Annotated in this window: 218 protein-coding genes, 4 tRNA genes, 1 other RNA gene and 1 pseudogene (2 of these 224 running past the window's edge); 131 read left to right on the plus strand and 93 right to left on the minus strand. The window is 57.5% G+C overall.

All coding sequences use genetic code 11. The annotated features are described in order from the left end of the window. Nucleotides 1-13: the final stretch of a diguanylate cyclase gene (locus MWU51_RS04820; RefSeq protein ID WP_247035194.1), read on the plus strand. Its footprint begins 995 nt before the window's first position; 13 of the gene's 1,008 nt are visible here — the last part of the coding sequence; its start codon lies beyond the left edge, outside the window; it ends in the stop codon at nt 11-13. A 231-nt stretch (nt 14-244) separates the two neighbouring features. On the opposite strand, the gene MWU51_RS04825 is transcribed toward MWU51_RS04820, so the two are convergent. Then, on the minus strand, nt 245-1,126 hold the full coding sequence (locus MWU51_RS04825; protein ID WP_247035208.1) for a cytochrome c: 882 nt from the start codon (nt 1,124-1,126) through the stop codon (nt 245-247). Between the two features lie 24 nt (nt 1,127-1,150). Then, nucleotides 1,151-1,630 carry a cytochrome c gene (locus tag MWU51_RS04830; protein WP_247035209.1) on the minus strand — a complete coding sequence of 160 codons (480 nt, stop codon included), beginning with the start codon at nt 1,628-1,630 and terminating at the stop codon, nt 1,151-1,153. A 103-nt stretch (nt 1,631-1,733) separates the two neighbouring features. On the opposite strand from MWU51_RS04830, the gene MWU51_RS04835 reads away from it, so the two are divergent. After that, entirely contained in the window at nt 1,734-2,591 is an 858-nt protein-coding gene (locus MWU51_RS04835) for a LysR family transcriptional regulator (RefSeq protein WP_247035210.1), read from the plus strand. Between the two features lie 241 nt (nt 2,592-2,832). Here MWU51_RS04835 and MWU51_RS04840 read toward each other — a convergent pair. The 7 genes from MWU51_RS04840 to MWU51_RS04870 all read right to left on the minus strand — a co-directional run bounded on the left by MWU51_RS04840 (nt 2,833) and on the right by MWU51_RS04870 (nt 8,794). Continuing rightward, nucleotides 2,833-2,907: transfer RNA gene (locus MWU51_RS04840), tRNA-Glu, on the minus strand. Nucleotides 2,908-2,998: 91 nt separating this feature from the next. Beyond that, nucleotides 2,999-4,747 (minus strand): single-stranded-DNA-specific exonuclease RecJ, encoded by a 1,749-nt coding sequence (gene recJ, locus MWU51_RS04845; RefSeq protein WP_247035211.1) that lies wholly within the window; start codon nt 4,745-4,747, stop codon nt 2,999-3,001. Further along, complete coding sequence (locus MWU51_RS04850) at nt 4,744-5,295, minus strand: cysteine hydrolase family protein (protein WP_247035213.1); 552 nt, start codon at nt 5,293-5,295, stop codon at nt 4,744-4,746. Before MWU51_RS04850 ends, recJ begins: the two co-directional genes overlap by 4 nt. Nucleotide 5,296: 1 nt before the next feature. Then, nucleotides 5,297-6,268 (minus strand): class II fructose-bisphosphatase, encoded by a 972-nt coding sequence (gene glpX, locus MWU51_RS04855; RefSeq protein ID WP_247035215.1) that lies wholly within the window; start codon nt 6,266-6,268, stop codon nt 5,297-5,299. Nucleotides 6,269-6,354: 86 nt separating this feature from the next. After that, nucleotides 6,355-7,083 (minus strand): ceramidase domain-containing protein, encoded by a 729-nt coding sequence (locus MWU51_RS04860; RefSeq protein ID WP_247035217.1) that lies wholly within the window; start codon nt 7,081-7,083, stop codon nt 6,355-6,357. A gap of 8 nt (nt 7,084-7,091) precedes the next feature. Then, nucleotides 7,092-8,378 (minus strand): homoserine dehydrogenase, encoded by a 1,287-nt coding sequence (locus MWU51_RS04865; protein ID WP_247038712.1) that lies wholly within the window; start codon nt 8,376-8,378, stop codon nt 7,092-7,094. 128 nt (nt 8,379-8,506) lie between these two features. Further along, on the minus strand, nt 8,507-8,794 hold the full coding sequence (locus MWU51_RS04870; protein ID WP_247035219.1) for a hypothetical protein: 288 nt from the start codon (nt 8,792-8,794) through the stop codon (nt 8,507-8,509). Between the two features lie 121 nt (nt 8,795-8,915). Between MWU51_RS04870 and MWU51_RS04875 the strand changes: the two genes are divergently transcribed. The 3 genes from MWU51_RS04875 (at nt 8,916) to rpoD (ending at nt 13,709) form a co-directional block, all read left to right on the plus strand. Next, nucleotides 8,916-9,503 carry a TetR/AcrR family transcriptional regulator gene (locus tag MWU51_RS04875; protein ID WP_247035221.1) on the plus strand — a complete coding sequence of 196 codons (588 nt, stop codon included), beginning with the start codon at nt 8,916-8,918 and terminating at the stop codon, nt 9,501-9,503. A 51-nt stretch (nt 9,504-9,554) separates the two neighbouring features. Further along, nucleotides 9,555-11,534 carry a DNA primase gene (dnaG, locus tag MWU51_RS04880; RefSeq protein ID WP_247035224.1) on the plus strand — a complete coding sequence of 660 codons (1,980 nt, stop codon included), beginning with the start codon at nt 9,555-9,557 and terminating at the stop codon, nt 11,532-11,534. Between the two features lie 180 nt (nt 11,535-11,714). Then, nucleotides 11,715-13,709, plus strand: a complete 1,995-nt coding sequence (gene rpoD / locus MWU51_RS04885; protein ID WP_247035226.1) for an RNA polymerase sigma factor RpoD — start codon at nt 11,715-11,717, stop codon at nt 13,707-13,709. Nucleotides 13,710-13,744: 35 nt separating this feature from the next. On the opposite strand, the gene MWU51_RS04890 is transcribed toward rpoD, so the two are convergent. Then, nucleotides 13,745-14,197 carry a hypothetical protein gene (locus MWU51_RS04890; protein WP_247035227.1) on the minus strand — a complete coding sequence of 151 codons (453 nt, stop codon included), beginning with the start codon at nt 14,195-14,197 and terminating at the stop codon, nt 13,745-13,747. A gap of 550 nt (nt 14,198-14,747) precedes the next feature. On the opposite strand from MWU51_RS04890, the gene MWU51_RS04895 reads away from it, so the two are divergent. The 3 genes from MWU51_RS04895 (at nt 14,748) to MWU51_RS04905 (ending at nt 16,077) form a co-directional block, all read left to right on the plus strand. After that, a complete protein-coding gene (locus MWU51_RS04895) occupies nt 14,748-14,939 on the plus strand; it encodes a hypothetical protein (RefSeq protein WP_247035228.1) in 192 nt (63 codons plus the stop codon). 159 nt (nt 14,940-15,098) lie between these two features. Further along, nucleotides 15,099-15,521, plus strand: a complete 423-nt coding sequence (locus MWU51_RS04900; RefSeq protein ID WP_247035229.1) for a secondary thiamine-phosphate synthase enzyme YjbQ — start codon at nt 15,099-15,101, stop codon at nt 15,519-15,521. Nucleotides 15,522-15,648: 127 nt separating this feature from the next. Further along, entirely contained in the window at nt 15,649-16,077 is a 429-nt protein-coding gene (locus MWU51_RS04905) for a c-type cytochrome (RefSeq protein WP_247035230.1), read from the plus strand. Nucleotides 16,078-16,152: 75 nt separating this feature from the next. Here MWU51_RS04905 and MWU51_RS04910 read toward each other — a convergent pair whose 3' ends face one another. Beyond that, nucleotides 16,153-16,356: a dodecin family protein gene (locus MWU51_RS04910; protein ID WP_247035231.1), complete on the minus strand. Its 204-nt coding sequence runs from the start codon at nt 16,354-16,356 to the stop codon at nt 16,153-16,155. Nucleotides 16,357-16,575: 219 nt separating this feature from the next. Here MWU51_RS04910 and nrdR point away from each other — a divergent pair, with 219 nt between their 5' ends. Continuing rightward, nucleotides 16,576-17,046 carry a transcriptional regulator NrdR gene (nrdR, locus tag MWU51_RS04915; protein WP_091429505.1) on the plus strand — a complete coding sequence of 157 codons (471 nt, stop codon included), beginning with the start codon at nt 16,576-16,578 and terminating at the stop codon, nt 17,044-17,046. After that, nucleotides 17,043-18,143 (plus strand): bifunctional diaminohydroxyphosphoribosylaminopyrimidine deaminase/5-amino-6-(5-phosphoribosylamino)uracil reductase RibD, encoded by a 1,101-nt coding sequence (ribD, locus tag MWU51_RS04920; protein ID WP_247035232.1) that lies wholly within the window; start codon nt 17,043-17,045, stop codon nt 18,141-18,143. Before nrdR ends, ribD begins: the two co-directional genes overlap by 4 nt. Here the strand turns inward: ribD and MWU51_RS04925 are convergent. The 3 genes from MWU51_RS04925 to MWU51_RS04935 form a co-directional block, all read right to left on the minus strand. Then, entirely contained in the window at nt 18,128-20,188 is a 2,061-nt protein-coding gene (locus tag MWU51_RS04925) for a capsular polysaccharide biosynthesis protein (protein ID WP_247035234.1), read from the minus strand. The genes ribD and MWU51_RS04925 overlap by 16 nt on opposite strands. A gap of 13 nt (nt 20,189-20,201) precedes the next feature. Continuing rightward, on the minus strand, nt 20,202-21,350 hold the full coding sequence (locus MWU51_RS04930) for a polysaccharide biosynthesis/export family protein (RefSeq protein ID WP_247035236.1): 1,149 nt from the start codon (nt 21,348-21,350) through the stop codon (nt 20,202-20,204). Nucleotides 21,351-21,443: 93 nt separating this feature from the next. Continuing rightward, complete coding sequence (locus MWU51_RS04935) at nt 21,444-22,730, minus strand: capsule biosynthesis protein CapA (RefSeq protein WP_247035237.1); 1,287 nt, start codon at nt 22,728-22,730, stop codon at nt 21,444-21,446. 234 nt (nt 22,731-22,964) lie between these two features. Here MWU51_RS04935 and MWU51_RS04940 point away from each other — a divergent pair, with 234 nt between their 5' ends. From MWU51_RS04940 to MWU51_RS04975, 8 genes are all read left to right on the plus strand, one after another. After that, nucleotides 22,965-23,552, plus strand: a complete 588-nt coding sequence (locus MWU51_RS04940) for a riboflavin synthase (RefSeq protein ID WP_247035239.1) — start codon at nt 22,965-22,967, stop codon at nt 23,550-23,552. A 77-nt stretch (nt 23,553-23,629) separates the two neighbouring features. Next, nucleotides 23,630-24,595 (plus strand): MBL fold metallo-hydrolase, encoded by a 966-nt coding sequence (locus MWU51_RS04945; protein ID WP_247035241.1) that lies wholly within the window; start codon nt 23,630-23,632, stop codon nt 24,593-24,595. A gap of 64 nt (nt 24,596-24,659) precedes the next feature. Beyond that, nucleotides 24,660-25,298 carry an NYN domain-containing protein gene (locus MWU51_RS04950; RefSeq protein WP_247035243.1) on the plus strand — a complete coding sequence of 213 codons (639 nt, stop codon included), beginning with the start codon at nt 24,660-24,662 and terminating at the stop codon, nt 25,296-25,298. An 80-nt stretch (nt 25,299-25,378) separates the two neighbouring features. Next, complete coding sequence (gene ribB / locus MWU51_RS04955) at nt 25,379-26,512, plus strand: 3,4-dihydroxy-2-butanone-4-phosphate synthase (protein ID WP_247035249.1); 1,134 nt, start codon at nt 25,379-25,381, stop codon at nt 26,510-26,512. 3 nt (nt 26,513-26,515) lie between these two features. Continuing rightward, nucleotides 26,516-27,067, plus strand: coding sequence for a 6,7-dimethyl-8-ribityllumazine synthase (locus MWU51_RS04960; RefSeq protein WP_247035250.1), 552 nt, complete (start codon nt 26,516-26,518; stop codon nt 27,065-27,067). Further along, a complete protein-coding gene (gene nusB, locus MWU51_RS04965) occupies nt 27,064-27,531 on the plus strand; it encodes a transcription antitermination factor NusB (protein WP_247035257.1) in 468 nt (155 codons plus the stop codon). The genes MWU51_RS04960 and nusB overlap by 4 nt, the downstream gene beginning before the upstream one ends. 140 nt (nt 27,532-27,671) lie before the next feature. After that, nucleotides 27,672-27,977: a hypothetical protein gene (locus tag MWU51_RS04970; protein ID WP_247035258.1), complete on the plus strand. Its 306-nt coding sequence runs from the start codon at nt 27,672-27,674 to the stop codon at nt 27,975-27,977. Between the two features lie 124 nt (nt 27,978-28,101). Beyond that, nucleotides 28,102-28,575, plus strand: coding sequence for a hypothetical protein (locus tag MWU51_RS04975; RefSeq protein WP_247035259.1), 474 nt, complete (start codon nt 28,102-28,104; stop codon nt 28,573-28,575). 18 nt (nt 28,576-28,593) lie between these two features. Here MWU51_RS04975 and MWU51_RS04980 read toward each other — a convergent pair whose 3' ends face one another. Then, on the minus strand, nt 28,594-29,733 hold the full coding sequence (locus tag MWU51_RS04980; RefSeq protein WP_247035260.1) for a PQQ-dependent sugar dehydrogenase: 1,140 nt from the start codon (nt 29,731-29,733) through the stop codon (nt 28,594-28,596). A 374-nt stretch (nt 29,734-30,107) separates the two neighbouring features. Between MWU51_RS04980 and MWU51_RS04985 the strand changes: the two genes are divergently transcribed. After that, nucleotides 30,108-30,560, plus strand: coding sequence for an MmcB family DNA repair protein (locus MWU51_RS04985; RefSeq protein ID WP_247035261.1), 453 nt, complete (start codon nt 30,108-30,110; stop codon nt 30,558-30,560). An 82-nt stretch (nt 30,561-30,642) separates the two neighbouring features. On the opposite strand, the gene MWU51_RS04990 is transcribed toward MWU51_RS04985, so the two are convergent. Then, the gene (locus MWU51_RS04990; protein ID WP_247035262.1) at nt 30,643-30,852 is read right to left on the minus strand and encodes a DUF6324 family protein; all 210 of its coding nucleotides are present in this window, start codon (nt 30,850-30,852) and stop codon (nt 30,643-30,645) included. A 106-nt stretch (nt 30,853-30,958) separates the two neighbouring features. On the opposite strand from MWU51_RS04990, the gene MWU51_RS04995 reads away from it, so the two are divergent. Then, a tRNA-His gene (locus tag MWU51_RS04995) sits at nt 30,959-31,035 on the plus strand. Nucleotides 31,036-31,066: 31 nt separating this feature from the next. On the opposite strand, the gene MWU51_RS05000 is transcribed toward MWU51_RS04995, so the two are convergent. Beyond that, entirely contained in the window at nt 31,067-31,402 is a 336-nt protein-coding gene (locus MWU51_RS05000; RefSeq protein ID WP_247035263.1) for a DUF6476 family protein, read from the minus strand. Here MWU51_RS05000 and MWU51_RS05005 point away from each other — a divergent pair. From MWU51_RS05005 to MWU51_RS05030, 6 genes are all read left to right on the plus strand, one after another. Further along, entirely contained in the window at nt 31,401-32,447 is a 1,047-nt protein-coding gene (locus tag MWU51_RS05005; protein ID WP_247035264.1) for an RluA family pseudouridine synthase, read from the plus strand. The genes MWU51_RS05000 and MWU51_RS05005 overlap by 2 nt on opposite strands. Before the next feature lie 23 nt (nt 32,448-32,470). Next, nucleotides 32,471-33,916, plus strand: coding sequence for a cardiolipin synthase (gene cls / locus MWU51_RS05010; protein WP_247035266.1), 1,446 nt, complete (start codon nt 32,471-32,473; stop codon nt 33,914-33,916). Nucleotides 33,917-34,097: 181 nt separating this feature from the next. Then, nucleotides 34,098-34,994 (plus strand): RNA polymerase sigma factor RpoH, encoded by an 897-nt coding sequence (gene rpoH / locus MWU51_RS05015; protein WP_247035268.1) that lies wholly within the window; start codon nt 34,098-34,100, stop codon nt 34,992-34,994. A 74-nt stretch (nt 34,995-35,068) separates the two neighbouring features. Then, a complete protein-coding gene (locus MWU51_RS05020) occupies nt 35,069-36,058 on the plus strand; it encodes a Gfo/Idh/MocA family oxidoreductase (protein ID WP_247035270.1) in 990 nt (329 codons plus the stop codon). A gap of 11 nt (nt 36,059-36,069) precedes the next feature. Then, nucleotides 36,070-36,339, plus strand: a complete 270-nt coding sequence (locus MWU51_RS05025; RefSeq protein ID WP_247035271.1) for a DksA/TraR family C4-type zinc finger protein — start codon at nt 36,070-36,072, stop codon at nt 36,337-36,339. Between the two features lie 149 nt (nt 36,340-36,488). Then, the gene (locus MWU51_RS05030; RefSeq protein ID WP_247035272.1) at nt 36,489-37,049 is read left to right on the plus strand and encodes a hypothetical protein; all 561 of its coding nucleotides are present in this window, start codon (nt 36,489-36,491) and stop codon (nt 37,047-37,049) included. 84 nt (nt 37,050-37,133) lie between these two features. Here the strand turns inward: MWU51_RS05030 and MWU51_RS05035 are convergent, their stop codons facing one another. Beyond that, a complete protein-coding gene (locus MWU51_RS05035; RefSeq protein WP_247035273.1) occupies nt 37,134-38,960 on the minus strand; it encodes a M3 family oligoendopeptidase in 1,827 nt (608 codons plus the stop codon). Nucleotides 38,961-39,146: 186 nt separating this feature from the next. On the opposite strand from MWU51_RS05035, the gene MWU51_RS05040 reads away from it, so the two are divergent. Together MWU51_RS05040 and MWU51_RS05045 are read left to right on the plus strand one after the other, a co-directional pair. Then, complete coding sequence (locus MWU51_RS05040) at nt 39,147-41,687, plus strand: PBP1A family penicillin-binding protein (RefSeq protein WP_247035274.1); 2,541 nt, start codon at nt 39,147-39,149, stop codon at nt 41,685-41,687. A 589-nt stretch (nt 41,688-42,276) separates the two neighbouring features. After that, nucleotides 42,277-45,045 carry a ribonuclease E/G gene (locus MWU51_RS05045; protein ID WP_247035275.1) on the plus strand — a complete coding sequence of 923 codons (2,769 nt, stop codon included), beginning with the start codon at nt 42,277-42,279 and terminating at the stop codon, nt 45,043-45,045. Nucleotides 45,046-45,094: 49 nt separating this feature from the next. On the opposite strand, the gene MWU51_RS05050 is transcribed toward MWU51_RS05045, so the two are convergent. Then, nucleotides 45,095-45,322, minus strand: coding sequence for a sulfurtransferase TusA family protein (locus tag MWU51_RS05050; protein WP_247035276.1), 228 nt, complete (start codon nt 45,320-45,322; stop codon nt 45,095-45,097). 126 nt (nt 45,323-45,448) lie between these two features. Here MWU51_RS05050 and MWU51_RS05055 point away from each other — a divergent pair, with 126 nt between their 5' ends. From MWU51_RS05055 to MWU51_RS05065, 3 genes are all read left to right on the plus strand, one after another. Then, nucleotides 45,449-46,201 (plus strand): cytochrome c biogenesis protein CcdA, encoded by a 753-nt coding sequence (locus tag MWU51_RS05055; RefSeq protein WP_247035277.1) that lies wholly within the window; start codon nt 45,449-45,451, stop codon nt 46,199-46,201. A gap of 79 nt (nt 46,202-46,280) precedes the next feature. Then, complete coding sequence (locus MWU51_RS05060; RefSeq protein ID WP_247035279.1) at nt 46,281-47,543, plus strand: hypothetical protein; 1,263 nt, start codon at nt 46,281-46,283, stop codon at nt 47,541-47,543. Then, the gene (locus tag MWU51_RS05065; RefSeq protein ID WP_247035280.1) at nt 47,540-48,913 is read left to right on the plus strand and encodes a cytochrome P450; all 1,374 of its coding nucleotides are present in this window, start codon (nt 47,540-47,542) and stop codon (nt 48,911-48,913) included. The genes MWU51_RS05060 and MWU51_RS05065 overlap by 4 nt, the downstream gene beginning before the upstream one ends. Before the next feature lie 3 nt (nt 48,914-48,916). On the opposite strand, the gene MWU51_RS05070 is transcribed toward MWU51_RS05065, so the two are convergent. The 8 genes from MWU51_RS05070 to MWU51_RS05105 all read right to left on the minus strand — a co-directional run bounded on the left by MWU51_RS05070 (nt 48,917) and on the right by MWU51_RS05105 (nt 54,398). Continuing rightward, entirely contained in the window at nt 48,917-49,144 is a 228-nt protein-coding gene (locus MWU51_RS05070) for a ribbon-helix-helix domain-containing protein (protein ID WP_247035282.1), read from the minus strand. Further along, nucleotides 49,141-49,332 (minus strand): DUF4169 family protein, encoded by a 192-nt coding sequence (locus MWU51_RS05075; RefSeq protein WP_247035284.1) that lies wholly within the window; start codon nt 49,330-49,332, stop codon nt 49,141-49,143. The genes MWU51_RS05070 and MWU51_RS05075 overlap by 4 nt, the downstream gene beginning before the upstream one ends. Further along, complete coding sequence (gene fumC / locus MWU51_RS05080; protein ID WP_247035286.1) at nt 49,332-50,726, minus strand: class II fumarate hydratase; 1,395 nt, start codon at nt 50,724-50,726, stop codon at nt 49,332-49,334. The genes MWU51_RS05075 and fumC overlap by 1 nt, the downstream gene beginning before the upstream one ends. A 102-nt stretch (nt 50,727-50,828) precedes the next feature. Continuing rightward, nucleotides 50,829-51,350: a ClpXP protease specificity-enhancing factor SspB gene (locus MWU51_RS05085; protein WP_247038714.1), complete on the minus strand. Its 522-nt coding sequence runs from the start codon at nt 51,348-51,350 to the stop codon at nt 50,829-50,831. 66 nt (nt 51,351-51,416) lie between these two features. After that, nucleotides 51,417-52,679 (minus strand): chromate efflux transporter, encoded by a 1,263-nt coding sequence (gene chrA / locus MWU51_RS05090; protein WP_247035288.1) that lies wholly within the window; start codon nt 52,677-52,679, stop codon nt 51,417-51,419. Between the two features lie 47 nt (nt 52,680-52,726). Next, a complete protein-coding gene (locus tag MWU51_RS05095; RefSeq protein ID WP_247035290.1) occupies nt 52,727-53,152 on the minus strand; it encodes a nuclear transport factor 2 family protein in 426 nt (141 codons plus the stop codon). Nucleotides 53,153-53,260: 108 nt separating this feature from the next. After that, nucleotides 53,261-53,635: a transfer-messenger RNA gene (gene ssrA / locus MWU51_RS05100) on the minus strand. A 25-nt stretch (nt 53,636-53,660) separates the two neighbouring features. After that, nucleotides 53,661-54,398: an FCD domain-containing protein gene (locus tag MWU51_RS05105; protein WP_247035298.1), complete on the minus strand. Its 738-nt coding sequence runs from the start codon at nt 54,396-54,398 to the stop codon at nt 53,661-53,663. A gap of 116 nt (nt 54,399-54,514) precedes the next feature. Between MWU51_RS05105 and MWU51_RS05110 the strand changes: the two genes are divergently transcribed. The 13 genes and pseudogenes from MWU51_RS05110 to MWU51_RS05170 all read left to right on the plus strand — a co-directional run bounded on the left by MWU51_RS05110 (nt 54,515) and on the right by MWU51_RS05170 (nt 67,943). Then, the gene (locus MWU51_RS05110) at nt 54,515-55,267 is read left to right on the plus strand and encodes a DUF2182 domain-containing protein (protein WP_247035299.1); all 753 of its coding nucleotides are present in this window, start codon (nt 54,515-54,517) and stop codon (nt 55,265-55,267) included. 1 nt (nt 55,268) lies between these two features. Continuing rightward, nucleotides 55,269-55,904, plus strand: coding sequence for a DUF1326 domain-containing protein (locus MWU51_RS05115; RefSeq protein WP_247035300.1), 636 nt, complete (start codon nt 55,269-55,271; stop codon nt 55,902-55,904). 33 nt (nt 55,905-55,937) lie between these two features. Continuing rightward, a complete protein-coding gene (locus MWU51_RS05120) occupies nt 55,938-57,050 on the plus strand; it encodes a dimethylsulfoniopropionate demethylase (RefSeq protein ID WP_247035301.1) in 1,113 nt (370 codons plus the stop codon). Nucleotides 57,051-57,060: 10 nt separating this feature from the next. Next, nucleotides 57,061-58,053 carry an MDR family oxidoreductase gene (locus tag MWU51_RS05125; RefSeq protein ID WP_247035303.1) on the plus strand — a complete coding sequence of 331 codons (993 nt, stop codon included), beginning with the start codon at nt 57,061-57,063 and terminating at the stop codon, nt 58,051-58,053. 210 nt (nt 58,054-58,263) lie between these two features. Next, nucleotides 58,264-59,490, plus strand: coding sequence for an aminotransferase class V-fold PLP-dependent enzyme (locus tag MWU51_RS05130; RefSeq protein ID WP_247035305.1), 1,227 nt, complete (start codon nt 58,264-58,266; stop codon nt 59,488-59,490). A gap of 185 nt (nt 59,491-59,675) precedes the next feature. Beyond that, nucleotides 59,676-60,881 (plus strand): cyclopropane-fatty-acyl-phospholipid synthase family protein, encoded by a 1,206-nt coding sequence (locus tag MWU51_RS05135; RefSeq protein WP_247035307.1) that lies wholly within the window; start codon nt 59,676-59,678, stop codon nt 60,879-60,881. A gap of 124 nt (nt 60,882-61,005) precedes the next feature. Further along, a complete protein-coding gene (locus tag MWU51_RS05140; protein WP_247035309.1) occupies nt 61,006-61,446 on the plus strand; it encodes a TrgA family protein in 441 nt (146 codons plus the stop codon). A 13-nt stretch (nt 61,447-61,459) separates the two neighbouring features. Continuing rightward, the gene (locus tag MWU51_RS05145) at nt 61,460-62,581 is read left to right on the plus strand and encodes an NUDIX domain-containing protein (protein ID WP_247038716.1); all 1,122 of its coding nucleotides are present in this window, start codon (nt 61,460-61,462) and stop codon (nt 62,579-62,581) included. Between the two features lie 72 nt (nt 62,582-62,653). Then, the gene (locus MWU51_RS05150) at nt 62,654-63,691 is read left to right on the plus strand and encodes a cysteine synthase A (protein ID WP_247035311.1); all 1,038 of its coding nucleotides are present in this window, start codon (nt 62,654-62,656) and stop codon (nt 63,689-63,691) included. Continuing rightward, nucleotides 63,688-66,192, plus strand: a complete 2,505-nt coding sequence (locus tag MWU51_RS05155) for a DUF3772 domain-containing protein (RefSeq protein ID WP_247035313.1) — start codon at nt 63,688-63,690, stop codon at nt 66,190-66,192. Before MWU51_RS05150 ends, MWU51_RS05155 begins: the two co-directional genes overlap by 4 nt. Next, a complete protein-coding gene (locus tag MWU51_RS05160; protein WP_247035315.1) occupies nt 66,185-66,901 on the plus strand; it encodes an alanyl-tRNA editing protein in 717 nt (238 codons plus the stop codon). Before MWU51_RS05155 ends, MWU51_RS05160 begins: the two co-directional genes overlap by 8 nt. 126 nt (nt 66,902-67,027) lie before the next feature. Next, nucleotides 67,028-67,117: transfer RNA gene (locus MWU51_RS05165), tRNA-Ser, on the plus strand. A 228-nt stretch (nt 67,118-67,345) separates the two neighbouring features. Further along, a pseudogene (locus MWU51_RS05170) lies at nt 67,346-67,943 on the plus strand (IS6 family transposase). A gap of 149 nt (nt 67,944-68,092) precedes the next feature. On the opposite strand, the gene MWU51_RS17125 reads toward MWU51_RS05170, so the two are convergent. Next, the gene (locus MWU51_RS17125; protein ID WP_247035317.1) at nt 68,093-68,278 is read right to left on the minus strand and encodes a helix-turn-helix domain-containing protein; all 186 of its coding nucleotides are present in this window, start codon (nt 68,276-68,278) and stop codon (nt 68,093-68,095) included. Between the two features lie 485 nt (nt 68,279-68,763). Here MWU51_RS17125 and MWU51_RS05180 point away from each other — a divergent pair, with 485 nt between their 5' ends. Next, complete coding sequence (locus tag MWU51_RS05180; protein ID WP_247035319.1) at nt 68,764-69,513, plus strand: lysophospholipid acyltransferase family protein; 750 nt, start codon at nt 68,764-68,766, stop codon at nt 69,511-69,513. Between the two features lie 172 nt (nt 69,514-69,685). Further along, complete coding sequence (locus MWU51_RS05185; protein WP_247035321.1) at nt 69,686-70,579, plus strand: haloalkane dehalogenase; 894 nt, start codon at nt 69,686-69,688, stop codon at nt 70,577-70,579. Between the two features lie 102 nt (nt 70,580-70,681). On the opposite strand, the gene MWU51_RS05190 is transcribed toward MWU51_RS05185, so the two are convergent. Continuing rightward, nucleotides 70,682-71,155, minus strand: a complete 474-nt coding sequence (locus tag MWU51_RS05190) for an SRPBCC family protein (RefSeq protein ID WP_247035323.1) — start codon at nt 71,153-71,155, stop codon at nt 70,682-70,684. 93 nt (nt 71,156-71,248) lie between these two features. On the opposite strand from MWU51_RS05190, the gene MWU51_RS05195 reads away from it, so the two are divergent. Continuing rightward, a complete protein-coding gene (locus MWU51_RS05195) occupies nt 71,249-72,934 on the plus strand; it encodes a winged helix-turn-helix domain-containing protein (RefSeq protein WP_247035325.1) in 1,686 nt (561 codons plus the stop codon). 1,287 nt (nt 72,935-74,221) lie between these two features. Here the strand turns inward: MWU51_RS05195 and MWU51_RS05200 are convergent. The 4 genes from MWU51_RS05200 to MWU51_RS05215 are packed head-to-tail and all read right to left on the minus strand — an operon-like array spanning nt 74,222 to nt 77,733. Further along, nucleotides 74,222-75,697, minus strand: a complete 1,476-nt coding sequence (locus tag MWU51_RS05200; RefSeq protein WP_247035326.1) for a hypothetical protein — start codon at nt 75,695-75,697, stop codon at nt 74,222-74,224. After that, nucleotides 75,694-76,044 (minus strand): GtrA family protein, encoded by a 351-nt coding sequence (locus MWU51_RS05205; protein WP_247035327.1) that lies wholly within the window; start codon nt 76,042-76,044, stop codon nt 75,694-75,696. The genes MWU51_RS05200 and MWU51_RS05205 overlap by 4 nt, the downstream gene beginning before the upstream one ends. Nucleotides 76,045-76,067: 23 nt before the next feature. After that, nucleotides 76,068-76,760, minus strand: coding sequence for a class I SAM-dependent methyltransferase (locus MWU51_RS05210; protein WP_247035328.1), 693 nt, complete (start codon nt 76,758-76,760; stop codon nt 76,068-76,070). Then, nucleotides 76,753-77,733 carry a glycosyltransferase family 2 protein gene (locus MWU51_RS05215; protein ID WP_247035329.1) on the minus strand — a complete coding sequence of 327 codons (981 nt, stop codon included), beginning with the start codon at nt 77,731-77,733 and terminating at the stop codon, nt 76,753-76,755. Before MWU51_RS05215 ends, MWU51_RS05210 begins: the two co-directional genes overlap by 8 nt. An 84-nt stretch (nt 77,734-77,817) precedes the next feature. Here MWU51_RS05215 and MWU51_RS05220 point away from each other — a divergent pair, with 84 nt between their 5' ends. Next, a complete protein-coding gene (locus MWU51_RS05220; protein ID WP_247035330.1) occupies nt 77,818-79,134 on the plus strand; it encodes a glycosyltransferase 87 family protein in 1,317 nt (438 codons plus the stop codon). 644 nt (nt 79,135-79,778) lie between these two features. Here the strand turns inward: MWU51_RS05220 and MWU51_RS05225 are convergent. Beyond that, on the minus strand, nt 79,779-80,243 hold the full coding sequence (locus MWU51_RS05225; RefSeq protein ID WP_247035331.1) for a GNAT family N-acetyltransferase: 465 nt from the start codon (nt 80,241-80,243) through the stop codon (nt 79,779-79,781). 738 nt (nt 80,244-80,981) lie between these two features. Between MWU51_RS05225 and MWU51_RS05230 the strand changes: the two genes are divergently transcribed. Beyond that, nucleotides 80,982-81,398 (plus strand): universal stress protein, encoded by a 417-nt coding sequence (locus tag MWU51_RS05230; protein ID WP_247035332.1) that lies wholly within the window; start codon nt 80,982-80,984, stop codon nt 81,396-81,398. Nucleotides 81,399-81,442: 44 nt separating this feature from the next. Then, nucleotides 81,443-83,110: a BCCT family transporter gene (locus tag MWU51_RS05235; protein ID WP_247035334.1), complete on the plus strand. Its 1,668-nt coding sequence runs from the start codon at nt 81,443-81,445 to the stop codon at nt 83,108-83,110. Between the two features lie 63 nt (nt 83,111-83,173). On the opposite strand, the gene MWU51_RS05240 is transcribed toward MWU51_RS05235, so the two are convergent. The 4 genes from MWU51_RS05240 to MWU51_RS05255 are packed head-to-tail and all read right to left on the minus strand — an operon-like array spanning nt 83,174 to nt 87,393. After that, nucleotides 83,174-83,956: an arginine deiminase family protein gene (locus tag MWU51_RS05240; protein ID WP_247035336.1), complete on the minus strand. Its 783-nt coding sequence runs from the start codon at nt 83,954-83,956 to the stop codon at nt 83,174-83,176. A 16-nt stretch (nt 83,957-83,972) separates the two neighbouring features. Next, entirely contained in the window at nt 83,973-85,565 is a 1,593-nt protein-coding gene (locus tag MWU51_RS05245) for a 5-guanidino-2-oxopentanoate decarboxylase (protein ID WP_247035338.1), read from the minus strand. After that, on the minus strand, nt 85,562-86,749 hold the full coding sequence (locus tag MWU51_RS05250; protein WP_247035341.1) for a pyridoxal phosphate-dependent aminotransferase: 1,188 nt from the start codon (nt 86,747-86,749) through the stop codon (nt 85,562-85,564). The genes MWU51_RS05245 and MWU51_RS05250 overlap by 4 nt, the downstream gene beginning before the upstream one ends. Next, nucleotides 86,746-87,393, minus strand: a complete 648-nt coding sequence (locus MWU51_RS05255) for a TetR/AcrR family transcriptional regulator (RefSeq protein ID WP_247035343.1) — start codon at nt 87,391-87,393, stop codon at nt 86,746-86,748. The genes MWU51_RS05250 and MWU51_RS05255 overlap by 4 nt, the downstream gene beginning before the upstream one ends. A gap of 79 nt (nt 87,394-87,472) precedes the next feature. On the opposite strand from MWU51_RS05255, the gene MWU51_RS05260 reads away from it, so the two are divergent. The 4 genes from MWU51_RS05260 to MWU51_RS05275 are packed head-to-tail and all read left to right on the plus strand — an operon-like array spanning nt 87,473 to nt 90,617. Further along, nucleotides 87,473-88,276, plus strand: a complete 804-nt coding sequence (locus MWU51_RS05260; protein WP_281502638.1) for an ATP-binding cassette domain-containing protein — start codon at nt 87,473-87,475, stop codon at nt 88,274-88,276. 32 nt (nt 88,277-88,308) lie between these two features. Next, nucleotides 88,309-89,082 (plus strand): transporter substrate-binding domain-containing protein, encoded by a 774-nt coding sequence (locus MWU51_RS05265; protein WP_247035345.1) that lies wholly within the window; start codon nt 88,309-88,311, stop codon nt 89,080-89,082. Nucleotides 89,083-89,091: 9 nt separating this feature from the next. Then, nucleotides 89,092-89,844 carry an ABC transporter permease subunit gene (locus tag MWU51_RS05270; protein ID WP_247035347.1) on the plus strand — a complete coding sequence of 251 codons (753 nt, stop codon included), beginning with the start codon at nt 89,092-89,094 and terminating at the stop codon, nt 89,842-89,844. Beyond that, nucleotides 89,841-90,617, plus strand: coding sequence for an ABC transporter permease (locus MWU51_RS05275; protein ID WP_247035355.1), 777 nt, complete (start codon nt 89,841-89,843; stop codon nt 90,615-90,617). The genes MWU51_RS05270 and MWU51_RS05275 overlap by 4 nt, the downstream gene beginning before the upstream one ends. Here the strand turns inward: MWU51_RS05275 and MWU51_RS05280 are convergent. The 4 genes from MWU51_RS05280 to MWU51_RS05295 are packed head-to-tail and all read right to left on the minus strand — an operon-like array spanning nt 90,614 to nt 94,446. Beyond that, nucleotides 90,614-91,528, minus strand: a complete 915-nt coding sequence (locus tag MWU51_RS05280; RefSeq protein WP_247035357.1) for an alpha/beta fold hydrolase — start codon at nt 91,526-91,528, stop codon at nt 90,614-90,616. The genes MWU51_RS05275 and MWU51_RS05280 overlap by 4 nt on opposite strands. Nucleotides 91,529-91,587: 59 nt before the next feature. Then, nucleotides 91,588-92,607: a TRAP transporter substrate-binding protein gene (locus tag MWU51_RS05285; RefSeq protein ID WP_247035364.1), complete on the minus strand. Its 1,020-nt coding sequence runs from the start codon at nt 92,605-92,607 to the stop codon at nt 91,588-91,590. Between the two features lie 13 nt (nt 92,608-92,620). Next, entirely contained in the window at nt 92,621-93,934 is a 1,314-nt protein-coding gene (locus MWU51_RS05290; protein ID WP_247035365.1) for a TRAP transporter large permease subunit, read from the minus strand. Further along, nucleotides 93,931-94,446, minus strand: a complete 516-nt coding sequence (locus tag MWU51_RS05295) for a TRAP transporter small permease subunit (RefSeq protein ID WP_247035366.1) — start codon at nt 94,444-94,446, stop codon at nt 93,931-93,933. The genes MWU51_RS05290 and MWU51_RS05295 overlap by 4 nt, the downstream gene beginning before the upstream one ends. Before the next feature lie 357 nt (nt 94,447-94,803). Here MWU51_RS05295 and MWU51_RS05300 point away from each other — a divergent pair, with 357 nt between their 5' ends. Beyond that, a complete protein-coding gene (locus MWU51_RS05300) occupies nt 94,804-95,085 on the plus strand; it encodes a hypothetical protein (RefSeq protein ID WP_247035367.1) in 282 nt (93 codons plus the stop codon). A gap of 309 nt (nt 95,086-95,394) precedes the next feature. On the opposite strand, the gene MWU51_RS17045 is transcribed toward MWU51_RS05300, so the two are convergent. Further along, nucleotides 95,395-95,520: a hypothetical protein gene (locus tag MWU51_RS17045; RefSeq protein ID WP_281502639.1), complete on the minus strand. Its 126-nt coding sequence runs from the start codon at nt 95,518-95,520 to the stop codon at nt 95,395-95,397. Between the two features lie 31 nt (nt 95,521-95,551). On the opposite strand from MWU51_RS17045, the gene MWU51_RS05305 reads away from it, so the two are divergent. Together MWU51_RS05305 and MWU51_RS05310 are read left to right on the plus strand one after the other, a co-directional pair. Then, nucleotides 95,552-97,381, plus strand: a complete 1,830-nt coding sequence (locus MWU51_RS05305; RefSeq protein ID WP_247035368.1) for a Na/Pi symporter — start codon at nt 95,552-95,554, stop codon at nt 97,379-97,381. Nucleotides 97,382-97,451: 70 nt separating this feature from the next. Further along, nucleotides 97,452-97,706, plus strand: coding sequence for a hypothetical protein (locus MWU51_RS05310; protein ID WP_247035369.1), 255 nt, complete (start codon nt 97,452-97,454; stop codon nt 97,704-97,706). A gap of 40 nt (nt 97,707-97,746) precedes the next feature. Here the strand turns inward: MWU51_RS05310 and MWU51_RS05315 are convergent, their stop codons facing one another. Next, complete coding sequence (locus tag MWU51_RS05315; RefSeq protein WP_247035376.1) at nt 97,747-98,649, minus strand: LysR substrate-binding domain-containing protein; 903 nt, start codon at nt 98,647-98,649, stop codon at nt 97,747-97,749. A 197-nt stretch (nt 98,650-98,846) separates the two neighbouring features. Here MWU51_RS05315 and ugpB point away from each other — a divergent pair, with 197 nt between their 5' ends. From ugpB to ugpC (MWU51_RS05335), 4 genes are read left to right on the plus strand one after another with little or no spacing between them, the layout of a single operon-like run. Continuing rightward, complete coding sequence (gene ugpB / locus MWU51_RS05320; protein WP_247035377.1) at nt 98,847-100,160, plus strand: sn-glycerol-3-phosphate ABC transporter substrate-binding protein UgpB; 1,314 nt, start codon at nt 98,847-98,849, stop codon at nt 100,158-100,160. 57 nt (nt 100,161-100,217) lie between these two features. Next, nucleotides 100,218-101,099 carry a sn-glycerol-3-phosphate ABC transporter permease UgpA gene (ugpA, locus tag MWU51_RS05325; protein ID WP_247035379.1) on the plus strand — a complete coding sequence of 294 codons (882 nt, stop codon included), beginning with the start codon at nt 100,218-100,220 and terminating at the stop codon, nt 101,097-101,099. Nucleotides 101,100-101,119: 20 nt separating this feature from the next. Beyond that, complete coding sequence (gene ugpE / locus MWU51_RS05330) at nt 101,120-101,956, plus strand: sn-glycerol-3-phosphate ABC transporter permease UgpE (protein WP_247038721.1); 837 nt, start codon at nt 101,120-101,122, stop codon at nt 101,954-101,956. 3 nt (nt 101,957-101,959) lie between these two features. Then, nucleotides 101,960-103,015 carry a sn-glycerol-3-phosphate ABC transporter ATP-binding protein UgpC gene (gene ugpC / locus MWU51_RS05335; RefSeq protein WP_247035380.1) on the plus strand — a complete coding sequence of 352 codons (1,056 nt, stop codon included), beginning with the start codon at nt 101,960-101,962 and terminating at the stop codon, nt 103,013-103,015. Here ugpC (MWU51_RS05335) and MWU51_RS05340 read toward each other — a convergent pair. After that, nucleotides 102,999-104,765 carry a family 20 glycosylhydrolase gene (locus MWU51_RS05340; protein WP_247035381.1) on the minus strand — a complete coding sequence of 589 codons (1,767 nt, stop codon included), beginning with the start codon at nt 104,763-104,765 and terminating at the stop codon, nt 102,999-103,001. The genes ugpC (MWU51_RS05335) and MWU51_RS05340 overlap by 17 nt on opposite strands. A 34-nt stretch (nt 104,766-104,799) precedes the next feature. Further along, nucleotides 104,800-105,555 (minus strand): GntR family transcriptional regulator, encoded by a 756-nt coding sequence (locus tag MWU51_RS05345; protein ID WP_247035382.1) that lies wholly within the window; start codon nt 105,553-105,555, stop codon nt 104,800-104,802. Nucleotides 105,556-105,777: 222 nt separating this feature from the next. Between MWU51_RS05345 and MWU51_RS05350 the strand changes: the two genes are divergently transcribed. The 11 genes from MWU51_RS05350 (at nt 105,778) to MWU51_RS05400 (ending at nt 117,061) form a co-directional block, all read left to right on the plus strand. Next, nucleotides 105,778-106,710 carry a sugar ABC transporter permease gene (locus tag MWU51_RS05350; protein ID WP_247035383.1) on the plus strand — a complete coding sequence of 311 codons (933 nt, stop codon included), beginning with the start codon at nt 105,778-105,780 and terminating at the stop codon, nt 106,708-106,710. A gap of 1 nt (nt 106,711) precedes the next feature. After that, nucleotides 106,712-107,554, plus strand: a complete 843-nt coding sequence (locus MWU51_RS05355) for a carbohydrate ABC transporter permease (RefSeq protein ID WP_247035385.1) — start codon at nt 106,712-106,714, stop codon at nt 107,552-107,554. Nucleotides 107,555-107,576: 22 nt separating this feature from the next. Continuing rightward, complete coding sequence (locus MWU51_RS05360; RefSeq protein WP_247035387.1) at nt 107,577-108,782, plus strand: sugar ABC transporter substrate-binding protein; 1,206 nt, start codon at nt 107,577-107,579, stop codon at nt 108,780-108,782. Nucleotides 108,783-108,862: 80 nt separating this feature from the next. Next, the gene (gene ugpC / locus MWU51_RS05365; protein ID WP_247035389.1) at nt 108,863-109,963 is read left to right on the plus strand and encodes a sn-glycerol-3-phosphate ABC transporter ATP-binding protein UgpC; all 1,101 of its coding nucleotides are present in this window, start codon (nt 108,863-108,865) and stop codon (nt 109,961-109,963) included. Further along, nucleotides 109,960-111,096 (plus strand): Gfo/Idh/MocA family oxidoreductase, encoded by a 1,137-nt coding sequence (locus MWU51_RS05370; RefSeq protein ID WP_247035391.1) that lies wholly within the window; start codon nt 109,960-109,962, stop codon nt 111,094-111,096. Before ugpC (MWU51_RS05365) ends, MWU51_RS05370 begins: the two co-directional genes overlap by 4 nt. Beyond that, nucleotides 111,093-112,106: an SIS domain-containing protein gene (locus MWU51_RS05375; protein ID WP_247035392.1), complete on the plus strand. Its 1,014-nt coding sequence runs from the start codon at nt 111,093-111,095 to the stop codon at nt 112,104-112,106. Before MWU51_RS05370 ends, MWU51_RS05375 begins: the two co-directional genes overlap by 4 nt. Beyond that, nucleotides 112,103-113,155 (plus strand): tagatose-bisphosphate aldolase, encoded by a 1,053-nt coding sequence (locus MWU51_RS05380; RefSeq protein ID WP_247035393.1) that lies wholly within the window; start codon nt 112,103-112,105, stop codon nt 113,153-113,155. Before MWU51_RS05375 ends, MWU51_RS05380 begins: the two co-directional genes overlap by 4 nt. After that, nucleotides 113,152-114,063, plus strand: a complete 912-nt coding sequence (locus MWU51_RS05385) for an ROK family protein (RefSeq protein WP_247035394.1) — start codon at nt 113,152-113,154, stop codon at nt 114,061-114,063. Before MWU51_RS05380 ends, MWU51_RS05385 begins: the two co-directional genes overlap by 4 nt. After that, complete coding sequence (locus tag MWU51_RS05390) at nt 114,056-115,297, plus strand: class II D-tagatose-bisphosphate aldolase, non-catalytic subunit (RefSeq protein WP_247035396.1); 1,242 nt, start codon at nt 114,056-114,058, stop codon at nt 115,295-115,297. Before MWU51_RS05385 ends, MWU51_RS05390 begins: the two co-directional genes overlap by 8 nt. After that, nucleotides 115,294-116,433: an N-acetylglucosamine-6-phosphate deacetylase gene (nagA, locus tag MWU51_RS05395; protein WP_247035398.1), complete on the plus strand. Its 1,140-nt coding sequence runs from the start codon at nt 115,294-115,296 to the stop codon at nt 116,431-116,433. Before MWU51_RS05390 ends, nagA begins: the two co-directional genes overlap by 4 nt. Nucleotides 116,434-116,578: 145 nt before the next feature. Further along, complete coding sequence (locus MWU51_RS05400; protein ID WP_247035400.1) at nt 116,579-117,061, plus strand: fasciclin domain-containing protein; 483 nt, start codon at nt 116,579-116,581, stop codon at nt 117,059-117,061. Between the two features lie 74 nt (nt 117,062-117,135). Here MWU51_RS05400 and MWU51_RS05405 read toward each other — a convergent pair whose 3' ends face one another. After that, on the minus strand, nt 117,136-117,603 hold the full coding sequence (locus MWU51_RS05405; protein ID WP_247035402.1) for a hypothetical protein: 468 nt from the start codon (nt 117,601-117,603) through the stop codon (nt 117,136-117,138). 257 nt (nt 117,604-117,860) lie between these two features. Between MWU51_RS05405 and MWU51_RS05410 the strand changes: the two genes are divergently transcribed. Further along, entirely contained in the window at nt 117,861-119,744 is a 1,884-nt protein-coding gene (locus MWU51_RS05410; RefSeq protein WP_247035404.1) for an SLC13 family permease, read from the plus strand. 4 nt (nt 119,745-119,748) lie between these two features. On the opposite strand, the gene MWU51_RS05415 is transcribed toward MWU51_RS05410, so the two are convergent. The 5 genes from MWU51_RS05415 to MWU51_RS05435 form a co-directional block, all read right to left on the minus strand. Then, nucleotides 119,749-120,534 (minus strand): carnitinyl-CoA dehydratase, encoded by a 786-nt coding sequence (locus MWU51_RS05415; protein ID WP_247035406.1) that lies wholly within the window; start codon nt 120,532-120,534, stop codon nt 119,749-119,751. Further along, complete coding sequence (locus MWU51_RS05420) at nt 120,535-122,565, minus strand: acetate--CoA ligase family protein (RefSeq protein WP_247035408.1); 2,031 nt, start codon at nt 122,563-122,565, stop codon at nt 120,535-120,537. Nucleotides 122,566-122,842: 277 nt separating this feature from the next. Beyond that, a complete protein-coding gene (locus MWU51_RS05425) occupies nt 122,843-124,003 on the minus strand; it encodes an acyl-CoA dehydrogenase family protein (protein ID WP_247035410.1) in 1,161 nt (386 codons plus the stop codon). Then, nucleotides 124,003-125,397, minus strand: a complete 1,395-nt coding sequence (locus MWU51_RS05430) for a carnitine 3-dehydrogenase (RefSeq protein ID WP_247035411.1) — start codon at nt 125,395-125,397, stop codon at nt 124,003-124,005. The genes MWU51_RS05425 and MWU51_RS05430 overlap by 1 nt, the downstream gene beginning before the upstream one ends. Further along, nucleotides 125,394-126,305 (minus strand): 3-keto-5-aminohexanoate cleavage protein, encoded by a 912-nt coding sequence (locus tag MWU51_RS05435; RefSeq protein WP_247035413.1) that lies wholly within the window; start codon nt 126,303-126,305, stop codon nt 125,394-125,396. Before MWU51_RS05435 ends, MWU51_RS05430 begins: the two co-directional genes overlap by 4 nt. 80 nt (nt 126,306-126,385) lie before the next feature. Here MWU51_RS05435 and MWU51_RS05440 point away from each other — a divergent pair, with 80 nt between their 5' ends. Next, entirely contained in the window at nt 126,386-127,360 is a 975-nt protein-coding gene (locus tag MWU51_RS05440) for a helix-turn-helix domain-containing protein (protein ID WP_247035415.1), read from the plus strand. On the opposite strand, the gene MWU51_RS05445 is transcribed toward MWU51_RS05440, so the two are convergent. The 4 genes from MWU51_RS05445 to MWU51_RS05460 are packed head-to-tail and all read right to left on the minus strand — an operon-like array spanning nt 127,335 to nt 131,400. After that, on the minus strand, nt 127,335-127,991 hold the full coding sequence (locus MWU51_RS05445; protein ID WP_247035417.1) for an NnrU family protein: 657 nt from the start codon (nt 127,989-127,991) through the stop codon (nt 127,335-127,337). The two genes, MWU51_RS05440 and MWU51_RS05445, sit on opposite strands and share 26 nt — an antisense overlap. A gap of 39 nt (nt 127,992-128,030) precedes the next feature. Next, the gene (locus tag MWU51_RS05450) at nt 128,031-128,990 is read right to left on the minus strand and encodes an ROK family protein (protein WP_247035418.1); all 960 of its coding nucleotides are present in this window, start codon (nt 128,988-128,990) and stop codon (nt 128,031-128,033) included. Continuing rightward, nucleotides 128,987-130,318: a GH1 family beta-glucosidase gene (locus tag MWU51_RS05455; RefSeq protein ID WP_247035421.1), complete on the minus strand. Its 1,332-nt coding sequence runs from the start codon at nt 130,316-130,318 to the stop codon at nt 128,987-128,989. The genes MWU51_RS05450 and MWU51_RS05455 overlap by 4 nt, the downstream gene beginning before the upstream one ends. A gap of 41 nt (nt 130,319-130,359) precedes the next feature. Continuing rightward, nucleotides 130,360-131,400, minus strand: a complete 1,041-nt coding sequence (locus tag MWU51_RS05460; RefSeq protein WP_247035423.1) for a substrate-binding domain-containing protein — start codon at nt 131,398-131,400, stop codon at nt 130,360-130,362. A 305-nt stretch (nt 131,401-131,705) separates the two neighbouring features. Here MWU51_RS05460 and MWU51_RS05465 point away from each other — a divergent pair, with 305 nt between their 5' ends. From MWU51_RS05465 to prfB, 6 genes are all read left to right on the plus strand, one after another. After that, nucleotides 131,706-133,058 (plus strand): ABC transporter substrate-binding protein, encoded by a 1,353-nt coding sequence (locus tag MWU51_RS05465; protein ID WP_247035424.1) that lies wholly within the window; start codon nt 131,706-131,708, stop codon nt 133,056-133,058. Nucleotides 133,059-133,143: 85 nt separating this feature from the next. Further along, nucleotides 133,144-134,139, plus strand: a complete 996-nt coding sequence (locus MWU51_RS05470) for a sugar ABC transporter permease (RefSeq protein WP_247035425.1) — start codon at nt 133,144-133,146, stop codon at nt 134,137-134,139. Beyond that, on the plus strand, nt 134,136-135,272 hold the full coding sequence (locus MWU51_RS05475; protein WP_247038723.1) for a carbohydrate ABC transporter permease: 1,137 nt from the start codon (nt 134,136-134,138) through the stop codon (nt 135,270-135,272). The genes MWU51_RS05470 and MWU51_RS05475 overlap by 4 nt, the downstream gene beginning before the upstream one ends. Nucleotides 135,273-135,275: 3 nt before the next feature. Further along, nucleotides 135,276-136,934, plus strand: coding sequence for an alpha-amylase family glycosyl hydrolase (locus MWU51_RS05480; protein WP_247035426.1), 1,659 nt, complete (start codon nt 135,276-135,278; stop codon nt 136,932-136,934). Continuing rightward, complete coding sequence (gene ugpC, locus MWU51_RS05485) at nt 136,935-138,044, plus strand: sn-glycerol-3-phosphate ABC transporter ATP-binding protein UgpC (protein WP_247035427.1); 1,110 nt, start codon at nt 136,935-136,937, stop codon at nt 138,042-138,044. Nucleotides 138,045-138,136: 92 nt separating this feature from the next. Beyond that, complete coding sequence (gene prfB / locus MWU51_RS05490; protein ID WP_247035428.1) at nt 138,137-139,264, plus strand: peptide chain release factor 2; 1,128 nt, start codon at nt 138,137-138,139, stop codon at nt 139,262-139,264. On the opposite strand, the gene MWU51_RS05495 is transcribed toward prfB, so the two are convergent. Then, a complete protein-coding gene (locus tag MWU51_RS05495) occupies nt 139,265-140,011 on the minus strand; it encodes a lytic murein transglycosylase (RefSeq protein ID WP_247038724.1) in 747 nt (248 codons plus the stop codon). A gap of 271 nt (nt 140,012-140,282) precedes the next feature. Between MWU51_RS05495 and MWU51_RS05500 the strand changes: the two genes are divergently transcribed. Continuing rightward, nucleotides 140,283-141,071, plus strand: a complete 789-nt coding sequence (locus MWU51_RS05500; RefSeq protein ID WP_247035430.1) for a DUF2189 domain-containing protein — start codon at nt 140,283-140,285, stop codon at nt 141,069-141,071. A 110-nt stretch (nt 141,072-141,181) separates the two neighbouring features. On the opposite strand, the gene MWU51_RS05505 is transcribed toward MWU51_RS05500, so the two are convergent. The 4 genes from MWU51_RS05505 to bcp form a co-directional block, all read right to left on the minus strand. Further along, nucleotides 141,182-141,694 carry a polymer-forming cytoskeletal protein gene (locus MWU51_RS05505; RefSeq protein ID WP_247035433.1) on the minus strand — a complete coding sequence of 171 codons (513 nt, stop codon included), beginning with the start codon at nt 141,692-141,694 and terminating at the stop codon, nt 141,182-141,184. Continuing rightward, nucleotides 141,684-142,988, minus strand: a complete 1,305-nt coding sequence (locus MWU51_RS05510; protein WP_247035435.1) for a M23 family metallopeptidase — start codon at nt 142,986-142,988, stop codon at nt 141,684-141,686. Before MWU51_RS05510 ends, MWU51_RS05505 begins: the two co-directional genes overlap by 11 nt. A 202-nt stretch (nt 142,989-143,190) precedes the next feature. Next, nucleotides 143,191-144,063 (minus strand): ferritin-like domain-containing protein, encoded by an 873-nt coding sequence (locus MWU51_RS05515; protein WP_247035437.1) that lies wholly within the window; start codon nt 144,061-144,063, stop codon nt 143,191-143,193. Next, complete coding sequence (gene bcp, locus MWU51_RS05520; protein WP_247035439.1) at nt 144,060-144,542, minus strand: thioredoxin-dependent thiol peroxidase; 483 nt, start codon at nt 144,540-144,542, stop codon at nt 144,060-144,062. The genes MWU51_RS05515 and bcp overlap by 4 nt, the downstream gene beginning before the upstream one ends. Before the next feature lie 117 nt (nt 144,543-144,659). Here bcp and MWU51_RS05525 point away from each other — a divergent pair, with 117 nt between their 5' ends. From MWU51_RS05525 to lpdA, 5 genes are all read left to right on the plus strand, one after another. Beyond that, on the plus strand, nt 144,660-148,322 hold the full coding sequence (locus MWU51_RS05525; RefSeq protein WP_247035441.1) for an AsmA-like C-terminal region-containing protein: 3,663 nt from the start codon (nt 144,660-144,662) through the stop codon (nt 148,320-148,322). A 61-nt stretch (nt 148,323-148,383) separates the two neighbouring features. Beyond that, nucleotides 148,384-149,445 (plus strand): tRNA preQ1(34) S-adenosylmethionine ribosyltransferase-isomerase QueA, encoded by a 1,062-nt coding sequence (gene queA / locus MWU51_RS05530; protein ID WP_247035442.1) that lies wholly within the window; start codon nt 148,384-148,386, stop codon nt 149,443-149,445. A gap of 97 nt (nt 149,446-149,542) precedes the next feature. After that, the gene (locus tag MWU51_RS05535; RefSeq protein WP_247035444.1) at nt 149,543-150,790 is read left to right on the plus strand and encodes an MFS transporter; all 1,248 of its coding nucleotides are present in this window, start codon (nt 149,543-149,545) and stop codon (nt 150,788-150,790) included. 71 nt (nt 150,791-150,861) lie between these two features. Continuing rightward, the gene (locus MWU51_RS05540; RefSeq protein ID WP_247035446.1) at nt 150,862-151,452 is read left to right on the plus strand and encodes a DUF924 family protein; all 591 of its coding nucleotides are present in this window, start codon (nt 150,862-150,864) and stop codon (nt 151,450-151,452) included. A 149-nt stretch (nt 151,453-151,601) separates the two neighbouring features. After that, on the plus strand, nt 151,602-152,996 hold the full coding sequence (gene lpdA / locus MWU51_RS05545; RefSeq protein ID WP_247035448.1) for a dihydrolipoyl dehydrogenase: 1,395 nt from the start codon (nt 151,602-151,604) through the stop codon (nt 152,994-152,996). 71 nt (nt 152,997-153,067) lie between these two features. On the opposite strand, the gene MWU51_RS05550 is transcribed toward lpdA, so the two are convergent. The 3 genes from MWU51_RS05550 to MWU51_RS05560 all read right to left on the minus strand — a co-directional run bounded on the left by MWU51_RS05550 (nt 153,068) and on the right by MWU51_RS05560 (nt 154,314). Continuing rightward, a complete protein-coding gene (locus MWU51_RS05550) occupies nt 153,068-153,496 on the minus strand; it encodes an SRPBCC domain-containing protein (RefSeq protein ID WP_247035450.1) in 429 nt (142 codons plus the stop codon). Then, nucleotides 153,489-153,812, minus strand: coding sequence for a metalloregulator ArsR/SmtB family transcription factor (locus tag MWU51_RS05555; RefSeq protein ID WP_247035453.1), 324 nt, complete (start codon nt 153,810-153,812; stop codon nt 153,489-153,491). Before MWU51_RS05555 ends, MWU51_RS05550 begins: the two co-directional genes overlap by 8 nt. A 148-nt stretch (nt 153,813-153,960) precedes the next feature. Next, nucleotides 153,961-154,314 (minus strand): rhodanese-like domain-containing protein, encoded by a 354-nt coding sequence (locus MWU51_RS05560; RefSeq protein WP_247035455.1) that lies wholly within the window; start codon nt 154,312-154,314, stop codon nt 153,961-153,963. Between the two features lie 212 nt (nt 154,315-154,526). Between MWU51_RS05560 and uvrA the strand changes: the two genes are divergently transcribed. Next, nucleotides 154,527-157,397 (plus strand): excinuclease ABC subunit UvrA, encoded by a 2,871-nt coding sequence (gene uvrA, locus MWU51_RS05565; protein ID WP_247035458.1) that lies wholly within the window; start codon nt 154,527-154,529, stop codon nt 157,395-157,397. A 57-nt stretch (nt 157,398-157,454) separates the two neighbouring features. Here the strand turns inward: uvrA and MWU51_RS05570 are convergent, their stop codons facing one another. Together MWU51_RS05570 and mazG are read right to left on the minus strand one after the other, a co-directional pair. Further along, nucleotides 157,455-158,471: a Fe(3+) ABC transporter substrate-binding protein gene (locus MWU51_RS05570; protein WP_247035465.1), complete on the minus strand. Its 1,017-nt coding sequence runs from the start codon at nt 158,469-158,471 to the stop codon at nt 157,455-157,457. Between the two features lie 82 nt (nt 158,472-158,553). Next, on the minus strand, nt 158,554-159,399 hold the full coding sequence (mazG, locus tag MWU51_RS05575; protein WP_247035468.1) for a nucleoside triphosphate pyrophosphohydrolase: 846 nt from the start codon (nt 159,397-159,399) through the stop codon (nt 158,554-158,556). 54 nt (nt 159,400-159,453) lie between these two features. Between mazG and MWU51_RS05580 the strand changes: the two genes are divergently transcribed. From MWU51_RS05580 to MWU51_RS05590, 3 genes are all read left to right on the plus strand, one after another. Further along, a complete protein-coding gene (locus MWU51_RS05580) occupies nt 159,454-160,617 on the plus strand; it encodes a M20 aminoacylase family protein (RefSeq protein WP_247035470.1) in 1,164 nt (387 codons plus the stop codon). A gap of 82 nt (nt 160,618-160,699) precedes the next feature. Continuing rightward, a complete protein-coding gene (speB, locus tag MWU51_RS05585; RefSeq protein ID WP_247035472.1) occupies nt 160,700-161,662 on the plus strand; it encodes an agmatinase in 963 nt (320 codons plus the stop codon). A 196-nt stretch (nt 161,663-161,858) separates the two neighbouring features. Beyond that, nucleotides 161,859-162,308: a DUF1499 domain-containing protein gene (locus MWU51_RS05590; RefSeq protein WP_247035474.1), complete on the plus strand. Its 450-nt coding sequence runs from the start codon at nt 161,859-161,861 to the stop codon at nt 162,306-162,308. On the opposite strand, the gene MWU51_RS05595 is transcribed toward MWU51_RS05590, so the two are convergent. After that, nucleotides 162,309-162,611 (minus strand): hypothetical protein, encoded by a 303-nt coding sequence (locus MWU51_RS05595; RefSeq protein WP_247035476.1) that lies wholly within the window; start codon nt 162,609-162,611, stop codon nt 162,309-162,311. 61 nt (nt 162,612-162,672) lie between these two features. Here MWU51_RS05595 and prfA point away from each other — a divergent pair, with 61 nt between their 5' ends. The 3 genes from prfA to MWU51_RS05610 all read left to right on the plus strand — a co-directional run bounded on the left by prfA (nt 162,673) and on the right by MWU51_RS05610 (nt 165,403). Continuing rightward, nucleotides 162,673-163,728 carry a peptide chain release factor 1 gene (gene prfA, locus MWU51_RS05600; RefSeq protein ID WP_247035478.1) on the plus strand — a complete coding sequence of 352 codons (1,056 nt, stop codon included), beginning with the start codon at nt 162,673-162,675 and terminating at the stop codon, nt 163,726-163,728. Beyond that, nucleotides 163,725-164,585: a peptide chain release factor N(5)-glutamine methyltransferase gene (gene prmC, locus MWU51_RS05605; RefSeq protein ID WP_247035480.1), complete on the plus strand. Its 861-nt coding sequence runs from the start codon at nt 163,725-163,727 to the stop codon at nt 164,583-164,585. Before prfA ends, prmC begins: the two co-directional genes overlap by 4 nt. Before the next feature lie 251 nt (nt 164,586-164,836). Continuing rightward, nucleotides 164,837-165,403: a DUF4167 domain-containing protein gene (locus tag MWU51_RS05610; RefSeq protein ID WP_247035482.1), complete on the plus strand. Its 567-nt coding sequence runs from the start codon at nt 164,837-164,839 to the stop codon at nt 165,401-165,403. Nucleotides 165,404-165,539: 136 nt separating this feature from the next. Here the strand turns inward: MWU51_RS05610 and gpt are convergent, their stop codons facing one another. Continuing rightward, a complete protein-coding gene (gene gpt / locus MWU51_RS05615) occupies nt 165,540-166,043 on the minus strand; it encodes a xanthine phosphoribosyltransferase (protein ID WP_247035485.1) in 504 nt (167 codons plus the stop codon). A gap of 12 nt (nt 166,044-166,055) precedes the next feature. After that, nucleotides 166,056-166,874: an enoyl-ACP reductase FabI gene (gene fabI / locus MWU51_RS05620; RefSeq protein ID WP_247035487.1), complete on the minus strand. Its 819-nt coding sequence runs from the start codon at nt 166,872-166,874 to the stop codon at nt 166,056-166,058. Nucleotides 166,875-167,032: 158 nt separating this feature from the next. Between fabI and pdxH the strand changes: the two genes are divergently transcribed. The 6 genes from pdxH (at nt 167,033) to MWU51_RS05650 (ending at nt 174,179) form a co-directional block, all read left to right on the plus strand. Further along, a complete protein-coding gene (gene pdxH / locus MWU51_RS05625; protein ID WP_247035489.1) occupies nt 167,033-167,638 on the plus strand; it encodes a pyridoxamine 5'-phosphate oxidase in 606 nt (201 codons plus the stop codon). Nucleotides 167,639-167,751: 113 nt separating this feature from the next. Further along, nucleotides 167,752-168,291: a cold shock domain-containing protein gene (locus MWU51_RS05630; protein ID WP_247035491.1), complete on the plus strand. Its 540-nt coding sequence runs from the start codon at nt 167,752-167,754 to the stop codon at nt 168,289-168,291. Nucleotides 168,292-168,337: 46 nt separating this feature from the next. Then, the gene (locus MWU51_RS05635; protein ID WP_247035492.1) at nt 168,338-168,793 is read left to right on the plus strand and encodes a DUF192 domain-containing protein; all 456 of its coding nucleotides are present in this window, start codon (nt 168,338-168,340) and stop codon (nt 168,791-168,793) included. An 80-nt stretch (nt 168,794-168,873) separates the two neighbouring features. Continuing rightward, nucleotides 168,874-168,950, plus strand: a tRNA-Pro gene (locus MWU51_RS05640). A 767-nt stretch (nt 168,951-169,717) separates the two neighbouring features. Continuing rightward, on the plus strand, nt 169,718-173,425 hold the full coding sequence (locus MWU51_RS05645; protein WP_247035493.1) for a vitamin B12-dependent ribonucleotide reductase: 3,708 nt from the start codon (nt 169,718-169,720) through the stop codon (nt 173,423-173,425). A 436-nt stretch (nt 173,426-173,861) separates the two neighbouring features. Next, the gene (locus tag MWU51_RS05650) at nt 173,862-174,179 is read left to right on the plus strand and encodes a hypothetical protein (protein ID WP_247035494.1); all 318 of its coding nucleotides are present in this window, start codon (nt 173,862-173,864) and stop codon (nt 174,177-174,179) included. Between the two features lie 98 nt (nt 174,180-174,277). Here MWU51_RS05650 and ilvN read toward each other — a convergent pair whose 3' ends face one another. The 7 genes from ilvN to MWU51_RS05685 all read right to left on the minus strand — a co-directional run bounded on the left by ilvN (nt 174,278) and on the right by MWU51_RS05685 (nt 180,348). Further along, complete coding sequence (gene ilvN / locus MWU51_RS05655) at nt 174,278-174,844, minus strand: acetolactate synthase small subunit (RefSeq protein WP_247035496.1); 567 nt, start codon at nt 174,842-174,844, stop codon at nt 174,278-174,280. A gap of 13 nt (nt 174,845-174,857) precedes the next feature. Further along, a complete protein-coding gene (locus MWU51_RS05660) occupies nt 174,858-176,612 on the minus strand; it encodes an acetolactate synthase 3 large subunit (protein ID WP_247035497.1) in 1,755 nt (584 codons plus the stop codon). Nucleotides 176,613-176,965: 353 nt separating this feature from the next. Next, nucleotides 176,966-177,817: an arginyltransferase gene (locus MWU51_RS05665; RefSeq protein WP_247035498.1), complete on the minus strand. Its 852-nt coding sequence runs from the start codon at nt 177,815-177,817 to the stop codon at nt 176,966-176,968. A 119-nt stretch (nt 177,818-177,936) separates the two neighbouring features. Beyond that, nucleotides 177,937-178,425 (minus strand): RDD family protein, encoded by a 489-nt coding sequence (locus tag MWU51_RS05670; RefSeq protein WP_247035505.1) that lies wholly within the window; start codon nt 178,423-178,425, stop codon nt 177,937-177,939. Nucleotides 178,426-178,518: 93 nt separating this feature from the next. Then, the gene (locus MWU51_RS05675; RefSeq protein ID WP_247035507.1) at nt 178,519-179,046 is read right to left on the minus strand and encodes a DUF2852 domain-containing protein; all 528 of its coding nucleotides are present in this window, start codon (nt 179,044-179,046) and stop codon (nt 178,519-178,521) included. Nucleotides 179,047-179,225: 179 nt separating this feature from the next. After that, nucleotides 179,226-179,756: a cytochrome b/b6 domain-containing protein gene (locus tag MWU51_RS05680; protein ID WP_247035509.1), complete on the minus strand. Its 531-nt coding sequence runs from the start codon at nt 179,754-179,756 to the stop codon at nt 179,226-179,228. Nucleotides 179,757-179,868: 112 nt separating this feature from the next. After that, nucleotides 179,869-180,348 (minus strand): YbaK/EbsC family protein, encoded by a 480-nt coding sequence (locus MWU51_RS05685; protein ID WP_247035511.1) that lies wholly within the window; start codon nt 180,346-180,348, stop codon nt 179,869-179,871. Nucleotides 180,349-180,481: 133 nt separating this feature from the next. Between MWU51_RS05685 and MWU51_RS05690 the strand changes: the two genes are divergently transcribed. Together MWU51_RS05690 and MWU51_RS05695 are read left to right on the plus strand one after the other, a co-directional pair. Then, nucleotides 180,482-183,283, plus strand: coding sequence for a glutamine-synthetase adenylyltransferase (locus MWU51_RS05690; RefSeq protein WP_247035514.1), 2,802 nt, complete (start codon nt 180,482-180,484; stop codon nt 183,281-183,283). A gap of 29 nt (nt 183,284-183,312) precedes the next feature. Beyond that, nucleotides 183,313-183,585: a hypothetical protein gene (locus MWU51_RS05695; protein ID WP_247035516.1), complete on the plus strand. Its 273-nt coding sequence runs from the start codon at nt 183,313-183,315 to the stop codon at nt 183,583-183,585. A gap of 100 nt (nt 183,586-183,685) precedes the next feature. Here the strand turns inward: MWU51_RS05695 and MWU51_RS05700 are convergent, their stop codons facing one another. Beyond that, nucleotides 183,686-184,369 (minus strand): metal-dependent hydrolase, encoded by a 684-nt coding sequence (locus MWU51_RS05700; RefSeq protein WP_247035526.1) that lies wholly within the window; start codon nt 184,367-184,369, stop codon nt 183,686-183,688. Nucleotides 184,370-184,436: 67 nt separating this feature from the next. After that, the gene (locus MWU51_RS05705; protein WP_247035529.1) at nt 184,437-185,033 is read right to left on the minus strand and encodes a TetR/AcrR family transcriptional regulator; all 597 of its coding nucleotides are present in this window, start codon (nt 185,031-185,033) and stop codon (nt 184,437-184,439) included. A 97-nt stretch (nt 185,034-185,130) separates the two neighbouring features. Between MWU51_RS05705 and MWU51_RS05710 the strand changes: the two genes are divergently transcribed. Continuing rightward, nucleotides 185,131-186,102, plus strand: a complete 972-nt coding sequence (locus tag MWU51_RS05710) for a Mic19 family protein (RefSeq protein WP_247035531.1) — start codon at nt 185,131-185,133, stop codon at nt 186,100-186,102. Nucleotides 186,103-186,124: 22 nt separating this feature from the next. On the opposite strand, the gene MWU51_RS05715 is transcribed toward MWU51_RS05710, so the two are convergent. The 3 genes from MWU51_RS05715 to cobA all read right to left on the minus strand — a co-directional run bounded on the left by MWU51_RS05715 (nt 186,125) and on the right by cobA (nt 189,576). Continuing rightward, nucleotides 186,125-187,345 (minus strand): MFS transporter, encoded by a 1,221-nt coding sequence (locus MWU51_RS05715; protein ID WP_247035532.1) that lies wholly within the window; start codon nt 187,343-187,345, stop codon nt 186,125-186,127. A gap of 78 nt (nt 187,346-187,423) precedes the next feature. Continuing rightward, nucleotides 187,424-188,707: a cobyrinate a,c-diamide synthase gene (locus MWU51_RS05720; protein WP_247035534.1), complete on the minus strand. Its 1,284-nt coding sequence runs from the start codon at nt 188,705-188,707 to the stop codon at nt 187,424-187,426. Continuing rightward, a complete protein-coding gene (cobA, locus tag MWU51_RS05725) occupies nt 188,707-189,576 on the minus strand; it encodes a uroporphyrinogen-III C-methyltransferase (RefSeq protein ID WP_247035536.1) in 870 nt (289 codons plus the stop codon). The genes MWU51_RS05720 and cobA overlap by 1 nt, the downstream gene beginning before the upstream one ends. 97 nt (nt 189,577-189,673) lie before the next feature. Between cobA and MWU51_RS05730 the strand changes: the two genes are divergently transcribed. From MWU51_RS05730 to pgi, 9 genes are all read left to right on the plus strand, one after another. Next, nucleotides 189,674-190,726, plus strand: a complete 1,053-nt coding sequence (locus MWU51_RS05730) for a cobalt-precorrin-5B (C(1))-methyltransferase (RefSeq protein ID WP_247038726.1) — start codon at nt 189,674-189,676, stop codon at nt 190,724-190,726. Beyond that, the gene (locus tag MWU51_RS05735; RefSeq protein ID WP_247035538.1) at nt 190,723-191,454 is read left to right on the plus strand and encodes a precorrin-6A/cobalt-precorrin-6A reductase; all 732 of its coding nucleotides are present in this window, start codon (nt 190,723-190,725) and stop codon (nt 191,452-191,454) included. Before MWU51_RS05730 ends, MWU51_RS05735 begins: the two co-directional genes overlap by 4 nt. Next, nucleotides 191,430-192,068 carry a DNA-3-methyladenine glycosylase 2 family protein gene (locus MWU51_RS05740; protein WP_247035539.1) on the plus strand — a complete coding sequence of 213 codons (639 nt, stop codon included), beginning with the start codon at nt 191,430-191,432 and terminating at the stop codon, nt 192,066-192,068. Before MWU51_RS05735 ends, MWU51_RS05740 begins: the two co-directional genes overlap by 25 nt. Continuing rightward, nucleotides 192,068-192,748: an alpha/beta fold hydrolase gene (locus tag MWU51_RS05745; protein WP_247035541.1), complete on the plus strand. Its 681-nt coding sequence runs from the start codon at nt 192,068-192,070 to the stop codon at nt 192,746-192,748. Before MWU51_RS05740 ends, MWU51_RS05745 begins: the two co-directional genes overlap by 1 nt. Before the next feature lie 169 nt (nt 192,749-192,917). Continuing rightward, nucleotides 192,918-193,502, plus strand: coding sequence for an HNH endonuclease (locus MWU51_RS05750; RefSeq protein WP_247038728.1), 585 nt, complete (start codon nt 192,918-192,920; stop codon nt 193,500-193,502). Between the two features lie 50 nt (nt 193,503-193,552). Then, nucleotides 193,553-194,503 (plus strand): agmatinase, encoded by a 951-nt coding sequence (speB, locus tag MWU51_RS05755; RefSeq protein WP_247035543.1) that lies wholly within the window; start codon nt 193,553-193,555, stop codon nt 194,501-194,503. Between the two features lie 117 nt (nt 194,504-194,620). Continuing rightward, nucleotides 194,621-196,075 carry a glucose-6-phosphate dehydrogenase gene (gene zwf, locus MWU51_RS05760; RefSeq protein ID WP_247035544.1) on the plus strand — a complete coding sequence of 485 codons (1,455 nt, stop codon included), beginning with the start codon at nt 194,621-194,623 and terminating at the stop codon, nt 196,073-196,075. Then, nucleotides 196,072-196,746, plus strand: coding sequence for a 6-phosphogluconolactonase (gene pgl / locus MWU51_RS05765; RefSeq protein WP_247035545.1), 675 nt, complete (start codon nt 196,072-196,074; stop codon nt 196,744-196,746). Before zwf ends, pgl begins: the two co-directional genes overlap by 4 nt. Nucleotides 196,747-196,775: 29 nt before the next feature. Further along, nucleotides 196,776-198,407 (plus strand): glucose-6-phosphate isomerase, encoded by a 1,632-nt coding sequence (gene pgi, locus MWU51_RS05770; protein WP_247035546.1) that lies wholly within the window; start codon nt 196,776-196,778, stop codon nt 198,405-198,407. A gap of 40 nt (nt 198,408-198,447) precedes the next feature. Here pgi and MWU51_RS05775 read toward each other — a convergent pair whose 3' ends face one another. Next, entirely contained in the window at nt 198,448-199,407 is a 960-nt protein-coding gene (locus MWU51_RS05775) for an alpha/beta hydrolase (RefSeq protein WP_247035547.1), read from the minus strand. Nucleotides 199,408-199,426: 19 nt separating this feature from the next. After that, entirely contained in the window at nt 199,427-199,717 is a 291-nt protein-coding gene (locus tag MWU51_RS05780) for an SCP2 sterol-binding domain-containing protein (protein WP_247035548.1), read from the minus strand. A gap of 184 nt (nt 199,718-199,901) precedes the next feature. Between MWU51_RS05780 and MWU51_RS05785 the strand changes: the two genes are divergently transcribed. The 5 genes from MWU51_RS05785 (at nt 199,902) to MWU51_RS05805 (ending at nt 205,079) form a co-directional block, all read left to right on the plus strand. Beyond that, the gene (locus MWU51_RS05785) at nt 199,902-200,495 is read left to right on the plus strand and encodes a tetratricopeptide repeat protein (protein WP_247035550.1); all 594 of its coding nucleotides are present in this window, start codon (nt 199,902-199,904) and stop codon (nt 200,493-200,495) included. Nucleotides 200,496-200,543: 48 nt separating this feature from the next. After that, entirely contained in the window at nt 200,544-203,432 is a 2,889-nt protein-coding gene (locus MWU51_RS05790; RefSeq protein ID WP_247035552.1) for a helicase-related protein, read from the plus strand. Nucleotides 203,433-203,507: 75 nt separating this feature from the next. Beyond that, nucleotides 203,508-203,882, plus strand: a complete 375-nt coding sequence (locus MWU51_RS05795) for an RNA-binding S4 domain-containing protein (RefSeq protein WP_247035554.1) — start codon at nt 203,508-203,510, stop codon at nt 203,880-203,882. Nucleotides 203,883-203,931: 49 nt separating this feature from the next. Next, a complete protein-coding gene (gene fdxA / locus MWU51_RS05800; protein WP_247035556.1) occupies nt 203,932-204,267 on the plus strand; it encodes a ferredoxin FdxA in 336 nt (111 codons plus the stop codon). 299 nt (nt 204,268-204,566) lie between these two features. Next, entirely contained in the window at nt 204,567-205,079 is a 513-nt protein-coding gene (locus tag MWU51_RS05805) for a CarD family transcriptional regulator (protein ID WP_247035558.1), read from the plus strand. Nucleotides 205,080-205,142: 63 nt separating this feature from the next. On the opposite strand, the gene cobS is transcribed toward MWU51_RS05805, so the two are convergent. Beyond that, nucleotides 205,143-205,931, minus strand: a complete 789-nt coding sequence (gene cobS, locus MWU51_RS05810; RefSeq protein ID WP_247035561.1) for an adenosylcobinamide-GDP ribazoletransferase — start codon at nt 205,929-205,931, stop codon at nt 205,143-205,145. An 80-nt stretch (nt 205,932-206,011) separates the two neighbouring features. On the opposite strand from cobS, the gene cobT reads away from it, so the two are divergent. Further along, nucleotides 206,012-207,031, plus strand: a complete 1,020-nt coding sequence (gene cobT, locus MWU51_RS05815; protein ID WP_247035562.1) for a nicotinate-nucleotide--dimethylbenzimidazole phosphoribosyltransferase — start codon at nt 206,012-206,014, stop codon at nt 207,029-207,031. 5 nt (nt 207,032-207,036) lie between these two features. Here cobT and MWU51_RS05820 read toward each other — a convergent pair whose 3' ends face one another. Continuing rightward, a complete protein-coding gene (locus MWU51_RS05820; RefSeq protein ID WP_247035564.1) occupies nt 207,037-207,549 on the minus strand; it encodes a class I SAM-dependent methyltransferase in 513 nt (170 codons plus the stop codon). A gap of 69 nt (nt 207,550-207,618) precedes the next feature. Next, nucleotides 207,619-208,080, minus strand: coding sequence for an Lrp/AsnC family transcriptional regulator (locus MWU51_RS05825; protein ID WP_247035565.1), 462 nt, complete (start codon nt 208,078-208,080; stop codon nt 207,619-207,621). A 141-nt stretch (nt 208,081-208,221) separates the two neighbouring features. Between MWU51_RS05825 and hppD the strand changes: the two genes are divergently transcribed. Then, the gene (gene hppD, locus MWU51_RS05830) at nt 208,222-209,319 is read left to right on the plus strand and encodes a 4-hydroxyphenylpyruvate dioxygenase (RefSeq protein ID WP_247035566.1); all 1,098 of its coding nucleotides are present in this window, start codon (nt 208,222-208,224) and stop codon (nt 209,317-209,319) included. Between the two features lie 78 nt (nt 209,320-209,397). On the opposite strand, the gene MWU51_RS05835 is transcribed toward hppD, so the two are convergent. Then, entirely contained in the window at nt 209,398-212,316 is a 2,919-nt protein-coding gene (locus MWU51_RS05835; protein ID WP_247035567.1) for a hypothetical protein, read from the minus strand. A 188-nt stretch (nt 212,317-212,504) separates the two neighbouring features. Between MWU51_RS05835 and MWU51_RS05840 the strand changes: the two genes are divergently transcribed. After that, complete coding sequence (locus MWU51_RS05840; RefSeq protein WP_247035568.1) at nt 212,505-213,203, plus strand: SIMPL domain-containing protein; 699 nt, start codon at nt 212,505-212,507, stop codon at nt 213,201-213,203. A 69-nt stretch (nt 213,204-213,272) separates the two neighbouring features. Here the strand turns inward: MWU51_RS05840 and MWU51_RS05845 are convergent, their stop codons facing one another. Beyond that, nucleotides 213,273-214,565, minus strand: a complete 1,293-nt coding sequence (locus MWU51_RS05845) for an O-acetylhomoserine aminocarboxypropyltransferase/cysteine synthase family protein (protein ID WP_247035569.1) — start codon at nt 214,563-214,565, stop codon at nt 213,273-213,275. Nucleotides 214,566-214,745: 180 nt separating this feature from the next. Between MWU51_RS05845 and MWU51_RS05850 the strand changes: the two genes are divergently transcribed. Both MWU51_RS05850 and MWU51_RS05855 read left to right on the plus strand, forming a co-directional pair. Beyond that, on the plus strand, nt 214,746-215,159 hold the full coding sequence (locus MWU51_RS05850) for a VOC family protein (protein WP_247035570.1): 414 nt from the start codon (nt 214,746-214,748) through the stop codon (nt 215,157-215,159). A gap of 216 nt (nt 215,160-215,375) precedes the next feature. After that, the gene (locus tag MWU51_RS05855) at nt 215,376-215,582 is read left to right on the plus strand and encodes a cold-shock protein (RefSeq protein ID WP_242111999.1); all 207 of its coding nucleotides are present in this window, start codon (nt 215,376-215,378) and stop codon (nt 215,580-215,582) included. 99 nt (nt 215,583-215,681) lie between these two features. Here MWU51_RS05855 and MWU51_RS05860 read toward each other — a convergent pair whose 3' ends face one another. Then, nucleotides 215,682-216,695: a hypothetical protein gene (locus MWU51_RS05860; protein WP_247035572.1), complete on the minus strand. Its 1,014-nt coding sequence runs from the start codon at nt 216,693-216,695 to the stop codon at nt 215,682-215,684. Nucleotides 216,696-216,862: 167 nt separating this feature from the next. Here MWU51_RS05860 and MWU51_RS05865 point away from each other — a divergent pair, with 167 nt between their 5' ends. After that, nucleotides 216,863-217,276, plus strand: coding sequence for a hypothetical protein (locus MWU51_RS05865; protein ID WP_247035573.1), 414 nt, complete (start codon nt 216,863-216,865; stop codon nt 217,274-217,276). Between the two features lie 18 nt (nt 217,277-217,294). Here MWU51_RS05865 and MWU51_RS05870 read toward each other — a convergent pair whose 3' ends face one another. The 4 genes from MWU51_RS05870 to MWU51_RS05885 all read right to left on the minus strand — a co-directional run bounded on the left by MWU51_RS05870 (nt 217,295) and on the right by MWU51_RS05885 (nt 220,015). Continuing rightward, a complete protein-coding gene (locus tag MWU51_RS05870; protein ID WP_247035574.1) occupies nt 217,295-217,789 on the minus strand; it encodes a flavin reductase family protein in 495 nt (164 codons plus the stop codon). A 146-nt stretch (nt 217,790-217,935) separates the two neighbouring features. Next, nucleotides 217,936-218,994 carry a YeeE/YedE family protein gene (locus MWU51_RS05875; RefSeq protein WP_247035575.1) on the minus strand — a complete coding sequence of 353 codons (1,059 nt, stop codon included), beginning with the start codon at nt 218,992-218,994 and terminating at the stop codon, nt 217,936-217,938. A gap of 100 nt (nt 218,995-219,094) precedes the next feature. Then, a complete protein-coding gene (locus tag MWU51_RS05880; RefSeq protein WP_247035576.1) occupies nt 219,095-219,460 on the minus strand; it encodes a metalloregulator ArsR/SmtB family transcription factor in 366 nt (121 codons plus the stop codon). Between the two features lie 132 nt (nt 219,461-219,592). Then, complete coding sequence (locus MWU51_RS05885) at nt 219,593-220,015, minus strand: thioredoxin family protein (RefSeq protein WP_247035577.1); 423 nt, start codon at nt 220,013-220,015, stop codon at nt 219,593-219,595. Nucleotides 220,016-220,099: 84 nt separating this feature from the next. Here MWU51_RS05885 and MWU51_RS05890 point away from each other — a divergent pair, with 84 nt between their 5' ends. The 9 genes from MWU51_RS05890 to MWU51_RS05930 all read left to right on the plus strand — a co-directional run. Beyond that, a complete protein-coding gene (locus MWU51_RS05890; RefSeq protein WP_247035578.1) occupies nt 220,100-220,837 on the plus strand; it encodes a cytochrome c biogenesis CcdA family protein in 738 nt (245 codons plus the stop codon). Between the two features lie 187 nt (nt 220,838-221,024). Further along, nucleotides 221,025-221,495, plus strand: a complete 471-nt coding sequence (gene soxX / locus MWU51_RS05895) for a sulfur oxidation c-type cytochrome SoxX (RefSeq protein ID WP_247035579.1) — start codon at nt 221,025-221,027, stop codon at nt 221,493-221,495. A 38-nt stretch (nt 221,496-221,533) separates the two neighbouring features. Continuing rightward, the gene (soxY, locus tag MWU51_RS05900; protein ID WP_247035581.1) at nt 221,534-221,950 is read left to right on the plus strand and encodes a thiosulfate oxidation carrier protein SoxY; all 417 of its coding nucleotides are present in this window, start codon (nt 221,534-221,536) and stop codon (nt 221,948-221,950) included. An 18-nt stretch (nt 221,951-221,968) separates the two neighbouring features. After that, nucleotides 221,969-222,298: a thiosulfate oxidation carrier complex protein SoxZ gene (gene soxZ / locus MWU51_RS05905; protein ID WP_247035584.1), complete on the plus strand. Its 330-nt coding sequence runs from the start codon at nt 221,969-221,971 to the stop codon at nt 222,296-222,298. 27 nt (nt 222,299-222,325) lie between these two features. Next, on the plus strand, nt 222,326-223,177 hold the full coding sequence (gene soxA / locus MWU51_RS05910) for a sulfur oxidation c-type cytochrome SoxA (RefSeq protein WP_247035586.1): 852 nt from the start codon (nt 222,326-222,328) through the stop codon (nt 223,175-223,177). 110 nt (nt 223,178-223,287) lie between these two features. Further along, nucleotides 223,288-224,985: a thiosulfohydrolase SoxB gene (gene soxB / locus MWU51_RS05915; RefSeq protein WP_247035588.1), complete on the plus strand. Its 1,698-nt coding sequence runs from the start codon at nt 223,288-223,290 to the stop codon at nt 224,983-224,985. Nucleotides 224,986-225,079: 94 nt separating this feature from the next. Further along, nucleotides 225,080-226,360, plus strand: a complete 1,281-nt coding sequence (gene soxC, locus MWU51_RS05920; protein ID WP_247035598.1) for a sulfite dehydrogenase — start codon at nt 225,080-225,082, stop codon at nt 226,358-226,360. Further along, entirely contained in the window at nt 226,344-227,393 is a 1,050-nt protein-coding gene (locus tag MWU51_RS05925; protein ID WP_247035599.1) for a c-type cytochrome, read from the plus strand. Before soxC ends, MWU51_RS05925 begins: the two co-directional genes overlap by 17 nt. Before the next feature lie 118 nt (nt 227,394-227,511). Beyond that, on the plus strand, nt 227,512-227,719 hold the 5' portion of the coding sequence (locus MWU51_RS05930; protein ID WP_247035601.1) for a thioredoxin family protein. 380 nt of this gene lie beyond the right edge of the window; 208 of the gene's 588 nt are visible here — the first part of the coding sequence; the start codon lies at nt 227,512-227,514; its stop codon lies beyond the right edge, outside the window.

Raw genomic sequence — 227,719 nt, forward strand, 5'->3', positions numbered from 1 at the left:
GCAGCAGGCATAGTGTCTGGCGACCGGGTTTTCCAATGTCGCTCTGAAAGCCAAGTTCCTTGTCGTTGTGCCCAACACCGCTCCGCTGCCCCGCGCGCCATGCCATTAATTGCCTTGTCGCTCGTGGTGTGGAGCGCATATGGATTTGCAAAAGGCGCCTGATCAAAGTCCACCTCTTCGTCAGTTTGGTGGCAGGTCGAGATCAAGGATGAGTTATTGACGCAGGAGCAAAGCGCAAGAGCCCCTAACTGGCATCGATGAGAAGCAGGTACGCCGCGATGGCTGAAAGATCACTGTCCGGCAATTGGCTGGTATTCGCGATTACGTCTACCATCTCGCCCCCAGCAGAATCGTATTCCGGGGTCAGACCTGTTTTCAGGTAGGCCACGATGTCAGCCTCGCTCCACCCAAGGGATGGCGCACGTAAATCGGGCGTGCGGCCCTTTTTGCCAGGGATCGCCGCGCCAGCCAGCCATTCATCGGTTTTCATGCCACCAAAAATGTTTCTTGGGGTATGACATTCGCCGCAATGCCCCATTGCCTCGACAAGCAATCGGCCACGCTCTTCCTGTTCGGTCAAGTCTTGGGCGATGACCCATTCGGGGTCGGTGAACAGCAGTTTCCATCCTCCGAGGCTGGCACGGATATTGAAGGGAAAACCGACATCATGCGTGCGGCTGGGTGTCTGGTCCGGCTCAAGGGTCCGCAAATGTGCGATCAAATCCGCCACATCAGATGGGTCGGCGCGCATATACGACCCATATGGAAAGACCGGAAAATAGTGCTGATTGTCGGGTGAGGTGCCCCTGAGTATCGCTGTGGCGATCTGCTCGTCGGTCCAATCCCCGATGCCATGCTCAGGATCTGAGGAGATGTTGGGTGCAAAAAAAGTGCCGAAATCGGTCAGGAATGCTTTGCCACCCGGAAGGCGAGTCTGGTCGTCTGACTCTGGTGCCATATGGCAACTGGCGCAGCCCATCGCTGCATAGACCAATTTGCCGTGGTCCGCGTCCGGTGTAAAACCGGCCAACGCGTCTGCAGGCAAGCGTTGCGGACGCGTGATTACCAACCCGATGGCGGCGACCACGCATCCGACAATGAATAATATCAAGACGATACGTTTCATGTAGCGATCAAAGGATCCGCGCTTTTATTCGTCGGGTTGACGGAAGTTTTTGTGGCACCCACCACAAGACGCCCCCAGAGGGCCCATGGCCGCCTTCAATGAATCGAGATCCATAGCAGCCGCTGATTGCATTGCGGTCGCTGCTGTCACCAGGTCTCCAGCTTTGGTGCCGACGTCACTTCCGTCCGCCCAAATCGCCGGCAGAGCACGGGTTTTTTCCATGCTTTGATTGTCCGTGCCGGGTAGCCAATAGCCTGATTGGGGAAGTTGGGCCAGCGTGGCGATAGTGTCAGCCGCTGCCGTAGCTGCTGCTGCATCATAGGGCATTTCCTCTTTCGCCATTGCGCCCAGAGTGCCCAGATTGAACGCATAAAGCGTCATATGGGCTTTACGTGCTTTGACCGCTGCTTCTTTCTGTGCGTCACTGATGTGATTATCTGCATAGGCAATGGCACCGACGGCCACACCGGCAATCGCGAGGCCTGCAATCAATGATTTCCGCATGTCTGGGCTCCTTATCTGTAAATTTGCGAATAGACTTGCAGAGAGGATAGCTGTTCGAAAATATGGCAACAGTTAGAATTTTTGCGCTGCAGGGTGTTAAAATATGCACAACGAAAATTGGGACGATCTGCGCTATGTCCTCGCGGTTGCCGAAACCGGATCGGTGTTGCAGGCGGCGAAACGTTTGGGTGTCAATCATGCGACCGTGCTGCGGCATTTGGCGGCGTTTGAAAACCGGCATGGGTTGCCGGTCTTTGAGCGGACGCCGAATGGTTATCGTGTGCTTGCGGATCGAGAGCATATCATTCGCGCAGCCCAGAACGCCGCTTCTGCGATCCAAGAAGTAGCACGACTTGCCGGGGGCGGGGAACGCGGAACGATGAAAGGAACGGTCCGTATTACCTCGACCGACACGCTATGTGCATTGGTCTTGCCGCGCATCACCCGCGCGATCAAAGCGGACAGCCAAGACCTGAACATGACGCTTCTTAGCAGCAACACTCATCTCGATCTGATCCGGGAACAGGCACATATCATCGTGCGACCGTCACTGAAGATTGCGGACGATCTGGTCGGGGTTGCGGCCTGTGAAATCGGTTTTGCAGCTTATGCGACCGAAACGTTTCATGATCAATGGCTTGGATTGTCAGGACCGTTAACCCGATCGGTGGCAGGCACATGGATGGCCGAAAATATCAGCCCCGACCAGATGACGACGGCATCAGACAGCTTTCTAACGTTGGCAGCGCTGGCCGCACAGGGGGCAGGAGCGGCAATATTGCCTTGCTTTGTTGGTGATTTGCACCGCGACCTTGTCCGCTTGTCGACAAAGGCGCCTCATCTGCGATCACCGCTATGGGTCGCACACCATGTTGATACGGTCCAGACTGCGCCTATGCGCGAGGTTGCAGGGCAGTTGAGTGATCGTCTGGCGGATCAGCGCGACAGCTTGCTGGGGTAGCCAACCGTCGGTTTGGACGATCATATAGTTGACCAATGTGGGTCAGATAATGAAGGCTTCCCGGCCTGAGTGTCGATATGAGGGATGGGTGGATGTCGTTGTGCCTGACTTTGTGTCGAACAGTTTCGGCATCACTTAGTGGTAAGAACGACCGACCCAAAAGGTAGTGAACTTCGGTTTCCGAGGCGAACGGATTAGTTCAACCATCAGAAACGATAGAATAAAACAAGTTATTGAAAAGTGGCAGCCCGTAGGGGAATCGAACCCCTCTTTCCAGGTTGAAAACCTGGCGTCCTAACCGATAGACGAACGGGCCACTCTGTCGGTGAGGGGGTTCTAAGAGAAAGGTTGGGGCCGTGCAAGAGGGTTTTTCAGCTTTTTTGAAAAAACTGGAAGACCCATGAAAATCAGGCTTTTGCGGCATCTTCCAGCCGCAATTGAGGACTGGAGCGACCTTGCCATTGGTTGATTTCGATGCGACCTGCAAGATGAAATCGCTGACCGGCATGTTGTTCCAGCATCGAACCAAGTGGGCCGTCAAACGCGCCGAAAGCGATGGCGTCAAGACGGGTTCCCATCCCATCGCCAAAGCTGACTTTCAGGTGGTTCTGGCCGACCCGTTTGGCAAACAGGATCTGAACATCGGGAAATGCGAAGCGGGGGGCGGGGGCTGATGCGCCGAACGGTCCGGCTTCTTCAAGCTTTTCGATCAGGTCGACGGTTGCGCCGGACGGCATCAAAAGTCCGTCGATTTTCAGATCAGCCACCCCAAGGTCGCCCGCCCCCTGCTTTCCAAGCAGGGCTGACAGGCGCTCCATCGCAGGGTGCAACTGATCGCGCGTCAAGCTAAGACCGGCGGCCATCGTATGCCCACCCCCTTTGGTGATCAATCCATCAGCGGCCAATCGTTGTATGGCAGCGCCAAGATCAATGCCGGTGACTGAGCGACCGGATCCTTTGCCGTCATTCCCGTCAAAACCAATCACAACAGCAGGGCGATTGGTGACTTCTTTCAGACGACTGGCGACGATGCCGACCACGCCGGGATGCCAGCCATCGGCCGCAGCCCAGACCAGTGGGGCATCCAACCCGCGTTCTTCCGCTTGGGTCATAGCGGCATCTTGAACGCGCGCTTCAATATCGCGTCGTTCAGCGTTGAGTTCATTCAGTTTATCCGCGATGGATCGGGCTTCGTTTATGTCCGTGGTGGACAGTAGCCGCGCGCCAAGATCAGCCTTTCCGATGCGCCCACCAGCGTTCACTCGCGGCCCCATCAGATAACCCAGATGGTAGGCGCGTGGCGCTTCATTCAGACCCGCCACATCGGCCAACGCTACCATGCCGGGCCGCGCCCGTCGGGCCATGATCTTCAGCCCTTGTCGTACGAAGGCGCGGTTGGCTTGGGTCAGGGGTGCCACATCAGCAACCGTTCCCAGCGCCACCAGGTCCAGCATGGAGATCAGATCAGGCCCGCCACGACCGGCTTCCCGCAAACGGCGACCCAGTTCGACCAGCAGCAAGAACACGACACCCGCGGCACAGAGGTATCCGGGCGCATCCGCCTCGTCCTGTCGGTTTGGGTTCACCAAGGCGGTGGCGTCAGGCAGGGTTTCGCCGCCAAGGTGGTGGTCCAGAACCACAACATCGGCACCCGCGCTGCGGGCAGCGCTGATCGGTTCAAAGCTCAACGTGCCGCAATCGACGCAGATGATCAGCGAATGATCGCGGGCAAGTTCCTGCATCGCGGGCACGTTGGGGCCGTAACCTTCATCAATCCGATCGGGAATATAGAGCGTGACATGGCGTTCAAAAAAACGAAACCAGTCGATCAGCAATGTGGCCGAGGTTGCGCCATCCACATCGTAATCGGCGAAAATCGCAACCCGCTCATGCTGATCCAGTGCACGTAACACACGCGTTGCGGCGGTTTCCATGTCTTTCAGCTTGCGCGGGTCCGGCAGCAGATCTCGCAGGGTCGGGTCCAGAAAACCGGCTGTTTCCTCGGGTGCTATTCCGCGCCGCGCCAGCACAGTGCACAAGGGGCCGGGCAGGCCGGATTGTTGCTCCAGTGCCTCGGCTTGACGGGTCATTTCGGTCGAAGGGCCTACCCAACGACGGCCTGTCGCAGACACTTCAACTCCTAGAAACGCGCTCACGTCACAGCCTCATTTGTGGCGATCACGCGCGCAAACTCTCCACTCAACTGATCAAGCGCCGCGCGGTGAATGTCTTCGGCGGTGGGCGCTGTCCCCGCGCGCCAGCTTGTATCGGCGTTTGTGGTAAAGGCTGCACAGGCGTCATGGATCAACGTAACGTCAAACCCCAGATTGGCGGCCATTCGCGTTGTGGTGGACACGCAATGCGGGGTGGTTAAGCCACAGATGGTCACAGCACGCAGACCGCATGAGTGCAAACGGGTTTCAAGATCAGTGCCGATAAAGGCCGAATTGACGGATTTTGTCAGCACCGGCTCATCTCTGCAAGGTGCGACAATGGATTTGATTGCAGACTGTCCGCCGTCAGGGTTCAGCGGGCTGCCGGGCATCGTGGACACGTGTTGAATGTGAAAGACGGGCGCAGAAAGCACCCGCCAATGGTCAAGCAGCCGTGCCGCATTTTCTTCGGCCTTCGGGTTGTTGCGCGCACCCCAGAACGGGTCATCGAACCCTTCCTGAATGTCGATCAGGATGAGCGCAGAAGTCATATCAATTCGCAGCGACCGGGTTGCGATAGATCATCCGGCGCACCGAACCTGTTTTTGACCGCATCAGGATGGTTTCTGTGGTCAGAAAGCCCGGTTCGCGTTTGATCCCCGATACGATCGAGCCGTCGGTGACTCCCGTTGCGGCAAAGATCACATCCGCCGTGACCATTTCATCGCGGGTATAGATGCGGTCCAGATCGGTGATGCCGGCCTTGGCCGCACGTCCGCGTTCGTCGTCGTTGCGGAAGGTCAACTGACCCCACATCTGCCCGCCCATGCATTTTAGGGCCGAGGCCGCCAGAACGCCTTCGGGTGCACCGCCGCTGCCCATATACATGTCGATGCCGGTTATGTCGGCTTCGGCACAGTGGATGACGCCAGCCACGTCACCATCGGTGATTAGGCGGATCGCCGCGCCGGTTGACCGGATGCCTTCGATCATTTCTTCATGACGTGGGCGTTCAAGCACACAAACGGTGATGTCCGACATGTCGCATCCGCGCGCCTTGGCCAGCGCTTTAACCCGGTCTGCAGGGGACATATCAAGGCTGACAACGTCTTTCGGATAGCCCGGTCCGATGGCAAGCTTTTCCATATAGACGTCCGGGGCGTGCAACAGCGTGCCGCGCGGGGCCATGGCTATGACGGTCAGCGCGTTGGGCATGTCCTTGGCGGTCAAAGTCGTGCCTTCCAGCGGGTCCAGCGCGATGTCCACTGCGGGGCCGTCACCAGTTCCGACCTCTTCCCCGATATAGAGCATCGGGGCTTCGTCCCGTTCGCCTTCGCCGATCACCACGGTGCCATGGATGTCCAGCAGGTTCAGCTGATCGCGCATTGCGTTCACGGCAGCCTGATCGGCAGCTTTTTCATCGCCGCGCCCAACAAGGTTTGCGCTGGCCATGGCGGCGGCTTCAGATACACGAGCCAGACCGAGCGAGAGCATACGGTCCAGGAAAACGACTTTATCGGCCATGAGGGCAATCCTTACTTTCTATGTTTGACCACGGGTTTAGTGCCCGTGCGGGGCAGGGGCAAGAGACTTGCGTGCGGTTTTGATGCTTATCCGGGCTTTGCAACCGGACTGCGAATAAGTCCCTGGAACAGAAGCGCGATCATCACGCCGTTCAGGATGTGCCAGATAAAATGAGTGCCAAGGGGCCAGATCTCGCACAGATGCAGGTCAAGCGTGCGCAGTGTCAACGACACCATGAAGATGCCGGTGGCGGCGGCGATCCAAGGCGCAATCGGATGGCCTTTGCGGCGGCTGAGTGCCGCAAAGGCCAACAGCGCCAGAACAGCAGGCAGATATTGCTCGGACCCATTCAGGAGAGAATTTGCAGACGCTTCTTGGTCAAGTGTGTCCAGAGATACGGTGGCTGCATCACTGGTCTGGCTTCCACCGCCATCACCGCCGAAGGCAAACAAGATCGCTACAATCCCGACCATGATGGCCAGCCCAATCCCAATACGACCAGAACGAATGCCGCCGATCCGGTGAATGGCGACCAGAACAAACAGGGCCACAAAGGTCCAGATCGGGATCACATCGGCCAGACTGGACCAAGCATTGGCAAAGGTATGAAACAGAAAGCTGCCCACGCCGATCAGGGTGGCCAACGCAATCAGGATCACAGTCACAACATCTGTGCGACCGCGCTTCTGGGCTTCAACCCAGCCCCAGATGGCCGCGAAGATGAACGATAGATTGGACAGGGCGTTCAGCGGTTCCGCCCAGAATTCAGGCCCGGTGCGTTCGCAGTAGATGTCGATGGTGGCGAACCAATCCATCGGTGCGCCTAGACCTTTTCGATGCGAATGGCGACCGGTTCGCCTTCGACGACGTTCGTCTTGGCCAACCCGACCAATGCGGTATCCAGCGCGTCGCGGGTGCATTTGTGGGTCACGATCAGCACGGGGGCCAGTTTTTGGTCGTGGCTGATCTGACGCATCCGGTCAATCGAGATGCCTGCGTCGCCCAATACCGCCGTCACCTTTGCCAACGCGCCGGGTTTGTCCAGCAGCACCATCCGCAGATAGAACGGTGCGGGCTTCATCGCCTTCACACCCGTCACCGGACGCAACGTGGTTGCCGGTTGCCCAAATGTCGCCAGCTTGAAGCCGCGCGCAATGTCCATCACATCGCCCATCACCGCGCTGGCCGTCGGGCCTTCGCCGGCACCGGGGCCACGTAGCACAACTTGTTCAATCGCGTCGCCCTCGACCACGACCATGTTGGTGCCGCCTTCAAGCTGTCCCAAAGGAGAGCTGTCAGGCACAAGGCAGGGGGTCATGCGTTGTTCCAGCCCGCGACCCGTCATCTGCGCCACACCCAAAAGTTTGATGCGATAGCCCATTTCGGCGGCGTGTTCGATGTCTTCCAACTGGATACGCTGAATGCCTTCAAGCTCGACCGCGTCGAAATTGACCTGCGTGCCAAAGGCGATGGAGGACAGGATGGCCAGCTTGTGGCCCGCGTCGATGCCGCCCACGTCAAGGTTGGGATCAGCCTCAAGATAGCCCAGCTCGGCACATTCTTCGAACAAGGCGTTATAACCGCGTCCGGTGGCCTGCATCTGGGTCAGGATATAGTTGCAGGTGCCGTTCATGACGCCCATGACGCGGGTGATTTCATTGCCTGCCAACCCTTCGGTCAGAGCTTTGATGATCGGGATACCACCCGCGACGGCGGCCTCGTACCGCAGGCGGACGCCCGCAGCCTCGGCAGCCAACGCCAGTTCCTGCCCGTGATGGGCAAGAAGCGCCTTGTTGGCGGTGACGATGTCTTTGCCTGCCGCAATCGCCGCTTCACAAGCGTCTTTGGCGGGGCCTTCGTGGCCGCCCATCAATTCGACGAACACGTCGACATCATCGCGTTTTGCCAGTGCGACGGGGTCGTCTTCCCACGCGTAGTCTGACAGGTCGACGCCGCGATCCTTGTCGCGCGACCGTGCCGAGACAGCCGTGATCGTGACCGGGCGACCGGCTCGATCTTCCAGCAGGGCAGCTTGGCGCCGAATGATCTTGATCACGCCCATGCCGACTGTGCCAAGACCTGCAATCCCAAGGCGTAGGGGGGTGCGCAGGGGGCTGTTGTCACTCATGTCGCTCTCCGTCGGCTGTAAATTTGTTCAGCGACGTGTAGCCAATGGCCGCGCATGGTGCAATCCACCGGCGCGCGGTTCCGGGAAATTTCTGTGACGGTTGGGTCGGCTTACGACGAGGTCAGCGCATCCTGCATCTGACCTTCTGTCTCGTCATCGACCACCGGAGTGCCGCGTAACTTGTCTGCGCGTGCGCGCAGGTCGGCGGCACGGGCAGCTAAGGCGTCAATCCCATCCTCACCCGGCATCGTCGCTACTTGCGCCTGTATTTCACTGACAGGTACGATTTGTGGAAAAGGTGCGTTGGCGGCGTCACCTGCCGGAAAGTCCGGGGCACTGGCACAGGCGGCAACGGAAAAGGGCAGGAGTGCTGCAAGGACAAGCGGGCGCATGGGCATCTGGGTCTCCTGTAACGTGCCGCGAGGGCTTGCGTGACCTTATCTGTGTGGCTCGGGCGTCGCAAGACGGCGTGGGATGGATGGGGTTTGATTTGAACGAGCGTTCAGTTATCAAGGAGCCATGGCTAGAAAAACCGGATCACACAGCGAAATCACCGGCCCGAAGGTACGCGAGGCAGCACTGTCGTTGTTCGCGCAGCACGGGTTTGCCGCCGTCTCGATGCGCCAGATTGCGGCCGAGGTCGGCGTGCAGGCGGGTGCGTTGTATCTTTACACCAAGGACAAACAAAGCCTGCTCTATGATCTGATGCAGGCCCATATGGACGAGCTTCTGGCAGCGTGGCGTGATGAGCCGAAGGGCGATGGAGCGCTCTCTCGCCTTGAGGCTTTCGCGCGCTTTCACATTCGGTTTCACCTTGAACGTCCCGATGCCGTGTTTATTGCCTACATGGAGCTGCGCAATCTGACAGATGAGAATTTCGCAGATATCGAAGCCCTGCGACGTAAGTATGAAAGCGAGCTTGAGGCGATCCTGCGGGCAGGCCACGCCGAGGGCGTGATCACGGCCCCGGATGTGCGTCTGACCACGATGGCCCTGATTGCCATGCTGACCGGGGTCAACACGTGGTATCGCGAAGGCGGGCGGCTGTCGCGCGAGGCGGTAGCGGATATTTACTGGGACATGGCGCGTGGTGCGGTCGGCGCTTGAACAGGCATGTGACCACTGGACTCTCGCGCCCGTCGCACCGATATATAGAACATGTCCCTGCCACCCGGTTTCCTTGATGAATTGCGCAACCGTCTGAGCCTGTCACAGGTTGTCGGGCGCAAGGTTATGTGGGACCAGAGAAAATCCAATCAGGCCAAAGGCGACATGTGGGCGCCATGCCCGTTCCATCAGGAAAAAACCGCTTCTTTTCATGTGGATGATCGAAAAGGTTATTACTATTGCTTCGGCTGCCATCAGAAGGGCGACGCGATTTCCTTCGTGCGTGAGACCGAGAATGTGGGCTTCATGGAAGCGGTAGAGATTCTGGCGGGTGAGGCCGGGATGCAGATGCCTGCCCGTGACCCCAAGGCGCAAGAGAAAGCCGACCGGCGCACGCAACTGGTCGAGGTTATGGAAATGGCCGTGGGTCATTTCCGGCTGATGCTGAAGACCGGTGCGGGGGCGGCTGCACGCGACTATCTGGCCCGCAGAGGGTTAAGCGATGCCGCGCTTGAGCGGTGGGAAATTGGCTTCGCGCCAGACGCCTGGCAAGGTCTTTGGGACCATCTGAAAGGCAAGGGGGTCGAGGACGATCTGATCCTTGGCGCGGGGCTGGCCAAACCCAGCCAGAAGGGTGGTAAACCTTACGACACGTTCCGAAACCGCATTCTTTTTCCGATCCGTGATGCGCGCGGACGGACCATTGCCTTTGGCGGTCGTGCGATGGACCCCGAGGAAAGCGCGAAATACCTGAACTCGCCAGAAACCGAGCTGTTCGATAAGGGGCGCAGCCTTTATAACCACGGCCCGGCACGGGAAGCCGCTGGCAAGGGTCAGACTTTAATCGTGGCCGAAGGTTACATGGACGTGATCGCTTTGTCCGAAGCAGGGTTTGGCGCGACCGTTGCCCCGCTTGGCACTGCGATCACCGAAGACCAATTGCGTCTTCTGTGGCGCATCGCGCCCGAGCCGATCATCGCGTTGGACGGCGACAAGGCAGGGCTGGCGGCGGCGATGCGGGTCATCGACAACGCACTGCCACTTCTGGAAGCCGGACAAAGCCTGCGCTTTGCGATCATGCCCGAAGGCAAAGATCCTGATGATGTGCTGAAGGAAAGCGGGGCTGAAGCCATGCAGGCGCTGGTTGATGCGGCGATCCCGATGGTGGACCTGCTGTGGCGGCGGGAAACAGAAGGCAAGGTGTTTGACAGCCCGGAGCGCAAAGCGGCGCTGGACAAGGATCTGCGCGCGGCGATTGCGCGCATTCAGGATCCGTCGATCCGGTCGCATTACGGGCAAGCAATCAAAGACAAACGGTGGGAGCTGTTCCGGTCACGGCCCAAGGGGCAGGGTGCACAAGGCGGCAACCGGGGGTTGTGGAAGCCGGGTAAGGGGCGGGGCTGGGCAGCACCGGTGCCGCCGGTCCTGCATTCCACCAAATCTTCCCTGCTGGCAACCGCCGATGATCAGGCGCAAGAGGTGTTGCGCGAAGCAGTGATCCTGGCGATCCTAATCCGCAGACCTGACATGTTGGAACATGTTGAAAGCCGGATGGAGCGGTTGGAAATGATCGGCCCCGATCATGGTGCATTGCAACGCGTGTTGTTGCGTCATGCCCATGAAGGGGCTGAGGTCTTAGAACAGACTATAGTTGAGCGATTAGGCGCGACCGCCCTTGAAAAACTCTATGCGCTCAACCATGTGCGGATCACCCCCGCCCTGCGGCACCCGGACGACAATGATATCGTTGGGGCAAGCCTGAACGAAGAAATCATGAAACTTGAGGCGTCGCGCGGGTTGAGGCGCGAGATTGCGGATGCCGCCGAAGATATGGACACGCTGCCGGACGAAGGCGTGACATGGCGCTTGGGACAGGCAGCCGAGGCGCGCAACAAGGCGCAGCGCAGCCAGTCCGAAGACAAAGCCACATACGAGATTGCCGATAACGGAACGCTTTTGAACCGCGACGAACGCGATGCGCTGGACAAGCTGTTAGCGCAAATCTCTCCCACGAAGACGAAGGGGAAATAGCAACAGTGCCGTGATCTCTGGTCTTTTCAGGATGATCAGGCGAAGAATACGCGATACATGGGTTGGCGAATCACTGATTCGAGGTGATGATTCGGTCAACCCGAATCACCGACGTGATGGGACATCACTCAGGCAGACGCCGATGCCCCATTTCCGCCAAGCTAAGTGCAAGGAGGGCCCATGGCCGCCAAGGACACCGCAAACGACCGCAAGGACGACGACCAAGACGACTTACCCATGGGCGACGTCAGCCAAAAAGCGGTCAAGAAGATGATCGCCGAGGCGCGGGAAAAAGGTTACATCACCTACGATCAGCTTAATCAGGTGTTGCCGCCCGATCAGGTGAGTTCCGAACAAATCGAAGACGTGATGTCGATGCTGTCCGAGATGGGCATCAACATCATCGAAGATGAAGAAGCGGAAGAAGAAGAAAAAGGTTCGACCGAGTTGGTGACGCAGGCGGGTGCCCGCGAGGTGACCGTTGCCACCGCCGAAACCGAAAAGCTGGACCGCACCGACGACCCCGTCCGGATGTACTTGCGCGAAATGGGATCGGTCGAACTTCTGAGCCGCGAAGGTGAGATCGCGATCGCAAAGCGGATCGAAGCAGGCCGCAACACAATGATTTCGGGCCTATGTGAAAGTCCTCTGACATTTCAGGCCATCACCATCTGGCGCGACGAACTTCTGAGCGAAGACATTCTTCTGCGTGATGTCATCGACCTGGACGCCACCTTTGGCAATGCGATGGAGGACGACGACACCGAAACCGTTGCCGCCACGCCCGGCGTGGAAGGGGCGGCATCGTCTGACGAAAAGAAGAAAACCGATCCAGAGCTCGACGCGGATGGCAATCCGATCACTTCGGACGACGATGACGACGATGACGAGGATGAAGCCGCCAACATGTCGCTTGCTGCGATGGAGGCCGCGTTGAAGCCGCGTGTTCTGGAAACGCTTGAACTGATTGCGCGCGACTATAACAAGCTGTCTGAAATGCAGGATTTGCGGATGTCCGCGACCCTGAACGAAGATGACAGTTTCTCGAAGAAGGCCGAGGTTGAATACCAAAAGTTGCGTTCGGAAATCGTGCTTCTGGTGAACGAACTGCACCTGCACAACAACCGGATCGAAGCGCTGGTCGACCAGCTTTACGGCATCAACCGCCGCATTATGTCGATTGACTCGGCAATGGTGAAATTGGCCGACCAAGCTCGGATCAACCGTCGTGAATTCATTGATGCCTATCGTGGTCGCGAATTGGACCCGACTTGGCTGGAAGACATGGCAGCCCAATCGGGACGCGCCTGGCAGGGCTTTATCGAACGCTCGACCGACAAAGTGGAACAGCTGCGTGCCGATATGGCACAGGTGGGTCAATATGTCGGCGTCGACATCCCGGAATTCCGCCGTATCGTGCAACAGGTTCAAAAGGGCGAGAAAGAAGCGCGTCAGGCCAAGAAGGAAATGGTCGAAGCCAACCTTCGTCTGGTTATTTCGATCGCCAAGAAATACACGAACCGCGGCCTGCAATTCCTTGATCTTATTCAGGAAGGCAATATCGGCCTGATGAAAGCGGTCGACAAGTTCGAATACCGCCGCGGCTATAAGTTCTCGACCTATGCGACGTGGTGGATCCGTCAGGCGATCACCCGCTCGATCGCCGACCAAGCGCGCACGATCCGTATTCCGGTCCACATGATCGAAACGATCAACAAGCTGGTTCGGACAGGGCGCCAGATGCTGCATGAAATTGGCCGCGAACCGACGCCGGAAGAACTGGCCGAGAAGCTGCAAATGCCGCTTGAGAAAGTGCGCAAGGTGATGAAGATCGCCAAGGAACCGATCAGCCTTGAGACGCCGATTGGCGATGAGGAAGACAGCCAGCTTGGTGATTTCATCGAGGATAAGAATGCCGTGCTGCCATTGGACAGCGCCATTCAGGAAAACCTCAAGGAAACGACAACGCGGGTGCTGGCCTCGCTGACCCCGCGCGAAGAGCGTGTGCTGCGCATGCGGTTCGGCATAGGCATGAACACCGACCACACGCTGGAAGAGGTGGGGCAACAGTTCAGCGTGACGCGCGAACGTATTCGCCAGATCGAGGCCAAGGCGCTTAGAAAGCTGAAACACCCCAGTCGTTCGCGCAAGCTGCGGTCGTTCCTGGATCAGTGATGTAAACAAACCCAAAAGGCGCTTTTAAGCGCCTTTTATTTTCCTTTCACAAAATCGGTTGTGCTCTCAAACAGGTCTTTGATCTCTTTGATCGCGCCCGCAGCGCCTGCGATGGACGCTATTGAACCGAGGATCGAGTTAACAAGAGACAGCAGATACCTGATCGCGCGCAGAGCATGACGGTTCACGGCGTCGGAGATAACGTTGATGCCCGTCATCTTCGCGTGCAGAGAATGGCCCGTCAGACCGTGTTCGTAGAGTTTTTCGGGGTCAGCATCACGAAGTTGCGTTTGTGTTGTCTCGAATGACCGGACGGTTTCTTCTTGAAAGGCGGTCATGATCTCGGTTTGGATGTCATAGTTATACTCCAAACCGAACTCCACCGGGGTCTCAAACAAGCGACCCAAAAAGTCTTTCAACTGCTTCAGAAAGTCCGATATCGTGTCGAGCGGATTCCTGTTTGGTGCAATTTTAATATCAAACGGCATGTCTAAATCCCTATATTGTTGTCCGAAGTGACTCAGAGGGCACCGGGGGGGCAGGGCAATTGGCGTGAACAGGATTGATCTGAAATACTGAAACGAGTTTGGCGATTTCAACCGATTTGCGGCACGACTACATCATCCCCTGACCCGACAGATATTATCACATTTTACTGATCTAGGTATCGGCAGGGTACCTTACAGCAGAAGCGCTAAAGTCGCGTGGTGTTTCTGATGACACTCATCCACCCAATCGGACCGCCACATTTCTGCCTTATTTAGACTATGAAACCTGTTGCTCTGAAAACTAAACGAATCTCGGTCAGTTAAATGAGTTTTCTACGACACATGGCGTGAAGCATGCCTATCTAATCGCGAAATGCTTATTAGCAACTCTTCCCTGAAAAGAACCAAGGCATGGAAACAGTTTGTTTTCACTGTTTTTCAGGCGCGAATAATTTGTTTTCTTTGAAATGGGGCGGAAATGTGGCGATAATGTGAACACATTAGACGATCGCTTTGTTTGACACGAAACTTTTTAAAACTGGGGATTATGATGCGTAAGATGGTGGGCGCGCAGACATACGCCACCGGCCTGAAGGGGCCGATCACAAATTTTCAAGAAGAATTGGCTCAGTGCGACAACCGACCGGATGTAAGATCCGGGCGGCTCAGGGCGCTGATGAAGTTGGAAACCCGGCGGCAGGATGGGCACATTGCACGACGTCCCGCCCTGATCCCGCTCTAGGGTTCCCCTGTGTTTTCCGGCGCTTTGAGGCAAACCACTCACGCGAACAAAGGCGGAGAGGGTGCCGGCCCTGCTGACCTGAATTTGATTGCCTCGAGTGCCGGAAAAACGAACGAAGGGGCCTTGCGCGTATCGCTTGGGTGACATTCTATCACCGCCATGGGACATGGTTTCAAGATACAGACGCAAGGCCCCGGCCTTTATGAATTTACCAAGGATGTAGTAAGCTGGTTGGCGGGGCAGACCTTGGACGGCGGCCTGTTGACGCTGTTTGTGCGTCACACCTCCTGTTCGCTTCTAATACAGGAAAACGCTGACCCAGAAGTGCAAACTGATCTGCAGAACTTCCTGCATCGACTGGTGCCGCCCACCACGGATCCCACGATGTCCTATCTGACCCACACATATGAAGGCCCGGACGACATGCCAGCCCACATCAAGGCCGCGTTGCTGCCCGTCAGCCTGTCAATCCCAGTGCAGTCAGGACGGTTGGTGTTGGGAACGTGGCAGGGGATTTACCTGTTTGAACACAGAAATGCGCCGCATACCCGACAAGTGGCAGCGCATCTGCTGCATGATTGATCTAACTCAACGCGACGGCTTGAATAGTCGGTTATCATGAATTCAGCCACTCAATGACGAGTTGGTCGGGGGCAATACGCCTCCTAAGCCATTGCCCCCTAACAGAAACATGTTGGGAGGACTTAACATGAGGAATAGTATCAGATCCGCTTTTTGCAGTGCAACTGTCGTAACGGCCATATTTGCAGGAGGAGACAAAGCACTCGCTCAGGACGCCGATTTCGGCAAGACGGTATTCTTGACGAGTTGCGCCGTTTGCCACGGTGAAATGGGCGGTGGCGGCGGCCCGGTCGGCGAATTGTTCGCCCAACGCCCGCGCAATCTGACGACCCTGGCCAAAGACAATGATGGGGTGTTTCCGTTGGAGCGTGTTTACAACTCGATCAGTGGCAAGCGTGGTATTCAAGGGCACGGCGACAGCAATATGCCCATCTGGGGTCCGATTTTCACCGCTGAAGCGATGCCAAGGGCGGTGCATCCCGGGTTGAGTCCACAAGAAATCGCACATGGCCGCATCTTGAGCGTGGTGTATTACTTGCAAACCATTCAAGACTAGTTGGATAAGATATTAGCGCCCCGTGGTAATCCATGGGGCGCTTTGTCTATTGTGTTGTTGTCAGGATCGTGGCGCTTAGTCGTCCAATACGAATGTCACCATAAGGTTGACCTGATAGTGAACAATCTTGCCATTTTCGACCTTTACGGACTGTTCTTTCACCCAGGCACTGACGACATTGCGCAGAGTGTTCGAAGCGCGTTCAACCCCTTTAGCAACGGCATCATCAAAGCTTTTGGGTGATGTGGCGGAAAGCTCGGTCACGCGTGCGATGGTCATGTGTCTACTCCCTAATGTTTGATTGGTTGGCAGAGTGTTCAAGTTTACGCCCATCGTGCAGGGGAAGGGAAAGCAAACTTTCCCCGTGACAGTGATGCATCGCGCATCTTGGGGGGCGTATTTCCCACTACACAAGACCTAGAGGCTGCCCTATAGTGCCTGTGGATAACTGGGCGAAAGACCCAAAAACCGAGGTGAGATGAGAGAAGAGGAAGGCCGATGCGCTGTCCGTTTTGCGGAAATATTGATACCCAGGTGAAAGATAGCCGCCCGGCCGAAGACCACGTTGCCATTCGCAGGCGGCGGTTTTGTCCGGCCTGTGGCGGGCGTTTTACAACCTATGAACGCGTGCAGTTGCGCGACCTTGTCGTGGTGAAATCCAATGGAAGGCGTGAAGATTTCGACCGCGAGAAGCTTGAGCGTTCGATCCGTATTTCGATGCAGAAACGACCCGTTGAACCAGAACGTATTGACCAGATGATCTCGGGCATAGTGCGTCGGCTTGAAAGCATGGGTGAAACCGATATTCCGTCCAAGACAATCGGAGAGATCGTGATGGAAAGTCTGGCCCGGATCGACACCGTGGCCTATGTGCGTTTTGCCAGTGTTTACAAGAACTTCCAGGCTGCTGATGACTTCGACAAGTTCGTAAGCGAGCTTCGACCGGACGTCGCACCGGAAGACGAGTGACCCAATCTGACACGCGCTATATGCGTCTGGCCCTGTCGCTTGGGCGACGGGGTTTTGGGCGTTGTGCGCCGAACCCCGCTGTGGGCTGCGTGATCGTGCAGGGCACACGGATCGTGGGTCGTGGCTGGACGCAACCCGGCGGACGGCCCCATGCCGAAACGGTGGCGCTGGCGCAAGCCGGGGCGGCGGCGCGCGGGTCAACCGCCTATGTGACGCTGGAACCCTGCGCCCATCACGGACAGACGCCGCCCTGTGCGGCCTCGTTGATTGACGCGGGGATTGCGCGGGTGGTGGTTGCCCTCGGCGACCCTGATCCGCGTGTGGACGGGGGTGGGTTAACCATGTTGCGCAAGGCCGGGGTCGAGGTTGAAACCGGTCTTTGCGCAGATGATGCCTGCGCTGATCAGGCAGGCTTCCTGACCCGTGTGACGCAAGGCCGCCCGATGGTGACGTTGAAACTGGCCAGCTCGTTTGACGGGCGGATCGCCACGGCCTCGGGTGACAGTCAGTGGATCACCGGGGCCGAGGCGCGCCGCCATGTTCACGCGATGCGCGCCACGCATGATGCGGTGATGATCGGAGCGGGCACGGCGCGGGCGGATGATCCGTCGCTGACCGTGCGGGGGCTTGGTGTCGAACACCAACCCATCCGCGTGGTGCTGTCACGCCATCTGGACCTGCCGTTGGACAGTCATTTGGCACGCACCGCGCGCGATATTCCGGTCTGGATTTGCCACGGCCACCGCGCCGCGCCCGAACTTGTGTCGGCATGGGCGGGCATCGGGGCCGAGATGATCGAAGTGGGCGAGGCGCAAGGCGCACTTGATTCAACGGCGGTGCTGCAAGCCCTTGGCACACGGGGTTTGACTCGTGTCTATTGCGAGGGCGGCGGCAGTCTTGCGGCGTCACTTCTGTCAGCGGGGCTGGTGGACGAACTTGTGGGCTACACCGCCGGGGTCGCGATTGGGGAGGAGGGTCGGCCGTCGTTGGCGGCCATGGGGCTGGGGCGTTTGGCCGAAGCGCCGCGTTTCGATCTGGTCGAAACCCGTGTCACGGGTGGTGACATCCTGCACCGCTGGCGTCAGCGCCAGAGATAAGCGTAGCTGGCGAACAATCCTTGCAATTTCGACAAAATGCGCGTGGCCGGGGTGATCTTGGGCGGCGTGCCGCTGGCCAGACGGTCCACCACGACCTCGACTGGGCAGGCGGTGCCAGTTACGGGATCATGGTAGCGGGGATAGTCGATCAATACGGCATGGGTCAGCGCGATCAGGTCGGGCCGTGCGGTGCGGCGCGCAGGGATGTCGCCCAGATCATCTGTCAGTCCCCAACCGGCATAAAATGGCGCGCCTAGGCAGGTGACTTTACGACCACGCAACAATGCCTCGAACCCGAGGGTCGAGGTCATGGTCCAGACCTCGTCCACCGCCTCAATCAGGCCGATAGGGTCGGCGTTGTCGGCCACCAGATCGGCTAGGGCGCGGGCTTGGTCGGATGGGATTGCGCCCGCACGCAGCCCGGCTTCGACATCCGGGTGAGGCTTGTAGATGATCACCGCGTCGGGGTTTCCAGCACGAGTCCGTTCCAGCAGCGCAAGGTTGGTGGCAACAGTATCGGTGCCCAGACGGATCGAGGCATCATCCTCGACCTGACCCGGCACCAAAATACGATGCCCGTCTGGCAGCTTGTCGAGCCCATCGGGAAGCGAGTAGCCCAGATTGTATTTGCCCAAGCCCGTATCCGTGATCTGCGCGATCAGCCGTTCGGCACGTTCGCGGGCGTAATCGGGCAGGGCGGTTGATGCCGCGATCCAGCGCTCCAACCGGCTTTCACGGGTCGGATCGTAGTAAATGCCCAGATCATCGCGCACCAAAGACAAGGGCGGTACGAGTTCAGCCCCCAGCCCGCGCGACCGCAGGAACCCATCCTCGATTCGCAGAATCGGGGTTTGCGCATCGTGGCCGGGTTGCTCTTTTCCGGCCCAGATCATCAGAGGGCGATTGATGTCGGTTGCTCCCATGGCAGCACGGGCGGCATTGTCATCGAAGACCATCGCCGGGCCGTCTGCGAAGAACTGCGCCAGCGGGCGGCGCTTCCACAGGCGCATTCCGCTGGCGACATAACCGCGGTGATCCTCGCGCCACGCGTGGGCACGGGCTTCGAGCGTATCCAGCACGGTTTCGACCTCGCACAACTCGTCGCGATAGGGGTCGTACCAGGTGGGATAGAGGATCATCGCCCCCATGAAAAGCTGGGTGCGTGTCAGGGTGCGGGTCCGCCGGTCAACCGGGCGGTCGTCCACCGTCAGCCCCCAGCCCGCATAGAAGGGTTGGCCAAACACATGCGGCTTGTGGCCCGCCAGGATCGCTTCGAACCCCATGCCGGAACTGACGGTATAGACCGCCTGCGCACCTTCCAGCAGCGCCCAGGCGCTGATCGGGTCAGTGATCAGGCGCACCTGATCGTTCTCATCCTCGGGGCCGTAGTGGCCGGGGCGGTGGCCCAACGAGGTCTCCGGGTGGGCTTTGATAAAGATACGCGCGTCGGGGTGGTTCAGACGCGCGGCGACCAGCATTTCACGAAATGTGTTTTCCGATGCACCAGCATGAATGATCGAGGCGTCATTGCGCGTCTGGTCGATCAACAGAACATAGGGCGCATCCGGCACGGGTGATGCGGGGTCAAAGGCATTATACTTCGATAGATTGGCGTGTCGCATCCGGTCCATCGCGTCGCGCGCTCGGCGCAGTGTGTCGCTGTGGTCCAGTGGGTCCGTGGCCAGAATATGCTCCAGCCGCGAAGGCTGGGCGCTGTCGAAATGCACGCCCATATCGTCGATCAAAAGGCCCAATGGCGGCTCGCCCGAGCGTCCGGGCAGGACCGACCGCAGGAAGGCATCTTCGACCCGGATCACGGGGGCGTCGCGACGGGCCGCAACGGCTTCACCTCGCGGGGCGGTGGGGCTTCTGCCCCAGGTGCCGACGCTGTCGCCATCCTTGGGCAAGCCAAGCCGTACGTCCCACCCGGCCAGTGACAAAATACGACGAATGCGCGGCTGGGTCAGGAACCCGCCGTTGTAAACATATAGCCGCCGGGGAAGGGGATCCTCGGCGGCTTTGGGTGTGTCAGTTGAAGGGGCCATCATGCCCTCTGGATCAAGTGCCCGACCCGGACAAGGACTGATTCAGCGACGAAATTGATCCAGCCGTCGCCAGCGACCCGGTCAGGGCCGACAAAAGCTTGGTCCATTGGACATAAGGTGCTTCGGTCACATAGATCGTATCGCCATCACGAATGTTGAACTCGCGGGCTTTGAACATGCCATTGGGCTCGGTCAGGTTCAGCACATAGACCATGCGTTGCGTTCCGCGCAGGTCAGATCGACCCAGAACCGTGTTGGCAATGCTGGCGGTTTCGTCACGCAGAATGAAAATTCCTTTGGGATCGGCCGAAGACCCTGACAGTCCTCCGACCTGTGCCAATGCTTCCATCGCCGACAGTTTCTGTGTTTCGAAACGGACACGGCTTTGACCACCGGTGGCTCCGATGGCGGTGTAGGACCGGCTGTCCTCTTCGACCAGAATGCGGTCGCCGCCGCGCAAGGCTATATTCGTTTCGGGATGGTCAAACAGGTCTTGGAACCAAACTTCACCGGTCTGGTTGCCACGATTGACCTTGATCTTGGCAATCTCGGGCGAAATGGCGATGCCGCCTGCACGTGCGAGCATGGCGTTCAGCGTGCGGGTAGGGCGTTCAATCGGATAGACACCCTGACCACCGACCGCGCCGGTGATGGTGACCGTGGACCCATCACCAGCCAGACGACGCACCAGAACCTGCGGGTCTGGGGTCTGTTCAGCCAGCTTGCCAGTGATTATCCGGCGAATTGCTTCCGGTGAATTGCCTGACGCCTTGATGCGCCCAGCGTAGGGAATGAATATGAACCCGGATCCGTCAACTTGCACTTCTTCCAGCGCTGCCGGGGCGCCAGCGGTGGTCAAAATGCCGGTGTCGACGTTTTCCCAGATCGAAATGCCCAGTGTATCACCTGGCTGGATCGTGTCGGACCCAACCAGCGGAGCATTGGAGAAGGCCTTGCTGAACCCCAGCGATGGTGTGACGGCTGTGGCACGGTTCACATGGTCGTTGACCAGCACGACGACGGCATCATTTATCGGACTGTCTGAACCGGCAAGCAGCTCAGATTTGGTCGGGCCGCTTCTGGGCAAGCCACATGCGCCAACGGACAGAACTACTGCACAAACGGCCGCAACGCGGACCCACTTTTTTCCGTTGATGGACACTGCTCGTGCTCCTTCTGGGCGTATAGCCGGGATGGTTTTTGCGTGAACCTAGTCGGACGCGCTGAATTTATCCAGCCTTTCGACCTGTTCGGGCTAATTTACAAGGCGCAACTGTTGCCTTGGTGCCGCTGTCCCATGTTCAAGTGCCTCATAGGGATCATCGGCAGCCAACATCATGTCGACCACTTGTCGCAGAAGCTGCCGCCGGCCTCGCGCAGCATAGAAACCGCCAGTGATTTGGCTTGTTTCCAGCAAATAGTGGCGATAGTCGCGATAGGCGCGGCTGTCGGGGCGCATCGGCAGGGCAAAGAAATCTTCGACCGATTGGGCCGAAGTGAATTCGGGTTTGTCAAAAACGGCTGTGCCGAACACCTTCAGCGGCAGCCCGCGCCACAACACCTGTTGCGCTGCAGTTGAATTCACCGTCACCGCCGAGCGAGCGTGGTCCAGCAGCTTGGCCAGTTTGCCGCCGCGGACGTAGTGCACCCGGTCAGATACGCCATGGATTTGCGCCAGCCGCCGAATTTCGCGGCGTTGTGGAACACGTCCATCTTCCAGCGGATGCGCTTTGAACACAAGGTGATGATGGCCTGCAGCGCCTGCAGAAAACCCTTTGATCACCACATCAAGAAATTCAGTCATCGTGTTGAAAGGACTGTGATTTAGAAAGCTCGAGTCATGCTCGAGTTGGAGCAGTGCCAGATGGTAGGGAAAGCCGCCATACTTGATCCGTAGGGTCGCAGTGATCCGGTCGGCGGCCAGAAAAGGCATCAACAAAAGCCGCTTCAGATACAGATTCAATTCGTGCCCGACGCTCAGCGCGCGGTGCGGTTGGAAGTGACGATAGCGGCGATTGGTGAACATCACGAACCAATGATACAGCGCACCATAGAAAACATGGTGGCGCATATCGCCCCAATGCGCGGGTGCCTCGGGGATATCAAGCTCGGCATGGGCAAGCGTTTTTCCCATCTGCTCGACGCTTGTGTACATCAGACGTGAATTGCCGTTTGAACCATTGCGTTCATATGTCACCCAGTAGGGACGCAGATATCCTTCTTCGAACACATGGACGCGCAATCCACGCGCTTTTGCAATCTCGACTGCAGTTGCATGGATTGGGCGGGTGTCACCATAAAGCACGATGTCGGTGATGGTGTGGTCATCCAACAGGTTTGCGAAACGGTCCGGCCAGTCCTGTTGCGGATTGGTAAAAGGAACAAAAGTCGACCGATCACGCCAGAACACCTGATCGCCCATATTGAACCCGACACGCCAGACTTTTGCGCCGGCCGCCCTCAGCATTCGCCCCAATTGCCAGAAGAACGGGCCGTGTGGGCCTTGCAGGAAAAGGAAATGTCGTTCTTGGCCGGTGATCATCGTCTGCCTGTCTGTCTGTTGCTGTCGTCACGTCGGGACGCGGCGAAACTTAACCCCTTTTGGCCCGATCTGTTCAGTATGGGAAGGGGAACCTTTACCGTCTGTTACCCATGCCGTGGGGCAAAATTGTGTCCTGTTGCAGTACGGGATCGCGCAGCGGGGTGCTGTGACATCTTGGCAAGACCCTTGTCGCGCGCTAGGGCTGAGGCTCCACATCAACGGAAGGGAGACGGCATGTTCACCGGGATCATCACCGATATTGGCCGCATCGACGCGCTGGATCAGGCGGGCGATATGCGCGCCCGGATCAAGACAGGCTATGAAACCGGAAGCATTGATATCGGCGCGTCAATCGCGTCGGACGGGGTGTGTCTGACCGTGGTTGCACTGGGCAAAGACTGGTATGATGTTGATATATCAGCAGAAACTGTGTCGAAGACCAATCTTGGCGCGTGGACGGTGGGCCATAAGGTGAACCTTGAGCGCGCATTGAAGGTGGGCGACGAGTTAGGCGGGCATATCGTGTCGGGCCATGTGGATGGCGTAGCCGAGATCACTGCGATGACCGACGAAGGCGACAGTACGCGTGTCCGGTTCCGCGCGCCGTCCGAACTGGCGCGGTTCATTGCGCCGAAGGGCTCGGTTGCGCTGAATGGCACATCGCTGACCGTGAACGAGGTTGAGGGTGACGAGTTTGGCGTGAACCTGATTTCACACACAAAAGAGGTGACGAACTGGGGGCAGGCCAAAGTCGGTGATTTGGTGAACCTGGAGATCGACACGCTGGCGCGCTACGTTGCGCGGCTTGCGGACTACGGGTAACCGGACGCGGTTCTCTTTGACATATTCGGAAGCGGGCATATGATTGGCTGAACGCCTGACCCAAGACGGAGCCATCGATGACCCTGATCCGCCCGACCCGCCGTGACCTTCTGCGCTTGGCCGCCATCGCACCCGCCTTCGCCATGCCCGCCACTGCGCGCGCCATGTTGGGGGCGCCGATCGCTGGCAACCCGGCGCATTTCAGCTTCACGCTGGGCGAGGCGCGACTGACCGTGGTGTCGGATGGCTATTTCTCGCTGCCCGGCAGCGGGCTTGCGATCAACGCGCCCGAGGATGAAAAGATTGCGTTTCTGAAGGATCATTACCTTGATCCCGAACGTGGCTATTCCCACACCAACCACCTTTATATCGAAACTGGCGAGGCACGGGTGCTGATCGATGTCGGCTCTGGCACCCGTTGGTTCGACACGACCGGGCGGTTGATGGGCAACTTGGAAACCGCCGGGATTGACCCAATGGGGATCACCCATGTGGTGATCACTCACGCGCACCCGGACCATGTCTGGGGCATTCGCGACGATTTCGACGAACCAATTATCCCCGACGCAGAATACATCATCGGCGAGGCCGAGCGCGCCTATTGGCTGCAAGACGGTCTTGTGGATCAGGTCAGCGCGGAACGCCAGCAATTCGTGGTGGGCGCCGTCAACTCGATCAACGCGGAAGGTGTGGAATGGACGCTGGCAGGCGACGGGACCGAGGTCGTACCGGGTGTGCGACTGCTTGACAGCCCCGGCCACACGCCGGGCCATCTGTCGGTCATGATCGACAGCGGCGGGCAGCAATTGATCGCCACCGGCGACGCGCTGACCAACGCCTATACCAATTTCGCCCATCCCGACTGGTATAACGAGACGGATGACGACGGCGATATGACGGTGACCAGCCGGCGCAAGATCCTCGACATGGCGGCGTCTGACCGGATCGCGGTGTTGGGTTATCACTTCCCATTCCCCGGCGTGGGCCATGTGCGGCGCGTCGGCGAGGCGTTCCAGTTCGTGCCGGCACTTTGGCAGTTTTGACCTGACGGGTTGATTTTTCTCTCGTCACACATAACTCTCCCCTTGATTGAGTGGAGAGTTGTTGATGTTCGAGAATGGTTTAGCGCCGAAAACCGACCTGCCAAAGGTCGCGTTGCTGATTGATGGTGAAAATATTTCAAGCGCCTTGGCGGGCAAGATCATTGTCGAGTCCGGCAAGCTGGGCGAATTGCTTGTGAGACGTGTTTATGGGAACGCTGCCCGGATCAAAGGATGGGACGAAGCGCCCGGCATTAAACTGGTTCATACAGGCACTGGTAAGAATGCGGCCGATATCGCGCTCGCGTTGGATGCGGCTGAGTTGAGCTTCGGCCAGAAGATCAAGACCTTTGCGCTGGTCAGTTCCGAAGGTGATTTTTCGCATCTTGCAACGTTCTTGCGAGAACGAGGGCACGCAGTGTCGGGAATAGGCGAGGCAAAAGCGCCCGCCAACTACCGCAAATCGTGCTCTAGCTGGACGATGCTGAATACGACCCCCGAAGATCTGGATGCTCGCATTCTTGCGGAGATGAAAAAGCAGGAAGACGGTTTGTTAATAAATCGCGTTAGTCCGACCATCCGCACGGCTCTGAGCATTACGCTAACTGATCTGGACGAGAAAAACTGGCGCAAGTATTTCGAAGCCCGTTTGGATAGATACAAGATCACCGGTGAAGCGCAGCAGACTCGTATTACGGCGCGTTAGCACCGCGTGACGCCGCCTTTACACTGGCAAACGCATCTCGCCTGCGCTAGTCACGGGCGCGAACTTGAAGGGAACGCGCCATGTCCGAACGCAGCACATATGAAACGCCCGGCCCGGTCGAGGCCAGCTTGTCGGATGCCATCTCGTCCGCAGAAGAGATCATCGAAGACGCGCGGGCGGGTCGGATGTATATTCTTGTCGATCACGAAGATCGCGAGAACGAGGGCGATTTCGTCATTCCCGCCGATGCCTGCACCGCCGACGCCATCAATTTCATGGCTACTTACGGGCGCGGGCTGATCTGCCTGCCGATGGAGGCCGCGCGGATCGAAGCGCTGGGCCTGCCGATGATGTCGATGCATAACTCCTCGCGCCATGAAACCGCCTTCACCACTTCGATCGAGGCGCGCGAGGGCGTCAGCACAGGTATCTCCGCCGCTGACCGCGCGCTGACTGTGGCCACCGCCATCGACCCCGAAAACGGCCCAGCCGAGATCGCGACCCCCGGTCACGTTTTTCCCCTGCGCGCGCGCAATGGCGGCGTTTTGGTGCGGGCGGGGCATACCGAGGCCGCGGTGGATATCTCGCGCCTGGCCGGGCGCACCCCTGCGGGCGTGATCTGCGAAATCATGAACGAAGACGGCACTATGGCGCGGCTGCCGGAACTGGTCGAGATTGCGCGCAAACACGGCTTGAAGATCGGCACCATTTCGGACCTGATCGCCTATCGCCGCCGTCACGACAATCTGGTGCGCGAAACCTCGCGCGAAAACGTCACCTCGCAATATGGTGGTGACTGGGAGATGCGGATTTTCACTGACCTGACCCACGACATCGAACATGTGGTGCTGATCAAGGGCGACATCACCACGCCGGACCCGGTTCTGGTGCGCACCCATGCGCTGCAAGAAGCGCAGGATGTGCTGGGCCTTGGCCCGCGCCCCGCAGATGAGTTGCCCCGCGCCATGCAGATCATCGCGGACGAGGGCAGGGGCGTGGTCTGCCTGTTCCGTGAACCCCGCAAGACGCTTCATGCCAATGACGATGACGACGGGCCGCGCACGGTGCGCCAGATCGGGCTTGGCTCGCAAATCCTATCGGCGCTGGGCCTGCATGATATGGTGCTTTTGACCGACAGTCCCGGAACCCGCTATGTGGGGTTGGATGCCTATGGCCTGACCATCACCGGCACCCGCCCCATTCAGAAGGATTGAGACATGGCCAAAGCTGAACAACATTACGTGCTCGACCGTCCGAGCTTCGACAAGCCGGTGAAACTTCTGATCGTCGTGGCGCCTTACTACAAAGACATTGCCGACAATCTGGTCGCCGGTGCGAAGGCCGAAATCGAAGCCGCAGGCGGTACATGGGATCTGGTCGAGGTACCCGGCGCGCTGGAAGTGCCCACCGCGATAGCGATGGCCGATCGTCTGTCGAATTTCGATGGCTACGTGGCGCTGGGCTGTGTGATCCGGGGCGAAACCACCCATTACGACACCGTCTGCAATGACAGCTCGCGCGCGATCCAGATGATGGGGCTGCAAGGGCTGTGCATCGGCAATGGCATCCTGACGGTGGAAAATCGAAAGCAGGCCGAAGTGCGCGCGGATACCAAAGATCAAAATAAAGGCGGTGGGGCTGCGGTTGCGGCCTTGCATCTGGTCGCGCTTTCGCGCAAATGGGCCGGCGCAAGCAAGGGTATTGGGTTCAAGTCGATCTCGGACTCGATCAAACTTGCAGGTGACACGAAGGATACCCCAACCGCATGACGCTTTCCGGCAACAAGAAACGCCAGATGAAATCCGCCGCCCGTTTTTTTGCGGTGCAGGCGCTGTTCCAGATGGAAGCCTCGGGGCAGACTGCGGACAGGGTGATGGTCGAATTCGAAAACCACCGCTTCGGCGAGGAATTCGACGACTATGCGATGGCCGAAGGCGACAGCGGCCTGTTTCGCAAGCTGGTTGAGGATGCGCTGAACCATCAGGCGAAAATCGATCAGATGACCGATCGGGCGCTGGTGGCGAAATGGCCGCTGGGGCGTATCGACCCGACCCTGCGCGCCTTGTTCCGTGCGGCAGGCGCCGAGTTAATCCAAGGCGAAGCACCCCCCAAAGTGGTGATCACCGAGTTCGTGGACATCGCCAAAGCCTTCTTCCCGGAAAGCGACGAGGGCAAATTTGCCAACGCCGTGCTGGATCATATGGCCCGCGAGGCAAAGCCCGAGGCGTTTTGAGGCAAACAGCGGCGACTGTTTAACTGTCGATCTGAAGCGGTCTGAGCACCCACCTGCCGACCGATCCCCCTGCGACGGCTTGCCTCTTTAAGTCTTGTGTGATTGCGCTAGATTAAAAGGTAAGCAGGAAAGGGATCGCTATGCCAAAACTCGTCCGCCTTTATATCAAGCAGGTGCTGATCGGATTTGTTTTGTCCGCGACCTTTGTCGCCTTGCTACTTTACACCAATGTCGGCAACCTGTGGCACCTTGTGTCCACCTCTGATATCGGCTGGATTGCAGTTCTGATGCTGTTCATATTCAATGGTATCGTTTTTGCAGGTGTCCAGTTCGCCATCGTCATCATGCGGATGGAACACGATGACAGCCCCAAAGGTGGTAAGCGCCAGCCGATCGCCACGACAATCCCGGCGCGGGTGGAAGCCATCGCGAAAGTAAGTAAGTAAAGATAGGTCGCTGACCCCGACCCTGAACATGATCATGTAAGATTCGTGATCTGGCTCATGGCGGGGCGTTGGGTATTGCCGTAGACTTCAGGGTGAAGCGTTGATCTTTGCTGAAGGATGGCCAATGAAACAGATGATTTTGGGTGTCTTGATTGCCAGCTTGCCTTTACCGGTATTGGCTGAAGACGTTGACAAGCGTGAAGAGGTTATTCTTTGCTACGGCGAAGAAGATGCCATCACAGTCGCCCTTTGGTCTCCTTCACAATTCGAAACACCTTTGCACTGTCTAAGGTCCGAACGCCTGTCTGATGACACCTATTGCGCGCCAAACGGTGGGTGGGGGCTGCTTAGCAACGCGGACGAACCGGCGCTTGTATTTGTCACCATGGATTGGAAAACAGCACATGAACATCAAGTGGGAAAACTGACCGCGATTGCCGGGCCCAAGGCTGTGCGTTTTAATGCGCAATATGGCGAAGGTACCGGCAGTAATCTGAGCTATGAATGGAAATTCACACTTGACCGACGCACTGGCACCGCCACGTGGTTTACCAAGGGTGGTGAACGGGTTACGTATAGCTGCGAAATGCAAAGCTGACCGGGCGACGCGGTCGCCCTATGGCGATGTCAGCCGAAGCAGCCGTCCACCCTCCCTGTCTTCCAACACCCAAAGCGCGTCTTGAGGTCCTTGTTCCACGTCGCGCAGTCGACGGTCCCAACTGAAACGCTCGGCCTCACGAGCGTGATTGCCATTGACTTCGACCCGAATTAGAGCGCGGCTGACAAGGCCTCCAATAAAGGCGTTTCCCTGCCAGTTGGGGAACATGTCGCCGGAATAGATCACCAGACCCGAAGGTGCGATGCTGGGCACCCAATAGGCCGCAGGGGCGGCGAATTCGGGGCGGGTGTCGTGATCGGGAATGGTTTTGCCGCTGTAATTGTCTCCCATCGACACGACGGGCCAACCGTAATTCTGTCCCGGCTTGATCAAATTAAGCTCGTCACCATGACGTGGGCCCATTTCATGGGTCCAAAGCTGGCCGTCTGCGTCGAAGTCAATTCCCAGCAGGTTGCGGTGACCAGTTGTCCAGAAGGTTTTTGCAAGCTCACCCTGATCCTGAAACGGGTTGTCAGCGGGCACGGTTCCATCATCGTTCAGGCGAATGATCTTGCCAAGTGCCATGTCCCAACGCTGTGCTGGGGATTGCTCTTGCCGATCGCCCGACGTGATGAACAGCTTGCTTTCCTGCGTTGACCCCTTTGGGCCAAAGGCGATTTTATGTGAGAAATGGCCAGAGCCTGACCGGTGGGGATATTGGCTCCAAACTCGTTGGATGTTGGTCAGCGCAGGTTGATCCCCTTGGTCAAGCGTGCCACGCACCACCACGGCCCCCCGTGTCGCGCCGCCATCGTGGCTTTCGACATAGGATATATAAATCAATCTGTTAGAAGCGAATTCGGGGTGGGGTACGACGTCGCCCAATCCGCCTTGACCTCCGACAACAGGCCGGGGCACACCCTTGATGGCGCGTTTATTGCCGTCTGTTGACACAAGCCACATTGCGCCCGGTTTGGTCGTGACTAGCAGCTGGTTGTCGCTGATAAAGCTCATCGCCCAAGGACTGTCAAAGCTGGCAACCACGGTCGCGGTCAGTGTGCTGCCCGCAGAGCCTTTGGCGGTGAATGCACTGGCATCGTTCACCTGTCCAAACAGGGCCGACAGGCTGAAGATCGCGGCAAAGGACAGGTTTTTCATGAAAGCCTCCGGCAGAATGATTGCGATATTTCGACCAGTCTAGGGCAACGCCCTGATTGCCGCGAACAAATCCGCGTGAGCTACTAGGTTTGGGAAGGAAAAAGGTGGCGGAACCGCACGCATCCGTCGGGGTCTGAATTCCCGAGGACCTGTATTTACAGGTGGGCGCCGGGTAACCGAACCAGGGTCCGGACAGAGCCAGCTCCCTCGGAATTGCTTAAGGCCACTGGAATTGTACCCACGTGGGACGAGAAGGGCAGAAGCCGCCTCGTCCTAGATAGGCGGCGCATCAGGGTGTTACAAGGGGAGAGATCGGGCTGAATTGCGGTCCATTGACAAAATGTTCATGAATTGTTCATGCTAGACCTATGGAGATGCCAAACCAAACCTTGATGCCCGGCCAGTTGCTCGCGCGCGGCGTGTGTCGTCACATGCTGAGCAATGGGTTCGTCACGGTCGAAGAACTGGTGCCAACACGCGGGCTGCGGGTGGATGTGATGGCGCTTGGTCCGAAAGGTGAAATCTGGGTGATAGAGTGCAAATCCTCGCGCGTGGACTTCATGTCGGACCAGAAATGGCAGGGCTATCTTGAGTGGTGTGACCGTTATTTCTGGGCGGTGGACGCCGATTTCCCAACCGAGCTCTTACCCGAGGGGACCGGGTTGATCATCGCTGACAGTTACGACGCCGAAATCATCCGTATGGGGCCAGAAGTCAAGCTGCCACCAGCGCGGCGCAAAGTGATGGTGCAAAAGTTTGCGACTCATGCCGCGCGTCGGTTGCAGGGGTTTCGCGACCCAGGTGTGGCAGGGCTTGTAAATATCTGACCGGGCAGGGGCGTTGCCCCTGCGCGAGAAACCCTTTGGGATTTCACGCTACCCCAGGATATTTCTAGCCAGAAGAAACACGCTATTTCTTTTTCGATTTGCTGCTGTCGGCCAAGGCACGGGCCTGCTGGGCTGCGACGCGCAATTCTTCGGCGATTTCCTCGGCCTCTTCTGGCTCGAAATCCATCGGCAGTTCAACCCCTCCGCCTTCGACGTAAAGCCGCACCATCCCAAGTGATGTTGGGCCGATCTGAAGGTTGGCGTCGATGTCGCTTTCGTCGTTGATGCCCATAACTGGTCTCCTGAAAATATCCCTTTGGGGTTAGAGGCGTTTCGTGCATTTTTCAAGCGGGGACCTCTTGCAATGCGTGCGCGTGGCGGGTAAATGCGTCCTGCGTGCCGACATAGCTCAGTAGGTTAGAGCGCTTGATTGTGGATCAAGAGGTCCCCCGTTCGAGCCGGGGTGTCGGTACCATCCTCCAATGCAATAAAATGACGGTCCGTGTTCAGCGCACGGGAATGCGTTTGATGAGATCGCCACTGTCTTGGTCGAAGACCAGTATGTCATTGCCCGACACCACGGCATACCAGTCAGCACCAAAGGTAACAGCATCAGCAACAACGCCATCGGGCAAGGTAATTTGATCGGGCAGGGCCGGGCCGGTTGCGTGATCGGGCGTGGTTTGCGAGAAACGCATGACAACCACGCCCACCAGCACTACAAGGCCCACAATCGTGGTGAGGGTCATGGCCGTCACCAACCGTTTCAGATAGCGCACAGTGCCGTGGCCTGCCGTGGCTTCAAGTGCAGCGTCCAGATCCTGTTCAGGAGTGTCGTTCATGTCGTCCTCGCACCGTATCGTTGAGGTGATCATCGCAGAAAACCCACCCAAACGTCTTGATAAGGCGATTGCGCGTGATGTGCCAGAGGAAGCAAACCTGTCGCGGTCACGGCTGGCGCGGTTGATTGCGGACGGGGCTGTCAGTCGCACAGGCGCTATTGTAAACGATCCGCGCGCAAAGGTGGCTGAGGGCGAAGTTTTCAAAATCCGCGTGCCCGAGGCCGAGGAAAGCCATATCGGGCCAGAGGATATTCCGTTGGATATCGTCTTCGAGGATGCGGATTTGATCGTCGTGAACAAACCGGCAGGTATGGTCGTGCATCCGGCACCGGGCACGCCAAATGGCACTTTGGTCAACGCGCTTTTGCACCATTTTGGCGGCGATTTGTCAGGCGTGGGCGGGGAAAAGCGGCCCGGCATTGTGCATCGGATCGATAAGGATACGTCGGGTCTGTTGGTCGTGGCCAAGTCGGACGCGGCCCATCATGGGTTGGCAAAGCAATTCGAAGCCCACAGCGTCGAGCGGCGTTACAATGCCGTCACGCACGGCGCGCCGGACAAGGCCGATCCGCGACTGGGTGGCATCAAAGGCACCAGTTTCGAGCCCGGCAACATCCTGAAAATCACCACGCAACTGGCGCGACACAAAACGGATCGACAGAAACAGGCGGTGTTGTTCTCTGGTGGGCGCCATGCGGTGACGCGCGCGCGCACGGTCGAAGAGTTTGGCGACCCGGCACAGGCGGCGCTGATCGAATGCTGGTTGGAAACCGGCCGAACGCACCAAATTCGCGTGCATATGGCACATGCCGGGCATGGGTTGATCGGTGATCCCACCTATGGCGGACGGCGCAAGCTGAACGCAAAAGTCATTGGCGATGCTGCGGTGGATGCGGCGCGCACCTTCCCGCGTCAGGCGCTTCACGCCGCGACGCTTGGGTTTGTGCATCCGGTGACGGGCATAAACTTGAGCTTTGACGTGCCGATGCCCGAGGATATGGTGGCCTTGATCGAAACGCTGCGGACGGGTGCGCACGCCCGCTGACAGATGAGACGCGAGAGGCGAGCATGACCAACCTTTCATGGGCATCCTGGGGTGCCATCTGGGCCGTCCTGCTGTTTGTGGTGGACCTTGCGACCATCGCGCGCGCGGTGACGCGGGAGCATCGGTCGCCTGCGTCTCGGTTGGCGTGGAGCGTGGTAATCATGACTTTGCCAGCCATCGGAGTGATTGCCTATTTTTTTCTGGGAGACACCAGCGCGGATCGAAAATCAGACAAGAAACTCAAAGATCTACGGCATGAACTGCCAAAGCGACCGGCGGAGTCGTTGCCGAAAGTCGACCTACCGCTTTTGTATCGTCAGGCCTTTGCACGTGCGGCGTCGGTAAACGGGTTTGAGCCGGTATCGGGAAACAACGCAAAGGTAACTACAAATAGCAACGAAAGCATGGATTGGCTGGTGGCGGATATTGATGCGGCAACCGACCACGTACATATCCTGTTCTATATCTGGCTGGCGGATATCAACGGTACCAAAGTGGCAGAGGCGCTGATCCGTGCAGCATCACGTGGGGTCTATGTGCGGGTGATTGTCGACGGGCTTGGCTCGCGGCGATTGTTGTCTGATCCGTTGTGGCGGCAGATGAAGACGGGTGGTGTGGAAACCGTGGTTGCTTTCGCCTTCCGCTTTCCGCTGATTTCGGCGCTTATACGTAGGCTTGATATCCGCAATCACCGCAAGATCGTGGTGATTGACCATGCGACCACCTATGTGGGCAGTCAAAACTGCGCGGATGCGGCATTTCGGGTAAAAGCAAAATATGCGCCATGGGTTGATGTCATGCTGCGCGTGACCGGTCCGGTTGCGTGGCAGGCGCAGCGGCTTTTTGTGTCCGATTGGATGGTACACGGCGGCGATGATATTTCCGACTGTCTGGACCATGTGCCAAATGTGCCAAAGGAAGGGTTTCCAGCCGTTATGGCCGGGACGGGTCCGACCGAAAGCATTCAGGCTGTGCCGGATATGATGCAGATGCTGCTTGCAGCAGCGCAGGACGATGTGATCATCACGACGCCCTATTACGTGCCCTCTGAGGCTCTGCATCAACAGATCTGCGCGGCAGCTCTGCGCGGTGTGCGGGTAAGGCTGAACGTGCCCGCCACCAATGACAGCCTGATCGTCGCCTTTGCGTCGCGCAGTTTCTATCGATCAATGCTGAAAGCGGGGGTCGAAATTCACGAGTTTCAACCAGGATTGCTGCACGCCAAGATTCTGAGCATAGACGGCACCGCTGCCCTTGTTGGATCCCCAAATCTGGACCAGCGAAGTTTTGATTTAAACTATGAAAACAGTATGATGCTGGTCGATCATGATGTCGTTTCCGAGCTTTGCGAGAAACAAGAGGCATTTATAAATGTCTCATTGCAAGTTCAGCCGGAAACCGTCGTGAACTGGTCGGTTCCGCGCCGCATTCTGATCAACAGCATTGGTATGTTGTCCCCACTGCTTTAGGCCGACTGCAACTTACTGCACGAGGTTGTGAGATTTCATGTCATCCTCTTTCCTTTTTCCGGGAGGAGGATCATATCTTGATCAAGAATATGTTGACGTTTCGCTTGATTTCGCGCCGGGAGAGCTTATCTCGATGTTAAGCCTCGCAACATTGCGAGAGAAGTGAGGGAGAGTAGCCACGATGAGCAACTATAAAAATCTGCCAGCTCCAACACCAGAAGGTGGCTTGAACCGCTATCTTCAGGAAATTCGGAAGTTTCCGATGCTCGAACCAGAGCAGGAATACATGCTGGCCAAGCGGTGGGTAGACCATCAGGACCGTGATGCAGCCCACCAGATGGTAAATTCGCACCTGCGATTGGCCGCCAAGATCGCTATGGGCTATCGCGGTTATGGTTTGCCGCAAGCCGAAGTGATTTCCGAGGCAAACGTAGGCTTGATGCAAGCGGTAAAGCGGTTTGACCCGGAAAAAGGGTTCCGCTTGGCGACCTATGCCATGTGGTGGATCCGCGCATCGATCCAGGAATATATCCTGCGATCCTGGTCCTTGGTGAAGTTGGGCACGACCTCGGCGCAGAAGAAGCTGTTTTTCAACTTGCGCAAAGCCAAGGCGCGTATCGGCGCGTTGGAAGAAGGCGATCTGCGCCCCGAAAATGTCGCCCGGATCGCCAATGACCTGAATGTCACTGAAGACGAAGTGATCTCGATGAACCGTCGACTGTCAGGAGGCGATGCGTCGCTGAACGCGACCGTGTCGGCCGATGGCGAGGGGACGATGCAGTGGCAGGACTGGTTGGAAGATGAAGACGCCGATCAAGCCGGTGACTATGCCGAACAGGACGAGTTACAGGTGCGCCGCGAGCTTTTAGCGAAAGCCATGGACGTGTTGAATGACCGTGAGAAGGACATCCTGACGCAGCGACGTCTTCAGGATAAGCCGGTGACGCTGGAGGATTTGTCGGGCGTTTACGATGTCAGCCGTGAACGTATCCGCCAAATCGAAGTGCGCGCGTTTGAGAAGCTGCAAAAACGGATGCAGGAACTGGCGTCTGAGAAGGGGCTTCTGGAACAAGTCTGATCCAAATCAATCAGATTTACGACATGACCGACCCGCGCTACGCTGGGTCGGTCATTGTTTTTGGGAGATGGGACATGGGTGATGTGTTGAACTGGGGCATAATGGGTGCGTCGAATTTCGCGCGCAACCACATGGGACCGGCGATCCACTCCGCTGGAAATGCCAGGCTCGCAGCTCTTGCAACATCAAATGTTGAAAAGTCTAAAGAATTCAAATTTCTTAATCCTGAACTTAAAGTTCACAATAGCTATGACGTGCTGTTAACGGACCCGGAGATAGATGCGATCTATATCCCGCTGCCCAACACATTGCATGTGGAATGGGCGCAAAAAGCAGCACGGGCGGGTAAGCATGTGCTGGTTGAAAAACCAATCGCGATGAAAGCAGATGAAATCGACGATCTGATCGCTTTGCGTGACGAAACGGGGCTTCTGATCGCTGAAGCGTATATGATCGTGCATCATCCCCAATGGATACGCGCCCGCGAGTTGGTGCGGTCGGGTGCCATCGGTCAGATTGATCATGTCGACACGGTGTTCAGCTATGACAACAGGGAAGATACCCAGAATGTGCGCAACGATCCCAACCTTGGCGGTGGCGGGATCCGCGATATTGGCGTCTACACATATTCCTCGGTGCGGTTTGTGACTGGGGCCGAGCCTGCCGAGATATCTGCCCGCATCAGGACTGAAAACGGTGTGGACACTTGGGCGCATGTGGTGGGCCAGATGGAAGGACGGTTGGGGCGGTTCACTTATTCGGCGATCACCTCCATGCGTCTAAGCCCACGGCAAGAAGTTGTCTTTCAAGGCGATGACGGGCAAATCCGGCTGACCGCGCCATTCAATCCGGGCGTTTTTGGGCAGGCCGAGCTTGAGGTGCGGCGTCCTGACGGCACCCGGACCATTGAAAGCTGGCCTCGCGCTAACCATTATATCTTACAGGTCGAAAATTTTGGCCGAACAGTGCGCGACGGTGTGGATTACCCGTGCCCGCTGGAGTTTTCTCGTGGCACTCAGGCGATGATTGATCGCGTATTTGATGTGGCTGTGGGCATAGGTTGACGGAGGGCGACATGGCTGGTGGCTGGGCGCGTGATGGCGCGGTTCAAGAACAGATTGATGCGTCCATTCAGGACGAGTTGAAGCGGATGCAGGCCAACAAGGGGCCGGTGGGCGAAAGCCGCACCCATTGCGCCGAATGTGAAGAAGAAATCCCCGAGGCAAGGCGAACGGCCATTCCGGGCGTCAAGTTGTGTATCGACTGTATGCAGGAACGGGATGCAGCTTTTAGATCGCGCCCGGGGTTCAATCGGCGAGGGTCGAAAGACAGCCAATTGAAGTGAACGGGAAGGCATTTCCCAAAGCGAACAGGAACGCCCGAAATCAGTGAATGATTGGCGGCGTTTTTGCGACAACGCAACGTTCTGGCTCAATTTGGAGATTTTTGTAAACAATGATATGATGACAGGTGTTTTCAGAAGGAGAAACTTCAATGAAACACCTTTTTTCTAAATCTATTTTCAATTTTGCTCCGGTCAAATTCGTCGCACTACTTGTCATATGGGTGTTGGCTGCGCCTGCCACTGCTGCAACCGTCACTTATAACATCGCGATGGGAGGGCAAAACACCACGTTCACCGCGCCGATGGGCGGGGGGGCTGTGTCTGACTTCTCTATCACCTTGGCAGGGGTCACATTCGATACGCCAGATGCGGCGATGCCGCCGCTTTATGACCCTGTCAGTAACGACATTTCGGCGGCGGGCAGTCAGTTTGGGTATTTCAGCAACTCAATCGCAGGTCCCGGTTGTCCTGTGGGTAACTGTGTCTTGGAATTCGAAACGGCCTTCGATCCGCTCATCCCGCCGGCCTATGCGGCTTTTAACGCGGTCGATCTGGGAACGGTTTTTGCGTTCGGCTACTACGAAATAACCGTGGCCCCGGTACCGTTGCCCGCTGGGCTTGTCTTGCTGTTAAGCGCATTGCTGGCGGTTGTGGGTCTGCGCACTTTTCGTCGTAAGGCGCGTCTATCGTATCAGCCAGAGCCTGCCTAACCGAGAGCTTGTGCAGACGGGATGATAGAAAAATCAAGGCGCAGAGGAGTCCGCGCCTTGCTGTGCTGTGCCAGTGGGGGAAACTCAGTCTTCCATCGCTTCCAGTTCATCGATGAAGCTTTCGATCATTGCCAGCCCCTTATCCCAGAATTTTGGGTCCGAGGCATCAAGGCCGAACGGGGCCAGAAGCTCTTTGTGATGTTTTGAACCGCCCGCTTTCAGCATGTCAAAATACTTGTCTTGAAAGTCGTCGTCGCCTTCTTCGTAAACGGCGTAAAGCGCATTCACCAAGCCATCGCCGAACGCATAGGCATAGACGTAGAAGGGGGAGTGGACGAAGTGCGGGATATAGGCCCAGAATGTCTCATACCCGTCCATGAAGTCGAACGCCGGGCCAAGGCTTTCGCCCTGAACGCTCATCCAGATGTCGTTGATCTGATCAGGGGTCAACTCGCCATCCGCACGTGCGTCGTGCATTTTGCATTCGAAGTCATAAAACGCGATCTGACGGACGACCGTGTTGATCATGTCCTCGACCTTGCCGGCCAGCATCACCTTCTTTTCGGCGGTGTTCTTGGCCTCGCTCAAGAGTTTGCGGAAGGTCAGCATTTCACCAAAGACGGATGCGGTTTCCGCAAGCGTTAGCGGTGTGGACGACAACAGCTCGCCCTGATCTGCGGCCAACACTTGATGGACACCGTGACCCAACTCGTGAGCGAGGGTCATAACGTCGCGCGGTTTTCCCAAGTAGTTCAGCATCACGTAGGGATGCACGTTCGTGACGGTCGGATGTGCGAAAGCGCCCGGTGCTTTGCCTGGCTTTACACCCGCGTCGATCCACCCATCTGAAAAAAACGGCTTGGCAATTTCGGCCATGCGCGGGTCGAAGTCGGCATAGGCGTCCATGACGATCTTCTCCGCGTTCGGCCAATCAACAAGTTTGTCGTCTTCCATTGGCAGGGGGGCGTTGCGGTCCCAAACCTGCATCACATCCAGCCCCAACCACTTGCGCTTTAGTTCGTAATACCGGTGGCTCAGGCGCGGATAAGCGGCGACCACGGCGTTGCGCAACGCTTCGACCACTTCGGGTTCGACGTGGTTGGCAAGGTGACGCCCGGTCTGTGGTGTCGGCATCTTGCGCCACGTATCCTCGATGTCTTTCTCTTTCGCCAAGGTATTGTGAATGCGCGAGAATAACTTGATATTCTCACCCAGAACACGGGCGATTTCGTGGCTGGCCGCTTCCCGTGTGGCGCGGTCCTTGTCGGTCAGCAGGTTGGCAGTGGCTTCCAGCCCGTGCTCTTCGCCGTTCACAGTGAACAGAAGCCCCGCAACTGTTTCGTCGAACAAGGTGTTCCAAGCTGACGCCCCGACCGAAGATTTGTCATGAAGAAACTGTTCCAGTTCATCTGAAAGCTGATAGGGACGCATTGCACGCAGGCGGTCGAAGATTGGTTTGTACCGGGCAAGGGCGGCGTTATCGGCAAGCCAACCCTCCAGAACCGCATCGTCGATACGGTTCACCTCCAGCGAGAAAAACACCAACGGCGCAGTGAACACGGTGATCTTTTCCTGGCAATTCTGCAAGAACTGAGCGCGGTCGGCGTCGGTGGTTTTCTGGTAATACCGCAGACCGGCAAATGACATGATGCGTCCTGCGATTAGGTCAATCTTTTCGTAGGCGTCTATGCATCCCAGCATCCCAGCGGCGTCCAAATCGGACAGTTTACCCTGATAGGTCCCGGCAAAATCGGCACAAGCTTTTTCTAGCCAGTCCATATCGCGCGTCAGTTCTGGCGCGTCTTCGGCGGTATAGAGGTCGCTCAGATCCCATTCAGGCAGCCCTTCAAGTGGTATATCACCGGTTTGTGCATTGGCATCGCGGACGGGGAAGGGAAGGGTGGTAAGCATCGGACCTCCGGGTTTGTGTTTGGGTCAAGACATAGGGTGCAGGCAGGGCAGTTGCAATCCGCCCCGGTCGCTCAGGCAGCGAGCAGTACTAAAGGGCGCAAAATGGCCGATTTTCCCCGCCAAGGGGTTTTGACCCGGCCCATCGGTGCCTTTATAGGAAGGAAGCAGTTTTCAAAGGACGCGCGCGTGATCAGATTCATTCTTGGCATTTTTGGTGCCGTTTTTACCGGCATTACGCTGACCATATTTATGGCGGCGCTGGTGATCGGCGGTGTTTTCTGGATGTATTCCAGAGACTTGCCCAGCCACGAGCAGCTGGCCAATTATACGCCCGCCACCATCAGCCGTGTCTATTCCGGCGAGGGGCAGTTGATGGACGAGTTCGCCCGCGAACGTCGCCTGTTCACCCCGGCGGACGAGATACCGGCGCTCGTGAAGAACGCGTTCATCTCGGCCGAGGATAAAAATTTCTATACGCATGCCGGTTTCGACCCTCGTGGTATTGCAGCGGCCGCCATTGAAGCGGCGCGCGGGGGCAAGCTGCGCGGTGCGTCCACCATTCCGCAGCAGGTTGTGAAAAACTTCCTGCTCAGTTCGGAACGATCGGCTGAGCGAAAAATCAAGGAACTGATTCTGTCGGTGCGTCTGGAAAGCACTCTGTCGAAGGATGAGATACTGGCGCTGTATCTGAACGAAATTTTTCTGGGCCAGAACTCTTATGGTGTGACAGCAGCGGCGCAGACATATTTCAACAAGACGCTGGACGAGCTTGAGCCGCACGAAGCCGCAACACTGGCCTCGATGCCACAGGCGCCCAGCAACTTTCACCCGGTGCGCGCAAAGGATCGGTTGCTGGCGCGCCGCAACTATGTTCTGCGCGAGATGTTCCAGAACGGATATCTGGATCGCGCAACCTATGACGCCGAGGTGGCGAAGCCCTTGCGGTCGGTCCAGAACGGCGATTTTCCCGCGTTCCGGCAGGCCTTGCCTCCACGCGATTACTTCTCGGATGAGATTCGTCGCCAGTTAAGTCGTAACTTTGGAGAAGAAGAGTTCTTCACCGGCGGCATGACCGTGCGCGCGACTGTCGACCCCGACTTACAGGATGTGGCGGCCAAAAGCCTGCGCATCGGGCTGGAAGGCTATGACCGCAGCCGGGGGGTTTGGCGGCCCAGCGGTGTGACTTTGCCGCAAGAAGTGTTGGGCGACGAAGCGGCATGGCGTGCCGCACTGGCCGAAACAAAGTTCCCACGCGACATTGAAGGATGGTCTCCAGCGGTTGTTTTGGAAGTCGGCAGCAGTGATGCACGAATTGGTATCGAAGGTGTGGACGAGGATGAAGATGGGCACTGGATCCCCGCCAAAGACGTGACTTGGGCGCGCAGACGCGAGGAAGACGGCAGCCTGGGGCGGAAGGCGCAAGTCGCCGGTGATCTGGTAAAAGTGGGCGAGGTCGTCCATGTGCGCCAGATGACCAGCGACAATGACGGTAGTTTCATTCGCTGGACCTTGCGTCAGGTGCCGGAAGTGCAGGGCGGCTTTATGGCAATGGACGTCAACACTGGCCGTGTTTTGGCGATGCAGGGCGGGTTCAGCTATCAGCATTCGGTGTTCAACCGTGCAACTCAAGCCACGCGCCAACCGGGGTCAAGCTTCAAACCTTTCGTTTATGCCGCCGCGCTGGATAGTGGCTTTTCGCCTGCTACCATCGTCATCGACGCACCGATCGAGGTGGTTGCGGGGGGCAAGATCTGGCGCCCTAAGAACTATTCCAACCGCTTCTACGGGCCAACGCCTTTGCGCACCGGGATCGAACAGTCGCGCAACTTGATGACCGTGCGTCTGGCGCAGGAAATCGGCATGGATACCGTGGCGGGCTATGCCGAACGGTTCGGCGTCTATGATCGGATGAACCAGTTTCTGGCGAACTCTCTGGGGGCCGAGGAAACGACGCTCTTCCGCATGGTCGCGGCTTACGCGATGTTTGCCAATGGCGGCGAGCGGGTGGAACCCACGCTGGTTGACAGGGTGCAGGACCGCTGGGGCAAGACCATCTATCGTCATGACGACCGCCAGTGCACCGACTGCAACGACCCGACGCTTGCCGTTGGTCAGGCACCCGCGATCGTATCGGACCGTGAACGGGTGATGAACGCCATCACCGCCTACCAGCTGACCTCGATGATGCGCGGCGTTGTTGAACGCGGCACTGCCCGCAGTGTCGTCAACCTGCCCGTCCCAACAGCCGGGAAGACAGGCACAACCAATGATGAGCATGACGCCTGGTTCATTGGCTTTACCTCGAATATCGTGGCCGGATGCTATGTTGGCTATGATCGCCCGCGATCCATGCCCGGAACGTCTGGTGGCGGGATGTGCGGTCCGGTGTTCCAGCGTTTTATGCTTGAGGCGATCAAGGAATATGGTGGCGGTGAATTCAAGGTGCCGCCGGGTGGGCATTTCATCAAGATCGACCGCTTCACCGGCGCACGCCTGCCGCCAGACGCCTCGGGTGATCACGTCGTCGCCGAGTATTTCCGTGATGGGGAAGAGCCGCTGTTTGGCGTGATGTTCGACGGTGGGTTCGCGATGGGGGCCAATTTGCCCATGTTCAATCGCGGTGAAACCGACGAAGGCACGACAAAGGTTCAGACCTCGACGGGTAAAACTGTGGTTGTTCCCGGCAAGGCAGATTTTGGATCGCTGTCCTCCGGTGGCCTATACTAGCAAGGGTGCTGATGGTGGCGCGGCAAGGGTGTCTGGTGTGTATCCGGGCGGTTTGACACCTTGCACACGCCGTTCATCTGTTCGGATGTGCATTTTGCCCATTGTCATTCCAACCCCGGACCACGTATGGTCCATCTACGGTGGATCGCGCGTCCGCGCCCGACCACTGACGAGAGTTTCGTTGTTTTGCTGACCGAATGATGGCCAATGCCGCAGGCCGGGGCTAAACAAGCCGAGAATGCTTTGGAACGCGCCCGACAATGGGCTGGCTGCCAGAGCGCGAAATTGACGATCAAGAACGGTAGAGCCCACAAGGTCTTTGTTCTGGGTCTGAAAATCCGCCCGAAGTCTGACAACAGACCGGGCATAAGAATGGGCCGTGCACGGGTTTCTGGCCACTCCAGAACCCGCAAGCGCGACCGGAGAAGAAACGCGATGATGCGCGAGAGGAACGAGCTAACACAGAAGGCGGGGCGCAAGCCCCTGACCTTGTTGCCGTATCCCACGCATCGCTTCGCCCTGACAAGACACCCCGAAAATCGTGCGCTTCCGCCTGGAAGGGCACGCGTTTGGGGTGCGGAAAGAACATATGCCCAAGAAGATGCTTATCGACGCCACCCACGCGGAAGAAACCCGCGTTGTGGTGGTGGACGGAAACAAGGTCGAGGAATTTGACTTTGAATCGGAAAACAAACGCCAACTAGCCGGCAACATTTATCTAGCCAAAGTGACGCGGGTCGAACCCTCGTTGCAGGCGGCGTTTGTGGATTACGGCGGCAATCGCCACGGCTTTCTGGCTTTCTCAGAGATCCATCCCGACTACTATCAGATCCCGGTCGCGGACCGCGAGGCGCTTTTGGAAGAAGAGCGCGCCTATGCCGAAGCAATGGCCGAGGAAGAGGAAAAGCCCAAATCACGCCGTCGCCGGTCGCGTGGCCGGTCCCGCTCTAAGGCGGAAGAGGCTAAGTCCGATGATGCGGTGGCAACCAAAGAGGTCGAAGCAACCGGAACAGGCATGGACGTCATTGATCTGAACAATGGCGAGGAAGATGACCTTGAAGGTCTGTCTCCGATGGAACGCGTCGAAGAAACTCCGGTTGAAGAACCCGAGGATGACGTGAACGCCGATGATAGCAAAAATGTCGCAGATGCGGATGAGGTGTCAGCGGACAAGTCGGACAGTTCCGACGATGACAGTGATGATGACGATGATGACGATGAACCGCTGGACGCATCGGAAAAGGACGACCAGATAGAAAGTGTCGCCGATGATGACGCTGTCGAAGACATCCGCCCGCGCCGTAAACCGCGTCCGAAACGCTATAAGATCCAGGAAGTGATCAAAGTGCGCCAGATCCTTCTGGTGCAGGTCGTTAAGGAAGAACGCGGCAACAAGGGCGCGGCGCTGACCACTTACTTGTCACTGGCCGGTCGTTACTGCGTTTTGATGCCCAACACTGCACGTGGGGGTGGCATCAGCCGCAAGATCACCAACGCCGCCGACCGCAAGAAGCTGAAGGAAATCGCATCCGAGATTGACGTGCCCAAGGGCGCAGGCTTGATCGTGCGCACGGCGGGGGCCAAGCGCACCAAATCGGAAATCAAGCGTGACTATGAATATCTGCAACGGTTGTGGGAGCAAATCCGCGAACTGACACTTGCATCTTCGGCACCTGCGAAAATTTATGAAGAAGGCAACCTGATCAAACGCTCGATCCGTGATCTGTATTCGCGTGAAATCGACGAGGTGTTTGTCGAGGGCGAAGCAGGCTATCGCACCGCAAAGGACTTCATGAAAATGATCATGCCGTCCCACGCCAAGAATGTGAAACTGTACCAGGATCAGATGCCGCTTTTTGCCCGTTATCAGGTTGAAAGCTATCTGTCGGGGATGTTCAGCCCCACGGTGCAGCTGAAATCCGGCGGCTACATCGTCATTGGCGTGACGGAAGCGCTGGTGGCCATTGACGTGAACTCTGGCCGGGCCACCAAAGAAGGCTCGATCGAGGAAACGGCGCTAAAGACCAACCTTGAAGCCGCCGAAGAAGTGGCGCGTCAGTTGCGTTTGCGCGACCTTGCCGGTCTGATCGTGATCGACTTCATCGACATGGAAGAACGTCGCAACAACAACGCGGTTGAAAAGCGTCTGAAAGATAAGCTGAAAACCGACCGCGCGCGCATTCAGGTGGGCCGCATCTCGGGCTTTGGTTTGGCGGAAATGTCGCGCCAACGTCTGCGCCCCGGCATGATCGAGGCGACGACCCAGCCGTGCAACCACTGTCACGGCACCGGGCTTATCCGTTCCGACGACAACCTTGCGCTGAACATCTTGCGCCAGTTGGAAGAAGAAGGCGTGCGCCGCCGGTCGCGCGAAGTTCTGGTAAAAGCGCCTGTTGGCATCGTGAACTTCCTGATGAACAACAAGCGCGAGCACATAGCGCAGATCGAAGCGCGCTATGGCATGGCCGTTCGCATCGAGGCTGATCCATTCCTGATCTCGCCCGACTACTCAATCGAGAAGTTCAAGACAGCCACCCGCACTGTTCCGGAAGCCACCGCGCCCGTCGTGTCGGTTGATGCGTCACTTATGGACGATATAGACGAGGTGGAAGAAGCCGAAGTGGTGACCGAAGACACTGCCGAGGAAGAACAGAAGCCCAAGAAACGCCGCCGTCGCCGTCGTCGTCGTCGGTCATCCAATGGGGATGATGCCCGTCAGGACAACCAGAACGGTGATACGCCCGATGACAACGGTTCAGCGGATGAGTCCAAGAGCGACTCCGACAAAGATGCCGAGGCTGAAGCGCCCTCTGAGGACACCGACGAGAAGCCTAAGCGTAAACGTGCGCCGCGTCGTCGCTCCAAGAAGTCCGAAGACGAGACCGCCGGAGAAACCGTCTCCGCAGACGCGCCAGCCGAAGACACACAAGTGTCTGCTGAGGTAGAGGCAGAAGATAAGCCGAAGCCCAAACGTGCACCGCGCAAACGGGCTACAAAGGCGAAGGCGGAAGAAGCGGAGACCGATGCTACGGCTGAGGTCGACGTGGAAGAGGCTCCGAAGAAACCTGCACGTAAATCGCGGGCCAAGAAGCCCAAAGAGGATGCTCCTGCAGAGGCAGCATCGGCAGAAGAGGCAGCACCGGAAGCCGAAGAAAAGCCCAAGAAGGCACCGCGCAAACGGGCGGCCACGTCGCGTAAGAAAAAGGCCGACGAGGCGGTTGATGACGCAACAGCCGCCGAGAAAACGCCGGAACCCGCAATGGCAAGCGCTGGATCGACAACTGCACCAGAGCCTGAAGTAAAAGCGGAAGAGTCGCCCAAGCCCAAACGCAAGGGCTGGTGGTCACTGGGCAGCTAAGTCGCAGAAAAAAGAAAGGCCGGGCATCGCCCGGCCTTTTTATTTGGGCCTAGCCTTTGCGGATGTAGAAGTGCGTGGCCGGACCACGCTCTTCATATCCCACAAATTCGTGACCCTGTTCGGCACAGAAATGCGGCACGTCGATCACCGCAGCCGGATCAGTCGCCTGTAGTCGCAGAACTTGCCCTTTCGCAAGCGACTTCAACCGCTTACGTGCCTTTAGAACCGGCAGGGGACACAACAGCCCCAATGCGTCCAGATCGTCGTCAAATTCCATATCTTCCCATAGGCGTTTGGCACCGTTCTGTCCATTGGCCCTTCCGTCTGTCGGGTGTACCAATATGTCGCGCAGTTGTGACAAACAGGCAGGTGACGGCGCAGATTTGGCGCGCTATGTGGGGGTATGTTTGGATTTGAACTCATTGATGCAAGCCTTCTGCCTGCCCTGATCATCGCCTTCGTTGCGGGGATTCTGAGCTTTCTCAGCCCTTGCGTGCTGCCCATCGTTCCGCCCTATCTGGCCTATATGTCCGGCGTCAGCATGGGCGAGATGAGCGAAGGGCGAAGTGCTTCGCGTAAAGCTACGCTGGCCGCGCTGTTCTTTGTCATGGGTCTGTCCACCGTCTTTCTGTTCCTTGGTTTTGCGGCGTCCGCCTTTGGCGCGTTTTTCCTGCAAAACCAGACACTTTTTGCCACTTTTGCGGGCATCGTTGTGATGGTCTTCGGAGCGCATTTTCTGGGCGTGATCAACATTCCGTTCCTCAACCGCGAGGCGCGGCTGGACGCCGGAGATCAGGGGGGCAGCGCCTTTGGTGCCTACCTTCTGGGGCTTGCTTTCGCGTTTGGCTGGACACCCTGTATCGGCCCGCAATTGGGTGCGATCCTGTCTTTGGCCGCGTCTGAAGGATCGGTCGCACGGGGAACCACGCTGCTGGCCATATATGCTGCGGGGCTGGGTATTCCCTTCCTGCTGGTTGCCGCATTCTTCCCCCGCATGACCGGTGTCATGAACTTCATGAAGCGACACATGGAGCGGATCGAGCGGATCATGGGCCTGCTTCTGTGGACCATCGGGTTGATGATGCTGACCGGAGGTTTTTCTCGCTTTTCATATTGGTTGCTTGAAACGTTCCCGGCTTTGGCCGCCCTTGGCTGACGGCTGGCGTGCCAGATAAGGGCTTAATTTCGCCTGTTTTTCCGTCTAGTCTGCAGGTCGAAGCAGACAGGCCGGGTCCATGAAACCGAACGATGCCCCTTCACCCGACAGATCCGCACATGTGCGCCGCCGCAGGGTGTTCTACATTCCCGGCTATGACCCAATTCATCCGCGCAGGTATCGCGAGCTTTATCGCAAAGAAGGCGCCGCTCAGGCCACAATATCAGGCTATCAAATCGATCTGATCGGGCGGCAAGGCCCGGGCACCTATGGCTGGCAGGTGACGGGCCGGATCGACGGTTCTGAGACTGAAGCCGAGTTCGACGTGTTGGTCTGGGCCGATATCGTGCGCGACAGTATGAAGCTGAACATCGCACAGACATACCTTTTGATGGCGCACACGGCATGGACCTATATAGCGTCTGGTGCGCTGTGGCGACTGATGCGGCTGCGCAAGGGGCCGGTGATTGCGGCGCTCTATCCCGTCGGAATGCTGATCCTGCAACTGGTTCTTGCATTGCTACTGGGTCATATCCTTGGCCATGTCGCCGCATTTTTCGCCGGACATCTGACTCTTAGGTCCGAGGCGATGGTGATTGGCTATTGGGTTGGATTTGCGACAACAGTGACCGTCTTGTTGCAGTGGTTTCGCAAGGTCGATAACCGGCTTTACGTATACTACCTGATGCACGACTACGCCTACTCCGCACGCTCGAAAGGGGCCAATCCGCCCAAACTTGAGACGCGCATGGGCCTGTTTGCCGACCAAATCGCCGATGCGTTGTGCTCGGACGTGGAAGAAGTGTTGGTGGTGGGTCACAGCTCTGGCGCGCATCTGGCTGTGTCTGTGCTGGCCGATCTACTGCGAGCAGGGCGTGTGCCAAAGGATGGGCCTGCGCTGGCCTTTCTCAGCCTTGGGCAAGTGGTGCCGATGGTCAGTTTTCTGCCCGATGCACATCGGTTGCGGCGCGACCTGCATGACATGAGCGTTCAGAACTGCATCCCCTGGGTCGATGTGACCGCCCCCGGTGATGGTTGCGCCTTTGCGTTATGCGATCCCGTCGCAGTGTCTGGTGTGGCACCGGAAAACAGCAAAAACTGGCCACTTGTTGTTTCAGCGGCGTTTTCAAAAACGCTCAGCCCTGCACGCTGGAAGGAACTGCGCTGGCGGTTTTTCCGACTGCATTTTCAATATCTCTGCGCCTTTGACCGACCTGGCGACTACGACTATTTCCAGATCACAGCAGGTCCGTTGACCTTGGCCGACCGGTATCGCGACCGCCGCCCTTCGGCCAGCCGAATTGAAACGCCGGTATCGAAATACACGAGCATGGCACCGTGACTGACCGCATCCCCCCCAAGCCGTCGTCCCGAGAAGGACGGGTGTCGCTGTGGCGTTACGCGAAGTTGTTTCGTCGCGACATACTATCCGCCCAGCCTGCACGTCTGTATCGCGCATGGATGGCGGAATTTCGCACGCCGTTTTTTCGAAGCTACATGTGCAATGATCCCGCACTGGTTGATCTGGTGCTGAAAGAACGTCCGGATGATTTCCCGAAATCTGACCGTATTCGCGAGGGGCTTGCACCGCTTTTGGGCAACTCGGTCTTTGTCACCAATGGCGAAGTTTGGAAACGCCAACGCCGTATCATCGACCCGGCTTTTGAAGGCGGGCGGCTGCGCGAAGTATTTCCTGCCATGTGGGACGCGGCGGTGTCCGCTGTCGATCGCCTGCAACCTTTGGCAGATGGGCGTCCGGTTGAGGTGGAAGGCCATACCAGCCACGCCGCTGCCGATGTGATCTTTCGCACGCTTTTTTCGATCCCCATCGAACATGAAGTCGCAGGGCAGGTTTTCGATAAGTTTCGCGAACATCAACGCGCCCAACCCGTGCTTAACCTTGGGGCGCTGTTGCCCTTGCCGCACTGGATGCCGCGGTTTCACAGTCGCAGGACCAAACAGACAGCACGTGAGATCAGGGGGCTGATCACGGGTTTAACCGCCGACCGTATGGCCGCGATCGGACAGGGCACGGCCCCCAACGATCTGGCGACAAAAATTATGACGACAACTGATCCCCAGACCGATGAGCGGTTCGACACCGGTGAGATGGTCGATCAGGTGGCAATCTTTTTCCTTGCCGGGCACGAAACCAGTGCATCTGCTTTGGCGTGGGCGCTGTATCTTCTGGCGCTGTATCCCGACTGGCAGGACCGGGTCGCGGAGGAGGCGCAGGCACAGATTGACCCCGACAAAATCTATTTTTCGGTCATGTCGCGCCTGCGCCTGTCACGCGACGTGTTTCGCGAGGCGTTGCGCCTCTATCCCCCTGTGCCGATGATGGTGCGCGCAGCGGACTGCCCAGAACACTTCCGAGGGCGTGACGTACCAAAGGGCAGCCAGATTGTTCTAAGTCCGTGGCATCTGCACCGTCATGAACGCTTGTGGGACGATCCCGACGCATTCGACCCGGCCCGGTTTCAGACCGCGAACGGGAAGTCATGCCTTCGCAACGCCTATATCCCATTTTCCAGCGGGCAGAGGGTCTGCCCCGGCGCCGGGTTCGCAATGATCGAGGGGCCGTTGATCCTGTCCATGCTTGTGCGCGCTTATCGTTTCGCGCTTGTGGCGGACAAACCCGCCAAGCCTGTGGCCCATCTGACGGTGCGGGGCAGGGACGGGATCTGGCTGTCGCTGACGCCGCGAGGGTGAATCTCAGCCCTCGGACGGTTGTCTGTAGTGATCGAGCACATAAACCCGAATGGCCGATGCCAGCCCCCGGTCCACGCCGCGTGCTGCATCAACTTCGGCCGCCAGTGCGTTCAGGGGCAGACCACGCGTCTTAGCGATCTCACGAAAGGCCTGCCAGAACTCCGGCTCCAGCGACACCGACGTGCGGTGCCCGTGCAGGGTCAGGGAGTGTTTTTCAGGGCGTGTGGTCATTCCGGGTCGGTCCTGAGACCGTCCAGCAGTCGGTTGGCGCGCTTTTTATCCGCGCTTTCCGCTGCTTTCTGGGCTTTGGTGCGCCCATATTTTATGGCGTTTTCGTCAGCGCGGGCCTTGGTCGCAGCCCGCGCCTTTGCTTTTCGAAACCGGTTCAGGTTGACCGGCCCTGAACCAGACCCGCCCATCAGTCTTTTGGACCGATCATCTGTTCGGGGCGCACAACCTCGTCAAAGGTTTTTGCGTCCACGAAGCCCAAAGCGATGGCTTCTTCCTTCAGCGTCGTGCCGTTCTTGTGCGCGGTCTTGGCCACCTTAGTCGCGTTGTCATATCCGATGGTCGGGGCCAGCGCCGTAACCAGCATCAGGCTTTCCTTCATCAGCTTGTCAATGCGCGGTTCGTTGGCCTGAATGCCGTTCAGCATCCGTTCGGTAAAGCTGTCCGCCGCGTCGCCCAGAAGTTGGATGGATTGCAACAGGTTATAGCTCATCATCGGGTTATAAACGTTCAGTTCGAAATGCCCTTGGCTTCCTGCAAACTTGATCGCGGCGTCATTGCCCATCACGTGGGCGGCCACCTGAGTCAGCGCCTCGGCTTGAGTCGGGTTCACCTTGCCTGGCATGATCGAACTGCCCGGTTCGTTTTCCGGCAGGATCAACTCGCCCAGACCCGAACGGGGGCCAGAACCCAGGAAGCGGATGTCATTGGCGATCTTGTAGCACGAGCCCGCCACTGTCGCCAAAGCGCCCGACATGAAGACCATCGCGTCATGGGCGGCCAGCGCTTCGAATTTGTTTGGGGCCGTGACAAAAGGCAGGCCGGTGATGCGTGCCATGTTGGCGGCAACCTCTTCGCCCCAACCTTTCTTGGTGTTCAGCCCGGTGCCGACAGCGGTGCCGCCCTGCGCGAGCTCATAGATACCGGGCAGGGCCAGCTTCACACGCGCGATGCCCTGACGGATCATGTGGGCATAGCCCGAAAATTCCTGACCCAATGTCAGCGGCGTGGCATCCTGCGTGTGGGTGCGGCCGATTTTGATGATGTCTTTGAACTCGTCCTGCTTGGCCTCAAGCCCTGCCAGCAGTTTTTCCAGACCGGGCAGCAGCACGTCGCGCACGCTCATCGCGGTGGCGATGTGCATCGCGGTGGGGAATGTGTCGTTGGAGGACTGGCCCATGTTGCAATGGTCATTCGGGTGCACGGGGTCTTTTGAACCAATCACGCCGCCCATGATTTCAATCGCGCGGTTGGCGATGACCTCGTTGGCGTTCATGTTCGATTGGGTGCCGGACCCTGTTTGCCAGACAACCAGCGGGAAATTGTCATCGAATTTGCCAGCCACCACTTCGCTTGCGGCCTGAATAACGGCATCGGCGATGTTTCTGTCCATTGCGCCCGACGCTTTGTTTGCCTCGGCACAGGCTTGTTTGATCACACCCAAAGCGCGCACGATGGCGACGGGCTGCTTTTCCCAACCAATCGGGAAGTTCATCAACGAGCGCTGCGTCTGCGCGCCCCAGTATTTGTCAGAAGGAACCTCAAGCGGGCCAAAGCTGTCGGATTCGGTGCGGGTCTGGGTCATGTCACAGCGCCTTTATTTGCAAAACCGAGGGTGTTGTACACGACTGCACACCAAATTCAATGCTGGTAGCGCCGGAACAAAACTGCATGGCGGTCGTGAACGCTATTTTCGGAAGCTGTCCAGTCTGACGATCTCGGCTTCTTTGTGCGTTTCTTCTGGTGTGATGTCCTTTTCAGGATGTTCATCGCGTTCGGGATCGGTCACGGGTGCTGCCTCTTCCGCGAGGTCGCCGTCATCATCACCGGCCAGATGCAGATCGGGGTGGTGTTCGTCCTGCATTTCGAACCGCAATCCAAATTCGACAGACGGATCGACGAATGTGTTGATCGCATCGAAGGGAACAAACAGGGTTTCCGGCGAATCCCCGAAATTTAGTGTGACCGAGAATCCATCGTCACTCACCGCCAGGTTTTCGAACCAGTGCTGCAATACGATGGTCATGTCTTCCGGAAACCGATCCTGCATCCAGTTTGCAATTTCGACCCCGTCATGGCGGGTGTCGAAATTGATGAAGAAATGATGTTCGCCTGGTAGGCCAGAGGCCGATACGTCGCTCAGAACCTTGCGGATTAGTTCCCGCATGGCGTCGTGCATCAGGTTTCCATAGTCGATGGCATCGGACATGAGCATTCTTTCTTCTGCTTGTGTCCAGAATACGGGATTCGGTGGCGATGAAAAGGCGCAAGATGGTCAGATTCCAAGCTGATGTAGACCCGCGCCCATGACGGCCATGATTAACAGTGTCAGAGGCAGAGAGACACGCAGCCTGAAAAGGAGCAAAGCAGCGATGGCCGCGAGTAAAGCCGCTGGATAGTTCAGGCTGCTTATGACCGGTAAGCTTGGGGCAAAACCAGTGTCGGCGCGCGTGAGCTGATTGAAAAACACGTGCAGCGCGAACCACAGGGACAAGTTTGCGATCACCCCGACCACCGCCGCAGATATTGCATCAAGCGCCGAGGTCAGGCGCGGGCGGGTGGTTAGCCATTCCACATGAGGAGCTGCGGTGAAGATCCACAAAAAGCACGGCACGAAGGTGACCCAAAGGGTCATGGCGGCGGTGAGCAAGGCTAAAACCGGTCCGAACAGACCAAAACCAGCCATATAGCCCACGAATTCTGTCACCAGAATGAGTGGGCCGGGGGTGGTTTCAGCCAACCCCAACCCGTCCATCATCTGTGCGGGCGACAGCCATCCATGGGTGGTGACTGCCTCTTGCGCCATATAGGCCAGAACCGCATAGGCACCCCCGAAGCTGACCACTGCGAGTTTCGAGAAAAACAGACCAACCGTGGTGAGCGTTTCCGCCCCCATGTTGTAGGCCAAGAGGATAGGGGCAAACCACAACACCAGCCAAATGGCGGCCTGTCGCAGCGTTCTGTAAGGTGAAACCTTTGCAGATGGAGTGGGCGACACTGCGGAGTGGTGAGAAGTCATCCCGATCATGCCGACGCAGGCTGCGGTTAAAATCACCAGCGGGAATGGCGCGTCGAACGCGTAAAGCGCAACGAAGGACGTAAGCGCGATGGCCCAATGTGCCCTGCGTTGCAGTGTTTTTTTAGCCAGCCTCAGAAGGGCTTGCAGAACCACAATGACGACAGCGGCCTTCACGCCTAAAAACACCGCCTCGACCATTGGCACCTGTCCCCATCGGGCATAGGCATAGGCAAGGCACAGCATGACCATGGCACCCGGCAGAACGAACAAAAGCCCCGCGATCATGCCGCCGGTCACTCCGCGCAGTCGCCAGCCAGCATAGGTGCATAGCTGCATGGCTTCGGGACCGGGTAGCAACATACAGAAGGACAACGCATTCAGGAATTGTCGCTCTGTAAGCCACGGGCGGTCTTCCACCAGTTCCCTGTGCATCACGGCAATTTGCGCTGCGGGTCCGCCAAAAGACATCCATCCAATGCGCGCGAATATTCTGGTCAGGTCTGGCAGGCTAGGCGTCATGTCCGGATAGGGCCTTGATCTGCGACCCTTGGCAAGGGGAAAGCCGCTTAAGCCGCGATCCCTTCACCTGAAAGACAGAGTGCCAGGCTGTCTGGTGGCAAATATCCCAGCTGTTCAAAGAAAGTCAGGAAGTCGATCTGGTTATACGCTTCGACAACCTGTCCGTCGCTGATGCGCACCATGATCTGACCCGTGGTTTGCACCGGCCTGCGATCCGCCAATGTCACCGCCTGAACGGTGAGCGTCGCCCAGACCCAATCACCTAATTCGACTTCGCGATCAAAGCGGATTGCGCTGATTTCGACCTGCGCCAACAATGCTTCGGCCAGCACGCGGAAGTCATCGGGGCCGACACCGAAATCCATCACGCCTTGCGCTTCGACGTCCGGGGTAAAAAAAAGTCCGATCGCATCAAGATCCTGTTGGACCCAGACGCGATCATACCACTGTTTCAGAAGCTCCAGATGGGACACGCGCCGTTCCTTCCAATACTATTTGTTTCGGTTCTCACGATGACGAGGCTACGCAAGAATTCTTAACGATGAGTAACCGCCGACCGGAGAATGCCCTGTTGTTTTGGAAGTACAGGCTTCTGTTGCCAGGTGCCTGCGAACCCCGCCTTACGCGGCTAGGCGCAAGGGCTTAAATCGGCAACTCGAACTGCTTACGCAGCCAGAGCCATAGCCGGAGCTTTGTTGTCATTTGCAACTAGCTTAAATGTACCGATAACGGTGGTAACTCACCGAGACAAAGCAAACCCCTTTAGACGTCCGTCGATCCTATTTCGTCCCCCCGATATCAAAGTGATCCCCAAATGAAGGATACCCTGAAAGAGTTATGGTGGAGACGCCGGGTACCGCCCCCGGGTCCGATCCGCTTATTACGAGCGCGTTTATGTCCATAGTCCCTGACGGGACAGATCATATGTAGGCAGTGGGTGAGCGTTTGAAAAGGGGAAACCTGCAGATAGAGTTGCGCAGGTTACTTTGCAGGTCTGGTGTTCGTGATTTCTGCGCGTCGGCGTCCCAAATCGGCGGTGTAGTCTGCGAGTTCTGTCAAGATCCGCTCTGCACCCGTACCGTCCCGCGCTTCAATCGCATCCGCCAACCTCGTATGCAGACCTACGATCCGCTCCCGATCCCTTTGGGTATAGGTGATCATGTTCATCAGGGGCTGCATGGCTTCAACCGCACCGGCCAATTGATAGGACAGCACCGGGTTGCCCGCGCCATCGACCAAGGCCCTGTGAAAGGCCACGTCCGAGGCGCAGAACGCCTCGTCCGTCAGGCCGGGTTGGGATTGACGATGGATTTCGGCGCGCATCGTGGCCATGTGGTCCGCCGTGCGACGCTGCGTGGAAAGAGGCGCGCAGGAGCGTTCCAGCGCGTATCGCGCTTCGCAGGCGGTCTCAAAGTCCACGCTGTTCATGGACAGAAGCAGGGTCGAAGTGGTGATTTGCTGTTCATAGGCGTCTTCGAACGACATGCGGTTTACGAAGGCCCCACCCGTCGCGCCGCGCTGTGTGCGGATCAGGTTTTGTGCCGCCAAACGCTTTAACGCCTCGCGCACGGTTGATCGGCCCACGTCAAATTTCTCGCACAGCTCGGCCTCGGAGGGCAGGCGTTGATCCACGATCAGGCTGCCCTCGACAATAGCATTGCGAATGGCCTCGGCAATCTGCTTTGAGAGGTCCTGATTGTCGTCCAGATCGGTTTTCACGCTACGTTGCCCCTCAATTGTCTGACAATTCATTTGCTCGGACGGCAATTGTCAGACATTATCATTCCGACTCGCAAGATGGGGGAAGCATGTCCGTTTCGTCAAGGATAAGAACCATGAGCGCGCCGCATTGGCTGGCGCTGTTCGGGTTGATCCTTGTGGGGTGGGGGCTGCTTTATGCGATGGCGCTTCCGCCGGACGCGCTGGAACTGTCGCGCATCTATGGGGCGGACTTCTGGCGGTCGCTTTGTCTGGTTGAACCCGACAAGGCTGGGTTCCATGGACTCTTCGCCATGTGGGCGGTGATGTCGGCGGCGATGATGGCCCCCACCGCCTTGCCGACCTTTGCCACATATGACGACTTGATCGCCTCGGGCGCGGGGTCACGGCGCGGGTTTGGGGAATTGGTCTCGGGCTATCTGGTCATTTGGCTTGGCTTTGCCGTAATCGCTGCTGCGGGACAGTTGATGCTGTTTCGCGCGGGGCTGCTGTCGCCGCTGGGTCAAAGCATCTCGCCATGGCTCACGGGTGCGCTGTTGATCGGGGCAGGGGCCTATCAGTTCTCGACCCTCAAGGACGCCTGCCTGTCGAAATGCCGCCAGCCGATGAGTTTCTTCATGCAATACTGGCGAGCGACGCGGTGGAACGCCGCCGCGCTGGGCCTGCGTCTGGGCGCGATCTGCCTTGGATGCTGCTGGGCGCTGATGCTTTTGGGCTTTGTCGGCGGGGTGATGAACCTTGCCTTCATGGGGCTCGCCACACTCATCATGATTTTCGAAAAACTGCCGGATCTTGGCCGCTATCTGACCCGCCCCTTGGGCTGGGCGCTGATCGCGGGCGGGGTCTTGGTGCTTGTCCAGGGAGGATAACATGGACGGAACACAAGTCGGTCAGGTCGAATGGACCATCAAAGGGGAGTTGATCCTTAACTGCAACTGCACGGTGTTTTGCCCCTGCGTGGTGAGCCTTGGCAAACACCCGCCCACGGAAGGGCATTGCCAGACATGGGGCGGGGTGCGCATCGACAGTGGTCAGTATGGCGACATTGACCTGTCGGGCTTGAACCTTGGCCTGATGATCGAAATTCCTGGCAACATGGGGCGCGGCAACTGGAAAGTGGCGCTGTTCGTCGATGAGCGCGCCAGTGACGATGCCTATGAGGCGTTGGTCACCATCTTCTCGGGTGCTGCCAAAGGCACGACGGGGCTGTTCCAAATGTTGGTGGGCGAATTCATTGGCGCAGAACGCCAGCCGGTCACGTATGAGACCGAGGGCAAGACCCGCCACATCACCGTGGGGCGCAAGATCGACGGCGTTGTGCATCCGGTTGGCGGGGCGGACCCGGACGAGGATATTGTTATCCGAAACACCCAATACTGGATGGGGCCGGACATCACCGTCGCCACAGCCACCAAAGGTAAGCTGCGCGCGCATGGGCGGGTTTGGGATTTCGATGGCCGCTCGGCCGAGATTTGCCAGATCGACTGGAAAGGCCCCGGTCGCTAAGGCGGCCGGAGTTCTGGCACGGAAGCGCGACCCATGGCCCTGATCTCACCTTCCCGCCGTTTGCGGCGCACGCCCTTCAGCCCCGGTGTCGAAGCTGCCGGGGTGAAAGGCTATACGGTTTACAATCACATGCTGCTGCCGACCGTTTTTCGGTCGGTGGAAGAGGACTATCGCCACCTGAAAGACGCCGTGCAGGTCTGGGATGTGGCCTGCGAACGGCAGGTCGAACTGCGCGGCCCGGATGCCGCCCGCCTGATCCAGATGCTCACCCCACGGGATCTGAGCCAGATGCAGGACGGGCAGTGTTTCTATGTCCCGATGGTGGATGAAACCGGGGGCTTGCTGAACGACCCTGTGGCGGTGAAGCTGGATGATAACCGGTTCTGGATTTCGATCGCGGACAGTGATCTGCTGTATTGGGTCAAGGGGCTGGCCTATGGGTTTCGGCTGGATGTGCTGGTGGACGAACCCGACGTCTCGCCCTTGGCCATTCAGGGGCCGAAGTCCGACGATCTGGCGGCGGCTGTCTTTGGCGACGCGGTGCGCGATATCCGCTTTTTCGGCTACAAGCGGCTGGAATTTCAGGGGCGCAGCCTTGTGGTGGCGCGCTCGGGCTATTCGAAGCAGGGCGGGTTCGAGATCTACGTCGAAGGTGCTGACATCGCCATGCCGCTGTGGAATGCGTTGATGGAGGCGGGCAAAAGTATGGATGTGCATGCCGGCTGCCCCAATGGGATCGAACGGGTCGAGGGCGGGCTTTTAAGCTATGGTAATGACATGACCCGCGAAAATACCCCGCACGAGGCCGGGCTTGGGCGGTTCTGTGCAACGCATTCTGCGCTGGGCTGTGTGGGCCGGGATGCGCTTTTGCGTGTCGCCAAGGAAGGCCCCGTGCAACAGGTTCGCGCGATCGAGATTCACACAGCAGACGGGCGGGCTGTGCCGTCATGTGATCGGGCTTGGCCGCTTATGGATGGGACGTGGCAGGTGGGGCAGGTGACCTCGGCCGCCAATTCCCCTGATTTCAACACCGGTGTCGCCATCGGTATGGTGCGCATGACCCATTGGGCAGCTGGCACCGAGTTGGACGTGCTTACACCTGACGGGCCGCGCGCAGTGACTGTCCATGAAACCTTTTGGATATAGGGAAATAAGAATGTTTAAAGCACTCGTGATGGAGCAAAATGACGACGGGCTGGCCCAAGCTGTGATCAAAGAGATCAGCAAGGATCAACTGCCCGAAGGCAATGTGATGGTCGCCGTCGAATACTCCACAGTGAATTATAAAGACGGGCTATGTATGTCCCCCAAAGGCGGCGGGCTTGTGCGCAATTACCCCCATGTGCCGGGCATTGACTACGCTGGCACCGTCGAGACGTCAGATGACCACCGATACAAGCCCGGTGACAAAGTCGTGCTGACGGGTTGGCGCGTGGGCGAGGTGTCTTGGGGTGGGTATGCCCAGAAGGCGCGGATTGATGCTGGCAAGCTGGTGCCGTTGCCAGAAGGTCTGACAACACGTCAGGCAATGGCTGTTGGAACGGCAGGTTTTACCGCGATGCTTGCTGTCATGGCGCTGGAAGACCACGGTTTGAAACCGGGACAGGGGCCAGTGCTTGTTACTGGTGCGGCTGGTGGCGTTGGCTCGGTCGCGACCGCCATCCTTGCCAACCTTGACTATGAAGTTGCCGCTGTCACAGGCCGTCCCGATCAGGCGGCGTATCTGAAGTCGTTGGGCGCGACCACCATTGTGCCACGGGAAGAGTTGAACGAGACGACCAAACGTCCGCTGGAAGCTGAAACATGGGCTGGTTGCGTTGATGCTGTCGGTGGCGACATGTTGGCGCGTGTGCTGGGACAGATGAAATACGGGGCGTCTGTGTCCGCCGTAGGACTGGCTGGCGGCGCCGGTCTGCCCGCGACGGTCATCCCTTTCTTGCTGCGCGGTGTGAACCTTCTGGGCATCGACAGTGTGATGCAGCCCTATGACAACCGTGTCCGGGCGTGGAAGCGTATCGCTTCTGACCTGCCTATGGATAAACTTGAGACTATGGTTCATTCCGCCACATTGGGCGATCTGCCCGCGTTGGGCAGCGACATCCTGAAAGGCAGGGTAAAAGGCCGCGTCGTTGTCGACTTAAACGGCTGACAAAGCACGGTACCGATTGGAAAAGAGGCCGTGTGGGGCTTGTTTTTTTCTTGACCGCGGAATGTGGGAGGCTTAGCCAATCTGTGTCCGGCTGCGCCGGACTGTCTAAGGGCTTGGTGCCTTTTGGACCGGCTGGAAGACCTGCCAGATCTTGGGTGAACTTGATCTGTCGGGCGCACCCTAAAAAAGTTGAGATACAGGAGGCTGACAATGGCTGAATTAGACATCAATTGGGTGCGCGCGCAGTTTCCCGCGTTTTCCGAGCCGAGCCTTCAGGGTCAAGCATTCTTTGAAAACGCGGGTGGGTCTTACACCTGCAAGCCGGTGATTGATCGACTGACACGTTACTATACCCAGCGCAAAGTGCAGCCCTATGGACCATACGAGGCGTCGTGTCTGGCGGGCGAAGAGATGGACGAGGCCCGCCGCCGATTGGCCGCCATGATGGGAGTGGAACGAGATGAGTTGAGTTTTGGTCCATCAACCACGCAGAACACCTATGTTCTGGCACAGGCATTTCGGAAGAATCTGACGCCGGGTGATGCGATTGTAGTGACCAATCAAGATCACGAAGCCAATACCGGCCCATGGCGCCGACTGGCAGACGAAGGGTTCGAACTGCGAGAATGGCAGATTGACCCGCAAACCGGGCATCTTGATCCCGCTGATCTTGACGATCTGCTTGCTGACGGACAGGTGAAACTCGTGTGTTTTCCCCATTGCTCAAACGTGGTGGGCGAGGTGAATGATGTGGCCGCAATCTGTGCGAAGGCAAAGGCGGCGGACGCTTATACTTGCGTCGATGGTGTCAGCTATGCGCCACACGGGTTGGTGAACGTGGATGCGTTGGGTGCGGATGTCTATCTGTTCTCTGCCTATAAAACCTATGGCCCCCATCAGGGGATCATGGTGATCCGCCGCGCACTGGGCATGGCATTGCCCAATCAGGGGCATTTCTTCAACGCAGATGCACTTTACAAACGGTTCACCCCCGCGGGGCCAGATCATGCGCAAATCGCTGCCTCGGCAGGGATGGCGGATTATTTTGACGCAATGGCGAACCATCACGGCATTACAGGCGACGCTGCAGGGCTGGCGGCGGGGGCGCATGAGATAATGCGGGCGCACGAAGCGCGCCTGTTGCAGCCGCTGCTGGATTACCTGACATCGAAGAACTCGGTCCGGCTTTTGGGTCCAACGCAGGCGGAAAACCGCGCGCCGACGGTCGCGATTGCTGCACAAGCGAAGGGCGCGGACCTTGCCGAACAGCTTGCCCCGCTGGGTATCATGGCCGGAGGTGGCGATTTTTATGCTGTGCGCGCGTTGAAAGCGCAAGGCGTCGACCCGAAGATTGGCGTTCTGAGGGTCAGTTTCACCCACTACACATCTGAAAGCGACGTGATGAAGCTGATCGACGCGCTGGATAAGGTTCTTTGAGTTTGTTTAAGTAACAGATAGATAGCTGACTAACTTGATGTCGTGAATGCGGGCATAAGAATCATCGGCACCACACCGATATGCAGGCGCAGCATGAGATATTGCGGCTGCAAAGCAACCATCTTGTCAGTCACGCCGTCTCCGTCCTAGCCTTATGGGTGCGGATCACGGGCGTGGGGGGTGATATGATCCTGACCAGCATAGCGGGGCAATCGGATTTGCCGCGCTATTTCAGCAATGTATTCAACATTGCCTGCCGAATGAATCGCGGGCGACTGGATTTTGTCATGCCCGACAGACGGAGGTTTCGGGCCGACGGCGCTCATCCCGGCTTCGTCGCTGAACTTCACGTGCATGATCCCGACGTCTTCGCGCGATTGATCCGCGAGGGCGATCTGGGCTTTTGTGATGCCTACATTGATGGCGGATGGTCGACACCGGATCTGCAAGCGTTTCTGGACCTGCTGCAAGACGATAATGACATCCTGTATGACGGGTTCCCCGGTCAGATATTCCTGCGCGCATATGAACGGCTGCGCCATCTAATGAATTCCAACACCAAAAGCCGGGCGAAGAAGAACATCAGCTATCACTACGATTTGGGGAATGATTTCTATGCCTTATGGCTGGATGATACGATGACCTATTCCTCGGCTTTGTTTCGCAGTGGGCAGGACAGCCTTGAGAAGGCACAGGAACAGAAATACGCCTCAATGATCGAACAGATGGGCGTGGGGCCGGGCGATCATGTACTTGAAATCGGCTGCGGTTGGGGCGGATTTGCCGAACATGCGGCGCGTAAAGGTATTCGGGTGACGGGTTTGACGATCAGCCGGGAACAACACGATTTCGCAGTCGAGCGTATCCGCAAAGCAGGACTGTCTGAACTGGTAACGATCAAGATGCAGGATTATCGAGACGAGACCGGACTCTACGATGGTGTTGCCTCGATCGAGATGTTTGAGGCGGTGGGCGAGAAATATTGGCCGATCTATTTTGACACCGTGCGCAAATGTCTGAGGCCCGGCGCGCAGGCCGTTTTGCAAATCATCACGATCACTGAAAAACGCTTTGAGGTCTATCGAAAAGGCGTTGATTTTATACAGAAATATATATTTCCAGGTGGAATGCTTCCATCCAAGACCGCGCTGCGCGCTGAGGTCGAAAAAGCAGGATTGGCGTTCCGCAACCAGATCGCGTTCGGGGAAAGTTATTCCGCGACGCTACGGCGGTGGCACGAGGTATTCAATGCCAGATGGGGACAGGTCGCAGCACTAGGATTTGACGACCGCTTCAAGCGGATGTGGAATTTCTATCTGACATCCTGCGCGGCAGCCTTTCGGTCCGGCAATTGTGATGTGGTTCAGGTCACGTTAAAAAATCCTGCATGATGACAGGGCAATACTGCTGCGCTGTTTGCGCCGCACTGCCGTTTTTCCTGGGTTTCGTGCCATAAAATGGCCATAACCCCCTGTGAAAACGTCGATAAGAACGTCGTTCGAGCAGGAGTATCATATGCCCACAGCTGCAAAACTTGTTGCCGCCGCCATCTTGGCGGTCACAGGCTGGTTCTGTGCCGAACTGATCAAGCCTTTGATGGAAGAGGGCCGTGATCTGACAAAGCTTGGCCCGGTCTGTGCGCTGGTCGGGCTGTTTGTCGGCTGGAAGTTCCTTGGCCCACGGGCGGATAGCAGCCTTGGCAGCGTCGGAGCTAACGCGTTCACCACAACACTTGTGCAAATCGGATTGACCCTGTTTATCTTTGCGTTTTCCGTGATGATCCAACAAAGCCTGCGTAAAGCCTATGACGGCCCGATAGAGGCGTTGCAGGATATTTTCATGATCAGCGTCGACTTTTTTCAGAAATACTTCACCGTCGAGGTTATCATCGCAGCTCTGATCGGTGGCGGACTGGCGTCTTGGTGTGCGTCCAACGCTGCCCGTAAGTGGGGCTAGCTTCGTGACGACCATGTTTTTTTATGGCACGTTGTGTCACCTGCCATTGCTTGAACTTGTGTTGGCAGGAGAGCGTTATCGGACACGCCCAGCCACGCTGTCGGGCCACCGCGTCAGTTGGGTCAAGGATCAGCCCTTTCCCACGATCGAAACGCAAGTGGAGGACAGCGCGCAAGGCTTGTTGGTTGAAGGGTTGAACGAAACAGCGCGCGCGCGGCTCGATTTCTATGAGGGCGGGTTTGACTATGCGTTGAAGGGGGTCGAGGTATATCCCGATGATGGCTCGGACACCGTGACTGCACAGGTCTATTTCCCGACGCCCGGTCTTTGGACACCCGGTGCGCCGTGGTCGTTGGATGATTGGGTGTCGCAATGGGGTGCGATGACAATGGAAGCCGCGCAAGAAGTTATGTCCTATTTCGGCGAGGTTCCGGCCGAAACCATCGCCCAGCGTTTCCCGATGATCCGCACCCGTGCCGCCAGCAGGCTGCGCGCACGGGCCAGTGTGACGCCAACAGCGCTGCGTGCGGATTTTGGGGCAGGGGACATCGACATTCGTGCAAGCAGCCGCCCTTATGCCCGCTTCTTTACGATGGAAGAGCAAGACTTGTCCTTCCGCCGCTACTCTGGCGAGATGAGTGAAGTCGTGAACCGTGCCGCCTTCATCGGCGGCGATGCGGTGATCGTTTTGCCCTATGACCCGGTGCGTGATCGGGTGATGCTGGTTGAACAATTTCGCATGGGTCCACACATGCGCGCAGATCCCCATCCGTGGACGCTGGAGCCTATCGCAGGTCGAATTGATGCAGGTGAAACACCGGAAGAATGTGCCCGTCGAGAGGCGCATGAAGAGGCCGATCTGACGCTTGATCGTTTGCTGGCACTGCCGCACCACTATCCCAGCCCCGGCTCTAGCTCCGAGTTCTTCTATACCTACGTGGCGCTTTGCGATCTGCCGGATACATCTGCCGGGATCGGCGGTGCTGAGGAAGAGGCCGAAGATATTCGCAGCCATGTTATCCCATTTCAGCGCCTGATGGACCTGTTGAACAGCGGCGAAGCTGCCTGTGGTCCGTTGGTCCTGTGCGCATTGTGGCTGTCACTAAACCGTGACGCAATTCAGGCGCAAAGCTGACCTGTCCCCCCCTTGAACCCCGTTCTGCCAACCCCTACAGATTGTAGGGAAACGCGACACATGGGGCAGAAGATGGATATCAAGCAGGATCTGGAAGCGACCGTTGGCAATACGCCTTTGATCCGACTGAAAAAAGCATCGGAACAGACAGGTTGTGAAATTCTTGGCAAGGCCGAATTTATGAACCCAGGTCAGTCGGTTAAGGACCGGGCGGCGCTGTATATCATCAAAGACGCTGTGGCGCGCGGTGAACTGAAGCCCGGCGGCACGATCGTGGAGGGCACGGCTGGCAATACGGGCATTGGTCTGGCGCTTGTCGGGGCCTCGATGGGGTTTAAGACGGTGATCGTGATCCCGGAAACCCAGTCCGAGGAAAAGAAAGATATGCTGCGCCTTGCTGGTGCCGAACTGGTGCAAGTGCCCGCAGCGCCTTATCGCAACCCCAACAACTTCGTCCATTATTCGCGCCGTTTGGCCGAGAAACTGGCCAAGACTGAACCAAACGGTGTGATCTGGGCCAACCAGTTTGATAACGTCGCAAACCGTGCGGCCCATATCGAAACAACCGGTCCAGAAATTTGGGAGCAGACGGGCGGCAAGGTTGATGGGTTCGTCTGTTCGGTCGGGTCGGGCGGCACGCTTGCTGGTGTCGGCATGGCATTACAGCCCAAGGGCGTGAAAATCGGCATTGCAGACCCAATGGGTGCAGGGCTTTACAGCTACTACACCACCGGAGAAATCGCGATGGAGGGCAGCTCGATCGCCGAAGGGATCGGGCAGGTGCGGATCACCAAGAACCTTGAAGGATTCACGCCCGATATGGCGTGGCAGGTGCCAGATGAAGAGGCCTTGCCAATTGTCTTCGACCTGCTACAGGACGAAGGGCTGTGCCTTGGCGGATCATCCGGCATCAATGTCGCCGGTGCCATCCGGATGGCCAAAGAAATGGGACCGGGCCATACCATCGTGACGATCCTGTGCGACTATGGCACACGGTATCAATCCAAACTGTTCAACCCTGCCTTCCTAAGGGAAAAGGAATTGCCAGTGCCGGAATGGCTGGACCGGGGTCCGGTGATGCTGCCTGAGGTGTTTGAGGAGGTCGAATGACCCGCCTTCTGACGGCCGCTTTTGCGGCTCTTCTGTTGCTTTTCGCCGCGTTTGGTGCGTTTGCTCAGGATACTGCTGAGCCAGGCGCGGAGCGCGTTCCGGCCTATGTGGTCAAGGAAGATGGTTCCCCGGATTTTGCGGCGTGGGACCGTGTTGCGGATCGCGCCGAGCAAGCAATCGAGCAAAACCGTGCCTCCGATAAGGTGTTGGATGATCTGCGTCTCGAATTGACTGATTGGCGCAACCTGTTCAGTGAGGCGCAGAAAGACAATTCACTCCGTATCGACACGCTGAAAACGCAGTTGTCGACCCTTGGGCCGGAACCGGAAACCGCTGGTTCAGAACCAGCCGTTCTTACCCAGCGCCGAAGCGAGTTGACGACGAAGCTGAACGCGGCGCGGTTGCCGGTGCAAGAGGCCGAAGAGGCCTATTCCCGCGCGGATGTGCTGATCGGTGAAATCGATTCGTTAATGCGGTCGCGACAGACCGATCAAATGCTGGCCCTGGGACCAAGCCCGATCAATCTGGCGCTTTGGCCGCAGGCGTTTACCGACCTCAAGACAACGCTGGACCTTGCGGTCTCCGAGGTGCGGGAAAATTGGGGTAGTGACGCGCAAAGACAAGATCTGCGCGCAGATTTGCCGCTGACCTTACTGTTTCTGGTTGTTGCGATCCTGCTGCTGACACGCAGTCGGGTTTGGATCATGCAGCTTGGCAACAAGGTCCGTGAACGGCGGCACGGTTCGGCGCGTGGCGTGATAGGTTTCATCGTTTCCATCGGTCAGGTGCTTGCTCCGATGATTGGGATCTTTGTGCTGATGGTGGCACTGAACCTTGCGGGCGTTCTTGGCTTACGAGGGCAGGTGATCGCAGACCTGCTGCCTTGGTTTGGGTTCAGCCTGTTTATCAGTCTGTGGATCGGGACGCGCTTGTTCGCAACGGAAAACATCAGCGCGCCGTTGATCGATCTGCCACGAGCAGCCTTGCGCACCGAAGCACGTGTGAACGTTGCACTGCTGGGAATGTTATTGGGCCTTTGGCCCATTCTGACCAGCCTGTCCGAGCAGGAAGGCTATTCAAGTGGCACCTTCAATGTGCTGTCTTTCCCGGCAATTGTCGCAACTGGATATCTTTTAATGCGGATTGGCCGGACGCTACGGCGCTATGTCCAGAGTCAGTCAAACACCGATACGAAGACATTCCGGGAACGTGCCGTGTTGTTGATGGGGCAAGCCTGTGCGGCTGTTGGTGTCGCAGCGCCTGTACTGGCCGCAATAGGATATTCAACACTGGCCTCGTCGATCCTGTTCCCCATGGTGTTGACCATGGGTATGATCGCGATACTGGCCCTGCTGCATGTCTTCTTGATCAGTGTTTATGGGGTCGTGCGTAAGATCGATGAAAACGAAGCAGATCAGGCGCTGTTGCCTGTCCTGATGACGTCGGTTCTAGTGCTTTTGTCGTTGCCGATCATGGCCCTGATCTGGGGCGTGCGCCCCACCGAATTGTCCGAGCTTTGGACCACATTCCAGCAAGGGTTCCAGCTGGGCGAAGCGCGGATAACGCCGCGCACGTTCATTGTTTTTGCGATGATTTTCGGCGTCGGTTATGTCGCCACGCGAGCCACTCAGTCGGCGCTGCGAAGTTCGATCCTGCCGAAAACCAAGCTGGACAAGGGTGGACAGAATGCCATCGCTGTTGGTGTAGGGTATCTGGGCATCTTCCTTGCTGCCGTCATCGCCATTACGACGGCTGGCATTGACCTGAGTTCGATCGCGATCATTGCCGGTGCCCTGTCGGTGGGCATCGGTTTTGGTCTTCAAACCATCGTGTCCAATTTTGTCTCGGGTATCATTCTTCTGATCGAACGCCCGATCTCGGAAGGAGATTGGATCGAAGTTGGCGGTCAAATGGGTTATGTGCGCGATATATCCGTGCGTGCCACTCGGATCGAAACGTTTGATCGCACCGATGTGATCCTGCCCAACAGTGATCTGGTGTCCGGCGTGGTGACGAATTACACCCGCGGGAATTCGATCGGCCGTGTGATCATCGCGGTCGGTGTCGCCTACGGATCGGACACAAGGCGGATTGAGGCCATTCTGCGCGAAATCGCCGAGAACCACCCTATGGTCACGGTTGATCCGGCCCCGTCGGTGGTTTTTCAGGGGTTTGGTGCGGACAGTCTGGATTTCGAAATCCGGGCAATCCTGAGCGATGTAAACTACATGATGTCGGTGAAAAGTGAGATCAATCATGAAATCGCCCGACGCTTCGTAGAAGAAGGCATCGAGATCCCGTTTGCTCAGCGCGACATCTGGTTGCGTAATCCCGAAGCCCTAGTCGGTCGATCCGCGGCGCCCCCCAAAGCTGAAGCGACCGAAGCGACAGGCGCGTCAGAAACGCCTCTTGCTGCTTCATTGCCCAAAGATGTGCTGACCGCCGAGGATATGGCGAACAGCCAAAGCAAGGATGATGATGCGGGAGAGGGTGATGACTGACGGGTTGTTTCGGCAAGACGCCTATCTGCAACAGGCGACCGGACAGGTTCTGTCACATGCCGAACGCGGGGTGGTTCTTGACCAGTCTTTGTTCTATCCAAACGGGGGTGGCCAACCGGGGGACCGCGGCACCCTGAATTGGGATGGCGGTTCAATGATCGTGGTCAATACACTGAAGGAGGACGGGGACGACATCGCCCTTGTGCCTGACGAAGGGGCCACACTTCCGCCCATAGGCTCGCAAGTCACACAATCGCTTGATTGGGATCAGCGGTTGCGACATATGCGGATGCACACGGCGCTGCATCTTCTGTCAGTGGTCATTCCCTTGCCCGTCACAGGCGGCCAGATCGGAGCGCAGAAATCGCGCCTTGATTTCGCGATGGAGGAGCCGCCCGAGGATAAACAAGCGTTGGAAGATGCGCTGAACGCGCTGATTGCCCGCGACTTGGAAGTTTCAGAGCGTTGGATCACTGACGCCGAGCTCGATGCAAATCCCGGGCTGGTGAAAACCATGTCCGTTCAACCACCGAAAGGGGCAGGGCGCGTGCGTCTTATGCGGATTGGTATCGGGGATGAACAGGTTGATCTACAGCCTTGCGGTGGCACCCATGTTCGCCGCACCTCGGAAATTGGACCGGTCCGCTTTGGTAAGGTCGAAAAGAAAAGTCGCCTGAATCGTCGGTTCAGCATACATCTGGCGGACTGATCAAGGCGTCGATACAGAGGCGTATGACCGGGAAAACAAAGGGCACAACCGGCTGCGCCACAATCCTTCTGGAAAAACACAATGACGGCTTGAACCCGCTTGGGTTTTTGCTGTAGCAACGCCCTCGGAGCGGTGGCCGAGTGGTCGAAGGCGCACGCCTGGAAAGTGTGTAGGCGGGGAACCGTCTCGAGGGTTCGAATCCCTTCCGCTCCGCCACTTACCCCAGCCTCTTTCAGTAATCGGCCTATTTCGCTGTTTTCTGCCGGTTTTACGGGGGCTTGGACCGTGGCATTTCCCAGAGAGACGGCCGTTTTGACGTTGTTTAGGGCGATTTCTCAGAGTCGGCATTGTCAGATAAAACCAACTTGGGACGGTTATATGGTTTCGTAGCCTGCAGCTACGACAAAACGTTCGCCTTTTTGCTATTTCAAAACCAGCCCGGAAATCATCCGCTTAGCGGTGATGCTCTATGACAGGTTTCCTCCTTCGCTTAGAAATGTAGAAGACCTGCTGCATGAACGATGCATTGATGTCAGCCATGAAACCGTCCGTTTCTGGTGGAATAGATTTGGTACATTGTTTGTGTCTGAAATTCGCCGAAAGTGGATCAACGGGATGCGGTGTTACTCGAATTGGCGATGGCATCTTGATGAGGTTTTCGTGAAGATGAACGGAGCGCAGTCCTTCCTTTGGCGGGCTGTAGACCACGAAGGCGAAGTGTTGGAAAGCTATGTCACGAAGCGCCGTGATCGCACTGCGGCCATTAAAAGCGATGAAACAATATGGCCAGCCTGAGCTCGTGGTCACTGATAGATTGAGCTCATTTGGTGTCGCAATGAAGGTCGTCGGCAATGCCACCAGGCAGAAAACGGGGCGCTGGAAGATCAATCGCGCTGAGAATTCGCACTTACCGTTTCGACGAAGGGAACGTTCGATGTACCGATTGCGTCGGATGCGAAGTCTGCAGAAGTTTGTCTCCGTTCACGCATTCATTTTCAACTACTTCAATCAGGACCGCAGCCTCTCAAAACGTGACCAATAAAAGTTGAACTGAACCGCAGCGCTCAACGTGTGGTGCGGTCTTGGCGCGGAATAAAGAACAGCTTCGCTGGCCTGGTAGTAACGAGTTCCAATTGGTCTCAAACCACAGAATGCTGTGTTGCAAAAAGTGCAAACTCAAGCTGAAAAGGATCAGTCGATCAACGGTGTTGGTTTCGCAAGCGTGATCAGATCAGCCGGATCGCTAATGGTAACGGTCGCCCCGTCGGTTTCGACTCCATAAGGCCGCAACGTTTTGAAGGCCCGCGACAGATTTTCTGCCGTCATGCCAAGACTAGACGCAAGCCGACGCTTTTCTATTGGCAGAGTGAACTCCACAGCGTTACCCGCCCGCTGTCGTTGGCGTAGAAGATAGTTTGCAAGCCGCTCAATCGCGCTCCGCAATTTGAGATTCTTGCTGCTTTTGACGACAGCCTGGTAGCTTTGTGCAAGGTCTTCGACGACGGCGTGTGCAAAGGCTATGTCTTCATTAAAAACCGCGCGCACATCCGATGACGGTAACATGACGACCGGGTTTTTTCCAGTGTGCGGGCAGACATAAGGCAAGGAGCATCGCGGATCGTGGCTGCAAGGATGAAGGTCGAGACAGGGCGCAAGATGGCCATGGTGCTCTCACGCTCGTTCCAATGTGCAAACAGTTCGACGCTGCCTTCTGAAAGATGGTTGATTTCTGTTCCGCAAACGATGTCGGCTTGGAACTCGTCGCAGATTAAGCGTGATCGCATGCTGCACTGCAGAAGGCAGCAGATTTGCATGTTACTGAAAGCTGGCGGAGACTATGCAAGTCAACAGCGTTCGGTCAGATGAAATATTTTGCGAAAAACATTGGGGAGAATTGGCGCGGCGGACGTGCATCTCTTCGCTTTCTGGCGGCTGCGCCAATCGTAAATGCGCAGGTCGCGCTCAGGGCAAAAGACCGCGAAGACGCGCGTGATATGTTCGCCCGGCATTTCCGTCGATTTCTCGACACTTGTCAGGTCAGCGTGTCCCTTGACGGCGAATTTCCTGAATCGGGGAAAGGCTGCATCCTTTGCTATAATGAGACGTCATTTGTAGATGTCGCGGCCTATTGTGTCTCGATGTGGCCTTATGTCGACCGTGCTGCGGCGGCTGATCTCTACGCTTATTTTCCTTTCGCCCGAGCGGCCTGTCGGAAAGCCGCGATCGAGATGGTCCCAAGGGGCAACCGCAAAGCCACAGATCAATTGCTGGAACGCATGGTCTCTGCAGCAAAACAGGGCGAGAGAGTTGCTTGGGGCGGCGAGGGGAGACTATCGGGAAAGGATGGCGTTGGCCGTTTCAAAATCGGCGCCAGTCTCATTGCGATCAGAGCTCAGGTGCCCGTGATCCCGGTGGTTTTTCAAGGAGGGCATCACGCTATGCCACTCGGTTCATTCCGTGCGCGTCCGGGCGAAGTCCGCATACGTTTTTGCAAGTCTGTGCCGACTGCGGGCTATGTCGAAGCTGATGCACGCGAATTTGCCGACAGATTGCAGACAAAATTTGTTCGCAACTATCGTCAACTGGCAGAGAAACGGCCGGTTCTCGCATAGCGTTTTGATCCAGATACCCCAAAAAAATTGCGCGTTTCGTCCCACAACGTTTTATTGGCATAATGCTCGGTATGGATCAGCTGTCAGCTGAATGTGTGCTATGCTTTCCCGCGATCATTGATTTTTACTGGAACGCCTCACAGCCCTTGACTGAATAGGCAAAGGACACCCTATGGACTATCTGCGAACCCCAGACGATCGGTTCCAGAATCTGGCAGATTTTGATTTTGCCCCCAATTACCTGACCGTAAATGGCGGGTTGCGGATGCACTATCTTGATGAAGGTCCGCCAGATGCCCATCCAATTCTCGTCATGCATGGCGAGCCTAGTTGGTGTTATCTTTACCGTCACATGATCCCGCCCTTCACCCAAGCGGGCCACCGCGTGGTGGCACCTGATCTCATCGGTTTCGGTCGGTCGGACAAGCCTGTGGCGCGTGAAGACTATACCTATCAGCGTCATTTGGACTGGATGACCGATTGTGTTACTCAATTGGATCTTCGCGAAATCACGCTGGTCTGCCAGGACTGGGGCGGATTGATCGGTCTTCGGCTTGTCGCGAACATGCCCGACCGGTTTGCACGGTTGGTGATCGCCAACACTGCATTGCCCACCGGTGACCATCCGGTTGGTGCGGCTTTTGAAAGCTGGCGCGACTATTCCCAGTGCGTGGAGGACTTCAATGCAGGTCGCATCGTGCGCAGCGGAACCGTGACAAAGCTCTCAGATGCCGAGGTTGCAGCTTACAATGCACCGTTTCCGGATGCGCGATATCAAGCAGGAGCACGCCAGTTTCCGCTGCTGGTGCCAGACAATCCTGATGACCCGGCGTCGGGTCCCAACCGGGCAGCTTGGGAGATCCTCTGCACCTTGCCGATCCCGGCGCTAACGGTCTTTGGCGCGGAAGACAAGATCATGGCCGGGGGCGAAAGAGTTTTCCAGAAATGCCTTCCGGGTGCCAAAGGGCAACGTCATCGCATTCTGCAAAACGCTGGCCATTTTCTTCAAGAAGATGTGCCCGTTGACCTTGCACAGGCGACACTTGATTTCATCGCCGCTACTTAACTTTCAAAACACAGCAATCGAAAGCCAGTGGGGTGGGTCCAGCGCAGGGCTGCATCGTTCTCCGGGCCGTTACCTGACTTCTTGAGGGCTGAGTATCCAATGTCAACGCGACAGGAAGATGCCCTCGATCGCGGACAATCCGCCTTCGATGTCCTCGACCACAACACGTTCCATCGCGGGGTCATCAGAGGAAAAATTTGCAATCCACTCGATCAGCAGGGATTCTCCGGGCTGAACCGAGAAGGTTGCCGTGAAATTCTCGATGGGCAAATTTGTACTGACCGTCTTGTAGGTGTAAGATAGCCCTTTCTCTTGGGCGATACGCTTTTGGGTCATTTGGTCGCCGGTCTCTGTCGTCAACACACGGACCAATGACCCGTCCATGACTTTCAGCGAACACGAGGATACCTTCGGGTGCCAATCATCTATGTCGCAGAAGTCGCCGATCAGATGCCAAACCTGCGGCGTGGCAGACGGGAGTTCAAGGGACCGCTTGACCTGGAAATCCGCTGACCACGCAGTTGTGGCGCAAAGCAGGCTGGCGGCAAGGCCGGAGAATTTGGAGATGGAAGTCATGGTGTTTCCTTTCAAAAGATAGAGATGCATGAGAATTCTCTTGCCTCACGGTGCGAGTCTTCGCAGGCTGAGTGGGGCATGGAGGCGGCTGAAATGTCCGGAGAAAGCCCTGAAAAAGATCTGAATTCAGCAGGCAGCATTCGGTTTGGTGACTTCGTGTACGCGGTCGAGACAGGGGAGTTGCTGGATGAAACCGGGCACCCGGTTCATCTGCGCCACCAAAGTTCCGAAGTGCTTGCCTTTCTGGTGGACCGGATGGGCGAGACCGTCTCGAAGGACGATCTGTTCGACAACGTCTGGGCCAGGAAGGCTGTGACCGACGACAGCCTGTCCCAGTGCATCGCTGATATCCGCAGGGCGCTGAACGATGCCGATCACAAGATCGTCCAAACCATTCCCAAGAAGGGATACAGACTGGTTCCGACCTCGTCTTCCGGTGAGGTTCCGCCGACGGCCTGGCTGTCCAAGGTTGCGCGCATGGGCGGTCCGAGGATTGCGGTTTTTGGCTTGATCGCAGCCGTTGCCCTGGTCTTTGTCGCCTTCTGGGGCCTGGGGCGCGAGCAGCACGCTTCGTCGGAAGACCTGCCGTTGCCCTCCAAGCCCTCCATTGCGGTCCTGGCGTTCGAAGACCTGAGCGTCGGCCCTGATGCCAATTATCTCAGCGACGCCATCGCCGAGGGGATCATCGTGGATTTGTCCCGCTATTCCGAGCTGTTTGTCATCGCGCGTAATTCGAGTTTCAGCTTTCGAGACAGCACCACTGACGTAAGCAAAATTTCCCGCGCGCTTGGCGTTCGCTATTTGCTGGAAGGCAGTCAACAAAAAAGTGGTAGTCAGCTGCGTGTGACCGTCCAGCTGATTGATGCCATTGAGGGCCGGAGCCTTTGGTCACACGTCTACAACAGCGATCTTGGCGATGTCTTTGCGATGCAGGATGAGATTGTGCAAAGAACCGTCGCAACCGTCGCCCAGAGAGTCATTAATTTCGAAGGTCAGAAAGCGATCAGGTCGGACGAGGCGAAACTGACGGCCCTGCTTCTGCATTGGAAAGCCCGTCAACACCTCTTTTCCTTCACCCCCGAAGGCAACGAAAAGGCCCGTCTGTCCAACCTGGCGGCTATCGAGGCAGACCCGACGCAACCGTATGGATATGTCGGGCTGACATTTGTCCATATCAACAGGTACCGCTGGGGATGGACGGACGAAGACCTGATCGTCGAGTTGGATGCCGCGCGGCGCTATGCGCGCAAGGCCGTTCAGGTTGCGCCGGAATACTATGATGCGCATACGGCGATGGCGTACATGCATATTCAGGAAGGCGAGCTTGGAAAGTCGGTGGCACGTTTTCGAAAGGCGCTGGACCTCAATCCCAATGATACGAGCGCGATGGCCGCGCTGGCCGAAGCCTTGACCTATGGTGGACGGGCGGAAGAGGCCGAAGACCTGATGCTGCGCGTCGTCCGTCTGGACCCGCTGCATCAAGACTGGATCAAATGGAACCTTGCGTGGGTGCAATGGCACACGCGGAATTGTGACGATGCGCTTGAGACCATGAACGGCATGTCCGAGATACCTCCGATGGCATATCGCGTGCTGGCGATCATCCAGATGTGTCGGGGCAACAAAGATGAAGCGCGCAAAGCAGTTGAGCAACTGATTAGTTTCGATCCTGAGTATTCACTGCAGGACGTTCTTCATAACTATGAAGGAAAATACGTCATCGACGCAGATCTGGAACGCGTGCTGAACGACCTGCGCGAAGCCGGATTGCCAGAATAGGACGTGCTGGAATTTGGAACCTTGCAGTCCTGAAGGTTGCTCAAAGTAACGCTTGCAGAGACTGTGATATTACCTGCTGAGCTCGCTTTGTTTCTTCGTCGCTAGGGCCTGATTAATGCAATCCTCGCCATGCCTTCGTGAATACGACTTAGCCGATTTTGCATACGCAGCGAATGGCTGGCTCGACAGGCCACGAAGCCGCGATTTGTTCCGACGGTGAACGTCAGCAACGGGATATAGCCGCCGTAGGATTAACTACACACCAATGCCCACTCAGGGCCGTCCTCAACGGCGGCTCTTGATCGACGGCAGGGGTGCTCGCTGCGACACCGCAAGGCCGCAATAAGCCCGTGGCAGACGGCACACACGAAGTACTTGCGGCAAAGGCTGCGCCGCATCCGAGGTCGAAAATGAGCTCAAAGAGCATGATGCCGCAACGAGAATGAATGCCCGCTCGGGAGACTTCCAACACCTATTGGAAAGCAAGGTTTAGTTTCTGCGCTCAATTCTGTGGGTTTGCTATCAGAAGGTCGGCAAAGACAGAGTCTGAAAATACAATTAAATAGAGACAGACAAATATACCCCTGAGAATCAGATCCTGACTCGAAATGCATACTGCCGTCGCGCACTTTCTGTGAGCAGATGCGACGGAGAATTCGATGATACATACCGAACATAGCCAAACACGTGCTTTCCAACGCGGTGTAGCAAAATGCAGATCGGCTCAGGTTCACCAGCTTGCATTGCTGACTGATGCAAAGTGCGGAATGGTCGCGGCGGATCATCAACCGTTTCTTGTTGGGGCTCACCTTTTAGGCCTTTCCGACAAAAGATCATTCTCGACCGCTATCCTCCCGATGTTTACATGAAATTCTCTGAGCTCAGACCATGTGGGACCGCTGTGTTTGCCGCCGGAGAACACAGCGGCCATTCCCTTAATCGCTTGGCTCTTCCACGTGCTGGCCTGCTTTGGATGCAGCTGATGTTTTACTGCGATCTCCTAAACGGTTTTGTCGCCACGCAACGCTTCCAACGCCAACTTGGCCATTAACTGAACTTTAAAATACGGGCGCTTTGCCATCCTCGTATCGCATCAAAGGATTTGGATTCACCTTAGCTGACTGTCCAGTTTGCTGGGACCTCTTCACGAAGACATTCGTCGCGGCTCGCCGTAGCCCGGCTGAGTATACGCCTTGTTACTCTTTCAACCCTGTTGGGCAGCACCGTTGATTTCAAGTTGAGTGAGACACCGTGAAGCGATGATGGTTCGTTCAGCGGTGAGAGGCCTTACAGCTCGCATCCCGGGCGGGTGTAGATGTCATAGTTTCCGACTCTGCCCTGATGTTGATAGGCGTTCCAAGCGGTCGAAAATGCGTCAACCTGTTGAAAATAAGCCAGATAGTCGAATGCAGCACCGTTAAAATATGCTTTGTTGGGGCTGGTGTCGACAATGACCACTTGCGGTCGGGTACGAAAGAAATCGTCCAGAACCATCGCGCGGGCGTCATTCAGGACAGCACTGTATTCTGCTTGCTCAGCCGGGTTCTCGGTCTGGCTCAGCAAGTAGCTGGCACCGGGGAAAAGCCACAAAGTGGGCGCGCGGTTAGCCGGTTCTGCCTGTGCCAAATTGGCAAGAGGGAAGCCCGATGATACTGTTGAGCTGAAAATCTGAAAACTGCGCTGGTCCGGCGGACACTTAAAATACGGCGCTGCACGAGTGGCGAAGATGTTGGTATACGGTCCAGCCTTGAGCGCAGGCACCAATAGCACCCCGATGGCCAGAGCGGCGGGCATCATCGGCCACCAATGTTGTCGTGCAAGCGCGAGGCTCGCAGCGGCCCATGTCACCGCAAGCACCACGTAAAGGTTGGCGGGAATGCGTTGATAATTCCAACCCTTGGATTGGATCAGATAGACTGCGATAGCGCCAGCGCAAACAAGGATCACAAGAGCGGTGGAATGGTTTTTCTGCGGGGTCAGCGCCATAAGTACCAAGGCGAATGCCAATACAGCAATCAAGGTGTTGGAGCGCACTAGCATATCTGAAAAAGGCGAGTCAAAAGCGCCATAAAGCTGAAGCGTACGGGGAACAACACTATCGAAATAGGCCGGGTGCAGGAAGTACGAGGCTACGACATACGCAATTAGCAGCGCAGCGGGCAATACAAACTCGACCCTTAGGGCCGGGCGCAGGCTGCGGGCGGCGAAAGCCTTGTAGATAAGGATTAACAGCGGCAACAAAAGGAAATAATGCTTGAGCGCGACACCCAGAAGCGCCCATGTCGCGATGGCGGCGCGGTGTGCCCTGCTCGGGGGATCGTCGAGTAAACTCATCACCAGGAACGGCAAAAAGAATATCGTGAACAAGTGATCGCGCTGCCCGAAATCGCCAATGGGCAGCAAGACTAACCCAATAGCTGCGACCCCAAGAAAGGTGCGGCGCAGCAGAGTTGGAATTGTTGAAGAGCGCAGCAACAACGCCCACGACATCATGAGAGATACTGCAATCAGGACAAAAACAAAGGCTTTGTAAACCGCAATTGAAGGCAGCCCGACGACACCGGATATCCAGACCGGTATTGCCGTCAGGTAATACGCCAGCGGTGGATTCAGCTCAAAGATTTTGTCGTAGATCGGCAGCCCATCCAGCCACCAGCGGGTCGAGATCAGATACCAGCTGATATCATGGCTCAGCATCGTGCCAGACAGCATGAAAACACCCAGCACCATGACCAGGAAAGGGGCAAGAAGATCGCGGATCATGCGCGGAATACGAAAAATTTCATCATCACAAACGAACATAACGGCACTACTATTAGGACTGTCAGGAAGGACACCACCGGCGGGTAGCGGTACAGCAGGGTCGGGATGAGCAGCGCCAGCGCCAACCCCATGGCTGTTGCAGCGACAAACCTTGAAACCTCGAACGGTGAGGCGGCACCGTTACGGAATGTCAGGTGTTTATGACTCAGATACGCGAAAGCTGCGGCCAGCGCATAGGCAATCGCCGAGGCGGGGATGGTGGCAAGCCCGATAAGACCATTCAGCGTTGCGGCAAATACAAAATAAAGTGCGGAGTTGGCAGCCCCCACGCCGGTAAATCGCAACATCTGTCCCGCCACCCGTCTGAAACTCATGGCACTCGGCCGATGGCGGCGTATTGCGCACCAAGGGGTAGCCAATGCAATCGGCGCTCAAGCCTTCTGAAGCCGGGCTTGTTGGATGGGAAAAACACAAAATTGCGGATTGCAACGTCGATCAGGCCAGCCTCCCGCATGCGACGGCGCATATTGCGCGTGCCGAGCAAGACCGCGTCAGCGTCAAACGGGCAACGAGCTACAGACAGGCGCGTTCCGGGGTTGATCGGGTTATGCTCGATCAGGCAAACCAGCCCACCGGGGGCGACGACCCGGCCCAGTTCGGCCATAAAATTCTTCCAATCCGCAGGCGGCACATGGTGCATAACGCAGATCGACAGGCTCATGTCAAAATAGTTGTCATCGTAGGGCAGGGTCCGCCCGTCGTAGACTTTGTATAGATTGGCTGGGTTATCGGCACGAGCGCGGTTGATGCTGTCTTTTGATACATCTACGCCATTAACCAACGAAAACATTGGCGAAATCAGCGGATGCAATGCACCAATACCACAACCAACATCCAGGAGCTTGGGGCGTGGGCGTTCCTTTAACCGCAGAGCAAGAAGATCTTGGATCATTAACGCTTTGGACTGCTGAAAAAAATCATGCGACAGGCCGGAAAAGCTGATGGATTGTTCAACCGTATCGGAATAGCGGTCGCTATAGGCGTCAAATTGGTCTTTAGCCATGAGATACTCGTTTAGGATTCGGCATTTGCACAACATTTGCCACGCCGATGCTTTCCGAAATGAAATAAAGGGGGCGTTGTTTGCTCTCGTTATGGATGCGGCCGACGTAAAGACCGATAACGCCACTGATCAACAGGTTCATGCCCGACAGGAACGACAGGATCACGATGGTCGAGGCCCAGCCGTCAATCAACTCGTCCGTGAAAAGCGCCATGATGAAGATATACGCGCCATAGGTCATCGCGCCCAGAGAGACGAGTGCGCCCAGCCAAAGAGCAAGCCGCAGTGGCGCGTCGGAAAAGCCGACGACGCCGTCCATTGCAAGACGCACCATCTTTTTTAATGGGTATTTGGACACACCTGCAGCGCGCTCGGGACGGTCAAACTGTACCAGCGTCTGGCGAAAACCGACCCAAGCAAACATGCCACGCAAGAAACGATCCCGTTCGGGCATGGATTTGATGGCTTGGATAACTTTGGCGTCCACCAGCCTGAAATCACCCACATCGCGCGGAATATCAACCGATGAAAGTCGCGCCAACAGGCGGTAGAATAAGCTGGCAGTGAGCTTTTTGAACCGAGTTTCGCCTTCGCGCGCTCGACGTTGAGCATGCACGATTTCATAGCCCTCCTTCCACTTTGCAATCAGTTCATGCACAATCTCGGGCGGGTCCTGAAGGTCGGCATCCATGATGATCACCGCTTTGCCCTCGACAGTGTTCAGCCCGGCGGTAACCGCAATTTGATGGCCAAAGTTACGCGACAGGCGGATCATCTTGATGCGCGGGTCACGAGCGGCGTATTCGGCAACAATTGCAGGGCCTTGGTCGCGACTACCATCATCGACAAACACGATTTCACTGTGTCCATCGATCTTGTCTATCAATGTCGTTATCCGGTCCAGCAATGCGGGCAGTATCGCCTCTTCATTCATGAAAGGGACGACAAAGCTGTATGTGACGGATGATTTCATTGCGGTCTCTATTCGCATAGCTGTTACCTAAAGCGGTAAGCTTCCCTGATTTACCGGAAAATCTCATAGGAATGAGGCAGGATTTTGACTGTTTCTTGTCGCGACATGATTTTAGGTAATGGCAAGTATTATTTCCAAAATAGATGGATTGACGGCGGTGGGTGTGGAAAAGTTGAAAATACACGAGTTAGGGTGGTGATGAAGATGAGCGACGCAATCTCAGATGATTTTGAGACCTACCTTAGCGCGCCGCTGCTGACATGGGTGCTAAGTTTCAGCCTGATCGTGTGTTACGCGCTGCTTTATCCGGTCACGCAACCGGATCATTTCAAGTTTCTTCTACCTTGGCTGCGGGCGATTACCGGGTCTGACGGATTTGAAGTCTTTACCACAGGTTTCTCTAACTACACAGGCGGCTATATCAGTTTGCTATGGTTGGTGAGTCTGGCCAATCCGCTCCTGTCTGAACTGGCGATCATCAAGGTTACCGCAGTCATCGGTAGTGTTATGGCCGCCTTCGGTGTGACGCAGTGCTTGGCGGCAGCGGGATGGGCGGGACGCGCCCGACTGAATGCGGGGCTGATGTTTATGTTGTTGCCAACGTCAATGCTGAATGGCATTGGCTGGGGGCAGGCGGACGCATTTTTCACGGCCTTTATTTTGTACTCTATGGCCGCCGTACTTCGGCAGCGACCGTTACTGGCTGGATTGATGTTTGCCATCGCTGTCTCGTTCAAGCTGCAGGCGATATTCTTCGCCCCTTTTTTGCTTGGATATTTGCTTAAGACGCCGGGCCGAATGCTGATATCAGCGGCCAGTATTCTGCCCGTCTATCTGCTGGTGAACGCAATTTATCTGGCGTCCGGGCGAGACTTGATGGAGGTTTTTACAATCTATGCCGGCCAAGCGCAGACCTTCACCCGATTGTCGATGAATGCCGGAAATTTCTGGTTGATGCTGGATATGCTGGGCCCGGCGGAGGTTCTAAGCGGGCAACATCGGTCGTTTGTACTGGCGGGGTTGATTGTCGCATCAGCTGCGGGTGTAGTGATTATCTCAAAGGTCCGCAAAGCGCCTTTTACACCGCGCGCGATGATTTACTATGCCTGTGTTTCAGCGATCTTGATGCCCTTCCTACTGCCGAAAATGCACGAGCGTTTCTTCTTTCCGGCAGAGGTGCTGTTGTTTGTTGCCGCGCTGATGCACTCCCGGTTTCTGCCTGTCGCAGTATTGACGCAACTATCAGGAATCGCGATGTATTCAGTATACCATGATACCTTTGGTGTAAGAGCACTACTGGGCTGGCCGTGGGTCGCGATTGCGGGGGTCGCGTTAATGGCCGCTGCAGTATATTTACTGTTGCGATGGGTCAGAGCGGATGGGGCAGAGACTAGGTTTTAGCGAAAACTCGCTGCTCTTTGACCCAATCAAACTAACAGCTGACCAGAAATTCTTTAACTCCCGAAGCCGAAAACCTATCATTTTTCCGGTGTAGGTCGATTACTCTCTGTGTCCGGCGGGCGAAGCCGAACATCGCAATGTTGCGGCGGCCTTCTATGAATTCCTAAAGTGGGCATGATAATCTAAAGGGCCGCAATATGACAATCTTTCGAAACCTTCAATGCTAGCGCGCGCAAGCATCATGCTACCAGAGCGTTCCAAAAAACCGGCTTGGCTATTTCAGCACCCAACCGGTTTCAGTGTCTATTGTGAGGTTTGATTCATTAATCCGCATTCACAGCGAACTATCGGTTTGAAAACCACCGAGATCGACACGGCTGAAAGATAGAAACGGGGATATTCGCTGGATCGCCGAAACCTTGTTGCTGTAAGCGCAAATGTTACGTTGAACTTTCTGCATTGCATCCACTGCGATCGCGTAGGTCGGCTTCGCCCCACAGAGTGTGAGTTCGAGCATCTCAAACTCTGCACATGCAGCGAATGACGGCAATGTGGGCTGCGACTGCAGCATCTTGCCCATTCGGTCAAGGGTAGGAGTGGGCCGTGAGCAGTCACTCCTACTCGGCCCGCTCTGTGAACTGCGCTTAGTGCGGCTGCAGTATTAACTCGACTTCATCGTCAACTATTCTACCGGTTTTCTTGAAACCAAATGCCTCGTAAAGCAGCAGAGCGCCACCTGGCACATCAACAACACTAGTTACGACGTTGGAGCGTCCCTTTTCGCGTGCAATGCCTTTAGCAAATTCTAGTGCAGCCAAACCGTACCCTTGGCCTTGATGGGCCCGGTCAACCATCAGGCGCCAAATGTAGATCCCATCAGGATCGTCACCTTCATCCAACTCGGCTTCAGGATGAGACATGTCCACTATTGCTAAAAACCCCACAGGAGTGTCGTGCTCCCAGATACCGAACATCTCGGATCCCGGCTCAAAAATTGACTGAGCCATTGTCATCAGATTGGGCGCGACAAAGGTTGTTTGATCGCTTCCGACGTTCAGAGACGCCAATGGTTGTAACGTTTTACGAGTCAAAGTTCGAAATTTCGGCATGTGTCGCGTTTACCAGAAAAGCAAATCCTAGACAAATCCGGTGAGCGTCCCGTTCGCAAGGTCGAGACACCTGATGTGAATTTTTTAGCGCCCCAATGTCGTCGTTAGCGCAGTAACTACAGTTGAACCAGAGAGCAATCTGCGGCTCCGTCTATGACGGACCAAAAAGGGCTTAAAGCCGCTGCTCGCTATAAGCCGTTTGGAAGACCGCGTTGGGCCGCATTCAGTTTAGACGACGGCCCATGTAACAGCACAGTCACAGCTGATCACCCTAGATGAATAGGTTGGCGTATTCTTGCAGCTTGGATTTGATCGGTAGGTACAGGAAATTGTGACACAATCTGCTCAACAGGCGAAAAAGATGGGCTTCTCTATCCTGTTGACTATAGACAACCAAGTCTCGATTTCTCACTTTTTGAAAACACCTCCGTTCCGCCACTTACCCTATCAGATCTGCTTTTTTCTCATGAAGGTATTCTCGTGCTGAGTTTGAGCTTGCATGCGCTGATTCGAGGCATGCGCCACGCCCGGAAGACGCGCGGTTGGGGGCTTAAAATCAGGCCAAAACCAACGGGTTGAATGCGATGGTCATGGATGCAAGACTGGCCTCGTCACTTTGATCCACCCCGCCTGCCTGTTGTGCAGCGCGAGCGTTTGCAGCAGAGGACGGCCATTTTTCGAATTGGCACCACCCGGCAACAAGCGGCGATATGAAAGCCGTCGGATACAGGAGGGAAGATGTTCAACAAGATACTTTCACCAGTCGATCTTACCCATGCGGATAAGCTTGATAAAGCAATCGCCGTCGCAGGCGACTTGGCCCGTACATATGGGGCAGAGGTTTGCTTTGTCGGTGTGACGACATCAACGCCAAGTGAACTGGCCCAGACCCCCAAGGAATACAGCAAGCAATTGGAAAAGTTTGCTGCCGATCAGGGCGCAAAACTGGAAATCTCAACCTCAAGCCACATGATCGTGAGCCATGATCCAGCGGTTCAAATGAATCAGGAACTCGAGGACGCGGTGACCGAAATTGGAGCTGATTTGGTCGTTATGGCGACACATCCACCCGGCGTTAGCGACTACTTTTGGTCTGGGCACGGGGCGCATCTAGCGGCTCATAGCAAGGCTTCCGTGATGCTGATCCGTGGCTGATCGCGCGTATGCACGTGCAAAAAAATAATTAGAAAGGACGCCGAATGGTCGACCAATCACCCAACTCGGAGGAGCTGGAGGGTATACCAACCCCCGATGGCACCACCCAACTTATTGAAACCGAATACGAAATAGGAGAGGACAACGTCGAAGGCACCGTCGGTCCCTTCGGCTTTGATATCCACAATCCGGTGTTCCTGATTTCGGGAATGTCTATCGTAGCCTTCGTCTTCTACACTCTGGCCTTGCCAGAGCAGTCAAATGCGTTGTTCAGCTGGCTGTTCGGCGCAGTCACCAAAGGCTTTGATTGGTTCTTTATCGGCGCGGCCAACATCTTTGTGCTGTTCTGTCTTGTGCTGATCGTTACCCCATGGGGCAATGTGCGTCTTGGCGGTACCGAAGCGACACCCGACTATAGCTATGTCGGCTGGTTTGCTATGCTGTTTGCCGCCGGGATGGGCATCGGCCTGATGTTCTATGGCGTCTCTGAACCGATGAGCCATTTCTCTTCGTCATTGGGCGGAACTGCGGCCGAGAATGGCGTGCGGACCGACTGGGCGCCGCTTGGGGCCGCCGGTGGGGATACGGATGCGGCCGTACGCCTTGGTATGGCGGCGACGATCTTCCACTGGGGCCTGCATCCGTGGGCGATCTATGCCATCGTCGCGTTGTCTCTGGCGCTGTTTTCCTACAATAAAGGTCTTCCGCTGACGATCCGTTCGGCCTTCTATCCGATCTTTGGCGACGCTGTTTGGGGTTGGGTCGGGCACATCATCGACACACTGGCAGTTTTTGCCACGCTGTTTGGTCTGGCAACCTCCTTGGGCTTTGGCGCCACTCAGGCGAATGCCGGTCTGAACGAGCTGTTCGGCTTGCCGGTCGGATCAACGACCGAGGTGGTGCTGATCTCTGTCATCACGGCGATAGCGCTGCTCTCGGTACTGCGCGGCCTTGATGGCGGCGTGAAGGTGCTGTCCGAAATCAACATGGGCCTTGCCTTCCTTTTGTTGATCTTTGTGCTGCTGGTCGGTCCGACCCTTTATCTGGTGAAGCTGTTCTTCAGCTCGTTGGGGGCATATCTGCAGTATCTACCGGCACTGTCCAACCCGGTCGGACGTGAAGACGTGAACTTCATGCAGGGCTGGACGTCGTTCTATTGGGCGTGGTGGATCAGCTGGTCACCTTTCGTAGGCATGTTCATCGCACGTGTCAGCCGGGGTCGCACAGTGCGCGAGTTTATCATCTGCGTTCTTCTGATCCCGTCGATGGTTTGTGTGCTGTGGATGACTGTCTTTGGTGGCACGGCGCTGCATCAGGTCATCAATGATGGTTACACCGTGGCACAAGAGGCTGCGCTGGAACTGAAGCTGTTCAAGATGCTGGACGTGATGCCGCTGGCCGGAATCACCTCGTTGGTCGGAATCATGCTGGTGGTCGTGTTCTTCGTCACCTCGTCTGACTCCGGTTCGCTGGTGATCGACACTATCACGGCTGGAGGCAAGATCGACGCCCCGGTGCCGCAGCGGGCCTTCTGGTGCATCTTTGAAGGGGCGGTGGCAATCGTTCTTCTGCTCAGCGCAGGCGGGTTGCAGTCGCTGCAATCCATGGTGATTTCCACCGGGCTGCCCTTCACTGTGGTGTTGTTGCTGATGTGTGTTGCGATCGGTAAGGGGTTGTCATCTGAACGACGGTCGATCAAAGACGCCGAGTAAGAAACGACAAAGACCGCCTCGGTCGAGGCGGTCTTTTCCTTTAGGCTGCGCCGAAAATTGCGTTCAGAACCGAAGCGACAGGCAGGACATACCACCATCCAGTTTGGCGCATTCTGAATTGTTGATTTCAACCACGTCGTAGCCAGCTTTACCTAGCATCTCGGCGGTGCGGGGAAAGCCTGCGGGCATCAGCACAAACTGGTTGAAACGAATGCTGTTGGCCGCGGCTTCTTCGCCGTCGGCCACTTGTAAGACCCTGTACCCTTCGAAACAGCCAGAGGCATCCAGACGTTTGGTGGACAGGATCGTCTCACCGTCAAGCAACGAGCAGTCGGTCTTGAAATGCAGGACACCCGGCGGGGTAAAGACCTCGCGCAGGCTGTGACCCCAATCGCCGACGATCCCGGACAACTCGGCAACCCCTGCGGCGTCTGTTCGGTCCGATCGCCCGACAAGAATCTCGCGGCCAGTGACCAGAATATCGCCGCCTTCGATATGACCCGGCCCGGAGATTTCACGCACTTCGTCATAAAGGTTGCGAAGGGCAGGGGCCATGTGGGCCACTTCGCCCATGCGGCTTGGGGCACCGGGGCGCATCAGCACAGCCCCTTCGGGCAGACAAAGGGCAGTATCTTCGACAAAAACTGCATCTGGAAGATCGTCAAGCGGGGGCAGCTCGATCACCTCGGCCCCGGTTTTTTTCAACGTGGCAATATAATGCGCGTGATCCTTTAACATCTGATCCAGATCGGGCGTGCCTATGTCTTCGGCGCGTAAACCTTCGGTGATGCTGGCCGCAGGACGGCGGGTTATGGCGCGGGTGAACTCATAGGTTGGGTCGGTCATACGTTGTCTCGCTTGTTCAGAGGGGGTGCGCCGAATTGGGCGCTTGAATTTCGATCAGGGTGGGGCCGGATACATCGCGGGCTGCGCGCAAAGAGCGGGCGATGTTACCCGGATCGCAACGCCAAAACGGCATCCCGCAGGATCGGGCGACATGCTCGAAATCCGGCGGAGTCGGATCGCATCCCACCACGGTCACGCCTGCGTCCAGCATAGAGGTCGCAATTTCCTGATAGCCGTAGTTGTTCCAGATCACGAAGGTGATGGGCAGGTTTTCATCCACGGCACACATCAATTCGGGCAGGCTAAACTGTGCGCCACCATCGCCGGTCAGACAGATGACCGGGGCGGTCGGGTCCGCCATCGCGGCCCCAATCGCCGCCGGAATGCCGTATCCCAGTGCGCCAAATCCGGTTGCGGCGTTGAACCAGCCGCCCGGTCGGTCGTGGTCGTAAAAGAGGTTACCGGCATAAATCGGCTGCGCGGAATCGCCCACGATGATGGCGGCAGGGATAGTGTCCCGGATGATGTTCAGGACAGCGTTCAGCGCCTGCATATCGGAGCCAATTTCGTCAAAGGCAGCGGACCGAGCCTGATCGGCCCGTGTCGCGCCATTCCGGTCAAAACCATTTCCCCCAAGATGCGTGTTTAGTGCTGTAAGAGCATCGGTCGCGTCGCCAAGGATTGGGACTTCGGCGGGGTGGCGCGTCAATTGATCGGGGCACAGGTCGATACGGATCAGGGTGTTCAGCTTCGGCATTGTCCCGCTGGCATACATGTCATAGTCGGTCGGCCCCAGCTCGGTTCCGATGGCCAGTACGACGTCGGCGGCGTCGATCAGATCGCGCACGGCACCAAGGCTGGGGCTGGCGGGAACGCCCAGCGGATGGGCATAGAGGACACCGCGCGCATTCACGGTTTGCACGACCGGCGCATCCAGCCTTTCAGCCAGATCGCGCAGCGCAAGGGCGGCCGTCCGTGCGCCTCCTCCTGCCAAAAGAACGGGCGAGCGGGCAGTGGCCAATAGGTCAGCCGCCAATGCGATCTGACGGGTGTCGAGTTCCCGAACAGTTTCGGGGGCAGGGGCAGGCGTGGTTTGCGAGATGTCCTGTCCCGCCACATCCAGTGGAATCTCAATATGGACCGGGCCGGGTCGCCCGGATTGGAACGCGCCAAAGGCCGAGTTTATTGCGTGCGAAAGGCCCTTTGGCGTTTCGACTCGTTCAGAGACAAGCGCCACTTTGCGCGCCAACCCCTGCTGATCGGGCAATTCATGCAAATGACCCAGACCGTTGCCAAGGCTGGGCAGTGCATTTACGCCAGACACCACCAGCATCGGCACGCTATCAGCGCGTGCCTGACCCATGGCGGTCAGCGTGTTGGTCAAGCCCGGACCGGTAATTACGAAGGCCACGCCCGGCTTGCCAGACACACGCGCATAGCCATCGGCCATGAACCCGGCGCCTTGTTCGTGGCGCGGGGTGACGTGGCGGATCGACGATGTTGCCAGCACGCGATACAGTTCGATCGTGTGCACACCGGGGATGCCAAACACACAGGAAACACCACGATTTTCCAGTTCAACAACAAGGGCTTCTCCCACACTTGTCATGCGGTTTCCAATTGCAGTTGGGTGGCGTGTTGGATGATCCGGGTACAAGCTGTGTCGAACGCATCGTCGTCGATGGTTAGCGCGACACGCACCCAATTGTCCAGCGTGGAGCCAAAGGACGTGCCCGGCATAACGGCAACATGTGCGTGTTCCAGCAGATGCAGGGCGTAGTCATTGCCGTTCAACCCGGTCGAGGAGACGTCGATCATCGCAAACATGCCTGCTTGAGGCGTGTGCACTTTCAGATCGCAGCCTTGGGTCAGGCGGTGTTCAAGGTGACGGGCGCGGGCGGCGAAGCGGGTGCACATGTCATGCGCTACGTCTGATCCGTCACCTACGGCTTTTTCGGTCATATCCGCGATGAAAGGCTGATTGCCAAACAGCATGGTTTCCGACAGCGGCAACAAGGTTTCGGTAAAAGCTTCGGGGCCGATACACCATCCACTGCGAAATCCCGGTGCCGCGTGTGATTTCGAGATTGATGAGACAACGATCACCCGGTCGGAAAGTTCGTCCCGCGACAAGGGCGACGTGAAGGTTTCTCCATCAAAGATCAGATCTTCATACACCTCGTCCGATATGATCCACAAGTCGTGTGCCAATGCCAGTTCGCCAATTGCGTCGATGTCAGACGCGGTCAGTATGGAACCGGTAGGATTGTGCGGCGTCGTCAAAAGGATTGCACGGGTTCTGGGCGTGATGCGGGCGGCCAGGTCGTCAGCAGCCAGACGAAATCCATTCTCGGGGCGCAAGGGCACCGGCACCATGTCCGCCCCGCTTGCGCGGATCACGCCCTCATAGGTGGCATACATCGGATCACCGACCAGCACCTCGCAACCAGTGTCGGCAATACCCATCATGACAGAGAACAGGGCGGTTTGCGTGCCGGGAAAGCACATAACCTGATTGGCGCTGATGGGGCGGCCAGTTCTTTGCGAATAACGCTCTGACAAGGCTGCGCGCAGCCCCGGCTCTCCGCGTCCATCCGAATACCCCGTGCGCCCAGCCTGCATGGCCGCAGACGCTACATCCATCAATGCTTTAGGGGTGGGGACATCCGGCTCGCCAATCGTCAGTTCAAGGATGTCATGCCCCTGTGCGCGAAGCGCCTTTGCCTTGATGTGGACGTCCCATTTGGCGCCACCCAGTCCAGCAAGTCGCCGGGTGATATCTGCGTATCTCATGATTGGCTTCCTGTTTTTTGCAAATCAATTCCAATGATTGCGCCGACTGATTGCAGTCCGATCTCGGGTAGTTCTCCCGCCTCGAACGCATTGGGCAGCGCGCCGCCTTCCATCCACAGCCCGTCAATCACCGCGTTACAGGCAATCGCCAAATGTCTGAGACGGGGCGGGGTTGCCGTAACGCCCGCTTCGGCCAAAGCATTGGCGATCAATCCCTCCAGACGGTCGCGAAAATCGTGATAGGTCTGTTCGTGGATCTGCTGCATTCGAGCGTCTTCCCGCACCTTGTTCAGAAAACTCGCCCAAAGGGACACCGATGCCGGATCGACCACTGGCGGGTTTAATCCTGCCGCTACGAAGTTCGCAAGCTGTGTTCTTGCCGAGGCTCCCTCTGGCACATCTGGCGAGGAGGTCAGATCGGTCATATGGCTCATGTGAAACTCATAGGCGGCGGAGATCAGGTCTTCCTTCGACGTGAAATAGTGTCGGATCAGTCCCTGCGTGACATCGGCCCGTTCCGCAATGGCACGCACCGTGGCTCCCCGAACACCGCGCTCTGCGATCAAAGCAAGGGCGGCCAGGATCAACGCTTCTTTGCGTTGCTCGGCAGGTTCGCGCCTGAACTTTGGAGAGCTGTGCATCATCGGATATCTCAGCCTGCTAATTATACGCTTGCATAATTACGGAAATCGCGGCTTACTACAAGCCGGAAATTGGGGGACGATGATGGCAACGCCAGAAATGACGGCCATGGAAGAACAAGTATCAACCGAAGAAACCGAGGCCATTCGGGTGACGGATCTGCACAAGTCCTTCGGGACGCTTGAGGTGCTGAAAGGGGTCTCGCTGACTGCGCACAAGGGCGATGTCGTGGCGATCATCGGTGGCAGCGGGTCGGGTAAATCGACCTTCCTGCGCTGTATCAACTTTCTGGAAACCCCTAGCTCTGGCCAGATCGTCATCAATGGGGAAGAGGTTTTGATGCGTCCAGACGGAACCCCCGTCAAACGCCGCCAGATCGAACGTATCCGCACGCGGCTCGGCATGGTGTTTCAGGCGTTCAACCTGTGGACCCATCGCACCCTTCTGGAAAACGTGATCGAAGTGCCGGTGCATGTGTTAAAAGTGCCGCGCGATAAGGCGATTGAGCGCGCGAAAGAGCTGTTGGAGCGGGTTGGTCTGGGTGACAAGGCCGAAACCTTCCCGTCGTTCCTGTCCGGTGGGCAACAGCAGCGTGCCGCGATTGCCCGCGCATTGGCGGTTGATCCCAGCGTGATGCTTTTTGACGAACCTACCAGCGCTCTGGACCCCGAATTGGTCGGCGAGGTTCTTACTGTGATCCGCGATCTGGCGGCCGAAGGGCGCACCATGCTTTTGGTCACGCACGAGATGAAATTTGCCCGCGAAGTGGCGACCCATGTCGTCTATCTTTTTGAAGGGCAGATCGAAGAACAAGGCCCGCCCGCCGAGGTCTTCGGCAATCCGAAATCCGCACGGCTGCAACAGTTTCTGAAGACAGTCGGCTAACAACACTGAAACCAACCAACGGGAGAATACATATGAAACTGAAGAAATTACTAGCCTCTGGCCTAGCCGCAACAGTGCTTGCCGCCGGGTCTGCCGCAGCGCAAGAAGTCAAGATTGGTATCGCTGCTGAGCCTTATCCGCCCTTTGCGTCACTTGATGCGTCCGGCAACTGGGTCGGATGGGAAGTTGAAGTAATCGGCGCAGTTTGCGCCGCAGCCGAGCTGGATTGTGTGATCACGCCCGTAGCGTGGGACGGGATCATCCCGTCGCTGACCGGCCAGCAGATTGACGCGATCATGGCGTCTATGTCGATTACCGAAGAACGCATGAAAACCATTGATTTCAGCGACCCTTACTATAACACGCCTGCCGTGATTGTGGCGGACAAATCGATGGATATCGAGGCGACACCGGAATCGCTTGCGGGCAAGATCGTCGGCATTCAGGCCTCAACCATCCACCAGACCTACGCCAATGCGTATTTTGGGGATGCCGCAGAAATTCGCGTCTACCAGACGCAGGATGAAGCCAATCAAGACCTTGTTGCAGGACGTATCGACGCGACACAAGCCGACAGCATCGCGATGGCCGATTTCGTCAATTCCGACGCAGGTGCGTGCTGCGAAATCAAAGGCGCGGTCGCCAATGACGAGGCTATTCTGGGCAAAGGTGTCGGCGCGGGCGTCCGTAAGGGTGACGATGCGTTGCGTGAAAGTTTGAACAAAGGGATCGCCGCCATTCTGGCCGACGGCACCCATGCCGAGATCACGTCGCGATACTTCACGACCAGCATCTATAGCGAATAAGGCACCGCTTTGGAGCTGATCCTCGACACGCTTGGCCTGGCCAAAAGCGCAGAACTTCTGTCGCTCAGTCCTCCGGGGTGGGGCGGCAATCTGCTGCGCGGCCTTGCCAACTCGCTTCAGATCGCCTTCGGGGCGTTCGGGTTTGGGTTGGTGATCGGGCTGTTTGGCGCGTCGGGCAAACTCTATGGCGGGGTGGTCATTCGTGATCTCCTCGCCATTTACACAACGGTGATCCGGGCGGTGCCTGAACTGGTACTGATCCTGATCCTCTATTATGTCGGCACCGATCTGATCAATCAGGCTTCCAGTGCGCTTGGTTATGGGCGCGTGGAAATCAGCGGAGTGGTGGCCGGCATTTGGGTCTTGGGCATCGTTCAAGGCGCTTACGCGACCGAGGTGCTGCGCGGCGCCATTCAGGCGATCCCGCATGGGCAGATCGAGGCTGCGCGCGCCTTTGGCATGCCGCCCTTCATGCTGATGCGCCGGGTGACGATCCCGGCGATGATGTCTTTTGCGACGCCCGGTCTGGCTAATCTTTGGCTGATCGCGACCAAGGACACCGCGCTTCTGGCCATCGTGGGCTTCAGCGAGCTGACGCTCGAGACCCGACAAGCGGCGTCCAGCACCCGAGCCTATTTCACCTTCTTTCTGGCGGCCGGTGCGCTTTACATGATCGTGACCCTGTTTTCCGGCGCGATCTTTGCGCGGATCGAAAAATGGGCGCGCCGTGGACAACCGTCGTTGCGCGGAGCGGGCAAATGACGGGTTGGCGCAGCTTGATGCAACCGCACCGGATCGTGCTGATGGCGCTGTTTGCGGGGCTGGTGATCTGGTGCGCGGTCGCACTGCGCTGGGACTGGATCCCGGAATATGCACCACTGGCCATTGAAGGCGCATGGCGGACAATCTGGATTTTGGTCGTGACCACGGTTGCCGGGTTCCTTCTGGCCATTCCCCTTGGTCTCGCGCAGGCCGTCGGGCCTTGGTATCTGTCCGCACCGGCCAGAACGTTCTGCACGATCATTCGCGGCACACCGCTTCTGTTGCAAATCTGGCTGCTTTATTACGGGTTGGGGTCGCTGTTTCCGCAGATCCCGTGGATCCGTGGCAGTGAGCTTTGGCCTTATCTGCGACAGGCCTGGCCCTATGCGGTTCTAGCGCTGACTCTGTCCTATGCGGGCTATGAGGGCGAGGTGATGCGCGGCGCATTTGCAGGCGTCAACAAGGGGCAGTTGGAGGCCGCCAACGCCTTTGGCATGCCCCGTTTCACAATGTTTCGCCGCATATGGTTGCCGCAGGCGATCCGAAACGTCCTTCCTACGCTGGGGGGCGAGACCATCCTGCAACTGAAAGCCACGCCGTTGGTGGCCACAATCACGGTGGTCGAGATCTATTCTGTCTCGTCCCGCGTGCGGTCGGACTTGTTTATCGTATATGAGCCATTGCTGCTGCTGGCCCTGTTCTACATGGTCATTGCGGGCATCATCGCACTTCTGTTCCGACGGTTCGAGTTGAAGACAGGAGGCCGCCGTTAGGCTGGGAGCGTTGCCAACGCGTCCAGTGCGCGATCCAGCACATCGGCATTGTTTGTATCCATCATCATCATGTGACTGTTGCCAGACGTAAACGCGGTTGCGCCAAGAACGCGCACGGTCTTTGCGCCTTGTGCAAACCAGTCCCAACCTATCGCGCGCGTCTGCCAATCCGAGTCAGTATCAAGGAAATCACCGGCGCAGATCACGATGGGCGGATTCGGCGCGTGGTTTGCATCATCGGGCAGGCCAGAGGGTTCAATCGCAATGATCCCTTCGAACAATTCTGGCGCAGTTGAAAGCGCGTCAAAAGTTACTTCGGCCCCCTGGCTGTGACAGATCACCAGGGCCGGTCCGATCCGTTCCAAAACAGCTTGCAGAGCGGTAGATTGAAGCGGCGTTGTGCCTAGCCAGCGCGGCACAAACTGGCGCGCAAAGGTTTCGAAGTGGCGAACCGGGAACAACTGACCGGGGAAGGGGGTGCGTGTGGCAAAGCCGTCGGCAGGGCCGATGCGGAACAAGGTCCATGCTTCCTCCAGACTGCGCAGGATCGGGTCGCCATCCCACAGACTCGGTGCAAACCCAGCGCGGCCCCGTTCGACATTGTCGACCACATGAACCTCAAATCCGTGTGTCAGCAGAAGGTGCAGCCAGCCGGGTCGCCCATCCGGCGTCGTCTCCCAACAACTGCCGGACATGCCGCCGCCATGGACCAGCACCACCGGCGGGCCGGGGCGGCGGTCTTGCGGCACGAAATACTGCACATAGGCATGTTCGACCGCGAAATGCCCGCGTGGGTCGACAGTAAACGACACGCTGCGGGTGAACTGCACCTTGCGCGGGGTGCCTTCGGTCACGTGCAGATGCCGACCGCCCACGGTGTAAGAACCGAAGTCTTTCAGGTTATAGCTCACGGCGGGGTCCTAGCGGTGTGCAAAACGCCGCGCCCCGGACCGGGACGCGGCGCATAGGATCAATTCAGGTCGGTAAGGTCCTGATATTCGAGATAATTCGCGGCATAGGCGCGGTAGCTGTCGATCACGCGCTTGAACATCTCGTCCTCGGCGGATTTTTCGGCATAGACCTCGTCCGCCGCGGCTCGTAACGCATCCAACACACTGTCGGGCAGGCGCGCGACGTTCACGCCATTGGCGCGGAAGCCCTCCAACACCTCGCTTTGTGCACCAGCAGCCGAACCAAGCGCGTAAAGGTTGGCATCGGCGCAGGACACCTCGATTGCGGTGCGTTGACTGTCGGTCAGTCCGTCCCACTTGTCTTTGTTCATGTAGAACTCGATGAAGCCTGCTGGTTGGTGCCAGCCGGGGAAATAGTAGTTCTTGGCCACCTTGTCGAATCCCAGCAGCTTGTCGACCAGCGGGAAGCTGAGCTCGGTCGCGTCCAGCCGTCCGGTTTCCAGCGAAGTAGAAATCTCGCCCGTGGGCAGGGACATGGCGTTCGCGCCCAGCTTGGCCAGAATGTCGCCGCCAAGCCCGCCGATGCGGATGTTCAGCCCTTGCAGGTCTTCGGGGGAGTTGATCTCTTTGGTGTACCAGCCACCTGCCTCCGACAGGATCACGCCGCAGGCCATAGGCACGAGGTTGTAGGGGGCATAAATCTCGCGCCAAAGTTCAAGCCCGCCGCCATGCTGCAACCAACTGACATAAGACAGTGGGTCGCCGCCGAATGGCACCGAACCAAACAAGGCGGCGGCAGGTTCCTTGCCGCTGGCATAGGCGGCAAAGGACCAGCCTGCGTCGATGGCGCCGACGCTCACATTGTCGAAAATCTCGAAGGGCGGTGACATTTCACCGGCAAGCAGGTAGTTGAATTCCACCTCGCCCCCGGTCAGGGTGGATACGTTCGCTACAAACCGTTTGGCGGTTGGGTCCAGCACCGGCAAACCACCAAAGGCGCTTTGCAGGTTGAAGGTTTCGGCCGTCGCGCTTGTGGCTGCAAGGGCTGCGACAGTCGCCAGCATGTAAGTCGTTTTCATAAGGGTCCTCCCATTAAAATGACGTAAGCCCGGTGATCAAACCGGGAAACAGGATCAAAAGCACCAGCACCAGCACCTGAAGCGCGATGAAGGGCAAAACGCCGCGATAGATTTGCGGTGTCGTCAACACATTGCCTGCCGCACCACGCAGATAGAACAGCGAAAAGCCAAAGGGCGGCGTCAAGAACGAGGTTTGCAGGTTTACGGCCACCAGAATGCCGAACCAGATCAGAAGTGTGTCGCCCGTCAGCCCATTGCCAAAATCCAGCCCCGACACGATGGGCGCGAAGATGGGCATGAGGATAAGGGTAATTTCGAGCCAGTCCAGCACGAAGCCCAGAAGGAAAATCGCACCCATCACCACGGCCAGAACCGTATAGGGACCGGTTCCGAAGGCGGTGATACCTGCCTCGACCAGATCATCGCCGCCTACGCCCTTGAAGACGGCGGAAAAGCAGGTGGCTCCGATCATCACGAACAAAACCATCGACGTTGTTGTGACAGTGCGGGTGGCGGCCTCCATCAGCATGGCAAAGCTGAACTTGCGATATAGCAGGGTGATCAGGACCGCGCCGAACGCGCCCAAGCCGCTGGCTTCGGTCGGTGTGGCCAACCCCACGACGATCGACCCAAGCACCGAAATCACCAGCGCCAGCAACGGTGCAAGATCAAAGATCAGACGCGGCAATGAGATGCTTTCGTGACGAGGTTGCGCAGGCAAGCCCCGCGCGCGCCAGATGATGTAAGCCCCATAGGCCAGCACCAGCAAAAGCCCGGGTCCGATGGCCCCCGCGAACATATCCGGCACCGGGGTCTGCAACTGATCGCCCAACACGATCAGCATGACCGAGGGTGGGATCAAGATCGCCAGCGTGCCAGAGGCCGCGATCAGCCCCGCCGAGGTGGACTTGTCATAGCCGACTTCTTCCAATCGGGGCAGGGCAAGCAGGGCCAGCAGCACAACCGACGCGCCGACGATGCCGGACGAGGCGGCCAGCAAGACACCGATCACGAGGACTGAAAACCCCATCCCCGCCGCGCTGCCGCCCAAGGCTTGCTGGGCCGCTTTCAGCGATCGCTCGGCTGCGCCTGAAATCTCAAGGATCAAGCCCATGAAGATGAACATCGGCACCGCGACCAGCAGCCAATTTGACAGGACATTGGCGTAAATCCGGCTGATCAGCAGGTTGAAATAGGCAATCGGCAGGTCGGAAATCAGGATAAACAACGCTGCAGACCCTGCCAGCACCATGCCGACGCGGTAACCGGTGAAGATCGCGGTCAAGGTCAGACCCGCCATCGCGAGGGGCAGTAAACTGTCGCTCATCGGCTAGCCCGGATCAGGCGGAAAGTTTCGATCAGGATCGCGATGGCCAGTAACCCTAAGCCCAGCGGCAACACTGCTTTGATTAACCAAAGGTCATTCAACCCGCCATTGCGCCCGCCTTCATCTGATGCCCATGCACGCATCATGAACGACCATGCTGCCGGAAGCCCCAATGCGAAGAAAGGTACAGCGAAAAGCAGGTTACCCGCCAGATCAATGCGCGCGCGCGTCCGGTCGCTTCGGTTTTGATACAGGAAATCTACACGTACATGTTTGTTCGCCAGCCAAACCAGCCCTGCCGGGATCAGCCCGGTGACGACCAAAAGATGCCATTGGACATCAAGAAGAGAGTTCAGTGTGACGGCTTTGCCGAACAATGGCAGGGCGGTTGTGAAACTTTTGATCGGATTGATGTCAAAGGCACTGCACGCCACCTGCACCACGATCGCGCACATCATGACGATCAGCGCGACGGCCAGCGTTTTCATGGTGGCTGATCTCAGTCGGTCCAATGCGCCCCCCTCAATTGGCTCATAGGGAACGATAAATCTTCTGAAGGTGCAATGCCTGCTTGCGGAAATGTTGGGGCGGAAAGGGGCGTCGGGTGCAGAGAGCGTCACAGTTTGAGAACAGCCGGCGCAACAAGAAACCGTCAATGATCCACCTCAGATTGGCGCAGATCAGAGCGTACATTATCGAAGCGATATATTGCTTTCCGCAGCGCTCGGGTTTTCAGCGGCGGTGGACGTGTGTTTGTCGGATGGGGGTCCCATGAATGTAAAAGACTATCTGAAGATTGAAAACGCGGCAGTTAACAGCCGGTCCGAGGTCGGTCGGCTGGGAACAGCAATCATTTTATCGTCAGTGTGATGATCTATCCCGAGGCGCGGTTCGCGTGTGTGGATCAGCTTTGCCTGTTGATCGCTGCTGTGGTGATTGGTGCCTTTATGACGATGAACATCGGAGTTCATGACGTAGTCAACATTGTCGGACCCGCAGTTGGGCCTTTCGCGCTAAGCCCGACGGGCGCAGTGGTGGTTGCTGCGCTCGGTGGAGCCGGCGGGGCCATCATGGTGATACGGCAAATGAACAATGAAACAGCGCTCACGCCGGATAATAGTCGAGAGGGAGAAAACAAGCTGTTCACCTAGTCATGATCATATCTGTGGTGCTTGTGAATCTTGCACACTAGGCCAATGCTGTCGGTCCTCTGGCCGGTGTGGTGGATGCGTTAACCCGCATGCAGGGTGGGTTTGATGTGCGAGTTTCTGGAAGCACGGACGAGCAAGGTCGTCGAAGGCGTATTGATGCAGCACCGGAACGAACAGGATTTCGCCACTGTCGAATAAGCGCTGACGTCCTTTCAGAATACTCCGCCCGAGGGCAAGCGACGAACTCTGGATAAGCTGAAGAAGATGGGGGTCAGATGCGGTAATTGACGCCGCCGAACATAAGATGCTTCAAAAGGTATTGAAGCGCCAGTCGATGCGCCGCACATCACTTCTGATGATTGTATCGGCTTGGATCAGTACGGTGCCGGTTTCTGCCGTTTTGGCAGTGATGTTCTTTTTCGTGCCGCGCGGCATGATGCTGCCCTAGGAGTAGTCGCGCCCAATGATGAAAAAATCCCTTCTGCCGATTATCCTTTTGGTGCTTGGCTTCGGTTTCTGGCGTAGCAGTGATTTTCAGGAAATCGCGGCGGGCGTGGCGATTTTCCTGTTCGGCATGCTGATGCTTGAGGATGGCTTCAAGCTGTTCAGCGGCGGCTTTCTGGAAACCGTGCTGGAAAAGGCAACTGGATCGGTCACCAAATCCATGGGATTTGGCATTCTGACGACGACAATAATGCAGTCCAGCTCACTGGTGTCGGTGATCACAATCTCGTTTCTGTCCGCCGGTCTGATCTCGCTGATTGCGGGCGTGGGCATCATCTTTGGTGCCAACATCGGCACCACCACGGGGGCGTGGCTGGTGGCGGGCTTCGGGTTAAAGGTCAACATTGCTTCTTACGCACTTCCCATGCTGGCCGTCGCCATTGTGCTGGTGTTCCAGAAAAACAAATATCTGCGTGGGGCCGGGATGGTTTTGGCCGGTCTGGGATTCCTGTTTCTGGGCATTCACCACATGAAAGAGGGGTTCGAGTCCTTTAAGGACCAGTTTGACCTGACCCGGTTCGCGATGACTGGGCTGCTGGGGTTGTTGGTTTACACGCTGGTCGGGGCGGCAGCGACTGTGGTCATGCAGTCCAGTCATGCCACCATGACCTTGATTATCACCGCGTTGGCAGCGGGACAGATTTCTTATGAGAACGCACTGGCGCTGGCGATTGGGGCCAATATCGGCACCACCATTACAGCGATCATCGGATCATTCACGGCGAATTATCAGGGCAAACGGCTTGCGTTGGCACATCTGATCTTCAATGTGGTGACAGCCGGAGTTGCACTGCTGTTTATAAGGCCAATCCGTCAAAGCGTCGATTACATTTCGGCCGGTGTCGGCATCCCTGACACGGATTTCGCACTGAAACTGGCGGTGTTTCACACCATCTTCAACACACTGGGTGTTGTCCTGATGCTGCCGCTTCTGAACCGCCTGATTGAATTTCTGGAACGGGCAGTCACACCGCCTGACGAGGATCTGAGCCAGCCGAAATACCTTTCAGAAGCAGTGGACGAATTTCCGAAAACCGTCGAAACAGCGATGCGGCGCGAGGTGAAGCACCTTTATGACAACGCGGTCGAACTGATCTTGCACGGGTTGAACCTGCACCGGGACGAAGTGTTCGCGTCAAAGGATATCGCTGCCACCGTGCGGTCCAATCGCAAATCAGTCGAGCTTGACATCGACGAGCGGTATGAAGCCCGGATCAAGACGCTCTATTCCGCGATTGTCGAATTTGCCACCCGCATCGGATCGAAGGATATGCCAGCGGATGTGATGGATGACATCTATTCGCTGCGCGACGTGGCCGGGCGAATTGTGCGGGCGGTAAAGGCCGTCAAGCATTTGCGTCGAAACGTCAATCGTTACACGGTACGCCGGCACGGGGCAGCGACCGATCTCTATGATCAGCTTCGCACCGAAATTGCTCGCATTCTTGTCGAAATTCGCCAGCTTGATCTAGCGGATCCCGATGAACGCTCAAGCCTTTGGCTGGATCAGGAGAGGATGCAGGTGGAAACCGACGAGCGCGAGGCAAATACGAGGATTGAGGCCCTGATCCGTCAGCGTGAGCTGAATGCTTCAGTGGCGACGTCATTTCTGAATGATTCCAGTTATGCCTACTCTGCAATGCGCGATTTGCTGGGGGCTGCGCGGGCCTATTACATCGAACGCGAAGATGCGATGGCTGAAGTCGAACACATCCTTGCGCTGGACGATGACGAGTTGATGGCCATCGTTCGGGACGCGATCAAAGACAAACATAAGGATATAGCGCAATAATCAGGCAAGGCAGTCACACGCCCAATACGTTTGGGCCTTGCTGTATGCTGTCGCAACCCGGGGGGGCACTATGGGACTTGAAAGCGCCGTTGAGAAACTGGACAAATATTACAGTCGGCTTGAAAAAGGGAAGGCGCAGAAGATCAAGCCTTCCCATGTCGACAAGATCTTATCGAAGCTCGAAAAGAAAGCCCGATTGCTTAAGGAAGAGTTTGACGAGACGAAGAAGCCATCGAAGAAAGAACGACTGGCTTCGAAGCTCGATATGGTGCGAGAGCAACAAGCGCGCGCCCGTTGGCTGAAAGAGCAGATTGGCGATGCTTGATGGCACTACCCAGACAATGCGAAGTCCTGACGCAATCAGTTCAGCGCAATTTGTAGGGTGTGAGACTTGCCGAGAAGACTTCCATAAACTCCAGCGAGATCATCGAAGGCTGCTTCAGCGTTGGACGGACCAGCGATAATCGATGCGGTATGGATGGCGTGAAGGGGCGATGGTCAAGGCCCTGACCAACATATTTTGCCGCATCCACCGCGCTGACAACCGAGACACCTATCCCTTGGCACACCATCTCGCACGCTGCGGTGAACTGGCGCGATTCCACCAGTGAATTGATGGTGGTATTGGCTTTCTGAAAGGCTTCGTTCAGATCACGAAAAAACGCGCTGTCGCGACGCGTGTGGATCAGATTTTCATTGGCCAGATCTTGTGCACCAATGGTCTTGAGAGAGGCCAGCCGATGCCCTTCGGGAAATACGCACACGGTGCAGATGTCAATATGCTCGCTTTCCACAGCGGGATGACCTTCGAACCCATCGGTAATGCCGAAATCATATTGTTCGCCCACCATCCATTCCAATATACGTTCGGGACGATCAGGTTCTAAAGTGACGCTGACGCCGGGACGGTCGCGCAGAAATGCAGCCACAATTCCGGGCAAGTGGCTGGTTGCAAACCCGGGCAGGCAAGCAATGCGCAGATGCCCGGCCTTCTTGTCGGTTATGTTCTGGCTGGCCTCGGATATCTGGTGCATCGTTTCCAACACCCGCCGAATGTCGGGCAGCAGGAAACGAACTTCCTGCGTCGGCACCAGGCGTCCGTCGCGACGATTGAACAAGTCAAACCCCAATACTTCGCGCAGATCGGACAGAAGGCGACTCACCGCTGGTTGGCTGATGCCCAATTCTTGAGCGCCACGAGTCATAGACCCGTGATGTGTGACGGCCATAAGGGCCTCTAGCTGGCGCAGCCGCAGCGGATGTGACACGTGATCTTCCTTTCCAGACAAGGGCACCGTTACAGTATAATGGTATGTTATAAAACTGTTACACTAAATATTCTTGCATTATGCCATGCGGGATGTAACCCTTTTGCCAGACACGTGGGTCAGGCGGGAAAAACCGTGCCGGTCTGCCCGCGTGGCACACCTGGGAAACGCACCGTTTGTGGTGCAAGGAGGATGATGTGAAAAAGCTTGTGTTTGGCGCAATTGCTGCCGCAACCACTGCGATGTCCCCAATTGGGGCATATGCGCAGACCGAAATTCAATTCTGGCACGCCTTTACCGGCCGTCTGGGCGAGCTTGTGGCCGCACAGGTCGAGGAATTTAACGCAAGCCAAAGCGACTACACCGTCGTCGCCAGCCACAAGGGCAACTATTCCGAGACGCTGAACGCTGGGATCGCAGCCTTCCGCGCAGGCGAACAGCCCCATGTCCTGATGGTGTTCGAAGTGGGCACCGCGACCATGATGGCCGCTGGCGGCGCGATCAAACCTGTCTATGAGGTGATGGCCGAAAGCGGTGCCGAGTTTGACCCCGACGCCTACATCGGCGCTGTCAAAGGCTATTACACCACCACCGATGGCCAGATGCTGTCCTTGCCCTTCAACTCGTCCACGCCCGTTTTGTGGGTAAACCGCGACGCGATGGAAGCGGCAGGTGTCGATCCCGACACTGACCTGTCGACATGGCAGAACGTCGATGCGGTGCTTGAGCAGTTGAAGGCTGGCGGCGAAGACTGCCCGCTTGTCACTGCGTGGCAAAGCTGGATTCATCTGGAAAACCTGTCAGCCTATCACGACGTGCCGTTTGCCACCCAAGACAACGGCTTTGCCGGTCTGGACACCGAGCTTGCGTTGAACGGCGAAGCACAGGTGGCGCATTTGGCCAAGATGGGCGAATGGGCCAAGGATGGAGAGTTCATCTATACCGGACGCCGCAACGAAGGCGGTGCCAACTTCCGCGCTGGCGAATGTGCGTTGTTTACTGAAAGTTCAGCAGGCTACGCGGGCATCAAAGCCGAGGCTGAGTTTGCCTTTGACGTGCGTCCGCTGCCCTACTGGGAAGGCGTCGGCAATGCGCCGCAAAACACCATCATCGGTGGCGCGTCCCTATGGGTTATGCAGGGCCACGAGGCCGAGGAATACAAGGGCGTGGGTGAATTCCTGTCCTTCCTGTCCTCGACCCCGGTTCAAGCGAAATGGCACCAGGACACCGGCTATCTGCCAATCACGGTCGCCGCGGGTGAAGCCACGAAAGAAGCTGGGTTCTATGACGAAAACCCCGGCACCGATGTGGCTGTGATCCAGATGACGGCCAAAGAGCCGACCGCCAATTCCAAGGGCATTCGTCTTGGGTCGTTTGACCAAATTCGTGGCATCATCGACGAAGAGCTGGAAGGCATCTGGGCCGGTGACAAAACCGCGCAAGAGGCGATGGACAGCGCCAAGGAACGCGGCGACGCGCTTCTGCGCCGGTTCGAGCAAGCCAACAAGTAAGTCACGCATCAAGACGGCGGGCCATTTCGGCCCGCCGTTTCCATTCCGAGGGCTCACATGGAAAAACGCGTCACCTTTCGCGGCTGGTTATTGCCGCTGTGCCTGATTGCGCCGCAAGTCATCATCTCGGCTGTGTTTTTCTTTTATCCGGCGGGGCAGGCGATCTGGCAGTCGCTGTTCATTCCCGACCCGTTCGGACTGTCGATGCAGTATGTGGGCTTGGGCAATTTCGAATACCTGCTGTCGGACAAGTTCTATCGCGCATCCTTCGTGACGACGGGAGTATTCTCGATCCTCGTGACGCTTGTCTCGATGATTCCAGCGCTGTTTCTGGCTGTGATGGCGGACCGTCTGATCAAGGGGGCGGGAGTCTACCGCACGCTGCTGATCTGGCCCTATGCGGTCGCGCCTGCTGTGGCCGGGGTGCTGTGGCTGTTCATGTTCAACACCCGCGTCGGCGTGGTGTCGTGGTATCTGGGCCAGCTGGGCTATGATTGGAACCACGTTCTGAACGGCAACGAGGCGATGGGGCTGGTCGTTGTTGCCTCGGCTTGGGGGCGGATCAGCTATAACTTCCTGTTTTTCTTTGCCGCCTTGCAAGCGGTGCCGCGTTCGGTGATCGAGGCTGCGGCGATTGATGGCGCCCGTTTCTGGCGGCGCTTTTTCACCATCGTCCTGCCGCTTCTGTCGCCCACCACCTTCTTCCTGCTGGTGGTCAACGTGGTCTATTCCTTTTTTGAGACCTTCGGCGTAATCCACACCATCACCTCGGGCGGGCCGCAGCAATCGACGACGATCTTGGTTTATAAAGTGTTTTCTGACGGGTTTGTCGGGCAGGATCTTGGATCAAGTTCAGCGCAGTCAGTGATCCTTTTGATCGTGGTTGGGCTGTTGACTGTGCTTCAGTTCAAGTTTGTCGAAAAAAGGGTGCATTACTGATGGCCCGCGAAGTACATGGCATGGTCGAAAAACGCGGGGCAGGGCTGTGGCTGACCCATGTCTTGATGATCCTGGGCGTGTTGATCATCTTCTTCCCGATCTGGCTGGCGTTTGTGGCCTCGACCGTCACGCAGCCGGAAATCGTGCGCCCGCCGATGCCGCTTTGGCCCGGTGACCAGTTCTTTGAAAACTACAAGGCGGCGCTGTTTTCCGGCGTGAACGTGCCGGTCGCGACGATGTTGTTCAACTCGCTGGTGATGGCGATTGGCATCGCGGTGGGCAAGATCATCATCTCGCTGCTGTCAGCCTTCGCCATCGTCTATTTCCGCTTTCCGGGGCGGACGTTCTTTTTCTGGATGATCTTCCTGACCCTGATGCTGCCGGTCGAGGTGCGGATCGTGCCGACTTACGAGGTCGTCGCTGGCTTCGGGATGCTCAACAGCTATTCCGGCCTGATCTTCCCACTGATCGCATCGGCCACCGCGACCTTCCTGTTTCGCCAGTTTTTCCTGACCATTCCCGATGAACTGGCCGAGGCCGCGCGCGTCGACGGTGCCCGCCCGATGCGGTTTTTCTGGGACATCGTCGTGCCGATGAGCCGCACGAATGTCGCGGCGCTGTTCGTAATCCTGTTCATTTATGGCTGGAACCAATACCTCTGGCCGCTTCTGATCACCACGGACCCGGAAATGAACACCATCGTCATGGGCATCAAGCAGATGTTCCCGTCGGGCGATGACGTGGCTGATTGGCCGGTGATCATGGCGACCTCGATCCTTGCGATGATCCCGCCGGTGATCGTTGTCGTGTCGATGCAGAAACTGTTCATCCGCGGCCTAGTAGATAGCGAGAAATAATCCATGGCGACTGTCACGCTGAAAGATATCAAGAAAAGCTTTGGCCCCGTGGATGTGATCCACGGCATCAGCGCCGAGATCGAGGATGGCGAGTTTATCGTGATCGTCGGCCCGTCGGGCTGTGGCAAGTCCACACTGTTGCGTATGGTAGCGGGGCTGGAAACCGTCACCTCGGGTGAGGTGCTGATCGGCGGTGAACGTGCCAACGAGAAAGAGCCGATGGACCGCGACATCGCCATGGTGTTCCAGAACTACGCGCTTTATCCGCATATGTCGATGGCGCAGAACATGGGCTACGGGCTGAAGATCGCAGGTCTGCCGAAGGACGAGATTGCCCGCAAAGTGCGCGAGGCCGCTGAACTTTTGCAGCTTGAGGCATTACTGGACCGCCGCCCCAAGCAATTGTCCGGCGGTCAGCGCCAACGCGTCGCCATGGGTCGCGCCATCGTGCGCGAACCGGCTGTGTTCCTGTTTGATGAACCGCTGTCGAACCTCGACGCCAAGCTGCGCGTTCAGATGCGGCTTGAGATCAAGGAGCTGCAGTCAAAGCTCGGCATCACCGCGCTTTACGTCACCCACGATCAGGTCGAAGCGATGACCATGGCCGACCGCATGATCGTCATGAACGGCGGCGTTGCTGAACAGATTGGCACGCCGCTTGAGGTCTATGAAACGCCTCGGACACTTTTCGCCGCGCAGTTCATCGGCAGCCCTGCGATGAACATTCTGGATGCAGAGGTTCGGGGCCGTGTGGTGCGAATCGACGAGGCCGACATAGCCCCAACCGCGCATCACGACGGGCCGGTCAAACTGGGCATTCGTCCTGAACATGTGGAGCCTGACGACAACGGACCCTTGGCTCTATCGGTGCAATTGTCAGAACCGTTGGGCGCCAATACGCTGCTGCATGGTCGGCTGGCGGGCACGGGCACCGAATTTACGGCCAGCCTACCGGGTGTGCATCACACTCAGGATCGGGGTCAGGTGTTGCGCCTGTCAGTGCAAACCGGGCAGGCACATCTGTTTGACGCAGAAACACATCTCAGGATCGATGGGTAAGGTCTTCCGTCGTCGGCTTAATCGGCCAAATCGTTTGATAGCTGACCGCAAGGCGCGTCAAATCTTCTGCGCTCATGTCCTTTGTTTGCCACGCTTTCACAGCTACGCCCAGCATTCGGGGCATTAACATTGGCCAGATTTGTTCGTCCTTTGTGGTGAATTCAGACCAAAAGGTGCCCTGTACGCCGATGATCCGATCCTCCAGTGCTGGGTCTGGCACGGGGTTCCAATTGATCGTGTCGGCCAGCGATATGAAGGCCGCCCAGCTTGCCCCCCAATCGTCCTGGTCGTTCGTGTGCGCCATATCCAGATAAACATGCTGCGCTGGCGACATCACCACGTCATAGCCCGCGCGCGCCGCGTCCAGACCCGGCCCTTGTCCGGTCCAACTAAACAGAATGGCGTTGTGACCGATGCCGCCATTTGTCCCTTGCGCAGCCTCTTCCCACGCGGCGGGGCGTTGACCGTTCTGTGCAACGGTGCTTGCCAGTTTGGCGATAGTCCAGCCTTGCAGGTCTTGCGTTGTCTCCAATCCTTCCTCTGCCATCAGCGCGCGTGCTTTGGGCGACCCCATCCATGTGTCCTTGGGCAGTTCATCGCAGCCCAGATGCAAATGGCCGAAGGGGAAAAGGTCGCCGACCTCGCGGACGATGGTTTCCAGCACCTCCCACGTCCTGGGCATGGCAGGGTTCACGCAATTACCCTGATACCCCTGAACCGAGGTCTCTGGCCCATTGTCCGCCGGGTCGCGTGTGTCGGGAAATACTTGCGTCACAGCAAGCGCGTGGGCAGGGGCTTCGATTTCGGGCATCACCTCAATGTTCAGAGCCGCAGCGTAGGCGATGATCGCGCGCGCGGTGTCTTTGGAATAGCTGCCGCCCGCCTCAATCGCTCCGGTAAACAGTGCAGGTAGCAGGTGACCTTCACCGCAGAACTCGGTCTTGCGCCAAAGTTCGGGGTAGCTGTCGATTTGCAGCCGGAACGCCTCGTCATCAGTGAAGTGCCAGTGAAAACGGTTCAGTTTCAACAGCGCCATCAGGTCCAGCAAGTCCAGAATGGTCTGTGGTTGGTAATAGTGGCGCGCTGTGTCCAGATGTTGTCCACGCCAGCCGAACCGGGGCGCATCAGTGATCACACCGCAAGGCAACGGCCCGGCTTGCATCAGGGTAAGCAGGGTGATGCCGGCATAAAACCGTCCCCCATAATCGCCCGCAGTGATCTGAACGCCGGTGGAGGTAATTTTCAGCCGATATGCATCAGCCTGCATGTCAGCGGTCTTGATTACAACAGGGAACGACCCGTCGAAGGACCAGCCCCGCCGTTGCGCAAGACCAGCAACCGCGCTTAACGCGTCGTCGCTGCATTGCACGCCGGTCACGTCAATCGTGCCGCCGCTTGGTGTCCATTTCTCCGGTTGCGGGACCAGGGGCAGGCCATCAAAGGGGCCAAGGTCCGGCAGAGTGTGCGGAGTGCAGCCTTTGGGTTCGTATGGCAAGGCAATCACATCATTTCGCGTCCGCAGATATGGTCCTTGCGGCATCCACGCGCGGTTTGCTGCTGTATGCCCGTGAGTGTACTCCACGACCACCTCGTGCGGTTGCCCAGCTTTCAGGTCGGGCAGGGCCACCTCGGTGAAACTGCCCATGCCGCGCAACCGTTCACCGCCCGCGGTGGCCGTCATCGGGGCCATGCCTGAAAAGCAGAAGACCGGCGCCGTCAGGTCCCAATCCGAGGTGATTGTGCATATCATTTTCGCGCCGTTCAGGCGGCAGGTATAGTCCATTTCAGTCCAATCTCAGTTCAGACACAAAGTCATAGATATCAGAGCGGTAAAGACCGCTTGTAAATTCGATGGGTCGGCCGGTACTCAGGTATCCGGTGCGCTCGATCTTTAGAACCGCAGCTCCTTCGGGCAGGTTGAACATCTGTGCGTCTGCTGTGGTCAGGTTGGTGGCCGTGACCCGCTGGATCGCGCGGGTCGGGGCCTGTCCGGTTTTGCGCAGAAGCGCATAAAGCGACACATCGATCTGTTCAGGGTGGGGCAGAATGTCACCGGGCAGAGATGATCGCTCCAGCGCCATGGGTGTTCCACTGGCGCTGCGCAAGCGTTCGATCCGGGCCACCCGATCAATGGCGGACAGACCCAGCGACATCATTTCCTCGCTGGTGGGGCGAAACAGGCCGAGCGACAGCGTTTTACTGGTCGAAGTCATACCACGCGCCTGCATGTTCTCGGTAAAGGACACGAGCGAGGACAGGGATTGTTCCAGCTTGGGAGCGGTAGCACGCACGAACGACCCGGCACCCTGGCGCTGTTCGATCAGCCCGTCGTCAACCAGTTTGGAAATCGCTTTACGCACTGTGACGCGGCTGACATCGGCCGCATCGGCCAGATCGCGTTCCGGCGGAAGTTGATCGTCGGGGGCCAGATCACCCGACTGGATCGCCGACCGGATATGGCGATGAAGTTGCAGATAGCGCGGCCCGCGTCCCTGCTGAAACCATGCGTCTGGTGAAAGCCATTCGGTCCGCGCCTGCATCCTGTATCCGATCTTGTTTGGTATCTAAAAATAATACCAAAGTGATCTATTTGGCAAGATGATTATTCGCCAAGGATACCATCTAAGCGGTTATAGCATTGAAAATAAGAACAAATATAAAAGACCATATGTAGTGGTATTATAATGGTAGTCAAAATCGACCTCCAATGGTAGAAATTGGTATACGCCTCGATTCGCTTGGGGTGCCACTGGGGGAAATCAATGGCAGACGTGATGCACGCAGAAGGTTCCGCGACCGGTAAAGAGGCACGCAAATCCATTTCCGAAAGCCTGTTCGCGTGGCTTCTTGTTGGCCCAGCGATGATCTTCATCGCAGTGATCGTCGCCTGGCCGCTGGCCGAGACCATTCGTTTGTCGTTCATGGAAGCCGGGTTGGGCGGCGAGAGATTCATCGGTTTAGAGAACTACCAAGACCTTGCCGAAAGCCGAAAATTTCATCAGACCATCGTGCGCACCTTCTATTGGATGTTTCTCTCGGTCGCATTGAAGCTGGTGCTGGGTCTGATCGGTGCAACGCTTCTGAACGCTGCAGTGCCGGGCCGCGCGTTGTTTCGTGTTCTGGTCATGCCCCCCTGGGTCATTCCCATCGCGATTGGCTGTATTGGGTGGCTGTGGCTTTACAACGGTTACTTCGGCGTGCTGTCGGGCATGATGATGCGCCTTGGCATCACCGATGTACCGTTCGAGTTTCTTGCCCAGAAGCAATCGGCCTTTTATTCCGCCATTGCCACCGATGTCTGGGTCGGTGTGCCGATGGTCACGCTGTTTTTTCTGGCCGCGATGCAAGGGGTCAGTCGAGATCTGTACGAGGCTGCATGGGTTGACGGGGCAGGGCGCTGGTATCGGTTCCGCCGCATCACCATTCCGCAGATCATGCCAGTGATCGTGTCGATGTCGCTTCTGTCCGCCATTTTCACCTTCAACAGTTTCGAGATCATCTGGATCCTGACCGAAGGCGGCCCGCGCGGTGCGACAACAACCCTGATCGTTGACACCTATAAGACCGCCATCGGCAACTACAAATTCGGAGAAGGCTCCGCCCGCGCGGTGATCATCGTGCTGCTGCTTGGCCTGTTTTCACTCGCCTATCTGTTCTTCCTGAACAAGGTGAACAAGAAATACGGAGCGAAGTAAGATGATGGACCGTTACACAAAACTTCAGATCGTTGGCATCTATGCCTGTCTCGCGGTCTTCCTGACCTTCATCCTTCTGCCGTTCTTCGAGATGTTCATGGCGTCGCTGCGTCCGCTCGAGCACCTGTTCCGCAGCCCCTATCAATTCTGGTCGGATGATTTCAGTTTTGATGCCTACAAGCAGATGTGGGTGACGGTGCCGCTTCTGGGCCGCTATATTTTTAACTCGATTTATATCTCGTTCATGGTGACCGGGCTGACGATGATCTTTGTTGTGCCCGCAGCCTATGCATATGCGCGGTTGCAGTTTCCGTTCAAGAACCTGTCGCTGGGTATCTTTCTGGGGGTCAACATGTTCACTGGTGCGGTGCTGTTGATCCCGCTGTATCGGGTGCTGCGCACCATGGGGCTTTTGAACACCTATTGGGCGATGATCGTGCCGGGCGTGGCCTTCCTGATCCCTACCGGTATCTGGCTTCTGCGTTCGTATCTTGAAAAGATCCCGCGTGAACTTGAGGAAGCGGCATTCGTGGACGGTGCCTCGCGCCTTTACACCCTACGCCGTGTGGTACTGCCGTTGGCAACTCCGGGCCTGATTGTGGTCGGCGTGGCTGTGTTCATCGGTGCGTATGCGCAGCAATTCCTGTTCGCAATCACCTTCAACCAGACCCGCGAGCTGCAACCGCTGCCTGCCGGTCTTTATGAGTTCATCGGCTATCAGTCGGTGACTTGGAACGAAATGATGGCCGCGGCTCTGGTGGGTGTTCTGCCAGTCATGATCATCTTTTTGTTCCTGCAAAAATACCTTGTCGCAGGCCTGACAGCCGGTGCGGTCAAGGAATAATCCAACCAAGGGAGAGACCAAAATGAATGTAACCAAACTGTCATTGGCGGCACTGCTGCTGTCAGGCTCGGCGATGACCGCCTCGGCTGATACGGCTGAACTGCACTTCATCATGTGCGGCGGCGAAGTGCGTGAAGCGGATCAAAAGACCGTGGATGAATTTGTTGCCAAGCACGAAGGCGTCACCGTCAATCTGGAAGCCGTGCCATGGGGCACCTGTCAGGACAAGTCGCTGACGCTGGCCGCGGCCGGTGATCCGCCCTCGATTGCCTATATGGGATCGCGCACCCTGCGCCAGATGGCCAATAACGACCTGATTGTTCCGGCTAATATCTCATCCGACACACCCTATCAGGAAGGTGTTTTGAACACTGTCACCATTGAAGGGCAGGCTTGGGGCTATCCGCATGCGTTTTCGACCAAAGCGCTGTATATCAATTGCGGCATCATTGAAGAAAGCGGTCAGGAATGCGTCGCGCCCAAAACCTGGGACGAGATGTATGCCATGGCCAAGGGTGTGGTCGATAACACGGATGCAGCGGGCGTCGGCCTTGCCGGTAAAGACTTCGACAACACGATGCATCAGTTCCTGAATTACCTCTATTCCAACGGTGGTGTGGTAATCGATTCAGCGACTGGCGAAAACAAGCTGGATAGCCAACAGACCCGCGAGACGCTCGAGTTCTATGGCAAGCTGGTGGACGTGGCGCAGGAAGGCCCGACCGCGTGGGAACGTGATCAACTGAAAGACCTGTTCAACGACGGCAAGATCGCCATGTATGTTCAAGGCCCGTGGGGTTATGGCCAGCATAATGAGGACATCAACCAACTGGTTGCCCCCGTGCCCGCAGGCCCGTCGGGTGAAAGCGGCACGATCCTGATCACTGACAGCATCGTTGTTTTCAAAGGTACTGGCCATGAAGAGTTGGCCCATGAGTTGGCACAGATGATCACCTCGGGTGACAGCCAGTATGATCTGGACAGCAGCTGGGGCCTGACACCGATCCTTGATTATGCCGCGCTTGGCAAAACGGATCTTTATTACGAAACCGGCATCTGGCCGAACTTCACCGCGACAATTTCGACTGGCGGACCCGAGCCTCTGGTTGAAGATTTCAAATCGCTTCAGTCGGTGTTCACCAACATGGTTCAAGGCATCATCCTGAAGGATGACACCGTGGACAATCTGGTGACCATTGCGGGTGAAGAGCTGGACGAAGCGCTTTAAGCCAATCCTCCCTGGTTTGGGCAGCGCATGTCGTTGCCCAAACCGCCCCCCTTACGTTTCATCAAAAGGATGCCCAGAGCATGGCGACACTTGACCTGAATGCGATCAGCAAATCCTTTGGCGCAGCCAAGGTGCTGCATGACATCAGCCTTGCGATCGAGGACAAGGAATTCGTTGTCTTTGTCGGTCCATCGGGCTGCGGGAAATCTACCCTATTGCGTATCATTGCCGGGTTGGAAGAGGCCACATCCGGCCAGATCATCATTGGCGGCAAAGATGTCAGCAAAGCGCATCCAGTAGACCGCGGAATCTCGATGGTGTTTCAGTCCTATGCGCTCTATCCGCATCTCAGCGTTTACGAGAACATTGCCTTTCCGTTGCGGGTCCAAAAGATGGACGCAGCAGAGTTGAACAACCGCGTGCAAAAAGCCGCCGCGATCCTGCAACTGACAGACAAGTTGCAGTTGAAGCCGGGGCAGTTGTCTGGCGGTCAGCGCCAACGCGTGGCCATCGGACGGTCGATCGTGCGCAACCCGAAAGTTTTCCTGTTCGATGAACCCTTGTCGAACCTCGACGCCGCGTTGCGCGGCGACATGCGGGTTGAACTGAGCCAGCTTCACCGTGATCTGGACGCTACCATGGTCTATGTCACCCACGATCAGATCGAAGCGATGACCATGGCCGACCGTATCGTCGTGCTGAATGGTGGCCGTGTCGAACAGTTCGGCAGCCCGATGGAGTTGTATCACCATCCTGCAACCAAATTCGTGGCCTCGTTCATCGGCCAGCCCAATATGAACCTGATCCCGGCCAGTGTCGCGGGTGTAGATGCATCGGGCGTGATGGTTGAGCTTGATGGCGGACACCGCATGGCGCTGCCTGTGGCATCCTCCACCGTTCGCAAAGGCGACAAAGTCGAGGTCGGTATCCGTCCCGAACATGTCAACATGGGCGACAGCGGTCTGGACATCTCGGTCAACGTGCTGGAGCGTCTGGGCGGCACGTCAATCACCTATGGAACCATTGGCAATGGCACGCGGTTCTGCGCGGCGCTGCCCGGTGACGCAGCAATTGAAGAGGGCCGTAACCTGACCCTGAGCGTGGCCCCCGAAAACTGCCATGTCTTTGATGCCAACGGCGACGTGTTGCGCCGTCAGGCTGCACCGGAGATGGTTGCATGAAAGTCGTCACCGCTGGGATCGGTCTGCGCGCAGGCCATGTGCTTTCAATCCTGAAAGAAACCATGCCACAGGTCGAGTTTGTCGGGTTCTATGACCCGCAACCGGCCCATCTGGACATGATCGGCACGGATATTCCGCGCTTCGACGATGTGGCTTTGATGCTATCAAAGACGCAGCCTGATCTGTTTTTTGTCGGTTCACCCAATGTCTATCACCTTGAGCATATAAAGCTGGGGCTTGAAGCTGGCGTACGCATTTTCACCGAAAAACCGGTGGTGACGACGCGCGCGGACACGTTCGAACTGGCGCGGCTTTTGGCCGAATATGGCACCGATCAGGTAATGGTTGGGCTGGTGCTGCGCTACTCGCAGCACATGGTCGATCTGCGCGCGGTACTGGACCAGCTTGGGCCGATAACTTCGCTTGAAGCGAACGAACACATTCCGCCCTATCACGGTGCATTTTTCATGCGCGACTGGCGACGCAAAAACGTGTTGTCCGGTGGCTTCATGTTGGAAAAATGCTGCCATGATCTGGATATCTACAACATGGTCACCCGCTCACGGCCTATGCAGGTGGCAAGCTTTGGCGGTAAGAAATCCTTCCTTCCAGAGTTCTCCCCGGCGACCAACACCGAAACCGAGATCGCGCAGCGTAAATCAAGCGTCTGGGAAAGCGCCCCGGACCCTTACAACTCGGATGGAGATATCATCGACTTTCAGACCGCGATTCTGAGCTACGAAAGCGGGGCGTCGATGGCGTTTCACACCAACTTGAACGCCCCTGATGACCACCGCCGGTTCTGTGTGTTCGGCGCTCTGGGAATGGCCGAAGGCGATTTTGTGCGCGGTTATCTCAAGGCGACAGCACGCGACGGAACCATCATTGCGGATCACGACTACACCAAGATGGACAAAAAGCATGCCTCGGCACATTACGGGGCGGATCACATGATGGTGGCCGATATCGCGGAATTTCTGCACGGCAAGACGGACAGCTTGCCCGTCGGTGTTGTCGATGCATTGGAAGCCGGTTTGGTCGCAATGGCGCTGGACGAGGCACGAATAAGCGGCGGCATGATCGATATGCGTGCCACCTGGGAAGAATTTGACAGTTATGGACTACGCACATGAGCATTGAAACGAAGACCCACGGTCATCTGATGGCCTCTGAGAGCGCCGAAGCGATGGACGTATTCTGCCAAACCGCCACCCAAGATGTGGCGGCCGCAGATATGGCAAACGCCCGTGCAATTTATACCGTTGCACGCGGATCGTCTGACGCGGCGGCCAACATTCTGTCCTATGAATTCATGCGCGAAATGTCGGTGCCGGTCACGTCACTTCCTCCGTCGGTGTTTTCGTTGGGCAGAGGGGTTGATCTGAACGGGTTCGGAACCTTGGTGATAAGCCAATCGGGTGCGAGCGACGATCTTGTGCGTGCAGCCCGAGGGGCAGGGGTCAGCGGTGCCAGCGTAGTGGCGATCACCAACCAGCCTGACAGCCCCGTGGAAAGCGTTTCTGCAACCACCGTTCCCATTGGGGCGGGCCCGGAACTGGCGGTGCCTGCGACCAAGACCGTCATCGGATCGGTTGCGGCTGGTATGGCGCTGTTGGGGGGCATTGTTCCTGACTACAAATCCCGTGTTGCAGCGGCTGTTGCGGCACTTTCTGGCCAAACCACTACACATCCGCGCGCCAAGGCGCTTCAGGCAGCACTGTTGCGGGCGCGCAATGTCTATGTGATTGGGCGCGATACCGGTTATGGGGCTGCGCATGAGGTTGCGTTGAAGCTCAAAGAATGCTGCGCCCTGCATGCCGAGGCTTATTCGTCATCCGAAGTGTTGCACGGCCCCTTACAGCTGGCGACCAATCCATTGATGGTGTTGATCCTTGATACTGGCACAGCCCCAACTCAAGACAGTTTGAATCAAGCCGAAGCGCGGTTCAAGAGTGTTGGATGTGATGTGCATCGTATTGCACCGGAGGATCTGGAAGGGCTTGCAGCTTCTGATCTGACCCCTGCAGCGTCGGCTGCCGTGCTTTTGGCAATAATGTATCCGGTTATCCTGAACACCGCACTTGCCTTGGGGTTGGACCCCGACGCGCCTGAAACTTTGTCGAAAGTGACGCAAACAACATGACGCATTCATCGGAAAATTGGGCGACATGGGGTGAAATCCATCGCCAGCCCGCCATCTGGTCTGACTGGAGTAAAGTGCTTGACGTGGATGGGCTGCGTGGCTGGATCGCCGCACAAAACTATGACGAGGTCTGGTTCTGTGGCGCAGGCACGTCGGCCTATATTGGTGATATCATCGCAGCGGGTGTTCCAGGAATGCGCGCGGTGCCCAGCACTGATCTCGTGGCGACGCCGAAAGCGTTTTTGAACAACGTGAAGCCTTTGGTCGTCAGCTTTGGCCGGTCGGGCAACAGCACGGAAAGCATCGGCATGCTGGACGCATTGGACGCGTTGGCACCAGACGCGCCGCGTCTGCACATAACCTGCAACAAGGATGGTGCGCTGGCCACACGTGGCTCGCAAGGGCCGATGAAGGTGATCGTGCTGCCTGAAGCTACCCACGACGCAGGTTTTGCGATGACCAGTAGCTTTTCAACCATGTTTTACACAGCGCTGGCTTTGTTCGATGAACCTTTTGATGTGCCTGCGCGCCTGTCGGCTTTGGCAGGTCAAATGGCGGCGCTTTTGCCACATCTTCGGGGCATCAAGCGCCCTGAACGCGCGGTCTATCTCGGCTCTGGTCCCTTGGCCTATGCCGCACGTGAAGCAGCGTTGAAAGTAATGGAGCTGTCAGCCGGTCAAATTCCCGCTCTTTGGGACAGCACGCTGGGCTTTCGCCACGGGCCAAAATCCTTTGTGACTGATAATACTGCAATCACAGTTTTCACCAGCCCGGATACGCCAACATGTGATTACGATGCGGATCTTGTGGCCGAACTGCGTGCGCAGTTTCCCAAGGCGCGTGTCACGTCGGTTGGACCAAACGGAGATATCGACATCCCGATGCCGTTCGGGCCCATATGGGCCGCACCCCTTTGCGTCGCGCTGGCGCAGATATCTGGCGTAGAATGGGCCAATCAACTGGGTCTTAACGTGGATGATCCGTTCTCGGGGCAAGGCACGCTCAGCCGCGTTGTGTCGGGTGTGAAGCTCTATCCGGTGGCGCCATGATCGCAGCTGGCATTGACCTTGGCGGCACCAAGATCGAGGTGCAAGTGTTCGACGACGACTGGTCGGTCGCACAGCGTCATCGTGTGCTGACCCCCGCCGAATATGAACCGTTGGTTGCAGCCATAGCCGACCAGATCCGCTGGGCGGATGACAAGGTCGGCCAAGCTGTACCGATCGGAGTTGGGGCAGCAGGACTTTTGCACCCCGATACCGGCCTTGCGTTGACGGCAAACCTTGCCGCGTCAAACAAGCCGTTCAAACGTGACATAGAAACCGCCATTGGGCGTCAGATTACTTATGTAAACGATTGCCGTGCGATGGCCCTGTCCGAAGCGATTTTCGGCATCGGCAAGGGTAAACGCACGGTCGTGGCGTTGATCCTTGGCACGGGCATCGGCGGCGGGATCGCTGTGGATGGAACGATCCTGCAAGGTCCTACCCTGACCGGGGGCGAATTCGGCCATACGGCAGCGCCCGCCCATCTGGTTGCCAGATACGATTTGCCGGTTGTGCAATGTGGGTGTGGGCGTATGGGATGTACCGAAACCTATATCGCCGGTCCCGGGATGAACCGCCTGGCCAAGGCATTGACCGGGCAAGATCTAACGCCGCCCGACATTGCGACGCGTCGCACAGGGGACATGGCGCAAGTCTGGTCCGTTTGGTGCGAGATGACGGCCGAACTATTGCATACACTAACAATGACGGTTGATCCCGACCTGATCGTTCTGGGCGGGGGGCTTAGCCGGATTGAAGGTGTCGTTGATGACCTGAGTAACGCCGCGCTCCGCGCGCAAATTGGAACCTTTGGCACGGCAAAACTGGCTTTGGCTGAAGGCGGAGATACAAGCGGTGCACGTGGCGCTGCCTATGCTGCTTGGCAGGCTGAAAGGACAGAAAATGGCTGATCCGCTGCGCGATATCGTGGTTCGAAACAGGGCGGGAGCGAAAGCGGCGATCCCGTCGGTCTGTTCGGCGCAACCCGACGTGCTGCGCGCATCCTTGTTGCGTGCGCAGGCGCTTGACCGCGCCGTGGTGATTGAAGCCACAAGCAATCAGGTCAACCAGGATGGCGGCTATACCGGGATCACTCCGGACGGCTTCATCGGTTATGTCCATGACATTGCAGATAAATCAGGTGTGGACCGCGATCGCATCATCTTTGGAGGTGACCACCTTGGCCCGCAAGCGTGGCGCGTAAGGCCAGCCCAAGAGGCAATGGACAAGGCGCGTGTGCTGGTGCGTGACTATGTAAAAGCCGGGTTTCGCAAGATCCACCTGGATTGTTCGGAAGGCTGTGCAGGCGAGCCTGCGCAACTGGGTGACGAAAAGACCGCAGAACGGTCCGCCGATCTGGCGCAGGTCTGTGTTGACGCTTGTGACAATGCCCTGGATGGCCTTTTGTTTGTCATCGGCACAGAGGTGCCACCGCCGGGTGGCGCGCGCGTGGACGAGGAGGGCGATATTCCCCCCACTGACTCGTCGGCGGCCAAAGCCACGTTGGACGCGCATGCGAACAGCTTCGGCGATATGGCAACCTTGATTGGCGGTCTGGTTGTGCAGCCGGGTGTCGAATTCAGCCCGACTGCCGTACATCACATGCCATTGGAGCGTGATCCCGGCCTTCTGGCCGCGTTGGACAGCTGGTCTGCTGTCTGCCTTGAAGCGCATTCGACGGATTATCAACACCCGGCCGTCTTCCCGCGCCTGGCTGAACTTGGCTTTGCCTTTCAGAAGATCGGTCCCGCCCTGACTTTCGCCTATCGACAGGCGCTTTATGCACTGGATCAGATCTGTGCCGCACCCGGTTCACTTGAAGCTGAAATGGAGAAGGTGATGCTGGCAAACCCCGCCTATTGGCAGGGGCATTATCACGGGGATGCAAAGGCGCTGTATCATCAACGTCATTTCGGGCTGGCCGACCGCATTCGCTATTACTGGCCTGACCCGGCCGCGCAGACGGCGGTGGCCGCGTTGCGAAGCGGGTTTGATAGCCCGATCCCGAACGCAGAGCTGCAAAAGGTGTTCGACGATGACGTGCTGACCCGCGCAGAGCAACTGACGGGCGATCAGGTGCAACGACTGATTGATGCACAGATACAACTTGCACTCGATCCCTATTTCTTTGATGAGGCGACATGATGGACCTCTGGATCACCCCCGACCACTTGTTTGATGGTCGCGATTTGCACAGCGGAAAATCTGTGCGGGTTCACGATGGGCGCGTCGTTGATCTGGCCAATGCACGGACGGATGCCACCCGCGTGCCCGGTCTATTGACGCCCGGTTTCGTGGACTTGCAAGTCAATGGCGGGGGCGGTGTTCAGTTGAACTCGACCCCGACAGCCGAGGGGATGCAGATCATCGCCGATGCTCATCGGACTTTCGGAACGGTCGCTGTTTTGCCGACTGTGATCACCGATAAACCCGATGTAATCGACCGCGCAGCCGATGCTGCCATTGCCGCAAAAGGGCGGCAGGGCATTGTGGGGCTGCATATCGAGGGGCCACATATTGCAATGGAGCGACGTGGCACCCATTCTCCTGACCTTGTTCGTCCACTGGATGCACGCACTATGACCACGGTGACACGCCTGCGCGAGGCCGGTGTCTCTGTGATGATCACGCTGGCCCCCGAGGCCGCGACGCTTGAGCAGATTGACCAGTTGGCGAAGCTAGGGGCTGTCGTTTCGTTGGGCCACACAGATGCGACGGCAGAGATGATGGTAGCTGCCTTCAAAGCGGGAGCAAGCTGCGCCACACATTTGTTCAATGCGATGTCCCCAATGGTGGGACGAGCACCCGGAGCGGTCGGAGCGGTGATCAACTCGACCTGCTACAGCGGGATCATTTGCGACGGACATCACGTGGCGGATGAAATGGTCGGACTGGCCATCCGCGCGCGTCCTGTGTCGGATCGGATGTTCCTCGTATCCGATGCAATGGCCACAGTCGGCGGGCCGGAACATTTCAACCTCTATGGGCAAGACATTACTCTGAAGGAAGGTCGCCTGATCAATGCCGAAGGCAGTCTGGCCGGGGCGCATGTGACACAAGTCGAAGGGGTCAAACGGTTGGTGGATCACGCCGGCACATCGTTGGAGCAAGCCCTGCGTATGGCGACTTCGATTCCGTCGGAGTGTATCGGGCAGCCGGAAATTGGGCGGCTTGAGGGTCGGACAATCGCAGACATGATCCTGCTGGACGATGACCTGTTCTTGACAGGCAATTTAGCGGCGGTCCTTGGCAATCTGAAACGCGCCGCAGCCGCGGGTTGACCGCGTCACTTTGCGCAACAATACCCTGAAACTACTGGGTTTGGGCGTTATTTAGAAAAAATAAACCCTTCCAAAGTGATCCGCGCCGCACCCCTTTCCGTATCCTTCATACAACTACCAACTGGGATACAGAAAAGGATACATCATGCTTCGCAGAACCTTTCTTTCAATCACCGCCGCCGCCCTTATGGCCACTCCGGCAATGGCGGACAATCACTCCATGGACATTGTTGACACAGCTGTTGGGGCTGGCAGCTTCACCACTCTGGTCGCCGCAGTCGAGGCCGCAGGCCTTGTTGACACCCTTAAGGGTGAAGGCCCGTTTACCGTCTTCGCCCCGACGGACGAAGCTTTTGCGGCCCTGCCAGAGGGCACCGTTGAAACGCTTCTGATGCCCGAGAACAAAGATCAACTGACCGCGATTCTGACCTATCACGTGGTGCCCGGCAAAGTAACGTCTGCTGACATTGCGGGTAAAAGCATGGAGGTTGGCACCGTGAATGGCGCAATGGCCATGGTTGATGCTACTGACGGGGTGAAGATCGACGATGCGAACGTCGTTCAGGCAGATATCGAGACCTCGAACGGTATGATCCACGTGATCGACGCGGTAATCATGCCGAAATAAGCCAACCGGCTTTGATCAGGACCCCGGCAGCGATCCCCTTGCTGCCGGGTTTCTAATTTCTTCCTGCGTGCTGATTAGTGATAATCCGTGGCGTAGTCAGGCGCAAATTCGGGTCGAGACTGCAGCTCAGACTGCGTGAGTTGTGCCAGAACAACGGCGTCACCGTTGGCCGGATTTATCACCCTGAATTCTGCGGCCTCAGCAGCCACTCGTTTGACACCTTCGTCATCTGGTTCGGATACCGCAAGCACCATGCCGCGTACATTCCCGTCTGCGCTGACCATCAGTTCTGATACATATCCAGCAACATTGCGGTCGATGTCATAAAGCGGCGCGCCCAGAAGGGGGTTCAGATCGTTTTCATAGATGTTCAACTGATCTGCGACATAGCCAACTGAGGTTGGATTGATTGTGACGGCAGGTGCAAGATCACCGCCCGAAGCTAAGTCAGGCAAGGATTGTAGCGCCATCGCCGACAAGGCCGAGGCTGTTGTGATCGCGAAGGCGATCGGGACCATTTTGTTTGCACGTTTCTGTTTCATACACAGACAACGGCGTGGGCGTTATAAGGTTCCCTCAGGCGGGAAAAATATTACTTAACAAATGGTTATTGCCGGTATGACCCCTTTGCATGATCCCATAGCTGCAAGGAGGTTGTGCGTCGTATCCTTAGCCAAGTGTCACTGTGCAACTCGCGGATTTCCTTTAAAAAATTGATTTTTTCAGGTCGTTCACTCTAAGCTGAAGCATGGCTGACGTTCGCAGCATCTGACCGCGACGCACCAAAAGGGAGGACGGGATGGAGCCGATTGTCTTTTCGCTGGAAATGGGCGTCGTCTGCGCGATGCTGGCGTTTACTGTTTTCCTTTTCGTGTCCGAGATCGTTCGGATCGACCTGGCGGCAATCTTGATCCTCGTCATCCTTGGCATTCTGAGCTACGTCCCTGCCATGTCCAATCTGGCCGAGGTGAACCATTTGTTCGATGGGTTTGCCTCGAACGCTGTGATTTCGATCATCGCGGTGATGATTGTCGGGGCGGGGTTGGACAAGACCGGATTGATGAACAAGGTCGCGGCCACGATTATGAAGCGCGGCGGCGCGACCGAGGCGCGTATTCAGCCCATCGTTGCGGGCACCGTGGGCGTGATCTCCAGCTTCATGCAAAATGTGGGCGCAGCGGCATTGTTTCTGCCGGTGATCAGCCGTATTTCGACGCGCTCTGGCATTCCCCTGAACCGTCTGGCGATGCCGATGGGGTTCTGCGCCATTCTGGGTGGAACGATGACGATGGTTGGGTCGTCCCCGCTGATCTTGCTGAACGATTTGATTGAAACCGCGAATACAAGCCTGCCGGAGGCACAGAAAATGCCAGCCTTCGGCTTGTTTTCGGTCACCCCCATTGGTGCGGTGCTGATCCTGTGCGGTATCCTTTATTTCCTGTTGCTGGGACGTTGGGTGTTGCCCGGAGGTGGGTCGGCCAGCAGTTCATCGGTCGGGCAGGGAATGTCGGCCTATCTGAAGCGGGTCTATGGCATCAAGGCAAATGTATACGAAGTCGATGTGCCTGCGGATAGCCAATTGGTGGGACAGATCCTTGCGGATGTGAACCTTGAGAACAACCTTTATATCATCTCGACTTTCTATCGTGGCAAGACGTCGATGGTGCAGGTGTTGACGGCTGAAATCGCCGCGCCCTGTCGTCTGGCGATCATTGGCAAGAAAACTGTGGTAGAGGCCTTCGCGGAGAAATATGGCCTGTCGATCTTTCCCGAACTGGACGTGTTCGTCGAGGAATTTGCCCCCACCAACGCGGGCATCGCCGAGATCGTCATTCCCCCAGAAAGCAAGCTGGTCGGGAAATCGCCTCGCGAGCTTGTGTTACGCAAGACCTATGGCCTGTCGCTACTGGCCATACACCGTGGCGAGGAAACACTGAGCCACGTGGAAACCGATGAACACAAACCCACGGCCATTGGTCTGGTCGAGTTTCAGGTGGGTGACATGTTGGTCGCCCATACCCGCTGGGACAACCTGACACGGCTGAAAGACGACCGGGATTTCGTCATCATCACTTCGGATTTCCCACAAGAAGAGCTGCGCCCCCACAAGGTTGGTTGGGCGCTTTTGTTCTTCGCCATTTCGATTTCGATGATCTTGTTCACCGACATTCGCCTGTCGCTGTGCCTGTTGACCGGGGCCGTCGGGATGCTGCTGGCGCGCGTGATCTCGATTGACGAGGCATATCAGGCGGTGGGCTGGAACACGGTCTTTCTTCTGGCAAGCCTGATCCCCTTGGGGCAGGCGGTGCAGAACACGGGCACGGCGGAATGGATCGCACAACAGATCCTGACCCTTCTGGATGGCTGGCCGCTTTGGGCCTTACAGACCGGTATCGCGATCCTGTCCACAGCCTTCTCGTTGGTGATGTCCAATGTGGGGGCGACCGTGCTTCTGGTGCCGCTGGCGGTGTCCATCGCGGTTGCCGCCGGGGGAGATCCGGCGCTGTTTGCCCTGACGGTGGCGATCTCCACCTCAAACTCGTTCATCATCCCGACCCATCAGGTGAACGCGCTGATCATGGGACCTGCAGGCTACAAGGTGAAGGACTTTGTCAAAAGCGGCGGGATCATGACGGTGATCTTCCTTGTCGTGTCGCTGGTCATGCTGAACGTGGTGTTCTGAGCCGTCACTTACCCTTCCACACTGGATCGCGTTTCTCGGCAAAAGCGCGCGCGCCTTCCAACTGGTCTTCTGAGCGATAGAGCTTCTCGACCGATTCAAACTGGCTTTTGGTGATCCGGTTCATCGCGTCCTGAAACTTCATGTCTTCGGCCTCGCGCACAACCTCCTTGATCGCGGCATAGACCAGCGGCGGACCCGAGGCGAGCAGGGCCGCCAGTTTGCGAGCCTCGGCCATCAGGTCGGCGGCGGGATAAATGTGGTTGATCATGCCCCAACGCGCCGCCTCGTCCGCATCCAGCCAGCGGCCGGTGAATAGCATCTCCATCGCGATGTGATAGGGGATGCGCTTGGGCAGCTTGATGCTGGCGGCATCGGCGACAGTGCCGGACCGGATTTCCGGCAGCGCAAAGCTAGCATGATCGGCGGCCAGAATGATGTCGGCAGACAGAGCCAGTTCCAGCCCACCGCCGCAGCAAATGCCGTTCACGGCGGCAATGACCGGCTTGTTCAGCCCGCGCAGTTCCTGCAAGCCGCCAAACCCGCCCAGCCCGTAATCGCCATCGACCGCGTCGCCGTCTGCGGCCGCTTTTAGGTCCCAACCAGGGCAGAAGAATTTTTCGCCTGCGCCCGTGACAATGGCCACGCGCAGATTGGGGTCGTCGCGAAAATCGGTGAACACCTCACCCATGATACGGCTGGTGGCAAGATCAATGGCGTTGGCCTTGGGGCGGTCCAGCGTGACCTCAAGCACATGGCCGTCGCGGTGGGTCTTGATGGGGGTGTCGGTCATTCAGATGTCTCCTGTGCGGATAAGGGCGTCGGCGGCAATTGCGCCATCTGGCGTAACGATCAGTGGGTTGATCTCAACCTCGTCAGCGGGTGTTGCCATCACATGGGCCTGCACGGCCATCACATTGTCAAGCACGGCCTCGATATCGCCGGCGGGCGCGCCGCGGAATCCGCGCAGCAGCGGTGCGATGCGAAGGCACATAAGGGCTGCATGAATATCCTCGCGGGTGGACGGCACCAGCAGCGACTGGCTGTCTTGCAGGATTTCCGTCAACACACCCCCTGCAGCGAGCGTCAGAACAAAGCCATGCGCAGGGTCGCGGGTGACGCCGATCAACAGCTCAACAATGCCGCCGGCGATCATTTCCTCGACCAGAAAGCTCTCGCTTTGCATGGTGCGCGCAGCCTCGGCGACGTGGGCCGCGCTTGTCAGGTTCAGCCGGACCGCACCTGCCTCGGACTTATGCGCATGTCCTTCGCCTTTCAGAACCACGGGGAAGCCGATCTCGTTGGCCACGGCGGCGGCCTCTTCCGGCGATCCGGCAGGGCGCGACTGTGGGACACGCACGCCATGCGCCGCCAAAGACCGTTTGGCGTCCCGTTCCGTCAGCACGCCGGGTCCCTGAGACGGGCCAAGAAAAATTGGTGCCGGGTCGCGAGGGTCGTGCCCAAAGGTCGCGGCCACCTCGATCGCGTCAATCGCATGGTCCAAACCGCTGAGCGGCACAATCCCCTTGGCACGCAATCGTTGCGCGACCGCCTCCGGCATTGTCTCTGGCAATGACGAGACAATGCCCATCGGCACGCCGCTGGTATCACGTGCCCGCTCGACCGCCTCGATCACCAGATCCCAGGCTGCCGACGTGCAGCGGTCGGAGCGCGGAAAGTCCAGCACGACCATGCCGAACCCAAGATCGGCGCGCATCATGGCGGTGAATGTGTCCGTCATCGCCTGAAGATTGCCCCAGATATAGGTGTGGTAATCCAAGGGGTTGGCCAGCGCCACCATAGGGCCGAGAGCCGTGCGCAGCGCGGCGGATTGCGTGGGGGTCAGCGCTGGAAAGCTCACATTCCTGCCATGCGCGCTGTCGGCCACAAGACTGGCCTCGCCGCCTGAACAGGACATCGAGGCAATCCGGTTTGATGCAAGCGGCCCCACGGTATGAAGCAGTTTCAGCGTCTCAAGAAAGGCCGGCAGAGAGGAGACTTGCCCAATCCCCAACCGCGCCAACAAGGCCCGCGCGCCCACGTCACTGCCTGCAAGCGACGCGGTGTGCGAGATCGCGGCTGTCCGTGCGTGATCGGATCGACCCACCTTGAGCGCAACGATGGGTTTGCCAAGTGTGTGGGCCTTTGCAGCCAAGGCCTCCAGCGCGCGAAGATCACCTACGCCCTCGATATGCAGACCCAGGGCGGTCACGCGGGCATCGTCCAGAAGCGCAGATCCAATCTCGGCCAGCCCGGTCTGCGCCTGATTGCCAACCGTCACCACATAGGCAATCGGCAAGCCGCGCGTCTGCATCGTCAGATTGATCGCAATGTTCGAGCTTTGAGTGACCAGCGCGACACCCGTGTCGCAGGGTAGCCCGCCATGCTGATCCGGCCACAGGATCGTCCGATCAAGATAGTTGAGATAGCCGTAACAATTGGGGCCAACGATGGGCATGTCGCCCGCCGCCGACAGCAGTTTCCCCTGCATATCCGCACCGTCATCGCTTTCCGCAGCCGCCTCGGCAAACCCGGATGCAAAACAGATCGCACCACCTGCACCGCGCGCGGACAGGGCGGCGATCACCTCGACTGTGGCGTGGCGGTTGATACCTACGAAGGCTGCGTCAGGGGGGGCAGGCAACATGTCCATCGAGGCGAATGCCGGCAGGCCGCAGACGCTCGGAAGTGTTGGGTGGACCGGCCAGATCTGTCCCGTAAAGCCGAGCTTCTGGCATTGGCCGATTACTTCGGCACACCACGTGCCGCCACCGATGACAGCGATGGTGCGCGGCCGGAAAAGGCGTTCAAGATCACGCGGCATGACCCGGACCCGACCATTTGGCCGTCAGAGCGGATGGGCGAGGGGGTAAGGGGCGCTGCCCCTCTTGACCTTCGGCCAATTCACCCCGGGATATTTGAGGCCAGAAGAAACAACGAATTGTTAACCAGTTTCGGTCAATGTCGGATCGCGGTACAGGCGGGGACGCCGATGACCGCGCCAGGAGAAGCACGATCAGTTGCTTCAGCGCGCGGGGGGATCCAAGGGGTCCTCCTGCGCTTCTTCTGGCTGAAAATATCCTCGCCGAAGGCATTGAATCTCATGCTCCCAAGGGGCGAAACAAGTCGCGGCTGATGATGTGGCGCTGGATTTCGGATGTACCGTCCCAGATGCGCTCGACCCGGGCGTCGCGCCAGAATCGTTCAATCGGGAAGTCGTTCATCAGGCCCATACCGCCGAAGATCTGCAGCGTAGTGTCAGTGACTCGGGCCAGCATTTCTGACGCGTGGAGTTTTGCCGACGCGATTTCGCGGTTGGCGGGCAGGTTTTGGTCCAGCCGCCACGCGCCAGCAAGGGTCAGCCAGTCGGCGGCATCGATTTCGGTAATCATGTCGGCGACCTGAAAGCTGACGCCCTGAAATTTTGCGATGGGTTGGCCGAATTGCTTGCGTTCGGCTGCATAGTTCAGCGCCATATCGAAGCATCGTCGCGCACGCCCGACGCAGAAGGCGGCCACTGTCAGGCGGGTGGCATAGAGCCATTCGTTCATCACTGCGAAGCCGCCATCGAATTCGCCCAGCACCTGTGCGTCGGGCAGGCGGCAATTGTCGAAATCGAGGATACAGTTCTTATAGCCCTTGTGGCTGACGGATGCATAGCCGTCGCGCACGGCAAAGCCCGGTGTGCCGCGGTCGACAAGGAAACAGGTGATGCGTTTCTTCGGTCCGCGCGGGGTTTCGTCTACGCCAGTGGCCACGAAAACAATAAAGAAATCCGCATGTTCCGCACCAGAGATGAAGTGTTTGGAGCCGTTCAGAACCCAATCGCCACCATCGCGAACAGCTGAACATTTCATGCCCCGCACGTCGGATCCCGCGTCGGGTTCGGTCATGGCAAGGGCGTCCATCTTCTCGCCCCGCACGGCGGGCAGCAGGTAGCGGTCACGCTGATCGCCGGTGCAGGCCATCAGAATGTTCTGAGGCCGCCCGAAGAAATGCGTCAGCGCCATCGACCCGCGGCCCAACTCGCGTTCGACCAGCGTGAAATCGAGGTGTGACAGGCCCGCGCCGCCGACCTCTTCGGGGAAGTTGCAGGCATAGAATCCGAGGTCGATGACCTTCTGTTTGATCTCTTGCCCCAACTCGTGCGGCACCTGCCCGGTGCGTTCGACCATGTCCTCGTGGGGGTAGATCTCGTTCTCGACAAAGCTGCGCACGGTCGACACGATCATGTCCTGTTCTTCTGACAATCCGAAATGCATCAGGTGGCTCCTTTGGCATGCAGGGCGGCGAGCGCTTCGACGCGCGCTTCGACATTGGCGCGGGGCGGGCAGGATTTGCGGGTGCTCAGGTCCACATGCAGCAGGAATTGGTCGCAGGTTGCCAGCAGGCCGTCGTCAGACGCGCGCCGCATCTCGTGCCAAAGCCGCAGTTTCTTGCCGTCGCCAAGGGTCACTGTGCTGTCCACATAGACCGCGTCGCCCGCGTGGCATTCATCAAGGTACTTGATTTTGGTTTCGGCGGTGAAATAGCTGAGCCCCGACGCGATATAATCTGCATCCGCGCCCACATGGGCCATCACGCGGTCGGCAGCGTCCGAAAACACCTGCCCATAACGCCCTTCGTTCATGTGGCCGTTGTAGTCGGTCCAGTCGATGGGCACCTCACGCGTCACGGTGCGCAAGGGGGCGGTGTCGTCCATCGGGGGCCACAGCCCCGTTTCGTGTTCGCGGATCACTCGGCCCGCACCTGACCCCGACCCGCGCGCTTTAAGGGCACGCAGGATCGACACGAGGTTGTCATCGCGCAGGCGCTCTAACTCGCGGATCGACATATGGCCAGATTGCGCGTCCGACTGGCCTGCGATCAGGTCAACCAGTTCATCGGTGAATTCCGGCACGTCCATCAGTTTGGTCCAAGGCCACGTCAGGCAGGGGCCGAACTGGGCCATGAAGTGTTTCATGCCAGCCTCGCCACCTGCGACGCGGTAGGTTTCAAACAATCCCATCTGCGCCCATCTGAGGCCGAAGCCCATGCGGATCGCGTCGTCGATTTCCTCGGTCGTTGCGATACCGTCCTTTACCAGCCAGAGCGCCTCGCGCCAAACGGCCTCAAGGAAGCGGTCGGCGATATGGGCGTCGATTTCCTTGCGGACCTTCAGGGGGAACATGCCGATGGACTGAAGGATGTCGGCGGCACGGGTGCAGGTGCCTTCATCGCCCACAAGCTCGATCAACGGCAGAAGATAGACCGGGTTGAACGGATGCGCGACAATGGCGCGCGCGCCTTTTACGTTCAGTTCCGACGGTTTGAAGCCCGATGTTGATGAGCCGATGATCGCCGTTTCCGGCGCGAGACGCATTAGGTCTGCAAAGACTTTGTGCTTTAGGTCCAGCCGCTCCGGCACGCTTTCCTGAACCCAATCGGCACCTGCGACGGCTTGGGCCACATCGTCGTGATAGGTCAATTTACCCTCGGCAGGCAGCGCGGTTTCGTAGAGGCCTGGTAGCGCGCGGCGGGCGTTGGTCAGGACTTCGCCGATCTTGCGTTCGGCCTCGGGGTCGGGGTCGAACACGGCCACGTCCCATCCGTTCAGCAGGAACCGCGCGGCCCAGCCGCCGCCGATGACGCCGCCGCCGATGATCGCCGCCTTCATTTCGAGGCCCGCTTCACAAGGCCAAGCTTCTTGCGCACGTCCTCGGGGCCGATCACGCGGGCGCCCATGCCTTCGATGATGCCACGCGCGCGGTTCACGAGTTGTTCGTTGGTCGCAAGCTCGCCCTTGCCAAGCCACAGGTTGTCTTCTAGCCCGACGCGCACATTGCCTCCGGCCAGCACCGCGGCGGCCACATAGGCCATCTGGTTGCGCCCCAGCCCGAAGGCCGAGAAGGTCCAGTCGTCCGGCACATTGTTGACCATCGCCATGAAGGTGTTCAGGTCGTCCGGCGCGCCCCACGGCACACCCATGCAGAGCTGCACAAGGGCGGGGCTATCCAATACGCCTTCCTTCACCAATTCCTTGGCGAACCACAGATGGCCCGTGTCGAAGGCCTCAATCTCGGGTTTCACACCAAGATCGGTCATCATCTGGCCCATGGCGCGCAACATGCCGGGGGTGTTGGTCATGACATAATCCGCCTCGGCGAAGTTCATGGTGCCACAATCCAGCGTGCAGATCTCGGGCAGGCACTCGGCCACGTGGGCGACCCGTTCGGCGGCGCCGATCATGTCGGTGCCGGCTTCGTTCACTGGCATGGGCGCGTCGGTCGGGCCGAAAGTGATGTCACCGCCCATACCCGCGGTCAGGTTCAGAACAACATCCACATCGGACGCGCGGATGCGGTCGGTCACTTCGCGGTAGAGTTTCAGGTCGCGCGAGGGCGTGCCAGTTTCGGGGTCGCGCACATGGCAATGCACGATGGCAGCGCCTGCTTTTGCGGCGGCAATCGCGCTGTCGGCGATCTGCTCGGGGCTGCGCGGCACATGGGGCGATCGGTCTTGCGTGCTGCCTGACCCGGTGACGGCGCAGGTGATGAAAACATCGGTGTTCATGGAAAGCGGCATGGGATCCTCGCAGAATGGTTCGCGTGTCCATTCATGATGTCCGGGATTGACGTACATGATATGCAGATTTATGCAAAATTATGCAGATTTGGTCAAAATCCAGCACGAAATCCCGCGTGATCGGCTTTTTGTTGTTCAACCGCTTTTCAAACCTTGCGCTTGCCAACTTGCTAGAGCCGTTGCGGGCGGCCAACATGTTGTTGGGGCGAAACGCCTATAAATGGCAGATTTGCACGCCGGATGACGGCGTTGTCCATACCTCCAGCGGTTTGCCGGTGATGCCCACGGCGCGTGTGTCAGACATTGGGCAAGGCGACCTTTTGTTTGTAGTGGCAAGCTATGATTATCCCAACCACGCCACACCAACCAATTCAAAGACCCTGCGCGCGCTGGCGGGACGGTTTCAGACCGTCGCAGGTGTTGATACCGGGGGGTGGCTGCTGGCGGCTGCCCGGCTTCTGAACGGACACCGCGCCACCATTCACTATGACCTCCTTGATGTATTTGCCGAACGGTTTCCTAATATCGAAGTCGAACGCGCCCGTTGGGTGCGGGATGGTAACCGTTTGACCTGTAGCGGCGGGATGGCGGCCTATGAACTGACTTGCGACCTGATCAAAGAGGATCACGGGGCGGCGCTGCTTTTGGAGATCACGCAACTCTTCATGTCCGACAGCATGGTCACGCCACATGCCTTGACCCAAGTGCGCGTGGATCGCCGGGTTGAGACCTGCCTGCGCGAGATGGAAGCCAATATCGAAACGCCGTTGACGATCCCACAATTGGCGCGCCGGTCCGGTTGCCGTCAGCGTGATCTGGAACAGCGGTTCGACCGTCATTTCGGTGCCTCCCCGCAGCGGGTCTATCGCCGTTTGCGCCTGAATGCGGCCCGGCGGATGCTGGCTGATGGTGGGTTGTCGATTGCAGAAGTCGCGCTGCGCGCGGGCTATGCTGACGCCAGCGCCTTCAGCCGGGCCTTTCGGGTGGAGTTCGGCCAGACTCCGCGAGACATAGCACGCAACGCCCCAGTCAGAGCAGAGGTTCGACCCCGATAACCGGGCCGTGCAGCGACAAGAGCAGGGCATAAACGGCCACAGCAATGGCGATGCGGATCAAGCCATTTCCCGTCACGGTAATTTGCCGCTTTGTGTCTGCTAGACGTGCCCATTCCCCATTGCCGAGGATACGTTTTTTGCGCCGGTCTATGATCCGCATCCCAAAGAGCGCAAAGCTGCCAAACGCCACAAAAAGGATCACATGGGCAAGGTTGCCATTGGGAATCATATGCCCGAATGCCCACAAGAACAGGGCCACCAGCAGTGGGTGGCGCATCCAGCCGATCAGGCCAGCGTGGGCGGGGTCGAAGCGGTCGTTGTTCGATCCACCGAACGACAGCGGGTTGGGGCGGCCAAGCGCCAGTGCCGCGATCACACAGACCAGGAACATCACGGTCAGTGTCACGTTATTTTGCCACGGTGCCCACTCCCACAAGCCAACGTAAGGTGCGCTGCCTGCGGCCACGATCACCAAAGCCAGAACGCCAATCGACAGGGCCGAATAGGCGGCTGTGAAGCCACGCGGCCCCAGCACTGTGACCAGACGCGATTTCACCACAGGACGCACCGGGATGGAATGCGTCAGGAAAAACACGACGAATGCCAAAAAATATGCGCCCCATCCGATCATGGTTGCCTCCGATTGCTGCTCTTGTCGGGTGGTGTTCTATTACTGATTGTCGGAACGTGCCAGAAAATGCGCACAGCCGGATAGTGCGGCATAATCGTCCTCGACCAGACGGACCGAGAAGGCGTTCAGGAAATCGCCAAAGCGGCCCTTGTCGGTCATGGCGGCGTCAAACCCGCACCGGTCAAACCAAGGGGCCACGGCACGGGACATGCCACCGATTAAATAGATGCCGCCAAACGGAAGAAGTGTTAGCGCCAGATCACCCGTTACATTGCCCAAGGCGGTGACGAACGCCCCGATGGCTTCGATCGCGACGGGATCATCTGCCTTGGCTGCGGTAAGGATCTCGGCGGTCGTGGCGGTTTTATTTGCCCCGGCCTTGGCGGAAGCCCAAGCATAACACCGCTCCATCCCGCGCCCGGACAAGACATCCTCGACCCCGACATGACCAAGTTGCGTTTCCAGAAACTGCGACAGATCCCATTGATCAGCCCCTCGTGCGGCAAAGGTCAGGTGACCCGCCTCGGAGGGTGGTACGAACCGACCCTTGGCAGTTTGAAACACTGGGGCACAGTTAAAGCCAGTCCCGACGCCGATGACCAGCATCGCGGCGTTTGGGTTCTCGTCCTTGCCTTGTTTCAGGGTCACCAGATTGGCATCATCGATATGCCCCAGGGCGTGGCCCTGCGCTTGCAAATCATTCATCACCGCCCCGCGATCCGCGCCGGACAGGTGCACCAGTGTGTCTTTGTCGATTTCCCAATTCAGATTAGTCAGACGACCGGCCCCGTCCTTGACGGGCCCGGCGATTGCCACCGCCGCCCGTTTGCAAGCAGGGTTGTTCTGGCCCTCCAGATAGGCTGTCAACAGTTGAGGAAGCCCTTCGTAGTCGGCGTTGCGGTGTTTAATGATGCTGTCGGTCTGTAAATCTTTGCCGCAGGCAAGGGCGACGCGGGTGTTTGTGCCGCCAACATCTGCAACAAGCGAAAATGAGGTCATGGGCGCGTCAGGGCCTTTCTGAGTGCGTGATAGGACGCCTTTGGCGTGCGCGTGAGGGTTTCGAAATCGACATGGACCAGCCCAAAGCGTGGCGCATAGCCCAAGGCCCATTCATAATTATCCAGAAGCGACCAAGTAAAGTAACCTTTTACCGGAATGCCGCCCGCGATAGCATCCTGCACGATACGCATGTGATCGGTCAGATAGGCGGTGCGGTCCGGGTCATGGGTGGGGTCGCCGTCACGCTCGACCAGTCCAGCCATTCCGTTTTCGGTGACATAGATCGGAAGATCCCCGGTGTAATCAGTCACCATCCGCAGAAAATGGGCCAACCCGTCGGGATAGATCTCCCATCCCATAGCGGTTTTGGGCAGCGGTCCGTCATGTTCACGCGTTGCGGGCCAAGGGGCGGACGGATCCTCTGCCGGGCCATAGATCTTGCGGGTATAGTAGTTGACCCCGATCCAGTCGATAGGGGTGGTGATGGTCTTGAAATCGTTCTGCCAGTTCTTGGGCAAATGCCGCTCGATCCCCTCCAGAACCTCGGTCGGATAGGTGCCTTTCGTGAGACCTGACAAGAAGAACCGGTTGTAGATTGCATCCTGAACTTGTGCGGCCTTTTGCGCTGCGGGGCTGTCATCAACAGGGGTGGCGTATTCCATGTTACAAACTGCGCCAAGGTTGGACATGCCAAGCCCGCGCATCACTTCGGTCGCACGGCCATGGGCCAGCAGAACATGGTGCATGGCGCGGGCGGTGGCGCGAATATCTCGCAGGCCGGGAGCGTGGTGGCCTTCAAAATGGCTCAGCCACGATACACACCATGGCTCGTTTATCGGCGCGGCAGACCACAAACGATCCCCGATACGGGACATGATGATTTCAGTGAAATCGGCAAACCAGTCCGCGATATCGCGGTTGCGCCAGCCCCCCAGATCAGCCAAAGGCGAGGGCAGTTCCCAATGATATAGCGTCGCGGCTGGTTTGATGCCGCGTTCCAGCATCCCATCAACCAGACGGTCATAGAAATCCAAACCTGCCGCGTTGGGCGTGCCGCGCCCGTCAGGAAGCACGCGCGCCCAAGAGGTCGAGAAGCGGTAAACATCGAACCCAGCGTCTTGCACCAGGTCCAGATCCTTAGCCCAGCGATCCAGATGCCCACAGGCAATGGCTCCGTTTTCCGCCCCCGCCACATTGCCGGGGGTGGCAGCAAAATCGTCCCAATGGGTGCGCCCGGCACCACCTTTGGCATGGCCTTCGATCTGATAGGCGGAAGTGGCGGTTCCAAACAGGAAACCATCATTAAAATCAGTGCGATGTGGCAGCATCATGATCTCTTTCTACTTTGTGTGATCGGGCGTCGAGCGGATCAGCCGGTCTCGACTTGCACCGAGGCAGCAGGACCGGTCGACAGCCCCAATGTCAGATCTGCCTCTAGTAATATTTCGCGGGGTGTGTCGCGGTGTTGCATGATGTCGATCAGCATTTGTGCAGCCTTGCGTCCAGCATCGCGCACAGACGAGCGGGTTGCGGTGTAAACAGGGATGTCCGCCCCGTTTTGAAAGTAGCTCAGTTCATCATCATGGGTGATCAAAGACACGTCGCGCCCCATGCTTAGCCCCATTTCCTCGATCCCGCGCCGGACACCGATGGCTGTGATCATCGAGCTGACAATAATGGCCGTTGGCGGATCGGGCTGGGCTAGAAGTGTGCGGGTCAGATCGTGCCCCTGTGCTTCGGTCATTTCGCCCGCGAACATCAAGGTGGCGTCCGGAGTTATCCCACGCGCGGTCAGCGCCGCCTCGTAGCCTGCGCGGCGGCGGATTGCGAAATCCATGTGTTCAAGCCCGTTGACCAATGCAATACGACGATGACCCAGATCCAGCAGAAACTCGGCTGCCCGCTGAAAAGCCCGCTTGTTGTTCACATCAACCCAAGCATACGGCGCGTCAGTGTTGGAGCTGCGCCCATGCACGACAAACGGCAAACCTAACGCGTTCAAAAGGGGAATGCGAGGATCGTTCAGGGTGGGGGCGTGCAGGATGATTCCATCCACATTCCGTTTGGTTATGAAGCCGCGATAGGCATCGTCTTGGTCAGCGTCCGGGACGACGGACAACAGCATGTCATACCCATTGCGGGAATAAACCTCGCCCGCGCCCGCGATGAAGTCACCGAAAACGGGGTTCACCATCTCGTGTTTTGAACTGATTGGAATCACGTGGCCGATCGCCATCGCGCGGCCCGTGGCAAGGGATCGCGCGCGGGTGTTGGGGGCATATCCGTGTTCGCGCGCTGCTGCGACAACACGTTTACGGGTGGCCTCCGAGACCTCGGGATAGCCGTTTAGCGCGCGGCTGACGGTGGTGGGGGACAAGCCCAGCAAATTCGAAAGTTCTTTCAGAGTCATGTTGGCCGCGCAATTTCCAAAGCGGTTTGAATACCTGACACGTTACTCAGACACTGCGGCAGCGTCAAAGAAAGAATTAATATTAACACTGAAAATAAGAGAAAGTGTGTAAGATTAGGTTTGCGCTAACATGAATGTTGACAGGTCGGGAATTCTGCGCAACCTTGAGTTATTCAAAGCGGTTTGGAAAGAGAGGCGAATCTGTCATCCGGACGTTTTGGTGAATTCACCAGGCGCAGCAGGCGCCGGGGTCGTTTGATCGACTTCAAAACCTGGGAGGCCCAACCGGGCCATTGGGAGGAACAATGAAACACGTAATGTACGCAAGCGCGGCGGCGTTGGCGCTGTCGGCAGGCATGGCTCAGGCCGATGGTCATCTGAAATTTGCACCGGGCGAAGGGGCGTTCAACTGGGACAGCTTCGAGGCTTTGAAATCAATGGATCTGTCGGGCGAAAAGATCTCGATCCTTGGCCCTTGGCTGGGCCCAGACAAAGAACTGATCGAAAGCGTCGTCCATTACTTCGAAGATGCCACCGGTGCGGATGTAGAGTATTCCGGGTCTGACAGCTTCGAGCAGCAGATCGTTATTGATACCGAGGCAGGCAGCCCGCCGAACATTGCGATTTTCCCGCAGCCCGGATTGGCGGCGGATTTGGCCTCGAAGGGGCTGTTGACCCCGTTGCCTGCGGAAACTGCGGACTGGGTGCGTGACAACTATGCCGCCGGGCAAAGCTGGGTAGATCTTGGCACCTATACGGGTGCCGACGGCGCCGAAGCGCTTTATGGTTTCTTCTACAAGGTCGATGTGAAATCGCTGGTCTGGTATGTGCCGGAAAACTTCGAGGATGCGGGTTACGAAGTGCCGCAGTCGATGGAAGAACTGAAGGCGCTGACCGATCAGATCGTGGCCGATGGCGAAGTACCATGGTGCATCGGTCTGGGGTCGGGTGGTGCCACTGGCTGGCCTGCGACCGATTGGGTCGAAGATATGATGCTGCGTATCAATACGCCCGAGGACTATGACGCCTGGACAAAGAACGACCTGCGCTTCGACGACCCCAAGGTGATCGCAGCGATCGAGGAGTTTGGCGCGTTTGCCCGCAATGATGCCTATGTGTCCGGTGGGGCAGGTGCAGTAGCAACCACCGACTTCCGCGACAGCCCGCAGGGTCTTTTTGCCTCACCGCCGCAGTGTTATATGCACCGTCAAGCCAGCTTTATTCCCACGTTCTTCCCCGAAGGCACCCAAGTGGGCGTGGACGCGGATTTCTTCTATTTCCCGGCTTACGCGGAAAAAGACCTTGGCAAACCTGTTCTTGGGGCTGGCACGGTCTGGGGTGTCACAAGCGATTCCAAGGGGACACAGGCCTTCATGGAATTCCTGAAATCCCCCATCGCGCACGAGATCTGGATGGCGCAGAAGGGTTTCCTGACCCCGCATAAAGGCGTCAACACCGAGGTTTATACCGATCCAACCGTGGCCAAGATGAACGATATTTTGTTGAATGCAGACACGTTCCGGTTTGACGGCTCCGACCTGATGCCGGGGGCCATCGGTGCCGGTGCCTTCTGGACGGGTATGGTGGATTATGCTGGAGGAAAAGACGCGAGCGAAGTGGCCGCGGCGATCCAGTCGACCTGGGACTCCATCAAGTAATCATTCGTGAATTCTGCCCTGGCACCTTATTTGGTGCCGGGGCACACCACGTTGCACACCGAAAGACGGTGGAAGGGAGGGGGTTATGGACCAATTGCTTTTCGCGGTCTCGACCATCATTGTGGGCGTCTTCGGCTGCGTCGCCTATTTCTACTTCTCGAACATTCTACTGGACCGGATCTATCCGGCGAGCGGACCGAATGCAGGGGCCAACATCAACAAGGCCAATGCAATCCGGCCATGGTTGTTTGTGCTACCCGCCTTATTGGTCCTTGGCCTGTATCTTGTCTATCCGGTGTTCTCGACCTTCCTTCTGTCGATGCGCGACTCCCGCGGGGATTTTGTCGGCGCAGACAATTACATTTGGCTCGCAGGGGACGATAAGTTTCGCGAAAGCCTTGGAAACAACCTTTTGTGGTTGGTGATTGTGCCTGCGGCCTCAACCTTCTTCGGGTTGGTGGCGGCGGGGCTGACGGACCGCATCAAATGGGGATCGGTTGCGCAAAGCCTGATTTTCATGCCGATGGCGATCAGCTTCGTGGGCGCTTCGGTGATTTGGAAGTTCATCTATGACTATCGCGGTGAAAATCAGGGCGAGCAGATCGGCCTGCTGAACGCGATTGTCGAGGCGATGGGCGGTACAGCGCAGACGTGGATCACGGTTCCTTTCTGGAACAACATCTTTCTGATGATCATCCTGATCTGGATTCAGACCGGGTTTGCCATGGTTATCCTGTCCGCCGCGCTGAAAGGCATCAGCGAAGAGACCATCGAAGCCGCCTATCTGGACGGGGCGACCCCATTGCAGATTTTTTTCAAGATCAAGATCCCGCAGATCTGGGGCACGATTGCAGTGGTCTGGACCACCATCACCGTCACCGTCCTGAAGGTGTTCGACATCGTTTTCGCCATGACCAACGGCCAATGGGGAACGCAGGTTCTGGCCAATCTCATGTATGACTGGATGTTCCGCGGCTCGCCTGATTTCGGGCGCGGATCAGCGATTGTCATGGTGATCATGCTTTTGGTGACGCCGGTGATGATCTGGAACATCTCGAACGCACATAAGGAGAACCGCTGATGGAAATGGCTGGCACGAAATCGCGCCTGACATGGGCGGTCAATCTGGCCGTCGGATTTCTGGTCCTTCTGTGGATCATTCCCACCTTCGGCCTTCTGATTAGCTCGTTTCGCGATCGCGATGCGATTTCGACCTCGGGCTGGTGGACGGCAATGTCGGCCTCGGAACAAAACGTCATTGTGCGCGCAGATGCACCGGACAATGCTGTTCAGGATGGCACGGTTTGGGTGGTCTCGGGCAATGTGTTCGACAGCGGCGCGGGCGATGTCACCGCGTTCGGTATCACCTCGCGCGAACCTGAAGCCTTTGGACCGGGCGAAGTGGCAACCCATGCGCAAGGCTATCAGATCACTGTCGAGGCCAATGGGGACTATAAGATCACCTATACCGAAGAGCCGTCGGGCAGTCGCGGTCAGCGCCTGTTCGTGCGCGCCGAAAGCCCACCCAGTTTCACTCTGGACAACTACCGCGAGGTGTTGTTCGCCGAGGGGATGGGCAAAGCGCTTCTGAACACACTGACTGTCACGATCCCCGCAACGATCATCCCGATCCTTGTGGCGGCCTTCGCGGCCTATGCGCTTGCGTGGATGGAAATGCCAGGCCGCGCGCTGTTGATCGCGGGCATCGTCGGCTTGCTGGTCGTGCCCTTACAGGTTGCATTCATTCCGCTTTTGAAGCTGCACAACAATATCGGCATCGGAAAAGGCTATATCGGCATCTGGCTGGCTCATACCGGGTTCGGCCTGCCGCTGGCGGTGTTCCTGCTTCGAAACTACATGGCAGGTCTGCCGGGCGAGATCATTGAAAGCGCGCGCGTCGATGGCGCGTCGGATTTCGCAATCTTCCGAAAGATCATCCTGCCTCTTAGCTTCCCGGCGCTGGCATCCTTCGCGATTTTCCAATTTCTGTGGGTCTGGAATGACCTGCTGGTGGCAAAAGTGTTTCTTGGCACTGGGGAAGATCAGGTAGTGATGACGGGACGCATCGTCGATCTTCTAGGGTCGCGTGGCGGGGACTGGGAAATCCTTGCAGCCTCGGCCTTCGTGTCGATCGCGGTCCCGATTGCCGTCTTCTTTTCACTACAACGCTATCTTGTACGCGGCCTGTTGGCCGGCTCGGTCAAAGGGGGCTGAGATATGAATGCAACTGTCGTAAATCGCGAAATGACCCATCTTGAAAAGCAGGCTGACTGGTGGCGCGGGGCGGTGATCTATCAGATCTACCCGCGCAGCTTTCAGGACGACAACGGCGATGGAATAGGGGATTTGCGTGGCATCACGCGCCGCTTGCCCTATATTGCAAGCCTCGGGGTCGATGCTATCTGGATTTCGCCCTTCTTCACCTCGCCGATGAAGGATTTCGGCTATGACGTGTCCGATTATCGCGATGTGGACCCGATGTTCGGCACATTGGCGGATTTTGATACGCTGGTCAGGTCCGCACATGGGCAGGGGCTGAAGGTAATGATCGACCTCGTGCTGAGCCACAGTTCGGATCAGCACCCGTGGTTTGTTGAAAGCCGTGCCGATCGCGATAATCTGAAGGCCGATTGGTATGTCTGGGCAGACGCAAAGCCCGACGGTACACCTCCAAACAATTGGTTGTCGATCTTCGGTGGTTCGGCGTGGACGTGGGATGCGCGACGGTGCCAGTATTATTTGCACAATTTCCTTGTCTCTCAACCTGATCTGAACTTCCACGAACCCGCCGTGCAAGAGGCACTGCTGGACGTAGCGCGGTTTTGGTTAGAGCGTGGCGTGGATGGCTTCCGTCTCGATACGATAAATTTCTACACCCATGACGCCGAGTTGCGGGATAATCCGCCGCTGCCGCCCGAAGATCGCAATGCCTCGATCGCACCGGCGGTGAACCCGTATAACCACCAGGAACACCTCTATGACAAAAACCGGCCCGAGACGTTGGGCTTTCTGCGCAAGCTGCGCGCGGTGATGTCGTCCTTCAACGGTGCGCTTCTGGGTGAGGTCGGTGACGCGCAGCGCGGGCTTGAAATTATGGGAGAATATACCGCTGGGGATGATCTGGCACATATGTGTTATGCGTTCGAGCTTCTGTCCGGCGACCAACCCGAAGCTGTCCGCGTGGCCGAGGTGATGGACCATGTGGCCCGCGTCGCTAAAGATGGCTGGGCGTGCTGGGCTTACTCCAACCACGATGTCGTGCGTCACGCGACCCGGTGGAAATTGACCGAAGAGGCGCAGAAGCTGTTTGTGTCTCTTCTGATGTGTCTTCGCGGATCGGCCTGCATCTATCAGGGCGAAGAACTGGGGTTGACCGAGGCCGAGCTGTCTTTTGAAGACTTGCAAGACCCGTATGGCATCGAATTCTGGCCGGAGTTCAAAGGCCGCGATGGGTGTCGTACGCCTATGGTTTGGGAAGCGTCGAACAGTCAGGGTGGATTCACGACGGCCGTCAAACCTTGGTTGCCGGTCGCGCCCGAGCATTTGCGCCATGCCGTGGCCGTCGCCGAAGATGATAGCAAGGCAATCTTGCATCACTATCGTCACGCAATTGCTTTGCGGCGGATGCACCCGGCCTTGGCCAAGGGCACGATGGACGACGTGCATGCCAAAGGGACCGCGCTTTGTTTCGAACGGCAATACGCAGGCGAGCGGCTTCTGTGTGTGTTCAATATCGGCGGAACAGACCAATCCATCACCTTGCCCGATGGGTGCTGGCAATCGGTCGAAGATGAACAGATCACTGTGACAGGTGGCACGCCCTTAGTACTGGACGCGTGGCAATCATTGGTGATGAAACCCGAGGGGGACAAGTAAATGGCCGATCTGAAATTGACGGATGTCGTGAAGAACTACGGCAATGTGAATGTGCTGGGCGATATCAATCTGGACATCAAGACCGGCGAGCTGATCGTGTTTGTTGGCCCCTCGGGTTGTGGTAAATCCACGCTTTTGCGTATGATTGCGGGGCTTGAGAAGATCACCGATGGCACGCTGACGATTGATGGTGATGTGGTGAACGACGTGCCGCCCAGCCAGCGGGGTATCGCGATGGTGTTCCAGTCCTATGCGCTGTATCCGCATATGACGGTGCGCGACAACATGGCCTTTGCCCTGAACATTGCCAAGAAGCCCAAGGCCGAGATCGACGCTGCCGTGGGCAAGGCGGCCAAGGCGTTGCAACTGGATCCCTATCTTGATCGTCTGCCTAAGGCGTTGTCGGGCGGCCAGCGGCAACGGGTGGCGATCGGGCGGGCGATTGTGCGTGATCCCAAGGTCTATCTGTTTGATGAGCCGCTCTCAAATCTCGATGCCGCCTTGCGCGTCGCGACCCGGATCGAAATCTCGCAACTGAAAGAGGCGATGCCAGACAGCACGATGATCTACGTGACCCACGATCAGGTCGAGGCGATGACGCTGGCCGACCGCATTGTCGTGTTGGCCAACAAGGGCATTGCGCAGGTGGGTAGCCCGCTGGAGCTTTACGAGCGCCCCCGCACCGAGTTTGTGGCGCAGTTTATTGGCTCGCCCGCCATGAACCTTCTGCCCGGCAAGATCACCGCAACCGGTGCCCAGACCGAGGTGACGCTGGACGCAGGCGGGGTGGCGCGCACCGACATTGCCACCACGGACACCGATATGGGCAAGGTCGTGAACCTTGGCGTGCGGCCCGAGGATTTCGTGCAGACCGAGGGCGATGCGATCTTCACCGGCAGGGTCGAGATCGTCGAGGCGCTGGGAGAGGTTACATTGCTCTACATCCCCTCGAAAATGTCGGTGGGCGAGGGGGCTGACAGCGCCAATCAGACCCACCTGATCGCCAAGGTGCCCGGCATTCATGATGATCTAAAAAACAAGGTGGTGAAGTTGACCGCGAACCCCGCGAAACTCCAAATCTTCCATGACGGTGTGACGATGCGGGGCTAGCCGTTTCCGCTTGACCGTGTGCGGCCACGTCTTGCCCATCTGCGCCCCTGTTGATATTGCGGGGGGCAGGTTTTCGGACAAGGGACGCACCCATGCGGGCAGAGGCTCAGAACAACGTTGACGCAATCGAGAAATCCCTGGCGCTTCTGCGTCAGCGGATCGGTTGGGACACGGCGGAACATCGGTTGGAGGAATTCAACGTGATGACCGAAGACCCCGACCTGTGGAACGACCCCGAGCGTGCGCAGAAGCTGATGCGCGAGCGGCAAGCCTTGATGGATTCCGTGGACAGTTACAAATCCATGGCACAGGATCTTCAGGACAATATCGACCTGATTGAATTGGGCGAAATGGAAGAGGATACCGAAGTTGTCGCAGATGCCGAGGCCGCACTTGCCAAGCTGACCCAAAAGGCTGCCGCGGCCGAGCTTGAGGCGCTGCTGGATGGCGAAGCCGACAGCAATGATACGTTCCTGGAAATCAACGCAGGCGCGGGCGGCACGGAAAGCTGCGACTGGGCGTCGATGCTGGCACGCATGTATGTTCGTTGGGCCGAAAAGCAGGGCTATAAAGTCGAACTGCAATCGGAAAGCGCGGGCGAAGAAGCGGGCATCAAATCCGCCGCCTATAAGATTTCCGGGCATAACGCCTATGGCTGGCTGAAATCGGAAAGCGGTGTGCATCGGCTGGTGCGCATCTCGCCCTATGACAGTGCTGCCAAACGGCACACATCTTTCAGCTCGGTTTGGGTCTATCCGGTGGTAGACGACAATATCGAGATTGAGGTGAACCCTTCAGATATCCGCATCGACACCTATCGGTCGTCTGGTGCGGGGGGGCAGCACGTGAACACCACCGATTCCGCGGTGCGGATCACTCACATCCCAACGGGGATCGTCACCACCAGCTCGGTGAAATCGCAGCACCAGAACCGCGATATCGCCATGAAGGCCCTGAAGTCGCGGCTGTACCAGATGGAGCTGGACAAGCGAAATGAAGCCATCAACGCCGCCCATGAAAACAAGGGCGACGCGGGGTGGGGCAACCAGATCCGATCTTACGTTCTACAGCCTTACCAGATGGTGAAAGACCTGCGCACCGGGCACGAGACGTCAGACACCAAAGGTGTTCTGGACGGCGATCTGGATGCCTTCATGGCTGCCGTTTTGGCGCAGGATGTTGCAGGTAAGTCGCGCGCCGAGGCGAACGCAGACGACTGATCAGCCGTCGATCCGCGCCGCCATGATCGCAATGGCCTGCTGATAAACGCTGGCCGCGTTCCATTCCTTGATCACTCGAAAGTTGGTCTGGCCCTGCTGATAGCCTTTGCCGGGTTTCCAGCCTTTCTTGCGCAGAAAATTCGCAGTCGAAGCCAGTGCGTCGGCAAGGTTATACAGATCGACCCGACCATCCCCCGACGCGTCCACGCCGTAGTTATAGGCGTTGCCCGGCAGGAATTGTGTATGGCCCAGCTCGCCATGTTTTGCGCCGCGCGTGTTGGCAGTGATCGTGCCACGATCCACCAGCTTCAGCGCGCCAATGGCATGGGGGGTGAAAAACTGCGGACGGCGGCAATCATAGGCCAGTGTGGTGATCGCAGACACGACAGGCGTGTCACCCATGAAGCCGCCAAATCCGGTCTCCATCCCGTGAATAGCCAGTAAGACACCGGCGGGCACACCAAAGTGATTTTCCAGCGACTGATAGAAACCCGGATTGCGTGCCTTGCGCTTGCGCCCCTGCGCCACGATTGTATCGGCCCCACGCACCTGCATGAATTTGGACAGTGAGAATTTGAATGATTTCTGGTTGCGATCTGCACGGATGGTCGACGTGGAGTATTGCGCCGACGCCAGCGCCTGCAACCCACGTTGGCCTACTCCGGCAGCCTTGGCGTCTTTGGCAAATGCAGCTTTCCAGCTTTCAAATCCACTTGCGTTGTTGCCGCAGGTGGCCCCAAGCGTCATACCCGTGCCCAATGTAAGGGCAAAACCGGCTGCGGTAAGCGTTCTGAAAATAGACATATAAGAATATTCCTTCGTTCGGACCTCGCAATAGTATGGCATTTACCTTGTTGGTAAAGGCCTAGCTTGCGTGAAACGGATTTTGGAGGGGTGCGGGGTAAACCTAGGGATGGAAAAAGACATTAACACATTCAGAAACTTGACGGATCACGCGGAAGTCGCAAAACTCTCACCACGCGCGATAACAGAATAACGACAGGCGCATGGAGGTGATATGTCAGACACAGCTCATTTGGAGGCATCCGCGCCACCGAATATCGAAACCATAGGCTTTGACGACGTCATTTCGGCGTTGAAAGCTGGGGTGAGGGACTTTGCGCGTGCACCTGGCTTTGGCCTGTTCTTTGCAGGGTTCTATGTGATCATGGGCATCGTGATTTACCTTCAGCTCGACGTGCTGGACCAGAGCTATTGGATCATTCCCGTCGCCCTTGGGTTTCCGCTGCTTGCCCCATTCCTTGCGGTGGGCTTGTACGAGGTCAGCCGACGCCTTGAGGCCGACGAACCGTTGGATTGGGCGCAGGTGCTAGGGGTCGTGTTCAATCAGAAAGACCGCCAGTTTCCGTCCATCGCCATGGTGATCATCATGATCTTCATGTTCTGGGTGTTTGTCGCGCATCTTGTCTTCGCGATCTTCATGGGGCTCGAGCCTCTGACAAATATCACCACGAACTGGCAAGATGCGCTTTTGAACCGTAACGGCATCACGATGCTGGTGGTCGGTACAGCGGTTGGAGCTGTGCTGGCCTTTTGCCTATTCTCGCTAACCGTGACCAGTTTGCCGCTGCTCTTGGATCGTGAGTTGGATTTCATTACTGCAATGATTTATTCCTTCCAGTCCGTTCTGCAAAACCTTCTACCGATGGTGAGCTGGGGCGTTATCATTTCCGTTTTGATGTTAATCGGAATGTTGCCGTTTTTTCTGGGGTTGTTCGTCGTGTTGCCGATCTTGGGGCATGCAACATGGCATCTGTATCGCCGTGTTATGAGCTTCGAGGACTAAGTAGGTCGTGGAAAACGACTTTAAGAAACAATGCCTCATAAAATATTGAAGGCCGCCCGATGGGCGGCCTTGTCAGTTCCACTTTGGGAACCAGATCAGAATAAGCCTGATCAACTGTTGTCTGACTTCGGCGCTGCGGGCGCTTGCGGTGTTCCCTTTGCACCACCCAGCGGATCATCCTGACGCTGAACCGAACCTTCGAAATGCGCACCGCTTTCGATGGCAATGGTTTTGTGGATAATGTCGCCTTCCACGCGGGCTGACGACGTCAGGCGCACTTTCAAGCCACGCAGGCGTCCAATGATACGGCCATTGATCACCACGTCATCGCCGATAACTTCGCCCTTCACAGTGGCGGTTTCGCCAATGGTCAACTGGTGGGCACGAATGTCACCTTCGACGGTGCCTTCGACAAGAATGTCACCTGTCGACTTGATGTCGCCCTTGATCACAAGGTCCGAGGACAGTGTGGATGCCGGAGGCTTGACCTTTGGGGCAGCCGACGACGGTGCGGGCGGAACGGCCGGGGCAGAGGAAGCAGGCTTGTCAGCCTTCGCCTCGGGGTTGGTTTCCTTGTCACCGGCTTTGGGGCCGGGTTCATTGATCCTGCTTTTAGAGAACATCTTTTGCTGCCTTGATATAGACCATCGGGTTGATGGGCTTGCCGCCGACGCGCACTTCATAGTGAAGATGCGGTCCGGTCGAACGCCCGGAGTTTCCAATATCACCAATTCTATCCCCGCGCGAGACCCTTTGTCCTTTTTGCACGTTCATGCGCGAAAGATGGGCATATCGCGTTTCGATACCGAACTCGTGTTGGATCTTGATAAGTCGACCGTAGCCCGAGCTCCACGAGGCGCTGACCACAATCCCGTCAGCGGGCGCGTAGACCGGGGTGCCGATCGGGGCAGCGAAATCCGTGCCATTGTGCATGCGGCCCCAACGCGATCCAAAGCCCGACGTAAACCGGAACCCTGACTTCACCGGCATCCCAAAGGGCATCTTTTGCGCGGCGATGCGATACAGGTTCATCTTGTCCAGTTCGCTCAGAATGTTGTTAGCGCGCTCTGCGTCGGGGTCGGGGCCTTGGCCACGGGTCGACAGGATCATCGGTGTCAGCGGGCCCCCCTGGCCGGAATAGCCACGGCGGACCTGATCAAGGATGTGATCAACCGACATACCGGACTTGGCAAACATCTTGTCCAGCGGCTCCAGCGAGATCGTCACGGCGTCCTCAAGCTGGCGGAAAATTTGGTCGTTGCGTTCGTCGCGCAGGCGGGCTTCGTAAAGCATATCCTGAGCAAAACGCTCTGCGTCCACCGCGTTTTGCGCCACTAGGTCACGTTCAGCAGCGGTGCGCGTCAGTTCTGATGTCAAAAAGGCCAGTGTAGCATTGGCTTGGACAGGGGCTGCGTTTGGTTCACCTGTCGATTGCTTGTCCTGTGCGGCGGCCAGCATGGTGTCAAGGCTGTCCTTGGCCTTGTCCCGTTCGCCCATAGTGCGACGCAAGGTGGATTGGATCACCCCGATACCGGTTTCAAATTCCTTGCGGCGCTCTTCCGAGGCCAGAAGCTCGCTCTGCATCTCGGAAATCTCGCTGAGGGCGAGGTTGAACCGTTCCTGTGCAGCGGCTGCTTCGGCGGCGCGGGCGTCGCGTTCTTCGGAGAGGGTTTGCAGACGTTGTTCATACAGCAGTTTGTCGCGCTGTGCCTGATCTCGCATATTTCCGGATCCTATCGAATCCATCAGCAATACAGCGGTGGCAATAATTGACCAGGCAATGAACGCGGCCGAGCCAGTCCAGCCAAGGGCTTGCGTTAGGGGAGAAAGCCGGATGAACCGCGTGCCCGTCTCGGACCGCAAGAAAAGCCGCTGTTCCGGGAACACGCGTTCCAGGAGGTGATTAACCTTTTTCATCAAGCTGATATGCAAGTCCGAAGCCCCGATTTCATCCCTTTGATCCCTTGTCTGAAGGATATCCAGCTTCTGATGGCGCCCCCCGCAGACCCGAGGTGATTAACGCGGGTGACACATTCACGCAAGGAATTTTGAATTTCCTTAACAATTGTCGTGGTTTCAAGCGAGATTCTGCCGACGCAAATGGTCGTGTCGCAACCGCTTAATCGGGTGTTCCGCGTGATCGGCTCGTGGTTTTTTCTGCCAGAGGCCAGTAAAAATCGGGCGGCAATCCAGCTTCGGCGCGCTTTTCTTCGTTGAACGGTGGCTTCAACGCGCCGTGGAAATAGGTGCGCACCAACCCGTGAAAGGTCTCTTTCGGGTCCAACTCGTGCCGCCCGCACAGAAAGTGAAACCATTTCGAGCCATAGGCGACATGGCCAACTTCCTCGGCATAGATCACTTCAAGCGCAGCCACGATGTCGTCCAGCTTTGCTTTACGGAAGATCTCGATCATGCTTGGTGTGACATCCAACCCGCGTGCCTCTAGCACCATGGGGACGACCGCAAGCCGCCCCAGAAGATCGCCTGCGGTGTCCTCGGCGGCGCGCCACATACCCGCATGGGCAGGCAACGCGCCATAGTAGCTTCCAAGGGCTTCAAGGCAATCGCTTACAAGGTTGAAATGTTTAGCTTCTTCGTCCGCCGCCTTTACCCAGTCATCATAAAAACCCATCGGCATCGGCGTGTCGGTGAAACGCGCTATGATGTCCCAATGCAGATCAACTGCGTTCAGTTCGATATGTGCAACCGCGTGTAAAAGTGCCATCTGACCCTCGCGGCTGCCGGGGCGACGGCGGGGCACATCGCGTGGATCTTTTAACTCGGGCTTTTGGGGTCGGGCGGGAAAATCAGGCGGCGTGGCAGAGCCGATGATCTGGTCGCGGTCGGTCAATGGGGCCTTGATCGCGCCGTCTTCACGGGCCGCGACCCATTCAGCCGCGTATTTACGCGCCAATGCGGTCTTTTTTCGTCCTTCCTCCGTGCGCAGGACAGCATTGGCCATTTCTGCCAGCGGGCGGGACAGGTCCTTCATTGATTGATCAATTCTTGCGTGGCCGCCAGCACCTCGTCCGCGTGGCCTTTGATCTTCACCTTGGGCCAGACCTGCGCGATTTTGCCGTCCGGCCCGATCAGGAATGTCGTGCGGGTGATACCCATATAAGTGCGACCGTAGTTCTTCTTCTCGCCCCACACGCCGTATCGTTCGCACACATCACCTTCGGCGTCCGACAACAAAGGCACGCTGAGGTCTTGTTTGTTGCGGAAGTTTTCATGTTTCTTCAGGCTGTCTTTCGAGATGCCAAACACCTTCGCGCCAAGCGCCTGAAACTTGGGCAGCAGGGCCGAGAAATCCAGCGCCTCGGTGGTGCAGCCGGGCGTGTTGTCCTTGGGATAGAAATACAGCACCACCGGTGCAAGGGCGAGCCTGGACAAAGTTACGGGCGCACCGCCATCCTGTGGCAAGGTAAAATCCGGCGCAATATCGCCTGTCTTCAGAACGTTATCAGTCATTCGCTTGGCATTCCCTGTGCTCGGTCACTAGTGTTTCCTGATCTTTCCTTCTATGCCGTTTCGCATCAGGATGAAAGGCACGAGGCCGCGCGGCCAAAGGGCATCTGGGCAATCTGCATGAACAACGACGACAAGCCAACAAGACAAGAGGACGCCGAGGACGCGCGCCCTGTCTGCGATGGTGATGTGTTGTCCACGCATGATAAACCGACCAAACAGGACGCAGGAGATGATGTATCGGGCGATGGTGCAGACCCAGAAAGCAATGCCGGGGTTGAAAAGGCTGTCGCGAAGGCCATCGCGGAAGATGGCGATGCGGATGACGCCTTAGACAAAAATGCTTCGGAAGATGCAGGCACTGCTGACGCCATCGTGGCGCCATCAGCCCTTGTTGCGACAGCCCGTTTTCCGCGTTGGCGCAAGACAAAGGGGGCGGAAGAACCCGAAGTTACCCCCGAAATGCGGGCACGTCGTCGCAAGCGATTGAAGTGGCATTTCGGTATCTGGTCGTTCGTTTTGATCGCCTTGGCCGCGCTGTTTCTGGCGCTGGTATCGATGTCTGTGACGGGACATGTATTCGTCCTGCCGAAATGGGCAACCGAACAAATTGAAGAGAAGATTAACAGTCAGACCAACCGCGTTAAGCTGTCGCTGTCTCAAGTCGAACTGGGCGTCACGCGGTTGGGCCTGCCACGGTTGCGTTTGGTCGATCTTGGGGTGCGCGACGAAACCGGGTTGGAGATCGGACGACTGAATGCGGTAGAGGGCTCGCTGTTGCTGGGGCCTGTCCTGTCTGGCCGGGTCGAACCTGCGACCCTGTCGTTGCGCGGGGCGCAAATCACTGTTCGACGTAGCCGGGACGGGTCATTTGATCTGAGCCTCGGGCAGGGAATTGGGGCAAGCGGTGATCTGGCCTCGGTCCTGGATCGCATTGATGCCGTATTCACGACCGGCATTCTGTCCAACAGTGAACGTATATCAGCCACGAACCTGACCATCACGCTAGAGGATGCGCGAACCGGTCGTTTGTGGCAGGTGACCGATGGTGCGTTGAGCATTAGCCAAACCGAACAAGCTGTTGATATGACACTGTCCTTTGACGTGTTCAACCAAACCGAAGAGCTGGCTGAAACCGTGCTTGGTTTTCGGTCGGTCAAAGGCAGTTCATCGGCGCGTCTGACGGCAACTTTCAAAAATGCCCGTGCACGTGACATCGCGGCACAAACACCGCTTTTGACGTTTCTGGGATTGGTGGACGCTCCGATTTCGGGGGCGCTGCGAACCGTTATTGACGATACCGGGCAGGTGTCAGGTCTGGCAGGCACGCTGGAATTCGGCGCGGGTAACTTGTCGCCGGACCCGGCGGCCAAGCCGGTGAAGTTCACCGGTGGCAAAGTCTATCTGGATTATGACCCCGAGCGCGAGCGGATGAACTTTGCACAGGCGTCGCTGCAATCTGACTGGGGTGAGATACAGGCGGACGGGCATTCCTATTTACGCGGTTGGGCGGGCGGCTGGCCGACCGAGTTGTTGGGGCAGCTGAATGTCACCCATGCCCGTATCAGCCCGCCAGACGTATTTGAAAGTCCATTATTGCTGGGACAAGGATCGGCAGACTTTCGACTCAACCTCAGCCCGTTTCGCGTTGATGTGGGGCAGTTCGCGATCACGCATGATGACACGCTGGCGACGGGAAGTGCGCGGATCGGCATTGGATCTGAAGGCTGGTCTGTGGCCATTGATGCCGCAGCCGATCATGTCAGTCCGGAACAGGTCACGGCCTTCTGGCCCCTTGCCAATGGTGCGCGTACCCGGATCTGGGCGCGTGACAACGTCACCAAAGGTCGGTTCACCGATGTCAACGTGGCGTGGCGCAAAGAGCAGGGCCGATCGGCGCACACCGCATTAAGCGCGGCCTTTGAAGGTGTGACTGTGCGAGCCGTCAAGGAAATGGTCCCCATCGAAAATGCCAGTGGGCAATTCACCATTGATGGGCGGCGTCTGGTGGTCACGGCAGATCAGGGCGTGCTGCGACCATTGGACCGCAACGGAAACGTGGCCGGTGTGTTGGACGCGGCAGGCACCAGTTTTGTGATCCCCCAGATGGCACGGCGACCTGAAGACCCTGACGCGCCGCGCCCACCGGTGCCCGCCTGGGTGGATTTGTCGGTAAGCGGCCCGCTGAAAGCGGCGCTGCATCTGTTGGATGACAAACCGTTTCGTATATTCCGTGACACCCCTGATGGAGCGATAGGCCCGGATATGGCTGGCGGACGTGTGACCCTTGGCGGCCGAATTGACATTGCGATGCAGCCCAAAGTGCCCCGCAGCGCGATAGATTATCGCTTGGCGGGCACGCTGAGCGCCATCAAAAGCGACACCATTGTGAACGGGCGGTTGCTGGAGCTGCCCTTTGCTGATCTGGTGGTCGGCACAGAAGGTGTCAGCATAAGCGGGCAGGGTCGTTTTTCAGGTGTGCCAGTTAAAGGCACATGGGCGCAATCGTTTGGCGGGGGCACGACGTCAGGTCGCTCGACCGTCACTGGCGAGATGACATTGGATCAAGCCTTTCTTGATGCGTTCTCAATCGGGTTGCCTGCAGACAGCGTGACCGGCTCAACAACGGCGAACTACACGGTTTCGTTGGCGCGCGGTGAAGCCCCGCGCATCACGCTCGATGCACCGCTGGACGGTGTCGGTTTGAGCATTGCGGCACTCGGTTGGTCGAAGTCGAAGGGAAGCAAAGGGGCACTGAGCTTGTCGGGCAAGCTGGGGTCTGCCCCGGTGATTGAAGAGCTTTCTTTGCGCGCACCGGGGCTTGATGCCAATGGCAGCGTCATCATGTCCGAAGGTGGTGGGCTGGTGGCAGCACAGTTTGATCGAGTGACCCTGGGCGGATGGCTGGATGCACCTGTCACGCTTACAGGGCGTGGCCCGGGAAAACCGGTTTCGGTCACTGTCAAAGGCGGCATTGTGGATATGCGCAAGACGACATTGGGATCAGGCAAAGGCGGCGGTACCGGCGGACAACCCGTGCCCATCTCGCTGCTACTGGACAAGCTGATTATCTCTGAAGGGATCACGATCACCGGGTTTGACGGAGATTTCACGCAGACCGGCGGTGGATTGAATGGCACGTTTCAAGGCCAGATAGGTGCGGGACCAACCATTCGTGGCACCGCTGCCCCGCAACCCAAAGGCACGGCGTTTCGGATCACGAGCAAGGATGCGGGAGGCGTGCTGCGGGCTTCAGGCGTTTTGAAATCGGCCCGAAAGGGCGATATGGAGCTGATTCTGGCCCCCGGTGGAAGCAAGGGCGTCTATGATGGCGATCTGAAGATCAAGAATATCGATGTTCATGACGCACCGGCAATGGCTGAACTGTTGTCGGCCATCTCGGTGGTCGGTCTGTTGCAGCAACTGGGTGGGCAGGGCATTCCTTTTACCAATGTGGATGCGCGGTTCCGATTGGATCCAGACAAGGTCACGATTTATGAAGGCGCCGCGACTGGTCATTCCATGGGCATCTCGATGGATGGATACTATTTCCTTGGATCGGGTCAGATGGATATGCAGGGCGTGATCTCGCCCTTCTATCTGGTAAACTCCGCCGGGCGCATTTTCGCGCGCAAGGGCGAAGGGCTTGTTGGGTTCAACTATACGCTCAAGGGCACTGCGTCTGATCCCAAGGTGGGGGTCAATCCGCTGTCCTTGTTCACACCGGGTTTTTTCCGCGACATTTTCCGCCGCAACCCGCCACCGCGACCGCAAGCAGAATGATCGGCCTTCGATCCCAAGGAACCCGTTGACGCGGACGGTCAAGCCCCCTACACGCGCCGCCATGAAGCTAAGTGATTTCGACTTTAACCTGCCCGATGAACTGATCGCGACGCGCCCTGCGCGGCCGCGCACGGCAAGCCGTTTGCTAATGGCAACGTCAGATCAGATCACCGATGCCCATGTCAGCGATCTGACCATTTGGCTGCGCCCCGGCGACCGGCTGGTTCTGAATGACACGAAGGTCATTCCCGGTCGCCTGTTCGGCACACGCACACGGGCGGGGCAAGCGCACGGCGAAGGGGTGGCGAAGATCGAAGTGACGCTGTTGTCTCCGGACGGGGCGGGGCAATGGCATGTGATGGCTAAACCCCTTCGCAAGCTGCGTGATGGGGATGTCATTGTTTTTTCAGACGATCTTTCAGCCTGCTTCATGGGGCGTGATGACGAACAGGCGGTGATCCGTTTCACCCTTGACGGGGCGGCGTTCGATACGGCGCTGGCTGCGGCGGGAAATATGCCGCTGCCGCCCTATATCGCCGCCAAACGCGCTGCGGATGCCCGTGACAACGAAGATTATCAAACCGTGTTTGCCCGCCATTCGGGGGCGGTCGCGGCACCGACGGCATCGCTTCATTTTGACGATGGTTTGCTTGATCAGATCAAGGCAATGGGTGTCGGACTGACTCATGTCACGTTGCATGTGGGGGCGGGCACCTTTCTGCCGGTCAAGGTCGACGACATTTCGCAGCACAAAATGCATGCAGAATGGGGCCGGGTCAGCGCCGACGCCGCGCACGAGATTGAGGCGACAATTGCCGCTGGTGGCCGGATCATTCCGGTAGGCACGACCGCTCTGCGCCTGATCGAAAGCGCGGCCACCGCACCGGGCAAAATCAGCCCGTGGCAAGGCGAGACAGACATTTTCATCACCCCTGGTTTTCGTTTCAATGTGACAGACGGGCTGATGACCAATTTCCACCTGCCGAAATCGACGCTGATGATGTTGGTGTCGGCGCTGATGGGCACGGATCGGATGCGCGCGGTCTATGATCACGCCATCGCGCAGCGCTATCGTTTCTTTTCATATGGTGACAGCTCTCTACTTCTGCCCGAGGCATCATAACCTCTTGGCCGGTGCCGGTTCATTACATGTCGTGAAATGTCGTTGGTTCCTGTCCATGACTTGTTAGTCTGGTGACCAACGCAAACAGGAGATTCCCATGCTTCAGGTCTTGTCGAGCTCTTGGGCGCTGCTTCTTGGTATGATGCTGCTGATGGTGGGCAACGGGGTGCAGGGCACACTGTTGGGGATCCGGGGCGGGTTGGAGGGGTTTTCCACCTTCCAGTTGTCGATGGTCATGTCCGGCTATTTTGCAGGCTTCCTGTTTGGATCGCGCATGGCGCCGATCATGATCCGACGGGTGGGGCATGTGCGGGTCTTTGCCGCGCTTGGATCGTTCATCTCGGCGGTGTTGATCCTGTATCCCACCTTTACCGACCCGTGGGCCTGGACCGCACTGCGTGTGATCGTGGGCTTTTGTTTCTCGGGCGTCTATGTCACGGCGGAAAGCTGGCTGAACAATGCTGCTGACAATGAAAACCGTGGCAAAGCCCTTTCGCTTTACATGTTCGTACAGATGGTGGGTATTATCGCTGCGCAAGGCCTTTTGGTGATCGGGGATCCCGGAGGGTTCATCCTGTTCATCCTGCCATCGGTCCTTGTTTCGATTGCTTTCGCCCCCATTCTTTTGTCGGTGAACCCAACCCCGGCATTTGAGACGACAAAGGGTCTGAGCTTGCGGGAGCTCTTCCACATCTCGCCTATGGGCTGCGTGGGTTTTATGCTGTTGGGGGGCGTGTTTGCAGCGCAATTCGGTATGGCATCAGTGTTTGGCCAGCAGGCCGGGCTGACGGTGGGGCAAATCTCAGCATTCGTGTCAGCGCTGTATATTGGCGGGTTGGTTCTGCAATACCCTATTGGATGGATATCGGACCGGATGGACCGGCGCGTGCTGATCCTGATTGTAACCGCAATCGCAGCCGTTGCGGCTATGTTGCCGGTCGTGTTCGGCACCCGATACGAGCTTCTGCTGCTGGCGGCATTCTTCCTTGGTGGGATGACAAACCCACTTTATGCGCTTCTGCTGGCCTACGTGAATGATTTCCTTGAACCCGACGACATGCCTGCAGCATCCGCCGGCCTGATCTTTATCAACGGGATGGGTGCGATCGCCGGACCCGTGGTCACCGGTTGGGTTATGGGTGTGATGGGGCCGCTGGGGTTCTTTGGCTACATGGCGCTGTTGCTGGCGGGTTTCCTGATCTATGGCCTGTGGCGTATGACCCAACGGTCCGGCCCGGCACCCAAGGACACGGGAGCCTATATGACCATGTCGCCCGCCGCCTCGCCGGTCGCAGTGGATATGGCGCAAGAGGTCTGGGCCGACGAGGCGGAAGAGGACGAGTAGCCCCGAACCTGCGTCCGGCCTTGCACTGTGCCCCGCACCCGCTAGGGTGAGGGATACAGGAGGCGCAAACCATGTCGGAACCGCAAGAGATCATCACGTTCTGGATCGACGATGTTGGGCCGAAGGGCTGGTATGAAGCTTCGGACAAATTGGACAACACGATCCGAACACGCTTCATGGCGGATTATGAAGCGGCGCGGGACGGCGAACGCGACCACTGGCGCGATAGTTCTGAGGGGGCATTGGCGTTCTTGATCCTAACCGACCATTTCCCGCGCAACATGTTTCGCGGCGATGCGCGGTCATTTGCGACTGATCCGGCGGCACGGGCCTGCGCGGATCTTGCGATCGCGCGCGGGCTGGATATGCAAATACCGCTGCCAGATCGGCAGTTCTTTTATCTGCCCTTCATGCACAGTGAATCGATGGACGATCAGGACCGCTGTATCGCTTTGATGGCCGAGCGGATGTCTGACACACCGGGACAAGGCGATACACTTCATGCGCGTGTCCACCGCGCTATCATCGAACGCTTTGGACGCTTTCCCTATCGCAATGATGCGTTGGGACGGGAGACCACGCAGGAGGAACGTGATTTTATTGACGATGGCGGATACACCGCGCTGCGCAAAAGTTTCGAAGCTAAGGAAGGAAAAGCTTGAGCGCCATGAGGGCGCCCATACGACGATCCCCTGAATGTCCCAACTTTGCCGGGTTTCGCCCAGCGACTAGCGGGTTTTACCTAGCGTCATTGATCCGCTGAAATAAATAGTTTAATGCCAAACTATCTGGAAGATGAGGAGGAGTCCCCATGACGGGAAAGGCTTTTGATACGGTTGTGGTCGGTGCGGGACCCGGAGGATACGTGGCGGCAATTCGTGCATCGCAGCTAGGCCAGACTGTTGCCATCGTCGAACGCGAGCATCTAGGCGGTATCTGTCTGAATTGGGGCTGCATCCCGACCAAGGCGCTGTTGCGCTCGGCTGAGGTTTTTCATCTGATGCACCGCGCCAAGGAATTCGGCCTATCCGCTGGTAAGATTGATTACGATCTGCCTGCCATCGTGAAGCGCTCGCGCGGCGTTGCGGGCCAGTTGTCAGGTGGCATTGGTCACTTGATGAAAAAGAACAAAGTGACGGTCTTCATGGGCGAGGCGACGATCCCAGCCAAAGGCAAAGTCTCGGTCAAAACCGACAAGGGAACCAAAGAACTGACCGCCAAAAATATCGTTTTAGCCACCGGTGCGCGAGCGCGCGAATTGCCGGGGCTCGAGGCGGACGGCGATCTGGTCTGGACCTATAAGCACGCGTTGAACCCACCGCGCATGCCCAAGAAGCTACTGGTGATCGGGTCGGGTGCTATCGGTATCGAATTCGCCAGCTTCTTCAATACGTTGGGCGCGGATACTACGGTTGTCGAAGTAATGGACCGGGTGTTGCCCGTCGAAGATGCCGAGATTTCGGCCTTCGCCAAGAAGTCCTTCGTCAAGCAAGGTATGAAGATCATGGAAAAAGCCATGGTCAAACAGCTCGACCGTGCCAAAGGCAAGGTGACAGCGCATATTGAGGTTGGCGGCAAGGTTGAAAAGCACGATTTTGATACTGTGATTTCTGCTGTCGGTATTGTCGGCAATGTCGAAGGGCTGGGGCTTGAGGAGTTGGGCGTCAAAGTCGACCGCACCCATGTGGTGACAGACGCGCATTGCCGCACAGGTGTGGACGGGCTTTATGCCATCGGCGACATCGCCGGCGCGCCGTGGCTTGCCCACAAGGCCAGCCATGAAGGTGTGATGGTCGCCGAATTGATTGCTGGTCTGCATGCCCACCCGGTGAAACCCGAAAGCATCCCCGGTTGCACCTATTGCCACCCACAAGTCGCCAGCGTCGGCCTGTCCGAGGCCAAGGCGAAAGAGCAGGGGTACGACATCAAAGTCGGTCGCTTCCCCTTCATCGGCAATGGCAAGGCCATCGCCATGGGCGACCCCGAGGGTATGGTCAAAACTATCTTTGACGCCAAGACCGGCGAGCTTCTGGGCGCGCATATGGTCGGGCCGGAAGTGACCGAAATGATCCAGGGCTACGTGGTCGGCAAAACGCTGGAAACCACCGAAGAAGAGCTGATGCACACGGTCTTCCCGCACCCGACAATCTCGGAAAGCATGCACGAGGCGGTGCTGGACGCCTATGACCGCGTCATTCATATGTAAGACAGAAAGGCCGGATCATTGCCCGGCCTTTTTGCATCGTGCGTGGGTGGTCAGGCAAGGCTGACGACCTGTTAGCCCAGGGCCTCATCCAGCTTGGCAAGGATCGACGTCCAGCCGCCATTGTGGTTGTCGCGGCTTTCCTCGGACGGGAAGCGGATGTGATGCAGGCGTAGATCTGTGCCTCCGCCTTTCGGCGTCAGATCCAATGTGACGATCGATTCTTCGGCCGTGCTCGCATGTGATTCCCAAGTGAATTGCAGCTTTTTGGCCCGATCAATGATCCTGTATTCGCCTTCATGCGGCAGATCGGCTGCGTTGGGCACCCGCATGATGATGCTGAAACGTCCCCCGACTTTGGCATCGACAGTCGCTTCGGGAACTGTGACGCCGGCGCCGGCAATCATGAATTTCGTCAGCATCTTCGGGTCCAGCCACGCATCAAACACGCGTTCAGGCGGGTAGGGGATGTGGCGGGTGATTTCTAAGGATAGATCAGTCATTGTCGTCCTCCTTCAAGGCAGCTTCGAGGGCATCCAGCCGCAGCGTCCAGATCGAACGCAATTCGGCAAACCATTGATCGATGTCGGAAAGCGGCCCCATCTGCACTTCGATCAAATGCTCGCGCCATTCGGTGCGCCGGGTCGCCAGTCCGCAGGCCTCAAGCACTTTGATGTGCTTTGAGACCGAGTTCAGGCTGATATCGAAATGACGCGCGATATCCGTGACGCGCATTGGGCCTTCTTGTGCCAGCAAGGTCAGGATCGCACGGCGATTGGCGTCCGATGCGGCCTTGAGAACGGCGCTGAGTTGGTCCATGTGGCTTCGTTCAACCATATGGGTGAATAACAAGGCAAGGTGAATCAGTCAACCAAAAAGGTGAATGATAGGTTGCCTCTGTCATAAAAAAACCCGCGCGGGCGGGGGCCTGCGCAGGTTGCGTCGTGGGAATAGTGTTGTGAAGTGCTTACCGTTCGATCTCGCCGCCTGCCCGATTCCAATGCTCCAAGCCGCCGATGTTAAAAACCTTGTCATAGCCCAGTCGTTTCAGAACTTGCGCGCCTTGGGCAGACCGCGCGCCGGACGCGCAATAGAGCGCGATGGGCTTGGTCGGATCAATCGCCGCGTTGAAGTCTGGTCCTTTGGGGTCGCATTGAAAGGGCATCACCGTCAGCGGCACAACGACAGCGCCCTTGGCTTTGCCAGTCATCTGCACCTCGCCGTGGTCGCGCACGTCGATCACCGTGATCTCGCCAGCGCGGGCTTTGGTCACGGCCTCGCGCGGGTCCATTTTCGCGCCGCCCATCATGAAACCAAACATGTTTTCGCTCCTGTCCCGAAAAGGGTTTGATCCGGGATATAGATCGCAACGGATTCACGTCAATGGGTCTGAGACTTAAAATTCAAGAAAATGAATGTAATGGGGTGGGCGACTCAGCGCGTTTGCAAGTGTTCCGCAAATGTTCTAACTTTCCGATTGTCCCGCCGCGCGGTTTGGCCTAACCGTTAAGCAATTGTGAACTGGGGGTCAGAATGGCCGAGTTGAAAGAAATTCAAGTTCGTGGCGCGCGCGAGCATAACTTGAAATCCATCGACGTGGATATTCCGCGCGACCGGCTTGTGGTGATCACCGGGCTATCCGGGTCGGGCAAGTCGTCGCTGGCGTTTGACACGATCTATGCGGAAGGGCAGCGGCGCTATGTCGAAAGCCTGTCCGCCTATGCGCGCCAGTTCCTTGATATGATGCAGAAACCGGATGTGGATCACATCGCGGGTCTATCGCCTGCGATTTCGATTGAACAAAAGACGACATCGAAGAATCCACGTTCGACCGTCGGCACCGTGACCGAGATTTACGACTATCTGCGTCTGCTGTTTGCCCGCGCTGGCACGCCTTACTCTCCGGCCACCGGTCTGCCAATTGAAGCCCAGCAGGTGCAGGACATGGTTGACCGCGTCATGCAGATGGAGGAGGGTACCCGTGCCTATCTGCTTGCCCCCATCGTGCGCGACCGAAAAGGCGAATATCGCAAGGAATTTCAAGAACTTCAGAAGAAGGGATTCCAGCGCGTCAAGGTAAACGGAGAGCTGCACGAGCTTGATAATCCCCCCATATTGGACAAGAAGTTTCGCCACAATATCGACGTGGTGGTTGATCGTGTCGTGGTGCGCGGGGGGATGGAGCAACGGCTGGCCGACAGTTTCCGCACAGCACTTGATCTGGCGGACGGGATTGCCTTGTTGGAAACAGCGCCGAAAGAGGGTGAACCCAAGATTTTCACCTTCTCGGAAAACTTCGCCTGTCCGGAGTCCGGTTTTACCATTCCGGAAATTGAACCGCGCCTGTTTTCCTTTAACGCGCCGTTCGGGGCGTGCCCGGTCTGTGATGGCTTGGGCAAGGAGCTGTTCTTTGACGAACGCCTCGTGGTGCCGGACGCCACGCTGCAAATCTATGACGGCGCGCTGGCGCCCTGGCGCAAGGGCAAGACGCCCTATTTCCTGCAAACCATCGAAAGCATTGCGCGCCATTACGAGTTCGACAAAAGCACACCGTGGAAAGATCTTCCCGAACATGTGCAGCAGGTGTTCCTGTATGGCTCGGGCGAGGAAGAGATCAAGTTTCGCTTTGACGAAGGCGGGCGCGTTTATGAAGTGACGCGGCAGTTTGAGGGTGTCATTCCCAACATGGAACGCCGCTATCGCGAGACGGATTCCAACTGGATTCGAGAAGAGTTTGAACGCTATCAGAACAACCGCCCTTGCGGTGCCTGTGGTGGATATCGCCTGCGCGACGAGGCGTTGGCGGTGAAGATCGGGTCCGGTGACGCGCTGTTGCATGTGGGGCAGGTGGTCGAGATGTCGATCCGCGAGGCACTGGCCTGGGTCGAGGATGCGCCCAATCATCTGTCCGCGCAGAAGAACGAGATTGCCCGCGCCATCCTGAAGGAAATCCGCGAACGTCTTGGGTTTTTGAACAATGTGGGGCTTGAATACCTGACGCTCAGCCGCAATTCCGGCACCTTGTCGGGGGGTGAAAGCCAGCGGATCCGACTGGCTAGCCAGATCGGGTCGGGTCTGACCGGGGTTCTTTACGTACTGGATGAACCCTCCATCGGGTTGCACCAGCGCGACAATGGGCGGCTGCTGACCACGCTGAAAAACCTGCGCGATCAAGGCAATAGCGTGATCGTCGTTGAACACGACGAAGAAGCCATTCGTGAGGCGGACTACGTGTTCGACATGGGTCCCGGCGCAGGTGTCCATGGCGGTGAGGTGATCGCCCATGGTGCGCCTGCCGATATCGCCGCCTGCGAGGCGTCGATCACCGGCCAATACCTGACCGGCGCGCGCGAAATTGCCGTGCCCGCCCAACGCCGCAAGGGCAATGGCAAGGTGGTCAAGGTGGTGAAGGCCACAGGCAACAACCTGCAAGGCGTGACCGCTGAATTTCCCTTGGGGCAGTTCGTGTGCGTCACCGGCGTGTCGGGCGGGGGCAAATCCACGCTGACGATTGAAACCTTGTTCAAGACCGCCTCGATGCGGCTGAACGGAGCCCGCCAGACACCCGCGCCTTGTGAAACGATCAAGGGGCTGGAGCATCTGGACAAGGTGATCGACATCGACCAGCGCCCCATCGGGCGCACGCCACGCTCAAACCCCGCGACCTATACCGGCGCGTTCACGCCCATCCGCGAATGGTTTGCCGGGCTGCCCGAGGCCAAGACGCGCGGCTACAAGCCCGGCCGATTCAGCTTCAATGTGAAAGGTGGACGGTGTGAGGCCTGTCAGGGCGATGGTGTCATCAAGATCGAGATGCATTTCCTGCCCGACGTCTATGTGACTTGCGAAACCTGCAAGGGCAAACGCTATAACCGCGAGACGCTGGAAGTGCAGTTCAAGGGCAAGTCCATCGCAGATGTGCTGGACATGACGGTCGAGGACGCGCAGGCGTTTTTCCAGGCCGTGCCCTCGATCCGCGACAAGATGGATGCGCTGATGCGGGTCGGGCTTGGCTATATCAAGGTGGGCCAGCAGGCGACGACCTTGTCAGGCGGCGAGGCGCAGCGGGTGAAGCTGTCGAAAGAGCTGTCCAAACGCTCTACCGGGCGCACGCTTTACATTCTGGACGAACCTACCACTGGTTTGCATTTTGAAGACGTGCGCAAACTGTTGGAAGTGCTGCATGAATTGGTCGATCAGGGAAACACGGTCATCGTGATCGAACACAATCTGGACGTGATCAAGACCGCCGATCATCTGATCGATATCGGCCCGGAGGGCGGCGATGGGGGTGGGCGAATTGTAGCCACCGGCACCCCGGAAGAGGTCGCGCAGGTCGCTGACAGCTACACCGGTCACTATCTGTCGCAGATGCTGACCCCGATGCGCAAAGCGGGTGAATGATCCACAAAAAAGCCCGGCTAAAAAGCCGGGCTTTGATGTTTGGATCTGTGCTGACGATCAGCCGTCGAAATCGACCTCTTGCACCAGTTTCAGCGCAGCGGCGCGGTGACTGGCCACTTCCATCAGGTTGACGCTGTCCGGGGTGAAGTTGCCCCAGCTTTTGACCAGGTCAACTGCTTCTGTGCCCGGCGCGATTGGGTATTCGAAGTTGGCGGCGGCATAAATTTCCTGCGCTTTGGGCGATGACAGGAATTCCATCAGCTTGATGGCGGCTTCCTTGTTCGGCGCGTGTTTTGCCAATGCAACACCCGATACGTTCACATGGGTGCCCGCGCCTTCAAAGACAGGGAATGTCACGTTCACGCTTTCTGCCCATGCCTTCTGTTCGGGATCGCTGAGCATCTTGCCCATATAGTAAGTGTTGCCGATCGCGATGTCGCATTCGCCGGCCCAGATTGCCTTGACCTGTGCACGGTCGTTGCCCTGCGGTTTACGGGCCAGATTTGATTTCACGCCTTCCAGCCATGTCTTGGCCTCTTCTGCACCGTGGTGCTGAATATAGGCCGACACAAGCGCCAACGTATAGGCGTGGGTGCCCGAGCGGGTGCAAATGCGGCCTTCCCACTTGGGATCGGCCAGATCCTCATAGCTGGTCACTTCGCCTTCGGCCACGCGCTCTTTCGAGGCATAGACGATCCGGGCGCGGGTGGTCAGGCCGAACCACTGGTTGCCGGGATCGCGGTATTCGGCAGGGATATTGGCGTTCAGCGTATCGCTTTCCACCGGCTGGGTCAGACCGGCATCCACCACACCTGCGAGACGCGAAATGTCGACGGTGAAAATCAGGTCGGCGGGGCTGCGTTGGCCCTCGGCTTCCAGACGTTCAATCATACCCTTGTTCAGGAAGGCCACGTTGACAGCAATCCCGGTTTCTTCGGTAAAGGCATCGGTCAGCGGCTGGATCAGCTCGGGCTGACGATAGGAATAGACGTTGACCTCGTCCGCGCTGGCAATTGCGGGGGTCAGGGCTGTGGCCAGGATAGTGGCTGTGGCGAAGGTGCGAACTTTGTTCATCACGCGAGTCTCCTTGTTTTCGTTACCGCGCTTAAACCTGAGTCTTTTGCTTGGGTCAATACCTGATTAAATCAATCAGAAATTATTTGCCAACCGCACGTTCTGCTGTTTTTTCAGCCTCCCAATAGCCATCCATTTCCTCAAGCGTTGCGTCCTCGAGTGCACGGCCATCAGCCGCCAAGCGCCGTTCGATTCCTTGGAAACGACGTTCGAATTTTGAATTGGCATGACGCAGTGCCTCTTCTGGTTCCACGTCAAGATGGCGCGCCAGATTGGCAACGACGAACAAAAGATCCCCGATTTCTTCACGTAATTCATTTGGTCCAAGCGTATCGCGCGCCTCGGCCACCTCGTGGGCTTCTTCGGTGATCTTGTCCAGCACGGGGCCGATATCTGGCCAGTCGAATCCAACGCGGGCGGCGCGCTTTTGCAGTTTTACGGCACGCAAAAGGGCGGGCAGGCCAATCGCCACACCGTCTAACACACCTTTGTGAGAAGTGTTCGCCCGCTCTGCGGCCTTGATGGTTTCCCAATCGCGGGTCTGTTGTTCGGCGGATTTATCGCGCGATTCATCCCCAAACACATGCGGATGGCGCGCGACCATCTTGTCGGACATGGTGTCGGCCACGTCGTCAAATGTGAACATCCCGGCCTCTTCCGCCATCTGGGCATGAAACACTGATTGGAACAGCAAATCGCCCAACTCGCCCTTCAACTCGTTCCAGGCCTGACGCTCGATCGCATCTGCCACTTCATAGGCTTCCTCGATCGTGTAAGGCGCGATGGTGGCGAAGGTCTGTTCGATGTCCCAAGGGCAGCCGTTTTGCGGATCGCGCAAGCGGCGCATGATCTCGCGCAAGCGATCCATCCCCCCTTGCGGGTTGTGAACCAGAGTGTCCGAGGGGGAAAGATCGCGCGTTTTGCTCATTGCATCATGATCCAAATCAGGTTTGTTTCGTCCCACCCTTGATAGGAGGAAGTCATGGCGATCATCAACCGTATTGGCGAATTTGCTGGTGATATGAAAACGTGGCGACAGCATATCCATGCCAATCCTGAATTGGGGTTGGAGTGTCACGATACAGCAGCCTATGTCGTGGATCATTTGCGCGGTTTCGGTGTGGACGAAATTCACGAGAAGATCGGCATATCGGGCGTTGTGGGCATCATCAACGGGCAGGGGGATGGCCCGACCATTGGCCTGCGCGCCGATATGGATGCGTTACCGATGGATGAGGCAACCGGGCTTGATTATGCCTCAACCGTTCCCGGGCGGATGCACGCCTGTGGACATGACGGGCACACCACGATGTTGCTGGGGGCTGCGCGATACTTGGCGGAAACGCGGAACTTCAAGGGGCGCGTCGCGCTGATCTTCCAACCTGCCGAAGAAATCGACGGCGGTGCGAAATACATGTGCGATGAAGGCATGATGGACCGTTTCGGTATTTCCGAGGTCTATGCTCTGCACAACATGCCGGGGCATGAGGTGGGCAAGTTCTATACCACACCCGGCCCGATCATGGCTGCGGTCGACACGCTGCACGTCAAGGTGACGGGGCGCGGTGGCCACGCGGCTTATCCGCAGGATACGGTCGATCCGATCATGGCGGTCGTGTCGATGGTGCAGGCGGTCCAATCCATCGTCAGCCGCAACCTGTCGCCAATGGACAATCTGGTGGTCTCGGTCACGATGATCGGCGGCGGCACGGCAGACAATATCATCCCTGAAGACGCGTGGTTCGCCGCGACCATCCGATCTTTCACCCCCGAGGTGCGCGAGATGGTGCAGCGTCGTCTGCGCGAGGTGATCGAGGGACAGGCAGCCAGTTTCGGTGTGACGGTCCAGATCGACTATGAACTGGGCTATCCGCCCACGGTGAACGACCCCGATGCCGTAGAAAAAGCGGCAGACGTAGCGCGCGAGATCAGCGGCGATGACCACGTCTTCGCCCAAGAAGGGCGCGAGATGGGGGCTGAAGACTTCGCCTATATGCTGGAAGAGCGCCCCGGAGCCTATCTGTTTCTTGGGCAGGGCAAAGACAGCGCGGGCGTTCATCACCCAGCCTATGATTTCAATGATGAGGCCGCGCCTTACGGGGCCAGTTTCTTTGCGCGTCTGGTCGAACGGCTGAACCCGATCTGAGGTCATGGCGCTGGATTTGATCAAATTATCTGGTCAGACCATCAAACCTGTGCTAACCGATCACAAAACAGGAGAGGTCGACATGGCATTGGAAGACGCAAAAACTCAGGTCGATACCGCCTTCACGCGGGACGGGTTCAAAGGTTTGGCCTTTGAAAACACCTTCGGCGGGGCTTTGTCGTTTTTACGTCGCACCTACTCCAAAAACCTTTCGGGTGTCGACATCGCGGTTACGGGCATCCCGTTTGACCAGGCCGTAACCAATCGCCCCGGCACCCGCCTTGGCCCGCGTGCGATCCGCGAGGCATCCTGTCTGCAATCGCCCGACCAGGCCTATGGCTGGGGCTTCGATGTGATGAGCGAATTTGCCATTGCCGATTACGGTGACATGGCGTTCGACTATGCCCATATCGACCAGTTCCCCACCGCTCTTGAGGCGCATATCAGCGGCATTCTGGATCAGGATGCGGCCTGCCTGACGCTGGGCGGCGATCACTATATCACCTTCCCGATCCTGCGCGCGCATGCAAAGAAGCACGGCCCCCTGAGCCTGTTGCAATTCGACGCCCATACGGACACATGGGCCGACGATGACATGACCCGTGTTGATCATGGCACGATGTTCTACAAAGCCGTGAAAGAGGGGCTGATTGACCCGGCCCGTTCGGTGCAGGTGGGCATTCGCACCCATAACGACGACACACTGGGCGTGAACATCATCGACGCGCGCGAGGTGCATGAAACCGGCCCGCAGGCGGTGGTCGACAAGATCAAGTCGATCCTGGGAGACCGCAAAACCTATCTGACCTTTGACATCGACGCGCTGGACCCGGCCTTTGCTCCCGGCACAGGCACGCCGGTCTGGGGTGGTCTGACCTCGGCACAAGCGTCGATCATCCTGCGCGATCTTGCGGGGATCAACCTTGTGGGCGGCGATGTGGTCGAGGTGTCACCACCCTTTGACACCACTGGCGCCACCGCCATCGCAGGGGCGCATGTGGCGATGGAAATTCTGAATCTGTGGGCGGTGACGCGGCGCTGCTAGTCTGCGCGGCGTGTCGCATATCACAGTAGGCGCGATTGAATTGTACCGTATGCTGCTGTTTTGTGCCGTCAACATGACCATCACCCTTGACAAGCCCATTGCAGGATTAGGCTTGCAGCGTAACCCCGGCTCATCTATCGCTACCAAGAGTTGATGTGTCACGATCCGCTGGGGGGCGGAGGGTTCGGGGGCGTGTGTGAATTATTTTGTTTTTGCAATTCTGGGTGTGCTTTTTCTGGCCGTTCTTGCGCTTGGCTGGGTGCGACTGGCACCATTGCCGGAAGAGCGATTCTCGGCACGTCCAGGTCCAAACAATCCGGGTACGCACAAACTGCCGGGTGGGGTGAAATACGTGATCCCGCTGCGCATTCTGCCAGAAGGTGCCTTGGACCATCTGGCGTGGATCGCACTGGAAGCCCCGCGCACGCATCTGCGATATCAAGAAGATGATCTGTTCGCGGTTGTCACCCGCTCGCGGCGTATCGGCTTTCCCGACATCACTGTGGCATGGGTGGCCGATGATGCACTGCATATTCATGCCCATTTGGTCTATGGTAAAAGCGATATGGGCGTGAATGAACAGCGGGTTGACGTCTGGCTTGATCAGCTAAGACATCTTGATGACGACATGGATGACGAATTCTGATCAGAGAGGCGACAATTCGGCAGGGGCATCGCTGCTCGTTTGTGTCTCTTGGACCGCTTGTGCAGAAACACAGCCTTCGCCCGTGTCGCGCCACATGGGTACGTTCAAACTCATTTCGCAGCGGGCCATGAACGCACGACCGCCGACAAACAGGCAGATGCTTTCGCCCAGTTCAACGCGACTGCCGGCGGTGTCAGTGCAGTAGCAGTCTATGACCTTGCCGCCCGGTGAGGTGACGTCGGCCAGCACCGGTTCAGCGAACAGTCCGCCCGCGACGAAGAAAAGGGGCAATATCCTGAACATGCCTTAGCCTAGCACATTCGTGCCTCTTGACCAAACCTTCGTGATAAGAGACACCGCCACAATGGTTCCTATGGAAAAACTTTCAGCAATCACAGAACGGTTCGAGTTTCTGGAAGCCCGCATGGCACAAGGCCTGTCGGGTGAAGAAATCGCGCAGGTCGGGCGCGAATATGCTGAACTGAAACCGGTCGTCGAGGAAATCGCCGCTTATCGCCGTCTGCTGGACGATATCGCCGAAGCCGAGGCAATGCTGGGCGATCCGGACATGCGTGAGTTGGCTGAAGAAGAGCTGCCGATCCTGAAAGAGAGGCTGCCCGAGGTGGAACAGGCCATGCGGTTGGTTCTGCTGCCAAAGGACGCCGCGGACGCTCGACCTGCGATGATCGAAATTCGTCCCGGCACGGGTGGGGACGAAGCATCTCTGTTCGCAGCGGACCTTTTGCGCATGTATCAACGCTATGCCGAGGCGCGCGGCTGGAATTTCGAGATCATGGAGCAATCCTTGACTGAACTAGGTGGCATCAAAGAGGTCGTGGCTCATGTGAAGGGCGAAGGCGTGTTTGCCCGTATGAAATATGAAAGCGGTGTGCACCGGGTCCAGCGCGTGCCGGAAACTGAAAGTGGCGGGCGCATTCACACTTCGGCAGCAACGGTGGCTGTGCTGCCCGAGGCGGAGGATGTGGATATCCAAATCGACGCAAATGACATTCGCATTGATACAATGCGCGCGTCAGGGTCGGGCGGCCAGCATGTGAACACCACCGACAGTGCCGTGCGGATCACGCACCTGCCAACGGGCATCATGGTGACCAGTTCCGAGAAAAGCCAACACCGCAACCGCGAGATCGCGATGCAGGTACTGAAGACGCGGCTGTTTGATCTGGAACGGCAGCGGGTTGATGATGCCCGCGCGGCGGATCGCAAGGCACAGGTGGGGTCGGGTGACCGGTCCGAGCGCATCCGCACCTATAACTTCCCGCAAGGTCGCATGACAGATCATCGGATCAATCTGACACTCTATAAGCTGGATCAGATCATCGGAGGTGATCTGGATGATGTGATCGACGCGCTGATTGCCGAAGATCAGGCGGCACAATTGGCAGATATGGACGGATGACCACTGGCACGGCGCTATTGGTCTCTGCCACGCGGGTCTTGCGCGCGGCGGGTGTGGAAGACCCGGCTCGCGATGCACGGATTTTACTTGCGCATGCGTTGGGCGTTGATCGCAGCCGACTGACGCTGGTTCTACCAGACGTGGTTGAAAACCATCACGCCGCTGCATTCGAGCAAGCCATTTCCGCGCGCGCCAACCGCCAACCCGTTGCCCAAATTATCGGAACGCGGGCGTTTTACGGGCGTGACTTCATTGTAACCGGCGATGTATTGGACCCGCGCCCGGACACCGAGCTTTTGGTCGATACGGCCTTGTCAGTGCCTTTTGCCAACGTGTTGGATCTGGGCACAGGAACGGGCTGTATCCTGTTGACACTGTTGGCAGAACGTCCAGATGCGTTGGGGCAAGGAGTGGACCTGTCGTCGGCCGCGCTGTCCATTGCCCGAGCCAATGCAGAGGCAATGCAGATTGCGGACCGTGCCGAGTTTCTGGAAGGATCGTGGTTCGATGCGGTTGCCACCGATCAGCAGTTTGACCTGATCGTGTCAAATCCGCCCTATATCTCTGAGACCGAGATGATGGCGCTGGCCCCCGAAGTGCGGGATTGGGAGCCGCATTTGGCGCTGTCGCCCGGCGGCGATGACTTGGCGGCCTATCGCAAGATCATAGCTGACGCATTGCATTATCTGGCGTCAGGAGGGCATCTGATGGTCGAAATCGGGGCCGGGCAGGGCGCGGCGGTCAAAGAGATGTTTCAGAATGCAGGATTCATCGAAACCCAAGTGCTGAAGGACCTGTCCGGGCATGATCGTGTTGTCGCAGGCGATGGGCCCTGTGTGCCGCATTTTGCAGAATAATGCATGTACAACGGCCGTTAAAGCCACTGGAACCCGGCAAAAATCCTCGTTTCCACCAGTTTTTTCCAGATAAGGCTTGTGTTTCGGCAATCCACGTGACAATCAGGTTTTAGCAGTGTCGCAGTCCTCGTGACAGCCGCTGTTTGTAAGCCCTACAATTCGAACGATGTGGCACAGATTGGTGTCTTGTTCGAAAACACAGCGCGGCAATTAAACCGCGCGTTGGAAGCTAAAGCTGGAAAAACAAGCTGATGAGATCGCCGAAATCACGTTCGCGAAATAACAAGTCGAACCGTAACCGGAACAATCCGGGAAACATCATCAACCGCGTCTACGACAGTTCGGGACCCGAGGGCAAAGTGCGCGGGACTCCCCAGCAGATCATCGACAAATACACCCAATTGGCGCGCGATGCGTTTTTGTCGAATGACCGGGTTGCGGGTGAAAACTTCCAACAGCACGCGGAACACTACACCCGTCTTCTCAGCGAAGCACAGCGCGAGATGGAAGCCCGGCGTTTGCAGTCGGAACAGCAAAACCGCGACCGCCAACAACGCGAAAAAGAAGAGCGTGAAGCACGTGCCGAACGCAAATCTGCACAGGCAGCGGCAGGCGAGGGGGATCAACCCGACATCGCTCCACAGTCCGACACGATGGAAGAAGATGGCCAAAGCGGTCTGGTAGAAACACCGGAAAGCAAGCCGAAGAAGGCACCAGCGCGGACCCGCAAACCCCGCAAGCCAGCGAAGTCGGACGTCTCGAACGAAGATACGGATGCGGCCAGCGGCACTCCGGACGCTCCCGAAGCGGCAGAGTAAGCCACCTTCAAGGCATTTATTGAACCCGGCCCGCGAAAGCAGTGCCGGGTTTTTTCTTAATAATTGGTCGCAGCAAATATGAAAAAAGCCCCGCCGGATAGGGCGAGGCTTTCGGAATTGTTTTTGACGCGTTTGATTAATCCGTTCCGCGATATGGTTCGACATATTGCAGCGCCATATCCCATGGAAAGAAGATCCAGGTGTCCTGGCTGACCTCGGTGATGAACGTGTCCACCAGCGGGCGACCCTTGGGTTTGGCGTAAACGGTGGCAAAATGGGCCTTGGGATACAGGTTGCGCACCAGTTCCAGTGTTTTGCCTGTGTCGACAAGATCGTCGATAACCAAGATCCCCTCACCATCGCCCATCATGGCCGCGTCCGGGGCTTTCAGAAGCTCTGCTTCGCCCTGCGATTGATGGTGATAGGATTTGACCGATACGGTATCCACTGTGCGGATATCCAGCTCGCGCGCGACGATCATGGCCGGGGCCAGACCGCCACGGGTGATCGCAACGACAGCGCGCCAGCCTGTGTCTTTGGGGCCTTGGCCGTCAAGTCGCCACGCAAGCGCACGGCTGTCGCGATGGATTTGATCCCAGCTGATGTGGAAACCTTTTTCGTGGGGCAGGCGGTCGCTCATGTCGGATGCTCCTTATTTGCGACCAGTGGCCACGTCGATATCAGGCGCATCAACGGCCTTCATGCCGACGACGTGATAGCCGCTGTCCACATGATGTGTTTCGCCGGTGACGCCCGACCCTAGGTCGGACAACAGATACAGGGCAGAGTTGCCCACGTCCTGAATGGTCACGTTGCGACGCAGTGGCGAATTAAGCTCGTTCCATTTCAGAATGTAACGGAAATCACCGATCCCCGAGGCTGCGAGCGTCTTGATAGGCCCGGCCGAGATTGAGTTTACCCGGATGCCGTCCTTGCCCAGATCCTCGGCCATGTAGCGTACGGAAGCCTCAAGTGCGGCTTTGGCAACGCCCATTACATTGTAATGCGGCATCACTTGTTCGGCCCCGTAATAGGTCAGCGTCAGCAGCGAACCACCATCGGGCATCATGGCTGCGGCGCGACGAGCCACCGCGGTGAAGGAATAAACCGAGATATCCATCGTCACGCGGAAGTTTTCCGGGCTGGTATCAACATAGCGCCCGCGAAGTTCATTTTTATCTGAAAAGCCAATAGCATGGACGACGAAATCCAGCTTGCCCCATGTCTTTTCAAGTTCGCTGAACAATGTGTCGATCGACCCTTGGTCTGATACATCACACTCAACAACAACATCTGATCCAAGTTGGGCGGCCAGCGGATCGACCCGCTTTTTCAACGCTTCACCCTGATAGGAAAACGCAAGTTCGGCACCGGCGTCGGCACAGGCTTTCGCGATCCCCCATGCAATGGACTTATCGTTGGCTAGCCCCATAATCAGGCCGCGTTTGCCCTTCATCAATTCCGTCGACATTCTGGTTCCCCGTCCCGAGATACTGCGATATGCCCGTTTAGGCGATTGGCCGGGTCTCTTCAAGTCTGAGCCCGACGTTCTGCTACGTGTTTGTAACAGAGTTGGCACGGAACCGCGCAGGCCATATGTTTGGAAAGTCACAAGAAGGGGGGGCAAGGATGTCAGAACGTGGCGGGATATTTGCAGGCGACGATCCCTTCGTGATCGCGTGCAGTTGGTTGGAAGAAGCCGAGAAATCTGAACCCAATGACCCCAACGCCATTGCGTTGTCGACGGTCGATGCGGACGGGTTGCCGAATGCGCGTATGGTATTGCTCAAGGACATCGAAGACGATTCCTTCGTATTTTACACCAACTATGGGTCTACCAAGGCGCAGGAACTGGATCATGCGGGCAAAGCAGCTTTTGTTATGCACTGGAAAAGTCTGCGCCGCCAAATCCGGGTGCGTGGCGTGATTGAACGCGAAGAGGGGCCACAGGCAGACGCCTATTACGCGTCTCGGTCGCTGAAAAGCCGGTTGGGCGCATGGGCGTCGCATCAAAGCCAGCCTTTAGCCTCACGTGCGGCCCTGATGACCGAGGTGGCAAAGGTGACGGCGACCCATGGCACCAACCCCTCGCGTCCGCCGTTTTGGGGTGGATACCGGATTTGGCCAACTGAAATAGAGTTCTGGGCGGATGGGGCATTCCGGCTTCATGACCGCTTTCGCTGGAGCCGGGAGCAAAAAAATGAATCGTGGTCAGTTGTGCGATTAAACCCTTAAAAAATCGGGGTTTTCGTGCTATACCTGCCTAAAAGTATATGTGTTTAAGGCTTGCACCCGGATTTCAAACACCCCAATAGTATTGTGGGGATGCGAATATTTTGAGGACAATTATGGCGCAAGATACAGACGCGCATGAGCCAATCGTGCTGCGTGGCCAAGTCAAATGGTTTGACCCAGGCAAGGGGTTTGGTTTCGTGATCGCCGACGAAGGTGGAGCGGATATTTTGCTTCATGCCAATGTGTTGCGTAATTTTGGTCAAAGCTCAGTTGCTGATGGTTCAGTCATTGAAATCTCGGTGCAGTCGACTGAACGCGGTCGTCAAGCCGTCAATGTCTTATCGATAGAGCCGCCTGTCGCTGATGCCGAACATCAGCTTGAGGAATTCACTGAAGGCGTTGTCGACCCTGACAGCGTAGGACCGCTGGAGCCTGCGCGGGTTAAATGGTTTGACAAGGCCAAGGGGTTCGGTTTCGCCAATGTGTTCGGGCGGTCTGAAGACGTGTTCATTCACGTAGAGGTTCTGCGCCGTTCGGGGCTTGCTGATTTGCAACCGGGCGAAGCGATTGGTCTGCGATCTGCGGCGGGCAAGCGGGGCTGCATGGCGGTCAGTGTGTCGTCGTGGGACTCGGCCACCGATCACAAGGAATGAAATGCTAAGCGTATTGAACAGGATTGTAAAAATGGGGGCGTCTATCATGGGCGCCCTTTTGTTGTCTGCACCGGTCTGGGCCGATGTCTGTGACCCAGACTACGTCGACCTGCGGGGGGACTGGGGTAAGGCGCGGTTCATGGTTGAGATCGCCGATGATCCCGGAGAACGCGCACAGGGATTGATGCACCGCGAAAGCATGCCGATGTCGCATGGTATGTTGTTTCTGTTCGAAACACCCCAGACAGTCAGCTTCTGGATGAAAAACACGCTGATCCCGCTGGACATGCTGTTTCTGACCGCCGATGGCACGGTTGCGCGGGTGCACCAGAATGCCATTCCCCACGACACATCACTCATCCCCGGTGGCTCGGACATTTTTGCGGTACTAGAGGTCAACGGCGGCATCTCTGAGCGATTTGGCATTTCAGAGGGCACGGTTCTGCGCCACCCGTTGTTGGATCAGAGTATTGCTGCATGGCCTTGCGCAGCCACCGAATAGCCATGGCAAGACAGGAAGATCGAATGGGCTGTCAGTTTGCCCTTTTCTTCGTCAAAAACCCCCGTTAAGGAGAGGGCGTTCGGGGCGTAGCGCAGCCTGGTAGCGCGACGGTTTTGGGTACCGTAGGTCGCAAGTTCGAATCTTGCCGTCCCGACCATTTTCCCAGTTTGGCCATATCGACCGATTTGTCTGATCTGTGCGGGGTAGAACGACTATATATGGTGGTCGATCTTCCGATGCGTGATGTGATCCCGTCCGGTAGGTGCGGATAATTGGAGCAGAGGGCGGATTGGATCGGTGTGGGGGATTGATTCTTTTCAAGGCGATCCAGTTTAGTAATTTCGACCTTCTACATGACGCATAGACGCCACACCTGACGCGCCCGACTGCCGGTTTTCCAGTGTTCGCTTATTTATTTCGTTTTCACCTGAATTCACGTGGTTTGCGCGATGCCGCCCAAAAACTGAGGTGACATGCGCCATCGCTTTGTATGTTCTGAATTGAGGTATCACTTCCCCTTTTTGGCGTAAGTTCGGTGATCACTTAGTAAAATCCGAAACCATCCACAGACACCTCTTGCCGAGGAATCAAATCGTTAACCCTGCGCTGGCTCAAACCCCAATCAAGGTCAACGAAAAAGAGTTGTGGATAGACCAGAAGTTTTTGTTGACCTGCTAGGGGTCGATACGTCACCTTGTGCGTGCTGGTCAACAAGCCACAACATATAGTGGCGGCAGGTTACAGCGGGACAGTAAAAGAATTATGACACGATCTGATGGGTCGAACGAGACCGTGGTCGCCTATGGCGCGCTTCGGTGCGGGTTTTCTGTGTCTTTTCCGGTCCTTGCGATCAGCTAAATTTGGAAGGGTGAAGGCGTGCTCAGACACGCGACACCGCAGCGCACGAAGGATCGACGGGGCACTATGAAAATCGAACGCAAATTCACCAAAGCCGGAGCAGACGCCTACTCCGAGTTGGATTTCATCACCACAACATCTGAAATCCGTAACCCGGACGGCACGGTGGTTTTCAAACTGGACGCCTGCGAAGTGCCGGCGGACTGGAGCCAAGTTGCATCCGATGTGATTGCGCAGAAGTATTTTCGTAAAGCAGGTGTGCCAGCGGTGCTGAAACGCGTGAAAGAAAAAGGCGTTCCAGAATTTTTGTGGCGTTCGGTCCCGGACGACAAAGCACTGGCCGATTTGCCGAAGGAAGACCGTTACGGCGGTGAAACCTCGGCCAAACAGGTGTTTGACCGTTTGGCAGGAGCATGGACATATTGGGGCTGGAAAGGTGGCTACTTTACCACCGAAGCCGACGCCAAAGCGTATTTCGACGAAATGCGCCACATGTTGGCCAGCCAGCGTGCCGCGCCGAACTCGCCCCAGTGGTTCAACACCGGCCTGCATTGGGCCTATGGTATCGACGGCCCGGCACAGGGTCACTACTATGTCGATCACAAGACCCGCAAGCTGACCAAATCCAAGTCCAGCTATGAGCATCCGCAGCCGCACGCCTGCTTCATCCAGTCAATCGGAGACGATCTGGTGGGCGACGGCGGTATCATGGACCTGTGGGTGCGCGAAGCCCGCCTGTTCAAATACGGCTCCGGCACCGGCACCAACTTCTCGTCGCTGCGCGCGGCAGATGAACCGCTGTCAGGTGGCGGCAAATCCTCGGGCCTGATGGGGTTCTTGAAAATCGGCGACCGAGCAGCAGGTGCAATCAAGTCGGGCGGCACCACACGCCGCGCTGCGAAGATGGTGATCGTGGACAGCGACCACCCGGACATTGAAGAATACATCAACTGGAAGGTCAAAGAAGAGCAGAAAGTAGCCTCGTTGGTCGCGGGCTCGAAGATGCACGAAGAGCATCTGAACCACATCTTTGCGGCGATCCGTTCGTGGGATGGGGCCGAGGAAGACGCTTATGATCCCAAGGTCAATGAAAACCTGAAGGACGTCATTCGGGCTGCGAAAAAGGTTGCGATCCCCGAGGTTTACGTCAAACGCGTGCTGGATTATGCCAAGCAGGGCTATGGCTCGATTGAGTTCCCGACATACGACACGGACTGGGATTCGGAAGCTTACGCGACCGTTTCCGGCCAAAACTCGAACAACTCGGTTCGCGTCACTGATGCGTATCTGAAAGCCGTCGAAGCAGATGCTGATTGGGAACTGATCCGCCGCACCGATGGCTCGGTCGCCAAGACCATCAAGGCACGCGATTTGTGGGACCAGATCGGCCATGCAGCGTGGGCTTGTGCCGACCCCGGCATCCAGTATCACGACACGGTCAACGCGTGGCACACATGCCCCGAAGACGGTGCGATCCGCGGCTCGAACCCGTGCTCGGAATACATGTTCCTTGACGACACCGCCTGTAACCTGGCCTCGATGAACCTACTGACCTTCTTGGAAGAAGGCGTGTTCCAGGCTGAGGATTACATGCACGCCACCCGCCTGTGGACCATCACGCTGGAAATCTCGGTGATGATGGCGCAGTTCCCGTCGAAAGAGATTGCCGAACGAAGCTATGTCTTCCGCACGCTGGGTCTGGGCTATGCCAATATCGGCGGTCTTCTGATGAATATGGGCTATGGCTACGATTCGGCCGAGGGCCGCGCGATGTGCGGGGCGCTGACCGCGATCCTGTCAGGCGTATCATATGCCACATCTGCCGAAATGGCGGGCGAACTGGGTGCGTTCGAAGGGTTCGAGCGCAACAAGGAACACATGCTGCGTGTCATCCGCAACCACCGCACTGCGGCTTACGGCGCGACCGAGGGCTATGAGAACCTTGAGATCAAACCGCTGGCGCTGGATCACGCCAACTGTCCGGACGCCAAGCTGGTCGATCTGGCGATGGGCGCATGGGACGAGGCGCTGGCGCTGGGTGAAAAGCACGGCTACCGCAACGCGCAGGTGTCTGTGATTGCACCGACGGGCACCATTGGTTTGGTCATGGACTGCGACACCACCGGGATCGAGCCCGATTTCGCGCTGGTGAAGTTCAAGAAACTGGCCGGGGGCGGATATTTCAAGATCATCAACCGCTCGGTCCCCGCAGCCCTTGAGAAGCTGGGCTATGCTTCGTCCGAGATTGAAGAGATCATCAGCTATGCCGTGGGTCATGGCACCCTTGGCAACGCGCCGGGGATCAACCACACGACGCTGATTGGGCACGGGTTCGGCCAAAACGAGATCGACAAAATCGAGGCGGCATTGCCATCGGCCTTCGACATCCGCTTCGTGTTCAACCAATGGACGCTGGGCGAGGAGTTCTGCACCAACGTGCTGGGCATCCCGACCGAGAAGCTGAACAACCCCGATTTCAGTCTGCTCAGCCACCTTGGTTTTACCCGCAAAGACATCGACGCGGCCAACGACCATGTGTGCGGCACGATGACGTTGGAAGGCGCGCCACACCTGAAGGAAGAGCATTACAGCGTCTTCGACTGCGCCAACCCGTGCGGCAAAAAAGGCAAGCGTTTCCTGAATGTTGACAGCCATATCTATATGATGGCCGCCGCGCAGAGCTTCATTTCCGGCGCGATCTCTAAAACTATCAATATGGCAAATGATGCGACCATCGAAGACTGTCAGAAAGCGTATGAACTCAGCTGGTCGCTGGGGATCAAGGCCAATGCGCTCTATCGTGATGGATCGAAGCTGAGCCAACCGCTGGCGGCTGCGCTGGTTGAAGATGATGAAGAAGCTGAAGAAATCCTCGCATCGGGTTCGACCCACGACAAAGCCGTGACACTGGCCGAGAAGATCATCGAGAAGATCGTCGTCAAGGAAGTTGCGCGGGGCCGTGAAAAGCTGCCCGAACGGCGCAAGGGATACACCCAAAAAGCCATCGTTGGTGGCCACAAGGTTTACCTGCGCACCGGCGAATACGAAGACGGCAATCTGGGCGAGATCTTCATCGACATGCACAAGGAAGGTGCGGGCTTCCGCGCGATGATGAACAACTTCGCCATCGCTGTTTCGGTTGGCCTGCAATATGGTGTGCCGCTGGAAGAGTTTGTGGATGCCTTCACCTTCACCAAGTTCGAACCGGCTGGCATGGTTCAGGGCAACGACTCGATCAAAAATGCGACGTCGATCCTTGACTATATCTTCCGCGAACTGGCCGTGTCTTATCTGGACCGCACCGATCTGGCCCATGTGAAGCCTGAAGGGGCCAGCTTTGATGATCTGGGTCGTGGCGAAGAAGAAGGCGTGTCGAACGTCCAGGAGATGACGGAAACGGCTGCTACCAAGTCCTTGGAAGTGTTGAAACAAATCAGTTCGACCGGTTATCTGCGCAAACGTATGCCGCAAGAACTGATGGTGCTGCAAGGCGGTGCAGACGCGGGGGGGACGGCTCTGACCGGTACCGATCCGGTTGGCGTTTTGAACGCGCTGGTGCCAGAAACAGCGGGCGTGAAAACCACCGTGACCGAAACATTAGTCAGTGAATCCGCCGTTTCGACCGGCACGATCAACAAGATCGACGCACGCACCAAGGCCAAGATGCAGGGATACGAGGGCGATCCTTGTGGCGAATGTGGCAACTACACGCTGGTGCGCAACGGCACCTGCATGAAATGCAACACCTGCGGATCGACCACGGGCTGTAGCTAAGAGATCGCCGGGTGCGTCTACGTCCCAAGGGATGTGCCCGGCAGACATGAGAGGGCGTTCTTGCGTTCACCCTCTATTGTAACACGGGGCGGGTGCGCTCGCCCCCTGACGCGGATAGGGCCGCAGGCAAAAACATGACCGGGCGGTACTAATCACGAGCCTTATCAGCGAAACTGGGGTGCCCTTGGGCACCCCATTCTTTTTTGGAATTCCATCAATGGCGGACACGGTAGAGAGCGCCGTGATCCAACATTGATTCTAAACGATCCGAAGCGATGGTTGACGTTACGGCATCAATGCGGGCTGTTCGCGTTGATTGAGGCCAAAAACAACTCAGCGTAAGAAAATAAGTGGCCGGTTTCTTTCCATAGGCGAATATTTGCCCTGTTCCTGCCATATCCAGCCGATAAAATATCCACCAGAAGTGGAGAAATAAATGCTGGGGATAATCCTTTGGTACAACGCCGAAAAGAGCGTTGGCTTGGTCTGGTGTGAAGATCAGGGGCCGCTGGCGTTCATCGGCCCTGAAGTTGTTGCACCTCAAGGCGTTGACAGTCTGCAACGCGGATCGCAGATTTGGTTCGGTTTTAATGAGGCCAATGGATTTCGCACGGTCAGCCGCATCGAAGCGGTTAGCGTGGTTATGGGCGGGATCGACCCGGCACAAGTCCTTTGCAACTTTGAAAGGACTGAAACTGACGGGCTAGAGTTCGACAGCACGGATATGCGATCTGTTTTGCGGGTCGTGGCCTGAGCCGCAGCGGACCAATCCAACACAACCAAAGGGTCGCTTGTGCTATAGGAAACGCCCGTTAATGGACTTAACGGGCGTTCCAATCGTTTGAGTTTGGACTACTCCGTTGCACCACGCGACAGGGCAGCAACCCCGGTGCGAGCCACTTCGATCAAACCAAGCGGGCGCATCAATTCGGCAAAAGCCGAGATCTTCTCGGTCGTGCCGGTGATCTCGAATACAAAACTATCGAGGGTCGAATCCACTACATTGGCGCGGAAAATATCTGCCAGTCGCAACGCTTCAACACGCTTGTCGCCAGACCCTTCCACTTTGAACAACGCCAGTTCGCGCTCGACCGCGGGGCCTTCAACAGTCAGATCATGCACATCATGCACCGGCACGATACGTCCCAGCTGTGCTTTGATTTGCACAATTACAGCGGGCGTTCCAGAGGTCACAACCGTGATCCGCGACAGGTGGCCCAGATGATCAACTTCGGCCACGGTCAAGCTTTCGATGTTGTATCCCCGGCCGGAAAACAGCCCGATCACGCGGGCCAGAACACCCGCTTCGTTGTCGACAATGATCGCCAACGTGTGGCGTTCGATCTCATCTGAATTGGGATCGCGCAGGTCATAGGCTGATTTCCGTGACGAGCCTTTTTTGATCTTAAGTGCAGACATTTACAGACCCTCCTTAAACCAGCGTCGCGCCTGAGGAGCCGATGACGCCCTGCGTCTCGGCTTCGCCCAGAAGCATCTTGTTGTGCGGCTCTCCCGACGGGATCATCGGGAAGCAGTTTGCGTGTTTTTCGACCAGAACGTCCAGAATGAACGGGCCGTCATAGTCCAGCATTTCCTGAATGGCGTCGTCCAACTCGGCCGGGTCCGACACCTGCCGACCCTTGCAACCAAATGCTTCCGCCAGTTTCACGAAATCGGGCAGGCTTTCCGACCAGCTGTGCGAATAGCGCTCGCCGTGCAAAAGCTCCTGCCACTGGCGCACCATACCAAGACGTTCGTTGTTCAGGATGAACTGTTTGATGGGCGCGCGGAATTGAACGGCGGTGCCCATTTCCTGCATGTTCATCAGCCAGCTTGCATCACCGGCCACGTTAATCACGCAGGCATCCGGGTGTGCGATTTGTGCGCCAAGCGAAGCGGGCAGGCCATAGCCCATGGTGCCCAGTCCGCCCGAGGTCAGCCAACGGTTGGGGTCGTTGAAGCCCAGAAACTGAGCCGCCCACATCTGGTGCTGCCCCACTTCGGTGGCCACATAGCGATCCTTGTCCTTGGTCAGAGCCTCAAGGCGTTCCATCGCGTACTGTGGTTGAATGACCTTTTCGTCCGGTTGATAGGCCAGGCAGTCACGGCCGCGCCATTCGTCGATCTTGGCGATCCAGCTCGCCAGTGCATCGCCATTCGTTTTGCGGCCGCGCGCTTTCCAGATTTTCAGCATATCTTCAAGCACATGGCCGACGTCACCGATGATCGGAATTTCGACATGGATGACTTTGTTGATCGAGCTGGGATCAATGTCGATATGCGCCTTTTTCGAACCGGGGCTGAATGCGTCGATGCGTCCGGTGATCCGGTCATCGAACCGCGCGCCGACGCAGATCATCAGGTCGCAATCATGCATTGCCATGTTTGCTTCATAAAGCCCGTGCATTCCCAACATGCCCAGCCAGTGCTTTCCATTGGCAGGGTAAGCCCCTAGTCCCATCAGGGTCGAGGTGATGGGAAAACCGGTGGCATCAACCAGTTCGCGAAGCAGTTGGCACGCCTCGGGGCCGGAATTGATTACGCCTCCACCGGTATAGAAAACCGGGCGCTTGGCTGTTTCCATCGCCGCCACCAGTTCGGTGATGGCGTCAATGTCGCCGCGCAACTGCGGCGCATAGTGGCTGGTCTCGACCTTCGCAGGTGAGGTGTAGTCCCCGGTGGCAAACTGCACGTCTTTCGGAATGTCCACCAGCGTCGGCCCGGGACGACCGGCAGTCGCCACGTGGAACGCCTCGTGGATCACAGCAGACAGCTTGTCCGTTTCCTTTACCAGCCAGTTGTGTTTGGTGCAGGGGCGGGTGATGCCCACCGTGTCGGCTTCCTGAAACCCGTCTGTGCCGATCATGAAGGTCGGCACCTGTCCGGTCAGCACGATGATCGGGATCGAATCCAGCAGCGCGTCGGTCAGGCCTGTCACCGCGTTTGTCGCGCCGGGGCCAGAGGTGACAAGAACAACACCCGGCTTGCCGGTCGAGCGGGCATAACCTTCGGCTGCGTGCACAGCGCCTTGTTCGTGACGTACCAGAATATGGCGAATGTCATTTTGCTGAAAAATCTCGTCATAGATCGGCAGGACAGCGCCCCCCGGATAGCCGAATACTGTGTCGACACCCTGATCCTTCAGGGCTTGTACCACCATTTTCGCTCCGGTCATTTGACGTGTCATCACTCTCTCCGTTCCACGTGCGTTCTTCATAAAAAAGCCCCCGATCTTCGGGGGCGCATGGGGATCCTATATGGTTCCGTTACCGGCCCATGCGCCATTTCCTTACAAGTACGAGGACGCTGCACATTGCAACACATTCCTTAGCCTTGCCCACCCGGTTTGTATGTGGGGCTTCTTGACAATAGTGGCGCGACATTATGAGGGGGGGGATGGGGCGTCAACCGTGAAAAGAGCGAATAAAGTGTCGCAGTAACCGTTTTTTTGGAATTTTAGGGCGATTCTGAGGTGGGTTGACGCAACTAATGGAAAGGAGAGGTCTGAATCCCAGATTTTTCCTGAGCGTCGACCATTTCCTAGCTGCCGCCGGAACGTACCGTATCGGGCAAGGTAATGCTGGCAACCTGTTCCGCAATCGGATCGGTTGATAGGGGGTGCAGTTCGGAGGTGTAATCTTCATCCCCATGCAGTGCGGTCCATTGCCCCTGGCGATAGATCTCAAGTGCCGAAAACTTGGCTTTGTAATCCATCTTCGGGCTGCCTGGCACCCAATAGCCAAGATAGACGTAAGGCAGACCAGCCTCGCGGGCGATCTGGATGTGATCCAGGATCATATGCGTACCAAGCGAGGTTTTGTTGCGGTCGGGGTCATAGAAGGAATAGACCATCGACAAGCCGTCATCCAACACATCGGTCAGGCATACGGCGCGCAAAGGTCCGGTGGGCTCGTCTCCCGAATCCTGATCCACGCCGCGTTCGGAATACTCGATCACGCGGCTTTTGATCGGGGTTTCTTCGATCATCGCGGCAAATTCAAACACATCCATGTCTGCCATGCCGCCATCGGCGTGTCGGGTGTCCAGATAGCGGCGGAACAGTTCATATTGATCCTCGCTGGCCCACGGGGCGCGGGCGCGGCGTTCCAGATCACCGTTGCGCTTCATCGTGCGACGCTGGCCCTTTGTCGGCTCGAAATCCGCGACGCGGATGCGGGCGGACAGGCAGGCCGAACATTCAGCGCAAGAAGGGCGATAGAGCACATTCTGCGAGCGGCGAAAGCCTTGCTTGGACAGGGTGTCATTCAGGGTGCTTGCGTGTTCGCCTTGTAGAGCGGTGAACAGCTTACGTTCCATCCGACCGTTCAGGTAAGGACATTCCTGCGGCGCGGTCACATAGAACTGGGGTGCAAGCGGTAATGTATGGCGCATGACACTTTCGAGATTGCTCAAGTGATCAAAAGTTAGCCCGGACAGCCGGATCGGGCAAGTCCCCGTCAGTTATAAGGTAAATGTGGCGCGCAGCGGCACCACATAGTCTTCATGGGTGATCAGCGACCGGCGGCGCGGTTCACTGCGGCTGTGCCCAGCATCATGTCTGACAGACCTTGCCCGCGCGGCGTGGTGAACATCATCACGATCGAGATCATCTGCACGACAAAGGTCGACATCGACACGAAATACCCCAACGTGTGCAGGGCGGAGGTGGTGCGGTCAAAACGTTCGCCGCGGTGGTTTCGCAACTCGATCGCGGTCAGGCGCATCCCCAGCGTGGCTGACGCGTTCGATAGGGTGGTGACGCGATAGACGAAGCTGACCGCCAGATAGATCAGCCCCCACAGGAAAAACCCGATCCCGAGGGTCAAAAGGCTGATCAGTACGCAGATTGCAGCAATCAGCACTACATCGATGAACCAGGCAAACAAGCGCTTCAGGGTGACGTCTTCATAGAACTCGGCCTGCGTGTCAGGGTCGGGTAGGCCCCAATAGGGACGGCGACCGTTTTCATCTCGGTTATAAGCATGAGAGAATTCAGACATAATCAATCCTGTATGCATGTGCTGGTCAGCAGGTAACCCGGCCCATCTTCGCGGGCCGGGTGGGGCTGTCACTTATATGTGCCAGCATTCAGTTTACGACTTTTTCTTTTTGTTGTCGCGGGCGGGTTCGTCCAGCACTTCGACATCGTCCACATCGGCGTCCGTAAAGTCGTCGTCGTATGCTTCTTCGCGGCTGGCTTGCGCAGCATTGGCGCGTTCATCCATGAACTGGTCGAACTCGGACTTGTCCTTCGCAGCGCGCAGGCGTTCCAGGAAGGCTTCGAACGCTTCTTGTTCGCTCATCAACCGGCGCAGGGTTTCCGCCTTATAGGCGTCGAACGCGGTGTTGCCCGAGGTCGAGAAGCCGTGGCGACGCGCGTAACGTGCATCTTTCCATGCAGTTGTTTCGGTTGATCGACGGTGGCTGCAAGATTTCGAGAACATGCGTTTGCTCCAGATCATATAGGCAAGAAGGGCCAGCCCGATGGGCCAGAAGAAGATGAAGCTGATGACCATGGCGGCGATCCAAGCGCCTTTGCCGCGCTCGTCCAGCCATGCTTCGCTTCGCGAAAACCAACCGCGCGGGGCGGCAGGGAAGTCGGTTTGAGCGGCGGTGTTCATGGTTAGGTCTCCGTAGTTGGCGTTGAATGTGAATGCCTTTCACATGATTAGGATGTGGGTATTTCTGCCTTCCCATCAAGGGTTAATGTGAAACTTTTTTACATTATTTAAGTAAAGAGTTGAAATTAAACAAAAAAAGCCGCAAAAATTTGGTGACCTTTCCTGTCTTGTAACAGCGTTCAAGCGCGAGGACCGAACCACATGCGGCGGATCAGACCGTCTTTCAGCACAAACTGGTGATACAGCCAGCCCGCGATATGAGCGAGAATCGTCAGCGCAAGCAGGGTGGCGACAACGCCATGCACCACGCGTGGGGTCAGATCATCAAAGGTTTCGGGCAGGGGCGCGCCTGAGCCGCCAAACACGATCCCCGGCAGACCGGCAGTGATCGAAATGCCAATCCCGCTGGCCACCATCAACAGAACCAGCGCGTAAAGCCCCCAATGGGCGGCACGCGCGCCGGTGTTCAGCAGGGCATTGCCTGCATCGGCTTTGGGCGGGTGTGGCGTTCTGAGCCGCGTCGCCAGCCGCAGTAACATCAGCGCCCCGATCACCAATCCGACCGTCATATGGGCGCGCAGGCTGAACATTTTGTCTGGGCTGTCATTCGGCAGGGGGGCCAATACCTGGCTGCCCATGACCAACGCGCCGATGATCAGACCGGCGAGGATCCAGTGCAAAGCGACCAGAAGGGGGTGATAACGAGTCATGGCAGTCTCCGGGTTGGGAATATGTGGGGCATGTTAGTTGCACTTGAAAGGTTGGCATGAGAAAACTTGCAAGTGCAAGCGATCAGGTTCGCTCAGCGAGGATGTCATGGCGTCAGGTGGGGACCGTCACGAAATCGCCCTCCACGGCTGCTGTGGCCTTGATCAGTGCCGCCGGTGGGGCCGGGAACACATGACGCGGCGTGCCTGCTGCAGCCCAGACCGTGTCGAATGCCAACAAGCGCGGGTCATAATAGGCGCGCACTTTCTGGATCAGCCCGACCGGCGACACGCCTCCGATGGCAAAACCAGTCTCGGCGCGGATCAGCTTGGCATCGGCCTTGCCCAAAGGTTCGCCTGCCAGCGCCGAGGCTTTCCCTGCATCAACCTGATTGCCACCCGCGGTCAGGAACAGAATGACATGTCCGCTGTCCTCACCCCGAAAGATGATCGACTTGGCAATCTGATCCAATTCGCACCCGACGGCGCGGGCGGCATCTTCTGCGGTTCGGGTGCCGTCCGACATCTCGCTTATCTCAGTGTCGATGCCAAGATCATCCAGTGCCTGTTTCACACGTTTCAGGCTTTTCGACATGTGTGGACCCTTTCGTTTATCACCGTCGGGCCAAGTTATCCAAATGCCCGCACAGCACAAGATACCGCGGCCTTATGGCTGCAACTCATACTCGCCAGTTGACCCGCCCGAACCGGCAGCGCAATTTGCGCCTATGAGCCATCAGCCCTTTGCCACCCGCATCACCCGTTGCCCAATCCCGTTCGAGTCCGAACCCGCAGACGAGATCGACGCACTGTTTGCCGACTTATCGCCCGAGCTACGCGACGTGCTGGCGGGTGCTGCGGGCTGTGCACCTTACCTAAAAGAGCTGATGGAGAAGCAGGCCATTTGGCTGCGCGCGGTGCTGACCCAAGCGCCCGAGGATGCGATCACCACGGTTCTGGCAGAGGTCTCGCCACAGGCGGACGGCGACAGCGCCCTGCGCGCCACTTTGCGCGTAGCAAAGCAGCGGGTCGCCTTGTTGGCGGGGCTGGCCGATCTCGCCGGTGTTTATACCTTGGAACAAGTGACAGGTGCGCTGACGGATCTGGCCGATCACGCCACAAACACGGCAATTCAGTTTCAGGTCGCGCAGGAAATCCGCCGTGGCAAACTGCCCGGTATGACCGAAGATGATATTGCCACCGCAGGCGGTATGGTCGCCATGGCGATGGGCAAGATGGGCGCGCACGAGCTGAACTATAGCTCGGACATTGATCTGATCATGTTGTTTGACGACAGTAAATTCGAAGGGTCCGATTTCCACAACGCACGCGCCAGCCACATCCGCGCAACCCGCAAGATGAGTGCAATGTTGTCTGAGTTGACCGCTGATGGCTATGTGTTCCGCACCGACCTGCGTTTGCGCCCCGATCCGGCTGTGACACCCGTTTGTGTCTCTATGGAAGCTGCTGAACGCTATTACGAAAGCCTTGGCCGAACTTGGGAACGTGCTGCCCACATCAAAGCAAGACCCTGCGGTGGGGATATTGCAGCCGGCGACGCGTATCTGACCCGGCTTCGTCCCTTCATCTGGCGCAAGCATCTGGATTTCGCCGCCATTCAGGACGCCCATGACATGCGCCTTCGCATTCGCGAACACAAGGGGCTTCACGGCGACATCACCTTGCCCAGCCATGACATGAAACTGGGGCGCGGCGGCATTCGCGAGATCGAGTTTTTTACCCAAACCCGCCAGATCATCGCGGGGGGGCGCGACGAAAGCCTGCGAATGCGTGGCACGGTGGACGGTTTGGCAGCGCTGGCGGGCAAGGGGTGGATCCCTGGTGATGTGGCACAGACGTTGACGGGCCATTACCGTTTTCATCGCGAGGTCGAACACCGCGTTCAAATGATGCGCGACACACAGACCCATAAGCTGCCATCGACAGATGCGGGGTTTGATCGGCTTGCGCGGATGATGGGGGAAGGGGACACCGAGGCGCTGAAATCCCGCCTCCATGACGCCTTGTCCGAAGTTCACACTGTAACCGAGAGTTTCTTTGCCCCAGATGGCTCTGCCGCAGATACACGCGAACTGGACGAAACTGAAGCCGAGATCGTGCACCGGTGGGAAAGCTATCCCTGCCTGCGATCAACCCGTGCGGTCGAGATTTTTAACCGTCTGAAACCTGACTTGCTGGCGCGCCTTGCCGAAGCTCCGCGCCCACACGAGGCCTTGATCCATTTCGATGGGTTCCTGTCACGTCTGCCCGCCGGGGTGCAGCTGTTTTCGCTGTTTGAAGCAAACCCGACGCTGGTTGACCTGATCGTCGACATCGCTGCCACGGCCCCTGCGTTGGCTACCTATCTGGGGCACAACGCACAGGTTCTGGATGCCGTGATCGGTGGCGGATTCTTCGAGGATTGGCCGGGTGCCGAGGCTCTTCAGTCGCAGCTTGAACGCCGCTTGCAGGCTCTACCGGATTACGAAGCGCGGCTTGATGGCACCCGCCGTTGGATGAAGGAATGGCATTTCCGCATCGGTGTGCATTTGTTGCGCGGATTGATCACCGCGCGCGAGGCAGGCACGCAATACAGTGATCTTGCCGATGCGGTAATCCGCGCGATCTGGCCGGTGGTGGTCGAAAATTTCGCCGCAAAACACGGCGATCCACCGGGCGCTGGTGCCGCGATCATAGGCATGGGTTCATTGGGCGCGCGTTGCCTGACGACAACCTCAGATCTTGATCTGATCGTGATCTACGACCCGCAAGGCGAAGAGATGTCCGACGGCCGTCGCCCGCTGGCGACCCGCACCTATTATGCACGCCTGACACAAGCGTTCCTGACCGCATTATCAGCTCCGATGGCCGAAGGGCGGCTATACGAGGTTGATATGCGCCTGCGCCCCTCGGGTCGTCAGGGTCCGGTTGCGACCTCGATCGACAGCTTCCGAGCCTATCAGAAAGACGAGGCCTGGACGTGGGAGCATCTTGCCCTGACCCGCGCACGGGTGGTGGCCGGTCCTGACAGCGTGGCGCAAGCCTATGATGCGGCCCGCGCCGAGGTGATGGCATTTGAGCGCGACCCGGTCAAAGTCGTGGCCGATGTGATCGACATGCGAAACCGGATTGCCGAAGCGAAAACCGGTGGTGGTGCCTTGGATGCTAAACTGGGTGTGGGACATTTGCAGGACGTGGAACTGGTGGCGCAGGCCGCCGCGCTTTTGTCCCACGACACGGCCCGCGATCCGGCTGCGCAGATCAATCAAGGTGTGGCGCTTGGCTGGTTCTCGTCCGCGCAAGGACAAGCGATGGCCGCCAGCCACGATCTGATGTGGCGCCTCCAAGCGGTCTCAAAACTCCTGTCGGAAGGTTCTTTGGACCTTGACGCGCTTGGGAAGGGCGGTCAGGACTTGCTTATGCGTGAGACCGGTGCCGAAAGTGAGGCGGCGCTGGTCAAGGATTTAGAGACCAAGGCTCGGGCTGCCGCCCGCGCCATAGACGAGGTGCTGGCGTCACCCCCGGGCTAACCCCGCGATGCCATTACCGGGAGGGCAGCATGACAGACCTCATCAAAGCCATCGATCCACGCGGCCTGATCCGCGAAAGCTACCGCATCGAGGGGATCCGGATCGAGGAGTGCCGATCCATCTTCCTTGACTGGGCGTTGTTTGACGACCACGAGATGCCGCAGGCGGACCGGATCGAGACGTTGATTGCGCATTACGGGACGGATGCTCCAGAGCACCCGATGACCGAGGTGATGCGGCTGGCGCTGGACGAGGCGGCGGTGCCTAAGCGTCGCGGGGGGCGGAAGGGCAGAGTGGGCTGATTGGCTGGCAAGCTGGGACTGACACGGCACCGCGTGATTCAAAGGGCAAGACGATACCCGACTGCCCCGACACACCCGATCTGCGACGGGACAAGAAATCCTAGGCTTTGTTTGGCCCTGTAATTTGCGCCGCGTCGGTTTTGGCAAGAAACCAGACCAGAATGGACGTGATCAAGATCTGTCCCAGGATGATCAGCGCGAAGGTCTTGGGGTGCCCGCTCAGAGCAACCTCTCCTGCATTCAGTGTCGCCGAATAGAATGGGATCGAGGCAATTCCCAAGATCACGATCAAGACAAGCAGCATCCGGTTTCCGCGATAGATATGCCAGCACGCGATACCCCAGCATGTTTCCACGAAAAGCGCGACAATCGGATAAATCGCATAGAGACCTGAACCAAATCGGTCATTTCCCAAGTAGGGTGCAAACTCGATGTCCTTGGCATGTACCAAAAGATCAAGCACAATATGCGACACCACTCCCAAGGACATGGCAAAAGCCGCCACCCGAGCGGCGCTGCCCTGGCGCCACAGGAAGATCATGCCAACGCATGTTGCGATCAAAATGCTGCCGGCGATTGAGTGCGAAAATGGCATGTGTTCCATGTGGATATCCGAAATCGAGCGCATGTTTTCGTCGACAATTGTTCTTTCGACGCCGATCAGGTTCAACCCCACCCACAGGTATTCCACCGCTTCGACCGACAGTATCAGGCCGAAAAGAGGCGCAGAAGGGAAGGTCTTTTTCAGAACCAGCGCAGTTGCGATGTGATTGATGGCTTGCATGTCTTGGGTCTCCATGAAAGGTAAGCAAATGCTAACCTAGGGGTTAAAAAAAAATGGGTCAGAAAAATCAGCCGAGGCCATCATGGAGCAGACGCGCGCTTCCTTCTGCATAACTTCGAGCGGGACCGGGAAGGGCGCACAGGAAAATCTGGCGCATCAGCTGGTTCAGCAGACCGATCACCATCGAAATTTGCAACTCGACGGTCTCATCCTGACCGACCAGACCGGCCTTTCTTCCGTCTTCAAGTATCTCACGCAGGATGCTGATCGCTGTGCGGTCGCTCAGCCGCTCGGACGCTTCGGGCCATAGTATCGTCAGGTTGTCCGTTACGAAAATCGCGGCGTTTGGATCCACGTCATAGGCACCCAGAACACATCTAACAAAGCCCTGGAATTTTTCAGAAAACCTTAGCTCTTTCGGTGTGGCCTGGACCAGTCGTTTCATATGTTCGCGATAACAGCGTTCAAACAGGGTCAGGGCCAGATCATGTTTTGTTCTGAAATGCTTGTAGAGCGCGGGATTTGTCAGTCCAGCAGCTGCACCGATATCTCTGATCGTGGTTTCCGACAGTCCTTTTGTTGCGAACAGGCGCAGCCCTTCGCGCAGAATGCTCGCTTTTCCGACTGGTTCACCGTCGAGGATGTAAAAAGGTCTATCAGTCATTTGGAAAGGTTAGCTATCGCTAACCAGTCTGTCAACTGCCAAGAAATGGGTCCGATTTAGCGTTTTGTAACTTATGCATGACTAGTTTGCTTCTAACATGACAACCTCAGCTTTGATCAGATTCAGACTTCAGACAGTTTTAGGCGCTTTGGTTGTTTCCAGCTTCGCTCAGTTTGCCATCGCAGACGACACAAAGATTTGCGGTAGCATCGCAGAACTGAAACAGATCAGGCAACGGGTGGCAGAAGAGGGGCGACCCGTCGACATGAACGCGATTATGCGCCATCTGACAACCTTGCAAAAACAGCTGGAACATGTGCAAACAACAAACAGCAACTTGGACAAACAGGGTGCAGGGGACACGTTGACATCGGCAGTGTTCGTGCTGAGACGGATGAGCGTTAACTCGATTGCGGATCCTGTACTCGCATCGGTTGCCTTTGAACATGATTTGTCACAACTGATACAGGCCCTGCAGCGGGTCTCGCCACTTTTCGGATGCGAAGCAAATCCACAGGTTCCTCGCGATGCTGTGCGAAAACCTCTCGAACCGTTAAGGCCTGATTCCTCGGAAAAGTTGTCAACATCCAGCGTCGCCGTACGTCCGGTGATTGGCATTGCAACAGCAGTTTTTATCGCGACCATCGTCGTCACCGTGGGTCTCTTCCGCTGGTCTCTTAGAAGCCGGGAACCACGCACGAACTGCAGAACACCGTTTCTGTTTCTCGCAGAAGACTATTGCACGATTTCAAATTTCGTGGACATCAACAGAAACGGGGCGAAGATCGAAGTGGGATCAGAGCATGTGGTGGGGTTGCGCGGTGAGTTCTTTTTTTGCGGTCACAAGGCAACTGGACGGGTGATGTGGAGAAATACATATTTCGCCGGCATCCAGTTCAAACCTAAAATCACTCAGGAAATGATGGATGATGTGGTGGTTATGAGCCGTACATCGATCGCCGATAGCGGTTTGCAAAACAACGCCACGACCTGTTTCCATGTCGGATGTCACAAGACCTGTCCAAAGCATAAAGCAACAACATTTTCAAAACTGCAGCAAAAACAATAGAACGTGTTTAACCGGCCAATGATCAGGCTTCATTTGGTCTGAGCATCAGCCAGATCAGTGAAGCACCTGCCAGTGCCAGAAACGGAACCATAGCGATGTTCACGGCATTCCAGCCCTCGATCGTCGAACCACCCGAGCAGTTCATCAACCCACCCGATGCCAATGACGCGATGGTCACGCAGCCGAAGACGATCATGTCGTTCATGCCTTGAACGCGACCGCGCTCTTCCGGGGCGTGGGCGCCGGCCAGCATGGTGGTGGCGCCGATGAAGCCGAAATTCCAGCCGATGCCCAGCAAGATCAGGGCGATAAAGAAGTTCTCAAGCTCGACCCCTTGCAGGGCGACGACGCCTGCCAGACCAAGGATCGCCAAGCCGGTCGCAATCACCTTGCGGGTGCCGAAACGGGCGATTAGGTGGCCGGTGAAAAAGCTGGGCACGAACATTGCCAACACGTGGGCTGTGACAACATTGCCTGCCATATCAGTTTCAAACCCACAGCCGACCACCGCCAGAGGGGTCGAAGTCATTACTAGATTCATCAGCGCGTAAGAGACCATGCCGCAGATGATCGCGACAGCAATCACAGGGTCACGTAGAAGCTCGCGTCGCGTGCGGCCCTTTGGATCGTCGATATGCGGCTTCGGCGGCTTGGGAATGTCCAACCCCAGAAACAGGAACGAGCCCACGATATTGATCACAATGATTGTCAGATACGCCCCCAAAAATGGTACGACCAGCGCGTCATTGGTCGCATTGAACAGCTGTGGGCCGATGACGGCCGAGGCCAGACCACCTGCCATCACGTAAGAAATCGCCTTCGGTCGAAATGCTGGCGAGGCAGTGTCTGCGGCTGCAAAGCGGAAGAAGCCTTGCGAAGACTGATAAAGGCCCATCAAGAAGGACCCAATCAAGAAGATACCAAAATCCGCTTGTGTTAGCGCATAGGCACTGATCGCTGCGCCCAGCGATCCGCCCAGCGTGCCAAGCCAAAAGCCTACGCGGCGGCCGTAGGTTTGCATGACCCAACTTACGGGGTTGGCAAAGAACATGGAGCCGCCCACCATCATCGATATCGGAAGTGTGGCCCAGCACGGATTGGACGCCAGCGACTGCCCAGCCAGCCCAGCCATTGTGAAGATCATCGGCATCTGCGCGCCCAGAAAGGCTTGCGCCAACACAAGGATGGCGACGTTGCGCTTGGCGCGTGCGTTGTCGGCTGGGGTGAGTGTCGCGTCAGTCATGCGCATATGCGTATATGTGGGGCGTTGTTTTGACCAGACGGAAAAACCAAGCCGGACGCGGCAATTGATCGCTCTGGGTCAGGCGCGGTCAATCAGATGGGCAAAGCTGCCTGAGACATGGCCTCGTATCAGCCCCATGGGGGGCAGGGCGTTGCCTTCGGCGTCGCAGGCTGCGAACAGCGGTGTTCCCTCGGCCCGCAGGGTGGTGGCGTAGTGAAATTCATGCGCCGCCCATGCGCCGGGGAAGGTGCCGTGCGTGGTGGTCAGCGACCGGTAGCCCAGATTCAGCTTGCGGATAGCAAAGCTGGTTTCCAGATCCAGCAGTCCCAACATTTTGTGCCGATTTCCGTCCTTGTCGGTGATCTCGTTGCCAAGCGCCATGTATCCTCCGCACTCACCATAGATAGGGCAGGCGGCGGCGCGTATCGCTGTTTTAAACGTCCGCGCTGTGGCCAGTGTGGATGCATGTAGCTCGGGATAGCCGCCGGGCAGAAAAATGAAATCCGCATCAGGGTCCGGGGCTTCATCGGCCAGCGGTGAAAATGGAATGATCTTCGCGCCTTCTGCCTGCCAGTCGGCCAGAATATGCGGATAGGCAAACGCAAACGCTGCGTCCCAGGCAATGGCAATTCGTCTGCCAGGTGCACGCAGGCGCGGGGCGGTGGTCGGGCAAGGTGGCAACGGATCGCTTAATGCCACAAAGGCGTCCAAGTCAACTGATGCCTCAACCGCATCCGCGACGCGATCCAAATAGGCCTGCAAGTCCGGGTGTTCGCCAGCCTGCACCAACCCCAGATGGCGCGAAGGATGTTCCATCCCTGCTTGGCGATGAACCGCACCCAGCACGGCGAACTGGCTGTCTTTCAACGCAGTGCGCAGCATCGTTTCGTGGCGTGGGCTGCCGACATTGTTCAGGATCACACCCGCCACGCGCACTTCGCGATCATGCTGGGCGAATCCGGCGGCCAAAGGTGAAATTGAATGCGCCATGCGCGCGCAGTCGATGATCAACACCACAGGCAGGCTGAGTTGCCGGGCAAGATCTGCGGTGGCGCCGCGCCCATCAGGAGGCGCACCGTCGAACAGCCCCATCGCGCCTTCGATCAACAGAAGGTCCGCTCCCGATGTGGCGAGTGCTTCGATCTTTGCAGGCGACATCGCCCATGCATCCAGATTGGGACAATCGCGCCCGCAGGCGGCAGCGTGGAAACGTGGGTCGATATAGTCGGGGCCGGATTTTGCGCCGCTCACGTCCACACCCCTGCGGGTCAAGGCCCGCAGAAGGCCCAATGTCAGCGTGGTCTTGCCGCTGCCAGAGGACGGCGCGGCGAGGATCAGACCCCTCTGACCTGACCGGGTCATCAGCGATCCTCGGCCGGGCGGCCACGACCAAGCGGATCGGTGTTCCTTGGCTGCATTCCTGCCGCCAGCGCTTGCCAGTCCAGAGCCTGACGCATCAGGACGGCACGGCCGACACAGATGATGGCAGGCGCTTCGATACCATCGCGTGCGGCGTCCTCGACGCAGGTGCCAAGGGTTGTTTCCAGAACCCGTTGGTCAGGCGTGGTCGCGTTGGAGGTGATGGCGACGGGTTCATCCTCTGGTCTGCCAGCATTGACCAGCGCGGTGCGTATCCGGTCCAGATGTTTCATGCCCATATAGATCACGATCACCTGGGACCCCCGCGCAATGGCCGCCCAATCCAGCGATCCGGGGGTGTCACCCGATTGATCATGACCGGTCACAAAGGTCACCGACTGGTTCACATCGCGGTGGGTGACAGGAATACCCGCATAGGCCAAGCCTCCGATCCCGGCCGAAATGCCAGGAATGATGCGGATCGGCACGCCGTGCTGCACAAGTGTTTGGCCTTCTTCACCGCCGCGCCCAAACACAAAGGGATCGCCACCTTTCAGGCGCAGCACCTTCTTTCCTGCACGTGCCAGATCAACAAGCTGCAAGGAAATGTCACGCTGCTTGGCCGAGGGTTTTCCGCCGCGCTTGCCGGCATAGATCACCTCGGTCTCTGGTCGCGCCCATGACAGGATTTCCGGCGCGACCAGCGCGTCATGCACAATTACGTCGGCTTGCGACAGCGCGTTAACCGCATGGATCGTCAACAAACCGGGATCACCAGGGCCAGCACCCACAAGCCAGACCCAGCCGGGCTGCATCTGCGGCCAGTCTGAGCCCGGCAAATTCGGGGCAGTAAATGTCTGCGAGTCGTTCATGCGCCTCTTATGCACCGTGGCGCAGAAGACGAAAAGCGCCGATGCGACCTCAATGGGTGGATTGGCGGCGCGCAGAGTGCGGCTTATAGTCGGCGCGATGAACAGTGATTTGCCCCCCAAACTGCGCCGCGGCTGGACCACAGGTGCCTGCGCCACTGCCGCTGTAAAAGCCGCGCTTCAAGGTCTGTGGGGTGACGATGTGCCAAGGCAGGTGACGATCACCTTGCCGAAGGGTGAAACGCCTACGTTCCAGATCGAAGAAGCCGCGCGCAACAACGGCTGGGCCGAAGCCGCAATCATCAAGGATGCGGGCGATGACCCGGATGTCACCCATGGTGCATTGATCCGCGCGCGGGTCGAAGCTGGCAAGATCGGGCAGGGCATCCGCTTTCTGGCGGGTGACGGCGTGGGCATTGTCACAAAGCCCGGCCTGCCGATCCCACCGGGCGAACCCGCGATCAATCCCGTCCCGCGCCAAATGATGAAATGGGTCACCCACGAAGCAGCGGATGCGTTTGGAAAAAGTCCCGATCTGGACATTACAATATCTGTCAGGAATGGCGCGCAACTTGCTGAAAAAACATGGAACCCACGTTTGGGAATCAAAGGCGGGTTGTCGATATTGGGCACAACCGGGATCGTGCGTCCGTTTTCTTGTGCGGCGTGGATTGCTTCGATCCATCGGGGCATCGACGTCGCCCGCGCCGAAGGGCTGACCCATGTGGCGGGCTGCACGGGGGCGACGTCCGAGCGTGTTGTGCAAGCGCTTTATGGCCTACCGGATGGTGCCATGCTTGATATGGGGGATTTTGTTGGGGGATTGTTGAAATACCTCGCGCGTCATCCGATCCAGCGCGCGACCATTGGCGGAGGTATTGGTAAATTGACAAAACTGGCCCAAGGCGCGCGCGATCTACATTCGGGGCGAAGTCAGGTGAATTTCGAGCTTCTGGCTGATTGGTTGGATGATCCTGCCATCGTAAGCATGAACACCGCGCTTGAAGTGTATGAAAAACATGGAAGTAGGATGGCTGAGATCATCGTGCCCAAAGCGCGGGACGAAGCCAAGAAAATGCTGCGGGATGCCGATATAACCCTTGATATCGTGATGATTGACCGAAAAGGCGCGGTGATCGGGCGGGCGTCGTGAAAATCCTTTTGATGGCAGGCACACGGGAAGCGCGTGCAATCGCTGACCGGTTGGCCGCAGAGGGTATTGATGCGCTTGCCTCGATGGCAGGTGTTACGGACGAACCCAGACTGTATCCGATTCAGACCCGTAGGGGCGGTTTCGGTGGCGAAGAAGCGCAAGAACGCTTTCTGAAGACCGGCAAATTCGACACGGTGATCGACGCAACGCATCCTTTTGCCACGCGTATCTCCAGCAGAACACAAACGATTTCTCGACGGCTTGGGCTGCGCTATCTGCGGGTGTTGCGTCCCGCCTGGCAGGCACAGGACGGAGATCTTTGGTACAGCGTGGCAACGCAGGAAGATGTTGAAAAACGAGTGCCGAAGGGCGCACGTGTTTTTCTGGCGACGGGCGCGCAGTCCATTGAGGAATGGTCAGATTTTGCCGAGGGCAGAACGCTGTTTTGCCGGCGGGTGGACCGGACCGATGATCCGTTTCCCTATGAGGGCGGCTGGATCATCGGGCAACCGCCTTACGTGTTGGCCTATGAGATGCGGCTTCTAAAAACCTATGCGATTGATTGGGTTGTGGCGCGAAATTCAGGTGGTCCGACACGTGCGAAACTGGATGCTGCCCGCGCTCTGGGGCGCCCCGTTGCGTTGCTGGATCGCCCCCCGCTTCTGGACTGCGACCACGTGCAAACCCCGGACGAGGCGCTGGCATGGCTGACCAAGCAGAACGCCTGATCCGTGGGCCGGACTGCCTGCGCGAAGGGGCAGATTGGCTATGTGTGGTCGAGCCAGCGTTCCAACATGTGCGAGATCAACTCGACGACATCCCTTTGCGTTTGCGCGACGACGGATTCGGGGCGCTGATGTTTGCCATTGTCGGCCAGCAGGTCTCGACCGCATCTGCCGCAGCGATCTGGGCGCGGGTTGAAGGGGCGGGCATGGTGACGCCGGATGCCATAGCTGCCGCCAGTCACGAGGATCTGGCCGCGTTGGGCCTGTCACGACCCAAGATTCGTTATGCCCATGCGTTGGCGGGGGCAGGGATCGACTTTCCAAGTTTACGGGCCATGCCGTCGGATCAGGTGATCACCACGCTGACCGCCGTGCCGGGGATCGGGATGTGGACGGCCGAGATTTATGCACTTTTCGCGCTGTCGCGCGCGGATGTGTTTCCGGCCGGTGATTTGGCCCTGCAGGAAGCGGCAAAGCTGCTCTTTGATCTGCCCGCGCGCCCGAAGGAAAAAGAGATGCGTTCGCTTGCCGAAGCGTGGACGCCGTGGAGAGGCGTTGCGGCCCGGCTGCTCTGGGCCTATTACCGTCTTGAAAAGCAACGTGAAGGGATCCGCTGATGAACCGCATACTGGATGTGAAACGCCGCCCTGCGGCCTCGGGCAATACCAAATCGGTGGTTGTATTCCTGCACGGCTATGGCGCGGATGGGGCGGACCTTTTGGGTCTGGCGGACCCGCTGTCCGAACATCTGCCCGACACGGTGTTCATCGCCCCGGATGCGCCCGAAAAATGCGCGGGCAACCCGTTCGGGTTCCAGTGGTTCCCCATTCCGTGGCTTGACGGGTCGTCTGAAGAAGACAGCATGAACGGGGCCAACAAGGCCGCCGATGACATTGACGCCTTTCTGGATCAAGTGCTTGAGGATGAGGGGATAAACCCTTCGCAACTAATCGTTTTCGGATTTTCTCAGGGTACGATGATGGCCTTGCGGGTGATCCCGCGCCGGGACGAGCCGATTGCCGGGATCGTCGCGTTTTCGGGTCGGATGCTGGAACCAGACCAATATGCCGACCATATCAAGTCCAAGCCGCCCGTGCTGTTGGTGCATGGCGATCAGGACGACATGGTGCCGCCGGGCCATTTCTCGGAAAGTGGTGAAATCCTTCAGGCGAACGGGTTTGAAACCTATGGATTCATCATGAAGGGCACCGGGCATGGTATTGCCATGGACGGGTTGTCAGTGGCGCTGAGCTTCATTCAGGACAAGCTGGGGATCACACCCAAAGCACAGAAATAGACGAACCTGTCATATCCCCGACACGGACGAATCTTACACCTGCCTTACCCCAACATGATGGGGCTTGTCAGGTTGATCATCCTATATATAGTCAACCTATGAACATGGGGCGGGCGTCCCCGCCCCGTTGGCCTGATCAAAGGCCTGTACCGGCGAGGATTGACGCGTGATGGATGGCGATTTCAGGACAGAATTTGTGCGCGAAGGCGGGGGGGTCAAAACCAATGCCGCACTTGTGCTCAATGCCGATTATCGGCCCTTGTCCTACTACCCTTTATCCCTGTGGCCTTGGCAGGAGGCGGTGAAAGCCGCCGTGCTGGATCGGGTCAACATATTGGCCGAGTATGACGAGGTGGTTCGAAGCCCGTCGCTGGAGATACGGATACCGTCCGTCGTGGTTCTGAAAGATTATGTGAAACCTCAAAAGCGCGTGGCCTTCACGCGCTTTAATCTTTTTCTGAGGGACGAGTTTTGCTGCCAGTATTGCGGAGCAAAGGGGGATCTGACCTTCGATCACGTGGTGCCGCGGGCTGCTGGCGGTGTCACCAGTTGGGAAAATGTCGTTGCGGCCTGTCAAAGGTGTAATCTTCGCAAAGGGTCGAAACCTTTGCGATATTCGGGGCTGAACTTGCGCAAACCTCCGCGCCAACCCGCTGCGGAAGAGTTGCGAAATATTGGGCGAAAGTTCCCTCCGGGCCACCTGCATGAAAGCTGGATGGACTTCCTGTATTGGGACGCAGAACTTGACGCGTGACCGAAAGAGTATAAGGCGATAGCCTTTCCCTCTGACGAGGGAGCTTCGCCATGACTGATCCGTTTTTTACCCCCATTTCGGGTTTCGATTTACCACGTTTTGCCGGTGTGCCGACTTTCATGCGCCTGCCGTATGTCGATTTCGACCATCCCCGATTTTCCGAAGTGCAGATCGGATTGATTGGCGCACCATGGGATGGGGGCACGACGAACCGGCCCGGCCCACGCCACGGCCCGCGCCAGTTGCGCGACATGTCCACTATGATCCGTGCACAAAACGGGGCGACAGGCATGCGTCCTTTCGAGGCCGCAAATTGCGCCGATCTTGGCGACGTGGCCCCGAACCCCGCCGATCTGATGGACAGTTTGCAACGGATGGAGCGGTTCTATACGCGGGTTAAGGCGGCAAATGTTCGCCCGTTGACCGGCGGGGGCGACCATCTGTGCACCTTGCCGATTCTGCGGGCGTTGGCCAAGGACGGCCCGCTGGGCATGATCCATTTCGACAGCCACACGGATCTGTATCATTCGTATTTTGATGGCACGATGTTCACCCACGGCACCCCGTTTCGACGGGCGGTAGAGGAGGGGCTTCTGGATCCGCTGCGCGTTGTGATGATCGGTATCCGCGGCACTGCCTATGACAGTGAAGACCGCGATTTCGCGGAAAGTGTTGGCATCCGGGTGATCCCGATCGAGGAATTCCACCAACGCGGCGTGGCAGATGTGATGGCGGAAGCCCGCGAAATCGCAGGGCGGGGCGACACCTATGTCAGCTATGACATCGACTTTGTTGATCCTGCTTTTGCCCCCGGCACCGGCACGCCTGAAATCGGTGGACCAAACTCGTTTCAGGCGATCGACGTGGTGCGCGAGTTGAAAGAGGTCAATATTGTCGGCGCGGATCTGGTCGAAGTGTCGCCACCATTTGATACCTCGGGTGCGACGGCCTATCTGGGAGCGTCGATCATGTTTGAACTGCTTTGTGTGATGATCGCGTAAACATTCACTGGCACCACTTTCGCTTGAGGTGGGGGCGATGAATGCTAGACTTTGCACTGCGGGACGGGTAGAAGCCTTGACAGAACCCGTTAGCGCTAACAGTAATTGGAGTTGCCCATGGTCTCGCGCGTCATTCCCGTCGACCCCTTTGATCTTGTGATTTTTGGGGGCACTGGCGACCTTGCCCGTCGAAAGATCCTGCCCGGCCTGTATCGGCGCCATTTGGACGGCCAAATGCCGGAAGACGCGCGGATTATCGGTGCGGCACGGGGGGATATGGACACGGATGGCTATCGCGTTTTTGTCGAAAGTGCCGTGCGCGAATTTGTGCCGAAGAAAAAATGCAATCCGAAGGTTTTGAAGGCATTCCTTGAACGCCTTAGGTTCGTTCAACTGGATGCGACAGGAAAGCAGGGCTGGTCTGACCTGAAGGACGTGGTGCGACAGGATGTGGTGCAGGCGTTTTATTTCTCGGTCGGGCCAAGCCTTTTCGGGCCAATTGCTGAACGGCTTCACACCCACAAGATCGCCGGGCCATCCGCGCGGATCGTGGTCGAAAAACCGTTCGGCCATGATGAAGCCACCGCGCGGGCACTGAACGACACGCTGGCGCAACACTTCGCCGAGTATCAGATCTATCGGATCGACCATTACTTGGGCAAAGAGACCGTGCAGAACCTGATGGCGCTGCGCTTTGGAAACATGCTGTTTGAACCACTTTGGAACGCGCAATACGTCGATCATATCCAGATCACCGTGGCTGAAACCGTGGGTGTCGAAGGCCGCGGCAGCTACTATGATAAGTCAGGCGCGATGCGCGATATGGTACAAAATCACCTGATGCAGCTTCTTTGTCTGACCGCGATGGAGCCGCCTTCGAAATTTGAACCCAATGCGGTGCGAGACGAAAAGCTCAAGATCATCCGCGCACTTGATCCAGTTGCCTCAGAAGACATTGTGCGCGGTCAGTATCGCGGTGACGATGATGTGGCGTCTTATCTTGAAGATGCGGAAACCGACGCCAGCACCACCGAAAGCTTTGTGGCCATGAAGCTGCACATTTCAAACTGGCGCTGGAACGGCACGCCGTTTTATTTGCGAACGGGCAAGCGGATGCGGGGGCGTATGTCCGAGATTGTCGTGCGCTTCAAGGAACCGCCGCATTCGATTTTTGAGGAGGACACCGGCCAATCTGCCAATGAGCTGTCGATCCGCCTGCAACCGAATGAAGGTATGGATCTTAAGGTGACAATCAAGGAGCCGGGGTTGGGCGGCATGCGTCTGATTGATGTACCGCTGGACATGACCTTTGCCGAAGCCCTGGGGGAAGAGGCCGCCGATGCCCCTGATGCTTATGAGCGGCTGATCATGGATGTGATCCGGGGCAACCAAACCCTGTTCATGCGCGGTGACGAGGTCGAGGCTGCCTGGGCGTGGACCGATCCAATCATCGCCGAGTGGGAAGATCGGGGCAACAAGCCCAAACTCTATGACCCATTCTCGACGGGACCGGAAGAGGCGCTTATGCTGCTGCATAGAGATGGTCGTCGCTGGAGGGAGATCCGCGAATGAAACTGGTCGAATATGCCGATCGCGACATGATGATGCTGGACCTTGCCGACAAGATCGCGTCGGAACTGGCGATGGCACTGGACCATGAAGACCGCGCCGCACTGGCCGTGCCCGGCGGGACGACGCCCGGCCCTGTTTTTGATGCCTTATCTGGCGTTGATCTGGATTGGGCGCGGGTGAATGTCATGCTGACGGATGAGCGCTGGGTGCCCGAAGATAACCCCCGTTCAAACACCGCGCTACTGAAGAAAAGATTGTTGACCGACAAGGCTGCTGCCGCTCGTTTGATCCCGCTTTACGGCGGAACATCAATGCCTGAAGATTGCCTTAAGACCCTGACAAAAGACGTTCAGGATTCGTTGCCGCTTTCCGTGGTGCTGTTGGGTATGGGCGAGGATATGCACACCGCCAGCCTGTTTCCCGGTGCAGATCGTCTTTCTGACGCTCTATCAACTAAGGCGCCTGCACTGCTACCCATGCGCGCGCCGGGGGCGGACGAGCCACGCATGACCCTGACCGCGCCGGTATTGAATAGTGCCATGTCGAAACATCTGCTGATCTTGGGTGAAAGCAAGCGCGCGGCGCTGGCATCCGCGATTGACGCTGCCGATGCATTCGATGCTCCGGTCAAGGCGGTTCTGACGGATATGACTGTTCACTGGGCCGCCTGAAATCGGCCAGATATTATTTGAGGAAGATCATGAGTTTCAGTGAGTTGAAAGCCTATCGCACAGTAAGTGATGCGCGTCGCATATCAGACCTGTTTGCCGACGATACTCGCGCGCAGTCTTTCACGACGCGGGCCTTGGGGCTGGTGTTTGACTGGTCCAAGACCGCCCTAGACGAAGAAGGTGTTGATCTGTTACTGGCACTCGCGAACGACGCAGAAGTGGCCGTACGACGCGCGGATATGTTTGCAGGCAAAAAGATCAACCTGACCGAAGATCGCGCTGTTTTGCATGTGGCCCTTCGCGCCGGTGGTGATACACAAATCGAGGTGGACGGTGTCGACGTCATTCCCGAAGTGCATGAAACCTTGGCGCGGATGCGGGACTTTGCGTCGCGTCTGCGGTCGGGTCAGATCCGCGCGCCTGGCGGCGGGCGGTTCCGCGATGTAGTCAACATCGGGATCGGGGGGTCGGACCTTGGTCCGGCCATGGCGACGCTTGCCTTGTCGCCTTACCATGATGGACCGCGTGTGCATTTTGTCTCGAACGTCGATGGGGCGCAGATTGCGGATGTGTTGGCACCGCTGAACCCGGCGGAAACGCTGGTGATTGTGGCGTCCAAGACCTTTACCACCATTGAAACCATGACCAATGCTGCCACCGCGCGTGACTGGCTGGCGCGCGAAGTCGGACAGACTTCTGTGGGACATCATTTTGCCGCACTGTCGTCGAACACCGAAAAGACTGCAGAATGGGGCATCGCGAATGAACGTGTCTTCGGGTTCGAGGATTGGGTCGGCGGGCGATATTCCATGTGGGGGCCGATCGGGCTGTCGTTGATGATCGCCATTGGTCCGGATCGCTTCGATCAGATGCTTGAAGGCGCGCGCTCGATGGACGAGCATTTCTGCCAGGCGCAAGGTCGCGATAACATGCCCTTGATGCTGGCCCTAGTAGGGATATGGCATCGTCAGATATGTGGCTATCCAACCCGCGCGGTCTTGCCCTATGAGCAACGTCTGGCCCGATTGCCAGCATATCTTCAGCAGTTGGAGATGGAGAGCAACGGTAAACGTGTCGCATTGGATGGCAGCGTGTTGGACGAGGTCTCTGGCCCCGTTGTTTGGGGTGAACCCGGCACCAACGGTCAGCATGCTTTCTATCAACTGATCCATCAAGGGACAGATATCATCCCGTGCGAATTCATGGTCGGTGCTGCCGGACACGAGCCGGAATTGGACCACCAGCACCGGCTGTTGATGGCCAACTGTCTGGCGCAGTCACAGGCACTGATGCTAGGTCGGTCACTGGACGTGGCGCGCCAGATGATGCAGGCGCAGGATTTCGAAGGCGAGGAACTGGAACGTCAGGCCGCACATCGGGTGTTTCCAGGCAACAGGCCGTCGACCACACTGCTTTATCCCAAACTGACACCCGAGGTGCTGGGTCAAATCATCGCGCTGTATGAGCACCGTGTCTTTGTTGAGGGCGTGATCCTTGGCATCAACTCGTTTGATCAATGGGGAGTGGAGCTTGGCAAGGAACTTGCCGTGGCGTTGGAACCCGTGGTCTCAGGTGCAGCGGATGGGGCTGATCTTGACGGATCGACACGCGCCTTGGTCGCACATCTTCACGCGATGAAGAAAAGCCGTACAGTGACTTAAACCTCCACCGATCACCGGCAGGCGCAAGAAGGGGACAAATTCAGGCCGCTGAACTTGCGCTTCGCCCTTGGGCCAGATCTTCGATTGACGTGTAAACCTGTTTGCGCACGTCAGGGGCTTCCATGATCACTTCGTGTTCAAGCCCTTGCAGAATTTCAAGCCGCCCGTTCGGCCAGCGCGCCATAAGCGCGTGGACAGGAGCAGGTTCGACAATGCGTTCGTTGGTCCCCAACCATGTCACGGCTGGCACGTTTGGTGCGGCCATGTTGGCAAGCTCTCGCATTTCCGACAGTGCAGCAAACAGCCAACCCGCCGTTGGACCGCCAAGCGTCAGTTCGGGGTGGGCTTTGGCCTGATTGCGCATCATATCCCACATCTGGGGATCAGTCGTCAGCATGTTACCCTCGAATGCCTCGGCCAGCACATAGGTCTGGCGCGCGGTGCCGGGGGACAGAGCCAGCTTCCATGGTGAACGGTGCAAGGCCCAGGAAAAGCCCCATGCCAGCGGGCGAACGGGCTTAGACATAACAATGCCCCACATCGGCGCACTGAAACAGGCCCCAGCCACGTCCAGACCATTGTGCAGCGCGCGCAAACCGATGCAGCCCCCCATGGAATGAGCGAGCATGGTAAAAGGGCGGGGCAGATCAAGTTCTTCCGCCAGCGCCATCATCTGTGCAAGATCAAGCTGGTATTCGTCAAAATGGCCCACATGACCCAGCGCACGTTCGTTGTCAGGCCGGTCTGATAGGCCCTGACCGCGCCAGTCGATCGTCAGAGTGTCAAATCCGCGTTCAGCCAGTTCGGATGCGGTCAACCCGTATTTCTCGATATATTCCGTGCGGCCGGGAAACAGCAGAACGGTGCCGCGCTTTAGCGATCCGTCTTGCCGTGGCCAATGGGCCAGACGCACCCGCACACCATCCGACGCCGTGCGCCAGAAGGCGCACCCGCTGGGTGGACCTTGCGCAATATCGTTGAACAGGGGTGCGTCTGACATGTCTTATCCTTGGGGGTCTTCAGCCCAAAGCTGCGCCCAGCTGCATTGCCATGCCCATGTCGCCGTCCACTGACAGCTTGCCTGTCATGAAGGCCGTGGTCGGGTTCATCTCGCCCGACAGCATCTCTTGAAAGACGTCCGAATCCGCGGTCAGTGTCACATCAGCGTCTTCGTCACCTTCGCGCGCGCCATTGCCATCCACAATGATCGAGCCTTCACCGTTCAACACGAATTTCGCCGTGCCACCGTCAAACCCGCCTTCGATCTTTTCGTTCAGAGCGGTCACTGCCGCATTGATCACGTCACTCACGTGGTATCCTCCGTTTTCTGCCCGTATGGGCGTAAGTATCGCGGGGATGCTAACGCAGTGTTGACGCAGGCGTAAATCGCTTTTCGGTGAAGTGACGCTCGGGAAAGTTGCCTGACGCGCGAAAATTGGCCGGTTGCACGGGAATGTGTCTGTTGGGCAGGCGGGGTTCTGCTAATATTTCTGTATGGCTCGCTCAAGTCTCATTGCCGCGTCGATTCTTGCGCTTTTCGTTGGTCTGCCGATGTCAGGTGCAGCCCAAACCTCGGAACCGTCGTCAATCGCGCCTCAGGCTGCACAGCCCAAGGCGGATCAGCTAGAGCGTCTGTTCACGCTGCTGGCCAATGCCGATGACAGCAACTGGAAAGCGCTTGAGGATGAGATCTGGGATCTCTGGTCGCATTCTGGGTCGGACACGTTCGACCTGCTGCTGGAACGTGGTCGCAAAGCTATGGATGCCGGAGATTTCGAGGTCGCGATTGAACATCTGACCGCGCTTACGGATCATGCGCCTGAATTTGCTGAAGGCTGGAACGCGCGCGCGACCGCTTTTTTCCTGTCGGGCCGGCTGGGCCTCTCACTCGATGATATTGCCCGCGTGCTGACGCTGGAACCGCGCCATTTTTCGGCGCTATCAGGGTTGGGGATCATCCTTGAGGAACTGGGCGACGAACGCGGTGCGCTTGAAGCGTATCGCCATTCACTTGCTATACATCCCCGAAATCCCCGCGTAAAAGAAGCCGTCCAGCGGCTTGAATCCGTCGAAGGGCGGGATATCTGAACGGAGCGGGCGCCAACGCGCCCACCGATACGGACGGAAGGGCAGAACATGGTCTCGGACAGCGCGCGGGGTGGCCCGCGGATCACTGCCGTGCTTGGCCCGACCAACACTGGCAAAACCCACTACGCGCTTGACCGGATGCTGGGCTATCGCACTGGCGTCATTGGCTTGCCGCTGCGCCTTCTGGCGCGCGAGGTGTATGACAAGCTGGTGGCCCTTCGTGGTCCCAATGCGGTTGCGCTGGTCACCGGCGAAGAACGCATCGTGCCCGAACGCGCGCAATACTGGGTTGCCACGGTCGAGGCGATGCCGCTTGGTCTTGGCGCCGATTTCGTGGCCATTGACGAAATCCAACTCTGCGCCGACCCGGAGCGCGGCCATGTATTCACCGATCGACTGCTGCATATGCGCGGCACGCAGGAAACACTGTTCATGGGGTCCGACACGATGCGCAGCGCCATCGCAGGCTTGGTGCCCGAGGTGCAGTTCCTGTATCGCGAACGGTTTTCCGAGCTTGTACATTCCGGCTCGAAGAAACTCAGCCGGATGCCGGGACGGTCGGCGATTGTGGGGTTCTCGGTCGATAACCTCTACGCCATTGCTGAACTGATGCGCCGCCAAAAAGGGGGCGTGGCTGTGGTCATGGGCGCGCTTTCACCGCGCACACGCAACGCACAGGTCGAGATGTATCAGAATGGCGAGGTCGATTACCTGATCGCCACCGATGCCATCGGCATGGGGTTGAACCTTGATATTGACCATGTCGCTTTCTCGGCCCTGTCGAAATTCGACGGCCACCGGATGCGCGATCTTGCTCCCAACGAGCTTGCGCAGATCGCCGGGCGGGCAGGGCGCTATATGAAACACGGCTCGTTCGGGGTGACGGGGGAAGCCGCCCCGATGACGGATGCGGTGGCCGAGGCGATCACCTCGCATTCCTTTACCCCGATCCGAAAGCTGTGCTGGCGAAATGGAGATCTGAGCTTTGGCAATGTTCAGGCGCTTATCCGCTCACTTGAAATGTCGACCACTAACAGTTGGCTGACGCGGGCGCGGGACGCGGACGATGTAGTGGCCCTGAAGATGCTGGCAGAGGACGCCGAGGTTGTCGCGCGCACCACGGGCGGACGCTCGGTCGGGCTTCTATGGGATGTGTGCCGCCTGCCTGATTTTCGCGGTATCAGCCATGCAGAACACGCCGGTCTGATCACTAGTCTGTTCAGCGACATTCATCAACACGGGCGGGTGCGAGAAGACTGGTTTGCCCGGCAAGTAAAGCGAATTGACCGCGCGGACGGCGATATCGACACGCTTTCCAAACGCTTGGCTTATATTCGGACATGGACATATGTTGCGCAACGGCGCGATTGGCTGGATGATGTTGCCCATTGGCGCGGAGAGACTCGTGCTGTAGAAGATCGCCTGTCGGATGCACTACACAGCGCATTGACCAAAAGATTTGTAGATCGCCGCACCTCGGTTTTGCTGCGGCGGTTGAAACAGAAGGAGAGCCTCGTGGCTGACGTGAATGACAAAGGTGAAGTGACGGTAGAGGGACAATTCGTTGGCCGATTGAACGGGTTTCAGTTCAGTCAGGACAGTGCCCAAAGCCCGGAAGAGGCGAAGACCCTTCGCGCAGCGAGCCTGAAGGCGCTTGCGCCCGAGTTTCACCTGCGTGCCGATCGGTTCTATAACGCGCCGGATACCGAGCTTGATTTCACCGAACAGGGCGGCCTGATGTGGGGCGAGTTGGCGGTTGGTAAGCTGGTCAAAGGCGACGAGCTTTTGAAACCACGTGTGCAAGCCTTCGTCGATGAAGAGGCGGGCACTGATGTGTCCGAGAAGGTCGCGCGTCGGTTGCAGCATTTCATCGACCGCAAGGTGCAAGCCTTGTTCGAACCGCTGACCACCATTGAAAAAGACGAGACTCTGACCGGTCTGGCCCGTGGTTTTGGCTTCCGCATGATCGAAGCGCTGGGGATTATCCCGCGTGATCAGGTGGCGCAGGAAGTCAAAGATCTGGATCAGGATGCACGATCCGCCTTGCGCAAGCACGGTGTTCGCTTCGGTCAATTCACGATCTTTATGCCGTTGCTTCTGAAGCCCGCTCCAACCCGGTTGCGTCTGGTTTTGGATAGCCTGTTCAAAGACTTGTCCGAGTTTCCTGAATCACCTCCGCCCGGTCTTGTGACCATCCCGGTTGTCGATGGTGTAGATCGCTCGGCTTATATGTTGGCAGGCTATCGCCCCGCGGGCGCCCGCGCAATTCGGATCGATATGCTGGAACGTCTGGCCGATCAACTGCGCGCCGAAGACAGCCGAGGCGGGTTCGAAGCCAAGGCCGACATGCTGTCGATCACCGGCATGACGCTGGAGCAGTTCGCGGACCTGATGCAGGGGCTTGGTTATAATGCCGAGAAAGCCGAACGGGTGAAAGTGAAAGCACCGGCGGTAGAGGTCGACGTGAAAGCCGACGGCGGCACGCCTGAAGAAGTTCCCGCGCAGACTCCTGCGGAAACACCAGTTCAGTCACCCGACGAAGCGCCGGTTGAAACGCCCGCCGAAGTACCGGTAGAGCAGCCCGGTGAAACGCCGACTGAGCCGCCCGCAGAGGTGCCAACCGAAACTTCGGTAGAAGGTACAGAAGCCCCAGAAACCGAAGCGTTTTATACATTTACTTGGCGCGGATTTGGTCGCGCCCGAGGTGGCAAACCACGCGGTGAACATGCGCAGGGTGATCGGCCACGTGGCAAACAAGGTGGCAAGCAGTCTGGTAAGCCCGGAGGCAAACCTGGTAGCAAACCTGCCCGGGGCGGTCCGCGCAAAGGTCCGCGCGACAATAAACCCAAAAGCTATCAGTCTGGCCCGAGAAAAGAAAAAGCCATCGACCCGGACAACCCTTTCGCCGCTTTGCTGGCGCTGAAAGAAAAGAACTGATTGGCGGGTCGGAACGACAATACAGCATCCGGGGGAAGGGGAACCACCCCATCCCCTGATACGCTTGGCCCAAAGATGCGTGCGGACAAATGGTTGTGGCACGCGCGGTTCTTCAAAACGCGCGGGCTGGCTACCAAATTGATCGCGGCGGGGCATCTGCGGGTCAACAGAGACAAGGTTTCCAAACCGTCCTTCGGCGTTGGAACCAATGATGTACTGACCTTTCTACAAGGCCGTCAGGTTCGGGTGATACGAATCCTTGCGCTGTCAACGCGACGCGGCCCGGCACCCGAGGCGCAAAGTCTTTACGATGATCTTGATCCGCCGAGTGTGGCCAAGAACACTGTTCCCGACCTGTCAGACCCCATGCCCCAGTCAGACCGCAAAGGGCGTCCGACGAAGAAAGATCGTCGCAGCTTGGATCTTTCGCGCAAGCGATACCTTGAATGATCGCGTCGCCTGCCATATTGGGTGCTGTATGCCAAAGTGAGGTGTCATCATGACCTATGTCGTCTTAGACAATTGTATCGCCTGCAAATACACGGATTGTGTGGAAGTCTGCCCCGTAGATTGTTTCTATGAAGGCGAGAATATGCTGGTGATCCACCCCGATGAATGCATCGACTGTGGCGTCTGTGAACCGGAATGCCCCGCTGATGCAATCCGTGCCGACACTGAGCCGGGAACCGAAAGCTGGGTTGAGTTCAACCGTAAGTATTCCGAGCTTTGGCCGGTGATCATCGAACGCAAAGATCCCTTGCCGGGCGCGGAAGAGCGGGACGGTGAAGAAGGTAAAATGCAAAAATACTTCTCGGAAGCTCCCGCGGAACAGTGATTCGAATTTGGCGCTGAGTTGCGTTGGATTGTCTGTTATTTGACCGTCGGTCAGTAAGTCAACATTCTGAGATAGAAGAGAAAATCCCACCTGCCGCACTGCGGCGCTTTCGCGGTGCCGTTTTTTGTGGTATGATGGGGTAGATTTTGTTGGGGCAAGCAACGCCGGAACACGGCGAGACGTACCGAAAATGATATACAGCCGACGGGTATCCATGTGCCCTGCGGTTTTTTTTATCGCCCGGTCAAAAAATGCCCGCCCAGCAGAAAAAAGCAACAATTACGCGAAGGATGCGTCGTATGAGTAAGAAAAAGCTGGATTTCCGCCCGAACGAATATGTCGTCTATCCCGCTCATGGGGTCGGTCAGATCGTTTCGATTGAAGAGCAGGAAGTCGCTGGGATTTCGTTGGAGCTGTTTGTCATTTCGTTCGAAAAAGACAAGATGACTCTGCGGGTTCCGACCCACAAGGCCACCGAGGTCGGCATGCGCAATCTTGCCAGCCCGGACGAAGTGTCGGATGCGATGAAAACCCTGAAAGGTAAGGCCCGCGTCAAGCGCGCGATGTGGTCGCGCCGTGCCCAAGAATACGAGCAAAAGATCAACTCGGGCGATTTGATCGCGATTGCCGAGGTTGTGCGCGATCTGCACCGCACCGACGATCAGCGCGAGCAAAGCTATTCCGAGCGTCAGCTTTACGAAGCGGCGCTGGAACGCCTTACCCGAGAAGTCTCGGCTGTGGGTGGAGGCGATGAGTTGGCCGCGCAGAAAAAGATTGGTGACGTGCTGCAATCCCGCGCGGCGGCAGCATAAGCGACCCACTCAATCAATTTTAACCGCCGTCTGCATTTGTCAGGCGGCGGTTTTCGTTTGGGGTTAGCTGAACAAGGCGGCGAACACTGCAAGTGCGGCGATCTCAGCAACCTGTTGGCTGGCCCCCAGAATGTCGCCGGTTTGGCCTCCGATTTTCTGCCGGGCAATGACGGCAAGGATCACCATGCTTAAACCGACCCAGAAGAACAGGGCGATAATGGCGTAGGGGGTCAGGACCAAGGCTGTCAAAAGGGTGCATCCAACGGCAAGAAGCAAGGTGTTCTGGGACACCCGTCCGACGGATTGGGACAGACCGGTGTTACGCGCATTTGGCAGGGCAAACATCAACACCACCATCGGAGTCCTGCTGACGATTCCGACCACCAGCAGCGCCCAGAACGCGCCATCAGAGGACAGGATGACCGCCAAAGATGCGGCGCGCAACCCGAGCGACAGCACCAAAGCAATCACGCCATAGGCGCCGATGCGGCTATCTTTCATGATCTCTAATCTGCGTGCCTGGGTCACACCGCCCCACAGCCCATCGGCAGTATCTGCCAGCCCGTCTTCGTGCATTGCACCGGTGATCATCGCCTGCGCCACCAATGCGACCAGAGCAGCCCACAGCGCGGGAAGACCAAACCCGAGGGCAGTGAACCCGACCAGAGCGCCCAATCCGGCTGGAATCACGCCAACAAGCGGCCACGCCCAAGCAGACCGCGCCCCACGCCTGACGGCTGCATCAGTATCCAGCCGGATCGGCAACCGAGTCAAAAGCCCAACCGCTGCCGAGAAATCCACATGCGTGGCTAGGGCATCGTCATCAGAAGGGCTTGTGTCGTCTTTGGTCATATTTGGTCTTTTGCGGTCTGGTTGCGGTCCACCGCCATGGGTAAAGAGAGAGGCATCGGGAATCAATCGGGAACCACGCCATGACCACCACGCCTTTCGCAACCCTTGCCGCGTTCAGAACCCTGCTTGCAGAGGCGTCAGGACCCGACACAGCGGCCCATGCGGCGGCAGAGGAGCGCAACGGTCAGCTGACCAAACCTCCCGGAGCTCTGGGGCGGCTGGAAGAACTGGCCATTTGGTATGGCAGTTGGCGCGGTACCGGGCGCCCGGAAATCAAAGCGCCTCAGGTCATTGTTTTTGCGGGCAATCATGGCGTAACGGCGCAGGGCGTTTCCGCCTTTCCGGCAGAGGTGACCGAACAGATGGTTCTGAACTTCCAGCACGGCGGGGCAGCGATCAACCAGTTGTCCAAGACGTTCGGTGCCAAGATGGATGTATATGCGCTGTCTCTGGATCGGCCGACAGCGGATTTCACCCAAGGCCCAGCGATGAGCGAAGAAGAACTGGTCGAGGCGTTGCTGATAGGCTGGAACGCGGTTGATGCAGACACCGACCTTCTGGTCACGGGCGAGATGGGGATTGGCAATACCACATCTGCCGCCGCAATTGCACATGCGTTGTTTGGCGGAGAAGCGCGTGATTGGGTCGGGCGTGGCACCGGCGTGGATGATGCGGGCGTTGCATTGAAAGCGCGGGTCGTGGCCGACGGTCTGGCGAAAAATCCCACGGCAAACGGGGATGGGGCCGAAGCACTGCGCTGCCTTGGTGGACGTGAACTGGCCGCAATGGTAGGGGCCATCGCACGCGCCCGGGTAGACCACATTCCAGTGATCATCGACGGTTTCATCTGTTCAGCAGCGGCGGCGTGTCTGCATCAGATTTCGGATACCGCCCTTGATCACACTGTTGCGGGTCACGCTTCGGCCGAGGCCGCACATGGACGCGTTCTGTCCGCGCTGGGGAAAGAACCACTTCTATCGCTGGGCATGCGTCTGGGCGAAGGGTCGGGGGCAGCGTTGGCCATCGGCATTCTGCAAGGCGCGGTTGCGTGCCATTCGGGCATGGCAACCTTTGCCGAGGCGGGCGTGGCAGACGGATAACTCGGTCATGTCCGGCGCATGAACAGATAGCCGGATTGACGAACCTCAGTTGCCAAAGCTGCAGGGTGTGCGGCCACTGTCCGTTCGAAATCCGCGATGTTCGACGGTTCATCCGCGATCAGCAGCCAACCTCGATCCGCTAGGTGATCCAACAGCCGGGCGAGCACATCAAGCCGAACGGATCGCGTCAGCATGTGAAGTGTCCGGTCGATCAGGATCACGTCAAATACACCGTCTGGCTGGTAGGTTATGATGTCAGCAACCACGCCTTCGACATTTAGATTTTCCCGCCGCGCCGCCGCTTCAAGATCGCGAATACCATGGGGTGAGATGTCCACACCCACGACGACATGCCCTTGTCGCGCGATGAACAGCGCGTCGCGACCCTGTCCGCATCCCACGTCCAGAACGCGGGCAGGCGGAACCTTCAACTGATCAAAGAACCGGGTGATGGTCTCGGTGGGTGGGCCAAGCGCATCTGGGGTCTTTCTGTAGAGTTTGTCGTATTCATATGCCATGGGCCCAGCGGTAATAGATGCCGAGCGAGATGGCCAAGTGAAATATTTTGTGATCGGTCTTGGGTCCGGCTAACCATGATCCGTCGGCAGTGGCGTGTCTTGCTTGACGTGATCCAACACGATCTGGCTTTGCACCCGCGCGACGGATGGGTGCGGTAGTAAAACCTCATGGATCAGTACGTTCAAGGCTGACAGGTCGCTGCAGTAAACCCGCATCAGGTAGTCAGAGTTGCCAGTCAGGGTCCAAACCGATGTGATCTCATTGCGTAAGTTGACCAGCCGCAGAAAGGCGCGCGCGGCTTCCGGGGATTGGCTTTCCATTTGCACCTGCACGAAGGCCTGCACCTGCAATCCAAGCCGTGCAGGATCAAGACGCGCAGAATACGCGCGGATATAGCCCTGTTCCTCGAGTCGCGCGCGCCTGCGTCCGGCCTGACTGGGCGACAGGTTCAGATACTCGCCCAAATCCTGCGCTGTCATCTGGGCGTTTTGCTGTAACGCTTTCAGAAGTTTTCGGTCTGTTTCGTCCATATGCGTAAATACCGCGATATTTGTTTCTATGTGCGATAAGTACGCAAATAATAAAGCCTATCATGCAAAGAATGCGCGAAACTATCAAGTCAAATGCAGGATATTCACTCTATAACGTGTTAACGAACAGGAGTGAGCCCAATGGGTCCGTTTCCACATGATGCGCCACGCGCAGACATCAGTGATAAGAACCCCGCCGGAACTGACGGGTTTGAATTTGTCGAATTTGCCCATCCCGATCCGCAGGAGCTGCGTGATCTGTTCACCAAAATGGGGTTTGAGCACACCGCCAACCACAAGACCCGCAAGATCGAGCTGTGGCAGCAGGGTGATGTCAGCTATCTGATCAACATTGAACCGGGCAGCCACGCGGCGGAGTTCATCGCCGAACATGGCCCCTGTGCGCCGTCGATGGGTTGGCGCGTCGTCAATGCGCAGCACGCGTTTGACCACGCCGTCAAGATGGGTGCCAAGCCTTACGAGGGCGTCGGCAAGGCGATGGATGTGCCCGCGATCTACGGCATCGGCGGGTCTCTGATCTATTTCATCGACCAGTATTTTGACACCAGCGCCTACAACGACGAATTTGACTGGATATCGAATGCCCACCCGAAAGGGGTCGGCTTCTATTACCTCGATCACCTGACGCACAATGTGTTCAAGGGGAACATGGATGTCTGGTTCAAGTTCTATGGCAATCTATTCAACTTCGAAGAAATCCGCTTCTTCGACATTCAGGGCAAACATAGCGGACTGTTCAGCCGCGCGCTGACCTCGCCTTGTGGCAAGATCCGCATTCCGATCAACGAGGACCGCGGCGAAAAAGGCCAGATCGTTGCCTATCTTGAGAAATACAAAGGCGAAGGCATTCAACACATCGCTGTTGGCACCGAAAACATCTATGAGTCAGTGGACGAGATTGCCGGGCGCGGTCTGAAATTTATGCCCGGCCCGAACGAGACATACTACGACATGTCCTATGACCGCGTGAAAGATCACGAGGAACCCAAGGACAAGATGATGAAGCACGGCATCCTGATCGACGGCGAAGGCGTTGTCGGCGGGGGCGAGACGCGCATCCTGCTGCAAATCTTCTCGAAAACCGTGATTGGTCCGATCTTCTTTGAGTTCATTCAGCGCAAAGGTGATGACGGGTTTGGCGAAGGGAACTTCAAAGCTCTGTTTGAATCCATCGAGCGTGAGCAGATCGAAAACGGAGAGTTGGGCGACGTTGCCTGATCCAAAGACACCCAAGGAACGATGCCTTGGCCGAGAATAAGAACGCCCGGTGGTCGGATCATCGGGCGTTTTGCTTGCTCAGCTAAACGGCAGGACTTCCAAAGTGACCGACCGCGAACCCTTTTTATAAATCAGCGCGGTAGAAGAGATCGACACGACCTTGCCGCCATCCAGTCGGCTGCCGACGCCAACTTTCTGATATCGACCCGAAGGCAGGCGCACCAACGCGCGACGTGACGAGGCTGATCCATAGATTCCGATCAGGCTGATCTTGCGGAGGTTGATCGCGTTCTTGATCGTAGCCTGTTTGGCAACCGAGGTGCGTGTCGGAATGCTGGGCGTCACGCTTTGCTGCGGTGACGCCGCTGCCACCGCGACCGAACCATCGGATGCGTCAGAACGCGCTGCGTTGCTGCGCGCGACGATCTTGTTAAACCCGGACGGCCGGTGTCGTGGCTCGCGCGAGGTGGTGATGGCTTGCTCCGTCGGGGCAACAACAGCCGCCGTCGAAGGATTGCCTGCGGCGGCATTCTCTTCCAGATCTGCATCCAGTGCAGCGACAATAGCAGCAGCCTGTTCCGCTGCACGGGGCGTGGTCGGGCGCGCACGCGGGCGCAGCACGGCCAGTTCGGTCCGGGTCCGACCGCCCAGTTGCAAACGCTCGTTGCCTTCGATCAGGCCTTCGGGGCGCGCGCGCGGGCGGATGCGCGGCTGGGCCGGAGTGGCGTCGACCGTTTCTTCGACTGTTGGAACAACCGCATCGCTGCCTGGGCGCGGCGCGGGAACGAGGGCGGGTTTTCCGGCAAAGACCATGACGCCATCTGGCGACAACGCGCCCTCGGGCGTTGCGATGACCAAGCCGTCGCTATCCAGCGCAAATGTGGTACCTAGTGGTGGCGGTGGGGCAGTGTTGATTTGCGCCGTTTCACCCGTTGGCAAGTCGATTGCGGGCAGGGCAACCGCATCCTGGACAGCCGTCTCAGGGTCAATTGATGCCACGTAAAGGTCATCCAGATCGGTGGTTTCCGGGCTGGTCATCGGTTCCGGTGCGCGCTGCCAGATACCGGTCGCAGCATAACGGGCTTGTGCTGCTTCGGGTGTCAGGGGATCACGCGCACCTGTCACGCTGCGCGCCTGATCCTCGTCGTTTTCAAGTGCGACATTGGCGTCGTCTTCTTCGCTTTCCTGCGTAAACGTATCCGGATCCGCCGAAATTGCGGCTTCAAACGGATCTTCACGCTCGGGAAACAGCCAAGAAGTGGTGTCGTTTAGAAAAAACATCGACCAGACGGCAACAACAGCCATCAGCAGAAGAAGGCCCAACACTAAAAACAAACCCAGATATTTCGGCTTTCCACCGACGCTTTGGGTTTGTCGTGCACCAAAAACCGTCATGGTTTCCGCTTCGCGGGCCCGTGGGGACGCAACGCGTGGTGGCTTCGCCGTACGCGCCGGTCTTCCTTTGTCGCCGGTCTTTGACGGTGGCGGGGCTATCGCGGTGTCCGTCGGGGCTGTGCCTGTCTCTGAATCCCGTTTTCGGAGCTTCGGAAGTGCAACTTTCGGGCGTGTGTTTTGGGGGCGATCAATTCTTTCGCGGCGGCGGTCTTCGATCTTCAGGGCGGCTTTGCGCCCGAGCTTGCCAGCAGCATCCGCTGCACTTGCCAAACCTGCCGCGCCTTTACGGGCGGCGGACGAGAGTTTTTCAGTGCTTTTGTCACCTGCCGATCTGGCAAGTTCCTTGGGGCGAAAGCGCGGTGGATCAAGGGCAGAATCGTCGCCGAAGACCACTGGCGCAGTGACGGGCACATGGACAGGTTTTTGAACAGGGGGTTCGGGTGGTTCAGATGGTGTCGGAGTTGGCGGCGCTTTGCCGTCAGGTGCGCCACGATCGACACCGAAAGACAGACGCGGTTTGACCTCGATCTCGACAGGATCTGTTGCTTGTTGGTTGGGGGTGGGATCCTCGATACGCCGTGACGAAAAAGTTGGAGCGTCCGGCTCGGGGCGAAGCGCTTTCTCGGCCTCGGGAATGGTGGGTGGCGGAGGCGGTGGCACAATGCCGGACACCTTGGTGCCTCCAGAATCAAGTGTGCCGTCCCTGTCCGACTTATCCTCTTCGACCATCGAAGAGGCTTGTGGTTTGGTTGCTGACGGCATGTCTGCTGGCGTTTCGACCTCAGCCTTGTCGGAGGTCGCAGTCTCTGTGCCGGCTTTTGCGACAGTTGCAGCATCGGGCACTGGCTTAGGTACATGGTCGGATGATGCGTCAGCTGATTTAGAAGGCGCAGGCGCTTTGGTGGCTGGCGCGTCAGGCGTTGGCGGGAAAGGGGCAAGCTCGGGCAGGGCTGTCTCGCCAGTCTGGTCTTTGTCGGCCTTTTTTGACGTCGATGTTTGTGAACGTGCAGATTCCTCGCGCGCGGTCGAGACTGCCTGATTTTTGTCAGAGATGGTCCCGAGCAATTCGGGCACGGGTGCCTGGTCAGGTTCAATGATCACACCGGCGGTGACAAAACCGCTTTTCACCGGACCAAAGAACGCCTCGCCCAAGAAACTGCCGGACGGGCGAGCCACGAAGCAAAGCGGGTTCAGGTTGTGTTCGTTGGCAAAAGCCTCGGCCTCGTCCAGTGTTTCACGCGCCACCACGGCTACATGGACCATCCCATCTTCGTCGGGATCTGCGCGCCAATCGAAGACCAGATCCTCAACATCATACGGGGTCAGGCCCTCCAACCCTTCGCGAATACGGGCTTCGCGCGTGGTGTTATCGGGTCCGGGTGCGGTCAGGGTGGTGTAGAGAAGTTGCGATGACGGGATGATCAGTTTGCACGAAAACCCGCCGCTTTCCAAATCGGCAGCCTTGCGGCGCAACAGATCCAGCCCGCTGGACAGGTCGGGATGTTCCAGTGACACCTCTCCCACCAAAACCCAGCCGCCCTTGCCGCGATGGACAAGACCGATGCCGTCATGGCTGAGATCAAGCGCAAAATTGGGCTTCATATTTTCTGTCGTCCCGCTCTGACCCTACCCGGAGAAATTCCGGAACCCCCGAACGTGCCAAAATACCCACTCACTGGGCGCACCTCTTTGAAACTATAGCAGGTTTTCGCTTATGGAAAGAGCAGGCAACGTTCCCGCCTTGCACATGGCAGATATCGGCGCAAAGTGGCGCAAAACAGGAGAGCAAGATGCGGAAAACGATAGCGATTTTTGGAGTAATGATGGCCTTGACCTCGCCAGTCTGGGCAAGCAGCGATGACGCACGCCTGACTGTCACAGGGCAGGGTATCGCCGAAGTGGTGCCGGACACGGCGCGGATCAGCCTTGGCGTTACGAAAGACGCCGCCGAGGCGGGGGACGCGCTGGATCAGGTCGCGCAGGTCGCACAGGATATCTTTGCCCGCTTGGCTGAACAGGGGATCGAGGCACGCGATATGCAAAGCTCGCAGATCAATCTGTCACCAAAATATGACTACAATCGCAATTCGGACACCCCACCGAAGCTGGTCGGGTTCTCCGCCAATACGACCGTGTCAGTGCGCGTGCGCGACCTGACCAAGCTGGGTCCGATCATGACAGCAGTTACTGCTGATGGGGCCAATCAGCTCAGCGGGTTGCAATTCGATCTTCAGGATCGTGGTCCAGCCGAGGATACGGCGCGCACAAACGCTGTGAAAGACGCGATTTCGCGTGCAAAGGTTCTGGCCGAAGCGGCTGGTGTCACACTGGGGTCTGTCGTTTCGATCCACGAGGGGGGTGGCAGGCAGCCAACGCCGGTCTATGGGCGCATGGCGATGGAGGCCGCGCAATCAGATATGCCGATTGCGGCGGGCGAGCTTGAGATTGGATCGAGCGTGACCATGGTGTTTGAATTGGATCAGGATTGAAGCACAAAGGTCTGATGTAAAATAGAAAAGGCCGCAACTAAAGCGGCCTTTTCTCGTTTGAAGGGTGTCTTATGCAGTGGCTTTGGCCAACGCCTGATCCAAATCGGCGATGATGTCGTCTGCATCTTCGGTCCCGATGGAAATCCGCACAACGTTGGGGGCTGCGCCTGCGGCCTCCAATTGCTCCGGAGACAATTGCCGGTGCGTGGTTGACGCCGAGTGGATGACCAACGATCGTGTGTCGCCAAGGTTGGCGACATGGCTGAACAGTTCCAGACTGTCCACCAGCTTGACGCAGGCGTCATAGCCGCCCTTGATCGCGACGGTGAACAATGCGCCAGCACCTTTCGGGCAGACGGTGGCCACGCGGTGCTTATAGGGCGAGCTGTCCAGCCCGGCATAGGTCACGGCATCCACGCGCGGGTCAGCCTCAAGCCATTTGGCGACTTTCTCGGCGTTTGCGACGTGTTTTTGCATGCGCAGCGACAGGGTTTCGATCCCCATAAGCGTGTAATGTGCCGCTTGCGGGTTCATCGTCATGCCCAGATCGCGCAGGCCAATGGCGATGGAGTGGAAGGTAAAGGCCATCGGGCCGAGTGCTTCGGCAAAGACCAGACCATGATAGGCGGGCTCGGGCTGGCTGAGTGACGGAAATTTGTCGGACGCCATCCAGTCAAACTTGCCCGAATCCACCACGCAGCCGCCCATGACAGTGCCATTGCCGGTCAGGTATTTGGTGGTCGAATGCACAACCAACGTGGCCCCCAGCGAAATCGGGTTGCACAGGTAAGGCGTCGCTGAGGTGTTGTCGACGATCAACGGCACGCCCGCCTTGTCCGAAATCGCGGCAATTGCCGGAATGTCGGTGATATAGCCGCCGGGGTTGGCGATGGATTCGCAGAACACCGCGCGGGTGTTGTCGTCGATGGCAGCGGCCACGGCGGCCTCGTCATCGAAGTCGACGAATCTGGCTTCCCAACCGAAGCGTTTGATTGTCTGGCTGAACTGCGTGACGGTGCCGCCATACAGACGGGTCGACGCAATGATATTCTTGCCCGGACCCATCAAGGGAAACAGCGCCATGATCTGGGCTGCGTGACCGGACGAACAGCACACCGCGCCCGCGCCACCTTCCAGCGCCGCGATGCGGTTTTGCAGCGCTGCAATCGTCGGGTTGGTCAGGCGGGAATAGATGTAGCCCACCTCTTCCAGATTGAAGAGCCGCGCGGCGTGCTCGGCGTCTTTAAAAACATAGGCGGTCGTCTGGTAAATCGGCACCTGACGGGCACCGGTGGCGGGGTCAGGCTCGGTTCCTGCATGAATTTGCAGCGTGTCAAAAGCCAGTTGGCGGTCGTCGGACATGGATGTCTCCCTCGTTTTTGTCGCGCGCAGGCTAGGGGAAAGGGCGCGGGGCTTCAACGGGTCTTGCATCACGTACAGTCTGCTGGGATAGATCGGGGCATCTTGTTTGTCCGAATGCTTTGGGATGGTCCTTTTTCCACGCTCTGATATGGTTTTGAAAAACTTGTTCCGGAGCGTATCATGCCGACCCCATTTCACCTTGCGATAAACGTCACCGATCTGGACGTTGCGCGGACCTTTTATGGTGATCTTCTGGGTTGTGGCGAGGGGCGATCGACAGACACATGGGTTGATTACAGCTTCTTCGGCCATCAACTCAGCCTGCATCTGGGCACGCCATTTGAGACGGCGAACACCGGTAAGGTTGGCGCGCACATGGTGGCGATGCCCCATTTCGGCGTGGTGTTGGCTTATGAAGTCTGGCGCGCGCTGGCCGACCGGCTGGAAGCGGCAGGGACTGAATGGGTGATCCCGCCCACAGTGCGTTTTAACGGCGAACCCGGAGAGCAATGGACCATGTTCTTTCGCGACCCATCTGGCAACCCGATCGAAGTGAAGGGGTTTCGCGATATGTCTCAGGTGTTTGCCGGTTGAACACTGCGGGGGTGACTGAAAGCTTATTATACGCAAATTTCCACCGATTACGCGGACTTAGTGAATAACACTTGTATTTCCGATGGAACGGCCCCATGTAGCACCTGCGACGTTACCACTATCGACTACACTGCTCCTAAAGGCTCAGTCTCTCGATCTTGTACTGACTTTGCCGACCTGCCGCATAACGTGGGCAGACTAACTAGGAGAAAAACGATGGCTAATGGAACCGTCAAATGGTTTAACGCAACTAAAGGCTTTGGCTTTATTGCACCCGAAAGCGGCGGCAAAGACGTGTTTGTACACATCTCGGCTGTTGAACGCGCAGGCCTGACCGGTCTGGCAGACGATCAGAAAGTGACCTTCGACATCGAGCCCGGCCGTGACGGCCGCGAAAGCGCGACGAATATCGCTCTGGCATAAGGATCGGCCCTAGGGCCAATCCCTTTCAGACAAATAAGGCGTATCGGAAACGATACGCCTTTCTCATTTGCGCTGCTTCTTTTGTGCTGGGGCTCCGCCTTACCGCATCCAAAACCCTTCGCGTTTTATTTGGTTGCGGATCTTCTGTTCGCGCCGGGGCAGGGCGTCGCGATCAAACATGGCACGTACCTTCTGGCCGCGCCCCTGATAGATCATCCGTTTCATCGGATTATATTCCTTCAGGATTTTTTTGATTTTGTTAGGTGAAGATGCGGCTTCGATCACATCAATCACCCGGTCGCTTTCGCGCGCATAAGCCAGTGGCAAAACGCGCCAATGACAGGTGACATCACCGTCCAACCGGGCCAATTCTGGCCCCGGGCGCCCGCCGCCAAAGCTTGAGATCACCAAAGGCAAGGCGATCTGATCCAGCCATGGGAAAAGCTCCTGACAGACCAACGCCTCGGGCCGGTCGTCGCGGATCGCCAGCGCATAGTCCAGAAATCGCTGTCCAAAAGCGAGCGGACAAGCGCCGAAGAACCAACCAGCGTTGAAATACATGTAGCGCTGCCAGTATTCGTCCGGATGGCTCAGGTCCAGCGACGCCGCATAATCCAGGTCGAACTTGTCATAAAGCGATTTCCAAGTCTCGCTATAGCCTGGCCCATACAGTTCAACTTTGGGCCATGTCCCTTCGCGCTTCATCGAGGCCGAAGGGCGGGAGAAATCAAACGCCACGTCGGACAGCTTTTCGGTGACCACAGTATCTGTGTCGAAAAAGACAAACGGTTCGCCTTCGGGCAGGGCCAAAAGGGCTTCGACCTTGTTCCCGTTGGGGTAGTCATGGCCGAAATGCCGGTTTTCAAACGGAACGATTTCGGCATCGAGTGCGTCCAGCGCCTCGCGGATATGTGGCTTGATACGAGGATCGTTAGGCCAGTGATCTGTCGGTTGTGGTTCGGCGATACACAGTTTGCCACTAAAATCCGGGTCCGAATGGCGCAAGGATGCGGCAAACAACAACGCCTCGTACGACAGTCTGCCAGCTTGCGCGACGATCACGATGTTGAAATCAGGGCATGATTTTGCCGATTTCCGGGGGGCTTTTGTCATCTGTGCTTTGCCTGCGCTTTTTATTTCGGGCAGTATATGCAGGATGGGGGCGAGTCTGAAAGCGTTTCAGGCAACACGCGGGATTGGCAATCGGGCCGGCCGTATTAAATATCTGCGCATCATATTGTAAATAATAGTTTATCATGTTGATCTTGAAGGAGTTGAGTATGCTGAGAAGATTGATCGCGACGGTCATGCTGGCGGGATTTGCAACGCCGACAATGGCGCAAAACTTCACCACTGCGGATGAAGTGCGGCCAATCCTTGACGCCACCAAGGGCAGTTGGGTTGCGGTGCGCGAATATGACGGCAAGGACCTGCTGTATTTCACGCATCTGCTGGCGTGGCGCTGTGGGTTGGAACAGATCCACTATTCATTGAATGGTCAGCAAGAACGGCAATTCGACGCCGAGCCGTGTTATGAAGACGAACCACAGCCGAATGCGATCAAAGTGGAAGACAAGCTGCCGTATCTGGAGTTTGATTTACAATCAATTGACTTGGTTTCCGTCCGAATTGTCTATGATGATGGCAGCGAAGCGATGACAAGCTATGAGCGTGCGCAGATCATGACGCCTTGACACAGTTGTAGGTGCATATCAGGGCGTGCTGTCGAACCCACCGAACCGGCCGGCATGAAAGGCCAGTGGGCTGCCTTCATGGGCTGTTACGCGATGCACCCGCCCCAAGACGATAGAATGGTCCCCTGCATCAACAACCCGTTCGGTTGTGCAGTCAAAACGGGCAAGGCAAGGCTCGATCACTGGTACACCATGGAAGTCCTCGCGACAGTTCAGGTTCGAAAAATCTTCACCCTGGCGCGCAAAACGGCGGGCGATGTCCGTCTGATCATCACACAGCAAATGGATTGCGAAATGTTCAGCTGTGACAAACGCGTCGTGGCGGGCTGACACTTTGGCGGGGCACCACAGGATTAATGGCGGGTCCAGCGAGACCGATGTAAAGCTGTTCACTGTCATCGCCAATGGACCCCGCATGGATTTCGCGGTCACAATGGTCACGCCCGTGGTAAACAGGCCAAGGGCTGCGCGAAACGCGGCAGCGTGATCCGGGCTTGGCGTGAAGTTGGTCATGACCCTGTGGTTCCCTATCTTCCTGTGCGTCCGATTGCGGGCAACCGGGTCGTTTCAGGGGCGGACCCTAACTTGCGCATAGATGCGTGAAAAGAGCGAATACGGCTCTGTCCATTGAACCAGCCGCGATTTTCATCTTACCTGCCTTATTCGGCTATGGCGAAACCAGAAATTAGTTGTCGCAAGCCAAAGGCAGCACCGGCGATGATCGCCAGAAATGTCACGGGTGCGCCGTAATACAGAATTGCAAATGCGGACAAGCCTTGGCCAATGGAACAGCCAAAGGCGATGACTGCGCCCAGACCCATAATGGCCGCGCCGCCGATTTGCCGTTTCAACTCGCGTGGGTCTTCGCAGGCTTCCCAGCGGAAGTGCCCCTTGAACAGGCTGCCGATGAAGGCACCGACCAAAACGCCTGTCACGCTGCCCACGCCGAAGTTCAGCGCCGACCCGGACGAGGTCATGAGATAAATCATTGTGTCCCCAAGTGGGGCCGAAAAGGTGTGACTTTCCACTGGGATTGGGGAAAACCCGTTGGCAAAGACCCATGCGGTGCCGCCCCATCCGAACACCACCGCCAGACCCGCGACCGCGGCCCAAAAGGCGGTCAGGGGGGCTTGTCGCATCTCTTTGCTGGTGAACATGGAAAGGATCAGGACGGCGCCAATCGTGATGCCGATGGTTGGGGCAGAAAGCCCCAAGAGCGTTTCAAACTTGACCGAAATCGACGGCAACGCCGCAGGATCTGCAGGGGTTTCAGGAAAAGCCATCACTCGCAGACGTGCCAATGGTCCCGAAATAGCCACGTAGGCGGCCAACCCCATCACAACAACGATGACAAAGGCCCGAAGATCGCCGCCTCCTAGCCGCGCCAGCGCGCCGAAACCGCAATTGCCAGACAGGGCCATACCATAGCCGAACAGCAAGCCACCAATGATCGACGCTAGTGGGTTCCAGCCAAGCCGCAGATAAATTGACTCTTCCGGAGGAATAACTCCCACACCAATCAAAAGATGGGCGCCGATCATCGCCACCCCGATCGCAATCCCCCACATCCGCATCCGAAGCGACGATCCGGCATACAGCGCGTCTTCAATGGCGCCCAAAGTGCAGAACCGCCCCAGCCGGGCCGACAGACCCAGCATCACACCGCCAACCAGGCCGATGAGTGCTGCAAGATTGGCGTCACTGATCCAGTCGAACATGGGTGAATGCTCCTGTATCCCGGACCGGGAGTTAAGCCTCCAGCGTTGCGGTCAGCGGCGAAAACTGTGTTCGTTTGCTGCCGGTGGGCGGGGGCGATGACTACTCAGCCGCCTTTTTCACCTCGTCGGACTCTCCGGCCGAACAAAACAGCTCGTAAATAACTTCAAGGATGCGGCGCGGGCGTTCGTCGGTCAGCGAATAATAAATCGTCTTACCGTCGCGGCGTGGGGTCACAAGGCCTTCCAGCCGCAGGCGTGCCAGTTGTTGCGAGACAGCCGCCTGCCGTGCGTGCAGAAGATGTTCCAACTCGGTCACGGATTTTTCACCAGTGACCAGATGGCACAGAATCATCAATCGTCCTTCATGGCTGATGGCTTTCAGAAGGGTCGAGGCGTCGCAGGCGCTGGTCATCATCTTGTCCAGCTCGTCACTTGTCATATCCTCACGGATGACCGGCAATGCCATAGGGTGTCCTTTTCGTTGATACCGCTGATCGCTGTCATATAGACGTATCACGGTTTTTGCAATCTGGGCACGGTGTCGCGCCCATACGGCGTGCTCAGGCAGGCACATTGGACGGCTTGAAATGCGTGTTCCCTAATCGGTCGTCTGGTCGGTTGCCCCGGCCGGGGGCGTGGCATCGGGTGTGAATCCCGTTTTTTCGACCAGCATCACTTTTAGAAGCCCCCAGAAGAAATCCTCGCCCGGATAGCCTTCGATCCGAGCCAATTCACCGCCGTCTTCGATCAGCAGGAAGGTCGGAGTGAACATCACAGGCCGATCCAGAGCAATGCCAAGGCTCTCAGGACCATCTTTGCGGCGCAAATCGTGCAGTTGCACCTTGCGCAGCGGTGCGGCCTTACCTTCGGCGGTCTTGGGATAGATCGCGCCCAGCTCGCGTTCCCATTTGGCGCACCATGGACAGCCGGGTTCTTCGACCATGACCAATTCAGCGGCGAAAGCCGGGATCGGAAACACGCCCAGCAGCAGCGCGGTCAGAACAGCACGAATTCGCGACATAATCTTGATCCTGTATCGGGAAAAGGTTGACCTTGTTTCTATACAACACCTAATTTGAATATGTCCTGATTTCAAGGAATGGTCATGCTCGACATTTCATTTGCTGGAGCGGCCCTAGCCGGGTTGCTGTCTTTCTTTACGCCCTGCATCTTGCCCATGGTGCCGTTTTACCTGTGCTATATGGCTGGCATCTCGATGAACGAGCTGACGGGCGAGGGCCGGATCAGCCAAGGTGCTCAGCGACGGCTCGTGGTGTCTGCTGTTGCCTTCGCTCTTGGCGTAACGACGATTTTCATTCTGCTGGGGCTTGGGGCGACGGCGCTGGGATCGGCTTTCGCTCGGTATAAAGAACCGCTCAGCTATGTCGGGGCGGCGGTTCTGTTGGCGTTCGGCTTGCACTTCCTTGGTATCGTGAAGATCCCGTTTCTGTATCGCGAGGCAAGACTGGAAAGCAAAGCTGCCCCCAGCACGCTGATCGGGGCTTATGTGATGGGGCTGGCCTTCGGGTTTGGCTGGACGCCTTGTGTGGGGCCGGCGTTAGCCTCGATCCTGATGATTGCCTCGGGGATGGGTGATCTGTGGCGCGGCGCGTTGCTGTTGGCGGTCTATGGGCTGGCGATGACGACGCCGTTCGTGATCGCGGCGCTGTTTGCGCGCCCGTTTCTGGCCTGGGCCGGGCGTAATCGCAAGTACCTGCCATGGGTCGAACGCGCGATGGGCGTGATGCTGGTGGTCTTTGCGATTCTGATCGCGACCAACAGCGTGAATGCCATCGGCCAGTTCATGTTGGAGTGGATGCCATGGTTTGGAAATCTGGGCTAAAGCGATAACCCGACCACCTGTTTTTATTGCGGTTTCAGACGCAAGGGCAGGGTATAACGCGCAACATATGCACTGAGACTTCCGATCAGATTTCGCAATAATTCAAAAATTAGAATTTGATGTTGCGGAAATTACTTAGCATGTTACCTTGCACACAGTTGTGCACACAACGGTCATGGGAGGTAACATGAAGCGGACAACGATCACGCTTGTCGCTCTGCTTGCAGGGCTTGGAATGGCGAACGCTGAAACGGTAGCGCCAGCAGACGTAACCTATGAAGAAGGGGCCATTGCCCAGTCTTTGACAGGTGTCGCGGGCAATCCGATGGAAGGCGCCAAAGTCGTATCGACAAAATCACTGGGCAACTGCGTTGCCTGTCACGAAATTACCGATCTGGCCGACGTGCCGTTCCACGGCGAGGTGGGGCCTCTGCTTGACGGCGCTGGCGACCGGTGGAGCGAGGCGGAACTGCGCGGCATCGTGGCGAATGCCAAGATGATGTTCGAAGATTCGATGATGCCGTCGTTCTATAAGACGGATGGATTTACCCGCCTTGGCAATGCCTATACCGGCAAAGCGCATGAAGGCGAAGTTGAACCGCTGCTGACAGCGCAGCAGATCGAAGATGTTGTCGCCTATCTGATGACGCTGCAATAAGCGCACGGATCGGCCAACCCTATCTACAGGAGACACAGATGAAATTCACACGACGTGAAGCTCTGGCACTCGGTCTCGGCGCAACCGCCGTGGCCATGCTGCCGATGCGCGCCGCTGCCGCCGCGGATGAAGCGATTGCCGCCTTTACCGGCGGCGCGGAGATGGGCGAGGGTGGGATCACCCTGACCGCGCCTGAGATTGCCGAGAACGGCAACACTGTTCCGATTTCGGTCGACGCGCCCGGTGCAGAAAGCATCATTGTGCTGGCGGCGGGCAACCCGACACCCGGCGTTGCACAGTTTAACTTTGGCGAAGCGGCTGGCAGTCAGGCAGCCTCGACCCGGATGCGACTGGCAGGCACGCAGGACGTGATCGCCATTGCAAAGATGCCCGATGGCAGCTTCGTGAAGGCGTCATCGACGGTAAAAGTCACCATCGGCGGCTGCGGCGGCTAATCAGAGGAGCTTGAAGACATGGCAAAAGGTGTAAAACCCCGCGTGAAAGTCCCCAAGTCGGCAAGCGCCGGTGAAGTGGTGACCCTGAAGACCCTGATCAGCCACAAGATGGAATCGGGTCAGCGCAAAGACGGCGATGGCAATCTTATCCCGCGCTCGATCATTAACCGTTTCACATGCGAGTTGAACGGCAAGATGGTGATCGACGTGACGCTGGAACCTGCAATCTCGACCAACCCGTATCTTGAATTTGATGCCACTGTTGATGAGGCAGGTGAGTTCAAGTTCACTTGGTATGACGATGACGGCTCGGTCTATGAAGAAACGAAGCCAATTGCAGTCAGCTAAGCACGGCGCAAGGGAGGAGAAACAATAATGAGAAAACTTCACGGCATAGCAGCTTTGGTCGCTGCCTCGTTCACCGGGGCGGCGATTGCCACAGCCGATGAAAACGCCGAATTGATCATCAATGGCGATATCGAAATCGTCACCAAGACCGCAGCACCGGCGCATCTGTCGGATGCGCTGGATGAAGTTATGTCCGGCTGGCGGTTCCGGTCGGATCAGACACAAACCATGCAGATGGATGATTTTGACAATCCCGGCATGCTGGGTGTCGAAAACGGGATGGAAATCTGGTCCACAGTTGACGGATCGGAAGGGAAATCCTGCGCCGATTGCCACGGCGAGCCGGAAGAAATGGCTGGCGTCAAAGCCGTCTATCCCAAATGGAACGAAGAGGCCGGCGAAGTGCGCACCTTGCAGATGCAGGTGAACGATTGTCGTGAAAACCGCATGGGTGCCGAGCCCTGGGGTTACGATAAGTCCGCTGCGATTGACGTCGAGGCGCTTCTGGCGTCTGTTTCGCGTGGTATGCCAGTCAATGTCGCAATTGACGGTCCCGCTCAGTCCACGTGGGAAATGGGAAAAGAGATCTACTATACCCGTTACGGTCAGTTGGAGTTAAGTTGCGCGAATTGCCATGAAAACAACTATGGCAACATGATCCGTGCAGACCACCTGAGCCAAGGCCAGATCAACGGGTTCCCGACCTATCGTTTAAAAAACACCAAGTTGAACGGGTCGCATTCACGCTTCAAGGGCTGCATTCGTGACACCCGCGCCGAGACATTCAGCCCCGGTTCAGACGAGTTCGTTGCACTTGAGCTTTATGTCGCCTCGCGCGGCAACGGTCTGTCGGTCGAAGGGCCATCTGTCCGTAACTAAGTCTTTCGCCCCGTCCGGGTTCATCCGGGCGGGGTTTCTTTTCGTGAACACATTCAAACCTGCGCATGACTTGTGGTCACCAAGGGTTTGAAAGCCAAGGAAAACCGCTCATGATCTCTCGCCGTGATTTTCTTCAGGTCTCGATGGCTGCCTCGGCGCTGTATGGCGCTTCTGGTTTTGGCAACTGGGCGCAATTGGCCGCGCAACAGGCGTTGACGCAGGATGATCTTCTGAAGTTTGACACGTTCGGCAATGTCAGTCTGATCCATATCACCGACATTCACGCGCAACTAAAGCCGATCTTTTTCCGCGAGCCTGAGATCAATCTGGGCGTCGGCCCCGCGAAAGGGCAGATGCCACATGTGACCGGTGCGGATTTCCGGCGCGCCTATGGCATCGAGGACGGATCGCCCTCGGCTTATGCGCTGACGTATAACGACTTTTCGGCTCTTGCCCGCGAATATGGTCGTGTTGGCGGGATGGACCGTGTGGCGACCGTGGTGAACGCCATTCGCGCAGAACGTCCCGATGCGCTGCTGCTGGATGGCGGCGACACGTGGCATGGGTCATACACCTGTCACCACACGCAGGGCCAAGACGTGGTTAATGTGATGAACGCGCTGAAACCCGACGCGATGACCTTCCACTGGGAATTCACGCTGGGATCAGACCGGGTGAACGAGATCGTCGAGGGGCTGCCCTTCGCCGCCCTGGGTCAGAACATCTTTGACGCTGAGTGGGACGAACCGGCCGAGTTGTTCAAGCCCTACAAGTTCTTCGAACGCGGCGGGGTGAAGATCGCGGTAATCGGGCAGGCCTTCCCCTATATGCCGATTGCCAACCCCGGCTGGATGTTCCCTGAATACTCGTTCGGAATTCGCGACGAGAATATGCAAGCGATGGTGGACGAAGTGCGTGCGGCAGGCGCTGAGCTGGTCGTTGTGCTGAGCCATAATGGCTTTGACGTCGACAAGAAAATGGCGGGCAAGGTCAAGGGGATCGACGTGATCCTGTCGGGTCACACCCACGATGCGCTGCCCGAACCCGTGCAGGTCGAACAGACGTTTATCATCGCCTCGGGATCGAACTCGAAATTTGTCAGCCGCGTCGATCTGGATGTGCGCGATGGCAAAATGATGGGCATCCGTCACAAGCTGATCCCGATCTTCGCCGACGTGATCACGCCGGACGCGACCATCACCCAACTGATCGACGACCAACGCGCGCCCTACAAGGCCGAGTTGGAAGAGGTGATCGGCACCACCGACACGCTTCTGTATCGACGCGGCAATTTCAACGGCTCGTGGGACGATCTGATCTGTGACGCGCTGATCAACGAACGCGAGGCGGACATTGCCATGTCGCCCGGTGTGCGTTGGGGGCCGTCGATCCTGCCGGGGCAGGAGATCACGCGCGAAGACATCTGGAACGTGACCTCGATGTCTTACGGCAAGGCCTACCGCACCAAAATGACCGGCGAGTTCATTCACACGATCCTTGAGGATGTGGCCGACAACCTGTTCAACCCCGATCCCTATTACCAGCAGGGCGGTGACATGGTGCGCATCGGTGGTATGGGCTACCGCATCGACATCACCAAGCCGCAAGGCAGCCGCATCACCGAGATGACTTTGCTGAAAACCGGCGAGGCGATTGATCCGGCCAAAAGCTATGTGGTCGCGGGCTGGGCCAGCGTGAACGAAGGCACGGAAGGTCCGCAGATATGGGATGTGGTCGAAAGCCACATCAAGAAACAAGGCACCGTCAAACTGGACCCGAACAACTCGGTCACAGTGGTCGGCGCTTGATCTGACACGGCCCGGAGCAGAGATGCTTCGGGCCATTTTTCCAGCCTATCCATGCACATAGGCGAATATTGAAATGCAAGAGGAGAGATGCCAAATGACTGACAGCTCTACGAAATCGGGCGCATCCCGCCGCGCGTTCCTGAAAGGGGCCGCGGCAACAGGGGCCGCGCTTGGAGCCGCAGGGGCCGCACGGGCCGAAGGTGATCCGCTGATCACCGAGGTGCAGGACTGGGCGAGCGGTTTTGGGGACGGTGTTGATGCAACGCCGTATGGCCTGCCGATTGAGTTCGAAGAAGGCGTGGTGCGGCGCACTGTGGAATGGCTGACGGCGGACACGATCAGCTCGATCAACTTCACGCCCATTCACGCGCTGGACGGCACGATCACCCCGCAGGGCTGTGCGTTTGAACGTCACCACTCGGGTGCGATCACGCTGAAGAAGGAAGACTATCGGTTGATGATCAATGGCATGGTCGATACGCCCTTGGTGTTCAGCTATGCCGATCTTGAGCGTTTCCCGCGCGTTACGCGCACATTCTTTCTGGAATGTGCCGCCAACACCGGCATGGAATGGGCGGGGGCGCAACTGAACGGGGCGCAATACACCCACGGCATGATACACAACATGGAATACACCGGCGTCACCCTGCGCACCTTGCTGGAAGAAGCCGGGCTGGACGCTGCAGGCGATCTGGCAGGCAAGTGGGTTTATGTCGAGGGGGCGGATGCCTCCTCGAATGGCCGGTCAATCCCAATCGAAAAGGCGCTGGATGATTGTTTGGTTGCTTTCAAAGCGAACGGCGAAGCGCTGCGCATGGAACACGGCTATCCCGTGCGTCTTGTCGTGCCCGGTTGGGAAGGCAACATGTGGGTCAAATGGCTGCGCCGGATCGAGGTGATGGACAAGCCGGTGGAAAGCCGGGAAGAGACCTCGAAATACACCGACACGCTGGAAGATGGCACATCGCGCAAGTGGACTTGGACGATGGACGCCAAGTCGATTATCACCAGCCCCAGCCCGCAAATGCCGATCACGCACGGTAAAGGCCCGCTGGTTATCACCGGGCTTGCATGGTCAGGCAACGGCGCGATCACGGCGGTCGATGTCTCACTCGATGGTGGCGTCACGTGGCAAGAGGCGCGGCTGGCCGAACCCGGCAAGCCGATGGCGCTGAGCCGCTTCTATCTGGATATCGACTGGGACGGGTCGGAAATGTTCCTACAGTCGCGCGCGATGGATTCCTCGGGCTATGTGCAGCCCACCAAAACGCAATTGCGCGATGTGCGCGGGTTGAACTCGATCTATCACAACAACGGCATCCAAACTTGGCATGTCAACGCAAACGGGGAGGCGAACAATGTCGAAGTTTCCTAAGTTTCTGATGGCGACCGTCATTGCCACCCTGACAGCCGCCCCCGCGATGGCGGACAAGCTGGGTCTTGGCCGCGCGGCCACCGATGCCGAAGTCGGGGCATGGGATCTGGACTTATTTCCAGATGGATCAAACCTGCCCGAAGGCTCTGGCGATGTGCTGACCGGCGAGACGGTCTTTTCGGAGAACTGTGCGTCTTGCCATGGTGAATTTGCCGAAGGTGTGGACAACTGGCCGAAACTGGCGGGCGGCGAAGACAGTCTGGCGGATGAAGATCCGCTGAAGACGGTGGGGTCTTACTGGCCTTACCTTTCGACCACGTTTGACTATGTGCGCCGTTCAATGCCGTTCGGGTCGGCCCAGACTCTGTCAGACGACGATGTTTACGCGATCGTGGCCTATATACTTTACTCGAACTACTTGGTGGACGAGGACTTCACCTTGTCGAAAGACACCTTTCTGGATGTCGAGATGCCCAATGCGGACGGGTTCATCATCGATGACCGGCCCGAGACCGAGTATGGCAAATTCACCGAGCGCTGCATGAGCGATTGCAAATCCGGCGCGGTCGAAATCACGAAGAACGTCGTTTTCAAAGGCGACCCGAATGCGGGTGCTGATGCGGGCGAGGTGGAAACCACAGCCCCCGCCGCCACGGACGAAGCCGCATCCCCTGCTGACGACAACGAAACCCCTATGGCTGTTGCGTTTGACGCCGACCTTGCTGCCGATGGCGAAAAGGTCTTCAAGAAATGCAAAGCCTGCCACAAGGTGGGTGAGGGTGCGAAAAATGGCGTTGGACCCGCGTTGAACGGTGTCTGGGGTCGAACCGCTGGCACTGTTGACGGCTTCAAATACTCCAAGCCGATGATGGCCGCTGGCGAAGGCGGGTTGGTGTGGGACACGGAAAGCCTGTCGGGCTATCTGGCCAACCCGCGCAACTATCTGAAGGGCAACAAGATGACCTTCGCTGGCTTGAAAAAGGATGCGGATATCGAAGCGATCCTCGAATTTTTGAAATCGCACAGCCAGTAAACGATGAATTCCCCGACCTGGGCGCCGTTGGTTAACAATGGCGCCTTTTTTTCCGACTCTGGTTTGGGGAATGGCCGTGTCTGTGCTAAATTTCCGCAGCAACATATAGGAGGGTCCAATGCGCGTTCTAGCACTTTGTCTTGGCATTCTTGTCTATGTAACCGGTTCGTCCCTAACAGCCGCTGAACTGGGCGATGATGGGCTGCACAAACAGCCTTGGTTCACCGACAGCTTCCTTGAAATGGCCGATGATCTGGCCGAAGCCGGGGCGGATGGCAAAGATCTTCTGATCCTGATCGAACAACAAGGCTGCCCCTATTGCCGCG

It is taken from the genome of Aliiroseovarius sp. F47248L (assembly GCF_023016085.1).
Classification (GTDB): domain Bacteria; phylum Pseudomonadota; class Alphaproteobacteria; order Rhodobacterales; family Rhodobacteraceae; genus Aliiroseovarius.

Excerpts from the sequence above, each read along its gene's own strand:
- MWU51_RS04825 (WP_247035208.1), bottom strand. The coding sequence starts at position 1,126 with ATGAAACGTATCGTCTTGATATTATTCATTGTCGGATGCGTGGTCGCC.
- MWU51_RS04830 (WP_247035209.1), bottom strand. The coding sequence starts at position 1,630 with ATGCGGAAATCATTGATTGCAGGCCTCGCGATTGCCGGTGTGGCCGTC.
- MWU51_RS04835 (WP_247035210.1), top strand. The coding sequence starts at position 1,734 with ATGCACAACGAAAATTGGGACGATCTGCGCTATGTCCTCGCGGTTGCC.
- MWU51_RS04850 (WP_247035213.1), bottom strand. The coding sequence starts at position 5,295 with ATGACTTCTGCGCTCATCCTGATCGACATTCAGGAAGGGTTCGATGAC.
- glpX (WP_247035215.1), bottom strand. The coding sequence starts at position 6,268 with ATGGCCGATAAAGTCGTTTTCCTGGACCGTATGCTCTCGCTCGGTCTG.
- MWU51_RS04860 (WP_247035217.1), bottom strand. The coding sequence starts at position 7,083 with ATGGATTGGTTCGCCACCATCGACATCTACTGCGAACGCACCGGGCCT.
- MWU51_RS04870 (WP_247035219.1), bottom strand. The coding sequence starts at position 8,794 with ATGCCCATGCGCCCGCTTGTCCTTGCAGCACTCCTGCCCTTTTCCGTT.
- MWU51_RS04875 (WP_247035221.1), top strand. The coding sequence starts at position 8,916 with ATGGCTAGAAAAACCGGATCACACAGCGAAATCACCGGCCCGAAGGTA.
- dnaG (WP_247035224.1), top strand. The coding sequence starts at position 9,555 with ATGTCCCTGCCACCCGGTTTCCTTGATGAATTGCGCAACCGTCTGAGC.
- rpoD (WP_247035226.1), top strand. The coding sequence starts at position 11,715 with ATGGCCGCCAAGGACACCGCAAACGACCGCAAGGACGACGACCAAGAC.
- MWU51_RS04890 (WP_247035227.1), bottom strand. The coding sequence starts at position 14,197 with ATGCCGTTTGATATTAAAATTGCACCAAACAGGAATCCGCTCGACACG.
- MWU51_RS04895 (WP_247035228.1), top strand. The coding sequence starts at position 14,748 with ATGCGTAAGATGGTGGGCGCGCAGACATACGCCACCGGCCTGAAGGGG.
- MWU51_RS04900 (WP_247035229.1), top strand. The coding sequence starts at position 15,099 with ATGGGACATGGTTTCAAGATACAGACGCAAGGCCCCGGCCTTTATGAA.
- MWU51_RS04905 (WP_247035230.1), top strand. The coding sequence starts at position 15,649 with ATGAGGAATAGTATCAGATCCGCTTTTTGCAGTGCAACTGTCGTAACG.
- MWU51_RS04910 (WP_247035231.1), bottom strand. The coding sequence starts at position 16,356 with ATGACCATCGCACGCGTGACCGAGCTTTCCGCCACATCACCCAAAAGC.
- nrdR (WP_091429505.1), top strand. The coding sequence starts at position 16,576 with ATGCGCTGTCCGTTTTGCGGAAATATTGATACCCAGGTGAAAGATAGC.
- MWU51_RS04925 (WP_247035234.1), bottom strand. The coding sequence starts at position 20,188 with ATGGCCCCTTCAACTGACACACCCAAAGCCGCCGAGGATCCCCTTCCC.
- MWU51_RS04935 (WP_247035237.1), bottom strand. The coding sequence starts at position 22,730 with ATGATCACCGGCCAAGAACGACATTTCCTTTTCCTGCAAGGCCCACAC.
- MWU51_RS04940 (WP_247035239.1), top strand. The coding sequence starts at position 22,965 with ATGTTCACCGGGATCATCACCGATATTGGCCGCATCGACGCGCTGGAT.
- MWU51_RS04945 (WP_247035241.1), top strand. The coding sequence starts at position 23,630 with ATGACCCTGATCCGCCCGACCCGCCGTGACCTTCTGCGCTTGGCCGCC.
- MWU51_RS04950 (WP_247035243.1), top strand. The coding sequence starts at position 24,660 with ATGTTCGAGAATGGTTTAGCGCCGAAAACCGACCTGCCAAAGGTCGCG.
- ribB (WP_247035249.1), top strand. The coding sequence starts at position 25,379 with ATGTCCGAACGCAGCACATATGAAACGCCCGGCCCGGTCGAGGCCAGC.
- MWU51_RS04960 (WP_247035250.1), top strand. The coding sequence starts at position 26,516 with ATGGCCAAAGCTGAACAACATTACGTGCTCGACCGTCCGAGCTTCGAC.
- nusB (WP_247035257.1), top strand. The coding sequence starts at position 27,064 with ATGACGCTTTCCGGCAACAAGAAACGCCAGATGAAATCCGCCGCCCGT.
- MWU51_RS04970 (WP_247035258.1), top strand. The coding sequence starts at position 27,672 with ATGCCAAAACTCGTCCGCCTTTATATCAAGCAGGTGCTGATCGGATTT.
- MWU51_RS04975 (WP_247035259.1), top strand. The coding sequence starts at position 28,102 with ATGAAACAGATGATTTTGGGTGTCTTGATTGCCAGCTTGCCTTTACCG.
- MWU51_RS04980 (WP_247035260.1), bottom strand. The coding sequence starts at position 29,733 with ATGAAAAACCTGTCCTTTGCCGCGATCTTCAGCCTGTCGGCCCTGTTT.
- MWU51_RS04985 (WP_247035261.1), top strand. The coding sequence starts at position 30,108 with ATGCCAAACCAAACCTTGATGCCCGGCCAGTTGCTCGCGCGCGGCGTG.
- MWU51_RS04990 (WP_247035262.1), bottom strand. The coding sequence starts at position 30,852 with ATGGGCATCAACGACGAAAGCGACATCGACGCCAACCTTCAGATCGGC.
- MWU51_RS05005 (WP_247035264.1), top strand. The coding sequence starts at position 31,401 with ATGTCGTCCTCGCACCGTATCGTTGAGGTGATCATCGCAGAAAACCCA.
- MWU51_RS05000 (WP_247035263.1), bottom strand. The coding sequence starts at position 31,402 with ATGAACGACACTCCTGAACAGGATCTGGACGCTGCACTTGAAGCCACG.
- cls (WP_247035266.1), top strand. The coding sequence starts at position 32,471 with ATGACCAACCTTTCATGGGCATCCTGGGGTGCCATCTGGGCCGTCCTG.
- rpoH (WP_247035268.1), top strand. The coding sequence starts at position 34,098 with ATGAGCAACTATAAAAATCTGCCAGCTCCAACACCAGAAGGTGGCTTG.
- MWU51_RS05020 (WP_247035270.1), top strand. The coding sequence starts at position 35,069 with ATGGGTGATGTGTTGAACTGGGGCATAATGGGTGCGTCGAATTTCGCG.
- MWU51_RS05025 (WP_247035271.1), top strand. The coding sequence starts at position 36,070 with ATGGCTGGTGGCTGGGCGCGTGATGGCGCGGTTCAAGAACAGATTGAT.
- MWU51_RS05030 (WP_247035272.1), top strand. The coding sequence starts at position 36,489 with ATGAAACACCTTTTTTCTAAATCTATTTTCAATTTTGCTCCGGTCAAA.
- MWU51_RS05035 (WP_247035273.1), bottom strand. The coding sequence starts at position 38,960 with ATGCTTACCACCCTTCCCTTCCCCGTCCGCGATGCCAATGCACAAACC.
- MWU51_RS05045 (WP_247035275.1), top strand. The coding sequence starts at position 42,277 with ATGCCCAAGAAGATGCTTATCGACGCCACCCACGCGGAAGAAACCCGC.
- MWU51_RS05050 (WP_247035276.1), bottom strand. The coding sequence starts at position 45,322 with ATGGAATTTGACGACGATCTGGACGCATTGGGGCTGTTGTGTCCCCTG.
- MWU51_RS05055 (WP_247035277.1), top strand. The coding sequence starts at position 45,449 with ATGTTTGGATTTGAACTCATTGATGCAAGCCTTCTGCCTGCCCTGATC.
- MWU51_RS05060 (WP_247035279.1), top strand. The coding sequence starts at position 46,281 with ATGAAACCGAACGATGCCCCTTCACCCGACAGATCCGCACATGTGCGC.
- MWU51_RS05070 (WP_247035282.1), bottom strand. The coding sequence starts at position 49,144 with ATGACCACACGCCCTGAAAAACACTCCCTGACCCTGCACGGGCACCGC.
- MWU51_RS05075 (WP_247035284.1), bottom strand. The coding sequence starts at position 49,332 with ATGGGCGGGTCTGGTTCAGGGCCGGTCAACCTGAACCGGTTTCGAAAA.
- fumC (WP_247035286.1), bottom strand. The coding sequence starts at position 50,726 with ATGACCCAGACCCGCACCGAATCCGACAGCTTTGGCCCGCTTGAGGTT.
- MWU51_RS05085 (WP_247038714.1), bottom strand. The coding sequence starts at position 51,350 with ATGTCCGATGCCATCGACTATGGAAACCTGATGCACGACGCCATGCGG.
- chrA (WP_247035288.1), bottom strand. The coding sequence starts at position 52,679 with ATGACGCCTAGCCTGCCAGACCTGACCAGAATATTCGCGCGCATTGGA.
- MWU51_RS05110 (WP_247035299.1), top strand. The coding sequence starts at position 54,515 with ATGAGCGCGCCGCATTGGCTGGCGCTGTTCGGGTTGATCCTTGTGGGG.
- MWU51_RS05115 (WP_247035300.1), top strand. The coding sequence starts at position 55,269 with ATGGACGGAACACAAGTCGGTCAGGTCGAATGGACCATCAAAGGGGAG.
- MWU51_RS05120 (WP_247035301.1), top strand. The coding sequence starts at position 55,938 with ATGGCCCTGATCTCACCTTCCCGCCGTTTGCGGCGCACGCCCTTCAGC.
- MWU51_RS05125 (WP_247035303.1), top strand. The coding sequence starts at position 57,061 with ATGTTTAAAGCACTCGTGATGGAGCAAAATGACGACGGGCTGGCCCAA.
- MWU51_RS05130 (WP_247035305.1), top strand. The coding sequence starts at position 58,264 with ATGGCTGAATTAGACATCAATTGGGTGCGCGCGCAGTTTCCCGCGTTT.
- MWU51_RS05135 (WP_247035307.1), top strand. The coding sequence starts at position 59,676 with ATGATCCTGACCAGCATAGCGGGGCAATCGGATTTGCCGCGCTATTTC.
- MWU51_RS05140 (WP_247035309.1), top strand. The coding sequence starts at position 61,006 with ATGCCCACAGCTGCAAAACTTGTTGCCGCCGCCATCTTGGCGGTCACA.
- MWU51_RS05145 (WP_247038716.1), top strand. The coding sequence starts at position 61,460 with ATGTTTTTTTATGGCACGTTGTGTCACCTGCCATTGCTTGAACTTGTG.
- MWU51_RS05150 (WP_247035311.1), top strand. The coding sequence starts at position 62,654 with ATGGATATCAAGCAGGATCTGGAAGCGACCGTTGGCAATACGCCTTTG.
- MWU51_RS05155 (WP_247035313.1), top strand. The coding sequence starts at position 63,688 with ATGACCCGCCTTCTGACGGCCGCTTTTGCGGCTCTTCTGTTGCTTTTC.
- MWU51_RS05160 (WP_247035315.1), top strand. The coding sequence starts at position 66,185 with ATGACTGACGGGTTGTTTCGGCAAGACGCCTATCTGCAACAGGCGACC.
- MWU51_RS05180 (WP_247035319.1), top strand. The coding sequence starts at position 68,764 with ATGAAATATTTTGCGAAAAACATTGGGGAGAATTGGCGCGGCGGACGT.
- MWU51_RS05185 (WP_247035321.1), top strand. The coding sequence starts at position 69,686 with ATGGACTATCTGCGAACCCCAGACGATCGGTTCCAGAATCTGGCAGAT.
- MWU51_RS05190 (WP_247035323.1), bottom strand. The coding sequence starts at position 71,155 with ATGACTTCCATCTCCAAATTCTCCGGCCTTGCCGCCAGCCTGCTTTGC.
- MWU51_RS05195 (WP_247035325.1), top strand. The coding sequence starts at position 71,249 with ATGTCCGGAGAAAGCCCTGAAAAAGATCTGAATTCAGCAGGCAGCATT.
- MWU51_RS05200 (WP_247035326.1), bottom strand. The coding sequence starts at position 75,697 with ATGATCCGCGATCTTCTTGCCCCTTTCCTGGTCATGGTGCTGGGTGTT.
- MWU51_RS05205 (WP_247035327.1), bottom strand. The coding sequence starts at position 76,044 with ATGTTGCGATTTACCGGCGTGGGGGCTGCCAACTCCGCACTTTATTTT.
- MWU51_RS05210 (WP_247035328.1), bottom strand. The coding sequence starts at position 76,760 with ATGGCTAAAGACCAATTTGACGCCTATAGCGACCGCTATTCCGATACG.
- MWU51_RS05215 (WP_247035329.1), bottom strand. The coding sequence starts at position 77,733 with ATGAAATCATCCGTCACATACAGCTTTGTCGTCCCTTTCATGAATGAA.
- MWU51_RS05225 (WP_247035331.1), bottom strand. The coding sequence starts at position 80,243 with ATGCCGAAATTTCGAACTTTGACTCGTAAAACGTTACAACCATTGGCG.
- MWU51_RS05230 (WP_247035332.1), top strand. The coding sequence starts at position 80,982 with ATGTTCAACAAGATACTTTCACCAGTCGATCTTACCCATGCGGATAAG.
- MWU51_RS05235 (WP_247035334.1), top strand. The coding sequence starts at position 81,443 with ATGGTCGACCAATCACCCAACTCGGAGGAGCTGGAGGGTATACCAACC.
- MWU51_RS05240 (WP_247035336.1), bottom strand. The coding sequence starts at position 83,956 with ATGACCGACCCAACCTATGAGTTCACCCGCGCCATAACCCGCCGTCCT.
- MWU51_RS05245 (WP_247035338.1), bottom strand. The coding sequence starts at position 85,565 with ATGACAAGTGTGGGAGAAGCCCTTGTTGTTGAACTGGAAAATCGTGGT.
- MWU51_RS05250 (WP_247035341.1), bottom strand. The coding sequence starts at position 86,749 with ATGAGATACGCAGATATCACCCGGCGACTTGCTGGACTGGGTGGCGCC.
- MWU51_RS05255 (WP_247035343.1), bottom strand. The coding sequence starts at position 87,393 with ATGATGCACAGCTCTCCAAAGTTCAGGCGCGAACCTGCCGAGCAACGC.
- MWU51_RS05260 (WP_281502638.1), top strand. The coding sequence starts at position 87,473 with ATGATGGCAACGCCAGAAATGACGGCCATGGAAGAACAAGTATCAACC.
- MWU51_RS05265 (WP_247035345.1), top strand. The coding sequence starts at position 88,309 with ATGAAACTGAAGAAATTACTAGCCTCTGGCCTAGCCGCAACAGTGCTT.
- MWU51_RS05275 (WP_247035355.1), top strand. The coding sequence starts at position 89,841 with ATGACGGGTTGGCGCAGCTTGATGCAACCGCACCGGATCGTGCTGATG.
- MWU51_RS05285 (WP_247035364.1), bottom strand. The coding sequence starts at position 92,607 with ATGAAAACGACTTACATGCTGGCGACTGTCGCAGCCCTTGCAGCCACA.
- MWU51_RS05290 (WP_247035365.1), bottom strand. The coding sequence starts at position 93,934 with ATGAGCGACAGTTTACTGCCCCTCGCGATGGCGGGTCTGACCTTGACC.
- MWU51_RS05300 (WP_247035367.1), top strand. The coding sequence starts at position 94,804 with ATGATCTATCCCGAGGCGCGGTTCGCGTGTGTGGATCAGCTTTGCCTG.
- MWU51_RS17045 (WP_281502639.1), bottom strand. The coding sequence starts at position 95,520 with ATGCCGCGCGGCACGAAAAAGAACATCACTGCCAAAACGGCAGAAACC.
- MWU51_RS05305 (WP_247035368.1), top strand. The coding sequence starts at position 95,552 with ATGAAAAAATCCCTTCTGCCGATTATCCTTTTGGTGCTTGGCTTCGGT.
- MWU51_RS05310 (WP_247035369.1), top strand. The coding sequence starts at position 97,452 with ATGGGACTTGAAAGCGCCGTTGAGAAACTGGACAAATATTACAGTCGG.
- ugpA (WP_247035379.1), top strand. The coding sequence starts at position 100,218 with ATGGAAAAACGCGTCACCTTTCGCGGCTGGTTATTGCCGCTGTGCCTG.
- ugpE (WP_247038721.1), top strand. The coding sequence starts at position 101,120 with ATGGTCGAAAAACGCGGGGCAGGGCTGTGGCTGACCCATGTCTTGATG.
- ugpC (WP_247035380.1), top strand. The coding sequence starts at position 101,960 with ATGGCGACTGTCACGCTGAAAGATATCAAGAAAAGCTTTGGCCCCGTG.
- MWU51_RS05340 (WP_247035381.1), bottom strand. The coding sequence starts at position 104,765 with ATGATATGCACAATCACCTCGGATTGGGACCTGACGGCGCCGGTCTTC.
- MWU51_RS05345 (WP_247035382.1), bottom strand. The coding sequence starts at position 105,555 with ATGCAGGCGCGGACCGAATGGCTTTCACCAGACGCATGGTTTCAGCAG.
- MWU51_RS05350 (WP_247035383.1), top strand. The coding sequence starts at position 105,778 with ATGGCAGACGTGATGCACGCAGAAGGTTCCGCGACCGGTAAAGAGGCA.
- MWU51_RS05355 (WP_247035385.1), top strand. The coding sequence starts at position 106,712 with ATGATGGACCGTTACACAAAACTTCAGATCGTTGGCATCTATGCCTGT.
- MWU51_RS05360 (WP_247035387.1), top strand. The coding sequence starts at position 107,577 with ATGAATGTAACCAAACTGTCATTGGCGGCACTGCTGCTGTCAGGCTCG.
- ugpC (WP_247035389.1), top strand. The coding sequence starts at position 108,863 with ATGGCGACACTTGACCTGAATGCGATCAGCAAATCCTTTGGCGCAGCC.
- MWU51_RS05370 (WP_247035391.1), top strand. The coding sequence starts at position 109,960 with ATGAAAGTCGTCACCGCTGGGATCGGTCTGCGCGCAGGCCATGTGCTT.
- MWU51_RS05375 (WP_247035392.1), top strand. The coding sequence starts at position 111,093 with ATGAGCATTGAAACGAAGACCCACGGTCATCTGATGGCCTCTGAGAGC.
- MWU51_RS05380 (WP_247035393.1), top strand. The coding sequence starts at position 112,103 with ATGACGCATTCATCGGAAAATTGGGCGACATGGGGTGAAATCCATCGC.
- MWU51_RS05385 (WP_247035394.1), top strand. The coding sequence starts at position 113,152 with ATGATCGCAGCTGGCATTGACCTTGGCGGCACCAAGATCGAGGTGCAA.
- MWU51_RS05390 (WP_247035396.1), top strand. The coding sequence starts at position 114,056 with ATGGCTGATCCGCTGCGCGATATCGTGGTTCGAAACAGGGCGGGAGCG.
- nagA (WP_247035398.1), top strand. The coding sequence starts at position 115,294 with ATGATGGACCTCTGGATCACCCCCGACCACTTGTTTGATGGTCGCGAT.
- MWU51_RS05400 (WP_247035400.1), top strand. The coding sequence starts at position 116,579 with ATGCTTCGCAGAACCTTTCTTTCAATCACCGCCGCCGCCCTTATGGCC.
- MWU51_RS05405 (WP_247035402.1), bottom strand. The coding sequence starts at position 117,603 with ATGAAACAGAAACGTGCAAACAAAATGGTCCCGATCGCCTTCGCGATC.
- MWU51_RS05410 (WP_247035404.1), top strand. The coding sequence starts at position 117,861 with ATGGAGCCGATTGTCTTTTCGCTGGAAATGGGCGTCGTCTGCGCGATG.
- MWU51_RS05415 (WP_247035406.1), bottom strand. The coding sequence starts at position 120,534 with ATGACCGACACCCCCATCAAGACCCACCGCGACGGCCATGTGCTTGAG.
- MWU51_RS05420 (WP_247035408.1), bottom strand. The coding sequence starts at position 122,565 with ATGCCGCGTGATCTTGAACGCCTTTTCCGGCCGCGCACCATCGCTGTC.
- MWU51_RS05425 (WP_247035410.1), bottom strand. The coding sequence starts at position 124,003 with ATGCATTTCGGATTGTCAGAAGAACAGGACATGATCGTGTCGACCGTG.
- MWU51_RS05430 (WP_247035411.1), bottom strand. The coding sequence starts at position 125,397 with ATGAAGGCGGCGATCATCGGCGGCGGCGTCATCGGCGGCGGCTGGGCC.
- MWU51_RS05435 (WP_247035413.1), bottom strand. The coding sequence starts at position 126,305 with ATGCCGCTTTCCATGAACACCGATGTTTTCATCACCTGCGCCGTCACC.
- MWU51_RS05440 (WP_247035415.1), top strand. The coding sequence starts at position 126,386 with ATGCAGATTTGGTCAAAATCCAGCACGAAATCCCGCGTGATCGGCTTT.
- MWU51_RS05445 (WP_247035417.1), bottom strand. The coding sequence starts at position 127,991 with ATGATCGGATGGGGCGCATATTTTTTGGCATTCGTCGTGTTTTTCCTG.
- MWU51_RS05450 (WP_247035418.1), bottom strand. The coding sequence starts at position 128,990 with ATGACCTCATTTTCGCTTGTTGCAGATGTTGGCGGCACAAACACCCGC.
- MWU51_RS05455 (WP_247035421.1), bottom strand. The coding sequence starts at position 130,318 with ATGCTGCCACATCGCACTGATTTTAATGATGGTTTCCTGTTTGGAACC.
- MWU51_RS05460 (WP_247035423.1), bottom strand. The coding sequence starts at position 131,400 with ATGACTCTGAAAGAACTTTCGAATTTGCTGGGCTTGTCCCCCACCACC.
- MWU51_RS05465 (WP_247035424.1), top strand. The coding sequence starts at position 131,706 with ATGAAACACGTAATGTACGCAAGCGCGGCGGCGTTGGCGCTGTCGGCA.
- MWU51_RS05470 (WP_247035425.1), top strand. The coding sequence starts at position 133,144 with ATGGACCAATTGCTTTTCGCGGTCTCGACCATCATTGTGGGCGTCTTC.
- MWU51_RS05480 (WP_247035426.1), top strand. The coding sequence starts at position 135,276 with ATGAATGCAACTGTCGTAAATCGCGAAATGACCCATCTTGAAAAGCAG.
- ugpC (WP_247035427.1), top strand. The coding sequence starts at position 136,935 with ATGGCCGATCTGAAATTGACGGATGTCGTGAAGAACTACGGCAATGTG.
- prfB (WP_247035428.1), top strand. The coding sequence starts at position 138,137 with ATGCGGGCAGAGGCTCAGAACAACGTTGACGCAATCGAGAAATCCCTG.
- MWU51_RS05495 (WP_247038724.1), bottom strand. The coding sequence starts at position 140,011 with ATGACGCTTGGGGCCACCTGCGGCAACAACGCAAGTGGATTTGAAAGC.
- MWU51_RS05500 (WP_247035430.1), top strand. The coding sequence starts at position 140,283 with ATGTCAGACACAGCTCATTTGGAGGCATCCGCGCCACCGAATATCGAA.
- MWU51_RS05505 (WP_247035433.1), bottom strand. The coding sequence starts at position 141,694 with ATGTTCTCTAAAAGCAGGATCAATGAACCCGGCCCCAAAGCCGGTGAC.
- MWU51_RS05510 (WP_247035435.1), bottom strand. The coding sequence starts at position 142,988 with ATGAAAAAGGTTAATCACCTCCTGGAACGCGTGTTCCCGGAACAGCGG.
- MWU51_RS05515 (WP_247035437.1), bottom strand. The coding sequence starts at position 144,063 with ATGAAGGACCTGTCCCGCCCGCTGGCAGAAATGGCCAATGCTGTCCTG.
- bcp (WP_247035439.1), bottom strand. The coding sequence starts at position 144,542 with ATGACTGATAACGTTCTGAAGACAGGCGATATTGCGCCGGATTTTACC.
- MWU51_RS05525 (WP_247035441.1), top strand. The coding sequence starts at position 144,660 with ATGAACAACGACGACAAGCCAACAAGACAAGAGGACGCCGAGGACGCG.
- queA (WP_247035442.1), top strand. The coding sequence starts at position 148,384 with ATGAAGCTAAGTGATTTCGACTTTAACCTGCCCGATGAACTGATCGCG.
- MWU51_RS05535 (WP_247035444.1), top strand. The coding sequence starts at position 149,543 with ATGCTTCAGGTCTTGTCGAGCTCTTGGGCGCTGCTTCTTGGTATGATG.
- MWU51_RS05540 (WP_247035446.1), top strand. The coding sequence starts at position 150,862 with ATGTCGGAACCGCAAGAGATCATCACGTTCTGGATCGACGATGTTGGG.
- lpdA (WP_247035448.1), top strand. The coding sequence starts at position 151,602 with ATGACGGGAAAGGCTTTTGATACGGTTGTGGTCGGTGCGGGACCCGGA.
- MWU51_RS05550 (WP_247035450.1), bottom strand. The coding sequence starts at position 153,496 with ATGACTGATCTATCCTTAGAAATCACCCGCCACATCCCCTACCCGCCT.
- MWU51_RS05555 (WP_247035453.1), bottom strand. The coding sequence starts at position 153,812 with ATGGACCAACTCAGCGCCGTTCTCAAGGCCGCATCGGACGCCAATCGC.
- MWU51_RS05560 (WP_247035455.1), bottom strand. The coding sequence starts at position 154,314 with ATGTTTGGTTTCATGATGGGCGGCGCGAAAATGGACCCGCGCGAGGCC.
- uvrA (WP_247035458.1), top strand. The coding sequence starts at position 154,527 with ATGGCCGAGTTGAAAGAAATTCAAGTTCGTGGCGCGCGCGAGCATAAC.
- MWU51_RS05570 (WP_247035465.1), bottom strand. The coding sequence starts at position 158,471 with ATGAACAAAGTTCGCACCTTCGCCACAGCCACTATCCTGGCCACAGCC.
- mazG (WP_247035468.1), bottom strand. The coding sequence starts at position 159,399 with ATGAGCAAAACGCGCGATCTTTCCCCCTCGGACACTCTGGTTCACAAC.
- MWU51_RS05580 (WP_247035470.1), top strand. The coding sequence starts at position 159,454 with ATGGCGATCATCAACCGTATTGGCGAATTTGCTGGTGATATGAAAACG.
- speB (WP_247035472.1), top strand. The coding sequence starts at position 160,700 with ATGGCATTGGAAGACGCAAAAACTCAGGTCGATACCGCCTTCACGCGG.
- MWU51_RS05595 (WP_247035476.1), bottom strand. The coding sequence starts at position 162,611 with ATGTTCAGGATATTGCCCCTTTTCTTCGTCGCGGGCGGACTGTTCGCT.
- prfA (WP_247035478.1), top strand. The coding sequence starts at position 162,673 with ATGGTTCCTATGGAAAAACTTTCAGCAATCACAGAACGGTTCGAGTTT.
- prmC (WP_247035480.1), top strand. The coding sequence starts at position 163,725 with ATGACCACTGGCACGGCGCTATTGGTCTCTGCCACGCGGGTCTTGCGC.
- MWU51_RS05610 (WP_247035482.1), top strand. The coding sequence starts at position 164,837 with ATGAGATCGCCGAAATCACGTTCGCGAAATAACAAGTCGAACCGTAAC.
- gpt (WP_247035485.1), bottom strand. The coding sequence starts at position 166,043 with ATGAGCGACCGCCTGCCCCACGAAAAAGGTTTCCACATCAGCTGGGAT.
- fabI (WP_247035487.1), bottom strand. The coding sequence starts at position 166,874 with ATGTCGACGGAATTGATGAAGGGCAAACGCGGCCTGATTATGGGGCTA.
- pdxH (WP_247035489.1), top strand. The coding sequence starts at position 167,033 with ATGTCAGAACGTGGCGGGATATTTGCAGGCGACGATCCCTTCGTGATC.
- MWU51_RS05630 (WP_247035491.1), top strand. The coding sequence starts at position 167,752 with ATGGCGCAAGATACAGACGCGCATGAGCCAATCGTGCTGCGTGGCCAA.
- MWU51_RS05635 (WP_247035492.1), top strand. The coding sequence starts at position 168,338 with ATGGGCGCCCTTTTGTTGTCTGCACCGGTCTGGGCCGATGTCTGTGAC.
- MWU51_RS05645 (WP_247035493.1), top strand. The coding sequence starts at position 169,718 with ATGAAAATCGAACGCAAATTCACCAAAGCCGGAGCAGACGCCTACTCC.
- MWU51_RS05650 (WP_247035494.1), top strand. The coding sequence starts at position 173,862 with ATGCTGGGGATAATCCTTTGGTACAACGCCGAAAAGAGCGTTGGCTTG.
- ilvN (WP_247035496.1), bottom strand. The coding sequence starts at position 174,844 with ATGTCTGCACTTAAGATCAAAAAAGGCTCGTCACGGAAATCAGCCTAT.
- MWU51_RS05660 (WP_247035497.1), bottom strand. The coding sequence starts at position 176,612 with ATGACACGTCAAATGACCGGAGCGAAAATGGTGGTACAAGCCCTGAAG.
- MWU51_RS05665 (WP_247035498.1), bottom strand. The coding sequence starts at position 177,817 with ATGCGCCATACATTACCGCTTGCACCCCAGTTCTATGTGACCGCGCCG.
- MWU51_RS05670 (WP_247035505.1), bottom strand. The coding sequence starts at position 178,425 with ATGTCTGAATTCTCTCATGCTTATAACCGAGATGAAAACGGTCGCCGT.
- MWU51_RS05675 (WP_247035507.1), bottom strand. The coding sequence starts at position 179,046 with ATGAACACCGCCGCTCAAACCGACTTCCCTGCCGCCCCGCGCGGTTGG.
- MWU51_RS05680 (WP_247035509.1), bottom strand. The coding sequence starts at position 179,756 with ATGACTCGTTATCACCCCCTTCTGGTCGCTTTGCACTGGATCCTCGCC.
- MWU51_RS05685 (WP_247035511.1), bottom strand. The coding sequence starts at position 180,348 with ATGTCGAAAAGCCTGAAACGTGTGAAACAGGCACTGGATGATCTTGGC.
- MWU51_RS05690 (WP_247035514.1), top strand. The coding sequence starts at position 180,482 with ATGAGCCATCAGCCCTTTGCCACCCGCATCACCCGTTGCCCAATCCCG.
- MWU51_RS05695 (WP_247035516.1), top strand. The coding sequence starts at position 183,313 with ATGACAGACCTCATCAAAGCCATCGATCCACGCGGCCTGATCCGCGAA.
- MWU51_RS05700 (WP_247035526.1), bottom strand. The coding sequence starts at position 184,369 with ATGCAAGCCATCAATCACATCGCAACTGCGCTGGTTCTGAAAAAGACC.
- MWU51_RS05705 (WP_247035529.1), bottom strand. The coding sequence starts at position 185,033 with ATGACTGATAGACCTTTTTACATCCTCGACGGTGAACCAGTCGGAAAA.
- MWU51_RS05710 (WP_247035531.1), top strand. The coding sequence starts at position 185,131 with ATGACAACCTCAGCTTTGATCAGATTCAGACTTCAGACAGTTTTAGGC.
- MWU51_RS05715 (WP_247035532.1), bottom strand. The coding sequence starts at position 187,345 with ATGACTGACGCGACACTCACCCCAGCCGACAACGCACGCGCCAAGCGC.
- MWU51_RS05720 (WP_247035534.1), bottom strand. The coding sequence starts at position 188,707 with ATGACCCGGTCAGGTCAGAGGGGTCTGATCCTCGCCGCGCCGTCCTCT.
- cobA (WP_247035536.1), bottom strand. The coding sequence starts at position 189,576 with ATGAACGACTCGCAGACATTTACTGCCCCGAATTTGCCGGGCTCAGAC.
- MWU51_RS05730 (WP_247038726.1), top strand. The coding sequence starts at position 189,674 with ATGAACAGTGATTTGCCCCCCAAACTGCGCCGCGGCTGGACCACAGGT.
- MWU51_RS05740 (WP_247035539.1), top strand. The coding sequence starts at position 191,430 with ATGGCTGACCAAGCAGAACGCCTGATCCGTGGGCCGGACTGCCTGCGC.
- MWU51_RS05745 (WP_247035541.1), top strand. The coding sequence starts at position 192,068 with ATGAACCGCATACTGGATGTGAAACGCCGCCCTGCGGCCTCGGGCAAT.
- MWU51_RS05750 (WP_247038728.1), top strand. The coding sequence starts at position 192,918 with ATGGATGGCGATTTCAGGACAGAATTTGTGCGCGAAGGCGGGGGGGTC.
- speB (WP_247035543.1), top strand. The coding sequence starts at position 193,553 with ATGACTGATCCGTTTTTTACCCCCATTTCGGGTTTCGATTTACCACGT.
- zwf (WP_247035544.1), top strand. The coding sequence starts at position 194,621 with ATGGTCTCGCGCGTCATTCCCGTCGACCCCTTTGATCTTGTGATTTTT.
- pgl (WP_247035545.1), top strand. The coding sequence starts at position 196,072 with ATGAAACTGGTCGAATATGCCGATCGCGACATGATGATGCTGGACCTT.
- pgi (WP_247035546.1), top strand. The coding sequence starts at position 196,776 with ATGAGTTTCAGTGAGTTGAAAGCCTATCGCACAGTAAGTGATGCGCGT.
- MWU51_RS05775 (WP_247035547.1), bottom strand. The coding sequence starts at position 199,407 with ATGTCAGACGCACCCCTGTTCAACGATATTGCGCAAGGTCCACCCAGC.
- MWU51_RS05785 (WP_247035550.1), top strand. The coding sequence starts at position 199,902 with ATGGCTCGCTCAAGTCTCATTGCCGCGTCGATTCTTGCGCTTTTCGTT.
- MWU51_RS05790 (WP_247035552.1), top strand. The coding sequence starts at position 200,544 with ATGGTCTCGGACAGCGCGCGGGGTGGCCCGCGGATCACTGCCGTGCTT.
- MWU51_RS05795 (WP_247035554.1), top strand. The coding sequence starts at position 203,508 with ATGCGTGCGGACAAATGGTTGTGGCACGCGCGGTTCTTCAAAACGCGC.
- fdxA (WP_247035556.1), top strand. The coding sequence starts at position 203,932 with ATGACCTATGTCGTCTTAGACAATTGTATCGCCTGCAAATACACGGAT.
- MWU51_RS05805 (WP_247035558.1), top strand. The coding sequence starts at position 204,567 with ATGAGTAAGAAAAAGCTGGATTTCCGCCCGAACGAATATGTCGTCTAT.
- cobS (WP_247035561.1), bottom strand. The coding sequence starts at position 205,931 with ATGACCAAAGACGACACAAGCCCTTCTGATGACGATGCCCTAGCCACG.
- cobT (WP_247035562.1), top strand. The coding sequence starts at position 206,012 with ATGACCACCACGCCTTTCGCAACCCTTGCCGCGTTCAGAACCCTGCTT.
- MWU51_RS05820 (WP_247035564.1), bottom strand. The coding sequence starts at position 207,549 with ATGGCATATGAATACGACAAACTCTACAGAAAGACCCCAGATGCGCTT.
- MWU51_RS05825 (WP_247035565.1), bottom strand. The coding sequence starts at position 208,080 with ATGGACGAAACAGACCGAAAACTTCTGAAAGCGTTACAGCAAAACGCC.
- hppD (WP_247035566.1), top strand. The coding sequence starts at position 208,222 with ATGGGTCCGTTTCCACATGATGCGCCACGCGCAGACATCAGTGATAAG.
- MWU51_RS05835 (WP_247035567.1), bottom strand. The coding sequence starts at position 212,316 with ATGAAGCCCAATTTTGCGCTTGATCTCAGCCATGACGGCATCGGTCTT.
- MWU51_RS05840 (WP_247035568.1), top strand. The coding sequence starts at position 212,505 with ATGCGGAAAACGATAGCGATTTTTGGAGTAATGATGGCCTTGACCTCG.
- MWU51_RS05845 (WP_247035569.1), bottom strand. The coding sequence starts at position 214,565 with ATGTCCGACGACCGCCAACTGGCTTTTGACACGCTGCAAATTCATGCA.
- MWU51_RS05850 (WP_247035570.1), top strand. The coding sequence starts at position 214,746 with ATGCCGACCCCATTTCACCTTGCGATAAACGTCACCGATCTGGACGTT.
- MWU51_RS05855 (WP_242111999.1), top strand. The coding sequence starts at position 215,376 with ATGGCTAATGGAACCGTCAAATGGTTTAACGCAACTAAAGGCTTTGGC.
- MWU51_RS05860 (WP_247035572.1), bottom strand. The coding sequence starts at position 216,695 with ATGACAAAAGCCCCCCGGAAATCGGCAAAATCATGCCCTGATTTCAAC.
- MWU51_RS05865 (WP_247035573.1), top strand. The coding sequence starts at position 216,863 with ATGCTGAGAAGATTGATCGCGACGGTCATGCTGGCGGGATTTGCAACG.
- MWU51_RS05870 (WP_247035574.1), bottom strand. The coding sequence starts at position 217,789 with ATGACCAACTTCACGCCAAGCCCGGATCACGCTGCCGCGTTTCGCGCA.
- MWU51_RS05875 (WP_247035575.1), bottom strand. The coding sequence starts at position 218,994 with ATGTTCGACTGGATCAGTGACGCCAATCTTGCAGCACTCATCGGCCTG.
- MWU51_RS05880 (WP_247035576.1), bottom strand. The coding sequence starts at position 219,460 with ATGGCATTGCCGGTCATCCGTGAGGATATGACAAGTGACGAGCTGGAC.
- MWU51_RS05885 (WP_247035577.1), bottom strand. The coding sequence starts at position 220,015 with ATGTCGCGAATTCGTGCTGTTCTGACCGCGCTGCTGCTGGGCGTGTTT.
- MWU51_RS05890 (WP_247035578.1), top strand. The coding sequence starts at position 220,100 with ATGCTCGACATTTCATTTGCTGGAGCGGCCCTAGCCGGGTTGCTGTCT.
- soxX (WP_247035579.1), top strand. The coding sequence starts at position 221,025 with ATGAAGCGGACAACGATCACGCTTGTCGCTCTGCTTGCAGGGCTTGGA.
- soxY (WP_247035581.1), top strand. The coding sequence starts at position 221,534 with ATGAAATTCACACGACGTGAAGCTCTGGCACTCGGTCTCGGCGCAACC.
- soxZ (WP_247035584.1), top strand. The coding sequence starts at position 221,969 with ATGGCAAAAGGTGTAAAACCCCGCGTGAAAGTCCCCAAGTCGGCAAGC.
- soxA (WP_247035586.1), top strand. The coding sequence starts at position 222,326 with ATGAGAAAACTTCACGGCATAGCAGCTTTGGTCGCTGCCTCGTTCACC.
- soxB (WP_247035588.1), top strand. The coding sequence starts at position 223,288 with ATGATCTCTCGCCGTGATTTTCTTCAGGTCTCGATGGCTGCCTCGGCG.
- soxC (WP_247035598.1), top strand. The coding sequence starts at position 225,080 with ATGACTGACAGCTCTACGAAATCGGGCGCATCCCGCCGCGCGTTCCTG.
- MWU51_RS05925 (WP_247035599.1), top strand. The coding sequence starts at position 226,344 with ATGTCGAAGTTTCCTAAGTTTCTGATGGCGACCGTCATTGCCACCCTG.